This is a genomic window from Enterobacter sp. UNJFSC 003 (genome assembly GCF_036903355.1).
Taxonomy (GTDB): domain Bacteria; phylum Pseudomonadota; class Gammaproteobacteria; order Enterobacterales; family Enterobacteriaceae; genus Enterobacter.
Map to the genome: position 1 here is coordinate 57,672 of NZ_JBAKHK010000005.1, position 205,304 is coordinate 262,975.

The following is a 205,304-nucleotide window of genomic DNA, read 5'->3' on the forward strand; positions in this document are numbered from 1 at the left end:
CCTAATTAATTAATTTTTTAAAAAGAGGTGCGTGTTTATTATTTAACAGCCGGGGAGTATCGTTTTTTATAATATCTCCATGCAAGTTTATAAACGTGTCAAAATATATCCTGAATAATAATAGACTTATCCTTACAATATGAGCGTAATCCAGGTTCTTACTTTTCGCCATACCACGTATTAAAAGTGATTTTTTAACGTAACGTGTTGTCAGCGGACATCCAGGCATTGGGCCCTTCAGCAAACTTTGCTAACGACCGCATCTGGAGAAATCTGCATAAAAATATTTTGTGAATTCAATCACAATCCAGAAACAAACTCACGACAACCAAATGTGATACTCATCACAAAAAGACCTGCGCTTTGCTTTAATTTTACCCATTGTATTTTTTTTAGACGCATAGTTTGTGATGAAGATCACTTCATTAAACGTCACACCCCCTACATTTACGTGATTACGATCACACAAATTTTCGTTGTCTGGACAGTTGAACGATTCAGTGCCAGATTTCACAGCATCAGAACAGGGCCCGGCTACCTCTGCCGCCGCACATTAACGATAAACCTCGGGCCGTAAGCCTAAGCGTAAACATAAGAAGGGGTGTTTTATGTCATCCGATTTCAAGATCAAAGTTCAAAGCTTTGGTCGTTTCCTCAGCAACATGGTGATGCCAAATATCGGCGCGTTTATCGCGTGGGGTATCATCACTGCATTGTTCATTCCGACAGGGTGGTTGCCTAACGAAACGCTGGCAAAACTTGTTGGCCCAATGATTACCTATCTACTGCCGCTGCTCATCGGTTTTACCGGTGGTCGTCTGGTTGGCGGTGACCGTGGTGGCGTCGTGGGGGCTATCACCACCATGGGTGTGATCGTCGGTGCGGATATGCCGATGTTCCTCGGTGCCATGATTGCCGGTCCTCTGGGCGGCTGGGCAATTAAGAAATTCGACGTCTGGGTTGATGGCAAAATCAAATCCGGTTTCGAAATGCTGGTGAACAACTTCTCTGCCGGCATCATCGGGATGATCCTCGCGATTCTGGCCTTCCTCGGCATTGGTCCTGCGGTTGAAGTGCTGTCCAAAATTCTGGCAGCGGGCGTTAACTTCATGGTGGCACACGACATGCTGCCGCTGGCGTCTATCTTTGTTGAACCGGCGAAAATCCTGTTCCTTAATAACGCCATCAACCACGGTATTTTCTCACCGCTGGGGATTCAGCAGTCTCATGACCTCGGCAAATCCATCTTCTTCCTGATTGAAGCAAACCCAGGTCCAGGTATGGGCGTTCTGCTGGCGTACATGTTCTTTGGTCGCGGCAGCGCAAAACAGTCTGCGGGCGGTGCAGCTATCATTCACTTCCTGGGCGGTATCCACGAAATTTACTTCCCATACGTGCTGATGAACCCACGCCTGATCCTGGCCGTTATTCTCGGCGGTATGACCGGTGTGTTCACCCTGAGCGTGCTGGGCGGTGGTCTGGTTTCTCCTGCCTCCCCGGGGTCCATCCTGGCGGTACTGGCCATGACCCCGAAAGGTGCCTACTTCGCTAATATCGCCGCTATCTGTGCGGCAATGGCGGTCTCCTTCGTTGTCTCTGCTATCCTGCTGAAAACCAGCAAAGTCAAAGAAGAAGACAATATCGAAGCAGCGACCCGTCGTATGCACGATATGAAAGCGGAATCCAAAGGCGCGACCCCGCTGGCGGCGGGCGACGTCTCTAACGACCTGAGTCACGTGCGTAAAATCATCGTTGCCTGTGATGCCGGTATGGGCTCCAGCGCAATGGGTGCAGGCGTGCTGCGTAAGAAAGTGCAGGATGCGGGTCTGACCAACATCTCCGTGACCAACAGCGCAATTAACAGCCTGCCACCGGATGTTGACCTGGTGATTACCCACCGCGATCTGACCGAACGCGCGATGCGTCAGGTTCCTCAGGCGCAGCATATTTCCCTGACCAACTTCCTGGACAGCGGCCTGTACACCAGCCTCACCGAGCGTCTGGTCGCGGCGCAGCGTCATGAAGACAACGAAGTGAAAGTGCGCGACAGCCTGAAAGACAGCTTTGACGCCAACGACAGCCACCTGTTCCGTCTGGGCGCGGAGAACATCTTCCTGGGTCGAACCGCGACTCACAAAGAAGAAGCGATTCGCTTTGCCGGTGAGCAGTTGGTGAAGGGCGGCTACGTTCAGCCTGAATACGTCGATGCTATGCTGGAGCGTGAAAAACTGACGCCAACCTACCTGGGTGAATCCATTGCGGTTCCGCACGGTACGGTTGAAGCAAAAGACCGCGTGCTGAAAACCGGCGTGGTGTTCTGCCAGTATCCTGATGGCGTTCGCTTCGGTGAAGAAGAAGACGACATCGCCCGTCTGGTAATTGGTATCGCCGCTCGCAACAACGAGCACATTCAGGTGATTACCAGCCTGACCAATGCCCTGGATGATGAAACCGTCATCGAGCGTCTGGCCAACACCACCAGCGTGGAAGAAGTGCTGGCGCTGCTGAACAAGTAAGTTCTCTTCCCTCTCCCCTGTGGGGAGAGGGCTAGGGTGAGGGGAAAGTTAGGCGGATCCTCACCCCAGCCCTCTCGGGTAAAAACATTGAAAAGGTTAATACTATGAAAGCATTACATTTTGGCGCTGGTAATATCGGTCGTGGCTTTATCGGCAAACTGCTGGCAGACGCGGGCATTACCCTGACATTCGCCGATGTGAATCAGGTAGTCCTTGATGCCCTCAATGCCCGTCATAGCTATCAGGTCCACGTGGTGGGCGAAAACGAGCAGGTTGAAACCGTGTCGGGCGTGAACGCGGTGAGCAGCATTGGCGACGACGTGATCGACCTGATCGCCAGCGTAGACCTGGTGACCACGGCGGTAGGCCCGGTGGTGTTAGAACGCATCGCTCCTGCGGTAGCAAAAGGTCTGGCAAAACGTAAAGCTCAGGGGAACGATACCCCGCTGAACATCATCGCCTGTGAGAATATGGTGCGCGGCACCACGCAGCTGAAGGGCCACGTTCTGGCCGCCGTGGCGGACGAAGACAAAGCTTGGGTGGAAGCACACGTTGGTTTCGTGGACTCCGCCGTTGACCGTATCGTTCCTCCGTCAGAATCTGCGACCCACGATCCGCTGGAAGTGACCGTCGAAACCTTCAGCGAGTGGATCGTCGATAAAACTCAGTTTAAAGGCGCGCTGCCGACCATTCCAGGCATGGAATTAACGGATAACCTGATGGCATTTGTCGAACGTAAACTCTTCACGCTGAACACGGGTCATGCTATAACCGCGTACCTCGGAAAATTGGCCGGTCATCAGACCATTCGTGACGCGATCCTCGATGAGAAAATCCGCGCGGTGGTAAAAGGGGCAATGGAAGAGAGCGGCGCGGTGCTGATCAAACGCTACGGTTTCGAGGCTGACAAACACGCAGCATACATTCAGAAAATCCTCGGTCGCTTTGAAAACCCGTATCTGAAAGATGACGTTGAGCGCGTGGGTCGTCAGCCATTGCGCAAACTGAGCGCGGGCGATCGACTGATTAAGCCGCTGCTGGGCACGCTGGAATACGGCCTGCCGCACGCCAACCTGGTGAAAGGGATTGCCGCCGCCATGCATTACCGCAGCGAGCAGGATCCACAGGCGCAGGAGCTGGCACAGCTGATTGACGATGAAGGCCCGCAGGCTGCGCTGGCGCAGATTTCCGGTCTGGATGCCAACAGTAACGTGGTTGTGGAGGCGGTTAACGCATACAACGCAACCAAATGATGCAGAGTGCGGCGCAGGTTAGCCTGCGCCCCAATTACAGATTGTCAGATATGCAGGCAATAATGGAACAAACCCAGGCCTTTGAAAATCGTGTGCTTGAGCGTCTGAATGCTGGCAAAACCGTACGAAGCTTCCTGATTGCTGCCGTCGAGTTACTGACCGAGGCAGTGAACATTCTGGTGCTTCAGGTGTTTCGCAAAGACGACTACGCGGTAAAATATGCTGTAGAACCGTTACTGGACGGAGACGGACCGCTGGGCGATTTATCGGTGCGTCTGAAGCTGATTTACGGGCTTGGCGTGTTGAGCAGGCCTGAATATGAAGACGCTGAGCTGCTGATGGCGCTGCGGGAAGAGTTAAATCATGACGGTAATGAATATACGTTTACCGATGACGAAATTCTGGGTCCCTTCGGCGAACTGCACTGCGTGGCCGCCCTTCCCCCTGCTCCCCATTTTGATAACAGCGATCCCGAGCTATATGCCATGCAAAAGCTGCGTTATCAACAGGTTGTCCGTTCCACTATGGTCCTTTCCCTGACTGAGCTGATTTCCCGAATCAGCTTAAAAAAAGCGTTTCAGAAGTAAGCCCGCGCGCATTGGTGTATCCTTGCAGTAAATTCCCCCGATTTAGAGTTATTTGTCATGAAAGAAGTCGAAAAGAACGAAATTAAACGCCTGAGCGATCGCCTGGATCTCATCCGCCACCAGATGGCAGGTCTTTCCCTGGTTGAATCCGCAGAAAAGTTTGCGGAACTGGAGAAAGAAGCGGCAACGCTCGAATCTGAAATTGAGCGTCTTCGCGAAGTGAAAGGTCAGAAACTGAGCAAAGAAGCACAGAAGCTGATGGACATGCCGCACCGTCGCGCCATCACCAAGAAAGAACAGGCCGACATGGGCAAGCTGAAGAAAAGCGTCCGCGGCCTGGTCGTGGTGCACCCGATGACCGAACTCGGCCGCGAAATGGGCCTGAAAGAGATGACGGGTTTTAGTAAGACGGCATTCTAAATGCGTGCCCCTGCCGCCACGGCAGGGGATGCTTAGTTGTAAATCAGGTTAAAGGTCGCCATCGCGTCCGCTTTCCCCGCCGATACCTTTTCTTCCGTCTGGATGTAGCGCGCCTCGAACCCAAAGGTTACTGTTTGGTTGTCGCCCACCTGCCCCAGTACCGGTGCCTGTGGCGTATTCCACTGAACCGTCTGCCCCTGTACCGATCCGGTATTATCCCCATAAACCAGCTCAATTCCGACACCGCTGGCGCTATCCTGCTGCTTCGTCAGCGCCAGCGCTTGCGTATTCGCGGGCGTCGTATCGCCAAAGAACCCCATCTTCACCGCCGTGTTATTTTCACACGTGACCGGGATACTGAAGCGTCCACTTCCAGCGCGCGAGCCGATGCCGTGAAACTCATTTTGGCTCACCGTACCCAGGGGGACGAGAATGCTGCGAGAGCTGACCAGGCAGCTGGTGCGCCGGACCGTAAAGCTGGCGAGATGGATCTGAACTGGCGTTGCCACGTTCGTCGCGCTCGCCTCGCTGTCGCCCGCTTGCAACACTATCGACCCCGTGTTTTGCTCCTGCGAGTTGGCGTTATCGTTAGGCATGGCATTTGTGGTGGGTATTTTGTAGAACACAACGTAGAACTGCAGCTTGTACGTTGTGGCGCGGGCAAACGCAGGGTCTTGCGACGCATCGCAAATGCGCCGGGACTCATTGCCGCTCATTGGACTCGTGCCGTCAATGTAACGCACCGCGTCCGCACCGCAGTATTGCTGCTCGCGAAACCCCAGCGCGTAACCGATGCCGTCGATCTGCGTTTTATAGACATGACGCGACGCGCCATCCTCACCGACCACGCTGCCGACGGGATTATCCATTTCGATAAAGCCAATGCTGCGCCAGCCGTCATTCCCTCCCTCACAGCTGTAGAAATTTTCGCCGGTGGACTGTATCGGCGCAGAGATAGGCGTCCAGTCCGCTGTGCCGGGGGAAAAACCGATGGCGTAAGGTACCTGAACGACCCATTGTTCGCGCGTGGTGCGGCAGGGTGAAGTGTGCGCATGGGCGTGAAAGCTCATCATGCCAAACAGCGAAAGCATGCCCAGGTAAATAATCCATTTCAACATATGACGCATGATATTCCTCTAATGGCACTCAAGCGCGAGCGTGGCGATACCGGGCGCCATATGGGACGTCCCAAGTTTGAAAGATGACTGACATTGACGCTGCTTCCCGTCCTCGTACCAGCTCGCGCGAAGCGTACCACGCTCTGGAACCCCACTCACGTAGGCCTGACCGCCGTCAGCGACCATACTCCGGTTTGCGGCGCTGCGGTTCTGCTCTACTACTTCGACCTGCGCGCCAAACGGCAGCGGCTTGCCGCGATAGCGCAGTGAAAACAGCACGCGATAGCCGATATGCGTTTTGTAATTTGCCAGCACCACCGCGCCGCTGGTGGGGATCAGCGTTAATCCGCTCTGTTCAACGTCGGCATTTTCGCCAAGCGTTGCGGTATCGAGATTGACGGTATTCTTGCGATAGGCTGAGAGGGAGGGCATTACCGCATAGCCGCGGCTGTCGGTATGTATGCCGTTGTATCCTTCCGGCTCGACGTTTGCCGCCCCAGGCACCCGCAGCAGAGCGACGGTGTCCCCCAATGGCTGGCTAAGCGTGACGCCATACTGCGTAGCGATGACGCCCCCGGCTAACCCCAGGCTCATATTATTGCCGCTGCGGCTGTGGTCATAGCCGAGGCTGACGTTTCCGTATCCGCCGTTGTATTGCATCGCCAGGCTGGTGCTATCGTTTTGCCCCCCGCTGGCGACGCTCTGTTGAACGCTGTAATTGAGGTTGCGGTTTGCCAACGCGGTGCCGTTGAGCGACATCTGTTGAGTCGACATCCCACGGTTGTTGTGGTTGGTGAAATAGCTGACCGAGCTGCCCGGCAGCCATGCGTTCAGAGGAACAGTGATGTTAAACGACAGGGTACGCTCAGGGTTACGTTCAAGGGCGGAATCGGTGTAGTAATACCCCATCCCCCAAGAGATACCCCGCCAGCTTGAGTACCAGCCCACATGGATGGTTTTGTCCTGTCCGTTGGTATGCCAGTAGTCCTGCATCCAGGCAGAAACGCTGAGGCTGCCGAGCTGGCCGAGCGTCTGGGAGAAGGTGATCTGCGAGCGGCTGCGGCGGTTATTGAGGCGTAGCTGCGCGCTGTCGGACTGGTTCAGCTCGCTAAATTCATAATAGTTACGTGATGCATAGCGATAGCTCGCCAGATTAAATGCGGTTCCGGTGGCGCTAAAATCCTTCTGGTATTGGATCCGCCACGCCTGCCCTATCGCCCGTTTGCCGTCAGGCAAACGACTTTTTGCCACCGTATCGTCAATGCCCAGCGAGCCAAATACGCCAAACCCCTGACCTATCCCTAACGCGGCGGCCTGATAGTTATCCGCCCCACGGATACCCCCGTAGACCGTTGTCTGGGAGGCGATGCCGTAAAAGAAAGCACCTTCGACAAAATCAGGCGCACGGGTATCCCCGGAGCCGGAATGAAAGCGTCCAGCGTTCAGGCTGTATTTAACACTGCCCTGACGCCGCATAAATGGCACGGCGGAGAAGGGCTGGGTAAAAACACGCTTCGAGCCATCGCTTTCCGTGACGGTCACCTGTAAATCGCCGCTCTGCGCGCCGGGAAAAAGATCGTTAATCACAAACGGCCCGGCAGCAACCCAGGTTTCATAAATCACATAGCCGTTTTGCGAAATGGAAACTTTGGCAAAGCTGTGGGCGACGCCGCGGATGGTTGGGGCAAAGCCGCGCTGGCTATCGGGTAACATACTGTCGCTGGAGGCAAGCTGAACCCCGCGAAACGCGACGCTATCGAACACATCGCCGGCGGTCCAGGCATCACCCACACGCAGCTGGCTGTTAAGGCTGCGGATATCGCGCGTCAGCCAGGTATTTTGTGACTGAAAACTGTCCCCACCGTCGTCGCTATGGCTCCAGGCTGAGGTGTTGCGCAGCCGCCACGGCCCCAGGTTCACACCGTTACGCAGGCTGAGGTAGCTTGAGGTGTTATCTCCAGTTTGCCGATGGGCCGACGCCCCCGACAGACTGTAATCAACAAACGCGGCCGCAATACCGTCATCCCACTGCGAGGGCGGAACGTAGCCGCGGCTACGATTTTTCATCGCCGCCTGCGGCAGGCTGATGTAAAGACGCTGCTGGTTGAAATCATAAGAGGCTCGGGCAGCCGGTATAAAATCGGAGAGGCAGGTAAACGTCTCTCCCTCATGTAGCCGCGAGAAAGCCGGGATCGCGCTGATATTCACGCCGAGCGCTTCCAGCAACGTGACGGTAAAAACAGGCTGCAGGCCGTCCTTCCCGGCGACGAAGGTCATCTCCTCCCGTCGCTCCTCACGCCCGTTGATCTCAAGCGTCACGGTCCAGGTACCCGGCATCTGGCCGCCCTTCTGGGAGAAATAGTGCAGATCCGCCGTTTTCTGTTCAGAAGAAGAGAGTTCCAGCGCGGCGGGATCGAAATAATCCTCTGCTAACCCCGTGCGGCTGAAGCCAAACAACAGCACGGGTATCGGTGCGTAGCGAAGCAGGCGAATGGCCATCATCTTAAAGCGGTTGAGACTGGGTGGAGGTGATGGCGCCAAAATCATTAATCGCTGACCAGCTGACGCTTCCGTTAGCCGTCACGGGCCACTCGCGGGACTCTCCCGGGCCAATCATTCCCGGCTGCTCGATATCATGTCCTGCTACGCGTAGATGGAAAAAGGAGACGTAATAGGGCGTCGGGTTGGTCGCTTTCAACCCTTTTGCCGTGCGCGTAAATTTAATTTCTTGCCAGGCCGTCGCCGCATTACCTTTCAGATTCTCGGGACGGTAGAAAATTTTAAATTTCGATTTGACGTTTATTTGTAATTCGTTGCTGCTCTCTTTGGGCTTTGGCGCAATAGCTTTAATATCGAGCCAAAAAACCGATTCGCGATCGGTAGGTAGCGGCGTGCCGGTATATTGAATACGCAACGTATTCGTTTGATCCGGGTCGAGGCGAAATAGCGGAGGCGTAACAATAAAAGGTGCGGCGTGCGGTTCTGTTTGTCTGTCACCCTCAACCCACGACTGAATAAGATAGGGGGTGGCGCTTTCCTTGTTCGCAACAGAAAATGCCACCTCCTTGCTGTTTTGAGGGTAGACAATCCGTGTACCGCCCATTACAACGCCAGCGAAAGCTGACGCAGAATTAATCATCAATGCAGTGAGCATAATATACGACAAACGCTTCATCACTATTATCTCTGGAGGTGGCTAAATTAAGAAGATCAGTTATAAACCATCAGGAAGTTGGAAACGGCATTCACATCGCCTGCGGCAATTTCGGTGCCATCTTTAGACAGTGCAGCGTAGAACGTTAATTCTGCATTACCATCATTATCCGGCGCGGTTGTTTCAGATACCGTACCCGGTTTAATCGACGTGGTGCGATTGCTGTTGTAGAGCTTAACGCCAACGCCCTTTGCCATATCATCACCCGGCGTGACCTGCAGCAGCGTATCGTTAACCGTGTCTTTGGTTCCGTCAAACAGCACAGCGACCGACTCAACCGCAGGCGGACAATTTTCCACGTTGATTTTAAATTCACGCGGGGTCGTTTCGCTGTGCTCGTCAAAGTAGTTTTTCGCCCATGCGCCGAGATCAACCGTTTTACTTTTAGATGCAGGCGTAATATCGCACGAAATAAGCGTAATTTTACCGGTGAAATTGATCACACCGCCGGTGCTCTGCGAGCCAGCACCTGTATCCAGGGACGTATCTACGCCAGAATGACTGCCTGCCAAAACCGGTTGGGCAGATAAAAGCAAGCCCGTCGCTGCAATAGCTAACGCCACATTTTTGATTTTCATTTGAAATGACCTTTCCTCTGTAAATTAAACAGATATAGATATGTTGTACCAGGTTATCTAACAACTATAAGGAATCGAAAGGCGTCACCCTTTGAGGGCATATAGAGTTGGAGACGCGACCTCATAGAATAAAACAGAGTCCATCCCAATGTGACAATCCATGTATTCAGCCCCGCCAAGTGCTATCTACCCAATAATAAGGAGGGATACCGACAGGCTGAAATTAATAATCTGCGCATGATGAATATAATAAAATTCAACTCATCAAAATACTGCATCTGTATAAATAGTAAATCATTTACCTTTTAACGTCTACGACCTCAAGGTGAAGTAGCCAGAGTAATATAAGTATTTCAGTTTACAAAATATTCACAAATTTAACTCACTTTAGCGTGCATTGAAAATAATCAACCGGTGTTTAATTTCACTCTGAAACTAAAAAATGAGAGATTGATCAATGTTTGATCAATTTTTTTCAAAACATTTCCAGAATAATTTTCAAGATATTAAAGATATTCTTTGTCTTTATTCTAAAAAAAAGAAGGAATTCAGAATAAATGCTCACTGATCAGCAATTGATCGTTTGTAATAGTATGTTAAAAGCCATATGTGAAATTTACCTTAATTAAAATTTTTTGCTACATGTTAGATTTCGCATTTTTAACTAAAAAAAATTATTTTTTGAAAAAAAGACGGTTTCACATACAAACAGAATATTATTGTATAACTCAAAAATAACGAGAAAATCATAAGCGATTTACATAATATAAGATAATCTACAATTTTCCACATCATTATTAACTCCTCGTTTCGTGTAAAAAATTCTGTAACCTCTTCATTTCCTATCGACTCTCCCCCGTGACGACACGTCACCACTCTCGCCAGGATTGGTCCTACCAACTCTGTGCAAAAGCCATCAGATGTTCACATTTTTGCACTACAAGATTACAAAACCATTGCTCGCACGCAACAATTGATTAACTATTCATTGTCATTAACCCTACAACACAACATTGGCAGGACCACCTTTACACAATCTGTGACGCAGAGATGAGCGGAGACTCATCCGCAGTGCAGATTGTGTGGTCCTCAGGAGACCTGCATGAGCCTCTGGCAACAAAACTACGACCCGGCCGGAAATATCTGGCTGTCGAGCCTAATCGCATCGCTGCCGATCCTGTTCTTCTTCTTTGCGCTGATTAAGCTCAAGCTGAAGGGCTACCTTGCGGCGACGTATACCGTCGCTATTGCCCTGATGGTCGCGCTGTTCTTCTACAACATGCCGGTCGATCGCGCCCTTGCCTCTGTCGTCTACGGCTTCTTCTATGGCCTGTGGCCAATAGCATGGATCATCATTGCGGCGGTCTTTGTTTACAAAATCTCGGTCAAAACCGGGCAGTTCGACATTATCCGCTCGTCGATTCTTTCCATTACGCCGGACCAGCGCCTGCAGATGCTGATTGTCGGCTTTTCCTTTGGGGCGTTTCTGGAGGGGGCTGCCGGTTTTGGTGCTCCCGTGGCGATCACCGCCGCGCTGCTGGTTGGCCTGGGCTTTAACCCATTGTATGCAGCGGGTCTGTGCCTGATCGTCAACACTGCGCCAGTGGCGTTTGGCGCAATGGGCATCCCGATTCTGGTGGCCGGACAGGTCACCGGGCTGGACAGCTTTGAGATTGGCCAGATGGTTGGCCGTCAGCTGCCGTTCCTGACCATTATCGTGCTGTTCTGGATCATGGCGATTATGGACGGCTGGCGCGGTGTCAAAGAGACCTGGCCTGCGGTAATGGTCGCCGGCGGCTCGTTCGCGATAGCCCAGTATCTCAGTTCTAACTTCCTCGGCCCTGAGCTGCCGGACATTATCTCCTCCCTGGTGTCGTTGGTCTGCCTGACGCTGTTCCTGAAGCGCTGGCAGCCGGTACGCATCTTCCGTTTTGCCGATATGGGTGCCTCGCATGTGGATCAGACCCTGGCACGCACGGGCTACACCGCTGGCCAGGTTGTCCGCGCATGGTCACCGTTTCTGTTCCTGACGGCAACCGTTACGCTGTGGAGCATTCCACCGTTCAAAGCCCTGTTCGCCCCGGGCGGCGCGCTGTACGACATGGTGATTAACATCTCGGTGCCGTTCCTCGACAAAATGGTCGCGCGCATGCCGCCAGTCGTACACGAGGCCACGCCCTATGCCGCGGTGTTCAAGTTCGACTGGTTCTCAGCAACCGGTACGGCAATCCTGTTTGCCGCGATCCTTTCCGTCGTGTGGCTGCGCATGAAACCCGCCGCCGCTGTCCAGACATTCGCAGCGACGATTAAAGAGCTAATGCTGCCAATCTACTCCATCGGCATGGTGCTGGCGTTCGCATTTATCTCGAACTATTCCGGCCTGTCGTCAACGCTGGCACTGGCGCTGGCCCATACCGGCCACGCATTTACCTTCTTCTCGCCGTTCCTCGGCTGGCTGGGGGTGTTCCTGACCGGTTCAGATACGTCCTCTAACGCCCTGTTTGCCGCCCTACAGGCTACCGCCGCGCAGCAAATCGGCGTATCAGACGTGCTGCTCGTGGCGGCCAACACGACCGGCGGCGTGACTGGCAAGATGATTTCGCCGCAATCCATCGCCATTGCCTGTGCGGCGGTGGGACTGGTGGGGAAAGAGTCGGATCTGTTCCGCTTTACCGTTAAACACAGCCTGATATTTACCTGCATGGTGGGGGTGATCACCACACTGCAGGCCTATGTCTTAACCTGGATGATTCCATGATAGTGATGCCCAGACGCCTGTCCGACGAGATAGCCTCTCGCGTGCGGGCGCTGATTGAAGAACAACAGCTGGAGGCGGGCATGAAATTGCCCGCTGAACGCCAGCTTGCCGCCCAGCTTGGCGTATCGCGTAACTCACTGCGCGAGGCGCTGGCGACGCTGATCAACGAAGGAGTGCTGCTGAGTCGTCGCGGCGGCGGCACCTTTGTCCGCTGGCAGCATGATGACTGGTCCGAGCAAAACATCGTTCAGCCGCTTAAAACGCTGATGGAAAACGATCCGGACTACAGCTTCGATATTCTCGAAGCACGTCACGCCATTGAAACCAGCACCGCCTGGCACGCGGCGATGCGGGCAACAGAGGCTGACAAGGAAAAACTCAAAACCTGCTTTGAGGCCACCCAAAGCAGCGACCCGGACATCGCCTCCCAGGCCGACGTGCGCTTTCACCTTGCGATCGCCGAAGCCTCGCACAACGTGGTCCTGCTCCAGACCATGCGCGGTTTCTTCGACCTGCTGCAATCCTCCGTGAAGCAAAGCCGCCAGCGCATGTATCTTGTCCCGCCGGTGTTTGCTCAACTGACCGAACAGCACGAAGCGGTGCTCAACGCCATTCTGGCCGGGGATGCCGATGCCGCGCGCAAAGCGATGATGGCGCATCTGGGCTTCGTCCATACCACCATTAAACGATTCGATGAAGATCAGGCCCGACAGGCGCGTATTACCCGCCTGCCTGGCGACAGTGATATTTCCAGGGAGAACAAAGCATGATCATTTCAGCAGCCAGTGACTATCGCGCCGCGGCGCAGCGCATTTTGCCGCCATTTCTGTTCCACTACATCGACGGCGGAGCATATGCAGAACACACCCTGAGTCGTAACGTGGAAGACCTCTCGAATGTGGCTTTGCGCCAGCGCGTGCTGAAGAATATGTCCGACCTGAGCCTTGAGACAACGCTGTTTAATGAAACGCTCTCCATGCCGGTGGCCCTCGCTCCGGTTGGTCTGTGCGGCATGTATGCTCGCCGCGGTGAAGTGCAGGCAGCCGCAGCGGCGGATGCCAAAGGGATCCCGTTTACCCTTTCCACCGTGTCCGTTTGCCCAATTGAAGAAGTGGCCCCCACGCTCCAGCGTCCAATGTGGTTCCAGCTCTACGTCCTGCGCGATCGCGGCTTTATGCGTAATGCGCTGGAGCGCGCAAAAGCGGCGGGCTGCTCAACGCTGGTCTTCACCGTCGACATGCCGACTCCAGGAGCGCGCTACCGTGATGCTCACTCCGGCATGAGCGGCCCAAATGCCGCCCTGCGCCGTTACTGGCAGGCGGTGACCCATCCACAGTGGGCGTGGGATGTGGGCGTGAACGGTCGTCCTCACGACTTGGGGAATATCTCGGCTTACCTCGGTAAACCGACCGAGCTGGAAGATTACATCGGCTGGCTGGCGAATAATTTCGATCCCTCTATTTCCTGGAAAGACCTGGAGTGGATCCGGGAATTCTGGGACGGCCCGATGGTGATCAAGGGGATCCTCGATCCGGAAGATGCCCGCGATGCCGTACGCTTTGGTGCAGACGGCATCGTGGTTTCTAACCACGGCGGACGCCAGCTCGACGGCGTACTCTCGTCTGCACGCGCATTGCCAGCGATTGCCGATGCGGTAAAAGGTGATATCGCAATCCTCGCCGACAGCGGTATTCGCAGCGGGCTGGACGTTGTGCGGATGATCGCGCTGGGAGCAGACAGCGTGCTGTTGGGCCGCGCTTATCTGTATGCCCTCGCCACCCACGGTCAGGCGGGCGTGGAAAATCTGCTGAACCTGATCGAGAAAGAGATGAAGGTAGCAATGACGCTAACCGGCGCGAAGTCGATTAGCGAAATTAGCCAGGATTCGCTGGTCCAGGAGTTGGGTAAACTTCCTGCGGCACTGGCACCGCTTGCCCAGGGAGATGCAGCCTAATCCCCCACCCTCTTCACCCACGTTAACCCTGCGTCCGATCTTCCATCGGGCGCTTTTTTTTGTCGCAAATAACATCTAGGTAACATATTGGACAAGAAAATTTGACATACCCCCGCCGCACGCAATTGTATATACAAGCAAATACAAGAACACAAAAACAACATCACATCAGAGGGGAGCGTATGACGTATTCAGGTCGGGTGGATATTCAGCAGGTGATCGATGACAGTCCCTTTTCACGGTTTCACTGGCTACTCATTGTTCTGGGCTTTCTGGTTTTGGCGATAGATGGTTTTGATACGGCCGCAATGGGCTACATTGCGCCTACTCTGTCGGCAGAATGGGGCATACACAAGCAGGATCTGGGGCCGGTGTTGAGCGCCGCTCTGCTCGGGCTCTCTCTGGGCGCACTGATCGCCGGCCCGGTATCGGACCGAGTTGGGCGCAAACGCGTGCTGGTGTTTTCTTGCCTGTTCTTTGGCCTTGCAAGCCTCGGGACCGCTTGGGCGCAAAGCCTCAACACCCTGACGCTGTGGCGGTTTCTGACAGGCCTGGGGCTGGGTGCCGCCATGCCTAACGCCATCACGCTCATCTCGGAATTCGCGCCCAAACGCTGTCGCGCCATGGCCATTAATACCATGTACTGTGGCTTCCCTCTGGGCGCGGCGGGCGGCGGGGTCATATCGTCGTGGCTTATCCCTCAATATGGCTGGAGAAGCGTGCTGCTGACTGGCGCCATTGCCCCGTTGATTCTCACGCTGCTGCTGGCGCTGCTTTTGCCGGAGTCGGTGAAGTATCTGGTACAGCGCGGGAAAGACATGTTGCAGGTCCGCCATATTGTCAGCCGTTTCTCCCGCAGCACGCTGGCCAACGTCACCGGATTTTTCCTCGCGGAAGAGAAAGTCGCGTCGAAGAAAGGCAGCGTGGCGCAGCTGTTCTCTGCGTCCTGGTTGTCCGGCACCCTGATGCTATGGGTGACCTATTTTATGGGGCTGGTCATTTACTATGTGCTGCTTAGCTGGATGCCGACGCTGATGTTGGGGATGGGTTATCCTCTTGCGGAATCCGCATGGCTGACCTCGCTTTTCACCTTTGGCGGCACCGCAGGCATTCTTCTCGCTGGCTGGATGATGGACCGCTGGGAGGCGCACAAAGTGGTGGCAGGCGGTTTTGCCCTGACCATGGTGCTCATCCTTTTACTCGGCATTGAGCATAACCATATCGTTCTCTTTGGCGGGTTGATATTCATTATGGGGATCGCGATGAACGGTGCGCAATCGGGTATGCAAACGCTGGCAGCCACCTTCTATCCTACCGAATGTCGAGCAACGGGCATCGCCTGGATGCAGGGGATCGGCCGCTTTGGCGGCGTAGCGGGAACCATGACCAGCGCGCAGCTTATCTCGATGCAGTGGCAGGCAGACAGTATTTTGATGATCCTCAGCCTGCCCGCACTGGTCGCCTCAGCGGCAATCGTCTACAAAATGCTGCGCTGCCGCTCGCAGGATCTCGGCGTCGCGTAGTACCGGCTATTTCTGCTATGCTGCCCGCGCAATTAAGGGGGCAGCATGCTTAACATCGTTTTATTCGAACCAGAAATTCCACCTAATACCGGCAACATCATCCGCCTGTGCGCCAATACCGGTTTTCGCCTGCACATCATCGAGCCTATGGGCTTTACGTGGGACGATAAACGCCTGCGCCGTGCGGGGTTGGATTACCACGAATTTACTGCCGTGGTACGCCATCACGATTACGCCGCGTTTCTGGAAGCCGAAAAACCGCAGCGCATGTTCGCCCTGACCACCAAAGGCACGCCAGCGCACAGCGCCGTAAGCTATCAGGACGGCGACTATCTGATGTTTGGCCCGGAGACGCGCGGCCTGCCAGCCACCATTCTGGATGCCCTGCCTGCTGAACAGAAAATTCGCATTCCAATGATGCCGGACAGCCGCAGCATGAATCTGTCGAATGCGGTGTCGGTGGTGGTGTATGAAGCCTGGCGCCAGCTGGGTTACCCGGGTGCCATTCTCAGAAATTAAATGCCGTCACCGTACTCGAACGTGTGGTGAATGCCGTTGAAATGCTGATCCATGTCCATCGACGGTTTATCGCTGTCTGGTTTGCCGACAATACGCGCCGGTACGCCAGCGGCGGTGGTATGCGGCGGCACAGGCTGTAACACAACCGAACCCGCGCCAATCTTCGCCCCACGCCCTACTTCGATGTTGCCGAGGATCTTGGCACCCGCGCCAATCATTACCCCTTCACGAATTTTCGGATGACGATCGCCGCTGGTTTTGCCGGTACCGCCCAGCGTCACCGACTGCAGAATAGATACGTCATCTTCGATAACCGCCGTTTCACCGACAACAATACCGGTGGCGTGGTCGAGCATGATCCCCCGGCCGATTTTGGCCGCCGGATGGATGTCGACCTGGAAGGTCACTGAGACCTGGTTTTGCAGGAAGATAGCCAACGCGCGGCGGCCCTCATTCCATAACCAGTGGCCGATGCGGTAGGCCTGTAAGGCGTGGAAGCCCTTCAGGTACAGCAGCGGCGTCGAATACTTATCCACCGCCGGATCGCGCGTGCGCACGGCCTGGATATCACAGGCGGCGGAGGCAATCATTTCCGGGTCGGCAGCATAGGCCTCTTCCACCACTTCTCGAATGGCGATAGCGGGCATGATTGAGGAGGCCAGTTTGTTAGCGAGCATATAGCTCAGGGCGCTGCCGAGGTTTTCGTGCTTGAGTAGCGTCGCGTGGTAGAAGCTGGCCAGCATAGGCTCGCAGTCGGCCAACGCCCGGGCTTCGGCTTTAATATTGTTCCAGACGATATCCAGTTCTTCACACGGCATTGCTTACTCCAGACGATATGTTAATGACCGGCCAGTTCTTTGCTGGCCGGGTCATGTAGCTAACAAGAATCCCTGCGACTAGTTGCTGCTGCGCTCGTCCTTGCGCGAACGACCTAATAAGGTCAATGCTGCCTCGCGCGCATTTTTTCCGCAATACAATACCTGATAAATTTCCTCGGTTATTGGCATTTCGACACCAAAACGGTGCGCCAATTCCCGAACTTCTTTGGTATTGCGGTAGCCTTCCACCACCTGACCAATCTTCTCCTGCGCGCTTTGTACATCGCTGCCCTGTCCGAGCATCATGCCGAAGCGGCGGTTACGTGACTGGTTATCGGTACAGGTCAGCACCAGGTCGCCCAGGCCCGCCATCCCCATAAAGGTGGTCGGATCCGCGCCCAGCGCAGCACCAAGCCGGGACATTTCGGTAAGGCCACGGGTAATCAGCGCGGTTCGTGCATTTGCGCCAAAACCAATGCCGTCTGACATTCCGGCGCCAATCGCAATCACGTTCTTCACTGCCCCGCCCAGCTGTACGCCGATAAAATCGGGGTTGCTGTAAACGCGGAAGCTCTTACCGCAGTGCAGCAGATGCTGAAGATCGTCGGAAAAAGCCGGATCGGTTGACGCCAGCGAGATAGCCGTCGGCAAACCTGCCGCCAGCTCTTTGGCAAAGGTCGGCCCGGAAATAACGGCCAGCGGAATGGTATCACCCAACGCTTCGCGGGCAACATCCTGCAGCAGGCGTCCAGTTTCAGCTTCCAGACCTTTTGTCGCCCACACAATGCGTGCATCGGGGCGCATCAGCGGCTTAATCTGACGCAACACCTGGCCAAAGACATGGCTCGGTACCACGATCAAAATATTGCGACTGGCTGCCAGTGCGGTCGCCAGATCGCTTTCCAGGTGCAGGGAGTCAGGGAACGGAACGTCCGGAAGAAACGCCACGTTGCAGCGGTCGTGTTGCAACGTCGCGATATGTTTAGGGTCGTGGCCCCACAGGACCACATCGTGACCATTTCTTGCCAACGTGATAGCAAGAGCGGTGCCGTAAGAACCGGCACCGATCACAGTCATTGACGCATTAACAGTGCTCATCAGGCATCCTGATGTTGTTCGGCACCTTCGCCAGACTGCTGCTGCAGATAGTTCATGAACAGCGCATCAAAGTTCACTGGCGCAAGGTTCAGTTGCGGGAATGTACCGCGGGAAACCAGGCTGGTGATGCATTCGCGAGCATACGGGAACAGAATGTTCGGGCAGTATGCACCCAAGCAATGTGCCATCTGGTTGCCTTCGATACCGCCAATAGAGAAGATGCCGCCCTGCTGAACTTCACACAGGAATGCAGTTTCTTCGCCCAGAGACGCGGTAACGGTCACACGCAGTACGACTTCATACACATCATCCGCCAGTTGGGTGGATGCAGTATCCAGATCAAGTTTAACCTCTGGCTGCCAATCTTTCTGGAAAACATGCGGCGCATTTGGCGCTTCATAAGAAACATCTTTAGTGTAGATGCGCTGAATCTGGAAAGTCATTTCGGTGTTGTTTTGTTCTGACATGGAAAAACCCTTTTTAATTGTCCTAAAGTCTCTTAGCGCAGCAGGGGATCGAGTCCACCACGCGCGTCGAGAGCATACAAGTCATCACAGCCGCCAATGTGCTGCGCATCAATAAAAATCTGCGGAACCGTCGTACGGCCACTACGTTGAATCATCTCTTCGCGTTTTATCGCGTCACCATCGATGGGCAGTTCCTGGAACGTTACGCCTTTGCTGTTCAGCAGGGCTTTTGCACGGTGGCAGAACGGACAGGTTGCTTTGGTGTAGATCTCAATATTGGCCATCACTAAACCTCTTATTTACCGCGAACCAAAGGAAGATTTTCCCCGCTCCAGCCGGAAATGCCTTCTTTCAGTACAGTTACGTTTTCAAAACCTGCTTTATGAAGCAAGTTGGCAGATTCCTGCGCCTGCATGCCGGTGCCGTCGACCACGATAATCGGCTGAGCTTTATGCTTATCCAGCTCACCAATGTTATTCGCTTTGATTTCAGCAGGCAGCAGGTTGATAGCCCCTGCAATGTGACCTTTACGGAAATCGTCGCGCTGACGCAGATCGACAACCACAGCATCTTCTTTGTTGATCAGACGCGTAGCTTCGCCACGGGTGATCACCTTAATTTTAGACGTCAGGCCTTTAAAGGTGGTGAAAAGTACGGCGACCAACAGGCCAATCCACGCGATGCTCAGAACCGGGTGGCGGCTAACAAATTGCATAATTTCTTGCATGGGGGGTAAAGACTCCCGACTTAGTGATTAAAAAAAACCAGGACAGGAGTATACCTGTGCGTTGTGGCAAATACAGCCAGCGACAATAAGCTAATCTATTTTCTGCGGCCTGCCACGAAAAAAAAGCCCCAAAATAGTCGGTGAAGGCCTTGCCAGTACCCATTCTTTGATCTTCTGGGGCTATTTGATCGATTCAGCTGTAGTAAAATTACGCAAATTTTTTGTCTCTTGAGCATGAGGTTGTCGCAATGTCGGTTTCTAAAAAACCTATGGTACTGGTGATTCTGGATGGCTATGGCTACCGTGAAGATCAGCAGGATAATGCCATTTTCAACGCAAAAACCCCCGTCATGGATGCACTGTGGGCAAAACGTCCCCATACCCTGATTGACGCGTCTGGTCTGGAAGTCGGTCTGCCGGATCGCCAGATGGGTAACTCCGAAGTGGGTCACGTGAACCTGGGCGCAGGTCGCATTGTGTATCAGGATCTGACTCGCCTGGACGTTGAAATCAAAGAACGCACGTTCTTCTCCAACCCTGTGCTGTCTGGCGCCGTGGATAAAGCCGTTGCCACGGGCAAAGCCGTGCACATCATGGGCCTGCTCTCTGCGGGCGGCGTACACAGCCACGAAGATCACATCATGGCAATGGTTGAACTGGCGGCAGAACGCGGTGCTGAAAAAATCTATCTGCATGCTTTCCTGGATGGCCGCGACACGCCGCCACGCAGCGCAAAAGGCTCGTTGACAGCCTTTGAAGACAAGTTTGCAGCCCTTGGCAAAGGTCGCGTGGCCTCCATCATTGGCCGCTACTACGCTATGGACCGCGACAACCGCTGGGATCGTGTTGAACAGGCCTATGACCTGATGACGCTGGCAAAAGGTGAATTCCAGTTCGCCACCGCGGTAGAAGGCCTGGAAGCTGCTTACGCGCACGATGAAAACGACGAATTCGTGAAAGCGACCGTCATTCGTGCTGAAGGCCAAGCCGATGCGGCAATGGAAGATGGCGACACACTGATTTTTATGAACTTCCGTGCTGACCGCGCGCGCGAAATCACGCGTGCTTTCGTTAACAGCGATTTCGACGGCTTCGCCCGTAAGAAAGTGGTGAAGCTCGAATTCATCCAGTTGACCGAATACGCTGCTGATATCAAAGCCCCGTGCGCTTACCCACCAGCCTCGCTGGCAAATACCTTCGGCGAGTGGATGGCGAAAAAAGATAAAACGCAATTGCGTATTTCCGAAACGGAGAAATATGCCCACGTCACCTTCTTCTTCAACGGCGGTGTAGAAGAGCCGTTCAAAGGTGAAGACCGCATTCTGATTAACTCCCCAAAAGTCGCCACCTACGATCTGCAGCCAGAAATGAGCTCCGCTGAGCTGACCGAAAAACTGGTTGCGGCAATCGAAAGCGGCAAATACGACACCATCATTTGTAACTATCCAAATGGCGATATGGTGGGTCATACCGGCGTCATGGAAGCCGCGGTTAAAGCGGTTGAAGCGCTAGATCACTGTGTTGAGCAGGTGACTAAAGCCGTTGAATCCGTTGGCGGCCAGCTGCTGATCACCGCCGACCACGGTAACGCAGAGCAGATGCGTGACCCGGCCACCGGCCAGGCGCACACGGCTCACACCAACCTGCCGGTTCCGCTGATTTATGTTGGTGATAAATCATTGAAAGCAGTGGAAGGCGGTAAGCTTTCAGACATCGCGCCAACCATGTTGACGCTGATGGGGATGCCGATCCCTGAAGAGATGACTGGTAAGCCGCTGTTCATCGTGGAATAATCGCTCCCCATGAGGGGAAAGGCGATTTTTTCAATCACATGGGTCGTGAAACCGCTTAGGTTATCAGTCAGACCTCTGCTTTACGCCAGCGCACTCAGCGCTGGCGTATTGCTGTGCGCCGCATCCGCCCACGCGGATGACCGCGACCAGCTGAAATCCATTCAGGCCGATATCGCAGCCAAAGAACGTGCGGTACGCCAGCAACAGCAGCAACGCTCCTCGCTTCTCGCCCAGCTCAAACAGCAGGAAGAGGCCATCTCCGCCGCCGCACGCAAGCTCCGGGAAACGCAGAACACCCTCGCTCAGTTGAACAAGCAGATCGACGAAATGAACGCGTCGATTGCCAAACTGGAACGTCAGCGCGATGCACAGGAACGCAGCCTTGCCGCACAGCTTGATGCCGCCTTCCGCCAGGGTGAACATACCGGGCTTCAGTTGATTCTCAGCGGAGAAGAAAGCCAGCGCGGTCAGCGCCTGCAGGCCTACTTTGGTTATCTGAACCAGGCGCGTCAGGAGACTATCGCGCAGCTGAAGCAGACGCGCGAAGAAGTCACCACGCAAAAAGCCGATCTCGAAGAGAAACAGAGTCAGCAGCAGACGTTGCTCTACGATCAGCAGGCCCAGCAGGCGAAACTTGAGCAGGCTCGCAACGAGCGTAAGAAAACGCTTTCTGGCCTTGAATCGTCTATTCAGGAAGGTCAGAGCCAGCTCAGCGAGCTGCGCGCCAACGAATCGAAACTCCGCAACAGCATTGCCCGCGCCGAAGCGGCCGCTAAAGCGCGTGCCGAAAAAGAGGCTCGCGAAGCACAGGCCGTGCGCAACAAGCAGCAGGAAGCGTCTCGCAAAGGCACAACCTATAAGCCAAGCGAAAGCGAACGCTCGCTGATGTCGCGTACCGGTGGTCTGGGCTCGCCTCGCGGTCAAGCTTACTGGCCCGTTCGCGGTTCAATTTTGCATCGCTATGGCGAACAGCTACAGGGTGAGCTACGTTGGAAAGGGATTGTTATCGGCGCGTCTGAAGGTAGCGAAGTAAAAGCTATCGCCGACGGCCGCGTCATCCTGGCCGACTGGCTGCAGGGTTACGGGCTGGTGGTGGTGGTCGAACACGGTAAAGGCGATATGAGCCTGTACGGTTATAACCAGAGCGCACTGGTCAGCGTCGGCACTCAGGTGCGCGCTGGCCAACCCATCGCCCTTGTGGGCAGCAGTGGCGGTCAGGGCCGCCCGTCACTCTATTTCGAAATTCGTCGCCAGGGTCAGGCGGTCAATCCACAGCCGTGGTTGGGAAGATAAGTTTTGCTTCAATTTCGTCGAATTGTTCTCTCCGTCGTCAGCGTACTGGCGCTGGCTGCACCGGTATACGCAGGCAAGCTTGCCATTGTGATTGATGACTTCGGTTATCGCCCTCACTACGAAAATCAGGTGCTGGCGATGCCGTCAGCCATCTCTGTCGCCGTCCTGCCCAATGCGCCGCATGCGCGTGAGATGGCCACCAAAGCTCACAACAGCGGCCATCAGGTGCTTATCCATTTACCCATGGCCCCGATCAGCAAACAGCCGCTGGAAAAGGACACGCTGCGACCCGATATGAGCAGCGATGAAATCGATCGCATTATCCGTGACGCCTACAATAAAGTGCCCTTTGCCGTCGGCCTGAATAACCATATGGGCAGCGCAATGACCTCCAGCCTGTACGGTATGCTGAAGGTGATGCAGTCGCTGGAGCGTTACAATCTCTATTTCCTCGACAGCATGACCATTGGCAACAGCCAGGCCATGCGTGCCGCTCAGGGAACGGGCGTGAAGGTGATTAAGCGTAAAGTATTCCTGGATGACACGCAGAATGAAGCCGATATCCGCGTACAGTTCAACCGTGCGGTTCAACTGGCGCGCCGAAATGGCTCGGCAATCGCTATCGGTCATCCACATCCGTCGACCGTTCGCGTCCTGCAGCAAATGCTGCCAACCTTACCTTCCGATATCACGCTGGTACGCCCGAGCGATCTGCTGAATGAACCGCAGGTAGATAACTCTCGTCCCGGCAGCGCTCAGCCGCCTTCAGTGCAGCCACGTAATCCATTCAGTGGTGTGAACCTGTGTAAAGTGAAGCGCACGCCTGAGCCTGTTTATGCAACACGGTTCTTTGCTGTACTCGCCGAAAGCGTGAGCCAGAGTACGCTGGTGCAATATTTTCAACATCAGTGGCAGGGCTGGGGCAGGTAGGCGTAATTATTCAATAAGATGAGAGTCAGTGTGTTCCCTGCTCGCGGACTCTCGTTTATCCTGATACTGGTACCATGCTTTGAAATATTTTAAAAAACTATAAGCGGTGGCATAAAATCCTGTAACAACCCCAACTTTCCCCTGTCGCCAGGCACCACTAAATAAATACCATTTGAAGAAAGCACCAATAGCACTGGCTACACCTCGAGCAATTGAAGGTCGAAGTACCTGATACTTTACGACCCGAGATGTATAGGTATTTAACTTATTAAAAACTTCATGCAGGGAATAAAATGTATCGTGTCGGACATGACCCGGTATACGCGTCACCTGCTCCGCGCCTACAGCTTTATCATCCACAGGTCTATTGTTAAATCTGACATGACTACGATTAAATAACCTTAACGGATAATCTGGGGAAGAAATCGGATAAATGGTTCGGGTTCTCTCGCCTAATACATACCAATAGCGGGATAGACTCCATCCGCAGTCGGCTGATGGCTCCTCTCCAGACTTTAACGCCAGGATATATTGAAGAGTGTCTTCATCAAGTATTTCATCACTGTCCATGCATAAAACCCAGCGGTGAGTTGACCGGGAAATAGCAATATTCATCTGTTCGCCGTGCATGGCATACGGATGAAAAATTGACGAGATTTCATATTCCTCGAGAATAGATAACGTCTCATCTGAGCTACCAGAATCGACAACAATTATCTCATCTGCAATACGTATCAAAGGGGGTAAAACCTTATGTAACAAACGAGCAGAATTGTATGTCAAAAGACATACTGTTAGCTTGAACATGTTGTCTCCCGATCTGAATCAAGTGGATCATAAGAAGATAGCTTCGGCCATCACTACTGTCACTTCCGGAATTGAACTTTATTTTTTATTTACACGGCAGTATTACCACAAACTCGTACGCGTAAGGTACGGTCAGAAGCGTGACCACACCCACAGAACACGAAGAAAAACCAACTTATTGTTAAGTAACATTAATTTTACCTCACCCGCTCTCTATCCTCGCAATCATTCCTTTTCGCAGACGTAAAGATTATACTAGCTTGAATAAAATTCTTAATTCGGTTTAGCACTATCATGAAGAAAATAATTGGTTACTTGAAGGAAATTAACAGGCAACGAAACCATAAAACTAAAGAATTTAAAAGGCGGTTAAAACTTCTTTCAGTTTCTCGCCAACTTCAGGACAAACGGCGGGAAAAGATTGATGTATCCCGAGTGAAGAGAATTCTCTTCCCTTTTGTCGATCTTGGAATTGGTGATGCTGTTTGCCATACTGGGACCTGGCGTAATTTAAAAGAAGCAGGGTATACACTGCAGGTCATCGTTGAGGAACGAAATCGCGATTTATTTGAAAAAATGACGGATATTGATGAAGTCTATATTGCCGAAATCAATAATATCGATGCAATGAACATCATCGAGACCGATTTAGTGATAAGCCATTACTCATGGATGAAAAGAAAGGAATTGTTCAATACCCTACTCCTGCGTAAAGTCCATTATAAATATGCAGTTGGGTTTGGCGGGTGGCTGGATAAGCCCTATAACTTAATGTTGCCAATTGATTCTGAGTTCCATATAACCAATCCTCAAAGTGAAATACTTAACACATTGAATGTTAAGCCAGAATTTCTTCGCTACACCTTACCAGTGTTGCAGGAGCACGAAGACTTTATCGATCGTTATCTGCAATCTCACTCAGGAAAAAAGCTCGTTGTTCTTAACCCATTCGCAAGTGTTGCAGAGCGGAGTCTCTCACATTCACAGTTAGAAAAACTGGCGAATGAGATTGCACAAGATCCAGATGTTCAGGTGTTTATCGTTGGTGAGGGAAGGAAACTAGCAGACATTCACATCGAAAATAGCAAAATCACCATTTGTCGTTTTAAATCGCTTTGGGATGCCATAACGCTCATCAAAAAAGCCGATTTAGTTGTCTCTGTAGATACAGCAATTGTACATATCGCCTGTGCCTTCGATAAAAAACTTATCGCTATCTATTTTTCTATGTTGCTGGATCATAATAAAAAATACGAAGGCAATACTATTTTTGCACCTATTGGCAACAACTCAGAACAACTGATATATGATAAGCACCACAAAATCGATATCAATGATATTGCATCAAAAGCATTAACGAAGCTGAGTCGCGAAAGCACTGCAGCATAATAGAAAGGGGCCTGAGGCCCCTTTTTCATTACTTATCCCAGCTCAGAATAACTTTTCCTGATTGCCCAGAACGCATTGCGTCAAAGCCCTGCTGGAACTCATCAATAGAAAAACGATGAGTAATAATAGGCGACAGATCCAGCCCGGACTGGATCAGGGCAGCCATCTTGTACCAGGTTTCGAACATCTCACGGCCATAAATACCCTTGATGAACAGCCCCTTGAAGATGACTTTGTTCCAGTCGATGGACATGTCAGACGGCGGAATACCCAGCATCGCAATACGTCCGCCGTGGTTCATAGTGTCGAGCATGGTACGGAAGGCCGGTGGCGCACCGGACATCTCCAGACCGACGTCAAAGCCTTCAGTCATGCCCAGCTCTTCCATCACATCGCTCAGGTTCTCTTTAGAGACGTCAACGGCGCGAGTCACGCCCATTTTACGCGCCAGCGACAGGCGATACTCATTCACATCGGTAATCACGACGTTGCGCGCACCCACGTGTTTCGCGACCGCAGCCGCCATAATACCGATCGGGCCCGCGCCCGACACCAGCACATCTTCACCCACCAGGTCGAAGGAGAGCGCGGTGTGCACGGCGTTGCCGAACGGGTCAAAGATGGAGGCCAGATCGTCAGAGATGTTGTCCGGGATTTTGAACGCGTTGAACGCCGGGATCACCAGATATTCTGCGAAGCAGCCCGGGCGGTTGACGCCCACGCCAACGGTATTGCGGCACAGGTGCGTACGTCCGCCGCGGCAGTTACGGCAATGACCACAGGTGATATGACCTTCGCCAGAGACGCGATCGCCAATTTTAAAGCCTTTTACTTCCTGACCAATACCGACCACTTCGCCGACATACTCATGACCAACAACCATGGGGACAGGAATGGTTTTCTGCGACCACTGGTCCCAGTTATAGATGTGAACGTCAGTACCGCAGATAGCCGTTTTACGAATTTTGATCAGCAGATCGTTATGACCGACTTCCGGCTCCGGCACGTCGGTCATCCAAATCCCTTCTTCCGCTTTCAGTTTGGATAACGCTTTCATCACTCGTCCTCAGGCAATTACGCCCAGCTGTTTGCCGATGCGGGTAAAAGCTTCCACCGCACACTCAATTTGTTCAGGCGAATGCGCCGCAGACATCTGGGTGCGGATACGCGCCTGACCTTTTGGTACCACCGGGAAGAAGAACCCGGTCACGTAAATCCCTTCTTTTTGCAGTTCGCGGGCAAAGTTCTGCGCCACAACCGCATCGCCCAGCATCACCGGAATAATTGCGTGGTCAGCACCGGCCAGGGTAAAACCTGCGGCGCTCATTTTTTCACGGAACAGACGCGCGTTGGACCATAGACGATCGCGCAGTTCAGCGCCTGATTCCACCATCTCCAGCACTTTGATAGAGGCGGAAACGATGGCCGGAGCCAGGGAGTTGGAGAACAGGTACGGGCGAGAGCGCTGGCGCAGCCACTCAACCACCTCTTTACGCGCAGCCGTATAGCCGCCAGACGCGCCGCCGAGCGCTTTACCCAGCGTACCGGTGATGATGTCCACGCGGCCCATCACGTCACAGTATTCATGGGAGCCACGGCCGTTTTCGCCGACAAAACCGACCGCGTGAGAGTCATCAACCATCACCAGCGCATCGTATTTATCTGCCAGGTCGCACACGCCCTTCAGGTTGGCGATCACACCGTCCATGGAGAACACGCCGTCGGTGGCGATCAGAATATGACGAGCGCCGGCTTCACGCGCCTCTTTCAGGCGAGCTTCAAGCTCAGCCATGTCGTTGTTGGCATAGCGGAAACGCTTCGCTTTACACAGGCGTACACCGTCGATAATAGAGGCGTGGTTCAGAGCATCGGAGATGATGGCATCTTCTGCACCGAGCAGAGTCTCAAACAGGCCGCCGTTGGCGTCGAAGCAGGAGGAGTACAGGATCGCGTCCTCCATCCCCAGGAAGTTCGCCAACTTTTTCTCAAGCTGTTTGTGGCTGTCCTGCGTGCCGCAGATAAAGCGCACGGAAGCCATTCCAAAGCCGTGGGTGTCCATGCCGTTTTTCGCAGCGGCAATCAGCTCAGGGTGATTAGCAAGACCTAAGTAGTTGTTCGCACAAAAGTTGATCACATGGCTGCCATCGGCAACGGTGATGTCCGCCTGCTGAGCAGACGTGATAATACGCTCTTCTTTAAACAACCCTTCCGCACGTGCGGTCTCAAGGTCGCTGTTTAACTGTTTGTAAAAATCACCACGCATTGCAATTCTCCAGACTCGGCAAATTTCGGCACATATTACCCAAACCTATACTTTATGACGAGATGACACATTATCTCTTGTCGTTTTTGCAGCATAAATCACGTGTACCCTTGCGCTATGTCGGTGAATGGCTGAAGGGCAGCCATACTAATGATATGATAGAAACATTAGCGTCCGGGATTGTGCCCGGGCTCCACACTTCAAAGGTTACAGTTATGATCATCGTTACCGGCGGCGCGGGCTTTATCGGCAGTAATATTGTTAAGTCCCTCAATGACAAAGGCATCACCGACATCCTGGTGGTGGACAACCTGAAAGACGGCACCAAATTTGTAAACCTGGTGGACCTGAACATCGCTGACTACATGGATAAAGAAGACTTCCTTATCCAGATTATGGCAGGTGAAGAGTTCGGCGATATCGAAGCCATCTTCCACGAAGGTGCTTGCTCTTCCACTACCGAGTGGGATGGCAAGTACATGATGGACAATAACTATCAATACTCTAAAGAGCTTCTGCATTACTGCCTGGAGCGTGAAATTCCGTTCCTGTATGCCTCTTCCGCGGCCACCTACGGCGGCAGAACTTCTGACTTTATCGAATCCCGCGAATATGAGCAGCCGCTGAACGTCTACGGTTACTCTAAGTTCCTGTTCGACGAATACGTACGTCAGGTGCTGCCAGAAGCGAACTCTCAAATTGTTGGCTTCCGTTATTTCAACGTTTACGGGCCGCGCGAAGGCCACAAAGGCAGCATGGCGAGCGTGGCGTTCCACCTGAACACCCAGTTGAACAACGGCGAAAGTCCAAAACTGTTCGAAGGCAGCGACGGCTTTAAGCGTGATTTCGTCTATGTGGGTGATGTTGCAGCCGTGAACCTGTGGTTCTGGGAAAACGGTGTGTCCGGTATCTTCAACCTGGGTACGGGTCGCGCAGAATCCTTCCAGGCCGTTGCTGACGCAACGCTGGCATACCACAAGAAAGGTAGCATCGAATACATCCCATTCCCGGAAAAACTGAAAGGCCGTTACCAGGCGTTCACGCAGGCTGACATGACAAACCTGCGCGCTGCGGGCTATGACAAGCCGTTCAAGACCGTAGCCGAAGGCGTCACGGAATATATGGCCTGGCTGAACCGCGACGCATAAGTATGAAAATTTTGGTGATAGGCCCGTCATGGGTAGGCGACATGATGATGTCGCAAAGTCTCTATCGCACGCTCAAGGCGCGCTATCCCCAGGCGATAATCGACGTGATGGCACCTGCCTGGTGCCGTCCGCTGTTGTCACGTATGCCGGAAGTTAACGAGGCGATCCCGATGCCGCTCGGCCACGGAGCGCTGGAGATCGGCGAGCGTCGCAAGCTTGGTCATAACCTGCGAGAGAAGCGCTACGATCGTGCTTATGTGCTACCTAACTCGTTCAAATCTGCCTTAGTGCCCTTCTTTGCGGGTGTACCGCAACGCACAGGCTGGCGGGGTGAAATGCGCTATGGCCTGCTTAATGACGCACGCGTGCTGGATAAAGCGGCCTGGCCACTGATGGTCGAGCGCTATGTGGCGCTGGCTTACGATAAAGGCGTGATGCGCAGCGCGAAAGATCTGCCTCAGCCGCTGTTATGGCCGCAGCTCCAGGTTCACGAAGGCGAGAAATCCCAGACCTGTAACACCTTTGGTCTCTCTGCTGAGCGCCCGATGATCGGCTTTTGCCCCGGTGCAGAATTCGGTCCGGCAAAACGCTGGCCGCACTATCATTACGCGGAACTGGCAAAACAGCTGATTGACGAGGGCTACCAGATTGTCCTGTTCGGCTCGGCGAAAGACCACGAAGCGGGCAACGAAATCCTTGCCACACTCAGTACCGAACAACAGGCCTGGTGCCGCAACCTGGCCGGGGAAACCCAGCTGGAGCAGGCGGTCATTCTTATCGCTGCCTGTAAGGCCGTGGTCACCAATGACTCCGGCCTAATGCATGTCGCCGCCGCGCTCGACCGCCCTCTGGTGGCATTGTATGGCCCGAGCAGCCCTGACTTCACGCCACCGCTGTCACATAAAGCACGCGTCATTCGCCTGATCACCGGATACCACAAGGTACGAAAAGGCGATGCGGCAGAAGGCTATCATCAGAGCCTGATTGACATTACGCCAGAGCGCGTTCTGGAAGAACTCAACGCACTGCTGTTGAGCGAAGAAGGATAACGAATGCGGGTATTGATCGTTAAAACCTCTTCAATGGGCGATGTGCTGCATACGCTGCCGTCACTGACGGATGCTATGCAGGCTGTTCCCGGTATTCGTTTTGACTGGGTAGTAGAAGAAGGCTTCTCGCAGATCCCCACCTGGCATGAAGCGGTCGACCGTGTGATCCCGGTAGCCATTCGCCGCTGGCGTAAAGCGTGGTTCTCCGCGCCGATTAAAGCCGAGCGCAACGCCTTCCGCGATGCGATTCAGGCACAGCGTTACGATGCGATTATCGATGCACAGGGGCTGGTCAAGAGCGCCGCGCTGGTCACCCGTCTGGCACATGGCGTAAAGCACGGCATGGACTGGCAAACCGCCCGCGAGCCGCTGGCAAGCCTGTTCTATAACCGCCGCCATCATATTGCAAAGCAGCAGCACGCCGTTGAACGCACGCGCGAGCTGTTTGCAAAAAGTCTCGGCTATGCGAAACCGGAAATTCAGGGCGATTACGCTATATCGCAGCATTTCCTGCGTCATGTCGATACGAGTGCACCGCCGTATCTGGTCTTCCTCCATGCCACAACACGCGATGATAAGCACTGGCCGGAAACGCACTGGCGAAGGCTGATAGAACTAATGCAACCTACCGGCATCCATATTAAACTCCCGTGGGGCGCTGAACATGAGCGGGAGCGTGCAGAGCGTTTAGCTGCAGGTTTTTCGCATGTGGAGGTGTTGCCTAAACTTACGCTGGCACAGGTTGCCACCGAGCTGGCAGGTGCTAACGCTGTCGTTTCTGTTGATACGGGATTAAGCCACCTAACCGCTGCGCTGGATCGCCCAAATATTACGATTTTCGGCCCAACCGATCCGGGGCTGATTGGGGGCTACGGTAAAAACCAGCATCAGATGGTCAGTCCTACGCAGCAAACAAGAGACATTACCGCAGATGCTATTTTTTCACTTTTACAGAGCAGCCATCGGCTTTCCAACAGGGATATTTAACCCATGAGTTACGTATTTCTGCTGATTTTACTCTTTCCGGTGAAACTCCTCCGGAAGCTGTTCCGCAAAGACACGGGGAAAAACCTTGTCATCCAGACAGCTAAAATCGGTGACTTTATTAATGCAACGCCTCTACTGGCGTATCTGCAAAAAAGCGATGTGTTGATCAGTCGCAGCGTTGGTGCGCTGGCGAAGCACGATGACACGATCGAACAGATTTTCTTTATTGAGCAGCATAAGCGTAACCTGTGGCATAAGCTCTACTTTGCCTGCAGAATTATGAACCGCTACGATAATGTGTATTTGCTGCAACCCAACAGCGTTAACCTCTTTTTTGCCTCCGTCTGCAATGCAAAAAACAAGCAATTTTTAAGCACTTACACGCGCAGATGGTACCACGGGATTTTTTATGCCACTGCAGATGGTATCGTAGAACACGGCAAAAAGACGCTGTCGGTCACGAATTACTTAAAGCTGGCCGACCGCTCGCTGACGTGGCAAGACGCCCCCAAGCACGCCACCAGGCCGCTCTATAAACCAGCTGTTTATCCTGAAATTCTTGATAAGCCGGACGTCATCCGTATAGGTATTAGCATTGCCGCTGGCAATAAAGCGAAGACCGTTCCTCCGATTATCTGGAAGCGTATCGTTGATCGTCTCGCCGACCTGCCCTGCGAGTTTTATGTCTTTGGTGCACCGAATGAGCAAGCATGGCTGGACGATGTCACTCGCGTATATGGTGAAATCCCTAATTTCATCAATCTGATTGGTCAAATCCCGCTTGAAGAACTCCCGTGGGCCATTTCTAAAATGGATTGCTATATCGCGTCTGACTCTGGGAACATTTATGTCGCTGATGCGGTAAATGTTCCCATCGTGATGCTTTTTGGTCCCTGCTGCCATTATGAGCAACGTCCGCTCGGCGATGTTATGTTGATTGGGAATGATGACAATATTTGCTCTTATGTGTTTGAGACACGGTATTATTTCTCTCAAGATCGGGAAGAGCTTTTCGGGGTGACTGAATCCGCTTTAAATAAGCTTCATCAATTTATCAGTTCATTTCCAAAAAACCGTTCACTGGTTGACGCGATCAACGCTCAAGGAAACTAATTTTTATGGCTTTTCTAAGCGTGATTATCGCTGCGCATAACGCTGAAGCTACGCTCTACGCCACCTTTGCAAGCCTGCAAGCAGCAATAGCTTCCATAGAAAACGATGTTGAAATCATTATTATTAATGACAGCTCTGAGGACGCTACCCAGGAGATTATTGAAGAGTGGTTGCCAGCATTTCCGGCGGTAATAGAACAGCGCGTTAACTATCGTAATGTGGGTAAGGTTCGTCAACACGCAGTCGCGCTGGCATCGGGAGAGTATATTACGATGCTCGACAGTGACGACCGTTTGAAGCCAGAAAGCCTTAAAGACGCTATAACCTTCCTGAGGGCACAGCATCCAGATATGCTACTCACGCGTTTGCTTGAAATACGCGATCTCAAGAAAATGACCACCGACTGGCATGGATTTAACCCAGTGCCTTTATCGCAACATGAAGCAATATCTCGTTTCTTACAGCATAAAGACTTTCAGGCTCATCTGATCGGCCAGTTTATTCATCGTAAGCTCTACGAAAGTAATCCGATTCCTTCCTTCATTTGTTATGAAGATTTTGCGGTATTCCCTGGAATGCTAATGCAGGCCAATAATATATTTTATCAGCGGCAGGGACACTATTACTACATTAAACGCAGCACGAGTCTGTCGAACAGTCTTGATGCCAGTAAAATTACGCCGCTAATTGAATGCACGTTAAAAATGGAAAAGACTTTTACACCGCAGTTTACGCATCTCGTCAATTGCCACTGGTTTGATATCTACAGCAATCATCAACAATTTCTCACAACTCAGCAACTGCAACTCGTTAAGCAACGGGTAACGTCTATGTATTCACTCTCGTTTTTCCTCGCAAGCGACGTTCGTTTCAGCTACAAAAAAAGGGTTATTGAGGCATTATGGAAAAAATAAAACTACGACTCTACCAATTGGCGATGATTTTAAGTCTCATCTCTTTGATGCTAACATTGGTGAGCTCAGGAAAACAAAGAGAGTTTTTCTATATTGCTATTTATGCCAGTATTATTGGTTTAGCTTTAGAATATAAAAGTCTCACGTTACGACCATTCACCATAGCTTATCCCATTTTATTGATTGGGTTAGTTAACCTGGTATGGTACATGATTTATGAATACCAAAGTGAAGGCCTAAATATTTACAGTGATTATTTGGGAGCAAGCAAGAAATTAATTTTAGCAAGCATCCTTGTTTTCTATATAGACCGTTTTAAGAGTTATATAGAGAAAGCGACCTTTCAGAGATATTTTTTATTCGCTTCCGCAATAGGTTTTATGCTCGCAACGGGTTATGGGCTGTGGCAAGCTTCACAGGGTATGGCGCGCGTCGAAATGGCGATAAATCGTGCAACCGTTTCTGCTTATGTTTATTCCGTCCTTTCACTGGCCTTCGTTTACAGTCTCTATCTGCAGCAGAATGTAAAACTTTATGTTGTTGCTGGATTAACAATTCTACTCTCTTACTTCGTGATTCTTTTGACGGGTACACGCGCTGCAATGGGGCTATATCTGCTTCTCGCGATTGTACTCACGCTCTACCATTTTAGAAAAATACATCTTAAATCAACATTGATATTTTTTTGCATTGTGGCCGGGATTGTCATCGTTAGCTATAAACCTTTGATTGCCCCGAAGATCGCCCAAACTCAAACCGAAGTTGAGAAATATCAGAAAGGAATTGACCGTACCTCCCTCGGTGCGCGTTTCTCCATGTGGACAGTTGGTATTCAAAACGGCCTTGCGCATCCATTAGGACAGTCGCTGGAAAATCGAGAAAAATGGACCCGAGATTATATAAAAAATGGACATCCGCATCTCGCCACAGCACTCGTCTACATCAAAGTACACCTGCATAACGAGCTTATCGAAAAATTCTCCCTGCAAGGGATACCTGGGCTGGCGGTATTGCTGTTTTTCTTCGTATCAATAATCGCTTACGCACTTAGCAATAAAAATGGACTGCTGTTGGCGACCATGCTTTTGCTACTGCTGTATGGCTTAACAGATGTTATATTATTGAGTTCAGAAGCATTAATATTCTTTATGGTTTTGTTTGCCTTAAGCCCACCGTTCTCGCAAACAAAAAATCGATAAAAATAATGCCCGCGTGGCGGGCATTATTTTTTTTTGTACTGATAAAACTCCGCCAGCGTCATTCCCACCGTCTTATCTGATAGCCACGTAAAGAGCTGTTCCAGGTCCTGATATAAACCTTCAATCGCCGCGTCATCTTTAAACGTAGGGCTCCCGCCCGGCATAAACTCTGACGAGTGGAGCATAAACTCGACGTAATCATTTCCTTGTGACAGGCACTGCTGCGCAACCTGAATCATCTGCGAGGCATTGCCACCAGACGGCCGCAGCCAGTTGACTGACGGAGAGCGATATTTACCGCGAAGACGATCGTAGCCCTGCTTAACGGCATTCAGCCAGGCTGGATGCTTATACTGAATGCTCATCGGGACTTCGAGTAAAGGACTGTTTCCCGCACGGGAAATGTCATTGGCATCCATAAAGTAGGCGCGATCGGGAAAATGCTGGTAATTCGTCCCGCCATTTCCCTGCGGAGCACCTTTGGCATTACGCCAGTTCACGCGCGGCGTGACGGAGCAATCAACGTGATAGCCCAGTTCAATCAGCAACTGGGCGTAACGGCTATCAAAGGCCCAGCGTCCGGCGCGGTGGCTGAGTATTTTAGTCTGAAATGTCTCTTCCAGCAGGCGCGTCATGAACAGCACTTTTTCACGCATCACCTCATCCGAAAACTCAATCAGATAGGGCTGCCAACGCCAGTCGTCTCCGGTAAGATCGTGCTCCGGCGGGCTATTCCACGCGTGCAGATGCATTCCTACCTCACCCTGACCGCGAGCTATCACATCTTTTGCAAACGCAATGAATACCGGCTCAACCGCCATCTCATAATTTGTCAGCCAGACGGGCTTAAAACCGAAACGCTCGCAAAGCGTCTGAAAACGCGCAAGGTAACGCGCATTTTCCGTTTTTATGACCCGGTGGTTTTGCCAGAGATTATCGCCCTCTGTATCAATGGTGATGATAAACGCCGGTTTTTTCATAATGAGTCCGCAAGACAGAGGAGTTATCACTATGTTACGCACTGTGCAAAGCAGGAGTAAACCCTTCTAAAGAAATTCCTGACATTATGGAGAAAGAGTGCAAGTCGCTATCAGGTCAATTAGAATTGCTTTTAGTACAACGCCGATAAGATGATGATGAATAACTTACCTGACACGCCTGATTTGCGCATTTTACTGATCAAACTCCGCCATCATGGCGACATGTTACTCACCACACCTGTCATTGATTCGTTGCGTCAAACATGGCCGCAGGCGCGTATTGACGTGCTGCTTTATGAAGAAACGCGCGACATGCTTGCGGCGCATCCGGCGATCGGGACAATTTATGGGATCGATCGCAAATGGAAGCAGTTAGGTACGCTGAAGCATCTGCAAAAAGAGTGGCAGCTGCTGTGCGCGCTGCGAGCGCAACATTATCATCTGGTGATTAACCTTGCCGATCAGTGGCGTAGCGCCATCGTCACCCGCTTCACCGGTGCACCCGTCCGTCTTGGATTCGCATTCAATAAGCGTAAAAATGCATTCTGGCGTTTCTGCCATAGCGATCTGGTCTCAGTTGAGAATCATAAGGCGCTGCACACCGTTGAACAGAATCTCTCAATTCTAAAGCCGTTACCGGTCGTCCCTCTGCCTGCCGTAACCATGGCGTACAGTACAGAAGACTGGGATCATGCCCGTCAAAAGCTGACGCAAAAGGGTGTGGGAGAGCGCTTTATCGTGATCCAGCCGACGTCACGCTGGTTCTTTAAATGCTGGGACGAAGGCAAGATGGCTCAAACCATTACCGCCCTTCAGCAGGATGGCCATACCGTGGTGCTCACGGCCGGGCCGGATAAAAAAGAGCTGGCGATGATCGATCGCATTCTCGCGGCCTCACCGGAAACGGGTGTGGTCTCTCTGGCGGGACAATTGACCTTGCGTCAATTAGCATCTCTTATCGATCATGCGCGTCTGTTTATTGGCGTTGATTCCGTTCCTATGCACATGGCTGCGGCGCTACAGACCCCCTGCATCGCGCTCTTTGGCCCCTCAAAACTCACGTTCTGGTCACCGTGGCAGGTCAACGGAGAAGTGATCTGGGCGGGTAACTATGGTCCACTTCCCGACCCAGACAAGATTGATACAAAAACTAAAGAACGCTATCTCGATGCGATACCCGTTGATGCTGTCGTCTCTGCGGCAAGGAGATATCTGTAATGAAACTCCATCGTTTGGCCATTGTTCGCCAAAAATACCGCCCTGATGGCGGGGCGGAACGCTTCGTTTCCAGAGCCCTCACCGCACTGAGCAACCAAAACCTTGAGCTCAACGTCATCACGCGCGAGTGGCAGGGTGAAAAACAAGACGACTGGCATATCCACATCTGTGACCCGCGCAAGTGGGGCCGGATCAGCCGAGAACGCGGATTTGCGCATGCTGCACGTGCGCTGTGGCAGCAGCAACAGTTTGATATTGTACAGAGTCACGAGCGCATCCCGGGCTGCGACATTTATCGCGCGGGGGATGGGGTCCATCATCGCTGGCTATTACAACGCGCGCGGATCCTGACAGCCTGGCGTGCGAAGCGACTCATGCACGATCGTTATCACCGTTACGTAATGAACGCTGAACGCGACATGTATCAGGCACCTGAGCTAAAAGCGGTGATATGCAATGCGGAGATGATCAAACGTGAGATCGTCGAAGACTTTGATATTGACGCAAAAAAGATACATGTGATTTATAATTCAATTGATTCCAGCCGCTTCATTCCGGCAGAAGAGACGCAACGTGCCGTGCTGCGTCGACAGGCGGGTTTACCCGCTGATGCCGTCGTGTTCTGTTTCGTCGGATCAGGATTTGAACGCAAGGGCCTGGCCAGCGCCATCCGCGCTATTGCAGGAACAGAGGCGTGGCTGATTGTGGTTGGGCAGGATAAAGCAGAAAGTCGTTACCGCGATCTCGCCAGGTCGCTGGGGTGTGAAGGGCAAATCCGCTTTATGGGGATGCAAAAAGAGACGCTGCCTTTTTACCAGCTATCTGATGGTTTACTGCTGCCAACGCTGTATGATCCTTTCCCAAACGTCATTCTTGAAGCGATGGCCTGCGGCTTGCCCGTCATTACGTCAGAGAGTTGCGGCGGGGCAGAATTTATTGAACAAGGTAAGAACGGCTTTTATTGTGACGCGCTTGATATCAGCACATTGAAGGAGGCTATAGCCGCCACGCCTTCACTGGAAAAGAATAACAATATGGGGCTCGCGGCGCGTGAACGCGTCAAAGAAGCAACCCCTGAAAAACTGTCAAGTCAGCTTATTTCGCTTTATCAAAAATTACTGGATTAATGATGCGCATCCTAATGATTATTGATGGTTTGCCCGGTGGAGGAGCCGAAAAAACGGTTCTCACTCTCTCCAGCGGATTGATAGAAATGGGACATCAGGTTTCCCTTTTCTCCTTGCGGAAGGTATGTGATTACACCATTCCGGAAGGCATTGATTTTCACGTCATTCAGGATACGTGCAAAACGCCGTGGCGAAAACTCACCGAAATTCCTCGCCGCGCGCAGCTTCTGGATAACGCCGTTAAGCAGGCGGAGCGCAGCGGAAAATTTGACGTTGTGTTCTCACATCTTCATAAAACCGATCGCATCGTGGCGCACAGTCATGTTCTGGAGCGGGATAAGGTCTGGTTCTGCGTTCATGGCATGTTCTCCTTTTCCTATCTTCGCCATCGCAACGGGCTTTCACGCTGGTTTAAACATTATAAAATTCGTCATACCTACGAAAACCGCAATGTTGTCGCCGTTTCCGCCGCCGTGCTGCATGACCTTTCAGACACGCTGGCCATCACGCTTCGGCGCAAAGCGGTCATCCATAATCCCTTCGATATTCCCGAGATACAGCGCCTTGCGGACGCGCCTTTTGAGATGCAGGGACAGGATTACATTATTCATGTGGGCCGCTTCCACGAGCATAAACGCCACGACCGCCTTCTGCGTGCATTCGCGCTGAGCAACCTTGATACGTCGCTGGTGATGATGGGCAATGGCTCTGATTCAAAAATTCAGGCACTCAAACAGCTTGCCGCCGAACTGGGGATCGAAAATAAGATTATTTTCCGTCCATTCCAGCCTAATCCCTACCCGTGGATTAAGGGGGCGCGCCTCTTAGTGTTAAGCTCGGACTGTGAAGGTTTTGGTAATGTGCTGGTTGAATCAATCATTTGCCAGACGCCGCCCGTCAGCACTAACTGTCCGGGTGGGCCAGCCGAAATTCTTACAGGCGCCCTCGCGCGCGGACTGACGGAAATGAATGACGCGTCACTGGCAAAAACGCTGGCAGATGTTTATGCCGCTCCGCTGGTTGTTGACCGTGCAACGATCGCATCATTCGGTATCAACGCCATTTGCCAGCAATACATCGCTTTGGTCGACAATCAATAATAATCAGGTTTCTTATGCAAAATTCAGCGCCTTTATTAAGCGTGGTGGTTGCCGTTTATAACGGTGAAGCTTTTCTGGATCAGTTCTTTACCTGCCTTGTGAATCAAAATATCGACAGTATGGAAGTCATCATCGTCAATGATGGCTCCACCGATTCCTCAATGCAGATTGTTGAAAACTGGCGCGAAAAGCTGCCCAAGTTGCAGGTTATCGAACAGCAAAATCAGGGCGTCTCCATCGCGCGTAATACCGGTCTGGCTGTGGCGACGGGCCAATACTTGTCATTCCCTGATATTGATGATGTCTTTAAACCAGGCATGTATCAGCGCCTGCTGGATATGGCCGTTACGCAAAGTCTGGATGTCGCGACTTGTAACGGGAACTACGTTTGGGAAAATGATAAAAAGCCCTCGCGCCCCATATTTCCTGAAGACAAACTGGCGTCAACAGGCGTAATGACCGGCTCTGCATGGCTAAAAATGGCGCTGGATTCACGTAAGTTCCTGCATGTCACCTGGCTCAATATCTATCGCCATGACTTTATTCGTCAGAACGGTTTTCGCTTCGAGCCGGGTCTGCGCCATCAGGACATCCCGTGGACGACTGAAGTGCTGCTTGCGGCGGAACGGGTTCAGTACACCAGTGAACGTTATTATGATTACTACATTCACTCTGCATCGGTATCTCATATGCCAGACAATGATGACACCCTGATTCGCTCAGCCCGTCATTACATGAAAATTTTGCAGATGCTTGATGCCATCAATCAGCGTTATCCGGAGAAGGTGAAAAGCATCCCTGCCTGCCACTGGCAAATTGCCAAAGAAGGGCTCGGGATTATTCACACTTTCGATAACATGAAAGATGAAGAAAAAAAATCAATGATTATCAAAGAGTTTTTCCAAAATGGTATCTGGAAACTCATCTGGAAAAGTGCAAAAAGCCCACGACTGCGCTGGCGCCTGGGACGTCGTTATTTTCGTTTAAAACGGTATCTGGCATAAGAGATAGCTTTACCTGGCCTAAATGCTTAGAATTTGCCCGCCGAAACTAAAAAAACGGATAATCGCTTGGAATTGTTGTATACCGCCCTTCTTTACATCATTCAGCCACTGGTGTGGCTGAGACTGTTGCTTCGTAGCCGTAAAGCGCCTGCGTATCGAAAACGCTGGGCTGAGCGCTATGGTTACTGCCGCAATAAAGTCACCCCGGACGGTATCTTGCTGCATTCCGTTTCAGTTGGCGAAACGCTGGCAGCTATTCCACTGGTTCGCGCCCTGCGCCACCGCTATCCGTCACTGCCGATCACCGTCACTACCATGACCCCAACCGGCTCTGAACGCGCATTATCCGCTTTCGGGAAAGACGTACAACACGTCTACCTACCTTACGATCTGCCCTGCGCCATGAACCGCTTCCTGAATACCGTTCGCCCTAAGCTGGTGATCGTGATGGAAACCGAGCTGTGGCCGAATATGATTTCCGCCCTGCATGCCCGCAAGATCCCGCTGGTGATTGCCAACGCTCGCCTGTCTGAACGCTCGGCGAAGGGCTACGGCAAGCTGGGTAAATTTATGCGCCGCCTGCTCAGCAAAATCACCCTGATTGCCGCTCAGAATGAAGAAGATGCCGCGCGCTTTATCGCCCTTGGCCTGAAACGTAATCAGCTTGCGGTGACGGGTAGCCTGAAGTTCGATATTTCTGTCACCCCTGAACTCGCCGCCCGTGCGGTGACGCTGCGTCGCCAGTGGGCACCGCGTCGCCAGGTGTGGATTGCCACCAGTACCCATGATGGTGAAGAAGAAATTATCCTGCAGGCCCATCGCAAACTGCTGGAGAAGTTCCCTGATTTACTGCTTATTCTGGTTCCCCGTCATCCCGAGCGTTTCAAAGATGCCCGAGATATGGTGCAGAAAGGCGGTTTCAGCTACACCCTGCGCAGCAGCGGTGAAATCCCTTCCGGCAGCACCCAAGTGGTGATTGGCGATACGATGGGTGAGCTGATGCTGCTGTACGGAATTGCTGACCTCGCGTTTGTTGGCGGCAGTCTTGTCGAGCGGGGTGGCCACAACCCACTGGAGCCGGCTGCACACGCTATTCCGGTACTGATGGGGCCGCATATTTTTAACTTTAAAGATATCTGCGCTAAATTGCAGCAAGCCGATGGTTTGATTACCGTGACCGATGCGGACTCCGTGGTCAAAGAGGTTTCAACCCTCCTGACTGACGAAGATTACCGCCTGTGGTACGGTCGCCATGCCGTCGAAGTGCTGCACCAGAATCAGGGCGCACTGACCCGTCTGCTACAGCTTCTGCAACCTTATCTGCCTCAGCGGAGCCACTAATGTCTACGCGTCTGTCGGTCGTGATGATCGCCAAAAACGCCGCCGACCTGCTTCCGGACTGCCTGGCCTCTGTTGCCTGGGCTGACGAAATAATCCTGCTCGATTCCGGCAGCGAGGACAGTACGGTGGACGTCGCCAGTGCCGCGGGCGTAACAGTCTATGTCGATACTGACTGGAAAGGTTATGGCATCCAGCGTCAGCGAGCGCAAGCCTATGCCACCGGTGATTACGTACTAATGATCGATACCGACGAGCGCGTCACGCCGGAACTGCAGAGAGCCATTCAGGCCGTGCTTTCCGCGCCTCAGCATGGCGCGGTATACAGCATTGCGCGTCGTAATTATTTCCTTGGCCGGTTTATGCGCCACAGCGGCTGGTATCCTGACCGCGTGATGCGCCTGTATGAACGCGAACGCTACCAGTACAATGACAGCCTGGTTCATGAGTCACTTGCCTGCGATAGCGCTCAGGTCATTCCCTTATCGGGCGATCTGCTCCACTTGACCTGTCGCGATTTCGCCAGCTTCCAGCGTAAGCAGCTCAACTATGCCACCGCATGGGCGCAGGAGCGTCACCAGCGCGGCAAGAAGGCCACGCTAACAGGGATATTCACCCATACTCTTGGTGCGTTTCTGAAAACGCTGCTGCTGCGTGGCGGCGTGCTGGACGGCAAACAGGGCTGGTTACTGGCGGTAGTAAATGCCCAGTATACTTTCAACAAATACACCGAGCTGTGGGCGCTCTGCCGCGGCTACTCAGAGAAAACGTGAGCCATGAGCACAAAAGCGATTTATCCGGGTACCTTCGATCCCATCACCAACGGCCATCTTGATATCATCACCCGTGCGGCGAGCATGTTCGATAAGGTGATTCTGGCGATTGCCGCAAGCCCCAGCAAGAAACCGATGTTCGATCTGAACGAGCGCGTACAGCTTGCCACCGATGCTATTTCGCACCTGCCGAATGTTGAAGTGGTCGGGTTCAGCGATCTGATGGCTAACTTCGCCCGTGCTCAGCAGGCAAATATCCTGATCCGTGGCTTACGCGCGGTGGCAGACTTTGAGTATGAGATGCAGTTGGCGCACATGAACCGCCACCTGATGCCGGATCTGGAGAGCGTTTTCCTGATGCCTTCCAAAGAGTGGTCATTTATCTCATCAACGCTGGTGAAAGAGGTGGCACGCCATCACGGTGATGTGACCCATTTTCTGCCGGTAAACGTCCACAACGCGTTGATGGATAAGCTAAAGTAACCCTATTTCTGACACTGACGGCAGTAGAAAGTCGCGCGCTGGGCGTGCTTTGTTGCGATAATCGGCGTCCCGCATATTCTACACGGTTCACCTTTGCGACCGTACACCTGCAATTCCTGGGCAAAATAGCCTGGCTTGCCGTCACTTTGCAGGAAATCCTTCAGCGTTGTCCCGCCCTGCTCAATCGAGCGAAGCAATACCGCTTTAATCACTCTGACCAGCAGCTCACACTCCTGCGCCGACAGTGAAGAGGCCAACCGATCGGGATGGATCCCGGCCGCAAACAACGATTCGCTGGCATAAATATTCCCCACGCCGACTACCAGCTTGTTATCCATCAGCCAGGGCTTAATCGGGGTTTTCTTCTTCGCACACTTCGCTTTCAGGTATTCCGCGTTAAACGCCTCCGAGAGCGGCTCTGGCCCCAGATGCGCCAGTACGCTATGTCCCTCAAGCTCTTTGGTCCATAGCCATGCGCCAAAGCGCCGTGGGTCGGTATAACGCAGCACTTTGCCGTTGCTCATCACCAGGTCTACGTGATCGTGCTTTTCCGCGGCCAGTTCTTCGCTAAGAATACGCAAACTTCCAGACATACCAAGATGGATGATGATCCAGCCGTCAGGCAACTCCAGCAGCAGATACTTGGCACGACGCTGGACGCTGAGGATCGGTTTGTCACTTAACGCGTGGATCTCATCGGAAACGGGCCAGCGGAGACGACCATTACGAACGACGGCATGAAGAATAGTCGCGCCAACCAGATGGGGCTCAATGCCGCGTCGGCTGGTCTCTACCTCAGGTAATTCAGGCATGGTTCCTCCGTTGAGATGCAGAATGCAAAAAACCCCGCAGTTGCGGGGTTTTTCAGTACAAGGAGACTAAAATTATTTAATTTTAGCTTCTTTGTACAGTACGTGCTGGCGTACAACTGGATCGAATTTCTTCAGTTCCAGTTTTTCCGGCTTAGTACGTTTGTTCTTCGTGGTGGTGTAGAAGTGACCTGTACCAGCAGAAGAAACCAGCTTGATTTTCTCACGAATACCTTTAGCCATGATTTATTTCCTCTTTAAGTACTTAGTACTTTTCGCCACGGGCACGCAGTTCAGACAGAACTGTATCGATGCCTTTCTTATCAATAACACGCATACCTTTAGCAGATACACGCAGGGTGACAAAACGCTTCTCGCTCTCAACCCAGAAACGGTGAGAGTGCAGGTTCGGCAGGAAACGGCGTTTAGTCGCGTTCAGTGCGTGGGAACGGTTGTTACCGGTCACCGGACGCTTGCCAGTTACTTGGCAGACTCGGGACATGTCTATTCTCCAAAAATCAAATTAGCTCGAGCTTCGTATGGGGTATCGGCGCCTCGTCAGGCTTTTTTACAGCCTGGTCATCGCGCAGTTCTATTGAACTCTCGATTGCCAGGCCCAAATGCCAAACCCGAGATTCTCAAAGGTGGCGTAGTATACGCTGACTCGGCGGTGTGCTCAAGTCCCGAACAGACAAAGATCCCAATGGATCGCGTGAAATGGTCTAAATCCAACCATGTTCTGCAAAAGAAATGTACTCTCCGCGGCCTATTATCAGATGGTCCAGCACACGAATGTCCATGAATTGACAGCATTTGATAATGCGTTTGGTGATTTCTTTGTCAGCTCTGCTCGGTTCTGCACAGCCAGAGGGATGATTATGCGCGAGGATCACGCCGGCTGCATTCACTTTTATCGCTTCCCGCACAATTTCACGCGGATGCACCTCAACATGACTCAATGTCCCCGAAAACAGATGGCTATGCTTCAGTATCCGATTTTTGTTGTCGAGAAAGATCACCATGAAGATCTCACGCTCTGCATCGGCCAACTGGCTTTGCAGGAATTCACGCGCGCCAGCAGGCGTCAGTACTGGATCTACCTCCTCCAGTCGGACATTGTAAAAACGGCGAGCAAGTTCAGCGATGCCCCTAAGCTGTGCATATTTCGCCACACCAATGCCCTCGACGTGCTCAAACGCCGCCAGTTCGGCGGTCAGCAAACCATACAGTGAACCAAAATGGTCAATGAGATCTTTCGCCAGCGTAAAGACCGTTTTCCCTGGCGTCCCCGTGCGCAAAAAGAGCGCCAGCAACTCGTCATCCTTCAGCAACGTGACGCCATAACGCAGCATTTTTTCACGCGGTAACAGCAGTTCCATCTCTTCCATGCCCTGTCTCCTTCTGTTTGCCATCATGCTGCCACAGGCAAACCCGGCGCTCGACGGTGTCGTTTCTTTCTTGCGTAACGCCTCGCAAAGTGAACAAAGGACAAAATGCCCCCATTTTGGCGATTGTGATAAAATGCCGGCTCTCTGGTGAAACCCAACAGGAAAGAATCATGATGAGCCTGGCTGGTAAAAAAATCGTTCTTGGCGTAAGCGGCGGCATTGCGGCCTATAAAGCGCCGGAGCTGGTGCGTCGTCTGCGCGAGCGCGGGGCCGACGTGCGGGTCGCGATAACCGAAGGTGGCAAAGCCTTTATCACTCCCCTGAGCCTGCAGGCCGTTTCAGGATACCCGGTATCTGACAGCCTACTTGACCCGGCAGCAGAAGCCGCAATGGGCCATATCGAGCTTGGAAAATGGGCAGACCTGGTGATCCTTGCCCCTGCCACGGCAGATTTAATTGCCCGCGTTGCGGCTGGCATGGCAAACGATCTGGTCTCGACCATTTGTCTGGCTACCCCCGCACCTGTCGCCGTCGTGCCTGCCATGAATCAGCAGATGTACCGTAACGCCGCCACTCAGCACAATCTGGAGACGTTGACTTCACGCGGCTTGCTGATTTGGGGTCCAGACAGCGGTAGCCAGGCTTGTGGCGATGTGGGTCCGGGGCGCATGCTTGATCCACTAACAATTGTTGATATGGCCGCTGCACATTTTTCGCCTGTCAACGATCTGCAACATCTCAACATCATGATTACCGCGGGTCCTACACGTGAGCCGCTGGACCCGGTGCGCTACATTACCAACCACAGCTCCGGTAAAATGGGCTTTGCCATCGCGGCAGCCGCCGCTAAACGTGGCGCTAACGTCACGCTGGTGAGCGGTCCGGTTTCGTTGCCTACCCCACCGTTTGTGCAGCGTATTGACGTCACCACCGCGCTGGAAATGGAAGCTGCCGTGCAGGCTCACGCACAAAGCCAGCAAATTTTTATCGGCTGCGCAGCCGTTGCTGATTACCGCGCTGAGACCATTTCGGACGCAAAAATCAAAAAGCAAGGCGATGAATTAACACTAAAAATGGTGAAAAACCCGGACATTGTTGCCGGTGTCGCCGCATTAAAAAGCCATCGTCCATACGTTGTTGGGTTTGCCGCAGAAACAAATAATGTGGAAGAATATGCCCGGCAAAAACGTACCCGCAAAAACCTCGATTTGATTTGCGCGAACGACGTATCGCTGGCCACACAAGGATTCAACAGCGACAGCAACGCACTGCACCTTTTCTGGCAGGATGGAGATAAACGCTTACCGCTTGAGCGCAAAGAACTCCTGGGCCAACAATTACTGGACGAGATCGTTACCCGTTATGATGAAAAAAATCGACGTTAAGATTCTGGACCCGCGTGTTGGTGAGCAATTTCCGCTGCCAACTTATGCCACCTCCGGCTCAGCCGGTCTTGACCTGCGCGCCTGTCTCGATGACGCCGTAGAACTGGCTCCGGGCGCAACCACTCTGATTCCGACAGGCTTGGCAATTCACATTGCTGACCCGTCCCTGGCGGCAGTGATTCTGCCACGTTCAGGGCTGGGCCATAAGCATGGCATCGTGCTGGGTAACCTGGTCGGCCTGATCGATTCTGATTATCAGGGCCAGCTGATGGTGTCCGTCTGGAACCGTGGTCAGGACAGCTTTACCATCGAACCGGGCGAACGTATCGCGCAAATGGTCTTTGTCCCGGTGGTGCAGGCAGAATTTAACCTGGTGGCAGACTTTGACGCTACCGACCGTGGCGAAGGCGGCTTCGGCCATTCCGGGCGCAAATAGTCGCCCGACAGATACGTATCTCACAGCGCCATAATGTCATAACAAACCGCAAACGGTAGTTTGCGGTCGCTGTGTGGATGCCAGCCTGGCAGTGCTTATTTTCAGGGGTATTTTGTAACATGGCAGAAAAACAAACCGCGAAAAGGAATCGTCGCGAAGAAATACTTCAATCTCTGGCGCTGATGCTTGAATCCAGCGATGGCAGCCAACGCATCACCACCGCAAAACTGGCCGCCTCCGTAGGCGTTTCAGAGGCGGCGCTTTATCGTCATTTTCCAAGTAAAACCAGGATGTTCGACAGTTTGATCGAGTTTATCGAAGACAGCCTGATCACGCGAATCAACCTGATTTTGAAAGACGAAAAGGACACCACCGCCCGTCTGCGTCTGATAATGCTGTTAATTCTGGGCTTTGGTGAACGCAATCCGGGTTTAACCCGTATTCTGACCGGCCACGCGCTGATGTTTGAGCAGGACCGCCTGCAGGGGCGCATTAATCAGCTTTTCGAGCGCATTGAAGCGCAGCTGCGTCAGGTTTTGCGCGAAAAGAAAATGCGTGAAGGCGAAGGTTACACTGTCGATGAAACGCTACTGGCAAGCCAGATCCTGGCGTTTTGTGAAGGTATGCTTTCTCGCTTTGTGCGCAGTGAATTCAAATACCGTCCAACGGAAGATTTTGACGCGCGTTGGCCGTTAGTTGCAGCACAATTGCAGTAACCGTATCTGGCCTACGTAACCCGTAGGCCCGGTAAACGCAGCAAGCGCTACCGGGCCATGCCATTACACGCCGTATGCTTCGCGATACTCGCGCACCGCAGCCAGATGGTCCGCCATCTCTGGCTTCTCTTCCAGATACGCAATCAGGTCTTTCAAAGTGATGATTGACGTGACTTTGCAGCTGTAATCACGCTCAACTTCCTGGATGGCAGAGATTTCACCGCGGCCACGCTCCTGACGATCCAGAGAAATCAGAACACCCGCGAGCGTAGCGCCGTTGGCCTGAATAATCTCCATGGATTCGCGAATCGCGGTGCCTGCAGTGATCACATCATCCACCAGCATCACGCGGCCCTGCAGCGTGCTGCCTACCAGGTTGCCCCCCTCACCGTGGGTTTTGGCCTCTTTGCGGTTAAAGCAGTAAGGCACGTCGCGATCGTGATGTTCGGCCAAGGCAACCGCCGTGGTGGTCGCAATCGGGATCCCTTTATAGGCTGGGCCAAACAGCAGGTCAAAATCAATCCCTGAATCGACCAGCGCTTCGGCATAGAAACGGCCTAACAATGCCAGATCGCGCCCGGTATTAAACAGGCCGGCATTGAAGAAATAGGGGCTTTTACGCCCGGATTTCAGCGTAAACTCGCCAAACTTAAGTACCTGCTTGTTAAGCGCAAACTCAATAAACTGGCGCTGATACGATTTCATGGATTCGCTCCTTTGGTTTTCTGTCTTAAAGGCAAAAAAAAGGCGACTCATCAGTCGCCTTTAAAATCAATTTTCTAACGCCGCCTTCTGCGACGTTACGATAGATTCGATTCCCCCTCGGGCCAAAGCCAACAAGGTGAGAAGCTCCTCGTGCGTGAACGGCTCGCCTTCTGCCGTACCCTGCACCTCAATGATGCGGCCGTCTTCGGTCATCACCACGTTCATGTCTGTCTCAGCGGCAGAATCTTCAACGTATTCCAGATCGCAAAGCGCTTCACCGTTCACAATACCGACGGAAACCGCAGCAACCATCCCTTTCATCGGGTTGGTTTTCAGCTTACCGGCAGCAACCAGCTTGTTCAGAGCATCCGCCAGCGCCACGCATGCACCGGTAATCGATGCAGTACGCGTGCCACCATCCGCCTGGATAACGTCACAGTCCAGAGTAATGGTAAATTCGCCGAGAATTTTCAGATCCACTGCAGCGCGCAGCGCGCGCGCGATCAGACGCTGAATCTCCATGGTACGGCCACCCTGCTTACCCTTCGCCGCTTCACGGGCATTACGGGTATGGGTTGCACGTGGCAGCATACCGTATTCAGCGGTGATCCAGCCCTGGCCCTGACCTTTCAGGAAACGTGGAACGCCTTCTTCAATGGAGGCAGTGCACAGCACTTTGGTGTCACCGAACTCAACGAGCACAGAGCCTTCAGCGTGTTTTGTATAGTTTCGGGTCAGTGTAACGGGACGCACCTGATTGGCGCTACGACCTGATGGACGCATGATGAATTCTCCGGCTTGAAACGAATGTGGCTGCGCATTATACGGATAAAGGGCGCTTATTCCTATCCTGTGAAGCCCCTGAAAGCTATAATCCCCCCATCTCTCCTTCAAAAACGGGAATGTCTATGATCCGCAGTATGACCGCCTACGCCCGGCGTGAAATCAAGGGTAGCTGGGGTAGCGCTACCTGGGAAATGCGCTCGGTAAACCAGCGCTATCTTGAAACATATTTCCGTATGCCGGAGCAGTTCCGCAGCCTGGAACCAGTGGTGCGTGAGCGTATTCGTTCTCGTCTGACACGCGGTAAAGTGGAATGTAACCTGCGTTTTGAACCGGATGCCAGCGCGCAAGGCGAGCTGATCCTCAACGAAAAGTTGGCAAAACAGCTCGTGAATGCCGCGAACTGGGTCAAAATGCAAAGCGACGAAGGCGAAATCAATCCGGTTGATATTCTGCGCTGGCCTGGCGTAATGGCCGCTGGTGAACAGGATCTGGACGCGATAACCACTGAAATTCTTGCTGCCCTCGACGGCACCCTGGACGATTTTATCGTTGCCCGCGAAACCGAAGGACAGGCGCTGAAAGCCATGATCGAGCAACGTCTTGAGGGCGTGAGCACTGAAGTGGCTAAAGTCCGCACGCATATGCCAGAAGTCCTGCAGTGGCAGCGCGAACGCCTGGTGTCCAAGTTGGAAGAAGCAGAAGTCCAGCTGGAAAATACCCGTCTGGAACAAGAGCTTGTGCTGATGGCACAGCGCGTTGACGTGGCCGAAGAGCTGGATCGCCTTGAAGCACACGTCAAAGAGACCTACAACATTCTGAAAAAGAAAGAAGCTGTGGGCCGTCGCCTCGATTTTATGATGCAGGAGTTCAACCGCGAGTCGAACACGCTGGCCTCAAAATCGATCAACGCTGAAGTCACCAACTCGGCCATTGAGCTGAAAGTGCTGATTGAGCAGATGCGCGAGCAGATCCAGAATATCGAGTAGCGCATTTTGGGTGGTGTCTGAAATCACCACCCATTACTATTTCTAATCCTTTATTTAATAATTTTTCTTACCTTACCACCCTGTATCAACCTTCCCTCTATTATGTTGATAAAATTATCTAGGGCAAACTCAATCACTTTAGAAAATCTCAATCGTGATCGTATGCACAAAACGCTAACCTCCACGCCTTCATCCCGGAGGTTTTATGCTGCTTCACATTCTCTATCTTATCGGCATCACCGCTGAAGCCATGACCGGCGCACTCGCCGCCGGACGTCGCCGTATGGACACCTTCGGCGTGATAATTATTGCCACCGCGACCGCACTGGGCGGCGGTTCCGTGCGCGATATCCTGTTAGGCCACTATCCGCTCGGCTGGGTTAAAAACCCTGAATACGTCATTATCGTGGCCACTGCTGCCGTATTAACCACCATTCTGGCACCCGTTATGCCTCACCTGCGCCGTCTGTTTCTCGTGCTTGATGCGCTTGGGCTTATCGTTTTTTCAATCATCGGCGCACAGATCGCACTCGATATGGGTGAAGGCCCGGTTATCGCGACCATTGCGGCGGTAATAACCGGGGTATTTGGCGGCGTGCTGCGCGATATGTTCTGCAAACGCATTCCGCTGGTCTTTCAGAAAGAGCTGTATGCCGGTATCTCATTTGCCGCAGCAGTGCTTTATGTTGCCCTTCAGCATTATGTGTCTAACCATGATGTGGTGGTCATCGCCACGCTGCTGTTTGGTTTTACCACACGTATGCTCGCGCTGCGTCTGAAGCTAGGACTCCCCGTGTTCCACTACAAGCACAACGCACACTAAAACCCGCTGATGTGCTGGTCGGCAAGCCACTTTGCCAGTGCATCAACCTGCGGCGAGTGCATCCAGCGGATGATTTGCCGCGCCTTCTCCTCTCCTGTTCCCGGTAAGGCTTGCCAGTCAGCGGCACTGCGCTGGTTCATTGCTTGCCACGACGTCACGCCGGCAGCATCCAGCGTTGTTTTGCTTAGCGGCACGCCCATCGCCACGATCCAGCGAATAAAGGGCTGCTTACGCACCAAATTAAACTGATGCCACAGTGCCAGCCCACGAGTGGTGGACACTCCCGGCGTGGCCTGGAGTTGCTCTTGCGTTAAGCCCAGCCACGAAAAGATATGTTCAAATTGACGTGCTTGCCAGAGAGTGCGCCATCCGGACTCGCCTAATCCGTCAATATTCAGCCCCTGCTTTGAACCGATCCACGTTAAACGGGCAAAGAATTGCTCCATACATTCCGGCGAGGCATAAAAACAGCTCAGTGCATGATATTGCGAGGCCGGTGGTTGCGGCTTGTGTCTGTCTGCTCCGCGCCAGACCACCTTATCGAGCCGGGGAATACCCTGCCCCGCAAGGCTCACCAGTACCTGATCCCCCGGTGCGATATCCAGGTTTTGCCAGCGCCCAACCGACCCCAGGCTAACCCGTTGAACATGCTTATCATCCAGTTGAACGGGTTCAAGTAACGCAATAACAGAGACCTTGCCCGTTCGCCCCACGGTAAAATGAACATCTCTCACCTCCGCGATTTTTGCGACGGGCGTGTATTTCCACGCAACCACCCAGTCACCTTCACCAGGGAGCCAGCTTTCACCGGGCGGGACGTCCGCTGCACGCACCACAATGCCGTCCGTGGCAAAGGGTAATTCCGCGCTTTCCCATGACGTACGCTGTTTCTCTACACTTTCAACAGACTCTGCGGCTAACGTATAAGGGGCCGTAAGCGTGAATCCGGCATGTGATAGCGCTGACAACGTATTCGGCATATCTTTCGGTCCGTCCGGCCAAGACCAGATAAACACACCTATCTGACTCAAAAGCGTGTTGTCCGTTTGCCGCATCAATGCGCCCGCCACTTTTGCACGCGCATTCATTCCGCCCATTTGTCGCTGTATGTGTTTTTCACGCAGCCAGAAAAGCTCGCCCTGTAACACGCTGTTTGCGAGCGCACCGGTCACATTTTGCGGTACCGAGGGTATAGAACGGACCTTCGCTGTCCAGTCTTCGCCTTTTAGCCCATCGCCGCGGCTAATGGCCTGGGCGAGCTTTCCGTCCCGGTACACCAGCGTCACCGCCACGCCGTCCACTTTTGGTTGCATCCAGAGATTGCGGCGGGCATGCATCCACTGGCGAATCTCCTGCTTGCTGGATACTTTGTGAACCCCCGTATGCGCTACTGGGTGGTTAACACGCCCCACAAGAACGGGAAGTTTGTCAGAGGAAAGATCGCCGCCAAAGCAGTGCTGCCACTGCGTCAACCGGCCGTTGAGTTGGTCATAAACGTCGTCATTAACTTCACTTACCCCCAGCTTCCAATAAGCGTCATCCCAGCGTTTAATTTGTGCACTTAATGCCGCAATCTCTTTTTCAGCTTTTGCCTGCGACCATACCGGACACACCGCCACGCTATATCCGCACCACAACAGCATTACCCCGCTAATCCATCGCCACATCGAAATCCCTCCTTTGCATTGCCAGAGGTATAACGCGGCGACTGGAACAACGCTAACGGCAATCTTTGACTCTGCGAGACCCTATCCAGCGTTTATTTTTATTGCTGCAAAGCGCATGTAAAACTTGAAAACGGCACGCAAAATTTAATTATCCAGGGGAAAAAGTGTGACAAAGGCTACGTCACGGTGCGGCGACGTGTATAATAAGCCCGTATGTAGGACTTCTTCGCTAACACATACAAAAGACTCTCATGGCTCAAGGCACGCTTTATATTGTTTCTGCCCCTAGTGGCGCGGGTAAATCCAGCCTTATTCAGGCACTGTTAAAAACCCAACCGTTGTACGACACACAGGTTTCTGTTTCTCACACCACGCGAGCACCGCGTCCGGGTGAGGTGCACGGTGAACACTATTTCTTTGTGAATCACGACGAATTCAGAGCGATGATTGGCAGAGACGCGTTTCTTGAACACGCAGAAGTTTTCGGTAACTACTACGGAACCTCGCGCGAAACCATTGAGCAGATTCTGGCGACCGGTGTAAATGTGTTCCTGGATATCGACTGGCAGGGCGCTGCGCAGATTCGTAAGAAAATGCCTGATTCGCGCAGTATCTTTATTTTACCGCCGTCGAAAGATGAGTTGGATCGCCGCCTGCGTGGCCGCGGTCAGGACAGCGAAGAGGTGATTGCAAAGCGTATGGAGCAGGCAGTTGCAGAAATGAGCCATTACGCTGAATATGATTACCTTATTGTGAATGATGATTTTGATGCCGCGCTGAGCGATCTCAAAACCATTCTTCGTGCAGAACGTCTGCGTATGAGCCGCCAGAAGCAGCGACATGACGCATTAATCACCAAACTGTTGGCAGACTGAACCCACATTCAGTATCATGCCCAGTCATTTCTTCACCTGTGGAGCATTTTAAGTATGGCACGCGTAACTGTTCAGGACGCTGTAGAGAAAATTGGTAACCGTTTTGACCTGGTGCTGGTCGCCGCGCGTCGCGCTCGTCAGATGCAGGTAGGCGGCAAAGATCCGCTGGTACCGGAAGAAAACGATAAAACCACCGTTATTGCACTTCGCGAAATCGAAGAAGGTCTGATCAACAACCAGATCCTCGACGTACGTGAGCGCCAGGAGCAGCAAGAGCAGGAAGCCGCAGAACTGCAGGCCGTAACCGCCATTGCTGAAGGTCGTCGTTAATTAAACCTGCGGGTCGCCCTTGTATCTGTTTGAAAGCCTGAATCAACTGATTCAAACCTACCTGCCTGAAGACCAGATTAAACGTCTTCGGCAGGCGTATCTCGTTGCACGTGACGCTCACGAGGGCCAGACACGTTCAAGCGGTGAACCCTACATCACGCACCCGGTAGCGGTAGCCTGTATCCTGGCCGAGATGAAACTCGACCATGAAACGCTTATGGCCGCCCTGCTGCATGACGTGATTGAAGATACCCCTGCCACTTACCAGGACATGGAACAGCTGTTCGGCAAAAGCGTTGCCGAACTGGTGGAAGGGGTGTCTAAGCTCGATAAGCTTAATTTCCGCGATAAGAAAGAGGCGCAAGCCGAAAACTTCCGCAAGATGATTATGGCGATGGTGCAGGATATCCGCGTCATTCTCATCAAACTCGCTGACCGTACCCACAATATGCGTACGCTGGGCTCACTCCGCCCAGACAAACGTCGCCGAATTGCCCGTGAAACCCTCGAAATCTACAGTCCGCTGGCGCACCGTTTAGGTATTCATCACATTAAAACCGAGCTTGAAGAGCTGGGTTTTGAAGCGTTATACCCTAACCGCTATCGCGTGATCAAAGAGGTGGTGAAAGCCGCACGCGGTAACCGTAAAGAGATGATTCAAAAGATCCTCTCGGAAATTGAAGGGCGTTTGCAGGAAGCGGGCATTCCATGCCGCGTCAGCGGTCGCGAAAAACATCTTTACTCCATCTACTGCAAAATGGTGCTCAAAGAGCAGCGTTTTCATTCGATCATGGACATCTACGCGTTCCGCGTAATTGTCCACGACTCTGACACGTGCTATCGCGTGCTCGGGCAGATGCATAGCCTGTATAAACCGCGTCCGGGTCGCATGAAGGATTACATCGCCATTCCAAAAGCGAACGGCTATCAATCTTTGCATACCTCGATGATCGGACCACACGGCGTGCCTGTTGAAGTGCAAATCCGTACCGAAGACATGGATCAGATGGCAGAGATGGGTGTTGCCGCACACTGGGCTTATAAAGAGCACGGTGGCGAAAGCAGCACTACGGCGCAAATCCGCGCCCAGCGCTGGATGCAGAGTCTGCTGGAGCTGCAGCAGAGCGCAGGTAGCTCGTTTGAATTTATCGAGAGCGTAAAATCCGATCTCTTCCCAGATGAGATTTACGTTTTCACACCAGAAGGGCGCATTGTCGAACTGCCTGCTGGTGCAACACCGGTCGACTTCGCTTACGCCGTGCATACCGATATCGGTCACGCCTGCGTGGGCGCGCGCGTCGACAGACAGCCTTATCCGCTGTCTCAGCCGCTTTCCAGCGGCCAGACGGTGGAAATCATTACCGCGCCAGGCGCACGTCCGAACGCGGCTTGGCTGAATTTTGTCGTGAGTTCTAAAGCGCGCGCCAAAATCCGTCAGTTACTGAAAAATCTTAAGCGCGATGACTCCGTCAGCCTTGGGCGTCGTCTGCTCAACCACGCTTTGGGCGGTAGCCGCAAGCTGGCCGAAATCCCACCAGAGAACATCCAGCACGAGCTGGAGCGCATGAAGCTCGCCTCGCTTGACGATCTGCTGGCAGAGATCGGCCTAGGCAATGCCATGAGCGTTGTAGTGGCGAAGAATCTACAGCAGGCTGATGCCTCTGCACAGCCCGCAACGCAAGGTCATGGTCATCTGCCGATCAAAGGCGCGGACGGCGTGCTGATCACCTTCGCAAAATGTTGCCGTCCAATTCCGGGCGACCCGATTATTGCGCACGTCAGCCCAGGCAAAGGGTTGGTCATCCATCACGAATCCTGTCGTAACATCCGCGGCTATCAGAAAGAGGCGGAGAAGTTCATGGCGGTTGAGTGGGATAAAGAGACAGCGCAGGAATTTATCACCGAAATCAAGGTGGATATGTTCAATCACCAGGGTGCCCTGGCGAATCTGACGGCAGCGATCAACACGGCTTCTTCCAATATTCAAAGCCTGAATACAGAAGAAAAAGATGGCCGCGTCTACAGCGCCTTTATTCGCCTGACTGCTCGTGACCGCGTGCATCTGGCGAACATTATGCGCAAGATCCGCGTAATGCCGGACGTCATCAAAGTCACCCGTAACCGAAACTAGTTTTATGAATTCACAACGTTATGCACGGATCTGCGAAATGCTCGCCAGGCGTCAGCCTGATCTGACGGTTTGCATGGAGCAGGTCCATAAACCTCATAACGTTTCTGCTATTGTTCGTACTGCAGATGCCGTCGGCGTGCATGAAGTGCACGCCGTCTGGCCTGGCCCCCGCATGCGTAACCTGGTTTCGGCTGCCGCAGGCAGTAACAGCTGGGTATCCGTAAAAAACCACCAGACGATTAGCGATGCCGTATCGCACCTGAAAGGGCGTGGTATGCAGATCCTTGCCACTAACCTGTCCGATAAGGCCGTTGATTTCCGCGAGATCGACTACACCCGTCCGACCTGCATTTTGATGGGCCAGGAAAAAACCGGGATCTCTCAGGAAGCGCTGGATCTGGCGGATCAGGACATCATTATCCCGATGATCGGCATGGTGCAGTCCCTGAACGTTTCCGTGGCTTCCGCGCTCATTCTGTACGAAGCACAGCGCCAGCGTCAAAACGCCAGCATGTATAAGCGCAGTAACAGCATGCTGCCGGAAGACGAACAGCAGCGCCTGTTGTTTGAAGGGGGTTATCCAGTTCTGGCTCGTGTCGCGAAGCAAAAACAATTGCCTTATCCCCACGTCAACGCGCAGGGCGAAATTGAAGCCGATGCCGAGTGGTGGTCTACCATGCAGTTCGCAGGATAACCGATGAAAGGCCGCCTGCTGGATGCCATTCCGCTCAATAGCCTGACGGGCGTGGGCGCGGCGCAAAGCAGCAAACTGGCAAAAATTGGCCTGCATACCGTGCAGGATCTGCTGCTTCACCTCCCCCTGCGTTACGAAGATCGTACTCAGCTTTATAAGATTGGCGATCTGCTTCCTGCTATTTACGCCACCGTTGAAGGCGAAGTGCTGAACTGTAATATCACCTTTGGCGGACGCCGGATGATGACCTGTCAGATCAGCGACGGCACCGGCATTCTCACCATGCGCTTTTTCAACTTCAACGCAGCGATGAAAAATAGCCTGGCGACGGGTCGCAGGGTGTTGGCCTATGGGGAAGCCAAACGCGGTAAATACGGGGCCGAGATGATCCACCCCGAGTACCGCGTACAGGGCGATTTGAGCATGCCGGAACTGCAGGAAACGCTCACCCCGGTTTACCCCACAACTGAAGGTATTAAGCAGGCGACACTACGCAAGCTTACCGATCAGGCGCTGGAACTGCTCGATACCTGCGCCATAACCGAACTGCTCCCACCGGAACTGGCGCAGGGGATGATGAGTCTGCCGGAAGCAATACGCACCCTCCATCGCCCGCCGCCATCCCTGCAGCTCAGTGATTTAGAAAGCGGCAAACACCCTGCCCAACAGCGTCTTATCCTTGAGGAATTACTGGCTCATAATCTGAGCATGCTGGCGCTTCGTGCGGGCGCGCAGCGTTTTCATGCCCAGCCCTTAAGCCCTCGTAATGAACTCAAAGATAAGCTGCTGGCCTCCCTGCCGTTTAAACCCACCGGTGCGCAGGCGCGCGTCACCGCCGAGATTGAACGCGATATGGCGCTTGATGTACCGATGATGCGTCTGGTGCAGGGTGACGTAGGTTCCGGTAAAACGTTGGTTGCCGCACTGGCTGCACTGCGCGCCATTGCCCACGGCAAGCAGGTGGCGCTGATGGCACCGACCGAACTGCTCGCTGAACAGCATGCCAATAACTTCCGCAGTTGGTTCGCCCCGCTCGGCGTTGAAGTAGGCTGGCTCGCCGGGAAGCAAAAGGGCAAAGCCCGTCTTGCGCAACAGGATGCTATCGCCAGCGGTCAGGTGCAGATGATTGTCGGTACACACGCTATCTTCCAGGAGCAGGTACAGTTTAACGGCCTCACGCTGGTGATTATCGACGAACAGCATCGCTTCGGTGTGCACCAGCGTCTGGCGCTGTGGGAAAAGGGGCAGCAACAGGGCTTCCACCCGCATCAGCTGATCATGACCGCCACGCCTATTCCGCGTACCCTGGCGATGACGGCCTACGCAGACCTGGATACATCAACTATCGATGAACTGCCGCCGGGCCGTACGCCGGTCACAACCGTGGCCATTCCGGATACCCGCCGCAGCGATATCATCGACCGCGTGCGCAACGCCTGTACTCATGAAGGCCGTCAGGCGTACTGGGTTTGCACCCTGATTGAAGAGTCGGAACTGCTTGAGGCGCAAGCCGCTGAAGCGACGTGGGAAGAACTTAAGCTTGCCCTGCCGGAACTGAACGTGGGGCTGGTACACGGGCGCATGAAACCCGCCGAGAAACAGGCGGTGATGCAGGCGTTCAAGCAGGGTGAGTTACATCTGCTGATTGCGACCACGGTCATTGAAGTCGGCGTGGATGTGCCGAATGCCAGCCTGATGATCATCGAAAACCCGGAACGTCTGGGTCTTGCCCAGCTCCACCAGCTGCGTGGGCGCGTCGGACGTGGCGCGGTGGCCTCTCACTGCGTACTGCTCTATAAAGCGCCGCTCTCAAAAACGGCGCAGATGCGTTTGCAGGTGTTGCGCGACAGCAACGACGGCTTCGTGATTGCGCAAAAAGACCTGGAGATACGTGGCCCGGGTGAGCTGCTGGGGACGCGTCAGACGGGTAACGCCGAATTTAAGGTTGCCGACTTACTGCGCGATCAGGCCATGATCCCCGAAGTTCAACGTCTGGCCCGACATATTCATGAACGCTACCCTGAGCAAGCGGCAGCGCTAATTGAACGCTGGATGCCGGAAACCGAGCGGTATTCCAACGCCTGACGGTTAGCCGAACATCGGCAGCATCAGGTACAGCTTGATCACAATTGCATTAACGATATCAATAAAGAACGCCCCGACCATCGGTACCACCAGAAACGCAATGTGCGATGGGCCGAAACGCTCGGTAATGGCTTGCATATTGGCGATGGCTGTAGGCGTTGCGCCCAGTCCAAATCCACAATGACCCGCCGCCAGAACCGCCGCATCGTAGTTTTTCCCCATCACCCGCCAGGTAACAAAGATGGCATAAAACGCCATAAACAGAGTTTGCACGGCCAGAATGGCGAAGATGGGCAGCGCCAGCGAGGCCAGCTCCCACAGCTTAAGGCTCATCAGCGCCATTGCCAGGAACAGCGATAGGCAGACATTGCCCATGACCGACACCGCCCGCTCAAAAACACGGTAGAAGCCGAGCATCGCCAGGCCGTTACTCAGCAAAACCCCGACAAAAAGCACGCAGACGAAGGTCGGTAATTCAAATGCCGTACCGGCCAGCCATTGCGCAATAAATTTGCCTGCGGTCAGGCAAATCGCGATTAATGCGATGGTTTCAATCAATACCAGCGAGGAAATAGTCCGTTCGGCATCCGGTTTTTCGAAGGTCGTTGGTGCCAGCGTGTCGTCGGGGATGCCTTCTGGCGTTGGCGAGTGTTTCACCAGATACCGCGCCACCGGCCCGCCGAGCAACCCTCCCAGAATCAGGCCAAAGGTGGCGCAGGCCATCGCCACCTCCATCGCATTCTCAAACCCGTACTGCTCGACAAACACTTCACCCCAGGCGGCTCCCGTGCCGTGGCCGCCGAGCAATGTCACGGAGCCTGCAAGCAAGCCCATGAGCGGATCCAAGCCCAGCAGGTACGCCATGCTGAGCCCAATCAGGTTTTGCATCAGCAGCAGCCCGATGACCACCACCAGGAAAAGGCCCAACACTTTACCGCCCGCCCGCAGGCTGGCCAGGTTCGCATTCAGGCCAATGGTCGCGAAGAACGCCAACATCAGCGGATCTCTGAGCGACATATCGAAACCAAACTCCAGATCCATACTTTTTTTCAACGCCCATAGCGCGATAGCCACCAGCAGCCCGCCCGCGACGGGTTCCGGAATTGTGTACCTCTTAAGTAACGGAATGCCGTGCACCAGCTTGCGCCCGAGCAGAAGCACCAGCGTTGCGGCAACAAGAGTGGATAAGGTATCGAGTTGGATCATAAGCAGTTCCTGTTATGCGCACGCAGCCTTTTCACGCGGCACTACGCGCTCTTATTGGAAATTGTAGGGGACTTTCTGACATCGACACGGGAAAAGCCATACCTCAAGGGTGGCTATTACATTAATTTTCGCTGGCAATCGTTTGCTTTTACCAGGTGGTCAGATAAAATGCCCGCTTTTCCACCGTGGGATTGCCGCCGATGTCCGTTAACACCATAGAGTCTCCCGATGCGCAACCGATTGCGCAGAAGCAAAATAGCGAATTGATTTACCGCCTTGAAGACCGTCCACCGCTGCCGCAGACGCTGTTCGCCGCCTGTCAGCATCTCCTGGCGATGTTTGTTGCGGTGATCACCCCGGCGCTGCTGATCTGTCAGGCGCTCGGTTTACCCGCTCAGGACACTCAACACATCATCAGCATGTCGCTTTTTGCCTCCGGCGTAGCCTCTATTATTCAAATTAAAGCCTGGGGTCCGGTGGGGTCAGGACTGCTGTCGATCCAGGGCACCAGCTTTAACTTTGTCGCCCCGCTGATTATGGGTGGCACGGCGCTGAAAACCGGCGGAGCGGACGTTCCGACGATGATGGCAGCACTGTTCGGCACATTGATGCTGGCAAGCTGTACGGAGATGGTGATCTCTCGCGTACTGCACCTGGCACGTCGCGTGATCACCCCGCTGGTATCCGGTGTCGTCGTGATGATTATCGGCCTGTCGCTGATCCAGGTCGGCCTGACCTCCATCGGCGGGGGTTATGCGGCAATGAGTGACCACACCTTCGGCGCACCTAAGAACCTGCTGCTGGCCGGAGTGGTACTGGCTATTATCATTCTGCTTAACCGCCAGCGTAACCCGTACCTGCGCGTAGCATCGCTGGTGATCGCCATGGCGGCCGGTTATCTGATGGCGTGGGCGCTGGACATGTTGCCGCAGAACACGGCACCTACTAATGCCGCGCTGATCACCATCCCGACCCCGCTCTATTACGGTTTGGGGATTGACTGGGGTCTGCTGCTGCCGTTGATGCTGGTCTTTATGATTACCTCCCTGGAAACCATCGGTGATATCACCGCCACGTCCGACGTCTCTGAACAGCCGGTTTCCGGGCCGCTGTACATGAAACGCCTGAAAGGCGGCGTGCTGGCAAACGGTCTTAACTCGTTTGTCTCTGCGGTATTCAACACCTTCCCGAACTCCTGCTTCGGGCAGAACAACGGGGTGATCCAGTTGACCGGCGTTGCAAGCCGCTACGTCGGCTTTGTGGTCGCGCTGATGCTCATTGTTCTTGGCTTGTTCCCGGCAGTAAGCGGCTTTGTGCAGCACATTCCCGAGCCGGTACTGGGCGGCGCAACGCTGGTGATGTTCGGCACCATCGCCGCATCCGGCGTGCGTATCGTTTCCCGCGAGCCGCTGAACCGTCGCGCCATTATGATTATTGCGCTGTCGCTGGCCGTCGGTCTGGGCGTTTCTCAGCAGCCATTGATCCTGCAGTTTGCGCCGGACTGGGTGAAAAACTTGCTCTCTTCCGGCATTGCGGCAGGTGGTATCACCGCTATCGTACTGAACCTCGTTTTCCCGCCTGAAAAAAATTGATCCCCATCACGGCAGGCAGTCAACGCCTGCCGTGACATCTCTTTACACCATTCCCGCCTTGAGGATTGCGCATAAATCGTGCATAACTCCTCTATGTGCGTTTCACGGGATGGAAGACCATGAAATTTATTGGAAAGCTGCTCATCTATTTACTGGTAGCCGTGCTCGTTGTGGTGCTGGCATTCTATATTCTGCTCCAGACCCGCTGGGGCGCGTCCCAGGTCAGCAGTTGGGTAACGGTGAATACCGATTACGAACTCAACTTCGACCTGATGGATCACCGTTTTTCGTCGCCTTCCCACATCATCCTGGAAAACGTCACCTTTGGCCGTGACGGCAAGCCCGCTACGCTGGTTGCTAAAAAAGTCGATATTGGTTTAAGCAGTCGTCAGGTCACCGATCCTCTCCATATGGACACCATCACCCTGTTCGATGGCACGCTAAATCTTTCTCCGCAGACCGCGCCGCTGCCGTTCCAGGCCGACCGTTTGCAATTGAATAATATGGCTTTTAACAGCCCGAACACTGAATGGGATCTGAGCGCGCAAAAAGTGACAGGCGGCGTCAGCCCGTGGCAGCCAGAAGCAGGTAACGTCTTGGGCAAAAATGCGCAGATTCAAATGAGTGCGGGTTCGCTCACCCTCAACGGGGTACCAGCCAGTAACGTACTGATTCAGGGCCAGCTCAACGGCAAAGAAGTGGTATTGAACACCATCGGCGCTGACATGGCGCGCGGCTCGCTTACGGGATCCGCTTTGCGCAATGCCGACGGCAGCTGGGTTATAGACACCCTGCGGCTGAATGAGATCCGCCTGCAGAGCGATAAATCGCTGATGGATTTCTTCACCCCCATGAGTACCGTGCCTTCCCTGCAGATTGGACGGCTGGAGGTCACCGACGCTCGCCTTCAGGGGCCGGACTGGGCGGTGACCGATCTCGACCTCAGCCTGCGCAACCTGACGCTGAGCAAAGGCGACTGGCAAAGCCAGGAGGGGCGTTTATCGATGAATGCCAGCGAATTTATCTATGGTTCACTGCATCTGTACGACCCGATCCTGAATGCAGAATTCTCTCCAAACGGTATTGCCCTGCGCCAGTTTACCTCTCGCTGGGAAGGCGGCATGGTGCGCACCTCAGGCAACTGGCTGCGCGACGGTAAGGCGCTGGTACTGGACGATGCCGCTATCGCGGGTCTGGAATACACCCTACCTGAAAACTGGAAAACGCTGTGGATGGATCGACTTCCTGAATGGCTGAACAGCCTGACGCTGAAAAAATTCGGCCTTAGCCGTAACCTGGTGATTGATATCGATCCGTCGTTCCCGTGGCAGATCACCTCGCTTGATGGATACGGTGCCAATCTGCAAATGGTAAAAGACCATCAGTGGGGCGTGTGGGGCGGTAACGCCACGCTCAACGGCGCGGCTGCTACCTTCAACCGTGTCGACGTGCGTCGCCCGTCGCTGGCGCTGAATGCCAACGCCGCCACGGTCAACATTACCGAGCTGAGTGCCTTTACTGAAAAAGGGATCCTGGAGGCCACCGCAACGGTTTCGCAACTTCCGCAGCGGCAAACTACCGTCAGCCTTAACGGGCGCGGTGTGCCACTAAACGTGGTTCAGCATTGGGGCTGGCCAGAGCTACCGATTACGGGTGACGGTAACGTGCAGATCACTGCCAGCGGCAGCGTGCAGTCCAAAGCCCCGCTGAAGCCCACGGTAAACGGCAAGCTGAATGCGGTAAATATGGATAAACAGCAGATACAGCAGACGATGGTGGCGGGAGCGGTATCGACTCAACCCTCTCCCTAAAAGGGAGAGGGTTTAAGTTAAGGGGATTCAGAGGTAAACGATCGCCTCATTCCCCTCTGCTTTCACTACCACGCCCCACTCGCTACCGGCTTGTGAACCGCCTTTCACGCTGCTCACCTTCTGCACGTTGCGCAAGCAAACCGACCAGTTCCGCGCCTCGCCTGTGCCCTTAAGAGTCACCATGTCGCCGCTACGTGTGGCTTTCAGCGTAAACGCCACCGAACCATCCGCTGCTGGAACGTCACTCACCGCCGTTGCGCCATCGCTCAGGTTAAACAGCTGGAAAGCCGTCCCGTCGTTCCACGCGTAATCCGGTTTCTGATTGTTGTTGCCCAACGCCAGCAGGGTGTTGTCGCGCACATACACCGGCAGGCTCTGGAAATCATGCTGCTGTTTATGCCAGCGGCTGCCCAGGATTTCGTCGTTGAGCCACAGATGCGTCCAGCGACCTTCCGGCAGATAAAACTGCACATCTCCCGCCTCGGAGAACACGGGCGCCACCATCACCGAATCTCCGAGCATATACTGCCGGTCGAGGTAATCGCAGGCGGGATCGTCCGGGAACTCCAGCATCATCGCACGCAGCATCGGGGTACCACACTCACGAGCCAGCGCCGCCTGACGGTACAGATACGGCATCATCTGGCACTTCAACTGAGTGAAATGGCGCACCACGTCGCAGGACTCATCATCGTACGCCCATGGCACACGATAGGACTTGCTGCCGTGCAGGCGGCTGTGGCTGGAGAACAGCCCGAACGCGCACCAGCGTTTGTAGACGTGTGCCGGCGCCGTGTTTTCGAATCCACCGATATCGTGGCTCCAGAAACCAAAGCCGGAGAGACCAATCGACAGCCCGCCGCGCAGGCTTTCCGCCATCGATTCATAGTTGGCGTAGCAGTCGCCGCCCCAGTGTACCGGGAACTTCTGCGCACCAACGGACGCGGAACGGGCAAACAGCACCGCCTCGTCCTCACCCACCGTCTCTTTCAGCACGTTCCACACCAGTTCGTTGTAGATGTAGGCGTAATAGTTGTGCATTTTTTGCGGATCAGAGCCATCGAACCACTGGACGTCAGTCGGGATACGCTCGCCGAAATCAGTCTTGAAGCAATCGACCCCCATATCCACCAGGCCTTTCAGCTTTTCGGCGTACCACTGACATGCTTCCGGGTTAGTGAAATCATAAATCGCCAGACCGGGCTGCCATTTATCCCACTGCCACAAAGAACCGTCCGGACGCTTGAGCAGGTAGCCCTTCTCTTTCAGCGCCTGGAATATCGGCGATTTCTGGCCGATGTACGGGTTGATCCACACGCAGACCTTCAGTCCTTTCTCTTTCAGGCGGCGGATCATTCCCTCTGGATCCGGGAAGGTCGCCGGGTCCCACTCAAAATCACACCATTGGAAGGCCTTCATCCAGAAGCAGTCAAAATGGAACACGTGCAGCGGCAGGTCGCGCTCGGCCATGCCGTCGATAAAGCTGTTCACCGTGGCTTCGTCGTAGTTGGTGGTAAACGAGGTGGTTAGCCACAGGCCAAACGACCACGCAGGCGGCAGCGCCGCACGCCCGGTGAACTGCGTATAGCGGTTCAGCACCTCTTTCGGCGTAGGGCCGTCGATCACAAAGTACTCCAGGTACTCGCCCTCCACGCTGAACTGCACTTTGGAGACTTTCTCAGAGCCAATTTCAAACGATACGTTTTCCGGGTGATTCACCAGCACACCGTAGCCGCGGTTCGTCAGGTAGAACGGGATATTTTTGTACGACTGCTCGGTGCTGGTGCCGCCGTCACGGTTCCAGGTGTCGACCGTCTGCCCGTTACGCACCAGCGCGGTAAAGCGCTCGCCCAGGCCATAGACCGTTTCACCCACCCCCAGATCCAGGCGCTCAAAGACGTAATTACGGTCGTTAGCGTCGTCCTGTACGTAACCGTTGTTTTTCAGCTGACTGCCGGTAATGCGCTGGCCGTCACGCAGGAAATCCAGCGCCCAGAATTCGCCTTTGGAGACCCGCACGCTGACGTTACCGCTTTTTAGCTCGACATACGCCGCGTTGTTTTCAATCTCTACCTTTACGTCTTTCTGCACGTTCAGCGGAAAGTGCGGGCCATTGTTCAGCGCGCCCTGGAAGTGTTCAATACGTACCCCAACAATGCCTTCCTGCGGTGCAAACAGGCGAACCGTAAACATCAGGCTGTCAAGCTGCCAGGCGCGTTCGCGCACGTCGCGTGGCGCCACGTAAACCACCAGGTCGTTGCCCTGCTGTTCCACATCAAATACCTGGACCGGATAGGTCACGTTCAGGCCAGGTTGAATAAGCCAGTTTCCGTCACTGATTTTCATACTTTCGTCCTCTTAGTTCTGTCATTCTTTGCTGACCTGCAGGGTTTCAAACGCCTGCTGGTTGCGGCGCGCGCCCTGCGCCAGTTCGCCCATGATTTTGGTCAGGAAGGGGGTTTTCAGCGTGTAGTAGCGTTTGGCGATAATGGCGCTCAGCACGTAGCAGACCGCCGGCGCCAGGGTAAACAGGCCGATAATAATGCTGAGGGTGGCGCTGTTTTGGGTTTTGGCTGCGGCGTCATAGCCACCACCTGCCAGCATCCAGCCAATCATCGCGCCACCGAGTGCAAGGCCCAGCTTCAGCACAAACAGCGTGCCCGCAAAGCTGATGCCGGTAAGGCGTTTGCCGTTGGTCCACTCGCCATAGTCGACGGTATCGGACATCATCACCCACTGGATTGGCGTCACCAGCTGATGCAGCACGCCAATAACAAAGATGAAGGTGAACATGATGACGGTGGCATGCATCGGCACGAAGAACATCGCTGCGCTCACCACCGCCAGCGCGGCGTTGGTCCACCAAAAGATGCTGACTTTGCATTTCCAGTCGGTGAGCGGTTTTGCCAGCGCCGAGCCAATCAGGTTACCGACGCAGTAGGTCGTGAGGAACGCGACGAAAATTTCCGGCGAGCCGATGATCCAGGTGCAGTAGTACATCATTGCCCCACCGCGCACGCAGACGGCGAGGATGTTGAGAATGGTGAGCACGCCGACGATTCGCCACTGGTCGTTGTGCCAGATGTCGCGCAGATCTTCACGCATAGAGGTGGTGCTCGGCGGGACCTGGATGCGTTCTTTGGTGGTGAAGAAGCAGAACGCCAGCATCAGAAATGCGACCACCGACAGCACGGCAATCCCGCCCTGAAAACCAAACGCTTTATCCTCGCCACCAATCAGGTTTACCAGCGGCATCATCAGCACCGTGGAGAGCATGCCGCCCGCCGTTGCGAGCACAAAGCGCCACGACTGCAGAGAGATGCGCTGCGTCGGGTCATTGGTGATCACGCCGCCCAGCGCGCAGTAAGGGATATTCACGACCGTATAGAGCAGGGTCAGCAGCGTATAGGTCACGGCGGCATAAATCAGCTTGCCATTATGGCTGAGGTCCGGCGTGGTGTACGCCAGCACGCAAACGATGCCAAACGGGATAGCGCCAAAAATAATCCACGGGCGGAATTTACCCCAGCGGCTGCGGGTGCGGTCGGCAAGCAAGCCCATACACGGATCGGAAATGGCATCCAGCGCACGCGCCAGCAAGAACATCGTTCCGACAAACCCGGCGGGAATGCCGAAGATATCGGTATAGAAGAACATCATGTACAACATGACGTTATCGAAAATGATGTGGCTGGCGGCGTCACCCATGCCGTAGCCAATCTTCTCTTTAACAGACAATACTTCGCTCATCTTTTGTATCCTTCACGCTGTAGGGGGCGCTGAGACCGGTTACCGTGTTTTTAAACCATTGTTTCAAGAGCGGGTATTGCGTTTTCTGGTTAGCAGATTACGTTTCTTCTTTTTTGTGATCGCGTTAAAAGTCGCTGAGCACGAAATGCTAACCTGAGGATTTTCTTAAGAATTAACTGAAAGGAGGGTGTACAGGTCAAATGAGGTGCGAAAAAAGTGTGTTGGGGTATGTGGTAAATGCCTGAAAGTAGCTATAATGCGCCCCGCCTCCATGTAGCAATGCAGGCGCGGAAGATCGTCATCTCCGGTGAGGTGGCTGGATTTCAAATCCAGTTGGGGGCGCCAGCGTTCCCGGGCAGGTTCGACTCCTGTGATCTTCCGCCAAAATTCCTCCGCCGCTATCCGAGAACGTATAAAAATCCTTTATTTTCAGTATACATAGTAAATCACTCATCCGTAAACGTCCGACAAGTTCTCCCTGAATCCGTGAAAAATATGTATAGTGATGTGTATAGATCTTTTATACACATTTTTGACTTATACACATGCCTCTCACAGACATTCAAATTAAACGAGCAAAGCCCCAAGACAAGCCCTACACATTGAACGATGGTCAAGGCCTGTCATTACTCATCAATCCAGACGGCTCAAAGGGCTGGCGCTTCCGCTTTCGTTTTGCCGGTAAAGCACGGCTAATGTCATTTGGCAGCTACGACCTTGTGAGCCTTGCAGAAGCACGTGAGAAACGCGATACAGCTCGTAAGCAGGTAGCAAACGGCATAGACCCAGTAGAAGAACGTAAAGCCCAAAAGCTGGCACAGCAACTCTCAACAGAGAATTCATTCGAAGCCATATGTCGAGAATGGCACACCAACAAAGCTGACCGCTGGACAGTGGCCTATCGCGAAGAAATCATTAAGACATTTGAACAAGATGTGTTCCCGTTCATTGGCAAACGCCCTATCAGTGAAATCAAACCGTTAGAACTGCTTGAAGTATTGAGACGAATAGAGAAGCGTGGAGCACTAGAGAAGACCAGAAAAGTGCGCCAAAGATGCGGCGAGGTCTATCGCTATGCAATCATAACTGGCCGCGCAGAATACAATCCTGCTCCTGATTTGGCTATTGCTTTGACCGTTCCGAAGCAAAAGCATCATCCATTTTTATCCGCTGAAGAGTTACCTCATTTTATTCGTGATCTTGAAGCGTATACCGGCAGCATCATCACTAAGAATGCGACAAAAATAGTTATGCTAACTGGTGTTCGAACACAAGAGATGCGCTTTGCTACGTGGGATAAAGTTGACCTTGAGAAAGGTATTTGGGAAATCCCAGCAGAAAGGATGAAAATGCGCAGGCCTCACATAGTGCCGCTTTCTACTCAGGTAATCGACCTTTTCAAGCAACTCAAGCCTATTACTGGTCACTACCCTTATATTTTTATTGGCAGGAACAACCGTAGTAAACCGATCTCAAAAGAAAGTGTGTCACAGGTAATTGAGTTACTTGGTTACAAAGGACGTGCTACCGGTCACGGTTTTAGACATACAATGTCGACAATTTTACATGAACAGGGGTTTGATAGTGCATGGATTGAAATGCAGTTAGCACATGCTGATAAAAACAGTATACGAGGCATTTATAATCATGCGCTATATTTTGAAAAACGCAGTGAAATGATGCAATGGTATGCTGACAACTTATATGCATATTATAAATTGCCAGCATGATAAATCATTTTGATTTGAGTATAAAATAGGATGGGTGGTTTTTAATCGCCGCCATTCTATTATTATAATCATAAACTGTTTTTCCTGCTTGCAAAGCTACTGCAAGAAAACTTGCTGGCATTGTAGTTAACCCAACCGCCAGCAACCCAAAATCAAAAGCTGAATTTAAAACAACATTCTTTTTCATATCTTTTATTGCCTTTTTAACTTCAGGCATACCTTCATCTATAATTTTCTCTTTAAGCTCTTGATGTAATCCTATTATCTCGTGTTCACTACTTGCAAATTGAATCCGTCTAGCTATATCTTTAAGGATTAACTTATAAGCATTAAAACTCTCACCATAGTCTTTTTTGACATTTGCGATATAATCAATTGAAAGATTATTCAATATTGGAGAATCAACTTCAACCATTTTTTGAATAACACTTGAACCGTCATTTAGATAAGGAAGTATTTTATTAATAAAAGGACATGTAGTTGTGAATGATGAATTTAGATAATAGGCAAATCCATAATCTATAGAAAAACTATTGTAATGCTGAGAAATTGTTCTGTGAATGGAGGATTTGACCCAGTTCTTGAAAATTTCTTCAGTCTCAGGAGGTGTGTCTTTTTTTATTTGAAATCTCAACAACCCGCTACTTTGATCATAATCAATAACCTCCATTGTAGAGTAGTTATAACAATTCACATAGTCACTAGTACAATCACTCAAATTAATAATAATAAAATCACTTATTTCTTGAGCGTCTAGTATTTTTATATGCCCTTCAGCAGATAGGCGCTTACAACTCCTATAACTTGCAGCATTTAAATATTCGCTGACAATAGCCGGATTGGATATCATTTCATGCAACTTTTCCTCATCAGCATCATTCAGAAGCATAGCTTGCTTTGTAACATAGTGATACGCACTCGATTTTCTCCCAACAATCTGTATAGAACCTATAGCAATAAGATCTTTGTTTTTTCTTATAAAATTTATAAAATTTGCCACCTGAGACTTTAACTTTGGAATGATGTTTGAATCCTTTTTCCAAAGCATATTACTCATCGTTTCATCGATATCCGTGCGTTTAGCTTGGTAATAGCACTCAATAATTTCATCATTAATTATTATATTATCAATGCTAAGAAGAGCCTTGTAATAAAAACTAGAATCATTTATATCCGTCATATATAAATTCAAAAAACCATCATCCTCCAGAAAATACTTAGCTTGAGCATCCACTTCTGAAGAATAACTGTAATACTCCTCTAACAACCTCACAAAATCTGAATCAGGAACATTCGAATATACCTGTGAGGAATCAATATCGTCATATAATTGACTTTGCAAAAGAAAATCTATTAAATTTTTATCCATATCTTCTCCAAATTCGTTTAAATACTACCTAAATTAGTTCAGAACAACCCCAAGCCCCCATTAGGTAATGCTCTAAACCTCCGACCATTAGAGGGTCATTACAGCATATTACGCTTTAGTCACGTCATCAGAAATCACATCGTCATAGAGATGCGGTTTATAACTCATCTCCAATAACTCAGTGACATTAAACTGCTAAAAACGATTAACATCTGAAGCGCGCAATGCTCTCCCCGCCACGCCTGCCCGCTTAAGAGGTCGCTTTTAATGCAGGAGCATGAACCGGCTCGGGCCGCGCCGGTATTGGCGTGGTGGGGGATAAAAAATACGGGGATTTGCATGCAAAACCATGCACCTTATGGATGCATGGCTTTTTTCAGGAAAAATAGCGGAATTTTCGGGGATTTTTTCGCGCGCTACCGTGCGACCAGTTCTGCACGTCGACGGGTGTAAATCAGGTTCTGTGCCGGGGTGAATTTCTGGCGATTATCATCCCGCGAGGCCGCATCAGGCCTGAATCCGATGGCCGTTAAAATATTGCTGTCCTGCGCGGAATAATTAATTTGTTCACCTGCGGCCAGCCACACCGACAGGGCTTCACGCAGATAATCAACCGAGTGCTGCATGGCGCTCTGTTTTACTGCGGGAAGCTGTTCGTTATACCCCATCAGCTCAGGTGCCAGCGTGGCGGCCAGCTCCGCGCCGTGCTGCTGCATAAAGTCATGGAGCCGGTTGCAGATGCTGATGTGCTGCACCTCCTCATGTGAGCGGATATAGCGACCGGCGGCCTGATTAATCTCCCATTTTTTCACGTCGATATTGTCGCGCAAATCCTGCATTCTGCGCGGGATTTGTTCGTCACCGGCAAGGAGCTGTTCACGGTATTCAAGTTCAAGGTCGGCCAGTTCGGCTTTACGTTTCAGCCAGGTGTTTTTGTTCGTCTGACAGGCCTCAAAGGCCTGCTGCAATGTCACAATGGTCACGTGTCTCTCTCCTGATTAATGCCGGAACGGCGAGCTGTAGCAGCCCTGTACTTTACGCGGCGGCGGTGGCGTCACCGGGGCGGGGTCGGGTTTCTCCGGTGCGGCACGTATCACACCGTCAACCGACTCGATGGTGCGGAAAGTGGCCGAACATTCGATATTGGTACACTGGTGATAACGCTGTTTGACGTTTTCCGACAGATAACGGCTGGTACGGACGTGCGCGGTCTTTTTGCAGAACGGACAGTGAAACATAATTCAGCCCTCTGCCTGTTCGTGGTCTTTTGCGGCCAGTTCAGCGGCAAGCTTCATCCTTCTGGCCGGGCTTCTTAACAGCGCCATATCAACCCCGGTTATGACCGGGCGATTCATGCCCGTTACGGACAGGACCGGCTCCTGCTCCATATCAAAATGATACAGGGCTGACTGCATATTCAGGGCATCACCCAACTCACGGGTCACGGTCGCACGCGGCGAGGTTTCTCCGCTCATTTCCAGCGACCGAATACGCAACAGAAAGGCACGTAACAGTGCGGGGCTGATACCGGCTAACGCCTTCTTCCACTCGCTGTTGGCGTAGGTAGTGAACGCTTTTTCATGGGCGCTGATATAAGCCGTACCGGAGGAGCATGCACCAAGCATGGCGAGGCTTTTGTCTTTCTCCAGCTCGGTAATCAGACCGGTGAACTCATCAGCCAGTTCGCGGCTGGCGATACGTTTACTGTGTTCAGCTTTCAGTTCAGGAGTGAGGTTGCCACGCAGAGTTCGAAAGCGGCTGCGCCAGTCCTGTTCGGCCTGTGCACTTTCACTGAGGGCGGTCTGTCGTTCCTGCTCACAACGCTGAATGGAAGCCTCAATGTCGCTGAGTTTACCCATGCTGGCCGTGTGTGCATCTTTTGCTTCGTTAAGTGCGACCAGCGCACCGGCAATGCGTTGTTCCGCGCCTTCATCCTGTTTACTGATAACGGTCTGCATGGCTTTGATAATGAGTTCGGGTTTCATGTTCAGGCTCTCCGTGTGTTCAACCTGAAATGATTCTGACGCCTCCTGCACAACAACACGATTCATTGCCGTTGTCAGAGTGCTGGCACAAACAGACCTTAAAATCAGGCTGGCCAGAGAAAGGTCGCAGGAAAACCTTACTCACCGTTTGTTTTTTTACTTATAACTATTCACCACTGTTCACCTTAAATAAAAAGATAATTAATACAGTAAGTTAAAGGGTGAACAGTTGAGGGTCTGACTGTTCACCGTCTGTTCACCACTGTTCACCCTCCTGTTTTGCTCTGGCTATAGCATTTAGACTTTATTTCGATTAAAAATGAAAAATATATAACTAAAAGAAATAGAAATTGCTGCATTGTAATGCAGTGATTTGCATATGTTTGCCAGCGTTTGCCTTTGTTTGCCAGAGCGAAAAGTCAATGTTTGTTTCCCCGAAAATCTCACATGACCTGAAGAAAAATATAGACATAATAAGGAGCTACCCGAAGCCGGACGGACACGACCGGCACTGTATGGACTTTGTGAGGTAGCCCGATGCACACTGCTTTTTCTTCCCCGTCTTCTGCCCCTGCCGCGCCGCAGATGCCGGTTTCTGATACCGTTCACGAGCGCTTTATCCGTCTGCCCGAAGTGATGCATCTGTGCGGCCTGTCCCGCTCGACCATTTACGACCTCATCAGCCGGGAAGCCTTCCCGAAACAAATCTCCCTCGGCGGAAAAAATGTGGCGTGGGCGCAGTCTGAAATCACTGCATGGATGGCGGATCGCATTGCCGAACGTAACCGGGGCTATGACGCATGATGATGACCGTTCAGCAAACAGCCCCTTTTTCTGGCTTGCTTCTTTTCGCCGTTTCCAGGTATAGTTTTCCCGCTGCCGCAAAATCGGCAGCCGGGATTGGCGTCCCGTTTACAACATTGGCGACACCGGACGCGCCTTGCGTCTTTTTTTGTGTCTATGCCTCAGCGCATCCATTTTTGATCCAGAGATTTATCTGTCTATGGATCCTTCGTGTAATGGTGGCTCAGGCGGGGGCTTCTCACGAAGCGCCGGTTTCCAATGTTGCCGGTTACGCCAACCCCGTCTGGGCTACCACCAGTGAAATTGGCGTTTCCAGTGGTAGCAGTCACATGCAAACATTGGAGGTTGCCACTATGGCTACGACCCTCACCACGTCACACTCGCAGTTTGTCTTTGTATTTGCCGCTGTTCGTCGCGCAGACCGTAAACCCCGTATCTGTATGCTCCGCACCGTTGCCGGTAATGAACACGCTGCACGTCGTTCCCTCGTTCGCGATTACGTCCTCTCGTTCGCTGGCCGCCTGCCGGTTGCGGAGGTGCGCGCATGAGACACACCACCATTACTGCCCGTGACCTCGAATGTCTGGAGCATATGCGCAATGTCGGCCAGCTCGTCGGCGACCTGATGCAGGTGCAGGACTGCGCCACGGTTCGTCGTGACCCGGCGCAGCAGTTACAGCTCACCTCCGTGATTTACCTCATGACCGCCCAGCTCGACGGCGTGGTCGAACGCTGCAATCAGCAGTGGCTGACCGGGGAGGGTAACGTATGAAAAAGCCATTACCACCCGTATTACGCGCCGCGCTGTATCGTCGCGCCGTGGCCTGTGCATGGCTGACCCTGTGCGAACGCCAGCACCGCTACCCGCACCTCACCCTCGACGCGCTGGAAAGCGCCATTGCCGCCGAGCTGGAGGGCTTCTACCTGCGCCAGCACGGCGAGGAAAAAGGCCGCCAGATTGCCTGTGCACTGCTCGAAGATTTAATGGAAGCCGGACCACTCAAAGCCGCGCCGTCGCTGTCCTTTCTCGGGCTGGCCGTGATGGATGAGCTTTGCGCCCGTCATATCACGTCGCCGGTACTGCACTGAGGGAGAAAATAACGATGAAAATGAACGTAACAGAAACCGTAAAACAGGCGTGCGGCCACTGGCCGCGCATTCTCCCTGCGCTGGGTGTGAAGGTGATTAAAAACCGCCATCAGTCCTGCCCGGTATGCGGCGGCTCCGACCGCTTTCGCTTTGACGATAAAGAGGGGCGCGGGACGTGGTTCTGCAATCAGTGCGGCGCGGGTGACGGGCTTAAGCTGGTAGAAAAAGTGTTTGGCGTGACCCCGTCAGAGGCCGCCGGGAAGGTGAATGCCGTGACCGGCAACCTGCCGCCGGTTGCCCCGGAAGTGATTGCGGTCGCAGAGGCTGAAACGGAAGCCGACCGCAAAGCGGCGGCCACGCTGGCCGTCAGGCTCATGGAGAAAACCCGACCGGCCACCGGCAACGCCTATCTCACCCGCAAGGGTTTCCCCGTTCTGGAATGTCTGACGCTCACCGTCATGCATAAAACCGGCGGCGTGACGTTCCGCGCCGGGGATGTGGTTGTCCCGCTGTATGAGGATACCGGCGCACTGGTTAACCTTCAGCTTATTAATGCTGACGGTCTCAAACGCACCCTGAAGGGCGGTCAGGTTAAAGGGGCATGTCATGTCATCGAAGGGAAAAAACAGGCCGGAAAACGCCTGTGGATTGCAGAGGGTTATGCGACCGCACTCACCGTGCATCACCTGACCGGGGAAACCGTCATGGTGGCGCTGTCCTCCGTGAACCTCCTTTCTCTGGCTAGCCTTGCCCGTCAGAAACACCCGGCCTGTCAGATTGTCCTCGCCGCCGACCGTGACCTTAACGGCGACGGCCAGAGCAAGGCCACAGCGGCCGCAGATGCCAGTGAAGGCGTTATTGCCCTGCCGCCGGTGTTCGGTGACTGGAATGATGCGTTTATACAGTACGGCGAGGAAGCCACACGCAAAGCCATTTATGACGCCATCCGCCCACCGGCGCAAAGTCCGTTTGATACCATGAGCGAGGCAGAATTTACCGCCATGAGCGCCAGCGACAAGGCCTTGCGGGTGCATGAGCATTACGGCGAAGCGCTGGCGGTGGATGCGAACGGCCAGCTCCTGTCCCGCTATGAAAACGGCATCTGGAAAAATATCCCTGCCGCCACTTTTTCACGGAATGTGGCTGACTTATTCCAGCGTCTGCGCGCCCCGTTCTCGTCGGGGAAAATTGCTTCGGTGGTGGAGACCCTGAAACTGATTATTCCGCAGCAGGATACACCGGCGCGTCGTCTGATTGGCTTTCGCAACGGGGTACTCGATACCCAGAGCGGCCTGTTCAGCCCGCACAGTAAATCGCACTGGCTGCGCACGCTGTGCGACGTGGATTTTACCCCGCCGGTGGACGGGGAAACGCTGGAGACTCACGCGCCGAACTTCTGGCGCTGGCTCGACCGTGCGGCCGGTAAAAACCCACAAAAACGCGACGTGATACTGGCTGCGCTGTTTATGGTGCTGGCGAACCGTTATGACTGGCAGCTCTTTCTCGAAGTCACCGGTCCCGGCGGGAGCGGCAAAAGTATTCTGGCCGAAATCGCGACCCTGCTCGCCGGGGAAGATAACGCCACGTCAGCCGATATCGACACACTGGAAGACCCGCGCAAGCGTGCCTCCCTGATTGGCTTCTCGCTGATACGTCTGCCAGACCAGGAAAAATGGAGCGGTGACGGCGCAGGGCTTAAGGCCATCACCGGCGGCGATGCGGTCTCGGTTGACCCGAAATACCAGAATCCGTACTCAACACATATTCCGGCGGTGATTCTGGCCGTGAACAACAACCCGATGCGCTTCACCGACCGCAGCGGCGGCGTCTCCCGTCGCCGGGTGATTATTCATTTCCCGGAGCAGATTGCCCCGGAGGAACGCGACCCGCAGCTCAGGGATAAAATTGCGCGCGAGCTGGCCGTCATCGTGCGCCAGCTTATGCAGAAATTCAGCGACCCGATGACCGCCCGCGCACTGCTCCAGTCGCAGCAGAACTCCGACGAGGCACTCAGCATCAAGCGCGATGCTGACCCGACGTTTGATTTTTGCGGCTATCTGGAAATGCTGCCGCAGACCAACGGGATGTTTATGGGTAATGCCAGCATTGTCCCGCGTAATTACCGTAAATACCTCTATCATGCGTATCTGGCCTATATGGAGGCTAACGGGTACAGGAACGTGCTCAGCCTGAAAATGTTCGGGCTGGGGCTACCCATGATGCTGAAAGAGTACGGCCTGAATTATGAGAAGCGGCACACCAAGCAGGGGATACAAACCAACCTGTCGCTGAAAGAGGAAAGCTACGGCGACTGGCTGCCGAAGTGCGACGAACCCGCAGCAACATAACCTCACTCAGACCGGCAACAGCCGGTCTTTTCCTTTCTGGCCATTGCCACAAGGTGAACAATCCACTGTTCACCCTTCACCGTATATTCACCCTGTATCACTATGAAACTACTGATAAAAAATCAGAGGTGAACAGTGTGAACAGTAAAACCTGAAAAAAATTTTTACTCTCACTACAGCCTGACTGATCGTCTCCATAGCGAGCAGAAAATCATCAATAATGAAGAATCGACTGTTAACTCTGCGTCAATTCATTACCACTTAACTTAATGATATAAAATGGAAAACTATCGAAATGAATAGTCTGCAAAGTTAAATGCAAAAAATATATTCCAGTCAAATTTCGTTACGCACTCTCTCCAAAGAAGGAGATAAATACTTTATACGTCCACCATACTATGTTATTTTTTCTATACGGCTCTGCCTTAAATCTGTGAGGTTGTTTCGCCTCGAAGTATCTTATGTTAGTACATCACGCTACCAATCAGCGGTTAGTTACTTGACGTAACTGTTAATTGGCTAAAGTTTGCATAAAGTGATTGGGCGGAGCCGTAAATTTAGTCCATAAATACAGTGACGAGGTAGAGAGTGTCTTTACATGACAAGCTACTGATGCTTAGTCTCAGTTCAGCAAATAAAGAAGAAAATGAGACAATCCCGGAGTTACCTAAGTTAGAGCCTCAGCCCTATCAAGCTGGAAAAAATTTGAAATGGGATAATAAAGAACTCAAAAATCATCCCATTACTTCAAAGATTGACATTGATGTAATATGCAAAAAAATTGAAAACAAAAGCATTGTAATTACGTCAGCTAACGATGTAGCCAATCTTTTAGAAGTTCCGGTCGGACAATTATTATTTATTTTATATAATAAAAAAGATAACTATAGAACTTTTGAAATAAAAAAGAAAAATGGAAAAAGTAGAATAATAAACGCACCTCAAGGGGGTTTATCAATTCTGCAGGAGAAATTAAAGCCGATTATTGAGTACTTTTATCGTCCCAAAAAACCAGCGCATGGATTCATTAAGGATAAAAGTATATTAACAAATGCAGATAAACATACAAAGAAAAAATATGTTGTTAATGTAGATTTAGAAAATTATTTTGGTTCAGTCACTTTCGCGAGAGTGTATGGAATATTTAAAAGTAAGCCATTTAATTTCTCACATCCTGCGGCGAGTATATTAGCTCAATTATGTACTAAAGATGGGAAATTACCTCAAGGAGCCTGCACTTCCCCTATCCTGGCAAATTTAGCATCAGCATCGCTCGATAAACACCTAACTCAACTGGCACGTAGAAAAAACATCACATACACAAGATATGCAGATGATATTACTTTTTCATTTAATCAACAACAAGTCAGAGAAATCATAACGTTAGATAATGAAAATAATTTTGAATTGGGTGAGGCTGTTATCTCTGTGATCGAGAAAAGTGGCTTTAGCATAAATACAAGTAAATTCAGAGTTCAGAAAAGAAATGAACGTCAAAAAGTTACTGGATTAGTGGTAAATGAAAAAGCAAATGTCGAGCGTAAATATCTTAGAGTTACTCGTTCATTAGTTCATAAATGGAGAGAAGACAAGTTAACATCAGCATTATTATTTGTTAATAAAAAAGGCTTTAAAGCAGAAAATAATGAGCATGCTATATCAATTTTTCGCAATCATATTTATGGCCGATTGAGTTTTATAAAAATGATCCGTGGTGATGACTTTCCATTATATCTTAAATTAATGGCTGAAATGAGTCATCATGATCCTTTAAAAACAAAAGAAGGACTTAGAGCAATGAAAGAAACTGAAACTTATGATGTATTTATTTGTCATGCAAGCGAAGATAAAACATCCATCGCAATTCCAATTTACGAAGAATTAACCAAATTAAAAATATCAACATTCATAGATCATGTCGAAATAAATTGGGGCGATTCATTAATCCAGAAAATTAACTCAGCTCTTGTAAAGTCTAAATATGTAATTGCTATTCTTTCGGCTAATTCTGTAGATAAGCATTGGCCTAAGAAAGAATTGCATTCTGTGCTTGCAAGAGAAATCGCTGAAGGTGAAGTAAAATTACTTACTCTTGTAAAAGAAGCAGATGAAGCAATAGTTGCTGCATCTTTGCCTCTCTTAAGTGATAAGCTTTATATTACCTATAAAGATAATCCGGCAGAGATTGCGGATAAGGTTCGTGCACTTTTGAACAAGTGACAACTACTGTCTAATGTGTATAGTAGTGTGTATAAAGTCATTGATATTTTTATTTATATTTAATCAAAATCAATGACTTACAATCCAAATAAGACTCCTGTGATCTTCCGCCAATTCGTCTCTACTGAACCCCACGTCTCAAGTAAAGTCCTTATAATACCCGGAATTACTGCTGATTATGTTCTCCTGAGGTTAACTGTCTCTACCAGAATCAAGTGTATTCTGGGGGCAGAATTAATAGCTCCATTTTGAAAAGCACCCCATGAAACTAACAGTCAGACAAATTGATACAGGCAAGCCTAGAACCCGGATAAGCTACGCACCAGCATGAGGCTGTTTACTCGCTATTAGGTAACCAAAAAACTTAACCGTGCAGGTGAATGTTAATAACCTGTTCGACAAGAAATATGAGGCCTGCTGTCGTAGCACGTGGTATATGGCGCGCCGCACTGCGTTTCGGTGAATTTCTAAATAAAAAGGAGGCTGCTGCCTCCTTTTTATTTAGGGTCAGCAACTGATCTCTCTGCGATGGGAAGAAGCAGATTAGTGTTGGAGCATCAGCAGCATCAGGTGGCTTTTAATCCGGAAGCACAGCTCTCGCATCTGGAATTCAGTCTGCGGCATCACGATATCATTAATATCCGAGCCGATAGATTCCTGCACCTTGCGGTACTTATTGATCGTGACGGTGAGTTTTTGTACCTCGCCGTTATATTTATTGTAGGAAGCTTTGCTGTAAATCTGCATGGCCTCAAGCTCGTTGCGGCACTCTTGCATACGCTTTGTCTGGCCGGCGTGTGACCGATCGGAATCAGGTACGGGAGCAGCGGCCTGCGACTGTGTTACGACAGGTGCCGGCGGCACCATGCGTTCCTCTGCTTTCTGCGCGCAACCTACTAGTAATAAAAGGCTTAATCCTGTAATAAATGATAATTTTTGCATGCTGTTCCTTTCAAAATGCATCTTTCCCAAATGGTGCGCATCGCGCGGAATGTTTTAGGTCAGAAAATGTCTCATCTACTAAAACTATGATCAATAGTTAGGGACGGTATTTTTGAGCAAAAGTATATATCATTTGATCAGGGCAGGGTATTTCCTCAGCAATTTATTGGCTGCGGCGAATTTTTCAGAACGAGGGGAAGTATTATTTCAGGAGGAAGGAAGTAATCATTCCCTCCATGTAAAAGATGGGGAAGACACCGCGTTGAATGCGAAAAGACTATAATTTTAAGAAATTCAAACTACCTCTATAACGGTGTTAATACTTATTGACGGCCGATTTTTTAATATGGCTTTTCAGAGGTACCCTAGGCATTACCGCGATAACTAAATTCAAATTTCGATGCGGAATTAAAATAATGTCCGGCAGCCGGTAGCGCTGAAAAAATACTACGCTGGACCTGAGAAATTTGCGCCTGCAGAATATCCAGATCGCGATCTCGTTCGCCCTTGCCGAGATCGTCAGCGTGGCGACGTCTCCGGCAAGGGTATTATTCGTAATAGCCAGTTGGTTTTTCTCCGTCTCGTCATCCAACACCACCAGTATTTGTCCTGCCGCAACGCTCTGCAGCGGTTTAACCATAATTTGTGAAATTTTGGCCGTGCTTTCCGCCGCTACGTAGACTAACTCGCCTTCGACGTAGCCCTGTAAAGCAAAACCGTCGCTATCTTCACAACCAACGACTAAAACCCTGCCAGATAGCAAAAGATGGTCTTTCCATAAGAAAAGAATTTCATAGTGATAGTGGCTTCTCGCTGTAAGAAAATAATTAAACGGATGAGCTGCCGAGCCGTCCGCCCAAGGATGAAAATCACGCTGTATACCGAAAAGTGCAGGCGGAATATAGTCAGTTTGCTGAACAACAGCGGCGCATAAAAGAAGCCGTAGGTGAGAAGGATATCGCCAATTTGCTACAGTGAAAAACAGAGCCCAAAAAGTAGCTTAGGATGCCCCCGAACCCCACAAGCAAAATCATTCATCCCTTACAAAATATCAATATTGAATCAATAATTTAAATATCAAGTACGACTCCTGTGATCTCCGCCAAAATTCCTTCTCACCACGTCAGAGCCAATCCTTTAAAAGCATTGATTACATTAACTTAACTCGTTTCAACGGCCTTATCAGCCCAAGGATATTTTCCTAAATGCACGAAAAATATGTATCGTGTTTTGTATGATTTTTTTATACACAAATTTTACTTATATACATGCCACGTAGAGACATGCAAATCCGACGCGCTAAGGCACATCAGATCGGCAATAGACGTTATTTGTATATCAGCTAAATATATTGAGATTAAATAAATAAGAAAGGCTAAGCGCGAGTCCAGGCATCCTTATCCAACTTCATATGCAGAAGCGGAAACGGATTACCCTGCCCGTCCACTTCAGAACGCCCCACCTGTACAAACCCCATATGGCGATAAAATGCCACACCCTGAGGGTTTTGCTCGTTCACATCTACTTCATTCGCACAAAAATGGTCAACAGCGTACGTGAGCAATAACTTGCCCACACCTTTGCCGCGACTCACATCATCAACAAAAAGCATTTCGATGCGGTTGTCATCGACGCCTAAAAAACCGTGAATCATTCCCGTTTCATCACGGGCAATCACGACCTTGAGATTGGGTAAATAAGCATTGAGCAATAATGGGCGCAGTGCCGCAATATCGCTTTCCTGTAAAAAGTGATGAGTGGCGCGAACGGAAGACTCCCAGATCGCGACGAGACGTTCGAATTGTGAGGGTACAGCGGTTTCAATGTTCATAGTGAGATCATGATATAGCGCTCTGGTTAAATCAAGAATCAATCGCGGCAGGCTTTCACCGACCCCTTAAGAAAAAAGCACGAATCAGCACGCTTAATATTCTCCCGTGCAGTGTCGCTTTGGTGGGTAATACACCGGAGCGACATAGATGAAAAAAATTACCTTACTGCTGCTTTTACCCTTTTTCCTGACCGGCTGCGCCAGCATTGTTGGCAGCGAAGAGGAAACCCTCACCCTGCAAAGCAGCCCAACGAACGCTTTCTTCATCATCAGCGATCGGAGCGGCGCGATCGTTACGACAGGCATGACGCCGCAGTCCGTTACGCTAAAAAAATCCGACGGCAGCTACTTTGGCAAGCGCGAATACACGCTCACGCTAAAACAGGAAGGGTATTACTCGTTGATCGTGCCGCTGGAAAGCCGCCTCAGCCACTGGTATACATTGGGGAATATCATCTTCCTCGGTGTGCCCGGCTGGCTCATTGTCGATCCGTTCTTCGGCGGCATGTATACCTTCAGCACCGACACCATCAATGCGGTGATGCGTCCTTGCCCACCAGGACCTTTTAACTACATGTGCACTTAACTGTGTGAGGTGCGCCAGACGCCGGGAGTACAACCGTACTCCGACTGAAAATGGCGGATAAAGTGCGCACAATCGCTGAAGCCCATCCGCATGGCGATATCCGTGACGCTCTGCTGTGAGTTTTTTAATAACCAGCAGGCATAGCGCAGCCTGGCGCTACGGATAAACTCGCGGGTGGTTTTGCCGAACTCGGCCCGAAACAAGCGATTAAGCTGGCGCTCGCTTAACGCCACTTCGCTGGCCAGCCCGGCGGTGGTCAGGGGACGGGTTAGAAACTGTTCTATGAGCATCACGACACGGCGTAAACGCGAGTCGGGAATAAGCGCAATGTTGGCCGGGCGGGGGGTGGCAATCTCATGGGGGACAAGGGACAGCCGCTGGCAGGTGGTGCTGGCAGTGTCGCTGCCTGCATGCGCGCGTATTAGCTCGGTCGCCAGCGTAAGGGTTGAAATACCGCCGGGGCAGGTCAGCACGTCACCCTCATCAATAAAATCATAGCCTTCCTCAGCATAGACCTGCGGGAAGGTCTGTCGAAAGGTATCCAGATGGTAAGGGTGAATAGAGGCTCGTCGCTCGTTCAATAATCCCTCTTGTGCCAGTATAAAACTGCCGGTGCCAATGCCAATCAGCGGAATTCGGGCGTGGTGGGCGTGAGCAAGATACTCTCTGTCGCCCTGGTATCCACGGTCCAGAGACTGTAAATCGCCACCGATTACCGCGATATAGTTGAAGGCATCGGGCGGCGCATGTGACGAGTCGGGTCTGATGGTCACGCCCGCACTGCTGGTAATGGGAAGATCGGGAAATTCGCTGACCAGCGTAATGTTGAATGATATCGCCTGTTGCGCTTTGGCCGCATACCGCAATGCTTCCATTAATCCGGAAACGGCCAGAAGCGAATAGTGAGGCCATAATAGCAACCCAATATGCAGTCGCTTATCCGGCGCAGTTATCCCGCCGCCGGAGGGTGTAAATACAGTTTTCATTTTCTTGCCAAATTTAAATAATAATTACATTATCGCAACACTGAGCATTGCATTTTATATTCTTAAGGTAATCCTTAAACCCTAAATCAAGCATAAATGAATTTTGAAATCTGTATAACGTTTTTTCGATTATATTATTCTTTTTTTGAACTACGACACACATATGTCGGTAATGTTCCTAAGGTAAAGATATAGTTACCATTCTGTTGTTCATTGATCCGCATATAAATGTCTTTATCTGGATAGACAAAGAATTGCGGTTCATATTTTGCCAGCCAACTGTCTGACACATTATCATCCGGGAACTTCATATTTTTTTCAGACGTCAGCAAAAAAACCTTATCCTTCCGCTCAACCCGGAAGGATATTTTCCGGTCTATGATTTTATTCGGATCGCTTTGCGCTCGGGCATTCATGCTCAGGGTACCGCTCTTGCCATCGAAATTATAATTCAGCCAGACCGTCAGGGTTTCATCCGGATGGTGTTGCACAAGGTTTGCCTGGCATGAAAACGGCTGGACATAGTATCGGTGCCACAGGTAATAGCCCGTCAGCACGCTACCGGTGACCAGACAAGTCGCGAAAAGGTGTAGCCACTGCCGATGACGCGTCATGCTAGCGATCCTCAAGGAAATAATCAGAGATACAGTGGTTTGGTTCTTTCATCGGCCTGTCACAGCGAATAACGGATGCGCGCGGCAGCAAGGCGTACCAGCTGATATACACCCAAGGGTGTTGCGTGCAGCCGGCTTTAAACCGATCGGCATACGCCAACGCCGAAGCGCGTTCATTCTGGGTCTGAATATCATTAGCAAGATAGACCCGGCAGGCTCCGATTGACGCCGCAAAACGGTAGTCATCAACAAAACGGTTTTCCCGCGCGTTGGTGTGCCCAATCACGCCCACGCCGGCCAGCAAGAGCAGAACAGCGAGTATACCCACCAGCCAATGGTGACGATTCCCTTCTCCAGATGAAACTGCAGTGACTACACCTTCAGGCTGTAATACCGGTTGCTCACTCGCCCGCGCGTCATCGCGCCGGTCAAACGCTGTATCCGTTATATCCGGAGACGGCCCTCTGAGGCTTATTCGTATATCGCTTGCCAGCGTCAACCCTATGCGGGGAATGGTGACGATAGGGTCCGCCTCAAAACCTATCTTTTTAAGCCCCTTACGCAAGATTGAGATGTTTTGGTAATAGGTATTCGAAGAGACAAGCATGCCGCGGCTTTGCCAGACAATATCAAGAAATTCTTGTTGCGTGACAATCGATCCCGCTCTTTCGATTAATAGCAACAGGCAACGGCCTGCTGGGGCATTTAACACAACGACACGATCAGGGTTGTTGATATCGCGTAACGTGCTGGCAGCAGGGTGAAATTCGACGAGATTATTAATGATGTAATGCTTGTGCATAGGGTCAGTATGAATTCTCCGGTTAACACCTAATCAACCCAACGCCGATACGTCATCGCATGGGGGTGTATGAACGTGATGACATTTTCGCCAGGATTAATGTGACCGATAAAAAGTATGCTGTATATCTCAGCAATTGGCGAAAATTCTTATTTTATATCACTTCACTTCAGCTTCACTGAAACAACATAAGAATGAAAACCCGGACAGAATGCGGAGTCAAGCGTGTTAACTTAAGCAAAAAATCCGTTCCCTCATCTTTTGTGAAGTTCTTTTTCATCCCTCAGCATAACCTTAACAAGCTCAAAATCCCATTAATGGAGAGCATCATTCGAGCGGATTCCGGCTACTCTTGACATTGACAAAAATAGACAAAAGAGGGAATTGAACACAGTGGACACCGATGTCTCAATTATTCAGAACACTTTACTCTTAACTTTTCTTAACCCCAGCAATATCGGTATTCCCAGCGAAAATCTGCTACTATTTATACACAAATCATTCAGTTTAAAATGATGATAACACTCGGAAATTGTTATCTAGCGTCAGTAACTCATCCTACCACTGACACCAACAGACACTCCCCTTACAAAACATTTATCAAAGCCAGATTTTCATTAAAAAGTGTAGGTATGATTATTTACACAAAGCGAGGCGAAAGAAGGTCAATAAGAGGAAAGCGTTGTAGCCTGACACAAACTCAGCAATTAATACAAATTAAGATTAATTCAGATTACCTCTTTATCGGCCAGCGTATAGTAAGCCTAACCATGCAATGCATAATTGCTTCGAGAATACAGGCCCTGCCAAAGTAAAAACCTGCCTGATTACTATCATAAATCGAGGGAATAACATGGCGAACAAACCCGAGACAACACAACATATTAATATTGCAGTTATGGGCGACAACCATTATGCAAGACATGGTATTGAAACATTATTGAGAAGTATGAAACTTGACTCTCAGATAATTACTTCAGTAGCAAATTATCAGAATCTGGATAAAGCCCTGTCGTCGACCCATATCGATATTTTAATGTTATCAGGCGCTGAGAAGCACTCAATGGGTTATGGCTGTCTTAAAAATATAAAAAAAATTAAAGCTGACTATCCCAATGTGATTATTTGCATGTACTCAACGTCAGCCAATTCACTGCTGTGGGTCAGGGGAGATATTGATGCCTATATCTCCTTACAGGATCCGATTTATCAGTGGCGAACAAAGTTATTGAAAATGGTCGATAGCCGTTATCGACCTCAAAAGCGGCCAGCAGCGTTATCGCTAACGCCGGGAGAATGGAGGGTATTAAAAGAACTCAGGAACGGACTGGATATACGTTACATAGCAGAACTAGAAAAGCTTTCTTATCGCCGAGTGAGCGCATTAAAAAGCTCCGCGATAAGAAAACTCGGGCTCAGAAATAAGACAGATTTGCTGGTCTTTTTAACCAGTTAGACCTGCCGCTTTCAGAGCAAATCTCGTAATAAAAAAACAGGAAATAAGAAAATGAAAGCACGCGTAAATCACAACACTCTGCTGGCGTTAGGTATTGCAGCCCTGCTGCCAGCGGGCTCTGCACTGGCCGCAAGCACCAGCGGCGGCACGGTTAATTTTAGCGGCAAGGTGGTGACCTCCGCCTGTGCGATCGGTGCCGGTAGCGCCAACATTGACGTGGATATGGGTGAAGTTCGTACTGCTACGCTGGCTGCCGCAGGCAGCGAGGCCAACACCGCGAAAGCGTTCTCCATCACCCTGGAAGATTGCGAAATCGCCGATACCTCCGCCTCAACTGAACAAGACCCAATTGCCGCGACTACCGTTGCGGTGACCTTCACCGGCACGCCAGATAACGCAGACGTCAACAGCCTGGCCGTTGGGGCGAACGGCGGAGCGAACTCCGCGCAGCACGTTGCTATTCGTCTGTACGACGAACAGGGCAACGTAGTGAAACTGGGTGAACCTGCGGCCGCGATCCCGCTGCGTAAAGGCGCTAACACCCTGAACTTCAGCGCGAAATATTACTCTCCGGAGGGCAACGCCACCGCGGGTGATGCCAGCGCTGTCGCAACCTACACCGTTACCTATTCGTAATTATCTGGCCCGGTCTCCTGGCCGGGCCAGGCTTCGCTTTCAGGAGATGCACATGCGCGTAAACACATGGATTTGTCTGGCGGGTTCTTTATGTTCATCCGCCGTGTATGCAGGTGGCGTGGGGTTGGGCGCTACGCGAATGGTCTACTCCAGCGCGACGACCCAATCCATGATGCAGGTGAGAAACACCCATCCCGATGCCACCTTTCTGATCCAATCCTGGATGGAGACCGAGAAAGGGGACCGCACCAACGACTTCGTTATCACGCCGCCGCTGTACGTCTTGAAGCCAGCCAGCGAAAGCGTTTTGAAGATCATGTTTAACGGTAAAGCCCTGCCACAGGATCGGGAAACGCTCTACTGGATGACGGTGAAAGCGATCCCGCAGCAGGTTAAAAACGGTTCCGGGAATTCACTGCAGTTTGCATCGGCTAACCGTATCAAGGTCTTTTATCGCCCGGAAGGACTCGGGGAAGGTGCAGGAGAGGCATGGAAAAGTCTGGTCGGTGCGTACCGCGCCGGAAAAGTCACGCTCACCAACCCCACGCCGTACTACCTCACCACCATCAACGTGAAAATTGAGGGTAAGCCGGTGCAGCCGGTCATGGTTCCCCCAAAAAGCAGCGTGACGCTGGCAGAAACCTTCAGCCGTGCCAGCAGCATGAGCTATCAGACCATTAACGATTATGGGGCATGGACGCCCGCCACGCGCGTGCCGTTATCCCAACGATAAAAACGATAAGGCGTGACCACGTGAAAATAAAAATCCTGTGCGCCACGGCGATCGCCCTGGTGATTCGGCAAGCCGTCGCGGCTGAAAGCGATCTGCAATTTAATCCCGCGTTTCTCAGCGGCGAGAGCGCAAACAGCGCCGATCTCGCTTGGGTCAACGCTGGGAGCGCGTTGCCGCCGGGTGACTACAACCTCAACGTGTATATCAATACGAACTACGCGTTCACAGGAAATGTGACATTCCGCGTCGCTGAAAACACGACGGGTGAAGCGCTGCCCTGCCTCACGCCTGAACAATTCGCCGCGCTGGGTATCGATAGCGATCGGGCAAAGGGCGGCGCGCTGCCGCTCGCTCAGCGCTGTATCTTCGTCACGCAGGCATTTGCGGATGCGCACGTTGAGTTTGATCAGAAGACGCTCACGCTGAGCTTTACCTTACCGCAAAGTGCGATGCGCAATGTGCCGCGCGGGTACGTCAGCCCGGAAAGTTGGGAATCGGGGATCCCTGCCGCCTGGCTAAATTATGTGGTTAATGGTTCGAATAATACGTACCAGGGCGAAACACGCACCCAGGAACGTCAGCTGTTTGTGAGCCTCAACAGCGGCATCAATCTGGGCGCGTGGCGGCTGCGTGATTTCACCACGTGGACGAAAGACAGTAACCAACTCACCCACGTGCAAACCTGGCTGCAGCGGGATGTTCCCGCCCTGCGCGCTCAGGCCTATGCCGGTGAAACCTACACCTCGGCGCAGGTGTTTGATTCCGTTGGCTTGCGCGGTATTGCCCTGAAAACTGACGACAATATGCTGCCCGCCAGCCTCAGCGGCTACGCGCCCGAAGTGCGCGGTATCGCGCGGAGCAACGCCACCGTAACGGTTCGACAGAACGGCAACATCATCTATCAAACCTCTGTCCCGCCGGGCGCATTTGTGCTGAAGGATCTCTACCCGACCTCATCGGGTGGCGATCTTGCGGTCACCATTCAGGAGAACGACGGCAGTAAAACGCAGTACACGCTCCCGTTTGCCAGCGTGCCCAATCTTGTGCGCAATGGTCAGATGAAATATGCCTTCGGCGCCGGGAAATATCGGCCAACGGGCAATCAGGATGCCCCCTCTTTCGCTCAGGGCGAACTGTTTTACGGCTGGAGATACGGCCTCACGTTCTACGGCGGGGCACAGTTTTCCGATCGCTATAACGGCCTGGCTTTCGGGTTCGGACAGAACCTCGGCCGCTTTGGCGCGTACTCTCTCGACCTGACCCATGCCCGAAGCCAGCTGGCTGACGATCGGCACTACAGCGGCGATTCGGTGCGCCTGCGCTACAGCAAATTGCTGAATGATATTGGCACGCGGGTCAATTTCTTCTCGCTGCGCTACTCAACAAAAGGGTTTTATACCCTCAGCGATACAACATACAAAGGCATGACGGGCGGAACGCCTAAGCAGACCGTGGAAGACGATGGCACCATCACGACCCATTACGACACCGTGTACAACCTGCATATGTCGCGGAAAGCAAAAAATCAGCTGCTGCTGTCGCAGCCGATGGGGCACTACGGATCGCTGTCATTGTCGTGGGATCAGCAGACCTACTGGAACACATCAAAAACCACGCAAAGCCTGCAGTTCGCGTGGAACGCCACGTTTCGTAACCTGTCGCTTGGCGTCAGCGTCCAGCGAAGCTCGAGCCTGTACGACAACAAAAAAGATAACATTCTGGCGATGTCGCTTTCTGTGCCGTTAGGCAACCCCACGCTGTCGACCCGCGCCCGCTTTACCACGACCCATGCGGACTCAACCGGCACCACCGCCAGTACAGGCGTGAGCGGTTATCTGCCGGGGCAGGAAAATCTGTTTTACAGCATCGGCCAGCGCTATAGCGCGCAGCAGCACTACGGCGGCGATGCCGCATTGCAGTACGAAGGCGCGTGGGGGGACTACAACCTGGGCTACAGCTATGCCAGCGACTCGCGCAACCTCAGCTACGGCATGAGCGGTGGCGCCGTGCTGCATGAAGATGGTCTGACGCTGAGCCAGCCGCTTGGGAATACCAACATTCTGGTGAAAGCGCCGGGGGCAGGCAACGTCGCCGTGCTTAACCGAAAGGGCATTAAAACGGACAGCCGTGGCTATGCGGTGATCCCCTACGCCACGCCGTACCGCGTGAATCAGGTTGCACTGGATGTCACGACCGTCGGCAACGACGTGGAACTTGAAAATGCCATCGTCAACAAAACGCCAACCGATGGCGCAATGGTTCGCGCCACCCTTACGACGCGCCAGGGGGCAAAAGCGATGTTCACCGTACGCCACGGTCGCGACGTGCTCCCCTTCGGCACGCTGGTCTCCCTGAAGGATGACAAAACCAGCGGCATCGTGGGTGATGGTGGCAGCCTGTATCTGTCCGGATTATCCGCGCAGGGCACGCTGAATGCCGTGTGGGGAAGCGGCAGCAACCAGCGCTGCGCCATTCACTATGCGCTAAACAAGCGAGACTATAACGCCCGCACCGGCCTTTACTCACAGGAGGTGATATGTCAGTAACGCTCCATATTATCGTCATGGCCCTGCTGATGACAATGACCGTGCCCGTGCGCGGTTACGATGTGCTTATCTCCGTGACCGGCAACGTGATTGGCAATACCTGCATCGTGGCGGCGAGCTCCGAAGAACAAAACGTGCCGCTGGGTACCATTGGTATCAAACAATTCAATAGCGCAGGCGCGGTCAGCCATATCAAAACGCCCTTCACCCTCACGCTTGAAGAGTGCGGCCCAACCTTTACGGGCGTAAAAATTCGCTTCAGCGGTACGCCGGATGATGCCAACCCGCAGCTGTTGAAAATTGCCGAGGGGGGCGCAACCGGTGTGGCAGTGCAAATCCTGGATAAAGACGGCGTGCTGATTCCGCTGGAGACCCAAACCACCGCCTACGGCACGGCGGGCGATGACAGCGTACAAATGACCTTCTATGCGCGGCTGGCCGCCACGGGCGCGCCCCTGAGCACCGGAGACGTTTCTGCCGTCGCCACCTGGACTACGGAGTACCTATAATGCGTTTATTCTTTTTTATCTGCGGATTACTGCTCTGTGGCAGTGTACAGGCCCTGGACTGGAAATCGGATATTACGCTTTCCCCCCAGCCGATGACCTACAGCGGCCCGGCCGATTCCGTTGTGCCGGGCAATATCATCGGCTCGACCTGGAGCGCGTCCGTCAGCGTACAGCAGGTATTCTGGTGCGGCTGGGTGTTTACCTGTTCCAAAGGCACGCTGGAGCCGAGCAGTAGCGCTATTTCAAGCGGCATGACGGTCACCGTGGATGGCGTGAATTACACCATTTTTGAAACCGGCGTTCCGGGGGTGGGGTATATCATCGGATTAAAAGATTTTAACGGCTCCGCCTGGATGCCGCTGCAAAGCGGCATTACGCAAAGCTATCCCGCAGAGGGTACCAATGGTTATGCCTCTGATTTAGGCTGGTCGGCGAAAGTGACATTTATCAAAACCGGCACGGCGCTGAAGTCTGGCGTGTATCAAATCCCGACCATTAACGCCGCGGTGCTGACCGCCTACAACAATGAGACAAAAACGGCGAGGGTGATCATCAACCCGACGACCATCACGGTCGCCGCCAGCGGGTGTACGGTAGGGAGCAAAACCGCCAGCGTTGCGCTGGGAACGATTGACGTCCGCACGCTGCCCACGGTGGGCAGTACCTCGCCATCGGGCACCTTTACCGTTGGCCTGACCTGCGATGCGAACGTCACCGTTCAGGCGGTAATGACCGATCAGACGACGCCGACAAATACCACGTCAGTTGCAACGTTAACCGGGGATTCAACCGCTTCCGGCGTGGGGGTGCAATTTTTCTTCAACGGCACCGGGCCGCTGATGCTCGGGCCGGACAGCTCGGCGACAGGCACCACCAATCAGTTCTTTATCCAGAGCACGACTGCGGCACAAACGCTGTCGTTACCGTTCCAGGCGCAATACATCCGAACCGGAGAACTGGTCCCCGGCTCGGCTAACGCACTGGCAAGTATTACGTTTTCGTATCAGTAAGGCTTAGTGTTTAACCCACACCAACCGATCAACGTTGAAGCCCAAGCTACGCGCGGTGTTCAGGTAGTCCTGCTTCACCGCGTCCGGAATGGTTGGCGTGCGCGACAGGATCCACAGGTAGTCGCGGTTCGGACCGCTGACCAACGCGTACTGGTACTTATCGTCCAGCTTGATCACGTTATAGCCGCCGTAGAACGGGCCGAAGAAAGACACCTTTAGCGCGGCGGTCGTTGGCTCACCGGTGAAGTAGGCTTTACCTTCGCTCTCATTCCATTTGTTCTTCACCGGGTCGAACCCCCGGTTAAGCACGCTAATGCCGCCATCGCTACGCTCGCCATAGGTGGCCGTCACCTGCTCCATCCCGCGTTCGAAGCGGTTTTCCAGACGGGCGACTTCATACCATTTGCCGAGATAACGACTGGCATCAAAGTGGGTAATAGGCTGCACGCCTTTCGGCGGCGTGGGGGATTTACAGGCAACCAGCGTCAGGGCAATGGCGACACCGGTTACTACGGGCCATAGCTTCATGAGAATTCCTTTCATTTGTGCGGTGAGACGTTAAGTGTAGTGCAGCGCGGTAGCGCTTCATCCCGTCGGTAAAAATTCGTAGTATATTGAGATTATTCCTCCTCTGTGGACACGGACATGGCTTACTCCATCGGCGAATTCGCCAGACTCAGCGGGATCACCGCCACCACGCTGCGCGCGTGGCAGCGACGCTATGGTTTACTCAAGCCGCAGCGCACGGAGGGCGGCCATCGCCAGTACAGTGAAGAGGACGTTCAGCAAGCGCTTAAAATCCTCGACTGGGTAAAAAAAGGCGTTCCCATCGGTCAGGTAAAACCGCTGCTGGAGCGCCCCGCGCCGCGCCGGACGAACAACTGGCAAACCTTGCAGCAGACCATGCTGCAGCGGTTGCAGGACGGCAAAATTGAGTCCCTGCGCCAGATGATTTACGACGCGGGTCGCGAATATCCGCGGCCCGAGCTGGTCGCGAATGTGCTGCGTCCGCTGCGTAGTCAAATGTCGGCAAACGTGCCCGCCGCCATGACCCTGCGTGAAATTCTCGACGGCATCATCACCGCCTACACCTCGTTTTGCCTCGAGGGCGATAAAAAAGCGCCGGGAGATAACATCCTGCTCAGCGGCTGGTACCTGAACGACCCCGGTGAAATCTGGCTCGAAGCCTTAACGCGTACCGGCCAGGGTCATCGTATTGATATCCTGCCCACGCCTCCCGCCACGCTGGCACCGGAAATTTTTCCGGATCGCAAATGGCTACTGGTCACCAGCGGTAAATTAAATGCCGCGCGGAAAAAGCAGGTGGCGCAGTGGCAACAGCAGGTTTCGCTTGAGGTTATTATCCTCTGATTATTTTCTCCTGTGGCAATCTTCACGAAAAGTTGAATATTTTTCCGCGCCGCAGATGCTAACGTTTTCCTGTGATTGATAACTCCACAGGAAAACACAATGAAAAAAACTGCCCCGCTACTGATCCTGGCCTCGATGGCCTTTGCCCCTGCAGCATTTAGCGCCCCTGCCGGCACGCTCAGCGTTCACGTGCTTGACCAGCAAACCGGCATGCCGCCTTCAGACGTTACCGTTACCCTGGAAAAACAGCAGCAGGATAAATGGGTTCCGCTTGCCAGCGGTAAAACCGATCGTGACGGACGCATCAAATCGCTCTATCCCGACGATCAGGATATGCAGCCTGGCGTCTATAAAGTGACCTTCAAAACCGCGGATTACTTCCACACCAAGAAGCTGGACTCTTTCTTCCCGGAAGTCCCGGTACTGTTTACCGTCACCCGCACCAACGAAAAGCTGCATATCCCGCTGCTGCTTAGTCAGTACGGTTACTCGACTTACAAAGGCAGCTAAAATACATTGATTTTAAACAATAATAAAAAATAGTCTCGCCAATACTTGGACAAATTAGTCATGTTGTGTAAGTTTTATGTATATGAACTGGAGGCACACACCATGACAACGAAACCTGTACTGGGTATTAGCGGATGTTTGACCGGATCCGCCGTTCGCTTCGACGGCGGACATAAGCGTATGGGCTTTGTCATGGATGAACTGGCCCAGTGGGTGAACGTCAGGCCTGTCTGTCCTGAAATGGCGATCGGTCTGCCCACGCCTCGCCCGGCAATACGGCTTACGCAGACGACGAGCGGTGAGATACAGCTGCGCTTCAGCAAGCCGCCTCACGATGACATAACCCAGAAAATGGCCGACTTCACAGCAGATTATCTGCCTAAAATTGGCGATCTTGCGGGGTTTATCGTCTGCGCGAAATCGCCAAGCTGCGGCATGGAACGCGTGCGCCTTTATGATGAAAACGGTAACCGGGGCCGCAAGGAGGGCGTCGGGCTGTTCACCGCCGCCCTCCTTGAAACCTGGCCGTGGCTACCCGTTGAGGAAGATGGCCGCCTGCACGACCCGGTGCTGCGGGAAAACTTCATCGAGCGCGTCTTTGCCCTGCATGAACTGAACACGCTGCGCGCCAACGGCCTGACGCGTCGCACGCTGCTGGATTTCCACAGCCGTTACAAACTCCAGCTGCTGGCGCACCATCAGGCGGGCTACCGTGAGATTGGGCCATTCGTGGCATCGCTGCACGAATGGGACGATCTGGACGCCTTCTTCATGGCATATCGCGAAAAACTGATGGCGATCCTGAAGCAACCCGCCTCGCGGAAAAATCACACCAACGTGCTGATGCATATTCAAGGCTATTTCCGTAACCAGTTGAACAGCCGCCAACGCGTTGAGCTGCGTGATGTGATCCTGCATTATCGCGACGGGCTACTGCCCATCCTCGCGCCACTGACCTTACTCAAACACTATATGGCCGAATACCCTGACCGGTATCTGATGACGCAAAACTACTTCGACCCCTATCCGGATGATTTGGGCCTGCGTCTGGCCGTGAACTGACGATAAAAATGCGAAGGCCCATTGACCCACAGAGGCCCAAGGCAGTACCCCGTTTAGACGACACCTCACTGTCGTCTTTTTTTTGCACTTAGCCTAAAACACTGTAACTTTATACAGGCTGGATTGCATAAAATGGACACACTGATGATCAAAACCCTGCACATTCAAAACTACCGCTCGATTCGCGACATGTCGCTGGATCTGGAACAGCTCAACATTGTCTTCGGCCCGAACGGTACCGGGAAATCGAATATTTATAAGGCGATATACCTGATGCACAGCGCCGCGCAGGGGCAATTTTCCCAGGCGCTGGCGAATGAAGGCGGAATTTTGAAGGTGTTTTGGGCGGGCAAAACCCGCAGCGACCAGCTCCGGCGCATGAATCTGGCGGTGGAAACGGAGACCTACGACTATGAATTGCAGGTGGGGTTTGTCGAGAAGCTGCCCTATCCCTCGCAGTTTCAGCTCGATCCGGTGATCAAAGAAGAATCCATCTGGCTGAGCGGCCAGCACCGTCGGCCATCGTCACAGTTGATGAAACGTAAGAATCAGGCGGTATTCCTGAACAACGTGCATCACGAAAAGGTGACCCACAGCGGCACGTTGTACGAAAACGAATCGGTGTTCGGACAGCTCGGTGAACCGCATCTGTACCCGGAAGTGTCGCAGATGCGCGAATCCCTGCGTAACTGGCGCTTTTACCACGAGTTTTCCGTCTCGTCCGGCTCGGCAATGCGTGCCCCCCAGGTGGGTTTCCGCTCCCCGGTATTGGCAAGCGACGGCGCAAACCTGGCGGCAGCGTTCCAGACGATTGTCGAAATCGGTGACGAACTGCTCCTGATGCGCATCCTTGACCAGGCCTTCCCCGGCTGCGTGTTCTACAGCGACAACACCGGCGGACGTTTCCGAATGATGATGCAGCGCGAGGGATTAAGCAGGCCTCTGGAGCCAGCCGAGTTCTCCGACGGCACGCTGCGCTTTCTGTGCCTGACGGTGGCGCTGTTAAGCCCGCGCCCGCCCGCGTTTATCGCCCTTAACGAACCCGAAAACAGCCTGCATCCGCAGATGCTGCCCGCGCTAGCAAGCCTCATTGCCGAGGCGAGCCGTTACTCGCAGATTTGGCTCACCAGCCACTCGCCGGAACTGGCGAGGCTGATTGAGAAACACCGATCGTTTTCGCTGTATCAACTGTCGATGGTGGAAGGGGAAACGAAGATGGAGCGGCTGGGGTGTTTCTGCAAAAGTCTCGTTTGATTTAATCTCTAATACATCTGGCCAGAGCTAATGGACGTCTTCCGGTAGCGCCGGCCAAAAGATGACGCCTACACCTTTTTATTCCATTGCGTCAGAATTATGAAGACGGCTGAATGCGGAACGTCTTGCGCCATTCCGCCGGACTGACCCCGAAGCGCGCCTTAAACTGCTGACGCCATGTGACTGCAGAGTTAAACCCCACCAGCTCGGCCACGTTTTCAACCGGCATCGTACCGACTTCCAGTAAGATCTGGCTACGCCGCAGGCGCTCGGCGGTGAGCCAGTCGGCTACGCTCATGCCCGTTGCCTTAATAAAATGGCGGGTCAGCGTGCGGCGGCTCATCGAAACCACTTCCGCCAGCGAGTCAAGATTATGCGGTTCGCTGATGTGTTTCTGGAGATAGTCGATCAGGCAGTTAATTCGCGCATCGCGGGTATCTTTTGATACTGGCTGCGCAATAAACTGCGCCTGCCCGCCTTCGCGGTGTGGCGGGACGATCATACGACGGGCAATCTGATTGGCGACCACGCTGCCGAAGCGTTGTCGGATGATATACAGGCAGCAGTCCAGCGCGTCGGCAGTACCCGCGGAGGTAATAATGTTGCCATCATCCACGTAGAGCGCATTGATATCGAGCTGCACGTTCGGAAAAAGCGCCTGAAACTGGCGCTCAAACTCCCAGTGGGTGGCGGCTCGTTTACCCTCGACAATGCCCGCGTACCCCAGCACAAAAGCCCCCAGACACAGCCCGACAATTTGCGCGCCGTTGTCTCTTGCCTGAACCAAGCTGTCGAGCAGCGCCTGAGGCGGGCGTTCCAGCACGTGCTGCCAGTAAGGCACCACGACAATATCCGCCTACTCGAGGGCTGAAAAATCCCGCGTCGCATTCAGCGCGAAGCCGTCTTTGGAAGCGAGGCCCCCCGGTTTTTCAGCACAGATCGTCACGTTAAAGCGCTTTTCACCGGATACCGTATCGCCAAACAGAATACAGGGAACGGAGTAGTGGAACGGGCTAAACCCGTCCACCGCGACAATCGCGACATCGATAAGCGGCATCTGTCTCTCCTTTCCTTTTTAACGCTCAGAATATAACGGTTTCGCCGTCCTGGGGAATGCTCAGCGCATCACTAAACTGGTTAGCTTGAGCGTATTCGCGCAACGCGCGGCGGGTCAGCAGCGCAGCGTCGCTATCGTTTTGCACGTAGATCGGCTTGTCTTTGGCGATCAGCTCAACGGCGGTGCGATCCCAGTGATCGTCATGCGTATGGGTGACGATGATGGCATCGGCATCAAGGAGCGTATTGACGTTCACGGGAAGTTCGACCATCGGGTTGCGGATATCGGCATGCGCCGTCCCTGGAAAACCCGGGTATGCACCTTTCGGGGCCAACATCGGGTCAATCAAAACGCGCTTTCCGGCATAGGTAATCAGCTGTGTTGCATTGCGGATTTGGGTGATGTTTATGGGCTATTCTCCTGTGAGTATGTTAAGGAGAATAGCCAGCTACCCTATTTTAAGATGTGGGATAAAGGGCGATGACCGATGAAATCGGGTCAATATGAAAGCGCGGGTTTCGCCGCTTACCAGCCCGGCACTGCCCCGCCGTTAAAAATCGTCTCTGCGGCTTTCGCCACTTCAGGGGACTGATACGACTGGATAAATTCCTTCACGTTTTCTGCATTTTTATTGTCTTCACGCGTCACCACAATATTGACGTACGGGGAGTTTTTATCTTCGATAAAGACGCCGTCATGCACGGGCGAAAGCCCGGTTTGCTGGAGATAGGTAGTGCTGATAATAGCCACGTCTACCTTTGGGTCATCCAGCACGCGCGGCAGCTGTGCGCCTTCGAGTTCCATGATCTTCAGGTTCTTAGGATTCGACGTGATATCCAGCGCGGTAGGCAGCAGGCCTACGTTCGGTTTCAGGGTAATCAGCTTCTCTTTTTGCAGTAGCAACAGCGCGCGGCCGAGGTTGGTCGGATCGTTGGGAATGGCAAGGGTCGCACCGTCTTTCAGTTCTGAGACGTTTTTGATTTTACGGGAATAACCGGCCATCGGGAAAACGAAGGTATTCGCGACGGCAACCAGTTTGTAGCCGTGCGCCTTATTGTCTTCCGCGAGGAACGGACGATGCTGGAAGACGTTGGCATCCAGCTCCCCGTGGTTGGTGGCATCGTTTGGCAGCAATGAGCCGCTAAAGCCGACCAGCTCAACGTCCAGACCGAATTTCTCTTTTGCCACTTTTTTGGCGACTTCCGCCACGTCCTGCTCAGCGCCGTTAATGACGCCGACTTTGATGTGTTTGGCATCACTGCCGCCTTGATCGCATCCCGCCAGCAGCAGACCCGCGAGAACCAGAGCACCCAATCGATATTTCACCAGACCGTTCCTTTTGATAATTGTTTTGAAGACTATATCGACAACGAGACGGCAGGCTAAAAAACGAAAAGGAATCAATAAGACGGATAGGTTATATGCGAGAGATAACGTCACTTATGGCCTTTGCGCAGCGGCGCTTCACGTAAAAACCACGACAGCACAAACGCCAGCACCATAATGCCTGCAGCCAGCAGGAAGACGGCATGGATTGCCGAGCCGAACGCGTCCAGATAATCCAGCCTCAGAGCGTCAGGCAGATGATGGATGGCGGTCGGGTTCAACTCACGCGGCAGCGCGGCCCCTTCGGGTAAACGGTCGATCAGGCCTGATTGCAGAACGTGAGTGAACACGGCACCAAACAGCGCCACGCCAATCGCCCCGCCGATGGAACGGAAAAGGGTCACCCCGGAGGTTGCCACGCCGTATTGATCGGCCGATACGCTGTTCTGCACCGCCAGCACCAGGACCTGCATCACCAGACCCAGCCCCATCCCCAGAATGCTGGTATAGAGATACAGCTGCCAGGTCGGTGAATCGATTGAAATATGCGTCAGTAAAAACATCCCGACCACGCCAAGCAGCGTGCCGAGGATAGGGAAAAGGCGGTATTTACCGGTGTGGCTGATAATGCGCCCGCTGATAATCGAGGTCAGCAGCAGTCCGCCCATCAGCGGGATCAGCTGCAGCCCGGCCTGCGTCGGCGTAGCGTCTTTCACCACCTGCAGATAAAGCGGCAGGAACGTCACCGAGCCGAACAGCGACATGCCGATGATAAAACCAATCAGACTACAGAGCAGAAAGCTGCGGTCGCGGAACAACGAAAGCGGAATGATCGGTTCCCACGCCAGCCGCTCCTCGTAGATAAATCCGGCAATACCGGTCAGGCCGAAGGCCAGAATGCACCACAGCTGCGGGTCGTTCCACTGGCGGATAGTGCCACCCTCCGTGGTAAACAAGATGATGCACAGCAGCGCCATGCTGAGATAAATCGCCCCCAGATAGTCAATCTCGTGCCTGCTGCGCCGCGCGCTGCCGTGAAACACCGCACCGATGACCAGCAGGGCAAACAACCCCAGCGGCAGGTTGATGTAGAAAATCCAGCGCCAGGAGGCGTGCTGGACGATAAATCCGCCAATCAGCGGGCCAATCACCGTTGCTAGCCCAAACACGCCGCCAAACAGCCCCTGGTAGCGGCCACGGTCCGCAGGCGGAATGACGTCCGCAACGGCCGCCATGCTGATGACCATCAAACCGCCACCGCCTAGCCCCTGCAGGGCGCGCATCAGCACCAGCTGGGTCATGTTTTGTGCCAGCCCGCAGAGCGCAGAACCGACCAGGAACAGCACAATGGCGACCTGAAGAACAATTTTACGGCCAAACAGGTCGCCGAATTTGCCGTACAGCGGCACCACGATGGTTGAGCTGAGAATATAGGCCGTCACCACCCAGGAGAGTTTATCCAGCCCGCCCAGTTCACCCACGATAGTCGGCAGCGCCGTGGAGACAATGGTCTGATCCAGCGCGGAAAGCAGCATAACCAGCAGCAGCGCGCTGAACAGCAGCTTTATCGACGGCGCTTTTTGCGCAGGTTGAGTCATTACGTCAGATTCCATTAAACATCACTTGAAATTAATTAATCGCATAATTAATATTTGTGTAAGTGATGAATAAGATCAAGAGATACTGCGACTATGTCAGCACAAAAGGACAATTCTGAACCCCGACGCCCCGGACGCCCGCGCGGCGGCAAGCGTGTTACCGCCAGCCGCGAGCAGCTTCTGGATATCGCCTTGAATCTTTTTTCCCGTCAGGGGATAGCCAATACGTCATTAAACGCGATTGCCAAAGAGGCAGGCGTCACCCCCGCGATGCTGCATTACTACTTCAACTCCAGAGAGCAACTACTCGACGCGATGATCGAGGAGCGTTTCCTGCCGTTACGCAACAAAATCGGCACGATTTTCGCCGATAACCCGGATTCGCCGTTCAATGCCCTTACGGAAATGGTGAGCGTCCTGGCCGAGCTGGCGCAAGAGTACTCGTGGTTTGCACCGCTTTGGATGCAGGAGGTGATTGGCGAGATGCCGGTTTTGCGTACGCATCTGAAGGCACGGTTCGGCGACGAGAAATACCAGGCGACGCTCGCCACCATCAAGGGCTGGCAGCAGGACGGCAAGCTCAACAAGGAACTGGCACCCGAACTGCTGTTCACCACGCTGTTGAGCCTGGTGCTGGTGCCCTTCTCGCGCATGCGCAATGACGAGAGGCTACAGGCCCTCTCGCCGGATATTATCGTGCGCCACGCGCTGGCCGTGATCGGCCAGGGGATTGGCGGCTAAAGGGATTTGCTCAGATAGTGTCTCTGCATGCCCCGATAAGGGTAGTCCTGCAGGGACATCTGTAGCCGGAAGCCCAACTTCTCATAGAACGGGCGCGCCTGAAAGCTGGCCGTATCCACCAGCGCGTGCTTGCAGCCCTTGCGCCGGGCTTCGTCCTCTGCTGATTGAATAAGCTGGCGACCCAACCCGGAGCCGCGGGCGTCTTCGCTGACCCAGAGAAAATCGATATTTAACCAGTCGCCTTTACGCACCCCAATTAACCCGCCCAGCATAACGCCGTTTTCATCTCGTGCGTATACGCCTATATCACCGCTAAAGTTCGATAGATCTAAAAACTGCCCGTTATACGCTCTTAACCCGGTTAATAACTCTTCTTTTTCTTCGGGCGTGACCTTATCTGTTATGTTCAGATGCATATTTTCTCCTTATTATTCGCGCAATTTGAATATCTCACAGCTTCACCTTCATAAAAACTCCTCATTTTCTCCATTGTTTAGCCGTAGAAATATTCAGTCAAAATGAAAATAAAAAAACGCTTTCCAATACGCACCCAAATCGTATAATGAGAACGATCATTCTCATTTTTCACAGGGTAGCCGACGATGAGCACAAAACTGGAAGAACGACAAAAACTGCGGCAGGACGAGATCATTACCGCCGCGCGCCGCTGCTTTCGTGCCAGCGGATTCCATGCCGCCAGTATGTCGCAGATTGCCAGTGAAGCAAAGCTTAGCGTTGGGCAAATATACCGTTATTTCAATAACAAAGACGCGATTATTGAAGAGATGATTCGGCGCATCATTGACTCGCGGATCGAAGAAATGCAGGGCAAAACGCTGGTTGAAGGAATGCCTCAGGCGCTCGCGTGGCGACAAACCCTCAACGAAGATGACGACGCGCTGATGCTCGAAATGTCCGCAGAGGCAACGCGTAATCCGCAGGTGGCGGCCATGCTGATCGCAGCCGACGCCCGTATGTTTACCAACGCCTGTGCGCATCTGAAAAAGCAGTTTCCTCATCTGAATGATGAGCATATTCGCTGCTGCGTGGAGATAACCGCGGTGATGATTGAGGGAACGATTTACCGTCGATTAACACCCTTAAAAGTCCCAGCTGAACAATTAGAACCCCTTTATCAGAATATTTTAAATATGCTTTTCACTGCGAAGTAATTGCATGTGAATCATTAGCGGGGACAGTACATTCCCCTTTTTACATTTCCGGCTTTGCCTGAGATGCGGTTTCGCTGTGCCTTTAAATAGCCCTCCTCCTTGTTAAGCCATTAACAAGGCAGGCATCGTTCACCCTGGAAAAAAATTATGAAAACCATAACAACCTCCATCGCAGCATTACTCCTCCTGACAGGGTGCGATAATGCGCAAACATCTGCAACTCAACGTCCCCTCCCGGAAGTGGGGATTGTCACTCTCCTGAGCCAGCCGGTGTCCGTCGTCAGCGAACTGACTGGCCGCACTACCGCCGCGATGAGCGCCGACGTGCGCCCGCAGGTCGGCGGCATTATCCAGAAAAGGCTGTTTACCGAAGGCGATACCGTCAAAGCGGGACAATCGCTGTACCAAATCGATCCTTCCAGCTTCCGCGCCGCTTACGATGAGGCGGCGGCAGCGCTGAAACAGGCACAGGCGCTGGTGCAGGCCGACTGCCAGAAAGCCCAGCGCTATGCGCAGCTGGTGAAAGACGACGGCGTATCGCGCCAGGATGCAGAAGACGCCCAATCCACCTGCGCGCAGGACAAGGCCAGCGTCGAGTCAAAGAAGGCCGCTCGGGAGAGTGCACGCATTAACCTCAACTGGACGACCGTTACCGCTCCGATTACAGGGCGCATTGGTATCTCCTCCGTCACGCCTGGCGCCCTGGTGACGGCGCAGCAAGAGACTGCGCTGGCCACAATTCGCGGTCTCGACAGCATGTACGTCGATTTAACGCGCTCAAGCGCCGATCTGCTGCGATTACGCAAGCAAACGCTCGCCACCAACAGCGATACGCTGAGCGTGTCATTAATTCTGGAAGATGGCAGCACCTATAGCGAAAAGGGTCGGCTGGCGCTGACCGAAGTGGCCGTGGATGAGTCTACCGGCTCGGTCACCCTGCGCGCCGTCTTCCCGAACCCGCAGCATCAGCTTCTGCCCGGCATGTTTGTGCGCGCCAAAGTGGATGAAGGCATTATGCGTGACGCGATCCTCGCGCCGCAGCGGGGGATTACCCGCGATGCAAAAGGCATCGCCACCGCGCTGGTGGTCAACGCCAGCAACAAGGTGGAGCAGCGCCAGCTGGAAACCGGGGACACCTACGGCGACAAATGGCTGGTGCTAAGCGGCCTGAAGGCAGGCGATAAGCTGATTGTGGAAGGAACCGATAAAGTCACCGCCGGCCAGGAAGTGAAGGCTGAAGAGATGAAAAGCACCGGAGGAAACGCCTGATGTTTTCTCGTTTCTTCGTGCGTCGCCCGGTCTTTGCCTGGGTGATCGCCATTCTGATTATGCTCGCGGGCATGTTGGCCATCCGCACGCTGCCGGTCGCGCAGTATCCGGACGTCGCCCCGCCGTCGATAAAAATTTCCGCCACCTACACCGGCGCTTCTGCACAGACGCTGGAAAACAGCGTGACGCAGGTCATCGAGCAACAGCTAACCGGGCTGGATAACCTACTCTACTTTACCTCCACCAGCAGCTCGGACGGCTCGGTGAGTATTACCGTCACCTTCGAACAGGGAACCGACCCGGATACCGCCCAGGTACAGGTGCAGAACAAAGTCCAGCAGGCGGAATCGCGCCTGCCGACCGAGGTGCAGCAATCCGGGATTACCGTGCAAAAATCGCAGAGCAGCTTTCTGCTGATCATGGGGGTGTACGATAAAACCGACGCCGCCAGCAGCTCGGATATCGCCGACTGGCTGGTCAGCAATATGCAGGACCCGCTGGCGCGCGTAGAAGGCGTCGGGAGCCTGCAGGTGTTTGGCGCAGAATACGCCATGCGCATCTGGCTCGATCCGGCGAAGCTGGCCTCCTACTCGCTGATGCCGTCCGACGTTCAAAGCGCGATTGAAGCGCAGAACGTGCAGGTTTCGGCCGGTAAAATCGGCGCGCTGCCCTCGTCTAACGCGCAGCAGCTGACCGCGACCGTGCGCGCCCAGTCGCGCCTGCAGACCGTGGAACAGTTTAAAAATATCATCGTTAAGAGCCAGTCCAACGGCGCGGTCGTGCACATCGGCGACGTCGCGCGCGTAGAGATGGGCAGCGAAGATTATACCGCGACGGCGAAGCTGAACGGCCACCCGGCAGCGGGTATGGCGGTTATGCTCTCCCCGGGCGCAAACGCGCTCAACACCGCGACGGCGGTCAAAGACAAAATCGCCGAGTTCAAAAAGTCGATGCCGGAAGGTTACGACGTGGCCTACCCGAAAGACAGCACCGAGTTCATCAAGATCTCAGTTGAGGATGTGATTAAGACCCTGTTCGAAGCCATCATTCTGGTGGTGGTGGTGATGTATCTGTTCCTGCAGAACATCCGCGCGACGCTGATCCCGGCCCTGGCGGTGCCGGTGGTACTTTTAGGCACATTTGGCGTGCTGGCGCTGTTCGGGTATTCCATCAACACCCTGACGCTGTTTGCGATGGTGCTGGCGATCGGGCTTCTGGTGGATGACGCCATCGTGGTGGTGGAAAACGTCGAGCGTATTATGCGCGATGAAGGGCTGCCCGCCCGTGAAGCTACCGAAAAATCGATGGGCGAAATCTCCGGCGCGCTGATCGCCATTGCGCTGGTGCTCTCGGCAGTTTTCCTGCCGATGGCCTTCTTCGGCGGCTCAACCGGCGTTATTTATCGTCAGTTCTCGGTCACCATTATCTCGGCAATGTTCCTTTCCGTGGTGGTGGCATTGACCCTGACGCCCGCGCTCTGCGGCTCGATTCTGAACCACACCACCCCGCACAAAAAAGGCTTCTTCGGGGCGTTTAACCGGTTCTACAGCAAAACCGAACGCGGTTATCAGAACAAGGTCTTACGCGTCCTTCGTCGCTCCGGCGGCATGCTGGCGGTCTATGCCCTGCTGTGTGGTGCAATGGGGTTCGCCATGCTGAAGCTACCGGGCAGCTTCCTGCCGACGGAGGACCAGGGCGAAATCATGGTGCAGTACACCCTGCCAGCAGGCGCGACGGCGGCACGTACCGCCGAGATCAGCCGCCAGGTGCGCGAGTGGTTCCTTACCAAAGAGAAAGCCAATACCAACGTTATCTTTACCATTGAAGGCTTCAGCTTTAGCGGCAGCGGGCAGAACGCCGGGATGGCGTTTGTCTCCCTGAAAAACTGGTCCGAACGTAAAGGCGACGAAAACACCGCCCAGGCCATCGCCCTACGCGCCACGCAGGAGCTGAGCACCCTTCGTGATGCCACCATTTTTGCAATGACGCCACCGGCGGTGGATGGTTTAGGCCAGAGCAACGGATTTACCTTTGAGCTAATGGCCAGCGGCGGCACCGATCGCGATACGCTACTGAAGCTGCGTAATCAGCTCACCGGAGAGGCCAATCAGGACAGCGCGCTGCACGCCGTGCGCGCCAACGATCTGCCGCAAATGCCGCAGCTGCAGGTGGACATCGATAACAATAAGGCCGTGTCGCTGGGACTTTCTCTGAGCGACGTCACCAGTACCCTCTCCAGCGCATGGGGCGGAACGTACGTGAACGACTTTATCGATCGCGGCCGCGTGAAGAAGGTCTACATCCAGGGCGATAGCGACTATCGCGCCTCGCCGTCCGATCTCAATAAATGGTTTGTACGCGGCAGCGACAGCACCATGACGCCCTTCTCCGCTTTCGCCACCACCCGCTGGGAATATGGCCCGGAAAGCCTGGTGCGTTACAACGGCTCAGCGGCGTATGAGATCCAGGGTGAAAATGCCAGTGGCGCCAGCTCGGGGACCGCAATGAGCAAAATGGAGCAGCTGGCGAATAACCTCCCGGCAGGCAGTACCTGGGCGTGGAGCGGCCTGTCATTGCAGGAAAAACTGGCGAGCGGACAGGCGATGAGCCTGTACGCCCTCTCGATTCTGGTGGTGTTCCTGTGCCTGGCCGCGCTCTATGAGAGCTGGTCCGTGCCGATTTCGGTCATCCTGGTGATTCCGCTTGGGGTACTGGGCGCGGCGCTGGCCGCCTCGATGCGCGGCCTGAACAATGACGTCTACTTCCAGGTGGCGCTGCTGACCACCATCGGCCTGTCGTCGAAGAACGCCATTTTGATTGTGGAGTTTGCCGAAGCCAAGGTCGCCGAAGGTTACTCCCTGACGCGCGCCGCCCTGCGTGCCGCTCAGACCCGCCTGCGTCCGATCATCATGACCTCGCTGGCGTTTATTGCTGGCGTCACGCCGCTGGCCGTGGCGACCGGAGCTGGAGCCAACAGCCGCGTGGCAATTGGGACCGGCATCATCGGCGGGACGTTAGCCGCAACGCTGCTGGCGATCTTCTTCGTCCCTTTATTCTTTGTACTGGTGAAGCGTCTGTTCTCCGGTAAGCACGCAAACCGGAGGTCATAATGTTTCGTGTATCTGTTTTAGCCTTAGCCCTGCTGAGCGCAGGCTGCGTGTCGTTAGACCCCACATATCAACGCCCGGACGCGCCCGTCCCGGCCACGCTGCCCGGCGCGCACGGGGAAGCCACTGCCGCAGTGAGCCAATGGCAGCAGGTGATGAACGATGTGCGCCTGAAAGGCGTAGTGACGATGGCGCTCACCAGCAACCGTGACGTCCAAAAAGCGATTGCGGATATCGACGCTGCCCGCGCCCAGTACGGCGAAACGCGCGCGTCTCTGTTCCCAACGGTGGATGCCGAGTTGAGCCACACCCGCAGCCGTACGCTGGCGAGCGGCGTGGCGACAAGCGATGAGGCCAACGGCGCGGTTTCCAGCTTTGAGCTGGATCTGTTTGGCCGTAATCAGAGCCTGTCGCGCGCGGCGCGTGAAACCTGGCTTGCCAGTGAATTCACCGCGCAGAACACGCGCCTGACGATGGTCAGCGAGCTGACCACGGCCTGGGTAACGCTGGCGGCGGATAACAGTAATCTCGCGCTGGCGAAATCCACCCAAGAAAGCGCGGCAAACTCGCTGAACATCGTGACGCGTCAGCGTGAGGTCGGCGTGGCGGCGGCAACGGACGTTAGCGCCGCAATGGCGGTTTACCAGCAGGCACGCGCCAGCGTGGCGAGCTATCTCACGCTGGTGATGCAGGACAAAAACGCCCTCAATCTGCTGGCGGGCGACACGGTGCCGGATAACCTGCTGCCCGGCACGCTGGAGAGCCTGAACGATAACGCCATCACGCTGATCCCGGCGGGGGTGAGTTCGAGCGCGCTGCTGCGTCGCCCGGACATTCAGGAGGCCGAGCATAGCCTGCTGAGCGCCAACGCTAACATCGGCGCGGCGCGCGCTAATTTCTTCCCCACTATCTCACTTACCGCCAGCGCGGGCGTCGGCAGCGATTCGCTGTCGTCACTTTTCAGTCACGGAATGAAGGTCTGGTCATTCGCACCGTCCATCACCCTGCCGCTGTTCAGCGGCGGCAGCAATATGGCACAGCTGCGCTATGCACAAGCAGAGAAAAAGGGGCTGATCGCCACCTACGAGAAGGCCATTCAGAGCGCCTTTAAAGACGTGGCCGACGCGCTGGCGCGCCGCGAAACGCTGAGCGAGCAGCGTGATGCCCAGCGTGAATACGTGGCGGCGGAGCAAAAAACGCTGGATGTGGCGACCCGCAGCTATCAGGCCGGTGCGGGCGATTACCTGACGGTATTAACCGCGCAGCGGTCGCTGTGGTCGGCGCAATCGTCGCTGATCGCCTTGCAGCAAACCGACCTGGAAAACCGCATCACCCTGTGGCAATCGCTGGGGGGCGGCATTCAGTAATATCTTTTGCGGCGATTCTCATACGCGCTAAAGAGAAAATTCATACTTTCGGCTGGAGTCGCTACACTGAATGTAACGATATATTTCAGGGGAAGCATGTGACTTTTTAACGGGGGTTTCGATGAAATCTGCACACCTGGTTTGTCTGCTCGTTTGCCTGCTGTTCGCCGCGTTTGTTCACGCTGGGGCGAAGGACGATCCTGTGAAAGATGCCCAAATAAAGCAGCAGGTTTTAAAAGATGTGAAGAAAACCTGTACGCCGCAGAAGAAGCAGAGCGATAAAGCCTGGCAGGGGATGATTTTGTCGTCCGAGGCGAATCAGCTGCTGATCAAAAATGCCATCACCGCCGTGAAGCGCGACAATCTGGATGCCTACTGGGACGCGGTGAGTCAGGTCGATTGCATGGAAGATTACTGAGCGTGAAGCATAAGCTTCACGCTTTTTTTAACGCTTACGGATATCCGGAATGATGAGATCCCCACGCAGAACGTAAGACCCCAGCATCTGCGTTTTCTCCGTCAGCCAGCTCACGATGCGCGATGCCATGGCGTCCATCGAATATTCGATGGCCGGGATCACCGGAATCCCCGGCAGCTGCAGCGATCCGCCCAGGCTAAAGACCATGATGTCGTCCGGCACCGATTTATTAAACGCCTGCAGCTGCGGGATCACCCGCTGGGCTTCCTGTTCGTCGGCCACCAGCAGCGCGTTAAAATTCAACGTAGTGGCGTTATTCAGCAGTTCCTGCAGCGCAACGGACGAAGATGTGGCGTCCATAAAGACAAGATTGCGGTTAAAGGGCAGGAAATTCTTCTCCAGCGCGTGCTTGTAGCCCAGCAGTACCTGGTCAGCAAAACCGCTGCCGTGCGGGTGGATCAGCGCAATCTGGCGGCGACCCTGGCTGGTGAGATAGTTGCAGGCCGTTTCGGCTGCAAACGCGTGATCGAACTGGATGCTGTTAGGATTATCTGACGCCATGCAGTCGACCAAAATGACGTTTTCCAGATCGATATCCAGCGGAAAACGCGCGCCGATAACAAGAATGTCATCACATAAGCCGCAGGAGAGTTCTTCAAGGGCGTTCATCACGTCTGCTTTAGAATGCGCAAAGCGCAGCAGCAGGTGCTTTTGATGTTGGCTGAGCTGTTTTTCCAGCGCATAGAGATAGCCGGTGGTCTGGTTAATATTCTCCTGCGCGCAGATTACGCCAATACAGCCCGTCGACTGGCTCAGCAGCGACTGCGCAATGACATTGGGTCGGTAGTTTAGCTCCTCCACCGCTTTTAAAACGGCCTGACGGCTGGCTTCCTTTACGCCACGCGACCCACTCAACACCCGTGATACCGTGGCTTTGGACACCCCGGCCAGACGTGATACATCGTTGATTGTAGACATCTCTCTCCCCTGGCAGACCGACTTCTCGCCTGCTAATTCCATAACCGCAACGGCTCACATTATAGCCAGAACGGAGTATATCCGTTTCCGTTTTTCATGGAAACCGATTTTCCGTTTCCACTCATAATGATGTCTTAATCGCCAAATTATGTGATGCAGATCGTGGTAACAACCCCCACAAGAACAGCTTCTTGATGGTTGTCACACTTCTGTCTTTTATGAATGGAAACCGGTTTCCGTATGATGTCCAATCATCGTCGCAATAACTTTTTACATTTAGAGGATGGTTGTCGATGTTCAAGATTATGCTGTGCTGCTCTGCCGGGATGTCCACCAGCCTGCTGGTCAGCAAAATGGTCGATGTCGCGAAAGAACGTGGTTTGTCGGTGAAGATCGATGCGTACGGTGTTTCCGAATTTGATACGCAGTTTCCGCAATATCAGGTCGTCCTTCTCGGACCGCAAGTGAAATACATGTTAAAGACACTCTCAGACAAGGCGGCGACGCAAGGCATTCCGGTGCAACCCATCGATATGATGGATTACGGCATGCAACGCGGCGATAAAGTACTGGACTATGCTCTGTCGCTTATCGAAGCGGCACACTAAAAGGTGTTCACATGAGTTCGTTATATCAATCAATGGTCGCGGTGATTGAGCAGTCAATTACCCCGCTGGCCGCGAAGCTTGGACAGCAAAAGTATGTGATTGCAATCCGCGACGGCTTTACCGCCGCGCTGCCGTTTATGATCATCGGCTCGTTTATGCTGGTGTTTATCTTTCCGCCGTTCTCTGCAGATACCACCAACAGCTTTGCCCGCGGCTGGCTGGATTTCTCCCAGACCTACCGCGAGCAGCTGATGCTGCCGTTTAACCTCAGCATGGGCGTGATGACCTTCTTCATTTCGGTGGGGATTGGCGCAAGCCTGGGGCGTCAGTTTAACCTTGACCCGGTGATGTCCGGCCTGCTGGCCTTTATGGCCTTCCTGCTGGTGGCGGCGCCGTATGCAGACGGTAAGATTTCCACTCAGTATCTGTCAGGCCAGGGGATTTTCACCGCACTGATCACCGCGATTTACGCCACCCGCGTTTACGCGTGGCTGAAGCAGAACAACGTGACCATTCGCCTGCCAAAAGAAGTACCGACCGGCGTAGCGCGCTCGTTTGAGATCCTGATCCCGGTGATTGTGGTGATCGGCACGCTGCATCCGCTGAACCTGTTCATTGAAGCGCAGACCGGGATGATTATTCCGCAGGCGATTATGCACCTGCTGGAGCCGCTGGTCTCTGCGTCGGACTCTCTGCCAGCCATTCTGCTCTCCGTGCTGCTGTGTCAGATTTTCTGGTTCGCCGGTATCCACGGCTCGTTGATTGTCACCGGCATCATGAACCCGTTCTGGATGGCAAACCTCTCGGCAAACCAGGCGGCGCTGGCCGCAGGCGCCGCGCTGCCGCACGTCTACCTGCAGGGTTTCTGGGATCACTACCTGCTGATTGGCGGCGTGGGCTCTACTCTGCCGCTGGCCTTCCTGCTGCTGCGTAGCCGCGCAACGCACTTACGTACCATCGGAAAAATGGGCATTGTGCCAAGCTTCTTTAACATCAACGAACCGATCCTGTTCGGCGCGCCTATCATCATGAACCCGATGCTGTTTATTCCGTTCGTGTTTGTTCCGCTGGTGAACGCCTGCCTGGCGTACGGCGCAACGAAGCTCGGCTGGCTGGCACAGGTTGTGTCGTTAACGCCGTGGACCACCCCCGCGCCGATTGGTGCTTCGTGGGCCGCCAACTGGGCGCTTAGCCCGGTAGTGATGTGCCTGGTGTGCATGGTGATGTCAGCGCTGATGTACCTGCCGTTCCTGCGTGCTTACGAGCGTACGTTGATGAAAAACGAAGAGCAGAAAGCCCAGGCAACCGTGGGTACCGCTGAAACAGCAAGCCATTAAGTCAAAGAGGAAAAGTCATGAAATACGCATTTCCCGATAATTTCTGGTGGGGCAGCGCAAGCTCCGCTCTCCAGACCGAAGGGACAAGAGAGGGTGAAACCACATGGGATTACTGGTTTGCCCGCGAGCCGAACCGTTTTCACAACGGCGTGGGGCCGCAGCACACCTCCACGTTTTATCAGCACTGGAAAACGGATATTCAGCTGTTAAAGCAGCTGAACCATAACAGCTTTCGTACCTCGATTAGCTGGGCGCGCCTGATCCCCGACGGTATCGGTGAAGTGAACCCGGAAGCTGTCGATTTTTACAATCAGGTCATTGATGAGCTGAATGAACAGGGCATTACGCCGTTTATCACCCTGTTCCACTTCGACATGCCGATGGCAATGCAGGAGATTGGCGGCTGGGAAAACCGCGACGTGGTGGACGCTTACGCCCGCTATGCGCAGATTTGCTTCGCGCTGTTCGGCGATCGCGTGCTGCACTGGTTTACCTTCAACGAGCCGATTGTCCCGGTTGAGGGCGGTTATCTCTACGACTTCCACTACCCGAACGTGGTGGATTTCCGTCGGGCAGCTACCGTGGCGTACAACACCGTCCTGGCCCATGCGCTGGCGGTTCGCGCTTACCGCGCCGGGCATTACGCCGGGGAGATCGGCATCGTGCTGAACCTGACCCCGTCTTACCCGCGTTCGCAGAACCCGGCTGACGTCAAAGCCGCACACATTGCGGATCTGATGTTCAACCGTAGCTTCCTCGACCCGGTACTGCGCGGCGAATATCCGGCGGATCTGGTGGCACTGTTAAAGGCTTACGATCAGCTTCCTGCCTGTAACCCGGAAGACAGCGCCCTGATTGCCGAAGGGAAAATCGACCTGCTCGGCGTTAACTACTATCAACCGCGTCGCGTGAAGTGTCGCGACAGCGCGGTGAATCCACAGGCACCGTTTATGCCGGAGTGGTTCTTTGATAACTACGAAATGCCGGGCCGCAAGATGAACCCGTATCGTGGCTGGGAAATTTACGAGCCGGGTATTTACGATATTCTGATTAATCTACGCGACAATTATGGCAACCCACGCTGCTTTATTTCTGAAAACGGTATGGGTGTTGAAAATGAACAGCGCTTTATTGAGAACGGTCAAATAAACGATCAATACCGCATTGATTTTATTTCAGGACATTTAGCCTGGTTGCATAAAGGTATTCGCGAAGGGTGCAATTGTCTTGGTTATCATATGTGGACGTTTATTGATAACTGGTCATGGTGTAATGCGTATAAAAATCGTTATGGATTTATCCAGCTCGATTTAGACACGCAGCAACGCACCATTAAAAAGAGCGGAGAGTGGTTTGCTGCCACCTCTTTGAATAATAGTTTCGAGAGATAGAGTAAGAGATGATGATTGCCCTGGAAGAAGCCGTAATGGAAATCATCGTCAATGCTGGTCAGTCGCGCAGCCTGTGCTTTGAAGCACTGCACGCTGCGCGTCAGGGCAACATCGACGAAGCCAAAAGCCTGCTGCGCGAAGCCGATGGCTACGCGCGCCAGGCGCACAAGATGCAGACCAAACTGATCGAGCAGGATGCGGGTGAAGCCCGCCAGCCGATGACCTTAATTATGGTGCACGCGCAGGATCATTTAATGAATTCGCTATTAGCGCGTGAATTGTCTGAAGAAATTATTCATTTATATCAGAGATAGTCTATGGCGAAATAATGTTAATGTAATACCTCTGTACCTTAAATAGAATTCCACTTGTTCTGATGATAGCGACATATTCTGTCAGATCGGAGCGGGATGGTTATTGTCTGAATAAAACTAAACTATATTGAGATAACCATGAATACGATTAAAAAACTTCCATTAACCATGGCGGTTATCGCCGCGCTTTGCCCTATTTCCGTGCTCGCACAAGAATTTACGCAGGAGCAAATCGACGCCATTGTGGCAAAAGCAGTGGACAAAGCGCTGGCTGAGCGTCAGGCCAAAATGGATGCCGCCGTCGCGAAAAAAGCCGACGTGGTGACCGAGCCGCAAAGCGCGGCGCAGTCGCCGGATATGGCGATTCCATTCGGCATTAAGTTTACTGGCTACGCCCGCTACGGCGCGCACTTCCAGGCGGCCGATCAGAAATACGTGGCGGTAGACGGTTCCTATAACGGCGCGTCAGCGATTGGTCGTCTGGGTAACGAAGGCAACGGCGGTGAGTTCCAGCTCTCCAAAGCGTTCAAAGGCGAAAACGGCGCTATCTGGGACGTCAACGTGATGATTGACCACTGGGGCGACGAAGTTAATCTGAAAAAAGCCTACGCCGGGGTGACCAACGTTATGGCCTCCAACCCGAACGCCTACTTCTGGGCCGGTCGCGACTTCCACCAGCGTCCGCAGCAGGGCATCAACGACTACTTCTGGATGAACCACGACGGCCAGGGCGCCGGGGTGAAGAACTTCGACATCGGCGGCGTGCAGTTTGACGTCGCCACCGTGGCAGCAGTCGAATCCTGTAGCCCGGAAGTGATGGAAGATGAGGCAAACCCATCGCGCATCACCTGTACCGGCGGTTCCGGCACCGGCGACAAAGGCAACTACGCTGCCACCTCAAAAATTCACGGCATGAAGCTCGGCCCCATCGACATGGAGCTGTATGCCAACTACGGCTTTGACTCCAAAGCCGTAGAGAGCGACGAGCGTCTGAACGCCTGGCAGGGCGGCGTGGTGCTGAGCCACACCAACGACAGCGGCGTGAACAAGGTGATCGCCCGCTACTCTGATAACGCGGATAACAGCGTGTTCAACAAAACCGAGGATTTGACCACGGTCTACGCCAGCTTTGAAGGGCTGTACAAATTTACCCAGGCCACGCAGGTTGAGTACATTCTCGCCTTCCACGACTACGACAACAGCCGTGATAAAACCGATAACCGTAAGAACTACAACGCCATCGTGCGCCCGATGCACTGGTGGAACGACGTTCACTCCACCTGGCTGGAAGCGGGCTGGCAGCATGTTGATTATGACAACGGCGGCGATAACAAAGGCTGGAAGCTGACCCTGTCGCAGAACATGTCTATCGCCATGGGCCCGGAGTTCCGTCCGATGCTGCGCTTCTACGTGACCGGCGGCAAAGTGGATAACGAACGTACCGCGCGCGTGAACAATACCAAAGACGAAACGCTCGACGACTTCAACGTCGGCGCGATGTGGGAAGCCTGGTTCTAGTTAATGTTCTCTCCCTCTCCTCTTTGGGGAGAGGGCTGGGGTGAGGGCATCAGACCGCACCCTATCATGCTATGCTGTTGACCGAATTCACGACAATATAGCAGGGGAGAAAATGGGTTCCACACGTAAAGGGATGCTAAACGTCCTGATTGCCGCCGTTTTATGGGGCAGTTCAGGCGTTTGCGCGCAGTACATCATGGAGAAAAGCCACATTTCTTCGCCTTACCTGACCATGGTTCGCCTGCTGTTTACCGGCGTGATCCTCCTGACCTTATCCTTCGTTCACGGCGACAAGATTTTCTCGGTCATCAGACATCGCAAAGACGCCCTCAGCCTGCTGATTTTCTCGCTGGTTGGCGCGCTTACCGTGCAACTCACCTTCCTGCTGACGATTGAAAAATCCAACGCCGCTACCGCCACCGTGCTGCAGTTCCTGTCGCCGACGATTATTGTGGCGTGGTTTGCCCTGGCGCGGAAAAAACGCCCCGGCGTGTTTGTGTTGTCCGCGATTATGACGTCATTGATCGGCACTTTCCTGCTGGTCACCCACGGCGATCCTACGTCGCTTTCCATCTCACCTGCCGCGCTGTTCTTCGGCATTGCGTCAGCATTTGCCGCGGCATTTTATACGACGTATCCGTCGACGCTGATTGCCCGCTACGGCACGCTGCCGATTGTCGGCTGGAGTATGTTGATTGCGGGCGTCATGCTGACGCCGTTCTACGCCGGACGCGGCACCACTTTTACGATCGACGGCAGCCTGCTGCTGGCCTTTTTCTATCTGGTGGTGATCGGCACGGCGCTGACGTTCAGCCTGTATTTGAAGGGCGCACAGATGATTGGCGGGCCGAAGGCGAGCATTCTGAGCTGCGCCGAACCGTTAAGCAGCGCGTTGTTGTCGGTGATGTTGCTGGGCGTGGCGTTTACCCTGCCGGACTGGCTAGGAACGCTGCTGATTGTGTCGTCGGTGGTGTTGATTTCGATGGATTCGAGAAGACGGGTTCAGACATCAGCGTAGCCTGATGCCCTCACCCTAACCCTCTCCCCCGGGAGAGGGAGAGAGCCGCTACTTCGCCTTCACCTTACCCGCCACCAGCAGCGCCGTCAGCAGCATCAGCGTGCCGGAAATCACCAGCGGTGACGTGAGCCCGATGTGGTCGAGCGCAACGCCGCCCACCGCCGCGCCGCAGGTGTTTGCCAACTGGATTACCGCCACCTGAATTGACCCGGCTTTTTCCGCCTGATCGGCCAGAGAGCGGGTGATCCACGTCGACCAGCCCACCGGGATCAGCGCAAAGGCAAAGCCCCATATAACCGCAATTGCCGACGCCACCCACTTATCGCTGCCCCACAGCACCAGCACCGCTGCACTTATCGCCAGCACCAGCGGCGCCCCCGCCAGCGCCACCTTCAGGGAACGTTTCAGGAACTGGGATGAGAGCGACGTACCAACAAAGCTGGCGATACCGAAGCTCAGCAGCACCAGCGTCAGACCGTCGACGTCAAAGCCCGCCATGGTCATAAATACCGGGCGGATGTAGGTAAAGAAGGCAAACTGTCCGGCAAAGGCCATAAAGATGGCGGTCATGCCCGCCAGCACGCCCGGTCGCTTGAGCAGGCTAAACATGTTCTGCTTGTGATGCGCCGCTTCACCCGGCAGGGACGGCAGTGCCTTCCACACCCAGATAATACACGCGAGGCCCATCACCGCCGCCGCATTAAAGACGTTACGCCAGCCGATAATCCCGCCGAGAAAACTGCCCAGCGGCGCGGCGATCACCAGCGCGATGGAGACCGCCCCAAAGATAACGGACAGGGCTTTTGGCACGGTACGCGCGGGTACCAGGCGCATGGTCAACGAGGCGGACATTGCCCAGAAGCCGCCTAACCCCAGTCCGAGACAGGCACGTCCCAGCAGCAGCAGGGTGAAGCTTTCAGCGAAGGAGACCAGCAGGCAGGAGAGCGTCAGCAGCACGCTAAACAGAATAACCACTTTGCGGCGGTCAACAGCGCCAATAGCCTGGGTAATAAACAAGCTGGCGAACATCGCGACAAACGCGGTCACGGTAACGGATTGGCCTGCAACACCTTCAGAAATGCCTAAGTCTTGCGCCATTGGCGTCAGCAGGCTCACCGGCAAAAACTCAACGGTAATCAGGCAGGCGACGCAGAATGCCACAGAAAAAACCGCCGACCAGTTGGGGCGAGAAACCTCTTTGGTCTGCGGTTTGGTCGAAGGCTGGATATGTTCTGTCATGGCGTCACCTGAAGATAAAATCGTGCGGAAAAGTCGCGCAGTTTATCATCAAAAGTGTGACGAATTTAACGTTTAGACAACTTTTGTCGTTTTTACAGGGGATCAGTGCAGATAAAACACGCCTTCTTCCGGCAGGAAGAGCTGGTTATAGCGCAGCTGGAAGGCGTTAAGCTCCTGCGGATCGGGCTCCATCTCGCGCATAAAACCAAGTGCCAGACGAATTTGCGCATCGGTAAGGGGCGCGGCCAGGCGGGCTTTACGCAGCAAGCGGTGCCACGTATGCAAGTTCTCTTCGCTGCCATCGACAATGCAGACCTGCCAGATGAGCAACACCTGTGCCGCGTTTTGCATATGCGCCTCGTCGGGGCGCTCAAGATAACGAATAAACTCATTGCCAGGCGTTTTACCGAACTGGTCGATCATCGACTCGACCGGCATCAGGGTGATCCCCAGCCGCTCGCTTAAACGTTTGATGGCGCGGCGGGAATCTGAGGTCAGGATACGGAATCCGACCACAAACACCACGGCAAGCGTTGCCAGCATTATCCAGACCATGCGTTCTCCTTAGACTAGCCGCCCATCATAGCGGGAAACGCAGGACGTCAACAGCGGGCAGAAGCATAATAGTGAACTGAAAAGCGCTGGAAAAAGGGCAGGAAAATCGTTTTAGTTTTTATGGGGACGATTGTATATCCACGGTGTATGGTCAACGGCTGGCGGTAACGAATCATTACTTCAGGGAAAGAGCGAACATGTCCATAACAATCAGTGTCCTGCTGGAGAACCGACCTAACCCCGGCGCTAAAAACTTATTGCGGGCTAAAGCAGGGCTCAGCCTGTTTATACAGGATGAAAATGATTCCATTCTGTTTGATACCGGTCCTGATGATAGCTTCCTGCATAACGCGGGTCTGATGGGGGTCGATTTGACTCGCCTGACCGCAGCGGTACTTTCTCACGGGCACTATGACCACTGTGGCGGCGTTCCGTGGCTACCGGATAATTGCCGGATCGTATGCCATCCCCACGTAGCCTGCGAGCGCTACTCGGCAATACAGTTTTCAGGGTATACCGCCAGACTAAAAAAATTGTCGCTGAATAATGATTATTCACGCTACCGCATGGAATACAGCAGTACCCCGCTCCAGATTGGGGAGCGCTTTATATGGTCAGGGGAGATCCCTGTCGCCAAACCGCACGCCTACGGTGTTATCGGCAGTAAAAATGCGAATACGGATTATGTAAAAGATGAAGGGGTTCTGATGTATAAATCTGACCGTGGCCTGGTCATTTTTATCGGCTGTGGGCACCGAGGGCTGATTGATATTGTGCGTCATTGCCAGAGAATAACCGGCATCAATCACATCCATGCAATTTTCGGCGGTTTCCATCTTCGCTGTGCGTCACCGCGTAAGCTCTGGGCAGTCAGGCAGTTTCTGCACGGCTTACAGCCCGACAAAATAATGGGCTGCCATTGTACGGGTAAATGGGGCAATTTGTGGTTGCCGGGCACTGTTACCCCGACAACAGGGGATATTTTTGTTCTGGGGTAGGTCTTAATTCAGCGAATAAAAAAGCCCGGCATCTCACACCGGGCAAAACGTCACCTACATACTCAAGCTGCTTTCAATCTCTGCGCACGATTCTCACGGCGAATTTTACGTTCTTCCAGCACCGCGACCATCGCCATCAGGATGATACAGGCGATGGCGGCCGCATCCAGCGCGGCGAAGGTGCCCGCCCAGCCGGTAAGGCCGAAGATTGGCGTACCGTCGGCGATCATCCCCAGCCCCAGCTTCGCGAAGCTGTCGCCGATCAGGTAGGCGAAGGTGCCCTTAATCCCATCGGCAGCGCCGATCGCTTTTTTCGGCACGAAGCCAACGGCGGCTACGCCGATCAGCAGCTGCGGACCAAACACCAGGAAACCGAGCGCGAACAGGGACGCCAGGTAGACGTACTGGTTGCTGGCATGCTGGTAAACGCCTAGCGTCGCAATAATCAGCGCCAGCGCAATGCAGGCCACCAGCGCGCGACGGCCGTTGGCGAGGTCAGAGAGCCAGCCCCACAGCAGGGTGCCGACCAGCGCGCCCACTTCGAACAGGGTGAAGCCCTGAATCGCGACCTCTTTGGAGAGCTTCAGCTCCTGGAAAGCGTACACCGTAGACCACTGATCGATACCGATACGCACCACGTACAGAAAGATATTCGAGAAACATAACAGCCAGATCACTTTGTTTTTCAGCACGTATTCAACAAAGATCTGCCATTTGGTCATGTCGTTTTCTTCGGTCTCTTTGTCCTCTTCGCTGATCTCCTCGCCGAACAGCTCTTCGGCTTTGCCGAGGCCGTAAGATTCCGGGGAGTCGCTGCCGAAGCGCAGGCCGATAAAGCCGACAATCAGGGCGATAATTGACGGGAAGATAAACATCCCAATTACGTGACCGTCAAACAAAACGTTCGCACCGAACAGCGCCACCCCTGCTGCACCCGCACCGCCGAGGTTGTGGGAGATGTTCCACATGCCAAGGTAGGAACCTCGCTTGCGGCGCGGCGTCCATTTGGTGATGGTGGAGTAACTGCACGACCCGCCGGTACTCTGGAAGAAACCGCTCAACGCGTAGAAGGCGATCATCAGGAACAGGCTGACGGAGCCCGTGCCCATGCTGGCGCTGAAGCCGAGCATGCAGATGGCGGAGAGGATCAGCATAAACGGCAGGAATTGCTTGGTGTTTTTGCCGTCTGCATAGTAAGAGACCAGCGTTTTCCCCACGCCGTAGGTAATGGAGAAGCCCAAGCCAATCATCCCCAGCTGCGTCATGCTCAGCCCGTAGGTCGAGATCATGTCGTTCTGCGCGATGTTAAAGTTTTTCCGGATCAGGTACATGGTCAGGTAGCCGATAAAGACCACCAGATAGGACTGCATGAACGGTTTGAACCACATTTTGCGCCGCACATCGAGCGGCAGATCCAGGGTCGGCTTGCGCACCTGGTTGAGGAAGGCCAGCATGGTTTGCTCCTGAGCTGATTTTTATACCTGCGAATGGCAGGCATTGTAAAAATCAGCCGGGCGCGATGCCTGAGACACTGTCCCGGTGAAACCGGGAAAATGTCTTAGTTTTGCGCCACTCGGCGCGAAAAGGTGAGGCATATCACGCTTCGCGTGATTCGCGCGGAGACTGGGCGTTCAAAAACGGCAGCAGCAGCAGGGCAGAAATCCCCGCCGCAATAGCGATGACGGCAAAGAACCCGCTCCAGTGCCAGATGTCGATCACCCGAGCCAGCGGCCAGCCGGAGAGTGACGCGCCGAGATAGGCAAACAGGCCGACAAAGCCCGTCGCCGCACCGGCCGCCTCTTTATGCGAACACTCTGCGGCCGCCATGCCGATCAGCATCTGCGGGCCAAACACGAAGAAACCGGTAGTGAAGAAGCACGCCGCCTGCATCACGTAGCTGGCAAACGGCATCAGCCACAGCGAACCAACGGAGAGTAAAATCCCCGCGGCGAAGATGAGGTTCATCGGGCCACGGTTGCCGTTAAAGAGCTTGTCCGACCCCCAACCCGCCACCAGCGCGCCGATAAACCCGCCCAGCTCGAACATTGTCACCGCCGAGTTGGCGGTCACCAGGTCCACGCCGAGCGTCTCGGACATGTACAGATTGCCCCAGTCGTTGATGGCCGCACGCACCACGTAAACCAGCACGTAGCAGAGCGAGAGAAGCCAGATATAGGGGTTTTTCAGCACGTATTTGGTGAGAATTTCTTTGCGGGTCAGGCCCGCGCCTTCCTGCTGCTGGGCGATCTCCATTTCATCGTGCCGCCAGTCGCCTACCGCAGGTAATCCCACGGCTTGCGGCCGGTCGCGCAAGCGCCAACAGAGGAACAGCCCGGCAAGAATCGCAAGACCACCGGCAATCATCATTCCCGCGCGCCAGCCGTAGTGCAGGGCCGCGGCCCCCACAACCATCGGGATCAGCGCCCCGCCAACGTTGTGCGCGGTGTTCCATATGGCCCACCAGCCGCCGCGCTCGTTGCGCGAGTACCAGGCCGTGAGCAAGCGAGCACACACCGGCGCGCCCCAGCCCTGGAAAAAAGCGTTCAGCGCCCACAGCAGCGCAAAGGCCCACAGCGACGTGGAAAAACCAAACAGGATGTTTACCACGCCGGTGGCGATGAGCCCGAAGCCCATAAAATAGCGCGCGTTGGAGCGGTCACTGACAATGCCGGAGAAGAACTTTGACAGGCCGTAAGTGATGTAAAACAGCGTTGCCAGGAGCCCAATATCGGTACGCGTCATCACGCCGCTGGCGAGAATTTCCGGTGCGGCGGCGTTGAAGCTTTTGCGGGTGAAGTAGAACAGCGCATAGCCGAGCCAGATGGTGATCAGAATATGGCGACGCCAGTAGCGATAGCGGGCGTCGATTTCCGCTTTATCGCCTATCGGCGCGGCGTTGGCAGGCGTTTTAAACATGGTGCGTCCTTAGCGGTAAGCTGACGCTAACGCGCGTCCCGTGGGTGCAGGAGATGTTCAGCGTACCGCCCAGCGCCTTAACGCGCTCGCGCATGCCCGCCAGACCAAACCCCTGCTGGCCAGAGCCCGGCGGCAGACCGCAGCCGTCATCTTCAATCACCAGCATCAGGCGTTCATCCTGCATCCAGCCCTGCAGCGTCACCGCGCTGGCGCTGGCGTGCTTAACGATATTGTTCAGCCCTTCCTGACACACGCGGAACAGCGTGACGCGCTGGCCTTCGCTCAAGAGGGATTCTTCAATGCGCCAGTCGAGATGGCTGACAATCCCGCGGCTTTCCAGCTCCATCTCACGCATCAGAGAACGTACGGCCTGCACCAGGGTAAGATCGTCCAGCTGGCGCGGCCGCAGTCTGCCAAGCAGGCGACGCACCGAGTCATACACGCCAAGCGAGAGCTGTTCGATATGTGCCCCGCCCTGCTTCACGCCCGCGTTTTCCGCCGCCAGACGTTGGACAATGCCCGCCTGGGTGCGGATGGCGGTGATGGTCTGGCCGATGTCATCATGCAGCTCGCGGGCGACTTCCTGGCGCACGATCTCTTCGGCCTCCAACAGCCGTTCTGCCAGACGGCGATTGCGCGCCAGCTCGGCTTGCAGCGACAGGTTAAGCTCGCGCAGGCGTTGAATACCGGCGCCAAGAAGCAGCCCGGTCAGGCTCTGCGCCAGCAGCGAGAGCAGTAAATCCACCGGATGATCGTGCCATGTCTGGCTGGCAATCAGCGCGATGGCGTTCATCAGCGTGGCGATCAGCGCCCCCTGCCAGCCGTAGTGCCAGGCCAGAGCGATGATCGGCAGGGCCAGACAAAACGGCGTAAAGCGCGAAAGCTCAGCGGGCAGCCCAAGCTGCAGCCACAGGCTCACCACAAACAGCAGCAGATACCAGATAAGGTGCCGGGCGCGCCAGTTCACCGGCTGAGACACCAGCGCGGGGCCAAGCGGCTGCCAGACGGTGCTGGTGAGGTAATGCCAGATAACCAGACAGGTCGGGGCCAGCGTCAGGCCGCCGGTGAGGGTCAAAAGAAGCGCGTTGAGCATCTCTTTTTCCCCCATCCACGGCAAAGACTGCAGCAAGGCAGCGGCAATCAGCGCCGCGCCCTGACGCAGCAGCGTGCGCCAGTCGCGCTGGTGACGATAGCGGGAGATCAACGCCACCGGTACGAGGGTGAGCAGGCTTCCGGTCATCAATAAGGGCAGATGCGCCAGAGCGACCTGCTGCGCCAGCCAGACCAGCATCAGCCACTCGGCCCCCAGCAGAACAGGCCAGTAGCCGCGCGGACATTGCAGCATCAGCCCCAAACGCAGGCCAAAGGGGAACAGCAGCACCGCCAGTTCCGGGCGCTCCACCAGGTGCAGGCTGATGCTCCACAGGCAAAACCACGCGGCAGAGAAGATAAAAAAGCTGGCAGCAACGGCGATCAGCCGCGAGAAAACGGGGCTCATTGCCAGCTGTCGAACATGCGGCGCGCCAGCTCAACATCGTTACTGACGTTGAGTTTTTCCATCAGGTTGGCGCGATGGACGTGAACGGTTTTTGGCGAAAGCCCCAACTCCACGGCAATCTCTTTTACCGACATGCCCTGGGCGAGCTTCTCAGCCACCTGACGTTCGCGTTTGGTGAGCGGGTCCTGACGTCCCGCTGCCAGCTTTATGGCGATATCCGGCGTCAGATAACACCCGCCGGTCGAGACGGTACGCACGGCGGCGATCAGCTCGTCCGGGCTACAGCGTTTAGAGAGGAACCCGCGCGCGCCAGCATTGAGTGCTTGCTCCACCAGCGCCGGGCTGTCGTGTACCGAAAGCATGATGGTCGACATGCCTTTTGGCAGCTGACTCAGGAGCTCAAGCCCGGACAGATCGGGCATAGAAATATCGCAAATGCAGACCTGCACCCCGCGTCCGGGAAGACCCGCCAGCGCCTCGCGGCCGGAGCCAAATTCTGCCACCACCTGAAAATCAGGTTCCAGGCTCAGAAGTTGGGCAAATCCGGAGCGAACAATGAGGTGGTCGTCGATAAGGGCGATGGTGGTCATGACGCGTTCCTGGGGGATAAAAAAACGCGCTTACCTTAACGATAAGCGCGTGGGTGTTCAAGCAATGAGCGATTTATTCGAAAAACACCGCGATTTTGTTAAACATAGTGGGATCGGACTGATTGCGCACCACGTTGGTGACGTCTTCCAGCTTGTCGATCTGCGCCATCATCTGCTCCAGACGCTGGTCATCGTTAACCAGCAGCCAGATGCGGCTGTGTTCGCTGCCCTGAATGGGCAGACAGAGAATGCCTTCCACGTTAAACGCGCGGCGGGCAAACAGCCCGCAGACGTGAGTCATGACGCCAGGGTGGTTGCGGACGGTGAGTTCCAGAATGACGTTATCACATTGTTTCTGCATGGCTTATTCCCCCACCATCTCAGTATTTGCCGCACCCGGCGGCACCATCGGGTACACTTTTTGTTCTGGGTCGATACGCACGTGGATCAGCGCTGGGCCTGGACGCGAAATCGCGTCCTGCAGCGCCGCCTGAGCGTCGTCTTCCGCGTTCAAATCGCAGGTGTGCAGGCCAAAACCGGCAGCAATCTGCATAAAGTTGATCGTCCCCGGATAGGTCGCCGCAAACACGCCCTGCTTGTAGAACAGGCTCTGCTGCTGATGCACCAGCCCCAGCGCCTGATTGTTCATCAGGATGATTTTCACGTCTAATTGATTTTCGGCCGCGGTCGCCATTTCCTGAATGTTCATCATCAGGCTGCCGTCACCGGAGAAGCAGATCACCTTGCGATCCGGGTTGGCGAGCGCCGCGCCCACCGCCGCCGGGAGGCCAAAGCCCATCGTCCCCAGCCCGCCGGACGTCAGCCACTGACGCGGACGGTTCAGCGGGTAGGCCTGCGCGGTCCACATCTGATGCTGACCCACGTCGGTGGTGATAATAGCGCTGTCGTCCACGCACGCGGCAACGGCGTTAATCAGCCCGTAGTGGCTCAGCGGGTCTCCCTCGGTCGGGATCGCGCCCGGGAACTCGCGCTGCAGATCGGCCACCAGCTGGCGCCAGTCATCGCGGTCGGTTGCATTCGTCTGTGGGATCAGCTGCGCCAGAACCTCGGCCACGTCGCCTTGAATGGCAACGTGTGGCTGCTTGATTTTACCCAGCTCGGCGCGGTCGATATCCACGTGAATGATTTTGGCATTAGGGCAGAACTGCTCCGTTTTGCCAATCGCCCGGTCATCAAAACGTGCCCCGAGAACAATCAGCAAATCCGCTTCCTGCAGAATGAAGTTGGTGCTGCGCGCGCCGTGCATCCCCAGCATGCCCAGCGACAGCGGGTGTGCTTTTGGCAGCATGCCCAGCGCCATCAGCGTCATGGTGGTCGGCAGGTTGGCTTTCTCCGCGAGCTGGCGCACCGCTTCAGAGGCGTTAATCGCCCCGCCGCCTAAATACAGTACCGGGCGTTTGGCGGCGTTGATCATCGCTGCCGCATCGCGCACGCTCTCGGCGCTAAACGCCGGCGCAGGCGCTCGGTCACCCGGCTCTGGCAGCATGTCGATTTCGATCTCTGCGGTCTGGACATCCTTAGGAATGTCTATCCACACCGGGCCGGGACGGCCGGACTGCGCAATGCGGAAGGCATCGCTGATAACCTGAGGAAGCTCGGCAATATCGCGAACTAAATAGTTATGCTTGGTGATGGGGATAGAGATGCCGTAGGTATCCACTTCCTGGAATGCATCGGTACCGATCATCGAGGACGGCACCTGACCCGTGATGCAGATCAGCGGAATAGAGTCGAGGCGCGCATCGGCGATAGCAGTCACCAGGTTGGTTGCGCCCGGCCCGCTACAGGCCATACAAACCGCCGGTTTGCCCTGCGTACGCGCCATGCCCTGAGCGATAAAACCCGCGCCCTGTTCGTGGCGTGCCAGCACGTGGCGAATCTGCGTGCTTTGGCTTAACGCATCATACAGCGGTAATACTGTCCCGCCAGGGATACCCGCCACCGTGGTAATGCCCTGTCGTTCCAGCAAATGAACGATTAACTGCGCGCCAGTAAAACGCGTCTTGGTGGATGTTGTGCCCGAACTTGCCATGCTCCAGTCCTTTTCTTCTGGGCCGACTTTCCGGGGAGGCTCTTAAACGAAAAACCCCGCCCGGTTTGCGCCGGCGGGGTTTTGGATTCGTGTGTTGATCCAGTCCCTACGGCGCATTGCCGACGACCACCACCACACGCACGACGACCACTGCGGCTGGTAGCGCAGTTTTTAGTAGGGTCGCGGTGTTCATGGATGCAGTCATGGGGGACCTGTGTTTGGAATCATTGATTGAATTTATACAAACACAGGTTTTCTGGCGTGACAATGGAAATATTTTCATCTGCACAAAAATGCGTCAGGGATCACGTTTCAGTATGTTGCTCGCTCATTCCAGAAGTCACTAAAGATGACATTGCCGTCGCAATGCCTCCAGGTAATTTTCTCATAGCGTACGAGAACCGTTTCAAGGTGTGTTCCGGTGTTTGCGCCGGGATACAGGTCTGGTGTGATTGATGTAATTTTCACACTCTCCAGGAGGATATTAAAATACTCTTGTTCTAAACCAGCCTCATTAATCTGATACATCTTAATGGTGGCTGACTGGAGCGTTCTCCCCGTACTCAGCGCACGAAATAAAAACGGGGTTACACGATCAAATTCCTTCTGGAACATGATGGGCATATGTATGCGCGTGCCTGTCAATTTCCCGGTATTCCCGTCGACCGGGATGTTTACATTATGGGTAAACGATTTCAGTTCAATTGCGCCTTCACGCCCTGACACAAGGCAAGGACCAACCATGGGAGAACCATTTTCATCAGTTAGAAATAAATAAGCCGGATTTGACATAAAAACTCCTTTTTATAAAACTCAATGATACTTATCAAAGCGGCCGAAAATTATCGGATGGACAATAATAAATACTATGACAGCAATGAATGTTAGTAATACCCAGTGATCAGGCGACAACCACAGGAATAAAGAGGCGCACGCAAAAATATAAACGGGAAATAAAATATCCGTAAATAGAATTGATAGCAGACTCTTAAACATGCTACTTGTCCTTTAAGTCGTTAAAAATCGCATCGAAATCCCTGTAGAATCCCATTTGCACCTTCTTAATGAGTTCAGACAGGAACGGCTCAAAAAAGTAGTAAAGCATCTCAAGTTGTGCTGCATAGAGGGTGGCGTAATACTTAGGGTCCAGCGTTTTCAGACGACGGGCAGCAAGAGCGCACTTCTGTTCTGTACCAACAAGTTGAAGTGCCATGACCACATTAGGGACACGGCGCGAAAGCCGTTCGACAACGATTTCTGAGAGCAGGCCAGATTCCGAAAGATATTTAGCCAGCGCCCATGCTATGGCTAAACGCGCTGCCTTGCTTGTGGGGAGGTTTTTAACAAGCTCGGTGACTTTTGAATCCGTCTTGCGAACGCGATTTTGTTCATTTCCATCTTCAGAGTCGGTTATAATACTCTCAAAATAAAGATAGAGCATGTGTGCTATTACATCGCGATAACGGTAAATAGACACAATTGAGAGGTACATCCTCTTTTCTTCCGTGAGAAGCTCATCACATACATCGTGATAGCTGGGGAATAAGCATGATGAATACCAACTTACACGCTCCATTCCTGAGTAGATATCAGATCCGATCCCCTTTAATGCCCTCCATGTCCCTGCCACGCCTTGCTGTCCATAAATAGCCAACTGCCTGTCACTCTGGAACTTCAACTTTAAATAATCAGATGCTTGCATAACTTACACGCAAAAATTTTATGGTTATGAGAATATACGTTGAAAAGCCGAAAGATTCAAATTCATACAATTGCTTTAGGATACACATTCACGTAAACATTAAATTAATACATTATTATTCCTTACACCTATAAGCGATACAGTTTGAATAAACAGATTGCTATGGTTTTATATTGATTTACGTATTTGGTGCGTTATCTCGCAAACTTAGCCTGGTATTTTTGTATCTTATAATCATATCAATCATTAATGTTTACCTGCCGCGTACGTTTTCATTCCTTCCTAATAAGTCAACAGGCACCCCGTCTTGTGAGTAGCCCAGAAAACAAAAAAACCCCGCCGGAGCGAGGTTTTTATCAGGGTTTTGCGGTTGGTCGCCGCAGAACACACTGTGTTACGTCAACGCAAAAAGTATACGCGATCGCAGGCGAACGCGCAATTCAGGCACGGATTTTGACGTTTTTGAGTATGGATGGGGTTTTGTGTTTTGTCCAAAAAAATACTGTTCATGCATACAGTATTTATCTATAATGAGGATGTTCGCAGTGAGCGAGGGGGCCGCAGTTCTACCGGCGCAACGAAGTCCTGGCTGAAACGGGTGGTGCCGTCAGTGCCTTAACCCCTGAAGTGAGCACACTGTGTTACGTCAATCCAGGTGCTGGCAACAGGCGGCGGAAAGGTACGCCAGCATCGTGCTCCTTTAACCAAAAGGAGACGCGTATGAGCATCGTGGATATGGTGATACTTATCCTCAAACTCATTGTTGCTGTACTGCAACTGCTTGATGCTGTCCTGAAATTCATTCGCTGATTCAGGTTCAAGTCGCACCTGAGAGGGGCGGGAAACCGCCCCTCTTTAATAACGAGGGAATGCTATGTCGCGTCTGTTAATTGAGCCTGTTACGCCAGAAGAGCCAGGGTACATCGCCCTGAAGGCTGAAAGTATCGCATTGAATTTCAACATGCTGCGCAGGCTGGAAGAGAACTGGCAGCGAGGTGAAAACCGCTTTAACGCGCCGGGCGAAAAGCTGCTGGGTGCCTTTCTCAACGGCAAGCTGGTGGGCGTGTGTGGTCTTAACCGCGATCCGTTCAGCCAGCAGCCGCGCGCCGGCCGCATTCGCCATCTCTACGTCAGCGAGAAGTGCCGCGGGTTGGGCATTGGCAAACAGCTTTTGACCGTGGTGATGGCCGATGCCAGCATCTGGTTTGATTTCCTGAATACCCATGCCCCGGACGCCGCCTACGGCTTCTATCGTCAGGCGGGTTTTACGCTGGTGTCTGACGAACCGCGGGTGACGCACCGTCTGTTTTGCGCTGTTTGAGCGGCTGGCGGCATCGGATTGCGAATGTTACAGTTAAGTGACAACTCACTACCCGACACGCCATGACCATCACCGTTTTCTGCATTTTACTCTTTGCCGCGCTGCTGCATGCCAGCTGGAACGCCATCGTCAAAGCCGGAACGGACAAGCTCTATTCTGCAATCAGCGTCAGCGGCTCCGCCACGCTGATTGCCCTGGTGCTGCTCCCCTTCTCCCCACAACCCTCCGCTGCCAGCTGGCCGTTTTTGATTGTCTCCTGCGCGCTACAGGTGGTGTATACGGTGCTGGTGGCGAAGACGTATCAGGTCTCCGATATGAGCCAGACCTACCCGCTGATGCGCGGTACGGCACCGCTGCTGGTGGCGCTAATTAGCGTACTCATCCTCGGCGATAGCTTGTCGTTGCTGGCATGGTCGGGCATAGGGGTTATTTGCCTGTCGATATTGGCTATGGCGATGACCGGGCGCATGCAGTCGCGCAAGGGGGTTTGGCTGGCGCTGCTGAACGCCTGTTTTATTGCTGGCTATACGCTAGTGGACGGCACAGGCGTGCGGCTGTCAAATACTGCGCTTGGCTATACGCTGTGGACGTTCTTCATGAATGGCTTCTGCCTGCTCGGTTGGGCGATGGTGGCGCGTCGACGTGAGGCCGCCAGCTACCTGCACCTGCACTGGAAGAAAGGGCTTCTCGGCGGCGTCGGGACGATGGGATCGTACGGCCTGGCGCTCTGGGCAATGACCCAGGCGCCGCTGGCGGTGGTCGCAGCGCTGCGTGAAACTTCGATACTCTTTGGCGCGCTTATCGCTTTTTTACTTTTAAAAGAGAAGGTTGCTGGTCTTCGCATTGCCGCCGCGCTGGGTATTGCGGCCGGGGCCATCCTGCTGCGCCTGGCCTAATCCACTGGCAACATAAGTTGCCGATCTTGTTTATAAATCCTGCCTTTACCCGTTTTGTCATTCATGATCGTAATGCTTAACTTGTCATCTCACTATGGTAGATTCCTCTCGCATTTATGGTAATGCTCAGTCACTTATTCTTCATTTCTCTCTTTTGGCAAACGTATTCAGCGACATGAAAAAACAAAGGAACGTTAACTTATTGTTGATGCTGGTGTTACTGGTGGCCGTCGGTCAGATGGCACAAACCATCTACATTCCGGCGATTGCCGACATGGCAAAGGAACTAAACGTCCGCGAAGGGGCGGTACAAAGCGTAATGGCAGCCTACCTGCTGACTTACGGCGTTTCGCAACTCTTCTACGGGCCGCTATCCGATCGCGTCGGGCGCCGTCCGGTCATTTTAGTGGGCATGTGCATATTTATGGTCGCCACGGTGATTGCCATCACCACAAGTAACCTGACGGTGCTGATTGGCGCGAGCGCTCTGCAGGGCGTCGGTACCGGCGTCGGCGGGGTGATGGCGCGAACCTTACCGCGTGATATGTATCAGGGTACCCAGCTCCGCCATGCCAACAGCTTGTTGAATATGGGGATTCTGGTAAGCCCGCTACTGGCTCCGCTGATTGGCGGCCTGCTGGACACGATGTGGTCCTGGCGCGCCTGCTACGCCTTCCTGCTGACGCTCTGCATCATTGTGACCTTCAGCATGGCGCGCTGGATGCCGGAAACCCGACCGACTGATGCACCTCGCACCAAACTGATCGCCAGCTACAAAACGTTATTCGGGAACGGGGCATTTACCTGCTACCTGCTAATGCTGATCGGCGGCCTGGCGGGCATTGCCGTGTTTGAAGCCTGCTCCGGCGTACTGCTGGGCGCAGGGTTAGGTCTGAGCAGCATGGTGGTGAGTATTCTGTTTATTCTGCCCATCCCGGCGGCGTTCTTTGGCGCCTGGTTTGCCGGACGTCAGAACAAGCGTTTCTCAACCCTGATGTGGCAGTCGGTGATCAGCTGCCTGCTGGCTGGCGTAATGATGTGGATCCCGGGTCTGTTTGGCGTGATGACCGTCTGGACGTTGCTAATCCCGGCAGCGCTGTTCTTCTTCGGCGCGGGCATGCTGTTCCCGCTGGCGACCAGCGGCGCCATGGAGCCGTTCCCGTTCCTTGCAGGCACGGCGGGCGCGCTGGTGGGTGGTTTGCAGAACATCGGTTCCGGCGCGCTGGCCTGGCTCTCCGCGATGATGCCGCAGACCGGGCAGGCTAGTTTGGGGTTATTGATGACGCTGATGGGGCTGCTGATTTTACTGTGCTGGCTGCCGCTGGCGTCACGTGTCCCACATCACGAGCAGCCGGTTTAACCGCATGATGGCCCGGCTTCTCGCCGGGCTTTTCACAGACAGGTGCGATCATCGCCTGTAGCAATGGCTCTGGCGCAGTCCGCCAGGCACCCTCTTCTCCATCATAGAACTGGAAATCGGCGTTAATCGCGTAAGGGATTTTCGCCTGCTGCAGCTCGCAGGCCATAAACGTGGCAAACGCCATTTGTGACGCGGTAGGCGTAAGGTGGGTTGACTCCCCGACTCCCCAGCCGCCAACCCAGCTGACGTGCCCGGTTTTTTGCTGCCAGCGCAGCGCCGTATTGATGCGATTGTGGATAGCCGCTTTCTCCGCCGCCGTGCCCGACGTCCACGGGTATTTACCGTTATTTTTCAGCGGTCCCCACGGGAAGATATGCCATTCTGCCAGCACGTAGTTTTGGCTACGTGCTGGCAGCTTCAGGGAGGATAAATCTTCCGGCGCGGCACGCAGCCGGGGCGCGACAAAAATCATCCGATTCGCATCTATCGCGTGAATGTCTTTAATCGCTTTCTCGTACACCCGGTTGAGCGAAGCCGCGTTGTGATTGAGCTTATCCGCAGGCTCGTAGATCAGGTCAAAACCTAACAGCGGCGAGCGTTGGGCGAAGTAGTGCGCGACGGCAATCCACCAGTTGACCACCTCTTTTTCGTTATCGGCTTTCGGGTCGTTCTTATACTCATCGGCCTGATACGAAATAATCGGGATCACACCGTATTGCTCGCAGGCTTCCACCAGCTTACGTAGATGGATGAGCCGCGCTTCTGTTGGCTCATCGGCTACGCGGATGCGGACATGGGTGATGCCTTTCGCGCGAAAATCGCGCACCACCAGCGGGTCGAACTCCCGGATACCACGCTCGGTGCGCGCCCAGTCGACGTCTATTCCCACGCCCAGCTGCTGCGCATAGCGGGCAGCCGTCAGCGGCGGCTCAGCGGCAATGGCCCAGCCGGAGGCGATCAGTAACGCTGTGGCAATGAAAGGCTTTAACACGGTTTACCTTGCGAGAAATCAAAAGCAATAACCTGTATTTAGCACGCTTTTTCACATTTGGTGTAGAGCCAAAGCGTAATAATTCTTCATCTCGCCAGCGCTTTTAACCAGCCGATAAAAGCATCAATTTTCGGCCACTGCCTGCCGGGAAGCGTTGAAACGTAATAATGCTGGTGGCATTTCAGGGCCTTTTCTCCGAAAGGCGCGATCAATTCCCCGCGCTCAAGGCGCTTTTGCACCAGACGTTTTCGCCCCATTGCCACACCGACGTGGTTCATCGCCGCGATAATCGCTAAATCTGAACGATCGAACCCAACACCCGATGATGGCGGCATGTTCACTGCAAAATGTTGCGCCCAGCCGCGCCATTCATCCGTTCCAGAATCATTGCTCCAGGCCTGGCGATCATGCAGGAGCGTGCAGTGGTTGAGATTTTTCGGATTTTGTAGCAGCGCGTGTTCACGGGCGTATTCTGGCGAGCATACGGGCAAAATCGCCTCGTCCATGAGAAATTCATGAGAAAGATGGTTTGGCGGCGTATCGTCGAAATAGAGCGCCAGATCGACGCCTGTTCGCTGCATATTGACGTAATCATTCCCCGTGAGAATGGTGAGCGAAATGGAGGGATAGCGGCGGGTAAAGTCGCCCAGCATCGGTACCAGCCAGCACTGGGCAATCGACGGGCGTGAATAAACGGTGAGCGTTCCGGACAGCGCCTGGTTTTTGATATCCAGGATCTCTTGATTCAGGGTGTCGAGTGAGGATTTTAGCGTCCAGTACACGCGCTTTCCCTCCTGCGTCAGCTCCACTTTACGGTGTGAGCGCACAAACAGCTGAATGCCCAACTCCTCTTCCAGCAGGTTGATACGGTGGCTCACCGCGCTGGGGCTGAGGGACAGCTCCTCCGCGGCCAGCGCAAAAGACTCATGCCTGGCGGCCACCTCAAAGGTATACATTTTTGACAGCTGCCAGCCGTTTAACAGCCGATTTCTGGCTTCGTTCGCATCGCTCATCACAATTCTCAGTCGTTATGCCCGTGCGCAGAATACCGTTTAAGCATGAATTTATGTGAACCAAATACGAAAAGAGTGCATTTTTTAGACTTTGGTCACTCACTTGATCCAATCTGGCTCACCTGAATGCCAATTTATATCGTTTGTCAGCCCACACCTTTTTTTCGTCCAATACCCCCAGATTACTTAAGGGTGAGGTGAGATATGGGCTCTCAGGTCTGGGTTGTGGCGACGCTGCTGATCAGCATCGTGTTGATTGTTTTAACCATCGTAAAACTGAAGTTTCACCCGTTCCTTGCGCTGCTGCTGGCGAGCTTTTTCGTCGGTGCGATGATGGGAATGAGCCCGCTGGATATGGTGAACGCCATTGAGAGCGGGATTGGCGGTACGCTGGGCTTCCTGGCGGCGGTGATTGGTCTTGGCACCATTCTCGGCAAGATGATGGAAGTTTCCGGCGCGGCAGAACGCATCGGGATTGCGCTGCAGCGCTGTCGCTGGCTGTCGGCGGATGTGATTATGGTGCTGGTTGGCCTCATTTGCGGCATTACGCTGTTCGTGGAGGTGGGCGTGGTACTGCTGATCCCGCTGGCATTTTCCATCGCCAAAAAAACCCATACTTCACTGTTAAAACTGGCCATTCCGCTGTGTACCGCGCTGATGGCCGTGCACTGCGTCGTCCCTCCACACCCGGCAGCGCTGTTTGTGACCAACAAGCTGGGCGCGGACGTCGGGACTGTTATCGTTTATGGTCTGCTGGTTGGCCTGATGGCCTCCCTGGTTGGCGGCCCGCTGTTCCTGAAGCTGCTCGGTGACCGCCTGCCGTTTAAGCCGGTCCCTGCGGAATTTTCGGATCTGAAGGTGCGTGAGGAGCATACCCTGCCGTCGCTCGGCGCAACGCTGTTCACGGTGCTGCTGCCCATCGCCCTGATGCTGGTCAAAACCGTTGCCGAGCTGAATATGGCGACCAAAGACGGCACGCTCTATACGCTTCTGGAGTTTATCGGCAACCCGATCACCGCAATGTTTATCGCCGTTTTTGTTGCCTATTACCTGCTGGGAATACGTCAGCATATGGGAATGGGGACAATGCTGACCCATACCGAAAATGGATTTGGCTCTATTGCGAACATCTTGCTGATTATCGGCGCGGGCGGTGCGTTTAACGCCATCCTCAAATCCAGCGGGCTGGCGGACACGCTGGCGCACATTCTTTCGAACCTGCATATGCACCCGATCCTGCTCGCCTGGCTGGTGGCGCTGGTGCTGCATGCTGCCGTGGGTTCGGCGACCGTCGCCATGATGGGGGCGACGGCGATTGTGGCACCGATGCTGCCGCTGTATCCGAACGTGAGCCCTGAGATCATCACCATTGCCATCGGTTCCGGCGCTATTGGCTGCACGATCGTAACCGATTCCCTCTTCTGGCTGGTAAAGCAGTATTGCGGCGCCACCCTGAATGAGACCTTCAAATACTATACGACGGCGACCTTTATCGCCTCGGTGCTTGCACTTGGCGGCACATTCCTGCTTTCTTTCATTATCTGAACGCGACGAGACGTATTATGGACAACGCAACTATCACCACTTTATCAGCACAATTTCCTCTGGTTGAGGATCTGATTGCCCTGAAAGAAACAACCTGGCTTAACCCGCGTACAACCTCGCTTGCCGAAGGGTTGCCCTATGTCGGGTTAACCAAAGCGGATGTCGACGACGCGCATGCCCGTCTGAACCGCTTCGCCCCGTATCTGGCGAAAGCGTTTCCGGAGACGGCGGCCACTCACGGCATTATCGAATCTGAGCTGGTGGCCATACCAAAGATGCAAAAACGGCTGGAGCAGGAATACGCGACGTCCATTCCCGGCACCTTGCTGCTGAAAAAGGACAGCCATCTGCCGATCTCTGGCTCAATCAAAGCGCGTGGCGGTATCTATGAGGTGCTGACCCACGCCGAAAAGCTGGCGCTGGCTGCCGGATTACTCAACACCGATGACGATTACAGCATTCTGCTGGAGCCGCGCTTTACAGACTTTTTCAGCCAGTACAGCATCGCCGTGGGGTCTACCGGCAACCTTGGGATGTCCATCGGCATTATGAGCGCACGCATTGGCTTTAAGGTCACGGTACATATGTCCGCCGACGCCCGTGAATGGAAAAAGGCCAAGCTGCGCAGCCACGGCGTGATTGTCGTGGAGTATGAGCAGGATTACGGCGTGGCGGTGGAACAGGGGCGCAAAGCCGCAGAAAGCGATCCAAACTGTTTCTTTATCGACGATGAAAACTCCCGCACGCTATTCCTGGGGTATGCCGTGGCAGGGGAGCGCCTGAAGGCACAGTTTGCCGCGCAGGGACGGGTGGTGGATGCCCAGCATCCGCTGTATGTCTACCTGCCGTGCGGCGTCGGCGGCGGTCCTGGCGGCGTGGCGTTTGGCCTGAAGCTGGCCTTTGGCGATAACGTACGCTGCTTCTTTGCCGAACCCACGCATTCCCCGTGCATGCTGCTGGGCGTCTATACCGGCCTGCACGATGAAATCGCGGTGCAGGATCTGGGGATCGACAACGTGACGGCTGCAGATGGCCTGGCGGTCGGGCGCGCCTCGGGCTTCGTAGGACGCGCGATGGAGCGCCTGCTCGACGGGTTTTATACACTTTCCGATCAGAGTATGTACGACATGCTCGGCTGGCTGGCGCAGGAAGAAGGTCTTCGCCTGGAGCCGTCAGCGCTGGCGGGGATGGCAGGGCCGGTGCGCGTAAGCGCTGATGCTAACGCCACCCATCTGGTGTGGGCGACCGGCGGCGGCATGGTACCGGAAGACGAGATGGCGAAGTATCTGGCTAAAGGGAAAAAATAGCCTGCAGATGGGTTATCGCAAATAGCAGTGACAGCGAGAGGACAGCCAGGGCGATCAGGAACTTATCCCGTACCGCCTTTGGCTGAACAAAATCATCCTGCGTCACGTCCATCAGGTTACGCCTGCGGGTATAGCGCCACAAAATGAGGGCCATCAGCGCCAGCACAACAATGGAGATCCCGAAGGGTCCGCCCGTACGGTGCCAGTTGTGCTTGATCGCCAGGGCAATGAGCGCGCCATACCCCAGCAGCGTGCGCAACCAGGCAAGGGAGGTGCGCTCCGGCTGAAGGCCGGGGTCAGCTTCCCGTCGCGCCTTGCGGCTATCCACCATAGAACACCAGGACCATCACCACGGCGGCCACCGCCAGCAAAAGGGTGCTGATGATCAGCAACCCGCGCGTATAGGGCAGATCCTGCTTGAGGCGCATCGCTTTTTCGTTTCGCAACCACCGCAGATAGCCATAAATCGCCAGCACGCCGGCGAATAAACACAGCAGTAGCGCCAGCACTTCACGGATCAACGGGGTAGCAAAATCCGGCGCCAGCTGATCGAGCCCTACACCCGCGGCCAGAAAGCCCAGTGCGGTGCGGATCCACGCCAGAAATGTTCGCTCATTAGCCAAAGAGAAGCGGTAGTCTGGCGCTTCGCCGAGGCGGGAAATTTTCATGAAGGTTCCTTGTCGTGCTGCAGGCAGGCTTCAGCATAGCGTAAATCGCCAGAGACAAGGAGACCGGCATCGGGTGATGCCGGTCATGAAGATTAATGCAGTTCTGGCCAGTAATCCTTATTGGCCTCGATCAGATCGTCCAGAATCGCCTTCGCAACCGACGCGCTCGGCACGGTTTTAGAGAGCGTGATAGCCTGCCAGAGTTTCTGGTACGAGCGTTGCTCCCAGGCATCCACGACCAATTTTTCCACCGCCACCTGCTGGCTCATCAGCCCTTTCTGGAAGTGTGGAATATCGCCCACGGTCAGCGGCTCTGGTCCGTTATGGCCCACCAGGCACGGAATTTCCACCATCGCGTCGGCATCAAAGTTATGGATAGCCCCGTTGTTTGGCACAATCAGCAGCATGCGCTCCTGGGTATTAAAGGCAATTGCCGTGGCCAGATCGACGATGTACGACGCATGTTCATCAATTTCCAGCTCACCGGCGGAGGAATGTCCGGCTTCGATAATCGCCCGGCACGCGCTGAACACATGCTTCTCGCGGTGATCCATGACCTCATTCGCGCGGGTACGTTCCGGGTTAGCGTGCGCCACCACGTAGTCCGGGAACAGATAATATTTCAGGTAGGTGTTCGGCATGGTATCTGGATCCAGCGCCTGTACATCTTTCGCTTTAGCAAAAGTGTCATTCCAGCTGGCTTCGGTATGAACGTCATCTGATGGCGGAACATAGCCGTTTTTGGCGACATACTCCCGCAGTTTTGGCAGCAGATCGTTGCCGTTGAGATCTTCAATCGATGTCCACCAGCCAAAGTGGTTCAGGCCGTAGTAACGTACGCGCATCTCCTTGCGGTCTTTCAGGCCGACAATTTGCGCCATGCGCCCTTCAATGCCGATCGGCATATCGCAGATGTTGAGGATTTTAGCGTTCGGGCGCAGACGACGGGTGGCTTCCGCCACAATCGCCGCCGGGTTGGAGTAGTTCAGCATCCACGCATTCGGGGAGTACTGCTCCATGTAATCCACCAGCTCCAGCACGCCGCCGATAGAGCGCATGCCGTAGGCGATCCCGCCCGGGCCGCAGGTTTCCTGGCCCAGCACGCCGTGGCGTAGCGGAATTTTCTCGTCTTTTTCACGCATCGGGTATTTGCCGACGCGAATATGCGCCATCACGAAATCAACGTCGGTAAACGCCGCTTTCGGATCGGTGGTGTAGCTGAATTCAATCTCCGGAGCCTGCTCTCTGAGAATGATTTTGCACGCTTCGGCGATGGTCTCCTGGCGCGCGCCGTCGTTGTCATAAAACGTCAGGGCGCGCAGCGGGAAACGGTCACGGTTGGCTAACAGCATCAGGACGATACCCGGCGTAAACGTGCTGCCGCCGCCGGCAATAACAACTGAGAATTTTTTCATGATATAGCCTCTGTCAGGGTAGTTTGGTCGTTCGTTAAAGGGGTTTTCATTAGCGATTCAAGCTGGTCGCGCACCTGGGGAACATGCAGACCCACAATCACCTGAATGCCATTGCCACGTCGCACCACACCGTGTGCGCCAAGGGCTTTGAAGACGTCGTCGCTTTGGGTATGCGCCATATCGACCAGCGCGATGCGCAAGCGAGTGGCGCAGTTGTTGATGCTTTCAATGTTGGCGGCCCCGCCGAGCGCCTGCAGGAATCCGGCGGCCTGCCCAACCTGCTGGCTGGCCGCCGCCGGGGCGGTGGTTTGCCCGCGCGCTGCCTTATAGTCGGCCTTGCTGTAGAGTTTGATTTCGCTCTCTTCGCGGCCTGGCGTTTTAAGGTTCAGGCGTTCAATCAGCGTTTTGAAGACCATAAAGTAGAGACCGGTGAAGCAGAGGCCAATGCCAATCTGGGTGAACATCATCGAGGCGTGGTTATGGAACATCGGGATCCAGTTTTGCGGCAGGAACTGGTCCAGCAGGCCGCCACCCATGTTGCCCACCACGCCAAAGACGTACATCACCGTCGCCATCGTCGCCGCCAGCACGGCGTGGACGGCAAACAGCAGCGGGGAGATAAACAGGAAGGTGAATTCCAGCGGCTCAGTAATACCCACCAGCACGGCGGTGAGCGTGGCCGGGATCAGCAGACCCGCGACCTTAACGCGATTTTCCGGCGACGCGGTGTACCACAGCGCCAGCGCAATCCCGACCGAGCCAAACACCTTGGAGTTGCCGTGCAGCGCGAATCCGCCTTCCGGGAACAGGGTTTTCAGCGGCAGCGTGCTCTGGCTAAATTCCTGCAGGTGCTGCGCCCAGTAGACCTGAATGCCGCCTTCTACAGCCGCCGGGCCGAAAATAAACGGGCCATACACAAAGTGGTGCAGACCCGTTGGGATCAGAATGCGTTCCAGGAAGGTATAAACCCACACGCCCAGCGCCCCGGCAGAACGTAAGAACATTTGCAGGGACTCAATGCCCATCTGTACCTTTGGCCAGCCCAGTAAGGTGAGCCAGGCGCAGGGGATCATCACAAAAAACGCGAGGATAACGACAAACGACGTGCCCTGGAAAATCCCTAAAAACACCGGCAGCGGCTTATCGAAATAGCGGTTGTGAAGAGCGGTAACAATGCCTGAAATCACGATGGCGCCAATAATGCTGGTATCAAGCGTTTTGATCCCGGCAATCATCGCCAGCCCGCTTCCGGCGGCAGGTTCAGCAGAGAAGTCGACGCCAAAGAAATGGCCCCACGTCATCCCCATCGCATTGATAAAGTAGTTCCAGGTCAGGAAGCTAATCAGCACCGCCAGACAGGCCCGGCCCTGCGCCTGCTTCGCCAGGCCAATCGGTAGGCCAACGGCAAAAATCAGCGGCATATTGCGAAACACCGCCCAGCCGCCCTCTTCAATAATGTGAACAATTTGCGCGAAAAGATTATCTGGAGCCGTTAGGGCTTCGCCGACAAAAAGGGGATTGCGAAGCATGATGGCGATTCCGACCACGATCCCGGCAAAGGGAAACAACAACACCGGGGTAAACATGGCACCGCCAAAACGTTGTATTTGACTGAGCATTTTTAATCCTCACGTAACAACCTGTAGGGGGTAGAGGCCTTTATGTGTTTTTGCTGGCCTGAGGTGAGCATAAGAACTTACTGATGCGCGAACATGGCGTGCCGCTGCGATTCGTGATCGCATTCATGGTTTTATTTTGACCAATCAGGTCTACTTTTTGCTGTAAATATGGACATGTCAGGACGCCATCCACGCCCTGATAAGGGCAAAGAGGTTTACTGGTGATCTACAAATCCATCGCCGACAGATTGCGGCTGCGGCTGAATTCGTCGGACTACAACATCGGCAGCCCGCTGCCGGGCGAAAAAGCGCTGGCGCAAGAGTTTGGCGTGGCGCGTATGACCATCCGTAAGGCGCTAGACCTGCTGGTGAGCTGGGGGCTGGTTGAGCGGCGACACGGCAGCGGCACGTTCGTATCACGCAAAGATGTGCATCATGAAACCACTAACCTCACCGGGCTCGTGGAGGTATTGCGTCAGCAGGGAAAGGAAGTGCAAAGCAAGGTGCTGCAGTTTGAGGTGATGCCCGCCCCGCCCGCCATCGCCAGCCAGCTGCGGATTCAGGTGGATGAGCGGATCTATTTTTCACGGCGGGTGCGCTACGTGGACGGAAAGCCGCTGATGCTGGAGGACAGCTTTATGCCGGTGAAGCTGTTCCGCAACCTGTCTCTGGCGCATCTTGAAGGGTCAAAGTTTGATTACATCGAGAAGGAGTGCGGGATCACCATCAGCGGCAACTACGAGAGCCTGACGCCGGTGCTGGCAGATAAACAGCTGGCCAGCTATATGAACCTGCCGGAACAGACACCGCTGCTGCGGATCACTTCCCTTTCCTACAGCGACAGCGGCGAGTTCCTCAATTATTCCGTCATGTTCCGAAATACCAGCGATTACCAGGTGGACTACCATCTGCGGCGCATCCACCCGGACGACCTGCTAGCTCATCCCCCAGAACAGCACCGCCAGTAGCTGCGGCGTGATGATGCGCAGGAACATCACCAGCGGGTAGACGGTGGCATAGGACAGCGCCGCCGCACCGCTGGTGGCGTGCAGGTTGTTGGCAAAGGCCAGCGCGGGCGGGTCCGTCATGGAGCCCGCAAGCATGCCGCACAGCGTCAGGTAGTTCATTTTAGCGAACATACGCGCCAGTATGCCTACCGTCAGCAGCGGGATCGCCGTGATAAATATGCCGTAGCCGACCCAGCTCATCCCTTCCCCCCTGACCAGGGTATCAACAAAATCCCCACCGGATTTCAGACCAACCACTGCCAGGAACAACACAATGCCCAGCTCGCGCAGCGCGAGGTTGGCGCTCGGCGGCATGAACCAGTAGAGCTTACCGATACAACCAATACGCCCGAGGATCAGCGCCATAATCAGCGGCCCGCCTGCCAGTCCCAGCTTGAGCGCGACCGGGAAGCCCGGCACGTACACCGGAATGGAGCCGAGCAGCACGCCAAGCCCGATGCCGATAAACACAGGCAGCATCTGCACCTGCTGCAGTTTTTGCTGGGCGTTGCCGACCATATCCGCGACAGCGTCAATGGACGACGGACGCCCGACCAGATTAAGGATATCGCCGAACTGCAGGCTGGCCTCCGGGCTGGCAACCAGCTCGACACCCGCGCGATTAAGCCGGGAGATGACCACGTCATAGCGCTCTTTGACCTGCAGATCGCGTATTTTCTTGCCCAGAACGTGCTCGTTAGTCACCACGACGCGTTCCACGCGCATATCGGTGCCGCGGGTGGAGAGCGAGGTATCCACTTCCTGACCAATCACCAGCCGCGCGTTGTTTAAATCGCCTGGCTGGCCGACCAGGTGCAGCAGATCGCCTTGCTGGATAACGGTGCCCGGCGCGGGCACCATCAGCATCTCGTCGCGCTTAAGGCGCGAGCAGATTATGTTGGCGCTGTTCAGGATCGGCACGTCCTGAATTGCCATATTGTTCAGGTTGGGGTTATCGACGCGAATGTTGATGGTTTTGATCGGCATATGGCCGTTAGTGAGCGTGGTTTCGTGGTCCTTCGCCTCTTTGTCGACGTTAATGCGAAACAGGACGCGTACCAGCCACATGGAAAGCAGAATGCCGCAAATCCCAAACGGATAGGCCATGGCGTAGCTCATCCCCATCTGGTCGACAATGCCGGGTTCGATGCCCAAATCGCGCAGGATTTGCTGCCCCGCACCGAGCGCAGGCGTGTTGGTGACCGCCCCGGAGAAAATGCCCAACACGACGGGCAGCGGGATATCAAAGATCTTGTGCAGAATCGCGGTGACCAGCCCGCCCATCACCACAATACTGAGGGCAAACAGGTTGAGCCGTAGTCCGGAGACCCGAAGAGAGGCGAAAAAGCCCGGTCCCACCTGAATGCCAATGGTATAGACGAACAGGATCAGGCCGAACTCCTGAGTAAAGTGGAGCATTTCGGCGCTGAGGACCAGCCCGAGCTGGTCGGCAAAATGCCCAACAAAAATGCCGCCGAACAGCACGCCGCCAATACCAAAGCCGACGCCACGGATTTTGACATTGCCAATCCACAGCCCAACGACGGCGACCAGGGCCAACACGCTGACGGTTAACGCGATATCACTCATGATCCACTCCCTGTGCATAACCTTAGTTATGATAAGGATTCTCTCAGAGCCGGATGCGGTTGTATGGGCGATGGCGCACAAAAAAGCCCTGCCGGAGCAGGGCTTTATCTTTTGGGGTGAGGGCATCAGCCCGCAGTGGATTAGCTGTTCAACGCGGGTCGCTCGCTAATGGCGATGCGCTGCGGCGCGATGGCGTCCGGCACGTTGCGGGTCAGGTCGATATGCAGCAGCCCGTTGGTATAAGTCGCACCAGAGACTTCCATATGATCGGCCAGGGTAAAGCTCAGGCTAAACGGCTGGTTCACCAGGCCCTGATGCAGCCATTTGGTCTCGGTTTCTTGTTTTTCCGGCGTACCCTTCACGGTAAGACGCGTGCCTTCAAGCTGGATATCCAGGTCATCCTGGCGGAAACCGGCCAGCGCCAACGTGATGCGATAGTGGTTGTCATCGCTTTTTTCGATGTTGTACGGCGGGAATGTCTGTTGCTCAGTGGTGCTTTGCAGAGCGTTAGCCAGTTTGTCAAAACCGATCCACTGACGCAGCAGGGGGGATAAATCATAGTTACGCATACTAAATCTCCTTCTGAGAAGCGAGTTCGGCACAGTTTATTTTTGTGCGCGGTTGTTCCTGCAAATCCTTATGGATTCGCATATGCTCCCTTTACGGCAAGCAATTCTGGATGGGCCGCTTTTACGACCCGCGTCATTAGTTAATTTCGATACGGCGTGGTTTTTTCTCTTCCGGAATCACACGTTCCAGTTCGATAAACAGCAACCCGTTGACCAGGTTCGCGCCTTTAACGTGAATGTTTTCAGCTAACTGGAACTTGCGTTCAAAGTTACGCTCGGCGATGCCCTGGTAAAGGTAGGTGCGTTCTTTCTGCTCGGCCGTATGGGAACCTTTCACTACCAGCAGGTTATCCTGCGCGGTGATCTCCAGTTCATTTTCTGCAAAACCGGCGACGGCAATGGCGATGCGGTAGTGGTTTTCGTCCACCAGCTCAACATTGTATGGAGGGTAGCCGTTGCTCTGGCTTTGGTTATTTTCTAAATGGTTGAACAGGCGGTCAAAACCAATAGCAGAACGGTATAGCGGAGAAAGATCGAAATTACGCATAGATAAAACTCCTGAAATCAGCGAGAAAATGTAGCCTTCCACCATGGACAGGCCAGCGTGCCCCCGAACACCCATCAGGCATGTTCGTTATCGGGTTACATTCTTAAAATGGGTCTGGAACCGATCTTTTCAAGCGCAGCCAACGCACTTTTTTTTGCACTTTTGTGCATCTCGCTTAGACTGGGACAACAGCACAAAGGGTTAAATTGCGATGGCTGCCACAGTGCGGGGTTATTGGGCTATTCATTTTGCATTAGGCCCGCTATAACCCTGAGTTGCAGGTCTATGCAGTGCCATTAACGATGACTGAGTGATGATGAAAAATGTTCTGATAAAGCTGACGACGTTCAGCGGGGTAGTTTTACTTTGCGGATGTTCGAGCGTGATGTCTCACACCGGCGGTAAAGAAGGAACATATCCGGGGACCCGCGCCAGCGCGGAAATGATCTCCGATGACGAGACCAACTGGGGAACAAAGTCTCTGGTCATTCTGGACATGCCGTTTACCGCAGTAGCAGACACGCTGCTTCTGCCGTGGGATATGTTCCGCACGGACAGCTCCGTGCGTTCTCGCGTTGAAAAAAGTGAGAAGGAAAATCTGGCGACCAACGCCATCATTCCGCCCGCTGCCATGCCCCCACGCTAGTGCTGCGCGGTTTCCGTTAGCCACAGCTGGCGGAAACCCTCTCTCTCTTCCATCCATGCAATAAAACGACCGTCCGGGGAAAAAACCACCGCATCGGCAGACGGCGGATTGCCGTGTTCGGACGTCAGAAACGCCACCTCACCGGTCTGCGCATCACAGCAGGCGATACGGTTTTCGAGCACAAATCCCAGCATATTTCCGGAAGGGTGCCAGTTAAACGCCGACTGGATACCGCTTCGCGTATGGGTTAACTGACGCGGCTCGCCGCCATCCGGTGAGATGAGCCACAGCTGAACAGTGCCGTTATCATCACGCATCAGAAACGCGATTTGCGTCCTTTGCGGGTTACAGCGCACCCAGTGACGCGGCACGTTCACCAGCCCCGGATAACGGTGTTGATGGGTAAACGTCAGACGCCGCTGCATCACACCCGCAGGGGGAGCAGGCAGCGTCTCTGGGGTGCCCTGCAGCGGCGCATCGCCCGCCCGTTTCCAGCCCTGCGCCTCTTTTGGCAGAGTGACGATAAACAGTTCAGGTACCTTCTCGCCTTTCTCCGACAAGGTATCGCCAATAAACGCCAGCCTGTCGTTACCCACCCAGCCCTCTTCGTAGGCGCGGTTGATCTCATCGCTACCCGGCTGCGGATTCGGCGTTGTGCGGCTCACCAGCACGCTCCAGAAGATGCCGGCATATTCCCGAGGATGATTCCCCTGCGGGATGACAGGGCCATAAGGTGCTGCGACGCCAACGTTACGTAAATCAAGTCGGGGATCGCGCTCGTGCAGCACATGATCGTTATAGGTAAAGCTCACGAACTGTCCGTCGGGGCTAAAAACATGCACGTGGCTGCCCCCGCGCAAAGCGCCTGCGGTATAGGGCGCGGTGATGTCCATGGCATCGAGGTGACTTACCTGACCGTGGTACGCGATCGCTCCCTGGCGGTGGTGAAAATCATATTGCCAGCCTGCATCCGGATTTTTCGGGCCGTGGATAAACACGTATTTGTCTTCTTCTGGATGAACGGTCACCACGCCGACATGCGCACCCTGAGTGGCGTGATAAATCACCTCAACCTCGCCCGTACTGACATTTACCCGCTCAATGGTGTCACCGGTGAAGGATGCGCCGGATGGGCGCACGTCAAAGGCCAGCCATTGGCTGTCCGGCGTCCAGGCATTGGTATTGGTGAGCTGATGATTGCGGGAGGCGAAGGTGATTTGTTTCATGAGGATACCCTGATGCGCAGTTGTCGCATCAGGGTAAAACATCAGCGGGAATTAGCCTACTCGTTTAACGTCGCCAACCAGCAGAATGTAGGAGAGCGCACCGATCAGTGCGACCGCCGAGATATAGACCAGCGCCGGGCCAAAGCCGTAATCCTGTGCCAGGTAGCCGATAACCAGCGGCACGGTGATGCCGCCTAGCCCACCAACGAAGTTAAACACGCCGCCCGTGAGGCCAATCAGCCGCATCGGTGCCAGCGACGACACCAGCGACCAGGTGATGGAGGCAAAGCCGTTTCCGAAGAACGCCACCGCCATCAGGGTCATAATCCACACCGGATCGTTGGTGTAGTTGGCGCCCATGATGCAGGTAGAGATCAGCAGCCCGCAGATAATTGGCGTTTTACGCGCCATCCCCAGCGAGTAGCCTTTTTTCACCAGCTTATCGGCCAGCCAGCCGGAAAGTAGTACGCCGAAGAAGGCCGCCAGGAACGGTACGGTGGTCATAAAGCCCGCCTTAAGCGCGGTAATCGCCTTCTCCTGCGTCAGATAGTTCGGGAACCAGGTCAGGAAAAACCACAGCGTCGAGGTAACCGCAAACTGGCCCAGATAAACGCCCACCAGCTTACGGTGGAAGACCAGCTTCCAGTCCGCTTTCGTCAGCGGCTGGCGCGCCTCTTTTTTCATCGGCGCGTCGCCGTCTATCAGGCCGCCGCCGTCGCGGATGTAGTCCAGCTCGGCTTTGGTGATGCTTTTGGTTAGCCGTGGAGGTTGATAGACCTTAAACCAAATTAGCGACCAGATAATGCCAATCCCGCCGGTGACGATAAAGACCCAGTGCCAGCTCAACAGCTCCTGGATCCAGATCAGCAGCGGCGTCAGAAACGCCAGGCCGACAAACTGACCGGACGTGTAAAAGCCGACTGCCGAGGCGCGCTCGTGTTCCGGGAACCAGCTGGTTACCATGCGGTTGTTGGTGGGGAATGCCGGCGCTTCAAAAATACCGGTGATGGCGCGCAGGCCAATCAGCGACATCAGCCCGGTGGCGAAGCCCTGGAATAACGTGGCCACGGACCAGCCGAAAATAGCGATAAAATAGGTCAGACGTGAGCCGACGCGGTCAAGGAACCAGCCGCCGGGGATCTGGCACAACGTATAAAGCCAGGCAAACGCCGAGAAGACGTAGCCCATCTCCGCCTTGGTGATGCCAAATTCTTCCTGAATATGGGCCGATGCTACGGCAAGGTTGGCGCGGTCAACATAGCAGATAACCACGGTAATAAAGATCATGATCAGCGTCAGGTAACGACGACGCCCGGTTTTGACAGCAGTAACTGGAATATCCATCGCAATCTGTCTCCAGATTTTGGGCATAGCGAAGCCGCTCACCATGCCCTGTAATTTACAGAGGGTTATATTTTTGTTTTTACGATTTTTGCCCGGTGGCGAAGCGCCAGCCGAAGAGTTACCACTCGGCTACGGAACCGTCTTCATGACGCCACAGTGGGTTACGCCAGTCCGGCGCATTTTTACTCAGCTCAATGACTTTAGCTTCGTCAATATCCACGCCAAGGCCCGGCTTCATTAACGGTTTAAAGAAACCGCCTTCCATGTTGAAATCGTCTTTGTTTTTCACAAAGTCGAGCAGCTCCGCGCCCTTGTTATAGTGAATGCCCATGCTCTGTTCCTGGAACACAGCGTTGCGCGAGACAAAGTCCACGTGCAGACAGGCGGCCAGCGCGATCGGGCCAAGCGGGCAATGCGGGGCCAGCGCCACGTCATAAGCTTCTGCCATGCCGGCAATTTTGTAGCATTCGGTGATGCCGCCTGCGTGGGAGAGATCCGGCTGCAGAATCGCAATGCCGCCGGCTTCCAGCACGCGCTTAAATTCAAAGCGCGAGAACATACGTTCACCCGCCGCGATCGGAATATGAGTCTGTTCTGCCAGCTTCGGATAGAACTCCGCCTGCTCGGCCAGCACCGGTTCTTCGATAAACAGCGGGCGATACGGCTCCAGCTCTTTAATCAGCACTTTGGCCATCGGCGCGCTGACGCGTCCGTGGAAATCCAGACCAAACTCAATGTCGTTGCCGAAGGCTTCACGGATTTGCGCCACGGTATTCACGGCACGATCGACCGCGCGTGAGTTGTCGATAACCCCCATCTCTTCACAGCCGTTAAGCTTAAAGGTATCAAAGCCAATGTTGCGCAGCTGCGTGATGCCGTCGATCACTTCCGCAGGACGGTCGCCGCCTACCCAGCTGTAGGCTTTGATTTTGTCGCGCACCAGCCCGCCCATCAGCTGCCAGACCGGGGCATTGAACACTTTGCCTTTGATATCCCACAGCGCCTGGTCGATACCGGCAATCGCGCTCATCAGGATCGGGCCACCGCGGTAGAAACCCGCGCGGTACATTACCTGCCACAGGTCGTTGATGCGCGCAGGGTCCTGACCAATCAGGTACTCGCCCAGCTCATGCACCGCCGCTTCAACGGTGCGCGCACGCCCTTCAATCACCGGCTCGCCCCAGCCAACCACGCCTTCGTCGGTTTCGATTTTCAGGAACATCCAGCGCGGGGGTAAACGGTACGTGGTGAGTTTGGTTATTTTCATTTCACTGCCTCTCGATACGCTTTCACAAATGCTGTCGCCTGCTGTGCAGTACGTTCCACGGACTGTCCGGCGCGATAGAGATCGCTGCCCAGCCCCGCGCCCACGCAGCCAGCGCTCATCCACTGGCCCAGGTTTTCTGGCGTTACGCCGCCCACGGCAAAGACCGGCACGCTGGCGGGCAACACCGCCTTCAGCGCTTTGATGTAGTCAGGGCCAAAGGCCGAAGACGGAAAAATTTTGAGCGACTGCGCGCCCGCATCGAGGGCAATAAAGGCTTCGGTAGCCGTCGCACACCCCGGACACACGGTCATGCCATGGCCCACCGCACGACGGATGACCTCGGGGTTGATGTTGGGGGTGACGATGAGTTTGCAGCCCATCTTCGCCAGCCTGTCCACCTGCTCCGGCTGTAACACGGTTCCCGCGCCAATCAGTGCTTTATCGCCATAGGCATCCACCACGGCCGGAATGCTTTTTTCCCATTCCGGGGAGTTGAGCGGGATTTCTACCGCGTCGAACCCGGCGTCGATAACCGCGCCAACGTGCTCTAGCGCTTCGCCGGACGTGATGCCGCGCAAGATAGCGATAAGGGGAAGATCAGTTTGCCACTGCATGAGCGATGCTCCTTATTCCTGCCTGAAATGCCGTGTCGCCGGATACCGTTGAAACATCACGCCCAATGGCTCGGAACGCCTGCTTGTAGCGCGACGTTAGCGATGCACCTGCGACAATCGTGATAGCCTGGTCATGCGCGATGAAGTCACACATGCTGGCGACCTCTGCGCCAATCAGCAGGCCAGAAAGAAACTCGCTAACCTGCTCGCGCGGGAGGCTTCCAAGCACGTGCGAAGCGCGAACCTCAAAAAGAGACGGCAGAACATCAGGCGAGGCGAGGCCACGCTCAAGACCGGCGGTAAAGGCCTCAGGGGACGTTTTCTGCTCGGGCAACCCCGCGCCCACCAACGAGTGATTGAGCAGCAAATGGTGTAATTCGCCGGTCATCACAGTGCGAAAATCGTGGATTTGCTCCGCGTCAGCCTGCACCCATTTGCAGTGCGTACCCGGCATCACGTAGACAGAAGAAGGAGAAAGCGCGCGCGCGCCAAGCAGCTGCGTCTCTTCGCCGCGCATCACGTTGTGGTTATCGTCGCGAGAGACGCACAGCCCCGGAACGATCCAGATGTTGTCGCCAACGGGCGTTAACTGCTCGCCAATGGCAGAGAAATGGGCAGGAACCGGTAGATAAGGCGCAACCTTCCAGCCGACGTTACTGCCGACCATCCCCGCCATCACCACCGGCGTGGCGCCATCGCGCCAGTTTTTCGTCACCTCCGCTAACACCGCTTCGGGGGATTTCCCGTTCAGACGCGTAACGCCTGCTTCTGATTGCCTGCTCTCCAGGCACTGTTCACCCTGATACAGCCAGGCGCGCAGATTGGTCGATCCCCAGTCAATTGCGATGTAGCGAGATGTCATGTGATTTCCTTCAGCCTTCGTGTCGAGCTGGCGATCATGGTGAGTGCCGCCTGCTCTGCCGCATCGCCGTCCTGATGCCGAATCGCATCGAACAGCGCTTTATGTTCCTGGAGCGTTTTCGGCATGTTGGCCTCATCGCCCATCCAGGTACGTTCAAATACCGCTCGCTGCAGCGAGCTAATCGCCACGCTAAGCTGCTGTAACACCGGGTTATGCACCGACTGCAGCACCGCTTCGTGGTAGCGGATGTCCGCCTCGTTGAACGCGTCCCGGTTCTGATTATTGGCGATCATGTCGTTCAGGGCTGACTCAATCTGCGCCAGGTCGCCCGACGTTGCGCGTTCTGCCGCCCAGCGAGCGATTGCCGGTTCAACCAGGTTTCGTACCTCGCTCATCGCGCCGATAAGCCGTGGGTCATAGTCGTTTTCCAGCACCCACTGCAGAACGTCGGTATCGAGGTAGTTCCACTGGTTACGCGGAGCGACAAACGCACCGCGATAGCGTTTCATTTCAATTAGCCGCTTCGCCATCAGCGAGCGGAACACTTCCCGGATGATATTGCGCGAAGTTTCAAACTCCTCGCACAGCTCGGCTTCTGCCGGCAACGGTGAACCTGGAACGTATTTACCGCCCACAATTTGTGTGCCCAGGGTGATGACGATGCGATCGGTTTTGTTAAGCGTCATGGAGAGTCCTTTTGCTCTGTATGTCCATTAATACTTTACCGCGACCGCTAAATTTCGCCTCACTTTTGCAGTACAAACGCGAAGCCATTCGTCATTACTGTGATCATAATGTAGTACAATCATTTAATGTTGTACTACAATACAGATCACAAAAAGAACAATCCAATAAGTTCAGTGCAAAAAAAGCCCCGGTTGATAACCGAGGCCTATGTATTTACGTGACCCGCTATTGCAGGACAAATTTCTCGATCGCGTAGGCAACGCCGTCTTCCAGGTTGGATTTGGTGACGAAGTTGGCCACCTCTTTCACTGAGGGGATCGCGTTTTCCATCGCCACGCCCATACCGGCGTATTCAATCATCGCAATGTCGTTTTCCTGATCGCCCAGCGCCATGATCTCTTCAGGCTTAATGCCTAAAGCATCGGCCAGTGATTTCACGCCGGTACCTTTGGTGACGCGTTTATCGAGGATTTCGAGGAAGTACGGCGCACTTTTCAGCACGGTATATTTCTCTTTTACCTCCGCCGGAATGCGCGCAATGGCTTTATCGAGAATGGCGGGCTCATCAATCATCATCACTTTCAGGAATTGCGTAGCCGGATCCATTTTCTCCGCTTCGCAGAACACCAGCGGAATGGTCGCAACGTAAGATTCATGTACGGTGTAGTAGCTGATATCGCGGTTTGCGGTGTAAAGCGTGTTGCGATCGAGCGCGTGGAAGTGAGAGCCGACGTCGCGAGACAGTTTTTCCAGGAAACGATAATCGTCATAGCTCAGCGCAGTTTGTGCCACCGTGCTGCCATCCGCCGCTTTCTGTACCAGCGCGCCGTTGTAAGTGATGCAATAATCGCCCGGCTGATTCATATGCAGCTCTTTCAGGTAGCTGTGCACGCCCGCATACGGACGACCGGTGGTCAGTACCACGTTGACCCCTTTTTCGCGTGCGGCGGCGATCGCGTTTTTAACAGCGGGAGAGATAGTGTGGTCTGGCAGCAGCAGCGTGCCGTCCATATCGATTGCAATAAGTTTGATAGCCATGAGTTCCCCGGGATAAATGAGTGCTGCCTCATGCTAACGCGATTAAGCCCACAAAAATAGAGCTACATTGCGCAACAAAACACCCCTTTTCGCCGATCCCGGGGAACGATGGCTTACTCGCGGGTGAGAACGATTTTACCGAACGCGCCGCGATCCAGATGTTCAAGCGCCTGTTCGAGTTCATCAAAGCGGTAGCGATGCTCAATCACCGGTTTCAGACCCGTGACGTCAACGGCACGGACGAAATCTTCCAGCGCCCGGCGATGACCAACGCCAATCCCCTGAATAGACGGAGATTTCAGCAACAGCTCGCCAGCAGACAGCGAAATGTCCGTCCCGGCCAGCACGCCAATGACCGATATACGTCCATGAACGGCAACGGCGCGCAGGGAATGCTTCAGGTTCTCCCCACCTACGGTTTCGATAATATGATCGATACCGCGATCCTGCGTGAGTGCCAGCGTATCTTCAGCCCAGTCGCCTTTCAGACGGTTGATACCCTGGCTGGCCCCCAGTTTTTTAGCCAGCGCCAGTTTTTCATCGCTTCCCGAGGTGACAAACACCTCTGCACCGTGCGCTTTTGCAATTTGCAGAGCGAAAATCGCCACGCCACCGGTGCCTTGCACCAGTACCGATTGCCCGGCGCGTAAATGTCCGCGCTCCACCAGCGCGAACCATGCGGTTAGCCCTGCGCAAGGTAAGGTGCTGGCCTCTGCGTCATTAAGGGTCTCCGGGGATGCCGCCAGCGCATCTTCCTTCACAATCACATACTCGGCCAGCATGCCCTGGAAATATCCGCCGGACGTTTTATAGGGCAGATTGCGCGCGTCCGCCTGGGGCTTACCGTCGATCCACTCAGGGAAGAAGGTTGAGATGACGCGCGCGCCGGGTTTGAAACGCGTAACGCCTTCGCCGATGCTGTCCACCACGCCCGCCATGTCAGACGCCGGCGTAAACGGGAAGGAAAGCGGAATCGGCATCGTGCCTTCAATCACCATTTTATCGCGATAGTTGAGCGCAACGGCATTCACCCGTACGCGCACTTCGCCTGGGCCAGGCTGTGGAACAGGTTCATGAAAGAGTTTAAGGCTCTCGCGCCCGAGGGCGTTCATGGACCAGCGCTGCATTGTCTCTGTCATTTTTTCTCTCTTGCCATCAAATAAGCTTTAGAGATGACAGTCTACCGTTGACGTAATATCACCAGTGGCGATAAGTTTTCTCTATATTGACGCCATAGCAGATACAATCCATGACCGATACGCTGAAGGATATTCCCGTATTTGTGGCCGCCGTTGAGGCGGGAAGTTTTGCTCAGGCCGCCATTCGTCTGCATTTGTCACGATCGGCGGTTGGAAAAAGCATCGCTCGCCTTGAGCAGCGGCTGGGAGTACGCCTGTTTCAACGCACCACCCGCAGCCAGAGCCTGACGGATAACGGCACGCTTTTTTATGAGCGCTGCCTGCGCGCGCTAGAGGAGATTCGGGGCGCAGAGACGCTTCTTGAAACAGGCAAACAGCAGGTTAGCGGCCGCCTGCGCGTTGCCATGCCGGTACTGTTTGGTCGCCAGTGTGTCGCCCCGCTGCTGATAGAACTGACGCAGGAACACCCCGGCCTTGAACTGGAAATGTCATTCAGCGACCGCGTGGTGGATCTCGTCGAGGAAGGATTTGATATGGCGGTGCGCAACGGCACGCTGCAGGACAGCAGCGTTCTGGTCGCCAGAAGGCTGGGTGAGCACCGTATGGTGCTGTGCGCCGCACCGGATTATCTGCAGGAAAGAGGTCAGCCAGAAACCGTTGCTGATTTACCCCACCATGCGGCCATTAACTATCTGCGGGCAGGCAAAGTATTACCCTGGCAACTGATGGATAACGAAGGGGCGTCGCACACCTTTACTCCCCGCTCATCGCTCAATATGGATGATTTGCAGGCGATCTGCGACGCTGCGCTGGCCGGACACGGCATTGCATGGTTGCCCTGTTGGATGGCCAGCAGAGAAATTCATCAGGGAAAACTCGTCCCGCTGTTAAAGCAGGCGCCGGATGTGCGCTTCGACGTGCATGCGGTCTGGCAACAGACGCCACATCTGCCACTGAGAGTCAGAATTGCCGTCGATACGCTCGCCAGCCGTTTACCGTCAGTGCTGTCGATGGATATGTCTGCGTCCATAAAAAAGCCGCGCTAAAAGCGCGGCCTGTGTTTTGCTGTGTAACGATATTAAATATCGATGTTCGCTGCTTTTAGGGCGTTCTCTTCGATGAAGGCACGACGTGGTTCAACCGCATCACCCATCAGGGTGGTGAACAGCTGATCCGCGGCAATCGCGTCTTTAACGGTAACGCGCAGCATACGGCGGCTTTCCGGATCCATGGTGGTTTCCCACAGCTGGTCCGGGTTCATTTCGCCCAGGCCTTTATAACGCTGGATCGCGAGGCCACGACGGGACTCTTTCACCAGCCATTCCAGCGCCTGTTCGAAGCTGGCAACCGGCTGACGGCGTTCGCCACGTTCGATAAACGCATCGTCTTCGATCAGACCACGCAGCTTCTCGCCAAGCGTACAGATGCGACGGTATTCCGGACCGGTAATAAACTCGTGCTCCAGCGGGTAGTCAGTATCGACGCCGTGGGTACGCACGCGAATAATCGGCTCAAACTGCTGATCGGCATTCTGCTGAACATCGCATTTCCACTGGCTACCGTGCTGCTCTTTCTCGTTCAGCTCGCTCACCAGGGTGTTCACCCAGCGGGTGACGGTCTGTTCGTCGCTCAGATCGGCTTCGGTCAGGGTTGGCTGATACACCAGCTCTTTCAACAGCGTTTTCGGGTAACGACGTTCCATGCGCGTAATCATTTTCTGCGCGGCGTTGAACTCGGAAACCAGACGTTCCAGCGGCTCACCCGCCAGTGCCGGTGCGCTGGAGTTCGCGTGCAGGGTAGCGCCATCAAGCGCGATCGCGATTTGGTACTGATCCATCGCTTCGTCGTCTTTGATGTACTGTTCCTGCTTACCTTTTTTCACTTTATACAGCGGCGGCTGGGCAATGTAGACGTGGCCACGCTCAACGATTTCAGGCATCTGACGGTAGAAGAAGGTCAACAGCAGCGTACGGATGTGCGAGCCGTCGACGTCCGCATCGGTCATGATGATGATGCTGTGATAGCGCAGTTTGTCCGGGTTGTACTCGTCGCGACCAATACCGCAGCCCAACGCGGTGATCAGCGTCGCCACTTCCTGAGAAGAGAGCATTTTGTCGAAGCGCGCTTTCTCAACGTTAAGGATTTTACCCTTCAGCGGCAGAATCGCCTGATTCTTACGGTTACGACCCTGCTTGGCAGAACCGCCCGCGGAGTCCCCTTCCACAAGGTACAGTTCGGACAGCGCCGGGTCGCGTTCCTGGCAGTCAGCCAGTTTGCCCGGCAGGCCTGCTAAGTCCAGCGCGCCTTTACGACGGGTCATTTCACGGGCTTTACGCGCCGCTTCACGGGCACGTGCCGCATCGATAATTTTGCCGACCACGATTTTCGCGTCTGACGGGTTTTCCAGCAGGTATTCGCTCAGCAGTTCGTTCATCTGTTGTTCTACCGCCGATTTCACCTCAGAAGAGACCAGCTTGTCTTTGGTCTGAGAAGAAAACTTCGGATCCGGCACCTTCACGGAGACAACGGCAATCAGACCTTCACGGGCATCGTCACCGGTGGCGCTGACTTTCGCTTTTTTGCTGTAGCCTTCTTTATCCATGTAGGCGTTCAGGGTACGGGTCATCGCCGTACGGAAGCCAACAAGGTGGGTACCACCGTCACGCTGTGGAATGTTGTTAGTGAAGCAGTAGATATTTTCCTGGAAACCGTCGTTCCACTGCAGCGCCACTTCTACGCCAATACCGTCTTTTTCGGTGGAGAAGTAGAAAATGTTCGGGTGAATTGGCGTTTTGTTCTTGTTCAGATACTCAACGAACGCCTTGATACCGCCTTCGTAGTGGAAGTGGTCTTCTTTGCCGTCACGCTTGTCTTTCAAACGAATAGACACACCGGAGTTCAGGAACGACAGCTCACGCAGGCGTTTCGCCAGAATGTCATATTCAAATTCAGTCACATTGCTGAAGGTTTCGTGGCTTGGCCAGAAACGGACCAGCGTACCGGTTTTGTCGGTGTCACCGATGACAGCCAGCGGTGCCTGCGGCACGCCGTGCGTGTAGATTTGACGGTGAATTTTACCTTCGCGCTGGATAACCAGCTCCAGTTTCTGCGACAGGGCGTTAACCACTGAAACACCTACGCCGTGCAGACCGCCGGAAACTTTATAGGAGTTATCATCAAACTTACCGCCTGCGTGCAGGACGGTCATGATAACTTCCGCGGCAGATACGCCCTCTTCCGGGTGAATACCGGTAGGGATGCCACGACCATCATCGGTGACGGATACGGAGTTGTCCGCATGGATCGTCACCACGATGTCTTTACAGTGACCCGCGAGCGCTTCGTCGATAGCGTTATCCACAACCTCGAATACCATGTGGTGCAGACCGGTGCCGTCATCCGTATCGCCGATATACATACCCGGGCGCTTACGCACCGCATCCAGCCCTTTCAGGACTTTGATACTGGAGGAGTCATAAGAATTCGACATCAACGTTTCTCGCTCATTTCAACTTGGGTTAATCCGTTATTTTACCCTTTTCCACGGTAAACATCTTCGAATTTTCATCCGACATGTCCAGAACGTGTTCAGCGCTAATAGCGCTGACGAAAACCTGTGACTGCGTCGCTTTTAAGCGGCTGGCAAGCAGTCCGCGTCGTGCGTCATCAAGTTCCGAGGCAAAATCATCTATCAGATACAGGCAGCGTCGCCCGCTTTCGCGGGTGAGAAACTCCCCCTGCGCCAGGCGCAGCGCGCACATCAGGAGTTTGAGCTGCCCGCGCGACAAGGTATCTTCGACCGGTGCGCCGTCTGCACGAATGCGGAAATCCGCCTTGTGCGGCCCGTGCGCGGTATAGGTCAGCATGCGGTCGCGCTCGAAGTTTCTCTCTAACACGTCGGCATAATCCGTCTCTTTCTCCCAGCCACGCTGGAAGGAAAAGGTGAGAGAAAATTCAGGTAAAAACTGTTTGCAGGTGTCGGCCATATCTTCGGCGATACCTGCGCTGTATTCGGCACGCCAGCGGCTGATTTGTTCCGCGAGAGGGATTAACTCCATGTCCCACGGACGCAGCTGAGCATAGCGCGTCACCTGGCGCAGCGCAGCGTTACGCTGCTTAAGCAGCCGCTTCAGGTTGCTCCAGGCGTTAAAAAAGCCGGCTTCGTTGTGAAAGCATCCCCAGTCGAGGAACGCTCTTCTGTATTTGGGGCCGCCGTTGAGTAAAGTAAACCCCTCAGGCGTAATCAGCTGCATCGGCATTAGCAGCGCCAGCTCCGCCACTTTGTGGCCGTCGGTGCCATCAATACGCACCTTGCTGTCGCCCTGTTTGTCTTTGCTCAGGCCGATGGCGGTTTCCCGCTCTTCGCCCTGCAGGCGTCCGTGCAGAACAAAGGATTCCTGCTCGTGGCGAATGACGCGACCAATTTGCAAACTGCGAAACGCCCGGCCATGACCGAGCGTATAGATGGCTTCCAGCACGCTGGTTTTGCCGCTGCCGTTCACGCCAACCAGGAAGTTAAAGCCGGGGGAGAGAGCAAGATCCGCGCTTTCGATATTGCGAAAGTCGCGGATCAACAGACGGGTGAGCGACATTACAGTCTCATTGGCATGACAACATAAGCAGCCGACTGTGATGCGGCATCTTCAATTTGTACGCTCGATACGGAGTCGGTCAGCAGAATGCGAACGTTCTCGCATTTCAGCGCATTCAGCACGTCCAGGACGTAGCTGACGTTAAACCCGATTTCCATTTCTGCTCCGGCGTAGGTGACGTCCAGAATCTCTTCTGCTTCTTCCTGCTCCGGGTTGTTGGCGGTAATTTTGATCTGATTTTCGCTCACATACAGGCGCACACCGCGGAATTTCTCGTTCGAGAGAATCGCCGCACGGGCAAAGGCCTGCTTGAGGCTATCGCAACCCGCTTCCAGCGTTTTGTCCGGATTCTTCGGCAGTACGCGGCGATAGTCAGGAAAACGTCCGTCAACCAGCTTCGATGTGAAGACAAAATCCCCCACGTGCGCACGGATGTTGTTGCTCCCAATCTGCACGCGCAGCGGCGTATCGCCACCGTCGAGCATGCGCATCAGTTCAATCACACCTTTACGCGGCACGATCACCGAATGGTTTGGCAGTGAAACGCCGATAGGCATGGAACAGACCGCCAGACGGTGACCATCGGTTGCTACGGTACGCAGTTCTTCACCTTCGGTTTCGAAAAGCATGCCGTTTAAGTAGTAACGAACGTCCTGATGCGCCATTGAGAACTGGGTCGCTTCAATCAGACGTTTCATCGTCGCCTGTGGCAGGGTGAATTCAACTTCACTCTGCCAGTCATCCAGGTTCGGGAAATCGGCAGCAGGCAGCGTGGAGAGCGAGAAACGGCTGCGGCCAGAGCGTACCAGCATACGGTCGCCTTCCAGCTGCACGGCGATTTCAGCGCCTTCCGGTAGCCCACGGCAGATATCAAAGAATTTACGTGCCGGAACCGTGGTCGCGCCCGCGTCATGCGGCTGAGACAGCGTAACGCGCGCGATCATTTCCATTTCCAGATCTGTTCCGGTCAGCGACAGCGTACCGTCCGCGACCTGAAGCAGCAGGTTTCCGAGAATAGGCAGCGTTGGGCGGCCACCTAATGGGCCACTCACCTGTTGCAGCGGTTTTAATAAATGTTCACGTTCAACGGTAAATTTCATAGCGTCACGATGATAATGTTCTGATTAAATTGGAAAAATCTTCTTTTATGTCGTGGCTTTCTTCACGAAGTTGCTCAATCTTGCGACAAGCATGCAGCACGGTCGTATGGTCACGGCCACCAAACGCATCGCCGATCTCCGGCAAACTGTGGTTGGTTAATTCCTTAGCCAGCGCCATCGCCATCTGACGTGGACGCGCCACCGAGCGGGAACGACGTTTAGACAGTAAATCGGCCACTTTAATTTTGTAGTACTCGGCCACCGTCTTCTGAATATTATCGATGGTGACCAGTTTTTCCTGCAATGCCAACAAATCACGCAGCGCTTCACGCACAAAGTCGATGGTGATCGCACGACCGGTGAAATTGGCGTTGGCGATTACGCGGTTCAGTGCCCCTTCCAGCTCACGCACATTGGAGCGCAGGCGCTTGGCAATAAAGAACGCCACTTCACCCGGGAGGCGGATGTCGTTCTCGTCGGCTTTTTTCATCAGGATCGCGACGCGGGTTTCCAGCTCCGGCGGCTCGATCGCCACGGTCAGCCCCCAGCCGAAGCGGGATTTTAAACGATCTTCAACACCGTTGATCTCTTTTGGATAACGATCCGAGGTCAAAATGATCTGCTGATTACCTTCCAGCAGCGCATTGAAGGTGTGGAAAAACTCCTCCTGCGATCGTTCTTTATTGGCAAAGAACTGAATGTCATCGATCAACAGGGCGTCAACAGAACGATAATAGCGTTTAAACTCTTCGATCGCATTGTTTTGCAGGGCTTTTACCATGTCCTGAACGAAGCGCTCGGAGTGCATATACACCACTTTCGCATTAGGCTTGCGCGCCATGATGCCGTTACCGACAGCATGAAGAAGGTGCGTTTTACCCAGACCCGTACCGCCATAAAGGAACAGCGGGTTGTAGGCACCACCCGGATTATCAGCAACCTGACGAGCGGCCGCGCGCGCCAGCTGGTTCGATTTACCTTCTACGAAGTTATCGAAGGTATGTTTAACGTTGACGTTTGAGCGATAGGTAGGTTCTGCCGGTGCAGGGACGTTATCCCAGCCCTGACGAGCGGGTGCGACGCGAGGTGCAGGAGCGCGAGCGGCCTGAGCTGGCGCCGCCACATTCACGGTTTCACGCACGGTCTGCGTTACCGGTTTTGTCCCCACTTCAAAGCGCAGCTGAGGGACGTCTGACCCGCAGAAGTCATTCAACAGGCCATTAATGTTATTGAGGTATTTATCTCTTACCCAATCGAGCACAAAACGGTTTGGCGCATACAAAGCCAGCGTGTTATCGCTCAGTTCCGCCTGCAATGGACGGATCCACATACTGAATTCTGTGGCTGGTAACTCATCCTGCAATCGGGCAAGACACTGCTGCCAAAGCGAAAGTGACACGGCGGACTCCACTCGAACAATAAAAGAAAACTATTGAATATTCATGATTGTTGGCGCACATCGACATGACCCAATGAGGGGGATGTGCGAACCGCTATCTGCGGTTATACACGCCATCGTTGATACAACCTGAACGATGTTGTGTTTATGCCAGGCCAGGATCGTTGGATCCCGATCAGGACCGCGGATCATAGCCTAAACTGAGCCAGAGATCTTCTGTTTCTCACAGATTCTTCCCGATTTATCCACAGGAAGATCCGAAACCGGGTAAGTGTAAACGATCCTGGTGGGAGTGCCCCACGATTTAGGCCGCATATTGGAAAATTTAATGAGCACAGACAATTTTTTGCTTAAATGATCTAACGAAGATCCGGGACGATCCTTGCGCTTTGTTGGTGAGGCCGTATAATCCTCGACCCGGCGCGTGATGCTCATCTTCCTGCGTCGTCCGTTGCTCATTTTCCACGCGAAAACGTGCGGAAATACGCGGGAAATAAGGAAAGAGAATTGACTCCGGAGTGTACAATTATTACAATCCGGCCTCTTTAATCACCCACGCTGAGGCGTTAGTCGTTCGAAACTCGTTCGGGTATACGCAAAAGTCAGTGAATTTATTCAAGTTTAGGTAGAAATCGCCATGAAACGCACTTTTCAACCGTCTGTACTGAAGCGCAACCGTTCTCACGGCTTCCGTGCTCGTATGGCTACTAAAAATGGTCGTCAGGTTCTGGCACGTCGTCGTGCTAAAGGCCGTTCTCGTCTGACCGTTTCCAAGTAATAAAGCTAACCCCTGAGTGGTTAAGCTAGCATTTCCCAGGGAGTTACGTTTGTTAACTCCCACTCATTTCACATTCGTCTTCCAGCAGCCACAACGGGCTGGCACGCCGCAAATCACCATCCTCGGCCGCCAAAATTCGCTGGGGCATCCCCGCATCGGTCTTACAGTCGCCAAAAAAAATGTAAAGCGTGCGCATGAACGCAATCGGATTAAACGTCTGACGCGTGAAAGCTTCCGTTTACGTCAGCACGAATTGCCTTCTATGGACTTCGTGGTGGTGGCTAAAAGGGGGGTTGCCGACCTCGATAACCGTGCTCTCTCGGAAGCGTTGGAAAAATTATGGCGCCGCCACTGTCGCCTGGCTCGCGGGTCCTGATAGCCCTTATTAGGGTCTATCAGCGCCTGATTAGTCCGCTACTCGGGCCACATTGCCGTTTCACGCCAACATGCTCAAGCTACGGAATTGAGGCATTGCGCAGGTTTGGAGTGATAAAAGGCAGTTGGTTGACGGTGAAACGCGTATTAAAATGCCACCCTTTACACCCAGGTGGAGACGATCCCGTCCCCCCCGGACCTTTTGATACCAGAGAACACTAACGATGGATTCGCAACGCAATCTTCTTGTCATCGCTTTGTTGTTCGTGTCTTTCATGATCTGGCAGGCATGGGAGCAGGATAAAAATCCTCAACCCCAGCAGCAGACCACGCAGACCACGACCACCGCAGCGGGTAGCGCCGCCGACCAGGGCGTACCGGCCAGTGGCCAGGGGAAACAGATTACGGTTAAGACCGATGTGCTTGAGCTGACTATCAACACCCGTGGTGGTGATGTTGAGCAAGCGCTGCTGTTGACCTACCCAAAAGAGCTGAAGTCTACCGAACCGTTCCAGTTACTGGAAACCACACCTGAGTTTATCTATCAAGCTCAGAGCGGCCTGACCGGTCGTGATGGCCCGGATAACCCAGCAAACGGTGCGCGTCCGCTGTATAACGTCGAGAGTGATACTTTCGTGCTGGCCGATGGTCAGAACGAACTCGCTATCCCGATGACTTACACCGACGCCGCGGGCAACACCTTCACCAAAACCTTCACCCTGAAACGCGGTGAATATGCGGTGAACGTGGGCTACAGCGTGCAGAACGCCGGTGCGAAGCCGCTTGAAGTGTCGACCTTTGGTCAGCTGAAGCAGTCCATCAATCTGCCGTCTCACCGTGACACCGGAAGCAGCAACTTTGCGCTGCATACCTTCCGCGGCGCGGCGTACTCCACCCCTGATGCGAAGTACGAGAAATACAAATTCGACACCATTGCCGATAACGAAAACCTGAACGTCAGCTCTAAAGGCGGTTGGGTGGCAATGCTGCAGCAGTATTTCGCCACTGCGTGGATCCCGAATAACGACGGCACTAACAACTTCTTTACCACGAACCTGGGTAACGGTCTTGCAGCCATCGGCTACAAATCTCAGCCGGTTCTGGTTCAGCCGGGTGAAACCGGTAAGCTGGCAAGTACCCTGTGGGTTGGCCCGGAAATCCAGGACAAAATGGCAGCCGTTGCGCCTCACCTGGATCTGACAGTGGATTACGGTTGGTTGTGGTTCATCTCTCAGCCGCTGTTTAAGCTGCTGAAGTTCATCCACAGCTTCGTGGGTAACTGGGGCTTCTCCATCATCATCATTACCTTTATCGTTCGTGGCATCATGTACCCGCTGACTAAAGCGCAGTACACCTCCATGGCGAAGATGCGTATGCTGCAGCCGAAGATTGCTGCAATGCGTGAGCGTCTGGGCGATGATAAACAGCGTCAGAGCCAGGAAATGATGGCCCTGTATAAAGCAGAGAAAGTGAACCCGCTGGGTGGTTGCTTCCCGCTGCTGATTCAGATGCCAATCTTCCTTGCGCTGTACTACATGCTGATGGGTTCCGTTGAGCTGCGCCATGCGCCGTTCGCACTGTGGATCCATGACCTGTCCGCACAGGACCCGTACTACATCCTGCCGATCCTGATGGGCGTGACGATGTTCTTCATCCAGAAGATGTCTCCGACCACAGTGACCGACCCGATGCAGCAGAAGATCATGACCTTCATGCCGGTCATCTTCACCGTGTTCTTCCTGTGGTTCCCGTCAGGTCTGGTGCTGTACTATATCGTCAGCAACCTGGTGACCATCATCCAGCAGCAGCTGATTTACCGTGGTCTGGAAAAACGTGGCCTGCATAGCCGCGAAAAGAAAAAGTCCTGATTCGGTAACTTAACGCTAAAATAAGGGCGGTCAATTGACCGCCTTTTTTATTTGTATTGAACGAGAGCAACCATGAGCCATAACGACACTATCGTCGCCCAGGCAACCCCACCGGGACGCGGTGGTGTAGGCATTCTGCGTATCTCCGGCCTAAAGGCACGTGAGGTAGCCGAAGCAGTGCTGGGTAAACTGCCAAAGCCGCGCTACGCTGATTATCTGCCGTTTAAAGACACCGATGGCACCCCGCTGGACCAGGGTATTGCGCTGTGGTTTCCCGGCCCGAACTCCTTTACCGGCGAAGACGTGCTCGAACTTCAGGGCCACGGTGGCCCGGTTATCCTCGACCTGCTGTTAAAACGTATTCTTGCTGTCCCTGGCCTGCGCATTGCGAAGCCGGGCGAGTTCTCCGAGCGTGCCTTCCTGAACGACAAGCTCGACCTTGCACAAGCCGAGGCGATTGCTGACCTGATCGACGCCAGTTCTGAGCAAGCGGCCCGCTCTGCGCTGAACTCCCTTCAGGGGGCGTTTTCTGCTCGCGTGAATCACCTTGTGGAAGCACTCACTCACCTTAGGATCTACGTCGAAGCGGCTATCGACTTCCCGGACGAGGAAATCGACTTCCTCTCTGACGGCAAAATCGAAGCCCAGCTCAACGACGTGATGGCCGATCTCGATGCCGTCCGCGCCGAAGCGCGCCAGGGAAGCCTGCTGCGGGAAGGGATGAAAGTAGTGATTGCCGGCCGCCCTAACGCCGGGAAATCGAGCCTGCTGAACGCCCTGGCGGGCCGTGAAGCCGCCATCGTCACCGATATTGCCGGTACCACCCGCGACGTCCTGCGCGAGCATATCCACATCGACGGAATGCCGCTGCACATTATCGACACCGCCGGTCTGCGCGATGCCAGCGACGAAGTCGAGCGCATTGGTATCGAACGTGCCTGGCAGGAAATCGAGCAGGCTGACCGCGTGCTGTTTATGGTGGATGGCACAACCACCGATGCCGTTGACCCGGCGGATATCTGGCCGGACTTTATCGCCCGTCTGCCTGCCAAACTGCCGATCACCGTGGTGCGCAACAAAGCGGACGTCACGGGTGAAACGCTTGGCATCAGCGATGTAAATGGTCACTCACTCATTCGCCTCTCGGCTCGCACCGGAGAAGGCGTGGATGACCTGCGTAACCATCTCAAGCAGAGCATGGGTTTTGACACCAGCATGGAAGGCGGCTTCCTGGCGCGTCGTCGTCACCTGCAGGCGCTGGAAGAGGCCGCGAATCACCTTGTTCAGGGTAAGGCGCAGCTTATTGGCGCATGGGCGGGCGAGCTGCTGGCGGAAGAGTTGCGCCTGGCGCAGCAGAATCTGAGCGAGATCACCGGGGAGTTTACGTCGGACGATCTGCTTGGTCGGATATTCTCAAGCTTCTGTATCGGCAAATAAACCCCGCATATAAAAGGTGATTTCCCCTCAGGAAATCACCTTTGTCCAAATGGCAACTCGCTTAATCCCCTTTCTCCCCCTATTCTGCATGCCTGCATCCATGGGGGGTTTATGGCTCGTTTTCTCTTTTGTAGTTTTGCGCTGGTTCTGCTTTATCCGTCTGGCATTGATATGTATTTGGTGGGATTACCGCACATCGCCCGCGATCTGGGCGCCAGCGAAGCGCAGCTGCACATCGCGTTTTCGGCCTACCTCGCGGGCATGGCATCCTCAATGGTCTTTGCCGGTAAAATCGCGGACAAAGCGGGCCGCCAGCCAGTCGCCATCACGGGCGCCATCATCTTCGCGCTGGCATCAGTACTCTGCTCACTGGCGCAAGACAGCACCGTGTTCCTGTCAGGGCGATTTATCCAGGGCATTGGCGCAGGCGGTTGTTACGTCGTGGCTTTCGCGATTTTACGCGACACCTTAAGCGCCCAGCGTCGTGCCAAAGTGCTTTCCATGCTCAACGGCATCACCTGCATTATCCCGGTGCTGGCACCTGTTGTAGGCTACCTGATCATGTTGAAATTCCCCTGGCAGAGTCTTTTCTGGACGATGGCGGCCATGGGTGCGCTGGTGTTTGTCATGGCGATTACGGTACTCAAAGAAACCCATCCTGGCGCGCAAAATACGGGACATACCGCAACCCTTCATCCAACCGAGAAGCTCATTAACCGCTTTTTCCTCAGCCGCCTGGCCATCACGACGCTGAGCGTGGCGGTGATCCTCACCTATGTAAACGTTTCCCCTGTCTTACTCATGGAAACCATGGGCTTCGATCGCGGCGAGTATTCAACGGTAATGGCATTAACCGCGATGGTGAGTATGGCCGTGTCGTTCTCAACACCGTTTGCGCTGAACATCTTCCGTCAGCGCACGCTGATGCTGACTTCGCAGGTGCTGTTTCTGGCGGCGGGCGTGCTTCTGGCGACCGCCAGCACTCATGCGGTTATGCTGGCAGGAATTACCCTCATCTGCGCCGGATTCTCGGTAGGCTTTGGGGTGGCGATGAGCCAGGCGCTCGGCCCGTTCTCGCTGCGCGCCGGGGTCGCAAGCTCGGTGCTGGGTATCGCCCAGGTCTGCGGTTCGTCGCTGTGGATATGGCTTGCAGCCGTTCTGGGCCTTAACGCGCTGAATATGCTGATCGGGGTTCTGATTGGTTGTAGCATACTGTGTATCATCCTACTTTTGCTTATCCAGCCCGCGGCACGCTATGAAGAAGCCCCTCAGCAGTCTCGATCTTAACCTGTTGCTGTGCCTGCAGCTTTTGCTGCAGGAGCGCAGCGTCACCAAAGCCGCGAAACGGATGAACGTCACCCCATCCGCGGTGAGTAAATCGCTGGCAAAGCTGCGCGACTGGTTCGACGATCCGCTGTTCGTGAAAACGCCGCTAGGGCTATTGCCAACGCCGTTAACGGTGAGCCTGGAGCAGGATTTGGCCGACTGGATGCAGATCGGCAATCAGATCCTCGATAAATTTCATCATGACTCACCCGGCGGGCTGACGTTCGAATTGGCGGCAGAAACGCCGCTGATGCTGATCCGCTTTAATGCCCTGCTGGAACAAGTCAACCAGCGCTATCCGCAGGCCACGGTGAAGATGCGACACTGGGATTACGACTCGGTGGACGCCATTACGCGCGGGGAGGTTGACCTCGGCTTTACCGGGCGCGAAACGCATCCGCGCTCACGTGAACTGCTGAAATTGATGCCGTGGTTCATCGACTACGAAATCCTGTTTAGTGACCGTCCGTGCGTCTATCTTCGCGAAGATCACCCGGCGCTTCAGGAAGAGTGGAACCTGGAGACCTTTCTGCGTTACCCGCATATCAGCATCTTCTGGGAACGCAGCGACACCTGGGCGCTTGATGAAGTGCTCCGGGAGATAGGTCGCGAGCGCAATATCGCGATGAGCCTGCCCGGCTTTGAGCAATCGATGTTTATGGCGGCGCAGCCTGGCCATAATTACATCGCCACCGCACCACACTACTGCCGCCACTATAATCAACTCCACCAGCGCAAGCTGGTCACCCTCCCGATTCCCATTGATGAAGCGCAAGCGGAACAGCTGACCGTGCCCTTCACGCTGATTTGGCATAAACGGAACAGCCACAACCCCAAAATCCTCTGGCTACGCGAAACCATTAAGTCGCTGTATGCTGCTTCAGGTCCTATATTTGCCTAAGAAAATGTAAAGTTCGGTCCTCAGGCTTCTCATACGCCCATTTACTGATTAAAACAGAGGCTAAGTTAAGCGATAATGGTGTAACCGTTTAACCGATTACGACCATTATCAAGGAGCGAAAAATGGCTACGCACTTTGCAAGAGGGATACTTACCGAAGGGCATCTCGTATCGGCCAGGATTTCTTCAGCGTGTCACAGTGAGGCACTCAAACTCCCGGAACACCGCAGGACGCGGTTTTTAGCCTCGAGAGCACTCCTCGCTGAGTTACTGTTTATGCTGTACGGTACCAGTGAACTCCCGGACATCATTACCCAACCCGAAGGCCGCCCGGTCTTTGCAGACCCAGCGCTTCCTCGTTTTTCCATTGCCTATACGGGCAATATTATTGGTGTAGCGCTCACTACCGAAGGCGATTGCGGACTGGATATGGAGCTCCAGCGTGCGACTCGCGGCTTCCACGGCGCTAACCCGCACGACGATTACCCGCTCTCCAGCAATGAAAAGCTGTGGGTGCGCAATCAAAACGATCCCCTTGAAGCCAGAGCCCAGCTCATCACGTTGCGCCAGAGCATTCGTAAGCTCTGCGGCTGTGCGTCAGACGACGCCAGTCTGCTGCAGCTGCTGCCAGGCTCCGGACGCCTGCGCGCCGTGAAAGCAACGCGGGTGGAAGCGCTCAGCGATGCAGAGGACGTGCTGATTTGGTCCATTGCCGTGACCCCTGCTATCGAGCGGCTGAGAATCTGGGATTTTGACAGTACCCGGGGATGGCATAGTCTTCCGGATGTACCCGATCGCGCCAATGAACCCGCCGCGCGCCTGATGAGATTAACCAGTTTACCGGCAGAAAAAGCATTCACCCTTAGCTGATCCATTCAGGGTCATCATGATGAAACAGGAGTAATCATGTCTGATACGTTGAAAGTTGTTACGTTACTGGGGAGCCTTCGCAAAGGTTCATTTAACGGAATGGTTGCCCGCACGCTGCCGCAGCTGGCACCCGCAGGAATGGAAATAAGCGCTCTGCCATCCATTGGCGACATCCCACTTTATGATGCGGATGTGCAGCAGGAAGAGGGATTCCCACAGAGCGTAGAAGCCCTGGCTGAACAGATCCGTCAGGCCGACGGTGTTGTTATCGTCACGCCAGAATATAACTATTCGGTTCCTGGCGGGCTGAAGAACGCCATTGATTGGTTGTCACGCCTGCCGGAACAGCCGCTGTCCGGAAAACCGGTGCTGATTCAGACCAGCTCTATGGGTGCCATCGGTGGCGCACGCTGCCAGTATCACCTGCGTCAGATCCTGGTATTCCTGGATGCGATGGTGATGAACAAGCCGGAATTTATGGGCGGTGTGATTCAGAACAAGGTCGACCCGCAAACGGGTGAAGTGGTGGATCAGAGCACGCGTGACCATCTCTCTGGCCAGCTGACGGCATTTGGTGATTATATTAAGCGGGTAAAAGTGTAAGGTCATTGCGGTCTGTTGCCTCACCCTGGCCCTCTCCCACTGGGAGAGGGAACAAACACTAAAGCCCTTTTCTTCGAAAAGGGCTTGCTGTTTATTTGGCGTCAATAAAAACGATTTTCAGCACAAACAGCAGCGCCACAACGATCACGCATGGGCTGAGGTCGCGGAAACGACCGGTACCGATTTTCATCACACAGTAAGAGATAAAGCCCAGCGCGATACCTTCGGTAATCGAGAAGCTGAACGGCATCATCACAGCGGTAACAAACGCCGGAACCGCTTCGGTCAAATCATCCCACTTCACGCGAGACAGGCTGGACGTCATCAGCACGCCCACGTAAATCAACGCACCTGCAGCCGCATACGGTGGAACCATCCCCGCCAGCGGAGAGAGGAAGATCACCAGCAGGAAAAGGATACCGACAACCACCGCCGTCAGACCGGTACGCCCGCCCACGGAGACGCCGGAAGAAGATTCAATGTAAGCGGTAACAGACGACGTACCGATGAATGACCCCGCTACGGAGGAGACGCTATCTACAAATAACGCCTGCTTCATGCGCGGGAATTTGCCTTTCTCATCCGCCAGACCCGCTTTGTCGGTCACACCGATCAGCGTACCGGAGGAGTCGAACAGGTTCACCAGCATGAAGGAGAAAATCACGCCTGCCAGCCCCAGGTTCAGGGAACCGGCCAGATCAACGTGGCCAATGACGGTAGTGACGCTCGGTGGCGCAGAGACGATGCCGTTATAGTGAACGTCGCCCAGCATCCAGCCCAGCAGCGTGGTCACTACGATGGAGACCAGAACGGCCGCATGAATATTGCGGGAAGCCAGAATCGCGATGATAAAGAAGCCCAGCACGCCCAGCAGCACGTTATGAGAGGTCAGATGGCCGATGCTCACCAACGTATCCGGGTTAGCCACGATAACACCCGCGTTTTTCAGGCCCATCATCCCGATGAACAGCCCGATACCGCTGGTGATACCCACACGCAGGCTGACCGGAATGTTAGCAATCATCCAGTAGCGCACGCGGAAAATGGTCAACAGCAGCAGGCCGACCGCACCCCAGAAGATAGCACCCATACCGACTTGCCACGGCAGCCCCATCGCCTGAACAACCACGAACGCGAAGAACGCATTCAGGCCCATTGCTGGCGCCAGTGCGACCGGCAGGTTAGCGAACACGCCCATCAAAATGCTGCCAAGCGCAGCGATCAGGCAGGTGGTCACAAAGACGGCACTGGTGTCCATGCCAGCAACGCCCAGAATTTGAGGGTTAACAAAAACGATATAAACCATCGTCAGGAAGGTGGTGAAACCGGCGATCACTTCGGTGCGTGCCGTTGTGCCGTGCTCGCGCAGTTTGAACACGCGCTCAAGCAAACCCTGACCAGATGTCTGGGTAGTGTGTTGTTGACTCATCATCAATTTCCGAACAAGGAGGGAAAATTCGTCGCTATCCTATACCAAAATGCGACAATAGTGGCGGTTACGAGATACTTTTTTCATTGATTTTGCTTATACGGCAACGATTGCGTCTCGTTAAACAGCCCTACGTAAACGTTAAACTTGTTAAAAGGGAAAGGCATGTCCGGAATTGAAGCGGTATTTTTCGACTGCGACGGTACGCTGGTCGACAGTGAGGTCATTTGTTCCCGTGCGTATGTTGCCATGTTCCAGGAATTTGGTATTACGCTCGATCTTGAAGAGGTGTTCAAACGCTTTAAGGGCGTGAAGCTCTACGAGATCATCGACATCATTAACGAAGAACACGGTGTGGATCTGGCAAAAGCCGATCTGGAGCCCGTGTACCGCGCCGAGGTCGCACGCCTCTTCGACTCAGAGCTTGAAGTCATTGCCGGAGCGAATGCGCTTCTGGATGCGATGACGGTGCCGATCTGCGTAGTTTCTAACGGTCCGGTCAGTAAAATGCAGCACTCGCTGGGTAAGCTTGAGATGTTGCACCACTTCCCGGAAAAACTGTTCAGCGGCTACGATATCCAGCGCTGGAAGCCCGATCCGGCGTTAATGTTCCATGCCGCAAACGCAATGAACGTTAACGTGAAAAACTGCATTCTGGTCGATGACTCTTCTGCAGGGGCGCAGTCGGGGATTGATGCGGGAATGGAGGTGTTTTACTTCTGCGCCGATCCGCACAACAAGCCGATCGATCACCCAAAAGTGACGACCTTTACCGATCTGGCGCAGTTGCCAGAATTGTGGAAGGCGCGCGGTTGGGATATTACGCGGTAGATTTTTAGGGCGGGTAAGCGTTAGCGCCACCCGCCACATACATCACTCTTTCGGATCTTTACCCGCCAGCAGCTTGTCCAGCTCATCGCCGCCAACGTGACGGAAATCCTGTCCTTTCACGAAATAGAAGATGTATTCGCAAATGTTCTGACAGCGGTCACCGATACGCTCGATAGAGCGTGCGCAGAACAAGGCAGTCAGTACGCTTGGGATCGTACGCGAGTCTTCCATCATGTAGGTCATCAGCTGACGCACAATGCCTTCGTATTCCTGGTCGACCTTTTTGTCTTCACGGTAGATACGGACCGCTTCGTCCAGATCCATGCGCGCAAAGGCGTCCAGTACGTCGTGCAGCATCTGCACAGTGTGGCGTCCCAGCGACTCAAGGCTCACCAGCAGCGGCTGGTGTTGCTGGGAGAATTTCTCCAGCGCCGTGCGACAGATTTTATCCGCAACGTCACCGATACGTTCAAGCTCGGCGATGGTTTTGATGATCGCCATTACCAGACGCAGGTCGCTCGCCGTTGGCTGACGCTTCGCGATAATACGCACGCAGGCCTCGTCGATAGCGACTTCCATCATGTTGACGTTTTTGTCGCCTTCAATGACGCGCTTCGCCAGTTCGCTGTCCTGGTTGTGCATCGCCGTAATCGCATCAGAAAGCTGCTGCTCGACCATACCGCCCATGGTCATCACCTGGGTACGGATGCTTTCCAGCTCTGCGTTGAACTGACCGGAAATATGTTTATTAAGATTGAGGTTGTCCATGGTTCACTCCAAATCAACCGTAGCGGCCAGTAATATAATCTTCGGTTTGTTTCTTCGCGGGCCTGGTGAACAGCGCGTCCGTATCGCTGAACTCAATCAACTCGCCCAGATACATAAACGCCGTGTGATCGGAACAACGTGCAGCCTGCTGCATGTTGTGGGTCACGATGACCACGGTGTAATCCTGCTTCAGCTCGGTGATCAGCTCTTCAATACGACCGGTTGAGATCGGATCCAGCGCCGAACACGGCTCATCCAGCAGCAACACGTCTGGACGAATGGCAATGCCACGCGCAATGCACAGACGCTGCTGCTGGCCACCGGAGAGAGAGTAACCACTCTGGTGCAATTTATCTTTGGTTTCGTTCCATAATGCGGCCTTGGTCAACGCCCACTGCACGCGCTCGTCCATATCCGTACGGGAGAGTTTTTCAAACAGACGCACGCCAAACGCGATGTTGTCATAAATCGACATCGGGAACGGGGTCGGTTTCTGGAATACCATACCCACTTTCGCGCGAAGCAGCGCGATGTCCTGGGCCTGGGTCAGAATGTTTTCGCCATCCAGAATGATTTCACCTTCGGCGCGCTGCTCCGGATAGAGCGAATACATTTTGTTAAAGGTACGCAGAAGGGTGGATTTACCACAGCCAGACGGACCGATGAATGCCGTGACCTGGTTCTTCGCGATATCCAGGTTGATATTCTTCAGGGCATGGAATTTGCCGTAGTAGAAGTTCAAATCACGAACCTGAATCTTACCCGGGGCAGTATCAACCATACTCATTGACTCATTTCCTCATTCGGCGCCGCGATGTGCCGCGCCGTAAAAAATTAACCGTGTTTCTTCTTCGCGAAAATGACGCGCGCCAGAATATTCAGCAACAGTACGCAAAGGGTGATGATCAGCACCCCGGCCCAGGCCAGCTGCTGCCATTCCGCGAATGGACTCATCGCAAATTTAAAGATCGTCACCGGCAGGTTGGCGATCGGCTGCATCATGTCCGTGCTCCAGAACTGGTTGGAGAGCGACGTAAACAGCAGCGGGGCCGTTTCACCCGCGATACGGGCGACCGCCAGCAGGATACCGGTCATGATCCCGGAGATAGACGCCTTCAGCGTAATCGCGGAGATCATTTTCCACTTCGGCGTACCCAATGCGTAAGCGGCTTCACGCAGGCTGTCTGGCACCAGTTTCAGCATGTTCTCGGTTGTACGAATGACGATAGGCACCTGCAGCAGCGCCAGCGCAATCACCCCCGCCCAGCCGGAGAAGTGCTGCATCTGCGCGACCACCACGGTGTAAACGAACAGGCCGACGACGATAGATGGCGCAGAGAGCAGGATGTCGTTAATAAAGCGAATGACTTCAGCCAGCCAGGATTTACGGCCATATTCAGCGAGGTAAATCCCCGCCATGATGCCAAGCGGCGTACCGAAAATCGTTGCCCACAGAATCAACAGGCCGCTGCCCGCCAGGGCATTTGCCAGACCACCACCGGCGGTATTGGGTGGTGGGGTCATTTCGGTGAACAACGCCAGCGACATACCGTCAATGCCACGGGTTATTGTGGACATCAGGATCCAGACCAGCCAGAACAAACCGAACGCCATGGTCGCCATTGAGAGCGTCAGCGCAATACGGTTTTTAATGCGGCGCTTTGCCTGCATTTTGCGGCGAGATTCTGCCAGATCCGCACTGCTTTGCATTTCGAGAGTTGCCATTAGCGCGCCCCCTCATTTTTGGCCAGACGCATAATCATCACCTTGGAAATCGCCAGCACGATGAAGGTGATAACAAACAGGATGAGACCCAGCTCCATCAGCGCCGCAACGTGCAGCCCGGATTCCGCTTCGGCGAATTCGTTCGCGAGGGCAGAGGTGATGCTGTTACCCGGCATGAACAACGATACGCTGTCGAGCTGATAGGTGTTACCGATGATAAAGGTCACCGCCATGGTTTCACCCAGTGCACGACCCAAGCCCAGCATCACGCCCCCGATGACACCATTTTTGGTGAACGGAAGGACAATGCGCCAGATAACTTCCCATGTAGTGCAGCCGATGCCGTAGGCCGACTCTTTCATCATCACCGGGGTTTGTTCGAAGACATCGCGCATCACCGCCGCAATGTACGGGATAATCATAATGGCGAGGATCACGCCTGCAGCCAGAATACCAATCCCGAATGCCGGACCAGCAAACAGAGCGCCAACAAACGGAATGGCAGAAAGGACATTGCCGACCGGCTCCTGGAAGTAGGTTGCGAACAGCGGGGCAAAGATAAACAGACCCCACATGCCGTAGACGATACTCGGAATAGCCGCCAGCAGTTCGATGGCAATACCCAGTGGACGCCTCAGCCAGCCGGGTGCCAGTTCTGTCAGGAACAGGGCAATACCAAAGCTCACCGGAACCGCAATCAGCAGAGCAATGAATGAGGTCACCAGCGTGCCATAAATGGGTACCAGTGCCCCATAGATATCATTCGGCGCATCCCACTCTTTGGTCCACAGGAAGGAGAATCCAAATTTCTGGATGCTCGGCCAGGAGGAGAAAATCAGAGACACAATAATGCCGCCCAGCAGCAATAGCACAATCAGCGCAGCCAGTTTCACCAGCGCGCTGAAAATCATGTCACCTTTTTTACCCGGAGGGTTAAATGCAGGCTTGGTTGCAGCCATAAATCACTCTTCTGTTAAACGCGTTTACGAAATCGGCGGGTAAGCGCAAGCGCCACCCGCCATTTTCGTCGAATACTAAATTAATACAATGCTTTACCGCTGCTGTCTTTCACGTTGGTCTTCCATGCAGCACGAATCTGCTCAACCACGCTGTCCGGCAGGCTGGCATAGTCCAGGTCATTAGCCTGTTTGCCGCCATTTTTATATGCCCAGTCAAAGAACTTCAGCACTTCAGCCCCCTGCTCCGGCTTCTTCTGCTCTTTATGGACAAGAATGAAGGTCGTAGAGGTGATAGGCCATGCTTCTTCACCTTTCTGGTTAGTCAGGTCCTGCGCGAAGGATTTGCTCCAGTCAGCGCCTTTAGCGGCATTAGCGAAGTTCTCTTCGGTTGGGCTAACAGGTTTACCGTCAGCAGAGACCAGCTTGGTGTACGCCAGGTTGTTCTGCTTGGCGTAAGCGTACTCAACGTAACCGATAGAGCCCGGCAGACGCTGTACGAACGCGGCGATACCGTCGTTACCTTTACCGCCCAGACCGGTTGGCCAGTTAACGGTTGAGCCGGAGCCGACTTTCGATTTCCACTCTTCGTTCACTTTTGCCAGGTAGCTAGTGAACACGAAGGAGGTACCGGAACCGTCAGCACGGCGAACCACAGCGATATTCTGCGAAGGCAGCTTTACGCCCGGGTTCAGCTTAGTAATGGCTTCGTCATCCCATTTTTTGATTTTGCCCAGGTAGATATCACCCAGCGTTTTGCCGTCCAGCACCAGCTCGCCTGATTTCAGGCCTGGGATGTTAACAGCCAGCACAACGCCGCCGATCACGGTCGGGAACTGGAACAAGCCTTCCTGCGCCAGTTTGTCATCAGACAGTGGAGCATCTGATGCGCCGAAATCAACGGTGTTTGCGGTGATTTGTTTTACGCCACCGGAGGAGCCGATACCCTGATAGTTAACCTTATTACCGGTTTCTTTCTGGTAGGTATCAGCCCATTTGGCATACACCGGCGCAGGGAAGGTTGCACCAGCGCCTGTCAGGCTTGCTGCTGCTCCAGCAGCGAAAGCGCTCAGAGATAAGGTCGCGGCGACAACAGTTGCGACAGTGGTACGCATAACTTTCATAATGTCTCCTGCAAGGATTTCGTAAATCATTGTTTAAGTGGCTACGATGAGCAAAATAGGACAAACAGGTGACAGATAAATGTACGAATTATGACAGTTTTATGACAACGAAAGTTTCACTTAAAAAAAAGCAAAACTGTTGTTAATTATCAGTAGGTTAAGCATTAACATGACGATATGTTTTCAGTGATATTTTCTTTATGTGACACTGAAAAAGTAGCTGAAGATGACAGATTGTCATAAATAAAAACGCAAAAGAGTTGATTAAAAACAAGCCAGGCAGGATAAAAGGCTCCACCAGAAGGTGGAGCCAGAAGTGATTATTCTACGGTAACAGATTTCGCCAGGTTACGCGGCTGGTCAACGTCGGTGCCTTTGATCAGCGCAACGTGATAGGCCAGCAGCTGCAGCGGAACAGTGTAGAAGATCGGTGCAATAACCTCTTCCACATGTGGCATCTCAATGATGTGCATGTTGTCGTTGCTGACAAAATCGGCATCTTTATCGGCGAATACAAACAGTACACCGCCACGGGCGCGAACTTCTTCGATGTTAGATTTCAGTTTTTCCAGCAGTTCGTTGTTAGGTGCCACAACGATAACCGGCATATCTGCATCAATCAGCGCCAGCGGGCCGTGTTTCAGCTCACCTGCGGCGTAGGCTTCAGCGTGGATGTAGGAGATCTCTTTCAGCTTCAGTGCGCCTTCCAGCGCAATAGGATACTGATCGCCACGACCCAGGAACAGGGCGTGATGTTTGTCAGAGAAGGCTTCCGCCAGCGCTTCAATGCGTTTGTCCTGAGACAGCATTTGCTCAATACGGCTCGGCAGCGCCTGCAGGCCATGCACGATGTCATGCTCAACAGCCGCATCAGCGCCTTTCAGACGCGCCAGCTTCGCCACCAGCATCAGCAGAACGGTCAGTTGCGTGCTAAACGCCTTGGTCGACGCTACGCCGATTTCTGTGCCCGCATTGGTCATCAGCGCCAGATCGGATTCACGCACCAGCGAAGAGCCCGGAACGTTACAGATGGCCAGCGAACCTAAATAGCCAAGCTCTTTAGACAGACGTAGGGCGGCCAGAGTATCCGCCGTTTCACCCGACTGGGAAAGGGTGATCATCAGGCTGTTACGACGCACCGCAGATTTGCGGTAGCGGAATTCCGAGGCAATCTCAACGTCACACGGCACGCCGGCCAGGGATTCAAACCAGTAGCGAGACACCATACCGGAGTTGTAAGAGGTGCCACAGGCCACAATCTGAATATGCTCAACCTTGCCGAGCAGTTCATTCGCGTTCGCACCCAGCTCGCTCAGATCAACCTCACCGTGGCTGATGCGCCCGGTCAGCGTGTTCTTGATGGCGTTCGGCTGCTCGTAAATCTCTTTCTGCATGTAGTGACGGTAAGCGCCTTTGTCGCCCGCGTCGTACTGCAGGTTAGATTCGATCTCAGTGCGCTTCACCTGCTCGCCTTTGGTATCGAATACGGTCACGCTACGGCGAGTTACTTCCGCGATATCGCCCTCTTCCAGGAAGATGAAGCGACGGGTAACCGGCAGCAAAGCCAGCTGATCGGAAGCAATAAAGTTTTCGCCCATCCCCATACCAATGACCATCGGGCTACCGGAACGCGCAGCCAGCAGCGTGGAGGGGTCGCGGGAGTCCATGATCACCGTACCGTAAGCACCGCGCAGCTGAGGGATAGCGCGCAGAACCGCTTCACGCAGCGTACCGCCCTTCTCCAGTTCCCAGTGAACCAGATGAGCGATGACTTCGGTATCGGTTTCGGAGACGAAGGTATAGCCACGCGCTTTCAATTCTTCGCGCAGCGGTTCGTGGTTTTCAATAATGCCGTTATGCACCACCACGATGTGTTCAGACACATGCGGGTGCGCGTTGCCTTCTGATGGCTCGCCGTGCGTCGCCCAACGGGTGTGAGCAATACCGGTGCCACCATGCAGCGGATGTTCTTCCGCTGCCTGAGCCAGCATTTGCACTTTACCCAGACGGCGAAGACGGGTCATATGACCATCTGCATCGACAACAGCCAGACCGGCTGAGTCATAGCCACGGTATTCCAGACGACGTAAGCCTTCGAGAAGGATTTCAGCAATATCACGCTGCGCCACTGCGCCAACAATTCCACACATAGTTTTAGATTCCGAATTTAGGCATGATGCCTGCGTTGTCGCTGACCTGTATTTACCCTACGTCTTTCACGCTGCGGCTGCGTTGGCTTCTCGTACTCGCTACGGTCACTTACTTAAGTAAGCTCCCATGGACGCATACGCTTGCCGCCTTGCCCCAACGCGAAATCCTTTGGGTAATGCCCTTTCCGGGCGCCCCGAGCCTTGTAGAGAGTGGGGTTATTTTTATGGGTACTGCTTATGGGAGGGGGATTATGTTATCCCCTCATCCCGAAAATCTGTTACTTCTTAACCGGGCGTTTCCAGCCCTGCTTGTTAATCTGCGGCACGCGGCTTAACACCAGCTCGTTCTCAGCCACATCACGCGTGACGGTCGTTCCGGCGGCAATAGTCACACCGTTGCCCACAGTCACAGGGGCCACCAGCTGGGTGTCCGAGCCGACAAACACGTCATCGCCAATGATGGTTTTAAACTTATTGGCGCCGTCATAATTACAGGTAATCGTCCCGGCACCAATGTTGACGTTATCGCCAATTTCCGCGTCGCCCAGATAGGTCAGATGACCCGCTTTAGAGCCTTTACCCAGACGCGCTTTTTTCATTTCAACGAAGTTACCCACGTGAGCGCCTGCCAGCAACTCAGCGCCAGGACGCAGACGCGCGAACGGGCCAATGGTACAGGCCGCGTCCAGACGGGCGTCTTCCACCACGCTGTAAGGGCTAATTTCACAGTCATCACCGATGACGCTGTTTTTAATCACGCAGCCCGTGCCAATTTTGACGCGGCTGCCAAGGGTCACGTTGCCTTCAATGATAACGTTAGTATCAATTTCAACGTCACGCCCGTGCGACAGATGTCCACGCAGATCAAAACGCGCCGGATCGCGCAGCATCACGCCTGCCAGCAGCAGTTTTTCTGCCTGCTCAGACTGGTAAACGCGTTCAAGACGAGAAAGCTGAAGACGGTTATTGACCCCTTCCGTTTCGCTAATGCGTGCCGGATGAACCGCAGCAATTTCACGTCCTTCCTGATAGGCCATCGCAATGATATCGGTGATGTAGTATTCACCTTGCGCATTGTTATTGTTCAGCTTTAACAGCCAACGCTTCAGATCTGCGCCATTGGCAATCAAAATTCCGGTGTTAATTTCCTGAATCTTGCGCTGTTCTTCGCTGGCATCTTTGTGCTCAACGATACCCGTTACGTTGCCGTTTTCACGGGTAATGCGGCCATATCCGCTAGGATCGTCTAATACGACGGTTAACAAACCGATCCCCCCCTGCGGTTTAGCTTCACGCAGGCGAGTCAGTGTTTCTACGGAGATAAGCGGAACATCACCATAGAGCATCAGGATATCTTCATCATCCGCAAAGAACGGTGCTGCCTGCTGCATTGCGTGACCGGTACCCAGCTGTTCTGCCTGAAGCACCCAGTTGAGCGTGTCATCGCCCAGCGTTTTTTTCAGCAAATCGCCGCCGTGGCCGTAGACCAGATGCACTTTGCGAGCACCAAGTTCATTCGCGGCATCAATGACATGCTGCACCATTGGCTTTCCTGCCAGCGTGTGAAGCACCTTCGGAAGATCGGAATACATGCGGGTGCCTTTGCCAGCGGCAAGGATGACCACGCTCATCGTATTGTTCAACATACGCGTCCTGACTGTAATTTGAGTGAGAAGTTAAACCCTTTGACGTTGAAAATTCTACATATTTTGCGCCAAAAAATGGAATGGCGTGAAAACGTTCAACATCTGCCGTAAATGGCTATTTGAAGCCAGTTTTAGGGGCAGAGTAAATCACTTTTTCTGTGTAAAACAGCATTCTCTCGGTAAGTCGCCAACCCACACAATGGTTTAGCAATTCTTTTGGGTCATGAATAAAGATCGCTTTAAAACAAAACGGTGTTTTAATTATTCAATAGTGTGACATCAGAAAAAGAAACACCGTTTCATCTTGATGATAATGGCGCTCAATTATCAATCAGGAGAATAAGATGAATTATAAAATACCTCTGACCCTAATGATGTGTAGTACCTTTGCCGCCGCGGCTGCTGAGCAGCCCGTCTGGAAAGCAATTGCTTTCGGGCAATCTACGGATCTGAATTTTTCCTCAAACGTGCTGCCAGAAAAAATAGGGGTTAACGACGTCACCATCGACGGGAAAAAACTCGCCCCGCAGGATACGTCTGACCTCTCAAAGCCAATAACCCTGGAGAGCCGCGGCGGTAAGATTGCTAACTCGCACGATGGCTTAACGTTCTTCTATACCGAGCTACCGGCAAAAGAAAACTTCGTCTTAGTGGCCACCGTTAGGGTTGAGCAGTTTGGCCCTGAAAACGGCGCTAAACCCGCAGCCCAGGAAGGGGCAGGGCTTCTGGTGCGCGATGTTATCGGCGTACCGCGCCAGCAACCGCTTAAAGAGGGGTATGAAGAATTCCCTGCAGCATCAAATCTGGTGATGAATGCCATCATAACGCAGGATAAAAAAGATCATCACCGGGTAAAGCTGCAGGCGATTACCCGCGAGGGAATTTTTCATCCGTGGGGAGACGCCGGGGCGGCAATCAAAAAACAGAGCTATCAGGAAGAGATCGATCTCAAGCAAACACCAGCATTTCGCTTAAAGCTGGAGCGCATTAACGATGGGTTTATCACCGCATGGGCCCCCATTGGCAGTGATAAGTGGGTAAGTAAAAGCGTTCCACGTGCCGACCTTATCACCGTTCAAAACTCTGACAGCTATTACGTGGGATTTTTCGCTTCACGCAATGCAAAAATAACCGTGACTGACGCTTCGCTCACCACATCGGTTGCAAATACAGTCAAGTCGACACCCTGGCAGGCAAAACCGATGCCCGTTGTCGTGCAGCGTCTGTCGGCGGAAAAAAGCGCGTCAGCACGCTACCGGGTTCAGGCGCGGGCCAATTACGACGGTGTTTTCAACGTCAGGCAAAACGAAGTGGTGATCGGAAGTGATAAAAAGGTCAAAGCCGGCGAAATTTACGCCGTTCCGGCGACATTGATGGACAATAACGCCTTTAGCCTGTCATTTACCCCCACCTGCGGCGACCCCATTCAACACGCGTTCCTCGTTGAAAAGCTCATGGGAATTGAGACATCGACGCTCCACGTCTCTCCCGATGGCAAAGCGAATGGAAAGGGAACGCTGGCATCCCCTATGGATTTAACTACCGCCATCAGCCTTGTTGCACCGGGCGGAAAGATTATCCTTAGCGCAGGTGATTATCCCCGAAGCGAAATCCCTTCAACCGCAAGCGGTAGTGCAGAAAAAATGACCTCTTTACAGGCTGAAGGCAAAGCCGTGATCCACGGTTTGCTGGTGGACGCCAGCTACTGGCACATCAAAGGCATCGAGATTACCGACAAGAGCCTGCGCGTGCAGGGCAATCATAACCTTATCGAACACGTCGTGGCTTACCGTAACGATGATACCGGCATTCAAATTTCATCCCCGGAGAACATTGGACGCACGCTGTGGGCGAGCCATAACCGGGTGATCGATTCTGAATCGTATGCTAATGAGGATCCGGGGAAAATCAACGCGGATGGTTTTGCCGTGAAAATGCGCGTGGGGGAGGGGAACCGTCTGGAGAACTGCTATTCCCATGACAACATTGACGATGGGTTTGACCTGTTCAATAAGATTGAGGACGGAGCCAATGGCATTGTGGCGATCGAGAATTCAATTGCCCGCAACAACACCAGCAACGGCTTTAAGCTTGGCGGTGAAGGGCAGCCCGTCGCGCATGAAGTTCGCAACAATAAGGCTATTGGCAATCATCTGGATGGGTTTACCGACAACTTCAACCCGGGAGCGCTGGTGGTGGCAAATAACGTTGCGGTAGATAACGTGCGCTTCAACTTCCTTTTCCGACCAAGCCCCTACGGAGATCCCTCTACGCAGGGAATCTTTACCGGTAATAAATCAGTGCGTACGCAGCCAGGGAAGTATGACGATGCAGTGGTGGGAAATATTGATGGATCGAACGACTTTATCGCGAGCGGGGAGAATGTGAATAAAGGCGGAGAGGCACAGCCAGATGGCGCTTCGCTTATGACACAACGGTAAGCGCGGCGCCACTCGGCATTCAGCGAATTAGTGGTTGAACGTACCGAAAGAGACGTTCATGTTGCTGAAGAGAGCGATGATTTTGTTGATCAGTTTCATGATGGCATCCTGATTTATTGAGGTTAATTTTTGTGACACACTTCACAAAAAAGAAGTCTACGCCTCATTTTTTAATCGATCAACGTTTTTGTGATGTAAATCACAAAATAATAAAACAGCTTTTCAGTTTGTTTTTCGCTAAAGATGATCATAAAAAAAGCCAGTCTGGAAACCAGACTGGCTTTTGTGCTTTTCAAGCCGGTGTTACATCGCTTTTTTGGTCAACTCGATAACGCGCAGTTTTGCGATCGCTTTGGCCAGCTCCGCAGACGCCTGAGCGTAATCCACGTCACCATGAGAGCTGCTAATGTGCTCTTCAGCCTTACGCTTCGATTCCAGGGCTCGCGCTTCGTCGAGATCCTGGCCACGGATAGCGGTATCGGCCAGAACGGTCACACTGCCAGGCTGCACTTCAAGAATGCCGCCGGACAGATAGATAAACTCTTCGTGACCGAACTGTTTAACGATGCGGATCATACCAGGCTTAATGGCGGTGAGCAGCGGTGCGTGTCCTGGGAAGATACCCAGTTCACCTTCACTACCCGTTACCTGGATTTTCTCGACCAGACCAGAGAACATTTGTTGCTCTGCGCTGACGACGTCCAGGTGGTAAGTCATTGCCATATCACCCTCCGATTAAGGCGTTAAAGTTTTTTGGCTTTTTCCACGGCTTCGTCGATAGAACCGACCATGTAGAACGCCTGCTCTGGCAGGTGATCGTATTCGCCTTCCATGATGCCTTTAAAGCCACGGATGGTGTCTTTCAGGGAAACGTATTTACCCGGAGAACCGGTGAATACTTCCGCAACGAAGAACGGCTGGGACAGGAAGCGCTGGATCTTACGCGCACGTGCTACCACCAGTTTGTCTTCTTCAGACAGCTCATCCATACCCAGGATGGCGATGATGTCTTTCAGTTCCTGGTAACGCTGCAGCAGGGACTGTACGCCACGCGCGGTGTCGTAGTGTTCCTGACCAACAACCAGTGGATCCAGCTGACGGCTGGTGGAATCCAGCGGGTCAACGGCTGGGTAAATACCCAGAGACGCGATCTGACGGCTCAGTACCACGGTTGCATCTAAGTGAGCAAAGGTGGTTGCTGGAGATGGGTCAGTCAAGTCATCCGCAGGTACGTATACCGCCTGAACGGAGGTGATAGAACCGGTTTTGGTAGAGGTGATACGTTCCTGAAGAACACCCATCTCTTCCGCCAGCGTAGGCTGATAGCCTACCGCAGAAGGCATACGACCCAGCAGTGCAGATACTTCAGTACCGGCCAAGGTGTAACGGTAGATGTTATCAACGAACAACAGAACGTCACGGCCTTCGTCACGGAACTTCTCAGCCATCGTCAGGCCGGTCAGCGCAACGCGCAGACGGTTTCCTGGTGGCTCGTTCATCTGACCGTAAACCAGGGATACTTTGTCCAGAACGTTGGAGTCGGTCATTTCATGGTAGAAGTCGTTACCCTCACGAGTACGCTCACCAACACCTGCAAACACAGAGTAACCGGAGTGCTCGATCGCGATGTTACGGATCAGCTCCATCATGTTTACGGTTTTACCCACACCCGCACCACCGAACAGACCAACTTTACCGCCCTTCGCAAACGGACACATCAGGTCGATAACTTTGATACCGGTTTCCAGCAATTCCTGAGAGCTAGAGAGCTCTTCGTAGGAAGGTGCCGCGCGGTGGATAGCCCAACGGTCTTCTTCACCGATGTCGCCTTTCATGTCGATTGGTTGACCCAATACGTTCATGATACGACCCAGTGTTGCTTTACCTACCGGGACTTCGATCGGGTGCTCAAGGTCTTTCACTTCCAGACCACGACGCAGACCGTCGGAAGAACCCATGGCGATGGTACGAACGATACCACCCCCGAGCTGCTGCTGAACTTCCAGCACCAGGCTCTCATTACCATTCTGTACCTCAAGAGCATCGTACACGCGCGGTACGGCATCCTGAGGGAACTCGACGTCAACCACGGCGCCGATTACCTGGACAATTTTTCCAGTAGCCATCTTGAATCCTCTACGAATTAACCTGGTTATACCGCGGATGCACCACCGACGATTTCGGTGAGTTCCTGAGTAATGCTGGCCTGACGAGCTTTGTTGTATACCAACTGCAGCTCTTTAATCAGGCTGCCGCCATTGTCGGTCGCGGCTTTCATCGCCACCATACGTGCGGCCTGCTCGCTGGCCAGGTTTTCTACCACGCCCTGATAAACCTGTGATTCAACGTAACGACGCAGCAGGGTATCCAGCAGCGGTTTCGGATCAGGTTCATACAGGTAATCCCAGGCTTTGTGCTTCAGCTCTTCATCTTCTGATGCCGGTAAAGGCAGCATTTGAGTGAGCGTTGGAACCTGAGACATGGTGTTAATAAATTTGTTGCTGACAACGTACAGTCTGTCCAGACGGCCTTCATCATAGGCCTGCAACATCACTTTCACCGGACCGATCAGTTCGGACAGGGATGGGTTATCACCCATACCGGTCACCTGAGCGACAATGTTGCCACCAACGGAATTAAAGAAAGAGACGCCCTTAGAGCCGATCATTGCGATATCGCACTGAACGCCTTTATCGGACCATGCTTTCATATCCGCCAGCAGTTTTTTGAACAGGTTAATGTTCAAGCCGCCACACAGACCACGGTCGGTCGACACCACCAAGTAGCCCACGCGCTTAACGTCGCGTTCTTCCAGGTAAGGGTGCTTATATTCCAGATTACCGTTTGCAAGGTGACCAATCACTTTGCGCATGGTTTCTGCATAAGGACGGCTAGACGCCATGCGATCCTGCGATTTACGCATTTTGGAAGCGGCGACCATCTCCATCGCTTTAGTGATCTTCTGCGTGTTCTGGACGCTTGCGATCTTACTACGTATCTCTTTTGCGCCGGCCATGAGCTTCTCCTCAATGCCAGACGGCTTGTCCTGAGACAAGCCGTCGGACGATTACCAGGACTGGGTTGCTTTGAAGGAATCGAGGATAGCTTTCAGCTTGCCTTCGATTTCGTCGTTATAGCCACCGGTCTGGTTGATCTCTTGCATCAGCGGAGCGTGATCACGGTCAACGTAAGCCAGCAGAGCGGCTTCGAAGCTACCGATTTTCGCCAGTTCCACATCTTCGAGGTAACCGCGTTCAGCCGCGAACAGCACCAGGCCTTGCTGAGCAACAGACATTGGAGCGTACTGTTTCTGCTTCAGCAGCTCGGTCACTTTCTGACCGTGGCTCAGCTGTTTACGGGTTGCTTCGTCCAGATCGGATGCGAACTGAGAGAACGCAGCCAGTTCACGATACTGTGCCAGCGCGGTACGGATACCACCGGACAGTTTCTTGATGATCTTGGTCTGAGCAGCACCACCCACACGGGATACGGAGATACCTGGGTTAACTGCCGGACGAATACCGGAGTTAAACAGGTTGGTTTCCAGGAAGATCTGACCATCGGTAATAGAAATTACGTTGGTCGGAACGAACGCAGAAACGTCACCCGCTTGGGTTTCGATGATTGGCAGAGCAGTCAGAGAACCGGTTTTGCCCTTCACTTCACCCTTGGTGAAGTTCTCGACGTATTCCGCGTTAACGCGGGATGCACGCTCCAGCAGACGAGAGTGGAGGTAGAATACGTCGCCTGGGAATGCTTCACGTCCTGGTGGACGACGGAGCAGCAGGGAAACCTGACGATAAGCAACAGCCTGTTTAGACAGGTCATCGTATACGATCAGCGCATCTTCACCGCGGTCACGGAAGTATTCGCCCATTGCGCAACCGGCGTATGGAGCCAGGTATTGCAGTGCAGCAGATTCAGACGCAGTCGCAACCACAACGATGGTGTTAGACAGCGCGCCATGCTCTTCCAGTTTACGAACAACGTTAGAAATGGTGGACGCTTTCTGGCCGATAGCCACGTACACACATTTGATACCGGAGTCACGCTGGTTGATGATGGCGTCGATAGCCATCGCGGTTTTACCCGTCTGACGGTCACCGATGATCAGTTCACGCTGACCACGACCGATTGGGATCATGGCATCAACGGACTTATAACCCGTCTGAACAGGCTGATCTACGGACTGACGTTCGATAACGCCTGGTGCGATAACTTCAATTGGGGAGAAGCCATCGTGCTCAACCGGACCTTTACCGTCGATTGGTGCACCCAGAGTGTTAACAACGCGACCCAGCAGGCCACGGCCAACCGGCACTTCCAGAATACGGCCAGTACACTTAACCTTCATACCTTCGGCGAGGTCAGCATATGGACCCATCACAACTGCACCTACGGAGTCGCGCTCCAGGTTCAGTGCGATAGCGTAACGGTTACCCGGAAGGGAAATCATCTCACCCTGCATACAATCGGCCAGGCCGTGGATGCGGATAACACCGTCACTTACAGAAACAATAGTACCTTCGTTGTGAGCTTCACTCACAACATTGAACTGAGCAATGCGCTGCTTGATCAGTTCGCTGATTTCGGTGGAATTCAGTTGCATGCTCCAGTCCCCTTAAGACTGCAAGACGTCTGCAAGGCGTTCAAGACGGCCGCGTACGCTGCCATCAATGACCATATCACCCGAACGGATGATTACGCCTGCCATTACAGACTTATCGATTTTGCAATTCAGCTTAACTTTGCGTGACAGACGTTTTTCCATCGCGGCGGTGATTTTCGCAAGCTGTTCATTACTCAGTTCAGTTGCAGACGTTACTTCAACTTCTGCAGTAGCTTCACTCAGCGCACGTAAGTGCTCAAACTGCTCAAGAACATCTGGGAGCACACGCAGACGACCATTCTCAGCCATAACCTTAATCAGGTTTTGGCCGTTGGCATCCAGTTGCTCTCCGCACACGGCGATAAACGACGCGGCGAGGGTATCAGGTGCTAAAGCACCAGACAGCAACTCGGCCATTTGTTCGTTTTTCGTCACCTCAGCGGCAAACGCCAGCATATCCTGCCAGCGATCGACATTTTGGTGTTCGACAGCAAAGTCAAAAGCTGCTTTGGCGTAGGGGCGAGCTACCGTAACAAATTCAGACATCAGCCCCTCCCTCCTTACAGTTCAGCGACAAGTTTGTCCACGATGTCGCTGTTAGCAGCTTCATCCACGGAACGTTCGATGATCTTCTCGGCGCCAGCAACAGCCAGAATCGCAACCTGCTTACGCAGTTCTTCACGGGCACGTTTACGCTCTGCATCAATTTCAGCCTGAGCTTGTGTCACGATCTTAGTACGTTCCTGTTCTGCTTCAGCTTTGGCTTCGTCCAGGATCTGAGAACGGCGTTTGTTAGCCTGTTCAATGATTACCTGAGCTTCCGCTTTCGCTTTTTTCAGCTGGTCTGTCGCGTTGGCCTGTGCAAGGTCCAAATCTTTCTTAGCGCGTTCTGCAGAAGCCAGACCGTCAGCAATTTCTTTCTGACGTTTTTCGATGGCTGCCATTAATGGCGGCCATACATACTTCATGCAGAACCAGACAAAGAGAATAAACGCGATGGCCTGGCCGAGGATTGTTGCGTTCATGTTCACAGCACAATACCTCTTTAATTTCTGTGGCTTGGGGTTTTAAAACTACTACTACGCGACAGCAAACATCACGTACAGACCCAGACCTACAGCGATCATTGGGATTGCATCCACCAGACCCATAACGATAAAGAACTGAGTACGCAGCAGAGGAATCAGATCCGGTTGACGCGCTGCGCCTTCCAGGAATTTGCCCCCGAGGATGCCGATACCGATCGCAGCACCGATAGCCGCCAGACCCATCATCACAGCGGCAGCCATGTACAGCAGATCCATATTCAGGTTTTCCATGACAGTCTCCAGTTTGTTTCAATTAAAACGTAGTAGTGTTGGTAAAAAATCAGTGCTCTTCAGACGCCATCGACAGATAGACGATCGTCAGAACCATGAAGATAAAGGCTTGCAGCGTAATGATCAGGATGTGGAAAATGGCCCATGGCACATTAAGAATCCACTGTGACCACCACGGCAGAAGACCCGCGATCAGAATGAAAATCAGCTCACCCGCATACATGTTGCCGAACAGTCGCAGACCCAGTGAAACAGGTTTGGACAGCAGGCTAACGCCTTCCAGGATCAGGTTGACCGGAATAAACGCCCAGTGGTTGAACGGCTGCAAGGTAAGCTCTTTCACAAAGCCGCTTACGCCTTTCATTTTGATGCTGTAGAAAAGAATCAGGATAAATACGCCCAGCGCCATCGACAGAGTGATGTTGACGTCCGCAGACGGAACAACACGCAGTGCAGGCAGACCGAAGATGTGCTCGCCGATAAACGGCAGAAGGTCGATAGGCAGCAGGTCCATCAGGTTCATCAGGAAGACCCAAACGAACACGGTCAGGGCCAGCGGAGCAATCAGTTTGCTCTTGCCATGGTACATGTCTTTAACGCTGCCATGCACGAAGCCGATGATCATCTCAACGAACGTCTGGAATTTCCCTGGAACACCGCTGGTCGCTCTTTTAGCAACACCGCGGAACATGGCCAGGAACAGAAGACCCAAAACCACCGAGAAGAACATGGAGTCGATGTTGATCGTCCAGAAGGTGGCCGGGGGGTTATGCGGATCCACCAGCGAGAATGTACGCAGGTCCAACTGAAGGTTGTTCAGATGGTGACCTATGTAATCCTGCGGCGTCATATTTTCTGAAGCCATGATGCCTTTTACCCTTTGTTATTGATTACAGCTGGAGCCAGAACTTGTACCACCAGCACCAAAACCCACGTAACTATCAGCGGCATGAATACCACTTTCAAAACCGCCAGCGCCATCACCAGTAGAGCAAAGGTCAGCAACACCTTACACACTTCGCCGAGAGCGAAGGACCAGGCCACGCGGCCTTTGGCGGGTGTATGCGCCTGATGACGCCAGGCAAAAATCATAAACAACATGTTTGGCAGAACCACCGCCAAACCCCCGCACACGGCGGAGATGCCCCAGAAGGGGTCTTTGAGGCTAAACAGCAGTCCACTTGCTATCACAGCCAGAAACTGAATGAACAGAAGCTTACGAGCAACGTTTCGACTCAAGAGCGACACAGACATCACGTTTTTACTCCTGCTCCCTTCGAGGTATGTCGCGTGTCGTATAAAACGTCCTTTAGGGCTCAGAGTCAAGCATCAAAAAGCGGTCAAATTATACGGTGCGCACCCGTGATTTCAAACATTAAGTAGCGAAAAGGTGAATAAATGTTTAAATATTTTTCCCCGCCGCTATTTTTTAACTTTTGACGAAAGCATCGACCTTCGGACAAAACTGCAAACAGCGCGAAAACGTTGACTACAAAGCGTGCACGAGATCACAAAATACACATTTACGATAAGGTTGTATTTATCAAAGACGTAAATCGCTCAACGTCATCTTTTTGAAATTAAAGATAAAATACCGTAACTATTTTCAAAACAACCCTGTATACAACAAAAACCTTTTATTGACATTCTTAATAAATATTTAACATTACATTCTTGTTGCCACTTTCTACTTTTAGCAGACTGATATTTTCAGAGTTGACTATCTTCAGAGTAAACAATACTCATAACGTTAACTGTAAGAAAACCCATGGTAACAACAAGGTTAAATATACTTCGGAAAAATGCCCGGATAAGCGCTGCTTTTTAACACAATAAGAACAGCACAAATTCCCCATTATTTATTTAATTTTTAAAAATTGTTTGGCTTAAGAATCACCAAATGGCGCTCACCGTCGAGATGAGGAACCCATAATTTCTCGATGGATTCAACCGCAAAACCGTCCGGCAACTGTTCAATTTCGTCTGCAGGAACAAGTCCTTTCAGTGCATAGAAACGCCCCTTTTCTGCAGGCAAATGCTTGCACCAGCTCACCATGTCATTGAGCGAGGCAAATGCGCGACTGATGACCCCATCAAACGGCGGCTCGGCCGGAAACGCCTCTACCCTGCTCTGCACAGGCGTGATGTTCTCAAGTTTCAGTTCATGCTGTACCTGACGTAAGAAACGTACACGCTTGCCAAGGCTATCCAGTAGGGTGAAGTGACTCTCAGGGCGGACAATAGACAGCGGGATACCCGGCAGACCCGGTCCCGTACCAACGTCGATAAAACGTGTTCCAGTCAGATAAGGCGCAACAACAATGCTATCGAGAATATGGCGAATCAACATCTCGTTGGGATCGCGTACGGAGGTCAGGTTGTACGCTTTGTTCCATTTGTTCAGCATATCGACATAAGCCACCAGCTGATTTTTCTGATGATCGGTGAGCGAAATGCCTGCTTCATCCAGCAGACGAGAAAGTTTATTGAGCACGGAGGATACCTGTTGAGATGCTTAACGGCGGGTGGCGCTTGGCTAGCCCGCCCTACGGAGTTCTGTATGCCCGGTAAGCGCAGCGCCACCGGGCGATTTTCAAATGTTACGCGCTGCGGCGCAGCATACCTTGCTTTTTCAGCCACACCAGCAGAATCGAAATCGCCGCCGGCGTGACGCCAGAGATACGGGATGCCTGGCCGATTGACACCGGTTTATGATCGTTCAGTTTGGCGATCACTTCGTTGGAAAGCCCTGTCACCTGACGATAGTCCAGCATCTCTGGCAGCAGCGTGTTTTCGTTGCGCTGCTGTTTTTCGATCTCATCCTGCTGACGCGCGATATAGCCTTCGTATTTCACCTGAATTTCGACCTGTTCAGCCGCTTCAGTATCAGCAAGGCCTGGAGCGAACGGGGTGAGTTTCACCAGGTTCTCATAGGTCACTTCAGGACGGCGCAGCAAATCTTCGCCACTGGCTTCGCGAGAGAGCGGCGCAGTTAAGTGAGCGTTCACTTCGGCAGCGGATTCCGCCTGCGGGTTAACCCAGGTCGTTTTCAGACGCTGACGTTCCTGCTCGATGCGTTCCAGCTTCTGGTTGAAGCGCGCCCATCGTTCGTCATCCACCAGACCCAGCTCACGACCCATTTCGGTCAGACGCAGATCGGCGTTGTCTTCGCGCAGCATCAGGCGATATTCCGCACGTGAGGTAAACATGCGGTACGGTTCTTTGGTACCCAGAGTACAGAGATCGTCAACCAGCACGCCCAGATACGCCTGTGAACGGCCGGGTGCCCAGCCCTCTTTTTCAGCGGAGAAGCGCGCGGCGTTCAGGCCCGCAAGCAGACCCTGAGCGGCCGCTTCTTCGTAACCGGTGGTGCCGTTAATTTGGCCTGCGAAGAACAGGCCCTGAATAAACTTGCTTTCCAGGGTTGGCTTCAGGTCACGCGGATCGAAGAAATCGTACTCAATAGCGTAGCCTGGACGAACAATTTTCGCGTTCTCCATACCCTGCATTGAGCGAACAATTTGCATCTGCACATCAAACGGCAGGCTGGTGGAGATACCGTTCGGATAAATTTCGTTGGACGTCAGTCCTTCTGGCTCCAGGAAGATCTGGTGCTGGTTACGATCGGCAAAGCGCATCACTTTGTCTTCGATCGACGGGCAGTAACGCGGGCCGATCCCTTCGATCACGCCAGCGTACATTGGGCTGCGATCGAGGTTATTGCGGATCACGTCGTGGGTTTTTTCGTTGGTATACGTGATGTAGCACGGCACCTGCTGCGGATGTTGAGCCGCATTGCCCATGAACGAGAACACCGGCATCGGGTTATCACCATGCTGTTGTGCCAGCACGCTGAAATCAATGGTGCGCGCATCGATACGCGGCGGTGTACCGGTTTTCAGACGGCTGACGCGCAGCGGCAGTTCACGCAGACGGCGAGAAAGGGGGATCGACGGCGGATCGCCAGCACGGCCACCGCTGTAGTTATCCAAACCGATATGAATTTTACCGTCCAGGAATGTCCCGACGGTCAGCACGACCGCTTTCGCACGGAACTTAAGTCCCATCTGGGTCACTGCGCCAACAACACGATCGTTCTCAACGATAAGATCTTCTACCGCCTGCTGGAAGATCATCAGGTTTGGCTGGTTCTCCAGCGCGGTACGTATGGCCTGACGGTAAAGCACGCGGTCTGCCTGAGCTCGCGTCGCACGGACTGCGGGGCCTTTGCTGGCGTTTAGTATCCTAAACTGAATACCCGCCCGATCGATCGCTTTCGCCATCAGGCCGCCAAGTGCATCCACTTCTTTTACCAGGTGTCCTTTCCCAATGCCGCCAATCGCCGGATTACAAGACATTTGTCCCAGCGTGTCGATATTGTGTGTCAAAAGCAGGGTCTGCTGACCCATTCGCGCTGCGGCCATTGCGGCCTCAGTGCCTGCATGACCCCCGCCAATGATGATGACGTCAAAAGGATCCTGATAAAACATGGTGGTCTGCCTCGCGTAAAGCGGTATGAAAATGGATTGAAGCCCGGGCCGTGGATTCTACTCAACTTTAGTCTTTCGAGAAAGCATTGGGATCCTGGGCTATTAAAAAGAAGATCTTTTTATTTAGAGATCTGTTCTATTGTGATCTCTTATTAGGATCGAGGACTTCTGTGGATAAGCCCGATCTCGTAAATAAGATCATGCAGTTAGAAAGGATCGTTTGCTGTGAGTGATCGGTGATCCTGGCCAGTATAAGCTGGGATCAAAATGGCACTTTATACACAGGCCAGAAATGGCTACAGAGTTATTCGTTGGATAACTACGGGTTAATACGAGCTTTTAACCAGAGTTATCCACATCTGTTTGCACGATCTTTAATCGTTTTTGAGTAAATTTTTCCATTCATCCAGCCAGATCTCGGCCGGATCCTCCGGAATATCATGATCGAGGATGTTGATCTTCAGCGTTTCACCCACTTTTTTGGCACCACAGGTTGTGACAGCGGCTTCGACTTTCTCGATCGCACCGCAGAAGGTGTCATATTCACGGCTGCCGATACCCACCGCGCCAAAACGGACGTTTGACAGGTCAGGCTGTTGTTCCAGCAGTTCGTCATATAAAGGTTGCAGATTATCCGGAAGATCGCCCGCGCCGTGCGTGGAGGTAATCAGCAGCCAGACCCCATCAGTCGGGAGATCTTCAAGCAACGGCCCGTGCAGAGTTTGGGTGGAAAAGCCCGCATCTTCCAGCTTCTCGGCCAGGTGTTCTGCCACGTATTCCGCGCCGCCCAGGGTGCTGCCACTGATAAGAGTAATGTCCGCCATTGATCGCTCGCTCAGATAAAGAGGCGGACATTGTACGCTGTGAACGAGCTGGGATCTACCTGTGGAAAATGTGGGAATGAAATTGCCCGATCATGGTCGGATGGTACGCATGATCGGGTTTTGCAGGGAGATCAACGTCTCGGTGGACTGAATTTCATCGATTGTTTGGATCTTGTTGATAAGTACCTGCTGGAGGGCGTCAATCGATCGACACATGACTTTGATGAAGATGCTGTAGTGCCCGGTGGTGTAGTACGCCTCCGTAACTTCATCGAGTGCGTTCAGTTTCGCCAGGGCAGAGGGATAATCTTTGGCGCTTTTAAGAATAATGCCAATGAAGCAGCAAACATCATAACCCAGGTGTTTAGGGCTGACGTCAATACGCGCGCCGGTAATGATTCCGGCCTGCTTCATTTTCTCTACCCGAACGTGAATGGTACCCGGGCTGACGCCAAACTGTTTCGCCAGTTCGGCGTAGGCGGTGCGTGCATTGGCCATTAAGGCCTCCAGGATGCCGCGGTCCAGATTATCGATCTGATAATTTTCCATAGCTTTTTCTTATGAAGATTAATGAATCTTTCTATTCTAGCGTCATAATTTATTGAATCAAAAGTGAAGTCGCCTTTTTGTTGTTTGATTATTGAATGTAGTGCCGTTTCTGTTGCTTAATCATTACCAACAGGACGCAGGAGTTTAAATAATGAAAACCGCTTACATCGCAAAACAACGCCAGATCAGTTTCGTTAAATCCCATTTTTCCCGCCAGCTGGAAGATAATCTTGGTCTGGTTGAAGTCCAGGCTCCCATTCTTAGCCGCGTGGGCGACGGGACGCAGGATAACTTGTCCGGATGCGAAAAAGCGGTACAGGTGAAAGTGAAAACGCTGCCAGACGCACAGTTCGAAGTGGTTCATTCCCTGGCGAAGTGGAAGCGTCAAACGCTGGGACAACACGACTTCAGCGCGGGCGAAGGGCTGTACACGCACATGAAAGCCCTTCGCCCCGATGAAGACCGCCTTACTGCCATTCACTCTGTGTATGTTGACCAGTGGGACTGGGAGCGCGTAATGGGGGATGGCGAGCGTCATGTTGGTACGTTGAAAGCGACCGTAGAGGCGATCTATGCAGGCATCAAAGCCACCGAAGCGGCTGTAAGCAAAGAGTTTGGTCTGACACCGTTCCTGCCGGAATCGATCCACTTTGTTCACAGCCAGGAACTGCTGAGCCGTTTCCCGGATCTGGATGCCAAAGGCCGTGAGCGTGCGATCGCTAAAGAGTTGGGCGCTGTTTTCCTTATTGGGATCGGCGGCAAGCTGTCTGATGGCAAGCGGCACGACGTACGAGCACCGGATTATGATGACTGGAGCACGACGGGCGAAGGTGAATTGGCCGGTCTGAACGGTGATATTCTGGTCTGGAACCCGATTCTGGAAGATGCATTTGAGCTTTCTTCCATGGGGATCCGCGTGGATGCTGATGCGCTGAAACGCCAGTTGGCGGTGACCGGCGATGAAGATCGTCTGCAGCTTGAGTGGCATCAGGCGCTGCTGCGCGGTGAAATGCCGCAGACTATCGGTGGGGGGATTGGTCAGTCCCGCCTGACAATGCTGCTGCTACAGCTTTCGCATATCGGTCAGGTGCAGTGCGGTGTCTGGCCACAGCAGGTACGTGAAAGCGTCAGTTCCCTGCTTTAATTAACGCCGCCAGCGTCTGAGCAGGCGGCTGCGTAACCCGGTATCAAAGCGCCAGATATGATCGAAAATGCGCATGATGCCGGGTTTTCCATGTGCTGACATCGCAACGGCATGGAAGCGGTGCTGATGCACCCGCTGCAACTCCTTCACTTTATTCACCACATCATCCGGCAGCCGCTGGGCGATAAAATCTGAAATCACCACCGCGTCAGCGTCGTACCAGTCACCGCCCTGCATGCGCTCAACTATGCTGCGAAAACAGCTGGCCAGATCGGTACCGCCGCGAAAGCGCTGGCTTAAAAAGCGGATCGCCTGTTCGATACCCTGCTGGTTTGTCAGTTCATAGCCCACCACTTCGCTAGAAAAGAGCATGATAAAGCAGCGGCGTCGATCGGCGAGCGCCACGCGCATCAGGGCAAGGCAGAACGCTTTTGCACACTGCTCGTTAAAACCGCCCATCGAACCGGACGTATCTACGCACACAATAAAGGGCCCGCGCGGCTGTTCATCAAAATCCTGATGGATGACGGGACGCTGGCTGAGTTTTTCACGCCAGGATTCGCCCTGCAGCCGGTAGGTGAGAAGCTGCTTCTCCACTAGCCGACGGTAAAATTCATATTCCAGCTCGGTCATCCCCAGCGTGCTAAGTTCGGTCGGTAACAGGCGCAAAATGTCATCACTTTGCTGGAGTCCATCGACCTGTTCGGGCACGGTTGCCGGTTCACGCACCAGAGTGCGGAAGGTTTCCATCGGCGCATCTTTCTTTGGGACGGATTTAGCCTCCCGCGAGCGGCCAAGCTGTTCCGCAAGCTTCATAAGTTCCGGCTGCTGTGCCAGAAAGTCTCCATATTTGACGATCAGCTGGTAATCGCCGCGCCGTAACTGCCCGGCGCTCATATCCCAGAGTCGTCCGGCGGCGTTTTCATTTTCCACCAGCACCTGCTCCAGCTGGCCGCTCAACGTCATACGTTCCTGAACTTCACTGAGCAACTGTTCGCGCTCTTCTTCCAGCAGCTGCTGATTGAGCGTTGTGGCCTGAACAACCAGACTGAGCCGCCAGCGCTGTAAGAACAGGGTATGTAGCGCCGGAGTAAAAATGGCGTTATCCGTGGCAAGCGCTCTGGCCTGGCTGGCAAACGGGGAGTGAACCTTATCGAGTAGCGACAGGGTTTGCGGTAGCTGGACGATAAACTGGGGTGCTGAAAGCCGCTGACACTGCTGATAACAGGCGACCTCTTCCGTCAGCTCCGGTGGGACTTCCGTTTCTTTGAAGCGTTTTCGCATGTTATCCCGCCAGCGCGGCAGATCGTCGGTCATCGCTTTTTTGAGCTTGGGGAATTTTTCAAAAAATGCCGCCAGCTGTGGTGATGCAAGAAGGGTAATCACAACCTCTTCGATCAACCCTTCTTCACTCACCGCCAGCATGACGTTGAGCGTGTCCAGCGTTAGCATTGACGTGCCTGTTTGATCTGCGTGCTCACATCCTGCAGGCTGGCTTCGATGCGACCTAACCAGTCGCTATGAATAAAGAGGCATTTTTGCTGTTCGCTAAAGCGCGTGTGCTGCTGGTGCCATTCGGTATCCAGCGCTTCCAGCTGTTGCTTAATCTCTTCCGGCACGCTATCCGAAGCGGTTCCGGGCAGCGCAAGACGCGATCCCTGCAGGCTTACGTCGCGGAGCACCAGATGCTGGCTGCTGTCCACTTCCATGGTGAGCGGCTGTGCAAAACCGATACCGTTGAGCTTGCCGCGGATCTCGCCGCTCTTATCGAGCCATAGCGCCAGCGCTTCGCGTTCAATCGTAATATGGACCACCTGCATGTCATGAAGTTTGAGCGGCTGCTGGAGCAACAGCGTCAGCGTTGCGCTGGTCAGTTCAGCAGGCAGTTCATAGTGCGGTTTACGGGAAAACATACCACCCAGACGGTTCACTTTGAGCGCTGTTTTATCGCTCTGCTGCTGCTGAAGCTGGATGCGCCGCTGGGCTATTGCGCCCAGTTTATTGAGCATCGACTGCTGGTTCCAGGCGTGCCCGGTCATCAATATTTCAAGCTGCTGCTGCATCAAATTCATGCCTTCTGCATCATGCCAAAGGCAGTCTTTCAACAGGATGAGATCGATAGGTGCAATGGCGTCACGCCCGCTGAATAAGGCGCTCGCCTGCAACAGACGGATCGCTTTTTTCCAGCGACGGTCAGAGACGTATGGCGCTGAAGGCAGTAAATCAAGCTGCTGGCGCAGCATGAAGATCAGCTCAAAGACCGCGTCTGGCAATTTTATATTGCCAATATCTAATTGCCACTGTTGATACTCTTCATCCGTGACCTGCAGTGAAGCGGGCACCGGGTTTTCATTCTCATCCTGCTGGCTCACCAGCATAGAGCGGAAGTTCGATTTATCCTGTACTTTATCAAGCCACAGGCGGATGAGCATACGGTCATACAATGCTTCCAGGCTGCTGTCGGATTCTGGCAGTTCGTTTGATGCGGCCACCAGCAGGCGCATCGGGATTTTCTCTTCGCTTGCACCATTACGAAACCGACGTTCGTTAATTGCCGTGAGCAGGGTGTTCAGAATGGCCGGACCGGCTTTCCAGATCTCATCGAGGAAAACAATCTCTGCTTCCGGCAGATAACCTTCTGTCAGACGCTGATAGCGACCCTCATCTTTCAATGCCTGAATAGAAAGCGGACCGAAAACCTCTTCCGGCGTGGAGAAGCGGGTCATTAGGTATTCAAAGGCGCGTGCATTCTGGAAGGCAAACTTCAGCCTGCGGGCAATCAGGCTTTTTGCAATGCCTGGGGGGCCGAGCAGAAATACGCTTTCGCCACTTAACGCCGCCAGCAAACAGAGACGAATAGCGTGGCTACGCTCGAAAAGGCCTTTTTCCAGCGCGCTGCTGAGGCGGGAAATTCTTTCTGCTAATAAATGTGAGTGAGCCATAATAGTTTTGCATCCTTTCGCCGTCGTGGCGGCCAATTGAAGCGAGTATAGACGTTTCAGTCAGGGCTGGTAATAGACTGAAGTGCGGCGCAATTTTCTTTGCGCTACATTAATGCGGTTGCATTTAGGGGTACGATTTTGCAGTGAATCGTGCATACTGTGCGCCTTTTTGTGGGCCAAGGGACTAAGCACACATTTGTTATTTAAACGAAAAGACTAGTCTATGAGCACTGATAATAAGCAATCATTACCCGCTATAACGCTTGCGGCGATCGGGGTTGTCTACGGTGATATTGGCACCAGCCCGCTTTATACGCTTCGTGAATGTCTGTCCGGCCAGTTTGGTTTTGGTGTTGAACGTGACGCTGTTTTTGGCTTCCTGTCTCTCATCTTCTGGCTGCTGATCCTGGTAGTTTCTGTAAAATATCTCTCCTTCGTTATGCGTGCTGATAACGCAGGTGAAGGCGGTATTCTGACCCTAATGTCGCTTGCAGGACGCAACACGTCCGCCAGAATGACGTCGGTATTGGTGATCATCGGTCTGATTGGCGGGAGCTTCTTCTACGGAGAGGTGGTTATCACACCGGCCATTTCGGTGCTCTCGGCGATAGAAGGGCTTGAGATTATCGCGCCGCAGCTCGATGCGTGGGTGGTCCCGCTAGCCATCATTGTGCTCACGCTGCTGTTCGTTATCCAGAAACACGGTACCGGGCTGGTGGGGAAACTGTTCGCGCCGATTATGCTGGCCTGGTTCCTGATCCTTGCGGCGCTGGGTTTACGCAGCATTATTGCTAACCCGGACGTGCTGCACGCGCTGAACCCGTACTGGGCTATACATTTCTTCCTTGAATATAAAGTGGTGTCCTTCGTGGCGCTGGGCGCGGTAGTGCTCTCTATTACCGGTGTTGAAGCGCTGTATGCTGACATGGGTCACTTCGGGAAGCTGCCTATTCGCGTGGCATGGTTTACCGTCGTATTGCCGTCACTGGTGCTGAACTACTTCGGCCAGGGGGCGCTGCTGCTTAAACACCCTGAGGCCATTAAGAACCCGTTCTTTCTGCTAGCCCCGGACTGGGCGCTGGTGCCTATGCTGATCCTCGCGACCCTGGCGACGGTAATTGCTTCTCAGGCGGTGATTTCGGGGGTGTTCTCGTTGACGCGTCAGGCCGTGCGCTTGGGCTATCTCTCTCCCATGCGCATCATCCATACGTCAGAAATGGAGTCAGGCCAGATTTACATTCCGTTCATTAACTGGCTGCTCTATTTTGCGGTTGTCATTGTTATCGTCAGCTTTGAACACTCCAGCAACCTGGCAGCGGCATACGGTATCGCCGTGACCGGTACGATGGTGCTGACGTCGATTCTCTCCACCACCGTGGCGTACCGTAACTGGCACTGGAATAAATTCCTCGTAGGGATGATCCTGGTGGGCTTCCTGTGTATCGACGTGCCGCTGTTCTCGGCGAACCTCGACAAGATTGTCTCCGGCGGCTGGCTGCCGTTAACGCTGGGTCTGGTAATGTTTATCGTCATGACCACATGGAAAAGCGAGCGTTTCCGTTTGCTGCGCCGCATGCATGAGCACGGTAACTCTCTGGAGGCCATGATTGCCTCGCTGGAGAAATCCCCGCCGGTGCGCGTGCCGGGCACGGCGGTGTATATGTCTCGTGCATTGAACGTGATCCCGTTCGCGCTAATGCATAACCTCAAGCACAACAAGGTGCTGCATGAGCGGGTGATCCTGCTGACGCTGCGTACCGAAGATGCGCCGTATGTCCATAACGTGCGTCGCGTGCAGATCGAACAACTGTCGCCAACATTCTGGCGCGTGGTGGCAAGCTACGGCTGGCGCGAGACGCCGAACGTGGAAGAGGTCTTCCACCGCTGCGGTCTGGAAGGGCTGAGCTGCCGCATGATGGAGACGTCGTTCTTTATGTCCCACGAGTCGCTGATCATTGGCAAGCGTCCATGGTATCTGCGCCTGCGCGGCAAGCTTTATCTTATCCTGCAGCGTAACGCCCTGCGTGCGCCTGACCAGTTTGAGATCCCACCTAACCGCGTGATTGAGCTTGGAACACAGGTCGAGATTTAAGTCTCTATTCGGCCTGATGCCCTCTCCCACAGAGAGAGGGCGCAAACATAAAAACGGTAACCCAAGGGTTACCGTTTTGCATTTACCTCCCCTGCATTTCACTTAGCGAAACGTTTCGACATCGATCACAAATCTGTTACGTCATGGTGGTTTTCTGAACACTCTTGAGACTAAACTGATTTCAGCGAAACGTTTCGCTAGTGGAGCAAGAAAATGAAGAAAGGCACGAATCTCAACTCAGAAATCTCATCGGTTATTTCCCGTCTTGGGCATACCGATACGCTGGTAGTTTGCGATGCAGGCTTACCGGTTCCGCGCAGCACAGCCCGTATCGACATGGCGTTAACGCAAGGTGTTCCTTCGTTTATGCAGGTACTGGAAGTGGTGACGGCTGAGATGCAGGTTGAGGCGGCCATTCTCGCGACGGAAATCAAACAACATAATCCGCAGCTCCACGAAACGTTGCTCAGCCACATTGAGCAACTGCAACAACACCAGGGAAACACCATAGAAATTCGTTACACAACGCACGAACAGTTCAAACAACAAACCGCAGACAGTCAGGCGGTGATTCGCAGCGGGGAGTGTTCCCCGTATGCGAATATCATTCTCTGTGCTGGCGTCACTTTCTGAGGCCATCATGGACGCATTACTGCAACTTAAAGGGATCGATAAGTCGTTCCCGGGCGTAAAAGCCCTTTCCGGTGCGGCACTGAACGTCTATGCCGGACGCGTCATGGCGCTGGTGGGCGAAAACGGTGCCGGCAAATCCACCATGATGAAAGTGCTGACCGGGATCTATCAACGTGATGCCGGTTCGCTGGTGTGGTTGGGTAAAGAGACCACATTCAACGGCCCCAAATCTTCTCAGGAAGCGGGTATCGGTATCATCCACCAGGAGCTGAACCTCATCCCGCAGCTGACGATTGCGGAGAACATCTTCCTCGGCCGTGAGTTTGTTAACCGTTTTGGCAAAATCGACTGGAAAACCATGTATGCCGAAGCAGACAAACTGCTGGCTAAGCTGAACCTGCGCTTTAAGAGCGATCGCCTGGTCGGTGACCTCTCCATTGGCGATCAGCAGATGGTGGAAATCGCGAAGGTGCTGAGCTTTGAGTCAAAGGTCATCATTATGGATGAACCGACCGACGCCCTGACCGATACCGAAACCGAATCTCTTTTCCGCGTTATCCGCGAGTTGAAATCGCAGGGGCGCGGGATTGTCTATATCTCCCACCGCATGAAAGAGATCTTCGAAATCTGCGACGACGTTACCGTCTTCCGCGACGGACAGTTTATTGCCGAACGTGAAGTGGCGACGCTGACCGAAGATTCGCTGATTGAAATGATGGTGGGACGTAAGCTCGAAGATCAGTATCCGCATCTGGATAAAGCACCCGGTGAGATCCGCCTGAAGGTGGATAACCTCTGCGGTCCGGGCGTGAACGACGTGACCTTTACCCTGCGCCAGGGCGAGATCCTGGGCGTGGCGGGCCTGATGGGTGCAGGCCGTACCGAGCTGATGAAAGTGCTTTACGGTGCGCTGCCGCGATCCAGCGGGTATGTCACTCTCGACGGTCATGAAGTAGTGACTCGCTCGCCGCAGGATGGCCTCGCGAACGGTATCGTCTATATCTCCGAAGACCGCAAGCGCGATGGCTTAGTGCTCGGCATGTCGGTAAAAGAAAACATGTCGCTTACTGCGCTGCGCTATTTTAGCCATAGCGGCGGTACCCTGAAACACAAGGACGAACAGCAGGCGGTCAGCGATTTTATCCGTCTCTTTAACGTCAAGACGCCGTCGATGGAGCAGGCAATTGGCCTGTTGTCCGGTGGTAATCAGCAGAAAGTGGCGATTGCGCGTGGCTTAATGACGCGCCCGAAAGTGTTGATCCTTGATGAGCCAACGCGTGGCGTGGACGTTGGCGCGAAGAAAGAGATCTATCAGCTGATTAACCAGTTCAAGGCCGACGGTCTGAGTATCATTCTGGTCTCTTCCGAGATGCCAGAAGTATTAGGCATGAGCGATCGCATTATCGTCATGCATGAAGGGCATCTCGGCGGTGAATTCACTCGCGAGCAGGCCACCCAGGAAGTTCTGATGGCTGCCGCTGTGGGCAAGCTTAATCGCGTGAATCAGGAGTAAGAAGATGACTACCCAGGCTGTTTCTGGTCGCCGTTATTTCACCAAGGCATGGCTGCTGGAACAAAAATCGCTGATTGCCCTGCTGGTGCTTATCGCGATTGTGTCCACCATGAGCCCGAACTTTTTCACCGTAAATAACCTGTTCAACATTCTTCAGCAAACATCCGTAAACGCCATTATGGCGGTCGGGATGACGCTGGTGATTTTGACTTCGGGTATCGATCTGTCCGTCGGTTCCCTGCTGGCGCTCACCGGTGCGATTGCCGCTTCGATTGTAGGAATTGAAGTCAACGCGCTGGTGGCCGTTGCAGCTGCACTCGCAGCGGGCGCGGCGATTGGTGCCGTTACCGGTGTGATTGTGGCGAAAGGCCGCGTGCAGGCGTTTATCGCGACGCTGGTGATGATGTTGCTGCTGCGCGGTGTGACCATGGTCTACACCAACGGTAGCCCTGTTAACACCGGGTTTACGGATAACGCCGATCTGTTTGGCTGGTTTGGTATTGGTCGCCCGCTGGGTATTCCGACGCCGGTCTGGATTATGGCTATCGTCTTCCTGGCGGCATGGTACATGCTGCATCACACCCGCCTGGGCCGTTATATCTATGCGCTGGGTGGCAACGAAGCGGCAACCCGTCTGTCTGGCATCAGCGTTAATAAAGTTAAAATTATCGTTTACTCCCTGTGCGGTCTGCTGGCGTCTCTGGCGGGCATCATCGAAGTGGCGCGTCTCTCTTCTGCGCAGCCAACGGCGGGGACGGGATATGAGCTGGACGCCATTGCGGCAGTGGTGCTGGGTGGTACGAGTCTTGCGGGCGGTAAAGGTCGCATTGTTGGGACATTGATCGGCGCACTGATCCTCGGTTTCCTGAATAATGGTTTGAATTTATTGGGTGTTTCCTCCTATTACCAGATGATCGTTAAGGCAGTGGTGATTTTGCTGGCGGTACTGGTAGACAACAAAAAACAGTAACTGACGACACTACAGGACATCTTAGATATGAACATGAAAAAACTGGCTACCCTGGTTTCTGCTGTCGCGCTGAGCGCAACCGTAAGTGCTAACGCTATGGCAAAAGACACCATCGCGCTGGTGGTCTCAACGCTGAATAACCCGTTCTTCGTTTCCCTGAAGGACGGCGCGCAGAAAGAAGCGGACAAACTGGGCTATAACCTGGTCGTACTGGATTCTCAGAACAACCCGGCGAAAGAATTGGCTAACGTTCAGGACTTAACCGTTCGTGGCACCAAGATTCTATTGATCAACCCAACCGATTCTGACGCGGTTGGTAACGCCGTTAAGATGGCAAACCAGGCGAAAATCCCGGTAATCACCCTGGACCGTCAGGCAACGAAAGGCGAAGTTGTGAGCCACATTGCGTCTGATAACGTGCTGGGTGGTAAAATTGCCGGTGACTATATTGCGAAGAAAGCAGGTGAAGGCGCGAAAGTTATCGAGCTGCAGGGGATTGCCGGTACTTCCGCTGCCCGTGAACGTGGCGAAGGCTTCCAGCAGGCCGTGGCTGCGCATAAATTTAACGTACTGGCTAGCCAGCCGGCAGACTTCGATCGCACTAAAGGTCTGAACGTGATGCAGAACCTGCTGACCGCGCACCCTGATGTGCAGGCGGTATTCGCACAGAACGATGAAATGGCGCTGGGTGCGCTGCGTGCTCTGCAGACTGCAGGTAAATCTGATGTGATGGTTGTCGGATTTGATGGCACGCCAGATGGTGAAAAAGCAGTAAATGATGGCAAACTGGCTGCGACCATCGCTCAGCTGCCTGAGCAGATTGGCGCGACTGGCGTTGAAACTGCCGACAAAGTGCTGAAGGGCGAAAAAGTTCAGGCCAAATATCCAGTTGACCTGAAGCTGGTCATCAAGCAGTAAAAGGCGAATCAGGCAGTCGCTGGCTGCCTGAGGGACACCAAATAAAGAAAAGTGTGGCATACGCCACCGGGTAACACCGGTGGCGCTCTCAGATGGACACCTCAATACATGAAAACCGCAGGCAACCTCGTCGTCCTTGGCAGTATTAATGTCGATCACATTCTTAACCTTGAAACGTTCCCGACACCGGGCGAAACCGTCACGGGCAATCAATACCAGGTGGCATTCGGCGGTAAGGGGGCAAACCAGGCCGTTGCCGCTGGACGTAGCGGAGCGCATATCGCGTTTATTGCCTGCACGGGCGATGACGACACCGGCGAGCGGGTACGCAAACAGCTGGCCAGCGATAACATTGATGTTGCGCCGGTAAGCGTGGTTGCGGGTGAGTCTACCGGCGTGGCGCTGATTTTCGTCAATGCGGAAGGTGAGAATGTCATCGGTATTCATGCGGGCGCGAATGCAGCGCTGACGGCGGAACGCGTCGAAGCTCAGCACGATATTATTGCGAATGCACAAGCGCTGCTCATGCAGCTGGAATCGCCAGTCGAAAGCGTGCTGGCCGCCGCGAAAATTGCGCATGAAAATCATACCACTGTCGTACTTAATCCTGCGCCTGCCCGTGTATTATCAGACGAACTGCTGGCGCTGGTGGATATCATCACACCAAACGAAACGGAAGCCGAAAAGCTGACGGGTATTCGCGTCGAAAATGACGACGATGCTTCTCGTGCTGCAAAAGCGCTGCATGAAAAAGGTATCGGCACCGTGATTATCACCCTTGGCAGCCGTGGCGTATGGGCGAGCCTAAACGGCGAAGGTCGTCGGGTGCCGGGCTTTAAGGTTAAAGCCATTGATACTATTGCTGCGGGAGATACCTTTAACGGTGCACTGGTAACGGCATTGCTTGAAGGCAAGAAAATGGATGAGGCTATTCGTTTTGCCCATGCCGCGGCAGCAATTGCGGTAACGCGTAAAGGGGCTCAGCCTTCCGTTCCGTGGCGTAAAGAGATCGATGCATTTCTCAGTCAGCAGGGGTAACGCTTGGCTACAATGAAAGATGTCGCCCGCATGGCGGGCGTTTCTACTTCGACGGTCTCTCACGTCATTAATAACGATCGCTTCGTCAGCGAGGCGATCCGCGAAAAAGTTGAAACGGCAGTTAAAGAGCTTAACTATGCGCCGTCAGCGTTGGCCCGTAGCCTGAAGCTAAATCAGACGCGTACCATTGGCATGCTTATTACGGCCAGTACCAACCCCTTTTATTCCGAACTGGTGCGCGGCGTAGAACGCAGCTGCTTCGAGCGCGGCTACAGCCTGGTGTTATGCAATACCGAAGGTGATGAGCAGCGCATGAACCGTAATCTGGAAACGCTGATGCAAAAACGCGTGGATGGGTTATTGCTGCTATGTACTGAAACGCACCAGCCGTCAAAAGAGATTATCCAACGCTATCCTTCTATCCCAACGGTAATGATGGACTGGGCGCCGTTCGACGGTACCAGCGATCTGATTCAGGATAACTCCCTGCTGGGCGGTGATATGGCGACTCAACATCTGATTGATAAAGGCCATACCCGCATTGCCTGTATTACCGGTCCGCTGGACAAAACGCCCGCGCGTCTGCGTCTGGAAGGGTATCTCTCTGCGATGAGGCGTGCGGGGCTTTCTGTTCCCGATGGGTACCGTATTACCGGCGATTTCGAATTTAACGGCGGCTTCGAAGCGATGCAAACACTGCTGGCACAGGAGCCGCGTCCGCAGGCGGTCTTTATCGGCAACGATGCGATGGCATTTGGCGCCTATCAGGCGCTGTATCAGGCAGGGCTTCGTGTTCCTGACGATATGGCGGTGATTGGCTATGATGATATCGAACTGGCGCGCTATATGACGCCACCGCTTACCACTATTCATCAGCCCAAGGATGAACTGGGCGAGCTGGCCATCGATGTATTAATCCACCGTATGGCCGAACCCGCCCTGCAGCAGCAACGCCTGCAGCTTACTCCTGTTCTGATGGAACGGGGTTCGGTTTAGCTTTCGTCTTGTGGCGTTCTTTTATCAGGTTACGCCCATCTTTTGGTTTCAACAGCATAAAGACCAGCGCCGAAACCACAGTGAGTGCGCCCATGGTAATAAAGGTATAGTGGAACTGCTCGACGGTATTTGTGCCGTCGAAACCTTCATAAAACCGCAGCACCGCCGCGCTCACGGCAACCCCAAGACTAATTGATAGCTGTTGAGTGACTGCCAGCACGCTGTTACCGCTACTGGCGTTCTCGTCGGTGAGATCCCCAAGGGTGATGGTGTTCATTGACGTGAACTGTGTCGACATCGCCATTCCGAGCACAAACAGCGGCAGGATCAACATCCAGACCGGGAGTGCGGCGGATTGCAGCGAGAATTGCGCAATCATCAGCCCGATAAATACCGTTACACCAACCAGCGTTTTACGATAGCCAAACCAGCGCAGGACCTGCGTGACGGTGGACTTCGCTAGAATCGAGCCCATTGCGGTGGGGGCCATCATGCAGCCAGCAATCAACGCCGGGTAGCCGAACCCGACCTGCAGCATGAGCGGCATTAAAAAGGGTACGCAGCCTGTCCCCAAGCGTGAAGCGATATTGCCCGCCACCCCAACTGAAAATGTGCGGGTGTTAAAGAGGGACAGCGAGATGAGGGGGGTAGGATGACGGCGAGCATGACGTATATAAAGAAGGAACAGCACAATACCGCTGAGGATCACGGACAGCGCGAGCCACGTCGCCACGATTTTCTCGCCGAACAACTCCATCCCGCTGGAAAACAGCACAAGGCTCAGGCCAAACAGGAAAAAGCCCCCCATGTCGAAGCTGCGCCTTGGCGTGGTGAAGTTCGGCATATATTTACGTGCATAAAGCAGCCCGGCTACGCCAATCGGAATGTTAATCAGGAAGATCCAGTGCCAGCTTGCCCATGTTACAAGTACCCCGCCGAGCACGGGCCCCAGTATAGGACCGACCAGCCCGGGCATGGTGACGAAGTTGAGAACAGGGAGCAGTTCACTGCGCGGGTAAGCGCGTAATAATGCAAGGCGCGCCACGGGCATCATCATTGCCCCGCCAATCCCCTGAAGAACGCGGAATATGACCAGTTCCGTCAGAGAGGTTGATAAAGCGCAGGCTAACGAGCCGAGCGTAAAGAGCGTCACCGCCAGCATAAAGACTTTACGGGTACCAAAACGGTCGGCAAGCCAGCCGCTAACGGGAATAAGCATCGCAACCGTCAGGGTATAGCTGATTATTGCGGACTGCATCGCCAGCGGAGAACGGTTAAGGCTTTGCGCTATTGCCGGAAGCGCGGTATTGAGGATGGTGGCATCCAGTGCCTGCATAAAAAACGCCATAGCTGCAATCCACGGCAATCCAGCCATGCTGCGCGCTTTTTTCTCTGTCATTTATTTACCTGCTGGTGGGTTGGTGCGGCCAGCAAAGCCTGACACGCACTCAGGGCTCGCTGCCCGTCGCTCTCCTGAATGGCATCAACAATTGCCTGATGCAGATCCAGCTTCACCACTTCATTTTGTGTAATAGAGGTAAAGTAAGTGTGATACACCGAATGGAAAAGAGAAGCAAAGGACGTCAGGAACGGATTGGTGCTCATTGCATATATGTGTTCATGCCAGGCCATATCTACCTCAACCCAGCGTTCGCGGTTGAAGTGCTTTTTCAGGAACACCATCTCTTCCATTAAGGTATTCAGCTGTGCTTTTTGTTCAGCGGTACCGAGCGTGGCGGCAAGCAGGCACGCCTGAGGCTCGAGACTGCTGCGCATCACCAGGAAGTGATCGACAACCTGGTGGAAGTTATCGTCGGTCATCCACCAGGAGAGGAGTTCCTGATCGAGGAAGTTCCAGTTGGCCTGAGGCATAACGCGTGTGCCAATACGAGGACGTGGGAGCACCATTCCTTTTGCCGTTAATGTTTTCACCGCTTCGCGAACGGCAGTGCGACTCACCCCAAACTGCTCGCCTAGCTCCATTTCACCCGGCAGGATGCTGCCGGGCGCATACTTACCCGCTAAGATCAGTTGAGCCAGCTTTTCTGCCAGTACATATGAAAGGTTTTTTTGTGCTGCCAGCTGTTGTGCACTTAAGGGCATCGCTCTTATTCCTTAATCATTCATGCGGGTAAGTATGCCATCTCGGGTGTGATTGTGGTTGCAGATACATCAAATAGAACAATTTGTAGCTTGATTTCATCTCTGCTGGTGAAAAAAAACACGGTCAGAAACTTTTTTTAAATTTCCTCTTGTCACTTCGGAATAACTCCCTATAATGCGCCTCCACTGACACGGAACAACGGCTTACAGGCCGCCGGGTTAGCGGGGTTCAGAGATGAACGCCAACAGAGAAAAGCGAAAATAAGCGCTTGACTCTGAATGAGGAAAACGTATTATACGGGACCTCGCAACGGTGAGCGAAAGCCGCGTTGCACTGCTCTTTAACAATTTATCAGACAATCTGTGTGGGCACTCAAAG

Annotated in this window: 192 protein-coding genes, 1 tRNA gene, 3 pseudogenes and 1 other annotated feature; of the genes and pseudogenes, 99 read left to right on the forward strand and 97 right to left on the reverse strand. The window is 53.7% G+C overall.

Translation table 11 applies throughout. The annotated features are described in order from the left end of the window. Positions 1 to 608 precede the first annotated feature (608 nt). The 4 genes from V5P19_RS14100 to V5P19_RS14115 all read left to right on the forward strand — a co-directional run bounded on the left by V5P19_RS14100 (position 609) and on the right by V5P19_RS14115 (position 4,776). Complete coding sequence (locus V5P19_RS14100; protein WP_334404281.1) at positions 609 to 2,516, forward strand: PTS mannitol transporter subunit IICBA; 1,908 nt, start codon at positions 609 to 611, stop codon at positions 2,514 to 2,516. 104 nt (positions 2,517 to 2,620) lie between these two features. Then, on the forward strand, positions 2,621 to 3,769 hold the full coding sequence (gene mtlD / locus V5P19_RS14105) for a mannitol-1-phosphate 5-dehydrogenase (RefSeq protein ID WP_334404283.1): 1,149 nt from the start codon (positions 2,621 to 2,623) through the stop codon (positions 3,767 to 3,769). After that, complete coding sequence (gene mtlR / locus V5P19_RS14110; RefSeq protein WP_334404285.1) at positions 3,766 to 4,356, forward strand: mannitol operon repressor MtlR; 591 nt, start codon at positions 3,766 to 3,768, stop codon at positions 4,354 to 4,356. The genes mtlD and mtlR overlap by 4 nt, the downstream gene beginning before the upstream one ends. A 57-nt stretch (positions 4,357 to 4,413) precedes the next feature. Continuing rightward, a complete protein-coding gene (locus V5P19_RS14115) occupies positions 4,414 to 4,776 on the forward strand; it encodes a YibL family ribosome-associated protein (protein ID WP_334404287.1) in 363 nt (120 codons plus the stop codon). Positions 4,777 to 4,808: 32 nt separating this feature from the next. On the opposite strand, the gene V5P19_RS14120 is transcribed toward V5P19_RS14115, so the two are convergent. From V5P19_RS14120 to V5P19_RS14135, 4 genes are read right to left on the reverse strand one after another with little or no spacing between them, the layout of a single operon-like run. Beyond that, a complete protein-coding gene (locus tag V5P19_RS14120; RefSeq protein WP_334404288.1) occupies positions 4,809 to 5,903 on the reverse strand; it encodes a fimbrial protein in 1,095 nt (364 codons plus the stop codon). 9 nt (positions 5,904 to 5,912) lie between these two features. Then, positions 5,913 to 8,396, reverse strand: coding sequence for a fimbria/pilus outer membrane usher protein (locus tag V5P19_RS14125; protein ID WP_334404289.1), 2,484 nt, complete (start codon positions 8,394 to 8,396; stop codon positions 5,913 to 5,915). 1 nt (position 8,397) lies between these two features. Further along, on the reverse strand, positions 8,398 to 9,072 hold the full coding sequence (locus V5P19_RS14130; protein ID WP_334404291.1) for a molecular chaperone: 675 nt from the start codon (positions 9,070 to 9,072) through the stop codon (positions 8,398 to 8,400). Positions 9,073 to 9,104: 32 nt separating this feature from the next. Continuing rightward, on the reverse strand, positions 9,105 to 9,686 hold the full coding sequence (locus V5P19_RS14135) for a fimbrial protein (RefSeq protein WP_334404293.1): 582 nt from the start codon (positions 9,684 to 9,686) through the stop codon (positions 9,105 to 9,107). A gap of 1,102 nt (positions 9,687 to 10,788) precedes the next feature. Between V5P19_RS14135 and lldP the strand changes: the two genes are divergently transcribed. The 5 genes from lldP to trmL all read left to right on the forward strand — a co-directional run bounded on the left by lldP (position 10,789) and on the right by trmL (position 16,440). Continuing rightward, the gene (gene lldP / locus V5P19_RS14140; RefSeq protein WP_334404295.1) at positions 10,789 to 12,444 is read left to right on the forward strand and encodes an L-lactate permease; all 1,656 of its coding nucleotides are present in this window, start codon (positions 10,789 to 10,791) and stop codon (positions 12,442 to 12,444) included. Beyond that, complete coding sequence (gene lldR / locus V5P19_RS14145) at positions 12,441 to 13,214, forward strand: transcriptional regulator LldR (RefSeq protein WP_334404296.1); 774 nt, start codon at positions 12,441 to 12,443, stop codon at positions 13,212 to 13,214. Before lldP ends, lldR begins: the two co-directional genes overlap by 4 nt. Next, complete coding sequence (gene lldD / locus V5P19_RS14150) at positions 13,211 to 14,398, forward strand: FMN-dependent L-lactate dehydrogenase LldD (protein WP_334404298.1); 1,188 nt, start codon at positions 13,211 to 13,213, stop codon at positions 14,396 to 14,398. Before lldR ends, lldD begins: the two co-directional genes overlap by 4 nt. A gap of 182 nt (positions 14,399 to 14,580) precedes the next feature. Then, positions 14,581 to 15,921, forward strand: coding sequence for an aromatic acid/H+ symport family MFS transporter (locus V5P19_RS14155; RefSeq protein ID WP_334404300.1), 1,341 nt, complete (start codon positions 14,581 to 14,583; stop codon positions 15,919 to 15,921). Between the two features lie 45 nt (positions 15,922 to 15,966). Continuing rightward, positions 15,967 to 16,440: a tRNA (uridine(34)/cytosine(34)/5-carboxymethylaminomethyluridine(34)-2'-O)-methyltransferase TrmL gene (gene trmL, locus V5P19_RS14160; RefSeq protein WP_334404302.1), complete on the forward strand. Its 474-nt coding sequence runs from the start codon at positions 15,967 to 15,969 to the stop codon at positions 16,438 to 16,440. On the opposite strand, the gene cysE is transcribed toward trmL, so the two are convergent. The 5 genes from cysE to V5P19_RS14185 all read right to left on the reverse strand — a co-directional run bounded on the left by cysE (position 16,437) and on the right by V5P19_RS14185 (position 19,550). Beyond that, entirely contained in the window at positions 16,437 to 17,258 is an 822-nt protein-coding gene (cysE, locus tag V5P19_RS14165; RefSeq protein ID WP_008502718.1) for a serine O-acetyltransferase, read from the reverse strand. The two genes, trmL and cysE, sit on opposite strands and share 4 nt — an antisense overlap. 78 nt (positions 17,259 to 17,336) lie before the next feature. Next, the gene (gene gpsA / locus V5P19_RS14170) at positions 17,337 to 18,356 is read right to left on the reverse strand and encodes an NAD(P)H-dependent glycerol-3-phosphate dehydrogenase (RefSeq protein WP_334404303.1); all 1,020 of its coding nucleotides are present in this window, start codon (positions 18,354 to 18,356) and stop codon (positions 17,337 to 17,339) included. Next, a complete protein-coding gene (gene secB / locus V5P19_RS14175; RefSeq protein ID WP_334404305.1) occupies positions 18,356 to 18,823 on the reverse strand; it encodes a protein-export chaperone SecB in 468 nt (155 codons plus the stop codon). Before secB ends, gpsA begins: the two co-directional genes overlap by 1 nt. A 32-nt stretch (positions 18,824 to 18,855) precedes the next feature. Continuing rightward, the gene (gene grxC / locus V5P19_RS14180; protein WP_080329847.1) at positions 18,856 to 19,107 is read right to left on the reverse strand and encodes a glutaredoxin 3; all 252 of its coding nucleotides are present in this window, start codon (positions 19,105 to 19,107) and stop codon (positions 18,856 to 18,858) included. An 11-nt stretch (positions 19,108 to 19,118) separates the two neighbouring features. Then, positions 19,119 to 19,550, reverse strand: a complete 432-nt coding sequence (locus V5P19_RS14185) for a rhodanese-like domain-containing protein (protein ID WP_334404309.1) — start codon at positions 19,548 to 19,550, stop codon at positions 19,119 to 19,121. Positions 19,551 to 19,798: 248 nt separating this feature from the next. Here V5P19_RS14185 and gpmM point away from each other — a divergent pair, with 248 nt between their 5' ends. The 3 genes from gpmM to V5P19_RS14200 are packed head-to-tail and all read left to right on the forward strand — an operon-like array spanning position 19,799 to position 23,566. After that, positions 19,799 to 21,343, forward strand: a complete 1,545-nt coding sequence (gene gpmM, locus V5P19_RS14190) for a 2,3-bisphosphoglycerate-independent phosphoglycerate mutase (protein ID WP_334404311.1) — start codon at positions 19,799 to 19,801, stop codon at positions 21,341 to 21,343. Positions 21,344 to 21,376: 33 nt separating this feature from the next. Next, on the forward strand, positions 21,377 to 22,636 hold the full coding sequence (envC, locus tag V5P19_RS14195; RefSeq protein WP_334404624.1) for a murein hydrolase activator EnvC: 1,260 nt from the start codon (positions 21,377 to 21,379) through the stop codon (positions 22,634 to 22,636). Between the two features lie 3 nt (positions 22,637 to 22,639). Then, on the forward strand, positions 22,640 to 23,566 hold the full coding sequence (locus tag V5P19_RS14200; RefSeq protein WP_334404313.1) for a divergent polysaccharide deacetylase family protein: 927 nt from the start codon (positions 22,640 to 22,642) through the stop codon (positions 23,564 to 23,566). Between the two features lie 6 nt (positions 23,567 to 23,572). Here V5P19_RS14200 and V5P19_RS14205 read toward each other — a convergent pair whose 3' ends face one another. Further along, entirely contained in the window at positions 23,573 to 24,373 is an 801-nt protein-coding gene (locus tag V5P19_RS14205; protein ID WP_334404315.1) for a glycosyltransferase family 2 protein, read from the reverse strand. A gap of 294 nt (positions 24,374 to 24,667) precedes the next feature. Between V5P19_RS14205 and V5P19_RS14210 the strand changes: the two genes are divergently transcribed. Further along, positions 24,668 to 25,762 carry a glycosyltransferase family 9 protein gene (locus tag V5P19_RS14210; protein WP_334404317.1) on the forward strand — a complete coding sequence of 365 codons (1,095 nt, stop codon included), beginning with the start codon at positions 24,668 to 24,670 and terminating at the stop codon, positions 25,760 to 25,762. Between the two features lie 28 nt (positions 25,763 to 25,790). Here V5P19_RS14210 and tdh read toward each other — a convergent pair whose 3' ends face one another. Together tdh and kbl are read right to left on the reverse strand one after the other, a co-directional pair. Then, positions 25,791 to 26,819: an L-threonine 3-dehydrogenase gene (tdh, locus tag V5P19_RS14215; RefSeq protein WP_334404319.1), complete on the reverse strand. Its 1,029-nt coding sequence runs from the start codon at positions 26,817 to 26,819 to the stop codon at positions 25,791 to 25,793. A gap of 9 nt (positions 26,820 to 26,828) precedes the next feature. Beyond that, positions 26,829 to 28,025, reverse strand: coding sequence for a glycine C-acetyltransferase (kbl, locus tag V5P19_RS14220; protein ID WP_334404321.1), 1,197 nt, complete (start codon positions 28,023 to 28,025; stop codon positions 26,829 to 26,831). A gap of 215 nt (positions 28,026 to 28,240) precedes the next feature. Between kbl and rfaD the strand changes: the two genes are divergently transcribed. The 6 genes from rfaD to V5P19_RS14250 are packed head-to-tail and all read left to right on the forward strand — an operon-like array spanning position 28,241 to position 34,435. Further along, complete coding sequence (gene rfaD / locus V5P19_RS14225; RefSeq protein ID WP_334404323.1) at positions 28,241 to 29,173, forward strand: ADP-glyceromanno-heptose 6-epimerase; 933 nt, start codon at positions 28,241 to 28,243, stop codon at positions 29,171 to 29,173. Between the two features lie 2 nt (positions 29,174 to 29,175). Next, positions 29,176 to 30,222, forward strand: a complete 1,047-nt coding sequence (rfaF, locus tag V5P19_RS14230; RefSeq protein WP_334404324.1) for an ADP-heptose--LPS heptosyltransferase RfaF — start codon at positions 29,176 to 29,178, stop codon at positions 30,220 to 30,222. A gap of 3 nt (positions 30,223 to 30,225) precedes the next feature. Beyond that, on the forward strand, positions 30,226 to 31,209 hold the full coding sequence (gene rfaC / locus V5P19_RS14235; protein ID WP_334404326.1) for a lipopolysaccharide heptosyltransferase RfaC: 984 nt from the start codon (positions 30,226 to 30,228) through the stop codon (positions 31,207 to 31,209). 3 nt (positions 31,210 to 31,212) lie between these two features. Beyond that, positions 31,213 to 32,322 carry a glycosyltransferase family 9 protein gene (locus V5P19_RS14240; RefSeq protein ID WP_334404328.1) on the forward strand — a complete coding sequence of 370 codons (1,110 nt, stop codon included), beginning with the start codon at positions 31,213 to 31,215 and terminating at the stop codon, positions 32,320 to 32,322. Between the two features lie 5 nt (positions 32,323 to 32,327). Further along, positions 32,328 to 33,236, forward strand: coding sequence for a glycosyltransferase family 2 protein (locus V5P19_RS14245; RefSeq protein ID WP_334404330.1), 909 nt, complete (start codon positions 32,328 to 32,330; stop codon positions 33,234 to 33,236). Beyond that, complete coding sequence (locus tag V5P19_RS14250) at positions 33,224 to 34,435, forward strand: O-antigen ligase family protein (protein ID WP_334404333.1); 1,212 nt, start codon at positions 33,224 to 33,226, stop codon at positions 34,433 to 34,435. Before V5P19_RS14245 ends, V5P19_RS14250 begins: the two co-directional genes overlap by 13 nt. A gap of 23 nt (positions 34,436 to 34,458) precedes the next feature. On the opposite strand, the gene V5P19_RS14255 is transcribed toward V5P19_RS14250, so the two are convergent. Further along, positions 34,459 to 35,415 carry a polysaccharide deacetylase family protein gene (locus V5P19_RS14255; protein WP_334404335.1) on the reverse strand — a complete coding sequence of 319 codons (957 nt, stop codon included), beginning with the start codon at positions 35,413 to 35,415 and terminating at the stop codon, positions 34,459 to 34,461. Between the two features lie 150 nt (positions 35,416 to 35,565). Here V5P19_RS14255 and rfaQ point away from each other — a divergent pair, with 150 nt between their 5' ends. The 7 genes from rfaQ (at position 35,566) to coaD (ending at position 42,458) form a co-directional block, all read left to right on the forward strand. After that, the gene (rfaQ, locus tag V5P19_RS14260) at positions 35,566 to 36,633 is read left to right on the forward strand and encodes a putative lipopolysaccharide heptosyltransferase III (protein ID WP_334404337.1); all 1,068 of its coding nucleotides are present in this window, start codon (positions 35,566 to 35,568) and stop codon (positions 36,631 to 36,633) included. Continuing rightward, positions 36,633 to 37,760, forward strand: coding sequence for a glycosyltransferase family 4 protein (locus tag V5P19_RS14265; RefSeq protein ID WP_334404339.1), 1,128 nt, complete (start codon positions 36,633 to 36,635; stop codon positions 37,758 to 37,760). Before rfaQ ends, V5P19_RS14265 begins: the two co-directional genes overlap by 1 nt. A 2-nt stretch (positions 37,761 to 37,762) precedes the next feature. After that, positions 37,763 to 38,860, forward strand: a complete 1,098-nt coding sequence (locus tag V5P19_RS14270) for a glycosyltransferase (RefSeq protein WP_334404626.1) — start codon at positions 37,763 to 37,765, stop codon at positions 38,858 to 38,860. A gap of 14 nt (positions 38,861 to 38,874) precedes the next feature. Beyond that, entirely contained in the window at positions 38,875 to 39,864 is a 990-nt protein-coding gene (locus V5P19_RS14275) for a glycosyltransferase (protein WP_334404341.1), read from the forward strand. Positions 39,865 to 39,930: 66 nt separating this feature from the next. Then, positions 39,931 to 41,205 carry a lipid IV(A) 3-deoxy-D-manno-octulosonic acid transferase gene (waaA, locus tag V5P19_RS14280; protein ID WP_334404343.1) on the forward strand — a complete coding sequence of 425 codons (1,275 nt, stop codon included), beginning with the start codon at positions 39,931 to 39,933 and terminating at the stop codon, positions 41,203 to 41,205. Beyond that, positions 41,205 to 41,975: a glycosyltransferase family 2 protein gene (locus V5P19_RS14285; protein WP_334404345.1), complete on the forward strand. Its 771-nt coding sequence runs from the start codon at positions 41,205 to 41,207 to the stop codon at positions 41,973 to 41,975. Before waaA ends, V5P19_RS14285 begins: the two co-directional genes overlap by 1 nt. Before the next feature lie 3 nt (positions 41,976 to 41,978). Next, entirely contained in the window at positions 41,979 to 42,458 is a 480-nt protein-coding gene (gene coaD, locus V5P19_RS14290; protein WP_334404347.1) for a pantetheine-phosphate adenylyltransferase, read from the forward strand. Positions 42,459 to 42,460: 2 nt separating this feature from the next. Here the strand turns inward: coaD and mutM are convergent, their stop codons facing one another. From mutM to radC, 4 genes are all read right to left on the reverse strand, one after another. Continuing rightward, positions 42,461 to 43,270: a bifunctional DNA-formamidopyrimidine glycosylase/DNA-(apurinic or apyrimidinic site) lyase gene (gene mutM / locus V5P19_RS14295; protein ID WP_334404349.1), complete on the reverse strand. Its 810-nt coding sequence runs from the start codon at positions 43,268 to 43,270 to the stop codon at positions 42,461 to 42,463. Between the two features lie 72 nt (positions 43,271 to 43,342). Continuing rightward, entirely contained in the window at positions 43,343 to 43,510 is a 168-nt protein-coding gene (rpmG, locus tag V5P19_RS14300) for a 50S ribosomal protein L33 (protein WP_003024094.1), read from the reverse strand. A gap of 22 nt (positions 43,511 to 43,532) precedes the next feature. After that, positions 43,533 to 43,769 carry a 50S ribosomal protein L28 gene (gene rpmB / locus V5P19_RS14305; RefSeq protein WP_002436699.1) on the reverse strand — a complete coding sequence of 79 codons (237 nt, stop codon included), beginning with the start codon at positions 43,767 to 43,769 and terminating at the stop codon, positions 43,533 to 43,535. 220 nt (positions 43,770 to 43,989) lie between these two features. After that, positions 43,990 to 44,655 carry a DNA repair protein RadC gene (gene radC, locus V5P19_RS14310; RefSeq protein WP_334404351.1) on the reverse strand — a complete coding sequence of 222 codons (666 nt, stop codon included), beginning with the start codon at positions 44,653 to 44,655 and terminating at the stop codon, positions 43,990 to 43,992. 173 nt (positions 44,656 to 44,828) lie between these two features. Here radC and coaBC point away from each other — a divergent pair, with 173 nt between their 5' ends. The 3 genes from coaBC (at position 44,829) to slmA (ending at position 47,192) form a co-directional block, all read left to right on the forward strand. Next, positions 44,829 to 46,040: a bifunctional phosphopantothenoylcysteine decarboxylase/phosphopantothenate--cysteine ligase CoaBC gene (coaBC, locus tag V5P19_RS14315; RefSeq protein ID WP_334404628.1), complete on the forward strand. Its 1,212-nt coding sequence runs from the start codon at positions 44,829 to 44,831 to the stop codon at positions 46,038 to 46,040. Further along, complete coding sequence (gene dut, locus V5P19_RS14320) at positions 46,018 to 46,476, forward strand: dUTP diphosphatase (protein ID WP_163324087.1); 459 nt, start codon at positions 46,018 to 46,020, stop codon at positions 46,474 to 46,476. The genes coaBC and dut overlap by 23 nt, the downstream gene beginning before the upstream one ends. Positions 46,477 to 46,595: 119 nt before the next feature. Then, a complete protein-coding gene (gene slmA, locus V5P19_RS14325; RefSeq protein WP_334404355.1) occupies positions 46,596 to 47,192 on the forward strand; it encodes a nucleoid occlusion factor SlmA in 597 nt (198 codons plus the stop codon). Between the two features lie 63 nt (positions 47,193 to 47,255). Here the strand turns inward: slmA and pyrE are convergent, their stop codons facing one another. Together pyrE and rph are read right to left on the reverse strand one after the other, a co-directional pair. Then, complete coding sequence (gene pyrE / locus V5P19_RS14330) at positions 47,256 to 47,897, reverse strand: orotate phosphoribosyltransferase (RefSeq protein ID WP_334404356.1); 642 nt, start codon at positions 47,895 to 47,897, stop codon at positions 47,256 to 47,258. Between the two features lie 66 nt (positions 47,898 to 47,963). After that, positions 47,964 to 48,680, reverse strand: coding sequence for a ribonuclease PH (gene rph / locus V5P19_RS14335; RefSeq protein ID WP_163310189.1), 717 nt, complete (start codon positions 48,678 to 48,680; stop codon positions 47,964 to 47,966). A gap of 125 nt (positions 48,681 to 48,805) precedes the next feature. Between rph and V5P19_RS14340 the strand changes: the two genes are divergently transcribed. Both V5P19_RS14340 and V5P19_RS14345 read left to right on the forward strand, forming a co-directional pair. Continuing rightward, positions 48,806 to 49,669, forward strand: coding sequence for a YicC/YloC family endoribonuclease (locus tag V5P19_RS14340; RefSeq protein WP_334404359.1), 864 nt, complete (start codon positions 48,806 to 48,808; stop codon positions 49,667 to 49,669). 205 nt (positions 49,670 to 49,874) lie between these two features. After that, positions 49,875 to 50,492 (forward strand): trimeric intracellular cation channel family protein, encoded by a 618-nt coding sequence (locus V5P19_RS14345; protein WP_334404361.1) that lies wholly within the window; start codon positions 49,875 to 49,877, stop codon positions 50,490 to 50,492. On the opposite strand, the gene ligB is transcribed toward V5P19_RS14345, so the two are convergent. Continuing rightward, positions 50,489 to 52,159, reverse strand: a complete 1,671-nt coding sequence (gene ligB, locus V5P19_RS14350; RefSeq protein WP_334404363.1) for an NAD-dependent DNA ligase LigB — start codon at positions 52,157 to 52,159, stop codon at positions 50,489 to 50,491. The two genes, V5P19_RS14345 and ligB, sit on opposite strands and share 4 nt — an antisense overlap. A 251-nt stretch (positions 52,160 to 52,410) precedes the next feature. Here ligB and gmk point away from each other — a divergent pair, with 251 nt between their 5' ends. The 5 genes from gmk to recG are packed head-to-tail and all read left to right on the forward strand — an operon-like array spanning position 52,411 to position 58,274. Next, positions 52,411 to 53,034 carry a guanylate kinase gene (gene gmk / locus V5P19_RS14355; protein ID WP_334404365.1) on the forward strand — a complete coding sequence of 208 codons (624 nt, stop codon included), beginning with the start codon at positions 52,411 to 52,413 and terminating at the stop codon, positions 53,032 to 53,034. Positions 53,035 to 53,088: 54 nt separating this feature from the next. Further along, positions 53,089 to 53,364: a DNA-directed RNA polymerase subunit omega gene (gene rpoZ / locus V5P19_RS14360; protein WP_000135058.1), complete on the forward strand. Its 276-nt coding sequence runs from the start codon at positions 53,089 to 53,091 to the stop codon at positions 53,362 to 53,364. 19 nt (positions 53,365 to 53,383) lie between these two features. Continuing rightward, complete coding sequence (spoT, locus tag V5P19_RS14365) at positions 53,384 to 55,495, forward strand: bifunctional GTP diphosphokinase/guanosine-3',5'-bis pyrophosphate 3'-pyrophosphohydrolase (RefSeq protein ID WP_334404367.1); 2,112 nt, start codon at positions 53,384 to 53,386, stop codon at positions 55,493 to 55,495. Positions 55,496 to 55,499: 4 nt separating this feature from the next. Then, entirely contained in the window at positions 55,500 to 56,189 is a 690-nt protein-coding gene (gene trmH, locus V5P19_RS14370) for a tRNA (guanosine(18)-2'-O)-methyltransferase TrmH (RefSeq protein WP_334404368.1), read from the forward strand. A gap of 3 nt (positions 56,190 to 56,192) precedes the next feature. Next, a complete protein-coding gene (recG, locus tag V5P19_RS14375; protein WP_334404370.1) occupies positions 56,193 to 58,274 on the forward strand; it encodes an ATP-dependent DNA helicase RecG in 2,082 nt (693 codons plus the stop codon). Between the two features lie 3 nt (positions 58,275 to 58,277). Here the strand turns inward: recG and gltS are convergent, their stop codons facing one another. Further along, positions 58,278 to 59,480, reverse strand: a complete 1,203-nt coding sequence (gene gltS, locus V5P19_RS14380) for a sodium/glutamate symporter (protein ID WP_334404372.1) — start codon at positions 59,478 to 59,480, stop codon at positions 58,278 to 58,280. Positions 59,481 to 59,680: 200 nt separating this feature from the next. Here gltS and V5P19_RS14385 point away from each other — a divergent pair, with 200 nt between their 5' ends. Then, positions 59,681 to 61,072, forward strand: coding sequence for an NCS2 family protein (locus tag V5P19_RS14385; RefSeq protein ID WP_042714436.1), 1,392 nt, complete (start codon positions 59,681 to 59,683; stop codon positions 61,070 to 61,072). 119 nt (positions 61,073 to 61,191) lie between these two features. After that, positions 61,192 to 62,883: an AsmA family protein gene (locus tag V5P19_RS14390; protein ID WP_334404378.1), complete on the forward strand. Its 1,692-nt coding sequence runs from the start codon at positions 61,192 to 61,194 to the stop codon at positions 62,881 to 62,883. 27 nt (positions 62,884 to 62,910) lie between these two features. Here the strand turns inward: V5P19_RS14390 and yicI are convergent, their stop codons facing one another. Next, the gene (yicI, locus tag V5P19_RS14395) at positions 62,911 to 65,229 is read right to left on the reverse strand and encodes an alpha-xylosidase (protein WP_334404380.1); all 2,319 of its coding nucleotides are present in this window, start codon (positions 65,227 to 65,229) and stop codon (positions 62,911 to 62,913) included. 21 nt (positions 65,230 to 65,250) lie between these two features. Continuing rightward, positions 65,251 to 66,633 (reverse strand): glycoside-pentoside-hexuronide family transporter, encoded by a 1,383-nt coding sequence (locus V5P19_RS14400; protein ID WP_334404382.1) that lies wholly within the window; start codon positions 66,631 to 66,633, stop codon positions 65,251 to 65,253. 289 nt (positions 66,634 to 66,922) lie between these two features. On the opposite strand from V5P19_RS14400, the gene V5P19_RS14405 reads away from it, so the two are divergent. Next, positions 66,923 to 67,017 (forward strand) — tRNA-Sec (locus tag V5P19_RS14405). A gap of 161 nt (positions 67,018 to 67,178) precedes the next feature. Beyond that, positions 67,179 to 68,363 carry an integrase arm-type DNA-binding domain-containing protein gene (locus V5P19_RS14410; RefSeq protein WP_334404384.1) on the forward strand — a complete coding sequence of 395 codons (1,185 nt, stop codon included), beginning with the start codon at positions 67,179 to 67,181 and terminating at the stop codon, positions 68,361 to 68,363. Positions 68,364 to 68,367: 4 nt separating this feature from the next. Here V5P19_RS14410 and V5P19_RS14415 read toward each other — a convergent pair whose 3' ends face one another. The 4 genes from V5P19_RS14415 to V5P19_RS14430 all read right to left on the reverse strand — a co-directional run bounded on the left by V5P19_RS14415 (position 68,368) and on the right by V5P19_RS14430 (position 71,717). Continuing rightward, positions 68,368 to 69,732, reverse strand: a complete 1,365-nt coding sequence (locus tag V5P19_RS14415; RefSeq protein WP_334404386.1) for a hypothetical protein — start codon at positions 69,730 to 69,732, stop codon at positions 68,368 to 68,370. Between the two features lie 416 nt (positions 69,733 to 70,148). After that, positions 70,149 to 70,715, reverse strand: a complete 567-nt coding sequence (locus V5P19_RS14420) for a phage polarity suppression protein (RefSeq protein WP_334404388.1) — start codon at positions 70,713 to 70,715, stop codon at positions 70,149 to 70,151. 15 nt (positions 70,716 to 70,730) lie between these two features. Next, positions 70,731 to 70,970 (reverse strand): ogr/Delta-like zinc finger family protein, encoded by a 240-nt coding sequence (locus V5P19_RS14425; RefSeq protein WP_000468230.1) that lies wholly within the window; start codon positions 70,968 to 70,970, stop codon positions 70,731 to 70,733. A gap of 3 nt (positions 70,971 to 70,973) precedes the next feature. Beyond that, on the reverse strand, positions 70,974 to 71,717 hold the full coding sequence (locus V5P19_RS14430) for a capsid protein (RefSeq protein WP_334404391.1): 744 nt from the start codon (positions 71,715 to 71,717) through the stop codon (positions 70,974 to 70,976). A 537-nt stretch (positions 71,718 to 72,254) separates the two neighbouring features. On the opposite strand from V5P19_RS14430, the gene V5P19_RS14435 reads away from it, so the two are divergent. The 6 genes from V5P19_RS14435 to V5P19_RS14460 all read left to right on the forward strand — a co-directional run bounded on the left by V5P19_RS14435 (position 72,255) and on the right by V5P19_RS14460 (position 78,178). Beyond that, complete coding sequence (locus V5P19_RS14435) at positions 72,255 to 72,521, forward strand: AlpA family transcriptional regulator (RefSeq protein ID WP_162882570.1); 267 nt, start codon at positions 72,255 to 72,257, stop codon at positions 72,519 to 72,521. Beyond that, a complete protein-coding gene (locus V5P19_RS14440; RefSeq protein ID WP_334404394.1) occupies positions 72,518 to 73,069 on the forward strand; it encodes a host cell division inhibitor Icd-like protein in 552 nt (183 codons plus the stop codon). The genes V5P19_RS14435 and V5P19_RS14440 overlap by 4 nt, the downstream gene beginning before the upstream one ends. After that, the gene (locus V5P19_RS14445; protein WP_001216599.1) at positions 73,066 to 73,293 is read left to right on the forward strand and encodes a hypothetical protein; all 228 of its coding nucleotides are present in this window, start codon (positions 73,066 to 73,068) and stop codon (positions 73,291 to 73,293) included. The genes V5P19_RS14440 and V5P19_RS14445 overlap by 4 nt, the downstream gene beginning before the upstream one ends. Then, a complete protein-coding gene (locus V5P19_RS14450; protein ID WP_000743146.1) occupies positions 73,290 to 73,610 on the forward strand; it encodes a DUF5375 domain-containing protein in 321 nt (106 codons plus the stop codon). Before V5P19_RS14445 ends, V5P19_RS14450 begins: the two co-directional genes overlap by 4 nt. A 14-nt stretch (positions 73,611 to 73,624) precedes the next feature. Next, a complete protein-coding gene (locus tag V5P19_RS14455) occupies positions 73,625 to 75,958 on the forward strand; it encodes a primase-helicase zinc-binding domain-containing protein (RefSeq protein WP_334404397.1) in 2,334 nt (777 codons plus the stop codon). A gap of 588 nt (positions 75,959 to 76,546) precedes the next feature. Further along, on the forward strand, positions 76,547 to 78,178 hold the full coding sequence (locus tag V5P19_RS14460; protein WP_334404399.1) for a TIR domain-containing anti-phage reverse transcriptase: 1,632 nt from the start codon (positions 76,547 to 76,549) through the stop codon (positions 78,176 to 78,178). A 543-nt stretch (positions 78,179 to 78,721) separates the two neighbouring features. Here V5P19_RS14460 and V5P19_RS14465 read toward each other — a convergent pair. Then, positions 78,722 to 79,120: a hypothetical protein gene (locus tag V5P19_RS14465; RefSeq protein WP_334404402.1), complete on the reverse strand. Its 399-nt coding sequence runs from the start codon at positions 79,118 to 79,120 to the stop codon at positions 78,722 to 78,724. Between the two features lie 316 nt (positions 79,121 to 79,436). Continuing rightward, positions 79,437 to 79,883, reverse strand: a complete 447-nt coding sequence (locus V5P19_RS14470) for a hypothetical protein (protein ID WP_334404404.1) — start codon at positions 79,881 to 79,883, stop codon at positions 79,437 to 79,439. A 122-nt stretch (positions 79,884 to 80,005) separates the two neighbouring features. On the opposite strand from V5P19_RS14470, the pseudogene V5P19_RS14475 reads away from it, so the two are divergent. Next, a pseudogene (locus tag V5P19_RS14475) lies at positions 80,006 to 80,098 on the forward strand (hypothetical protein); the annotation flags it as partial. A 397-nt stretch (positions 80,099 to 80,495) separates the two neighbouring features. On the opposite strand, the gene V5P19_RS14480 reads toward V5P19_RS14475, so the two are convergent. After that, positions 80,496 to 80,951, reverse strand: a complete 456-nt coding sequence (locus V5P19_RS14480) for a GNAT family N-acetyltransferase (protein ID WP_334404406.1) — start codon at positions 80,949 to 80,951, stop codon at positions 80,496 to 80,498. A 148-nt stretch (positions 80,952 to 81,099) separates the two neighbouring features. Between V5P19_RS14480 and V5P19_RS14485 the strand changes: the two genes are divergently transcribed. After that, the gene (locus tag V5P19_RS14485) at positions 81,100 to 81,537 is read left to right on the forward strand and encodes a hypothetical protein (protein WP_334404408.1); all 438 of its coding nucleotides are present in this window, start codon (positions 81,100 to 81,102) and stop codon (positions 81,535 to 81,537) included. Here V5P19_RS14485 and V5P19_RS14490 read toward each other — a convergent pair. The 3 genes from V5P19_RS14490 to V5P19_RS14500 all read right to left on the reverse strand — a co-directional run bounded on the left by V5P19_RS14490 (position 81,534) and on the right by V5P19_RS14500 (position 83,939). Beyond that, positions 81,534 to 82,523: a helix-turn-helix domain-containing protein gene (locus V5P19_RS14490; RefSeq protein ID WP_334404410.1), complete on the reverse strand. Its 990-nt coding sequence runs from the start codon at positions 82,521 to 82,523 to the stop codon at positions 81,534 to 81,536. The two genes, V5P19_RS14485 and V5P19_RS14490, sit on opposite strands and share 4 nt — an antisense overlap. 134 nt (positions 82,524 to 82,657) lie before the next feature. Further along, the gene (locus V5P19_RS14495; protein WP_334404412.1) at positions 82,658 to 83,137 is read right to left on the reverse strand and encodes a hypothetical protein; all 480 of its coding nucleotides are present in this window, start codon (positions 83,135 to 83,137) and stop codon (positions 82,658 to 82,660) included. 1 nt (position 83,138) lies between these two features. After that, a complete protein-coding gene (locus tag V5P19_RS14500) occupies positions 83,139 to 83,939 on the reverse strand; it encodes a winged helix-turn-helix domain-containing protein (RefSeq protein ID WP_334404414.1) in 801 nt (266 codons plus the stop codon). Positions 83,940 to 84,792: 853 nt separating this feature from the next. Between V5P19_RS14500 and V5P19_RS14505 the strand changes: the two genes are divergently transcribed. From V5P19_RS14505 to V5P19_RS14530, 6 genes are read left to right on the forward strand one after another with little or no spacing between them, the layout of a single operon-like run. Then, positions 84,793 to 85,395 carry a LuxR C-terminal-related transcriptional regulator gene (locus tag V5P19_RS14505; protein ID WP_334404416.1) on the forward strand — a complete coding sequence of 201 codons (603 nt, stop codon included), beginning with the start codon at positions 84,793 to 84,795 and terminating at the stop codon, positions 85,393 to 85,395. Positions 85,396 to 85,446: 51 nt separating this feature from the next. Then, positions 85,447 to 86,031, forward strand: coding sequence for a fimbrial protein (locus V5P19_RS14510; RefSeq protein WP_334404418.1), 585 nt, complete (start codon positions 85,447 to 85,449; stop codon positions 86,029 to 86,031). A gap of 52 nt (positions 86,032 to 86,083) precedes the next feature. Then, positions 86,084 to 86,764, forward strand: coding sequence for a fimbria/pilus periplasmic chaperone (locus V5P19_RS14515; RefSeq protein WP_334404420.1), 681 nt, complete (start codon positions 86,084 to 86,086; stop codon positions 86,762 to 86,764). 20 nt (positions 86,765 to 86,784) lie between these two features. Further along, on the forward strand, positions 86,785 to 89,310 hold the full coding sequence (locus V5P19_RS14520; protein ID WP_334404422.1) for a fimbria/pilus outer membrane usher protein: 2,526 nt from the start codon (positions 86,785 to 86,787) through the stop codon (positions 89,308 to 89,310). After that, entirely contained in the window at positions 89,301 to 89,819 is a 519-nt protein-coding gene (locus V5P19_RS14525; protein WP_334404424.1) for a fimbrial protein, read from the forward strand. The genes V5P19_RS14520 and V5P19_RS14525 overlap by 10 nt, the downstream gene beginning before the upstream one ends. Next, positions 89,819 to 90,829 carry a fimbrial protein gene (locus tag V5P19_RS14530; protein ID WP_334404426.1) on the forward strand — a complete coding sequence of 337 codons (1,011 nt, stop codon included), beginning with the start codon at positions 89,819 to 89,821 and terminating at the stop codon, positions 90,827 to 90,829. The genes V5P19_RS14525 and V5P19_RS14530 overlap by 1 nt, the downstream gene beginning before the upstream one ends. 3 nt (positions 90,830 to 90,832) lie before the next feature. On the opposite strand, the gene V5P19_RS14535 is transcribed toward V5P19_RS14530, so the two are convergent. Beyond that, positions 90,833 to 91,357 carry a lipocalin family protein gene (locus tag V5P19_RS14535; RefSeq protein WP_334404428.1) on the reverse strand — a complete coding sequence of 175 codons (525 nt, stop codon included), beginning with the start codon at positions 91,355 to 91,357 and terminating at the stop codon, positions 90,833 to 90,835. A 117-nt stretch (positions 91,358 to 91,474) separates the two neighbouring features. Between V5P19_RS14535 and V5P19_RS14540 the strand changes: the two genes are divergently transcribed. From V5P19_RS14540 to V5P19_RS14555, 4 genes are all read left to right on the forward strand, one after another. After that, positions 91,475 to 92,200 carry a MerR family transcriptional regulator gene (locus V5P19_RS14540; RefSeq protein ID WP_334404430.1) on the forward strand — a complete coding sequence of 242 codons (726 nt, stop codon included), beginning with the start codon at positions 91,475 to 91,477 and terminating at the stop codon, positions 92,198 to 92,200. A 99-nt stretch (positions 92,201 to 92,299) separates the two neighbouring features. Next, a complete protein-coding gene (gene uraH, locus V5P19_RS14545) occupies positions 92,300 to 92,710 on the forward strand; it encodes a hydroxyisourate hydrolase (protein ID WP_334404432.1) in 411 nt (136 codons plus the stop codon). Between the two features lie 102 nt (positions 92,711 to 92,812). Then, on the forward strand, positions 92,813 to 93,772 hold the full coding sequence (locus tag V5P19_RS14550; protein WP_334404434.1) for a DUF523 and DUF1722 domain-containing protein: 960 nt from the start codon (positions 92,813 to 92,815) through the stop codon (positions 93,770 to 93,772). A gap of 144 nt (positions 93,773 to 93,916) precedes the next feature. Continuing rightward, complete coding sequence (locus V5P19_RS14555; protein ID WP_334404630.1) at positions 93,917 to 95,026, forward strand: AAA family ATPase; 1,110 nt, start codon at positions 93,917 to 93,919, stop codon at positions 95,024 to 95,026. Between the two features lie 97 nt (positions 95,027 to 95,123). Here the strand turns inward: V5P19_RS14555 and V5P19_RS14560 are convergent. The 4 genes and pseudogenes from V5P19_RS14560 to V5P19_RS14575 all read right to left on the reverse strand — a co-directional run bounded on the left by V5P19_RS14560 (position 95,124) and on the right by V5P19_RS14575 (position 99,007). Next, positions 95,124 to 96,083, reverse strand: a pseudogene (locus V5P19_RS14560) (GlxA family transcriptional regulator). 37 nt (positions 96,084 to 96,120) lie between these two features. After that, positions 96,121 to 96,492 (reverse strand): annotated as a pseudogene (locus V5P19_RS14565) (MBL fold metallo-hydrolase); the annotation flags it as partial. A gap of 116 nt (positions 96,493 to 96,608) precedes the next feature. Next, the gene (gene nlpA / locus V5P19_RS14570) at positions 96,609 to 97,427 is read right to left on the reverse strand and encodes a lipoprotein NlpA (protein ID WP_334404632.1); all 819 of its coding nucleotides are present in this window, start codon (positions 97,425 to 97,427) and stop codon (positions 96,609 to 96,611) included. A 92-nt stretch (positions 97,428 to 97,519) separates the two neighbouring features. Then, positions 97,520 to 99,007, reverse strand: coding sequence for an MDR family MFS transporter (locus tag V5P19_RS14575; protein ID WP_334404436.1), 1,488 nt, complete (start codon positions 99,005 to 99,007; stop codon positions 97,520 to 97,522). A 93-nt stretch (positions 99,008 to 99,100) separates the two neighbouring features. Here V5P19_RS14575 and V5P19_RS14580 point away from each other — a divergent pair, with 93 nt between their 5' ends. Beyond that, entirely contained in the window at positions 99,101 to 99,748 is a 648-nt protein-coding gene (locus V5P19_RS14580; protein WP_334404438.1) for a TetR/AcrR family transcriptional regulator, read from the forward strand. On the opposite strand, the gene V5P19_RS14585 is transcribed toward V5P19_RS14580, so the two are convergent. Further along, positions 99,745 to 100,164, reverse strand: a complete 420-nt coding sequence (locus V5P19_RS14585) for a GNAT family N-acetyltransferase (protein ID WP_334404440.1) — start codon at positions 100,162 to 100,164, stop codon at positions 99,745 to 99,747. The two genes, V5P19_RS14580 and V5P19_RS14585, sit on opposite strands and share 4 nt — an antisense overlap. A gap of 186 nt (positions 100,165 to 100,350) precedes the next feature. Here V5P19_RS14585 and V5P19_RS14590 point away from each other — a divergent pair, with 186 nt between their 5' ends. The 5 genes from V5P19_RS14590 to V5P19_RS14610 all read left to right on the forward strand — a co-directional run bounded on the left by V5P19_RS14590 (position 100,351) and on the right by V5P19_RS14610 (position 107,081). Next, positions 100,351 to 100,920 (forward strand): helix-turn-helix domain-containing protein, encoded by a 570-nt coding sequence (locus tag V5P19_RS14590; RefSeq protein ID WP_334404442.1) that lies wholly within the window; start codon positions 100,351 to 100,353, stop codon positions 100,918 to 100,920. Between the two features lie 147 nt (positions 100,921 to 101,067). Continuing rightward, complete coding sequence (locus tag V5P19_RS14595; protein WP_334404444.1) at positions 101,068 to 102,189, forward strand: efflux RND transporter periplasmic adaptor subunit; 1,122 nt, start codon at positions 101,068 to 101,070, stop codon at positions 102,187 to 102,189. Beyond that, on the forward strand, positions 102,189 to 105,299 hold the full coding sequence (locus tag V5P19_RS14600) for an efflux RND transporter permease subunit (protein ID WP_334404445.1): 3,111 nt from the start codon (positions 102,189 to 102,191) through the stop codon (positions 105,297 to 105,299). The genes V5P19_RS14595 and V5P19_RS14600 overlap by 1 nt, the downstream gene beginning before the upstream one ends. Further along, positions 105,299 to 106,663: an efflux transporter outer membrane subunit gene (locus V5P19_RS14605; protein ID WP_334404447.1), complete on the forward strand. Its 1,365-nt coding sequence runs from the start codon at positions 105,299 to 105,301 to the stop codon at positions 106,661 to 106,663. Before V5P19_RS14600 ends, V5P19_RS14605 begins: the two co-directional genes overlap by 1 nt. Positions 106,664 to 106,784: 121 nt before the next feature. Next, a complete protein-coding gene (locus tag V5P19_RS14610) occupies positions 106,785 to 107,081 on the forward strand; it encodes a YicS family protein (RefSeq protein WP_334404449.1) in 297 nt (98 codons plus the stop codon). A gap of 27 nt (positions 107,082 to 107,108) precedes the next feature. Here the strand turns inward: V5P19_RS14610 and V5P19_RS14615 are convergent, their stop codons facing one another. After that, positions 107,109 to 108,059, reverse strand: coding sequence for a LacI family DNA-binding transcriptional regulator (locus V5P19_RS14615; RefSeq protein ID WP_334404451.1), 951 nt, complete (start codon positions 108,057 to 108,059; stop codon positions 107,109 to 107,111). Between the two features lie 293 nt (positions 108,060 to 108,352). Between V5P19_RS14615 and V5P19_RS14620 the strand changes: the two genes are divergently transcribed. The 6 genes from V5P19_RS14620 (at position 108,353) to V5P19_RS14645 (ending at position 114,245) form a co-directional block, all read left to right on the forward strand. Next, on the forward strand, positions 108,353 to 108,667 hold the full coding sequence (locus tag V5P19_RS14620; protein ID WP_120158986.1) for a PTS sugar transporter subunit IIB: 315 nt from the start codon (positions 108,353 to 108,355) through the stop codon (positions 108,665 to 108,667). A gap of 11 nt (positions 108,668 to 108,678) precedes the next feature. Beyond that, positions 108,679 to 110,004: a PTS sugar transporter subunit IIC gene (locus V5P19_RS14625; protein ID WP_334404455.1), complete on the forward strand. Its 1,326-nt coding sequence runs from the start codon at positions 108,679 to 108,681 to the stop codon at positions 110,002 to 110,004. A 17-nt stretch (positions 110,005 to 110,021) separates the two neighbouring features. Continuing rightward, entirely contained in the window at positions 110,022 to 111,395 is a 1,374-nt protein-coding gene (locus V5P19_RS14630) for a glycoside hydrolase family 1 protein (RefSeq protein WP_334404457.1), read from the forward strand. Between the two features lie 11 nt (positions 111,396 to 111,406). Beyond that, complete coding sequence (locus V5P19_RS14635; RefSeq protein WP_008500136.1) at positions 111,407 to 111,709, forward strand: PTS lactose/cellobiose transporter subunit IIA; 303 nt, start codon at positions 111,407 to 111,409, stop codon at positions 111,707 to 111,709. Between the two features lie 138 nt (positions 111,710 to 111,847). Beyond that, on the forward strand, positions 111,848 to 113,227 hold the full coding sequence (locus V5P19_RS14640) for a carbohydrate porin (protein ID WP_334404460.1): 1,380 nt from the start codon (positions 111,848 to 111,850) through the stop codon (positions 113,225 to 113,227). Positions 113,228 to 113,339: 112 nt separating this feature from the next. Then, positions 113,340 to 114,245, forward strand: a complete 906-nt coding sequence (locus V5P19_RS14645) for a DMT family transporter (protein WP_334404462.1) — start codon at positions 113,340 to 113,342, stop codon at positions 114,243 to 114,245. 48 nt (positions 114,246 to 114,293) lie between these two features. On the opposite strand, the gene nepI is transcribed toward V5P19_RS14645, so the two are convergent. Together nepI and V5P19_RS14655 are read right to left on the reverse strand one after the other, a co-directional pair. Next, on the reverse strand, positions 114,294 to 115,484 hold the full coding sequence (gene nepI, locus V5P19_RS14650) for a purine ribonucleoside efflux pump NepI (RefSeq protein ID WP_334404464.1): 1,191 nt from the start codon (positions 115,482 to 115,484) through the stop codon (positions 114,294 to 114,296). A gap of 102 nt (positions 115,485 to 115,586) precedes the next feature. Beyond that, complete coding sequence (locus V5P19_RS14655) at positions 115,587 to 116,039, reverse strand: DUF1198 domain-containing protein (RefSeq protein ID WP_334404466.1); 453 nt, start codon at positions 116,037 to 116,039, stop codon at positions 115,587 to 115,589. A gap of 197 nt (positions 116,040 to 116,236) precedes the next feature. Between V5P19_RS14655 and V5P19_RS14660 the strand changes: the two genes are divergently transcribed. After that, positions 116,237 to 117,037, forward strand: coding sequence for an MBL fold metallo-hydrolase (locus V5P19_RS14660; protein ID WP_334404468.1), 801 nt, complete (start codon positions 116,237 to 116,239; stop codon positions 117,035 to 117,037). Positions 117,038 to 117,099: 62 nt separating this feature from the next. On the opposite strand, the gene uhpT is transcribed toward V5P19_RS14660, so the two are convergent. The 9 genes from uhpT to V5P19_RS14705 form a co-directional block, all read right to left on the reverse strand. Beyond that, positions 117,100 to 118,491 (reverse strand): hexose-6-phosphate:phosphate antiporter, encoded by a 1,392-nt coding sequence (gene uhpT / locus V5P19_RS14665; RefSeq protein ID WP_334404470.1) that lies wholly within the window; start codon positions 118,489 to 118,491, stop codon positions 117,100 to 117,102. Between the two features lie 142 nt (positions 118,492 to 118,633). Next, complete coding sequence (locus V5P19_RS14670) at positions 118,634 to 119,953, reverse strand: MFS transporter (RefSeq protein WP_334404472.1); 1,320 nt, start codon at positions 119,951 to 119,953, stop codon at positions 118,634 to 118,636. Beyond that, positions 119,946 to 121,451 (reverse strand): signal transduction histidine-protein kinase/phosphatase UhpB, encoded by a 1,506-nt coding sequence (gene uhpB / locus V5P19_RS14675; RefSeq protein WP_334404474.1) that lies wholly within the window; start codon positions 121,449 to 121,451, stop codon positions 119,946 to 119,948. Before uhpB ends, V5P19_RS14670 begins: the two co-directional genes overlap by 8 nt. After that, positions 121,448 to 122,041: a transcriptional regulator UhpA gene (uhpA, locus tag V5P19_RS14680; RefSeq protein WP_334404476.1), complete on the reverse strand. Its 594-nt coding sequence runs from the start codon at positions 122,039 to 122,041 to the stop codon at positions 121,448 to 121,450. Before uhpA ends, uhpB begins: the two co-directional genes overlap by 4 nt. Before the next feature lie 73 nt (positions 122,042 to 122,114). Then, on the reverse strand, positions 122,115 to 122,402 hold the full coding sequence (ilvN, locus tag V5P19_RS14685; protein ID WP_334404478.1) for an acetolactate synthase small subunit: 288 nt from the start codon (positions 122,400 to 122,402) through the stop codon (positions 122,115 to 122,117). Positions 122,403 to 122,405: 3 nt separating this feature from the next. Next, positions 122,406 to 124,094, reverse strand: coding sequence for an acetolactate synthase large subunit (gene ilvB / locus V5P19_RS14690; protein WP_334404480.1), 1,689 nt, complete (start codon positions 124,092 to 124,094; stop codon positions 122,406 to 122,408). Between the two features lie 106 nt (positions 124,095 to 124,200). Beyond that, positions 124,201 to 124,299 carry an ilvB operon leader peptide IvbL gene (gene ivbL / locus V5P19_RS14695; protein WP_334404482.1) on the reverse strand — a complete coding sequence of 33 codons (99 nt, stop codon included), beginning with the start codon at positions 124,297 to 124,299 and terminating at the stop codon, positions 124,201 to 124,203. 107 nt (positions 124,300 to 124,406) lie between these two features. After that, positions 124,407 to 124,886: a type VI secretion system tube protein TssD gene (locus tag V5P19_RS14700; RefSeq protein ID WP_334404484.1), complete on the reverse strand. Its 480-nt coding sequence runs from the start codon at positions 124,884 to 124,886 to the stop codon at positions 124,407 to 124,409. A gap of 205 nt (positions 124,887 to 125,091) precedes the next feature. Continuing rightward, the gene (locus V5P19_RS14705) at positions 125,092 to 125,796 is read right to left on the reverse strand and encodes a hypothetical protein (RefSeq protein ID WP_334404486.1); all 705 of its coding nucleotides are present in this window, start codon (positions 125,794 to 125,796) and stop codon (positions 125,092 to 125,094) included. A 720-nt stretch (positions 125,797 to 126,516) separates the two neighbouring features. Between V5P19_RS14705 and tisB the strand changes: the two genes are divergently transcribed. The 4 genes from tisB to emrD all read left to right on the forward strand — a co-directional run bounded on the left by tisB (position 126,517) and on the right by emrD (position 129,373). Continuing rightward, on the forward strand, positions 126,517 to 126,606 hold the full coding sequence (gene tisB, locus V5P19_RS14710; protein ID WP_334404488.1) for a type I toxin-antitoxin system toxin TisB: 90 nt from the start codon (positions 126,517 to 126,519) through the stop codon (positions 126,604 to 126,606). Positions 126,607 to 126,670: 64 nt separating this feature from the next. Then, positions 126,671 to 127,117 carry a GNAT family N-acetyltransferase gene (locus V5P19_RS14715; protein WP_334404490.1) on the forward strand — a complete coding sequence of 149 codons (447 nt, stop codon included), beginning with the start codon at positions 126,671 to 126,673 and terminating at the stop codon, positions 127,115 to 127,117. A gap of 62 nt (positions 127,118 to 127,179) precedes the next feature. Further along, positions 127,180 to 128,013 carry an EamA family transporter gene (locus tag V5P19_RS14720; RefSeq protein WP_334404492.1) on the forward strand — a complete coding sequence of 278 codons (834 nt, stop codon included), beginning with the start codon at positions 127,180 to 127,182 and terminating at the stop codon, positions 128,011 to 128,013. A gap of 175 nt (positions 128,014 to 128,188) precedes the next feature. Beyond that, positions 128,189 to 129,373 (forward strand): multidrug efflux MFS transporter EmrD, encoded by a 1,185-nt coding sequence (emrD, locus tag V5P19_RS14725; protein ID WP_334404494.1) that lies wholly within the window; start codon positions 128,189 to 128,191, stop codon positions 129,371 to 129,373. Here the strand turns inward: emrD and V5P19_RS14730 are convergent. Further along, a complete protein-coding gene (locus V5P19_RS14730) occupies positions 129,276 to 130,364 on the reverse strand; it encodes a cellulase family glycosylhydrolase (protein WP_334404496.1) in 1,089 nt (362 codons plus the stop codon). The genes emrD and V5P19_RS14730 overlap by 98 nt on opposite strands. 86 nt (positions 130,365 to 130,450) lie before the next feature. Then, entirely contained in the window at positions 130,451 to 131,377 is a 927-nt protein-coding gene (gene dsdC / locus V5P19_RS14735; protein ID WP_334404498.1) for a DNA-binding transcriptional regulator DsdC, read from the reverse strand. Between the two features lie 204 nt (positions 131,378 to 131,581). Between dsdC and dsdX the strand changes: the two genes are divergently transcribed. After that, entirely contained in the window at positions 131,582 to 132,922 is a 1,341-nt protein-coding gene (gene dsdX, locus V5P19_RS14740; RefSeq protein WP_334404500.1) for a D-serine transporter DsdX, read from the forward strand. A 17-nt stretch (positions 132,923 to 132,939) separates the two neighbouring features. Continuing rightward, positions 132,940 to 134,229: a D-serine ammonia-lyase gene (gene dsdA, locus V5P19_RS14745; RefSeq protein ID WP_334404502.1), complete on the forward strand. Its 1,290-nt coding sequence runs from the start codon at positions 132,940 to 132,942 to the stop codon at positions 134,227 to 134,229. Here dsdA and V5P19_RS14750 read toward each other — a convergent pair. The 4 genes from V5P19_RS14750 to V5P19_RS14765 all read right to left on the reverse strand — a co-directional run bounded on the left by V5P19_RS14750 (position 134,213) and on the right by V5P19_RS14765 (position 137,931). Continuing rightward, on the reverse strand, positions 134,213 to 134,560 hold the full coding sequence (locus V5P19_RS14750) for a DUF202 domain-containing protein (RefSeq protein WP_334404504.1): 348 nt from the start codon (positions 134,558 to 134,560) through the stop codon (positions 134,213 to 134,215). The genes dsdA and V5P19_RS14750 overlap by 17 nt on opposite strands. Next, a complete protein-coding gene (locus V5P19_RS14755) occupies positions 134,550 to 134,897 on the reverse strand; it encodes a DUF202 domain-containing protein (RefSeq protein ID WP_334404506.1) in 348 nt (115 codons plus the stop codon). Before V5P19_RS14755 ends, V5P19_RS14750 begins: the two co-directional genes overlap by 11 nt. Positions 134,898 to 134,989: 92 nt before the next feature. Continuing rightward, the gene (locus V5P19_RS14760) at positions 134,990 to 136,312 is read right to left on the reverse strand and encodes a 6-phospho-alpha-glucosidase (protein WP_334404508.1); all 1,323 of its coding nucleotides are present in this window, start codon (positions 136,310 to 136,312) and stop codon (positions 134,990 to 134,992) included. Further along, the gene (locus tag V5P19_RS14765; protein ID WP_334404510.1) at positions 136,309 to 137,931 is read right to left on the reverse strand and encodes an alpha-glucoside-specific PTS transporter subunit IIBC; all 1,623 of its coding nucleotides are present in this window, start codon (positions 137,929 to 137,931) and stop codon (positions 136,309 to 136,311) included. The genes V5P19_RS14760 and V5P19_RS14765 overlap by 4 nt, the downstream gene beginning before the upstream one ends. A gap of 221 nt (positions 137,932 to 138,152) precedes the next feature. Between V5P19_RS14765 and V5P19_RS14770 the strand changes: the two genes are divergently transcribed. Beyond that, entirely contained in the window at positions 138,153 to 138,899 is a 747-nt protein-coding gene (locus V5P19_RS14770) for a GntR family transcriptional regulator (protein WP_334404511.1), read from the forward strand. Here V5P19_RS14770 and V5P19_RS14775 read toward each other — a convergent pair. From V5P19_RS14775 to ibpA, 3 genes are all read right to left on the reverse strand, one after another. Further along, positions 138,867 to 140,528, reverse strand: coding sequence for a putative transporter (locus tag V5P19_RS14775; RefSeq protein WP_334404512.1), 1,662 nt, complete (start codon positions 140,526 to 140,528; stop codon positions 138,867 to 138,869). The genes V5P19_RS14770 and V5P19_RS14775 overlap by 33 nt on opposite strands. 140 nt (positions 140,529 to 140,668) lie before the next feature. Continuing rightward, positions 140,669 to 141,097: a small heat shock chaperone IbpB gene (ibpB, locus tag V5P19_RS14780; RefSeq protein WP_334404514.1), complete on the reverse strand. Its 429-nt coding sequence runs from the start codon at positions 141,095 to 141,097 to the stop codon at positions 140,669 to 140,671. Positions 141,098 to 141,233: 136 nt separating this feature from the next. Next, positions 141,234 to 141,644 carry a small heat shock chaperone IbpA gene (gene ibpA / locus V5P19_RS14785; protein WP_008500162.1) on the reverse strand — a complete coding sequence of 137 codons (411 nt, stop codon included), beginning with the start codon at positions 141,642 to 141,644 and terminating at the stop codon, positions 141,234 to 141,236. Next, positions 141,638 to 141,709, reverse strand: a sequence feature (ROSE (Repression Of Heat Shock gene Expression) occurs in the 5'-region of heat shock genes and acts as an RNA thermometer to modulate expression.). Its footprint overlaps the gene before it by 7 nt. A 248-nt stretch (positions 141,710 to 141,957) precedes the next feature. Between ibpA and V5P19_RS14790 the strand changes: the two genes are divergently transcribed. After that, positions 141,958 to 142,290 (forward strand): YceK/YidQ family lipoprotein, encoded by a 333-nt coding sequence (locus tag V5P19_RS14790; RefSeq protein ID WP_334404516.1) that lies wholly within the window; start codon positions 141,958 to 141,960, stop codon positions 142,288 to 142,290. Here V5P19_RS14790 and V5P19_RS14795 read toward each other — a convergent pair. From V5P19_RS14795 to V5P19_RS14830, 8 genes are all read right to left on the reverse strand, one after another. Then, entirely contained in the window at positions 142,287 to 143,516 is a 1,230-nt protein-coding gene (locus V5P19_RS14795) for a DUF3748 domain-containing protein (RefSeq protein WP_334404517.1), read from the reverse strand. The two genes, V5P19_RS14790 and V5P19_RS14795, sit on opposite strands and share 4 nt — an antisense overlap. Before the next feature lie 51 nt (positions 143,517 to 143,567). Continuing rightward, the gene (locus V5P19_RS14800; RefSeq protein ID WP_334404518.1) at positions 143,568 to 144,905 is read right to left on the reverse strand and encodes an MFS transporter; all 1,338 of its coding nucleotides are present in this window, start codon (positions 144,903 to 144,905) and stop codon (positions 143,568 to 143,570) included. 73 nt (positions 144,906 to 144,978) lie between these two features. After that, positions 144,979 to 146,127, reverse strand: a complete 1,149-nt coding sequence (gene dgoD / locus V5P19_RS14805; RefSeq protein ID WP_334404520.1) for a galactonate dehydratase — start codon at positions 146,125 to 146,127, stop codon at positions 144,979 to 144,981. Continuing rightward, entirely contained in the window at positions 146,124 to 146,741 is a 618-nt protein-coding gene (locus V5P19_RS14810; protein WP_334404522.1) for a 2-dehydro-3-deoxy-6-phosphogalactonate aldolase, read from the reverse strand. The genes dgoD and V5P19_RS14810 overlap by 4 nt, the downstream gene beginning before the upstream one ends. Next, positions 146,725 to 147,603 (reverse strand): 2-dehydro-3-deoxygalactonokinase, encoded by an 879-nt coding sequence (locus V5P19_RS14815; RefSeq protein ID WP_334404524.1) that lies wholly within the window; start codon positions 147,601 to 147,603, stop codon positions 146,725 to 146,727. The genes V5P19_RS14810 and V5P19_RS14815 overlap by 17 nt, the downstream gene beginning before the upstream one ends. Next, positions 147,600 to 148,289, reverse strand: coding sequence for a D-galactonate utilization transcriptional regulator DgoR (gene dgoR, locus V5P19_RS14820; RefSeq protein ID WP_006177594.1), 690 nt, complete (start codon positions 148,287 to 148,289; stop codon positions 147,600 to 147,602). Before dgoR ends, V5P19_RS14815 begins: the two co-directional genes overlap by 4 nt. Before the next feature lie 226 nt (positions 148,290 to 148,515). Continuing rightward, positions 148,516 to 149,328 carry a sugar-phosphatase gene (yidA, locus tag V5P19_RS14825; protein ID WP_334404527.1) on the reverse strand — a complete coding sequence of 271 codons (813 nt, stop codon included), beginning with the start codon at positions 149,326 to 149,328 and terminating at the stop codon, positions 148,516 to 148,518. A gap of 113 nt (positions 149,329 to 149,441) precedes the next feature. Further along, positions 149,442 to 150,467, reverse strand: a complete 1,026-nt coding sequence (locus V5P19_RS14830) for an NAD(P)-dependent alcohol dehydrogenase (RefSeq protein WP_334404528.1) — start codon at positions 150,465 to 150,467, stop codon at positions 149,442 to 149,444. A gap of 110 nt (positions 150,468 to 150,577) precedes the next feature. Here V5P19_RS14830 and V5P19_RS14835 point away from each other — a divergent pair, with 110 nt between their 5' ends. Next, a complete protein-coding gene (locus V5P19_RS14835) occupies positions 150,578 to 151,513 on the forward strand; it encodes a LysR family transcriptional regulator (protein WP_334404530.1) in 936 nt (311 codons plus the stop codon). 32 nt (positions 151,514 to 151,545) lie between these two features. Here the strand turns inward: V5P19_RS14835 and gyrB are convergent, their stop codons facing one another. Genes gyrB through dnaA form a run of 4 tightly spaced genes read right to left on the reverse strand, consistent with a single transcriptional unit; the run spans position 151,546 to position 157,558 of the window. Beyond that, positions 151,546 to 153,957, reverse strand: a complete 2,412-nt coding sequence (gene gyrB, locus V5P19_RS14840) for a DNA topoisomerase (ATP-hydrolyzing) subunit B (RefSeq protein WP_334404532.1) — start codon at positions 153,955 to 153,957, stop codon at positions 151,546 to 151,548. A gap of 28 nt (positions 153,958 to 153,985) precedes the next feature. Then, positions 153,986 to 155,059 (reverse strand): DNA replication/repair protein RecF, encoded by a 1,074-nt coding sequence (gene recF / locus V5P19_RS14845; protein ID WP_334404535.1) that lies wholly within the window; start codon positions 155,057 to 155,059, stop codon positions 153,986 to 153,988. Continuing rightward, on the reverse strand, positions 155,059 to 156,159 hold the full coding sequence (gene dnaN, locus V5P19_RS14850) for a DNA polymerase III subunit beta (RefSeq protein ID WP_334404537.1): 1,101 nt from the start codon (positions 156,157 to 156,159) through the stop codon (positions 155,059 to 155,061). Before dnaN ends, recF begins: the two co-directional genes overlap by 1 nt. 4 nt (positions 156,160 to 156,163) lie before the next feature. Continuing rightward, positions 156,164 to 157,558 (reverse strand): chromosomal replication initiator protein DnaA, encoded by a 1,395-nt coding sequence (gene dnaA / locus V5P19_RS14855; RefSeq protein ID WP_334404539.1) that lies wholly within the window; start codon positions 157,556 to 157,558, stop codon positions 156,164 to 156,166. 637 nt (positions 157,559 to 158,195) lie between these two features. Between dnaA and rpmH the strand changes: the two genes are divergently transcribed. The 9 genes from rpmH to V5P19_RS14900 all read left to right on the forward strand — a co-directional run bounded on the left by rpmH (position 158,196) and on the right by V5P19_RS14900 (position 165,715). Beyond that, positions 158,196 to 158,336 carry a 50S ribosomal protein L34 gene (gene rpmH, locus V5P19_RS14860; protein WP_003849659.1) on the forward strand — a complete coding sequence of 47 codons (141 nt, stop codon included), beginning with the start codon at positions 158,196 to 158,198 and terminating at the stop codon, positions 158,334 to 158,336. 16 nt (positions 158,337 to 158,352) lie between these two features. Then, positions 158,353 to 158,712 (forward strand): ribonuclease P protein component, encoded by a 360-nt coding sequence (gene rnpA, locus V5P19_RS14865; protein ID WP_334404542.1) that lies wholly within the window; start codon positions 158,353 to 158,355, stop codon positions 158,710 to 158,712. Beyond that, complete coding sequence (gene yidD, locus V5P19_RS14870; RefSeq protein WP_001307474.1) at positions 158,676 to 158,933, forward strand: membrane protein insertion efficiency factor YidD; 258 nt, start codon at positions 158,676 to 158,678, stop codon at positions 158,931 to 158,933. Before rnpA ends, yidD begins: the two co-directional genes overlap by 37 nt. Before the next feature lie 2 nt (positions 158,934 to 158,935). Further along, positions 158,936 to 160,579, forward strand: coding sequence for a membrane protein insertase YidC (gene yidC / locus V5P19_RS14875; RefSeq protein WP_334404544.1), 1,644 nt, complete (start codon positions 158,936 to 158,938; stop codon positions 160,577 to 160,579). A gap of 72 nt (positions 160,580 to 160,651) precedes the next feature. Beyond that, complete coding sequence (mnmE, locus tag V5P19_RS14880; RefSeq protein ID WP_334404546.1) at positions 160,652 to 162,016, forward strand: tRNA uridine-5-carboxymethylaminomethyl(34) synthesis GTPase MnmE; 1,365 nt, start codon at positions 160,652 to 160,654, stop codon at positions 162,014 to 162,016. Between the two features lie 111 nt (positions 162,017 to 162,127). After that, positions 162,128 to 163,303 carry an MFS transporter gene (locus V5P19_RS14885; RefSeq protein ID WP_334404548.1) on the forward strand — a complete coding sequence of 392 codons (1,176 nt, stop codon included), beginning with the start codon at positions 162,128 to 162,130 and terminating at the stop codon, positions 163,301 to 163,303. Next, entirely contained in the window at positions 163,272 to 164,243 is a 972-nt protein-coding gene (gene yidZ / locus V5P19_RS14890) for an HTH-type transcriptional regulator YidZ (protein ID WP_334404550.1), read from the forward strand. The genes V5P19_RS14885 and yidZ overlap by 32 nt, the downstream gene beginning before the upstream one ends. 122 nt (positions 164,244 to 164,365) lie before the next feature. Further along, entirely contained in the window at positions 164,366 to 165,112 is a 747-nt protein-coding gene (locus V5P19_RS14895) for a phosphopantetheinyl transferase (protein ID WP_334404552.1), read from the forward strand. Positions 165,113 to 165,148: 36 nt separating this feature from the next. Further along, positions 165,149 to 165,715, forward strand: coding sequence for an NADPH-dependent FMN reductase (locus V5P19_RS14900; RefSeq protein WP_334404554.1), 567 nt, complete (start codon positions 165,149 to 165,151; stop codon positions 165,713 to 165,715). 91 nt (positions 165,716 to 165,806) lie between these two features. On the opposite strand, the gene adeP is transcribed toward V5P19_RS14900, so the two are convergent. Next, positions 165,807 to 167,144, reverse strand: coding sequence for an adenine permease AdeP (adeP, locus tag V5P19_RS14905; RefSeq protein WP_334404634.1), 1,338 nt, complete (start codon positions 167,142 to 167,144; stop codon positions 165,807 to 165,809). Positions 167,145 to 167,309: 165 nt separating this feature from the next. On the opposite strand from adeP, the gene yieH reads away from it, so the two are divergent. Beyond that, complete coding sequence (yieH, locus tag V5P19_RS14910; protein WP_334404556.1) at positions 167,310 to 167,975, forward strand: 6-phosphogluconate phosphatase; 666 nt, start codon at positions 167,310 to 167,312, stop codon at positions 167,973 to 167,975. A 42-nt stretch (positions 167,976 to 168,017) separates the two neighbouring features. Here yieH and phoU read toward each other — a convergent pair whose 3' ends face one another. The 7 genes from phoU to glmU all read right to left on the reverse strand — a co-directional run bounded on the left by phoU (position 168,018) and on the right by glmU (position 176,344). Then, positions 168,018 to 168,743 carry a phosphate signaling complex protein PhoU gene (gene phoU / locus V5P19_RS14915; protein ID WP_008500182.1) on the reverse strand — a complete coding sequence of 242 codons (726 nt, stop codon included), beginning with the start codon at positions 168,741 to 168,743 and terminating at the stop codon, positions 168,018 to 168,020. A gap of 13 nt (positions 168,744 to 168,756) precedes the next feature. Next, positions 168,757 to 169,530, reverse strand: coding sequence for a phosphate ABC transporter ATP-binding protein PstB (pstB, locus tag V5P19_RS14920; protein WP_334404558.1), 774 nt, complete (start codon positions 169,528 to 169,530; stop codon positions 168,757 to 168,759). A 47-nt stretch (positions 169,531 to 169,577) separates the two neighbouring features. After that, a complete protein-coding gene (pstA, locus tag V5P19_RS14925) occupies positions 169,578 to 170,468 on the reverse strand; it encodes a phosphate ABC transporter permease PstA (protein WP_334404561.1) in 891 nt (296 codons plus the stop codon). Continuing rightward, positions 170,468 to 171,427: a phosphate ABC transporter permease PstC gene (gene pstC / locus V5P19_RS14930; protein WP_334404563.1), complete on the reverse strand. Its 960-nt coding sequence runs from the start codon at positions 171,425 to 171,427 to the stop codon at positions 170,468 to 170,470. The genes pstA and pstC overlap by 1 nt, the downstream gene beginning before the upstream one ends. A gap of 80 nt (positions 171,428 to 171,507) precedes the next feature. Next, on the reverse strand, positions 171,508 to 172,548 hold the full coding sequence (gene pstS / locus V5P19_RS14935) for a phosphate ABC transporter substrate-binding protein PstS (RefSeq protein WP_334404565.1): 1,041 nt from the start codon (positions 172,546 to 172,548) through the stop codon (positions 171,508 to 171,510). A gap of 320 nt (positions 172,549 to 172,868) precedes the next feature. After that, positions 172,869 to 174,698, reverse strand: a complete 1,830-nt coding sequence (glmS, locus tag V5P19_RS14940) for a glutamine--fructose-6-phosphate transaminase (isomerizing) (RefSeq protein WP_334404567.1) — start codon at positions 174,696 to 174,698, stop codon at positions 172,869 to 172,871. Positions 174,699 to 174,976: 278 nt separating this feature from the next. Next, complete coding sequence (glmU, locus tag V5P19_RS14945) at positions 174,977 to 176,344, reverse strand: bifunctional UDP-N-acetylglucosamine diphosphorylase/glucosamine-1-phosphate N-acetyltransferase GlmU (RefSeq protein WP_334404569.1); 1,368 nt, start codon at positions 176,342 to 176,344, stop codon at positions 174,977 to 174,979. A 344-nt stretch (positions 176,345 to 176,688) separates the two neighbouring features. On the opposite strand from glmU, the gene V5P19_RS14950 reads away from it, so the two are divergent. After that, complete coding sequence (locus tag V5P19_RS14950; RefSeq protein WP_334404572.1) at positions 176,689 to 178,785, forward strand: right-handed parallel beta-helix repeat-containing protein; 2,097 nt, start codon at positions 176,689 to 176,691, stop codon at positions 178,783 to 178,785. Between the two features lie 303 nt (positions 178,786 to 179,088). Here V5P19_RS14950 and V5P19_RS14955 read toward each other — a convergent pair whose 3' ends face one another. From V5P19_RS14955 to asnC, 13 genes are all read right to left on the reverse strand, one after another. Next, positions 179,089 to 179,508, reverse strand: a complete 420-nt coding sequence (locus V5P19_RS14955; RefSeq protein WP_006177560.1) for a F0F1 ATP synthase subunit epsilon — start codon at positions 179,506 to 179,508, stop codon at positions 179,089 to 179,091. A gap of 20 nt (positions 179,509 to 179,528) precedes the next feature. Further along, complete coding sequence (gene atpD, locus V5P19_RS14960; RefSeq protein ID WP_137849936.1) at positions 179,529 to 180,911, reverse strand: F0F1 ATP synthase subunit beta; 1,383 nt, start codon at positions 180,909 to 180,911, stop codon at positions 179,529 to 179,531. A 26-nt stretch (positions 180,912 to 180,937) separates the two neighbouring features. Further along, positions 180,938 to 181,801 carry a F0F1 ATP synthase subunit gamma gene (atpG, locus tag V5P19_RS14965; protein WP_334404577.1) on the reverse strand — a complete coding sequence of 288 codons (864 nt, stop codon included), beginning with the start codon at positions 181,799 to 181,801 and terminating at the stop codon, positions 180,938 to 180,940. Between the two features lie 51 nt (positions 181,802 to 181,852). Further along, positions 181,853 to 183,394, reverse strand: coding sequence for a F0F1 ATP synthase subunit alpha (gene atpA / locus V5P19_RS14970; protein WP_334404579.1), 1,542 nt, complete (start codon positions 183,392 to 183,394; stop codon positions 181,853 to 181,855). Between the two features lie 12 nt (positions 183,395 to 183,406). Next, the gene (gene atpH, locus V5P19_RS14975) at positions 183,407 to 183,940 is read right to left on the reverse strand and encodes a F0F1 ATP synthase subunit delta (RefSeq protein ID WP_047347410.1); all 534 of its coding nucleotides are present in this window, start codon (positions 183,938 to 183,940) and stop codon (positions 183,407 to 183,409) included. Between the two features lie 14 nt (positions 183,941 to 183,954). Continuing rightward, positions 183,955 to 184,425 (reverse strand): F0F1 ATP synthase subunit B, encoded by a 471-nt coding sequence (atpF, locus tag V5P19_RS14980; RefSeq protein ID WP_014072436.1) that lies wholly within the window; start codon positions 184,423 to 184,425, stop codon positions 183,955 to 183,957. A 48-nt stretch (positions 184,426 to 184,473) separates the two neighbouring features. Beyond that, positions 184,474 to 184,713, reverse strand: a complete 240-nt coding sequence (gene atpE, locus V5P19_RS14985) for a F0F1 ATP synthase subunit C (RefSeq protein ID WP_000429386.1) — start codon at positions 184,711 to 184,713, stop codon at positions 184,474 to 184,476. A 49-nt stretch (positions 184,714 to 184,762) separates the two neighbouring features. Continuing rightward, a complete protein-coding gene (gene atpB / locus V5P19_RS14990) occupies positions 184,763 to 185,578 on the reverse strand; it encodes a F0F1 ATP synthase subunit A (RefSeq protein WP_100167517.1) in 816 nt (271 codons plus the stop codon). A gap of 8 nt (positions 185,579 to 185,586) precedes the next feature. Next, positions 185,587 to 185,967, reverse strand: a complete 381-nt coding sequence (atpI, locus tag V5P19_RS14995; protein ID WP_334404589.1) for a F0F1 ATP synthase subunit I — start codon at positions 185,965 to 185,967, stop codon at positions 185,587 to 185,589. A gap of 616 nt (positions 185,968 to 186,583) precedes the next feature. Further along, a complete protein-coding gene (gene rsmG, locus V5P19_RS15000) occupies positions 186,584 to 187,207 on the reverse strand; it encodes a 16S rRNA (guanine(527)-N(7))-methyltransferase RsmG (RefSeq protein WP_334404591.1) in 624 nt (207 codons plus the stop codon). A gap of 106 nt (positions 187,208 to 187,313) precedes the next feature. Further along, positions 187,314 to 189,203, reverse strand: coding sequence for a tRNA uridine-5-carboxymethylaminomethyl(34) synthesis enzyme MnmG (mnmG, locus tag V5P19_RS15005; RefSeq protein ID WP_334404594.1), 1,890 nt, complete (start codon positions 189,201 to 189,203; stop codon positions 187,314 to 187,316). A 374-nt stretch (positions 189,204 to 189,577) separates the two neighbouring features. Then, entirely contained in the window at positions 189,578 to 190,027 is a 450-nt protein-coding gene (mioC, locus tag V5P19_RS15010) for an FMN-binding protein MioC (protein WP_334404596.1), read from the reverse strand. A gap of 90 nt (positions 190,028 to 190,117) precedes the next feature. Next, positions 190,118 to 190,576, reverse strand: a complete 459-nt coding sequence (asnC, locus tag V5P19_RS15015; RefSeq protein WP_023333916.1) for a transcriptional regulator AsnC — start codon at positions 190,574 to 190,576, stop codon at positions 190,118 to 190,120. 151 nt (positions 190,577 to 190,727) lie between these two features. Between asnC and asnA the strand changes: the two genes are divergently transcribed. Beyond that, positions 190,728 to 191,720 (forward strand): aspartate--ammonia ligase, encoded by a 993-nt coding sequence (gene asnA, locus V5P19_RS15020; protein ID WP_334404598.1) that lies wholly within the window; start codon positions 190,728 to 190,730, stop codon positions 191,718 to 191,720. On the opposite strand, the gene viaA is transcribed toward asnA, so the two are convergent. Continuing rightward, complete coding sequence (gene viaA / locus V5P19_RS15025; RefSeq protein WP_334404600.1) at positions 191,721 to 193,172, reverse strand: ATPase RavA stimulator ViaA; 1,452 nt, start codon at positions 193,170 to 193,172, stop codon at positions 191,721 to 191,723. Further along, a complete protein-coding gene (gene ravA, locus V5P19_RS15030; RefSeq protein ID WP_334404602.1) occupies positions 193,166 to 194,662 on the reverse strand; it encodes an ATPase RavA in 1,497 nt (498 codons plus the stop codon). The genes viaA and ravA overlap by 7 nt, the downstream gene beginning before the upstream one ends. A gap of 223 nt (positions 194,663 to 194,885) precedes the next feature. Between ravA and kup the strand changes: the two genes are divergently transcribed. The 7 genes from kup (at position 194,886) to rbsR (ending at position 202,822) form a co-directional block, all read left to right on the forward strand. Next, on the forward strand, positions 194,886 to 196,754 hold the full coding sequence (kup, locus tag V5P19_RS15035) for a low affinity potassium transporter Kup (RefSeq protein ID WP_334404604.1): 1,869 nt from the start codon (positions 194,886 to 194,888) through the stop codon (positions 196,752 to 196,754). A 213-nt stretch (positions 196,755 to 196,967) separates the two neighbouring features. After that, positions 196,968 to 197,387, forward strand: a complete 420-nt coding sequence (gene rbsD / locus V5P19_RS15040; protein ID WP_334404607.1) for a D-ribose pyranase — start codon at positions 196,968 to 196,970, stop codon at positions 197,385 to 197,387. 7 nt (positions 197,388 to 197,394) lie between these two features. Beyond that, a complete protein-coding gene (gene rbsA, locus V5P19_RS15045) occupies positions 197,395 to 198,900 on the forward strand; it encodes a ribose ABC transporter ATP-binding protein RbsA (protein ID WP_334404636.1) in 1,506 nt (501 codons plus the stop codon). Positions 198,901 to 198,904: 4 nt separating this feature from the next. After that, positions 198,905 to 199,870 carry a ribose ABC transporter permease gene (gene rbsC / locus V5P19_RS15050; protein ID WP_119936500.1) on the forward strand — a complete coding sequence of 322 codons (966 nt, stop codon included), beginning with the start codon at positions 198,905 to 198,907 and terminating at the stop codon, positions 199,868 to 199,870. A 27-nt stretch (positions 199,871 to 199,897) separates the two neighbouring features. Beyond that, positions 199,898 to 200,788 (forward strand): ribose ABC transporter substrate-binding protein RbsB, encoded by an 891-nt coding sequence (rbsB, locus tag V5P19_RS15055; RefSeq protein WP_010426610.1) that lies wholly within the window; start codon positions 199,898 to 199,900, stop codon positions 200,786 to 200,788. 108 nt (positions 200,789 to 200,896) lie between these two features. Continuing rightward, positions 200,897 to 201,826, forward strand: a complete 930-nt coding sequence (gene rbsK, locus V5P19_RS15060) for a ribokinase (RefSeq protein ID WP_334404613.1) — start codon at positions 200,897 to 200,899, stop codon at positions 201,824 to 201,826. Between the two features lie 3 nt (positions 201,827 to 201,829). After that, on the forward strand, positions 201,830 to 202,822 hold the full coding sequence (rbsR, locus tag V5P19_RS15065) for a ribose operon transcriptional repressor RbsR (RefSeq protein ID WP_334404615.1): 993 nt from the start codon (positions 201,830 to 201,832) through the stop codon (positions 202,820 to 202,822). Here the strand turns inward: rbsR and mdtD are convergent. Then, positions 202,788 to 204,221, reverse strand: coding sequence for a multidrug transporter subunit MdtD (mdtD, locus tag V5P19_RS15070; RefSeq protein ID WP_334404617.1), 1,434 nt, complete (start codon positions 204,219 to 204,221; stop codon positions 202,788 to 202,790). The genes rbsR and mdtD overlap by 35 nt on opposite strands. Further along, positions 204,218 to 204,925 carry a FadR/GntR family transcriptional regulator gene (locus V5P19_RS15075; RefSeq protein WP_334404619.1) on the reverse strand — a complete coding sequence of 236 codons (708 nt, stop codon included), beginning with the start codon at positions 204,923 to 204,925 and terminating at the stop codon, positions 204,218 to 204,220. The genes mdtD and V5P19_RS15075 overlap by 4 nt, the downstream gene beginning before the upstream one ends. Positions 204,926 to 205,304: the final 379 nt, after the last annotated feature.

Bases quoted from the DNA above. Each gene is read 5' to 3' on its own strand.
- V5P19_RS14100 (WP_334404281.1), top strand. From the start codon at position 609: ATGTCATCCGATTTCAAGATCAAAGTTCAAAGCTTTGGTCGTTTCCTC.
- mtlD (WP_334404283.1), top strand. From the start codon at position 2,621: ATGAAAGCATTACATTTTGGCGCTGGTAATATCGGTCGTGGCTTTATC.
- mtlR (WP_334404285.1), top strand. From the start codon at position 3,766: ATGATGCAGAGTGCGGCGCAGGTTAGCCTGCGCCCCAATTACAGATTG.
- V5P19_RS14115 (WP_334404287.1), top strand. From the start codon at position 4,414: ATGAAAGAAGTCGAAAAGAACGAAATTAAACGCCTGAGCGATCGCCTG.
- V5P19_RS14120 (WP_334404288.1), bottom strand. From the start codon at position 5,903: ATGCGTCATATGTTGAAATGGATTATTTACCTGGGCATGCTTTCGCTG.
- V5P19_RS14125 (WP_334404289.1), bottom strand. From the start codon at position 8,396: ATGATGGCCATTCGCCTGCTTCGCTACGCACCGATACCCGTGCTGTTG.
- V5P19_RS14135 (WP_334404293.1), bottom strand. From the start codon at position 9,686: ATGAAAATCAAAAATGTGGCGTTAGCTATTGCAGCGACGGGCTTGCTT.
- lldP (WP_334404295.1), top strand. From the start codon at position 10,789: ATGAGCCTCTGGCAACAAAACTACGACCCGGCCGGAAATATCTGGCTG.
- lldR (WP_334404296.1), top strand. From the start codon at position 12,441: ATGATAGTGATGCCCAGACGCCTGTCCGACGAGATAGCCTCTCGCGTG.
- lldD (WP_334404298.1), top strand. From the start codon at position 13,211: ATGATCATTTCAGCAGCCAGTGACTATCGCGCCGCGGCGCAGCGCATT.
- V5P19_RS14155 (WP_334404300.1), top strand. From the start codon at position 14,581: ATGACGTATTCAGGTCGGGTGGATATTCAGCAGGTGATCGATGACAGT.
- trmL (WP_334404302.1), top strand. From the start codon at position 15,967: ATGCTTAACATCGTTTTATTCGAACCAGAAATTCCACCTAATACCGGC.
- cysE (WP_008502718.1), bottom strand. From the start codon at position 17,258: ATGCCGTGTGAAGAACTGGATATCGTCTGGAACAATATTAAAGCCGAA.
- gpsA (WP_334404303.1), bottom strand. From the start codon at position 18,356: ATGAGCACTGTTAATGCGTCAATGACTGTGATCGGTGCCGGTTCTTAC.
- secB (WP_334404305.1), bottom strand. From the start codon at position 18,823: ATGTCAGAACAAAACAACACCGAAATGACTTTCCAGATTCAGCGCATC.
- grxC (WP_080329847.1), bottom strand. From the start codon at position 19,107: ATGGCCAATATTGAGATCTACACCAAAGCAACCTGTCCGTTCTGCCAC.
- V5P19_RS14185 (WP_334404309.1), bottom strand. From the start codon at position 19,550: ATGCAAGAAATTATGCAATTTGTTAGCCGCCACCCGGTTCTGAGCATC.
- gpmM (WP_334404311.1), top strand. From the start codon at position 19,799: ATGTCGGTTTCTAAAAAACCTATGGTACTGGTGATTCTGGATGGCTAT.
- V5P19_RS14205 (WP_334404315.1), bottom strand. From the start codon at position 24,373: ATGTTCAAGCTAACAGTATGTCTTTTGACATACAATTCTGCTCGTTTG.
- V5P19_RS14210 (WP_334404317.1), top strand. From the start codon at position 24,668: ATGAAGAAAATAATTGGTTACTTGAAGGAAATTAACAGGCAACGAAAC.
- tdh (WP_334404319.1), bottom strand. From the start codon at position 26,819: ATGAAAGCGTTATCCAAACTGAAAGCGGAAGAAGGGATTTGGATGACC.
- kbl (WP_334404321.1), bottom strand. From the start codon at position 28,025: ATGCGTGGTGATTTTTACAAACAGTTAAACAGCGACCTTGAGACCGCA.
- rfaD (WP_334404323.1), top strand. From the start codon at position 28,241: ATGATCATCGTTACCGGCGGCGCGGGCTTTATCGGCAGTAATATTGTT.
- rfaF (WP_334404324.1), top strand. From the start codon at position 29,176: ATGAAAATTTTGGTGATAGGCCCGTCATGGGTAGGCGACATGATGATG.
- rfaC (WP_334404326.1), top strand. From the start codon at position 30,226: ATGCGGGTATTGATCGTTAAAACCTCTTCAATGGGCGATGTGCTGCAT.
- V5P19_RS14240 (WP_334404328.1), top strand. From the start codon at position 31,213: ATGAGTTACGTATTTCTGCTGATTTTACTCTTTCCGGTGAAACTCCTC.
- V5P19_RS14245 (WP_334404330.1), top strand. From the start codon at position 32,328: ATGGCTTTTCTAAGCGTGATTATCGCTGCGCATAACGCTGAAGCTACG.
- V5P19_RS14250 (WP_334404333.1), top strand. From the start codon at position 33,224: ATGGAAAAAATAAAACTACGACTCTACCAATTGGCGATGATTTTAAGT.
- V5P19_RS14255 (WP_334404335.1), bottom strand. From the start codon at position 35,415: ATGAAAAAACCGGCGTTTATCATCACCATTGATACAGAGGGCGATAAT.
- rfaQ (WP_334404337.1), top strand. From the start codon at position 35,566: ATGATGATGAATAACTTACCTGACACGCCTGATTTGCGCATTTTACTG.
- V5P19_RS14265 (WP_334404339.1), top strand. From the start codon at position 36,633: ATGAAACTCCATCGTTTGGCCATTGTTCGCCAAAAATACCGCCCTGAT.
- V5P19_RS14270 (WP_334404626.1), top strand. From the start codon at position 37,763: ATGCGCATCCTAATGATTATTGATGGTTTGCCCGGTGGAGGAGCCGAA.
- V5P19_RS14275 (WP_334404341.1), top strand. From the start codon at position 38,875: ATGCAAAATTCAGCGCCTTTATTAAGCGTGGTGGTTGCCGTTTATAAC.
- V5P19_RS14285 (WP_334404345.1), top strand. From the start codon at position 41,205: ATGTCTACGCGTCTGTCGGTCGTGATGATCGCCAAAAACGCCGCCGAC.
- coaD (WP_334404347.1), top strand. From the start codon at position 41,979: ATGAGCACAAAAGCGATTTATCCGGGTACCTTCGATCCCATCACCAAC.
- mutM (WP_334404349.1), bottom strand. From the start codon at position 43,270: ATGCCTGAATTACCTGAGGTAGAGACCAGCCGACGCGGCATTGAGCCC.
- rpmG (WP_003024094.1), bottom strand. From the start codon at position 43,510: ATGGCTAAAGGTATTCGTGAGAAAATCAAGCTGGTTTCTTCTGCTGGT.
- rpmB (WP_002436699.1), bottom strand. From the start codon at position 43,769: ATGTCCCGAGTCTGCCAAGTAACTGGCAAGCGTCCGGTGACCGGTAAC.
- radC (WP_334404351.1), bottom strand. From the start codon at position 44,655: ATGGAAGAGATGGAACTGCTGTTACCGCGTGAAAAAATGCTGCGTTAT.
- coaBC (WP_334404628.1), top strand. From the start codon at position 44,829: ATGAGCCTGGCTGGTAAAAAAATCGTTCTTGGCGTAAGCGGCGGCATT.
- dut (WP_163324087.1), top strand. From the start codon at position 46,018: ATGATGAAAAAAATCGACGTTAAGATTCTGGACCCGCGTGTTGGTGAG.
- slmA (WP_334404355.1), top strand. From the start codon at position 46,596: ATGGCAGAAAAACAAACCGCGAAAAGGAATCGTCGCGAAGAAATACTT.
- pyrE (WP_334404356.1), bottom strand. From the start codon at position 47,897: ATGAAATCGTATCAGCGCCAGTTTATTGAGTTTGCGCTTAACAAGCAG.
- rph (WP_163310189.1), bottom strand. From the start codon at position 48,680: ATGCGTCCATCAGGTCGTAGCGCCAATCAGGTGCGTCCCGTTACACTG.
- V5P19_RS14340 (WP_334404359.1), top strand. From the start codon at position 48,806: ATGATCCGCAGTATGACCGCCTACGCCCGGCGTGAAATCAAGGGTAGC.
- V5P19_RS14345 (WP_334404361.1), top strand. From the start codon at position 49,875: ATGCTGCTTCACATTCTCTATCTTATCGGCATCACCGCTGAAGCCATG.
- ligB (WP_334404363.1), bottom strand. From the start codon at position 52,159: ATGTGGCGATGGATTAGCGGGGTAATGCTGTTGTGGTGCGGATATAGC.
- gmk (WP_334404365.1), top strand. From the start codon at position 52,411: ATGGCTCAAGGCACGCTTTATATTGTTTCTGCCCCTAGTGGCGCGGGT.
- rpoZ (WP_000135058.1), top strand. From the start codon at position 53,089: ATGGCACGCGTAACTGTTCAGGACGCTGTAGAGAAAATTGGTAACCGT.
- trmH (WP_334404368.1), top strand. From the start codon at position 55,500: ATGAATTCACAACGTTATGCACGGATCTGCGAAATGCTCGCCAGGCGT.
- recG (WP_334404370.1), top strand. From the start codon at position 56,193: ATGAAAGGCCGCCTGCTGGATGCCATTCCGCTCAATAGCCTGACGGGC.
- gltS (WP_334404372.1), bottom strand. From the start codon at position 59,480: ATGATCCAACTCGATACCTTATCCACTCTTGTTGCCGCAACGCTGGTG.
- V5P19_RS14385 (WP_042714436.1), top strand. From the start codon at position 59,681: ATGTCCGTTAACACCATAGAGTCTCCCGATGCGCAACCGATTGCGCAG.
- V5P19_RS14390 (WP_334404378.1), top strand. From the start codon at position 61,192: ATGAAATTTATTGGAAAGCTGCTCATCTATTTACTGGTAGCCGTGCTC.
- yicI (WP_334404380.1), bottom strand. From the start codon at position 65,229: ATGAAAATCAGTGACGGAAACTGGCTTATTCAACCTGGCCTGAACGTG.
- V5P19_RS14400 (WP_334404382.1), bottom strand. From the start codon at position 66,633: ATGAGCGAAGTATTGTCTGTTAAAGAGAAGATTGGCTACGGCATGGGT.
- V5P19_RS14410 (WP_334404384.1), top strand. From the start codon at position 67,179: ATGCCTCTCACAGACATTCAAATTAAACGAGCAAAGCCCCAAGACAAG.
- V5P19_RS14415 (WP_334404386.1), bottom strand. From the start codon at position 69,732: ATGGATAAAAATTTAATAGATTTTCTTTTGCAAAGTCAATTATATGAC.
- V5P19_RS14425 (WP_000468230.1), bottom strand. From the start codon at position 70,970: ATGTTTCACTGTCCGTTCTGCAAAAAGACCGCGCACGTCCGTACCAGC.
- V5P19_RS14430 (WP_334404391.1), bottom strand. From the start codon at position 71,717: ATGAAACCCGAACTCATTATCAAAGCCATGCAGACCGTTATCAGTAAA.
- V5P19_RS14435 (WP_162882570.1), top strand. From the start codon at position 72,255: ATGCACACTGCTTTTTCTTCCCCGTCTTCTGCCCCTGCCGCGCCGCAG.
- V5P19_RS14440 (WP_334404394.1), top strand. From the start codon at position 72,518: ATGATGATGACCGTTCAGCAAACAGCCCCTTTTTCTGGCTTGCTTCTT.
- V5P19_RS14445 (WP_001216599.1), top strand. From the start codon at position 73,066: ATGAGACACACCACCATTACTGCCCGTGACCTCGAATGTCTGGAGCAT.
- V5P19_RS14450 (WP_000743146.1), top strand. From the start codon at position 73,290: ATGAAAAAGCCATTACCACCCGTATTACGCGCCGCGCTGTATCGTCGC.
- V5P19_RS14455 (WP_334404397.1), top strand. From the start codon at position 73,625: ATGAAAATGAACGTAACAGAAACCGTAAAACAGGCGTGCGGCCACTGG.
- V5P19_RS14465 (WP_334404402.1), bottom strand. From the start codon at position 79,120: ATGCAAAAATTATCATTTATTACAGGATTAAGCCTTTTATTACTAGTA.
- V5P19_RS14480 (WP_334404406.1), bottom strand. From the start codon at position 80,951: ATGAACATTGAAACCGCTGTACCCTCACAATTCGAACGTCTCGTCGCG.
- V5P19_RS14485 (WP_334404408.1), top strand. From the start codon at position 81,100: ATGAAAAAAATTACCTTACTGCTGCTTTTACCCTTTTTCCTGACCGGC.
- V5P19_RS14490 (WP_334404410.1), bottom strand. From the start codon at position 82,523: ATGAAAACTGTATTTACACCCTCCGGCGGCGGGATAACTGCGCCGGAT.
- V5P19_RS14495 (WP_334404412.1), bottom strand. From the start codon at position 83,137: ATGACGCGTCATCGGCAGTGGCTACACCTTTTCGCGACTTGTCTGGTC.
- V5P19_RS14500 (WP_334404414.1), bottom strand. From the start codon at position 83,939: ATGCACAAGCATTACATCATTAATAATCTCGTCGAATTTCACCCTGCT.
- V5P19_RS14505 (WP_334404416.1), top strand. From the start codon at position 84,793: ATGGCGAACAAACCCGAGACAACACAACATATTAATATTGCAGTTATG.
- V5P19_RS14510 (WP_334404418.1), top strand. From the start codon at position 85,447: ATGAAAGCACGCGTAAATCACAACACTCTGCTGGCGTTAGGTATTGCA.
- V5P19_RS14515 (WP_334404420.1), top strand. From the start codon at position 86,084: ATGCGCGTAAACACATGGATTTGTCTGGCGGGTTCTTTATGTTCATCC.
- V5P19_RS14525 (WP_334404424.1), top strand. From the start codon at position 89,301: ATGTCAGTAACGCTCCATATTATCGTCATGGCCCTGCTGATGACAATG.
- V5P19_RS14530 (WP_334404426.1), top strand. From the start codon at position 89,819: ATGCGTTTATTCTTTTTTATCTGCGGATTACTGCTCTGTGGCAGTGTA.
- V5P19_RS14535 (WP_334404428.1), bottom strand. From the start codon at position 91,357: ATGAAGCTATGGCCCGTAGTAACCGGTGTCGCCATTGCCCTGACGCTG.
- V5P19_RS14540 (WP_334404430.1), top strand. From the start codon at position 91,475: ATGGCTTACTCCATCGGCGAATTCGCCAGACTCAGCGGGATCACCGCC.
- uraH (WP_334404432.1), top strand. From the start codon at position 92,300: ATGAAAAAAACTGCCCCGCTACTGATCCTGGCCTCGATGGCCTTTGCC.
- V5P19_RS14550 (WP_334404434.1), top strand. From the start codon at position 92,813: ATGACAACGAAACCTGTACTGGGTATTAGCGGATGTTTGACCGGATCC.
- V5P19_RS14555 (WP_334404630.1), top strand. From the start codon at position 93,917: ATGATCAAAACCCTGCACATTCAAAACTACCGCTCGATTCGCGACATG.
- V5P19_RS14575 (WP_334404436.1), bottom strand. From the start codon at position 99,007: ATGACTCAACCTGCGCAAAAAGCGCCGTCGATAAAGCTGCTGTTCAGC.
- V5P19_RS14580 (WP_334404438.1), top strand. From the start codon at position 99,101: ATGTCAGCACAAAAGGACAATTCTGAACCCCGACGCCCCGGACGCCCG.
- V5P19_RS14585 (WP_334404440.1), bottom strand. From the start codon at position 100,164: ATGCATCTGAACATAACAGATAAGGTCACGCCCGAAGAAAAAGAAGAG.
- V5P19_RS14590 (WP_334404442.1), top strand. From the start codon at position 100,351: ATGAGCACAAAACTGGAAGAACGACAAAAACTGCGGCAGGACGAGATC.
- V5P19_RS14595 (WP_334404444.1), top strand. From the start codon at position 101,068: ATGAAAACCATAACAACCTCCATCGCAGCATTACTCCTCCTGACAGGG.
- V5P19_RS14600 (WP_334404445.1), top strand. From the start codon at position 102,189: ATGTTTTCTCGTTTCTTCGTGCGTCGCCCGGTCTTTGCCTGGGTGATC.
- V5P19_RS14605 (WP_334404447.1), top strand. From the start codon at position 105,299: ATGTTTCGTGTATCTGTTTTAGCCTTAGCCCTGCTGAGCGCAGGCTGC.
- V5P19_RS14610 (WP_334404449.1), top strand. From the start codon at position 106,785: ATGAAATCTGCACACCTGGTTTGTCTGCTCGTTTGCCTGCTGTTCGCC.
- V5P19_RS14615 (WP_334404451.1), bottom strand. From the start codon at position 108,059: ATGTCTACAATCAACGATGTATCACGTCTGGCCGGGGTGTCCAAAGCC.
- V5P19_RS14620 (WP_120158986.1), top strand. From the start codon at position 108,353: ATGTTCAAGATTATGCTGTGCTGCTCTGCCGGGATGTCCACCAGCCTG.
- V5P19_RS14625 (WP_334404455.1), top strand. From the start codon at position 108,679: ATGAGTTCGTTATATCAATCAATGGTCGCGGTGATTGAGCAGTCAATT.
- V5P19_RS14630 (WP_334404457.1), top strand. From the start codon at position 110,022: ATGAAATACGCATTTCCCGATAATTTCTGGTGGGGCAGCGCAAGCTCC.
- V5P19_RS14635 (WP_008500136.1), top strand. From the start codon at position 111,407: ATGATTGCCCTGGAAGAAGCCGTAATGGAAATCATCGTCAATGCTGGT.
- V5P19_RS14640 (WP_334404460.1), top strand. From the start codon at position 111,848: ATGAATACGATTAAAAAACTTCCATTAACCATGGCGGTTATCGCCGCG.
- V5P19_RS14645 (WP_334404462.1), top strand. From the start codon at position 113,340: ATGGGTTCCACACGTAAAGGGATGCTAAACGTCCTGATTGCCGCCGTT.
- nepI (WP_334404464.1), bottom strand. From the start codon at position 115,484: ATGACAGAACATATCCAGCCTTCGACCAAACCGCAGACCAAAGAGGTT.
- V5P19_RS14655 (WP_334404466.1), bottom strand. From the start codon at position 116,039: ATGGTCTGGATAATGCTGGCAACGCTTGCCGTGGTGTTTGTGGTCGGA.
- V5P19_RS14660 (WP_334404468.1), top strand. From the start codon at position 116,237: ATGTCCATAACAATCAGTGTCCTGCTGGAGAACCGACCTAACCCCGGC.
- uhpT (WP_334404470.1), bottom strand. From the start codon at position 118,491: ATGCTGGCCTTCCTCAACCAGGTGCGCAAGCCGACCCTGGATCTGCCG.
- V5P19_RS14670 (WP_334404472.1), bottom strand. From the start codon at position 119,953: ATGTTTAAAACGCCTGCCAACGCCGCGCCGATAGGCGATAAAGCGGAA.
- uhpB (WP_334404474.1), bottom strand. From the start codon at position 121,451: ATGAGCCCCGTTTTCTCGCGGCTGATCGCCGTTGCTGCCAGCTTTTTT.
- uhpA (WP_334404476.1), bottom strand. From the start codon at position 122,041: ATGACCACCATCGCCCTTATCGACGACCACCTCATTGTTCGCTCCGGA.
- ilvN (WP_334404478.1), bottom strand. From the start codon at position 122,402: ATGCAGAAACAATGTGATAACGTCATTCTGGAACTCACCGTCCGCAAC.
- ilvB (WP_334404480.1), bottom strand. From the start codon at position 124,094: ATGGCAAGTTCGGGCACAACATCCACCAAGACGCGTTTTACTGGCGCG.
- ivbL (WP_334404482.1), bottom strand. From the start codon at position 124,299: ATGACTGCATCCATGAACACCGCGACCCTACTAAAAACTGCGCTACCA.
- V5P19_RS14700 (WP_334404484.1), bottom strand. From the start codon at position 124,886: ATGTCAAATCCGGCTTATTTATTTCTAACTGATGAAAATGGTTCTCCC.
- V5P19_RS14705 (WP_334404486.1), bottom strand. From the start codon at position 125,796: ATGCAAGCATCTGATTATTTAAAGTTGAAGTTCCAGAGTGACAGGCAG.
- tisB (WP_334404488.1), top strand. From the start codon at position 126,517: ATGAGCATCGTGGATATGGTGATACTTATCCTCAAACTCATTGTTGCT.
- V5P19_RS14715 (WP_334404490.1), top strand. From the start codon at position 126,671: ATGTCGCGTCTGTTAATTGAGCCTGTTACGCCAGAAGAGCCAGGGTAC.
- V5P19_RS14720 (WP_334404492.1), top strand. From the start codon at position 127,180: ATGACCATCACCGTTTTCTGCATTTTACTCTTTGCCGCGCTGCTGCAT.
- emrD (WP_334404494.1), top strand. From the start codon at position 128,189: ATGAAAAAACAAAGGAACGTTAACTTATTGTTGATGCTGGTGTTACTG.
- dsdC (WP_334404498.1), bottom strand. From the start codon at position 131,377: ATGAGCGATGCGAACGAAGCCAGAAATCGGCTGTTAAACGGCTGGCAG.
- dsdX (WP_334404500.1), top strand. From the start codon at position 131,582: ATGGGCTCTCAGGTCTGGGTTGTGGCGACGCTGCTGATCAGCATCGTG.
- dsdA (WP_334404502.1), top strand. From the start codon at position 132,940: ATGGACAACGCAACTATCACCACTTTATCAGCACAATTTCCTCTGGTT.
- V5P19_RS14750 (WP_334404504.1), bottom strand. From the start codon at position 134,560: ATGGTGGATAGCCGCAAGGCGCGACGGGAAGCTGACCCCGGCCTTCAG.
- V5P19_RS14755 (WP_334404506.1), bottom strand. From the start codon at position 134,897: ATGAAAATTTCCCGCCTCGGCGAAGCGCCAGACTACCGCTTCTCTTTG.
- V5P19_RS14760 (WP_334404508.1), bottom strand. From the start codon at position 136,312: ATGAAAAAATTCTCAGTTGTTATTGCCGGCGGCGGCAGCACGTTTACG.
- V5P19_RS14765 (WP_334404510.1), bottom strand. From the start codon at position 137,931: ATGCTCAGTCAAATACAACGTTTTGGCGGTGCCATGTTTACCCCGGTG.
- V5P19_RS14775 (WP_334404512.1), bottom strand. From the start codon at position 140,528: ATGAGTGATATCGCGTTAACCGTCAGCGTGTTGGCCCTGGTCGCCGTC.
- ibpB (WP_334404514.1), bottom strand. From the start codon at position 141,097: ATGCGTAACTATGATTTATCCCCCCTGCTGCGTCAGTGGATCGGTTTT.
- ibpA (WP_008500162.1), bottom strand. From the start codon at position 141,644: ATGCGTAATTTCGATCTTTCTCCGCTATACCGTTCTGCTATTGGTTTT.
- V5P19_RS14790 (WP_334404516.1), top strand. From the start codon at position 141,958: ATGATGAAAAATGTTCTGATAAAGCTGACGACGTTCAGCGGGGTAGTT.
- V5P19_RS14795 (WP_334404517.1), bottom strand. From the start codon at position 143,516: ATGAAACAAATCACCTTCGCCTCCCGCAATCATCAGCTCACCAATACC.
- V5P19_RS14800 (WP_334404518.1), bottom strand. From the start codon at position 144,905: ATGGTGAGCGGCTTCGCTATGCCCAAAATCTGGAGACAGATTGCGATG.
- dgoD (WP_334404520.1), bottom strand. From the start codon at position 146,127: ATGAAAATAACCAAACTCACCACGTACCGTTTACCCCCGCGCTGGATG.
- V5P19_RS14810 (WP_334404522.1), bottom strand. From the start codon at position 146,741: ATGCAGTGGCAAACTGATCTTCCCCTTATCGCTATCTTGCGCGGCATC.
- V5P19_RS14815 (WP_334404524.1), bottom strand. From the start codon at position 147,603: ATGACATCTCGCTACATCGCAATTGACTGGGGATCGACCAATCTGCGC.
- dgoR (WP_006177594.1), bottom strand. From the start codon at position 148,289: ATGACGCTTAACAAAACCGATCGCATCGTCATCACCCTGGGCACACAA.
- yidA (WP_334404527.1), bottom strand. From the start codon at position 149,328: ATGGCTATCAAACTTATTGCAATCGATATGGACGGCACGCTGCTGCTG.
- V5P19_RS14830 (WP_334404528.1), bottom strand. From the start codon at position 150,467: ATGACAGAGACAATGCAGCGCTGGTCCATGAACGCCCTCGGGCGCGAG.
- V5P19_RS14835 (WP_334404530.1), top strand. From the start codon at position 150,578: ATGACCGATACGCTGAAGGATATTCCCGTATTTGTGGCCGCCGTTGAG.
- gyrB (WP_334404532.1), bottom strand. From the start codon at position 153,957: ATGTCGAATTCTTATGACTCCTCCAGTATCAAAGTCCTGAAAGGGCTG.
- recF (WP_334404535.1), bottom strand. From the start codon at position 155,059: ATGTCGCTCACCCGTCTGTTGATCCGCGACTTTCGCAATATCGAAAGC.
- dnaN (WP_334404537.1), bottom strand. From the start codon at position 156,159: ATGAAATTTACCGTTGAACGTGAACATTTATTAAAACCGCTGCAACAG.
- rpmH (WP_003849659.1), top strand. From the start codon at position 158,196: ATGAAACGCACTTTTCAACCGTCTGTACTGAAGCGCAACCGTTCTCAC.
- yidD (WP_001307474.1), top strand. From the start codon at position 158,676: ATGGCGCCGCCACTGTCGCCTGGCTCGCGGGTCCTGATAGCCCTTATT.
- yidC (WP_334404544.1), top strand. From the start codon at position 158,936: ATGGATTCGCAACGCAATCTTCTTGTCATCGCTTTGTTGTTCGTGTCT.
- mnmE (WP_334404546.1), top strand. From the start codon at position 160,652: ATGAGCCATAACGACACTATCGTCGCCCAGGCAACCCCACCGGGACGC.
- V5P19_RS14885 (WP_334404548.1), top strand. From the start codon at position 162,128: ATGGCTCGTTTTCTCTTTTGTAGTTTTGCGCTGGTTCTGCTTTATCCG.
- yidZ (WP_334404550.1), top strand. From the start codon at position 163,272: ATGAAGAAGCCCCTCAGCAGTCTCGATCTTAACCTGTTGCTGTGCCTG.
- V5P19_RS14895 (WP_334404552.1), top strand. From the start codon at position 164,366: ATGGCTACGCACTTTGCAAGAGGGATACTTACCGAAGGGCATCTCGTA.
- V5P19_RS14900 (WP_334404554.1), top strand. From the start codon at position 165,149: ATGTCTGATACGTTGAAAGTTGTTACGTTACTGGGGAGCCTTCGCAAA.
- adeP (WP_334404634.1), bottom strand. From the start codon at position 167,144: ATGAGTCAACAACACACTACCCAGACATCTGGTCAGGGTTTGCTTGAG.
- yieH (WP_334404556.1), top strand. From the start codon at position 167,310: ATGTCCGGAATTGAAGCGGTATTTTTCGACTGCGACGGTACGCTGGTC.
- phoU (WP_008500182.1), bottom strand. From the start codon at position 168,743: ATGGACAACCTCAATCTTAATAAACATATTTCCGGTCAGTTCAACGCA.
- pstB (WP_334404558.1), bottom strand. From the start codon at position 169,530: ATGAGTATGGTTGATACTGCCCCGGGTAAGATTCAGGTTCGTGATTTG.
- pstA (WP_334404561.1), bottom strand. From the start codon at position 170,468: ATGGCAACTCTCGAAATGCAAAGCAGTGCGGATCTGGCAGAATCTCGC.
- pstC (WP_334404563.1), bottom strand. From the start codon at position 171,427: ATGGCTGCAACCAAGCCTGCATTTAACCCTCCGGGTAAAAAAGGTGAC.
- pstS (WP_334404565.1), bottom strand. From the start codon at position 172,548: ATGAAAGTTATGCGTACCACTGTCGCAACTGTTGTCGCCGCGACCTTA.
- glmS (WP_334404567.1), bottom strand. From the start codon at position 174,698: ATGTGTGGAATTGTTGGCGCAGTGGCGCAGCGTGATATTGCTGAAATC.
- glmU (WP_334404569.1), bottom strand. From the start codon at position 176,344: ATGTTGAACAATACGATGAGCGTGGTCATCCTTGCCGCTGGCAAAGGC.
- V5P19_RS14950 (WP_334404572.1), top strand. From the start codon at position 176,689: ATGAATTATAAAATACCTCTGACCCTAATGATGTGTAGTACCTTTGCC.
- V5P19_RS14955 (WP_006177560.1), bottom strand. From the start codon at position 179,508: ATGGCAATGACTTACCACCTGGACGTCGTCAGCGCAGAGCAACAAATG.
- atpD (WP_137849936.1), bottom strand. From the start codon at position 180,911: ATGGCTACTGGAAAAATTGTCCAGGTAATCGGCGCCGTGGTTGACGTC.
- atpG (WP_334404577.1), bottom strand. From the start codon at position 181,801: ATGGCCGGCGCAAAAGAGATACGTAGTAAGATCGCAAGCGTCCAGAAC.
- atpA (WP_334404579.1), bottom strand. From the start codon at position 183,394: ATGCAACTGAATTCCACCGAAATCAGCGAACTGATCAAGCAGCGCATT.
- atpH (WP_047347410.1), bottom strand. From the start codon at position 183,940: ATGTCTGAATTTGTTACGGTAGCTCGCCCCTACGCCAAAGCAGCTTTT.
- atpE (WP_000429386.1), bottom strand. From the start codon at position 184,713: ATGGAAAACCTGAATATGGATCTGCTGTACATGGCTGCCGCTGTGATG.
- atpB (WP_100167517.1), bottom strand. From the start codon at position 185,578: ATGGCTTCAGAAAATATGACGCCGCAGGATTACATAGGTCACCATCTG.
- atpI (WP_334404589.1), bottom strand. From the start codon at position 185,967: ATGTCTGTGTCGCTCTTGAGTCGAAACGTTGCTCGTAAGCTTCTGTTC.
- mnmG (WP_334404594.1), bottom strand. From the start codon at position 189,203: ATGTTTTATCAGGATCCTTTTGACGTCATCATCATTGGCGGGGGTCAT.
- mioC (WP_334404596.1), bottom strand. From the start codon at position 190,027: ATGGCGGACATTACTCTTATCAGTGGCAGCACCCTGGGCGGCGCGGAA.
- asnC (WP_023333916.1), bottom strand. From the start codon at position 190,576: ATGGAAAATTATCAGATCGATAATCTGGACCGCGGCATCCTGGAGGCC.
- asnA (WP_334404598.1), top strand. From the start codon at position 190,728: ATGAAAACCGCTTACATCGCAAAACAACGCCAGATCAGTTTCGTTAAA.
- viaA (WP_334404600.1), bottom strand. From the start codon at position 193,172: ATGCTAACGCTGGACACGCTCAACGTCATGCTGGCGGTGAGTGAAGAA.
- ravA (WP_334404602.1), bottom strand. From the start codon at position 194,662: ATGGCTCACTCACATTTATTAGCAGAAAGAATTTCCCGCCTCAGCAGC.
- kup (WP_334404604.1), top strand. From the start codon at position 194,886: ATGAGCACTGATAATAAGCAATCATTACCCGCTATAACGCTTGCGGCG.
- rbsD (WP_334404607.1), top strand. From the start codon at position 196,968: ATGAAGAAAGGCACGAATCTCAACTCAGAAATCTCATCGGTTATTTCC.
- rbsA (WP_334404636.1), top strand. From the start codon at position 197,395: ATGGACGCATTACTGCAACTTAAAGGGATCGATAAGTCGTTCCCGGGC.
- rbsC (WP_119936500.1), top strand. From the start codon at position 198,905: ATGACTACCCAGGCTGTTTCTGGTCGCCGTTATTTCACCAAGGCATGG.
- rbsB (WP_010426610.1), top strand. From the start codon at position 199,898: ATGAACATGAAAAAACTGGCTACCCTGGTTTCTGCTGTCGCGCTGAGC.
- rbsK (WP_334404613.1), top strand. From the start codon at position 200,897: ATGAAAACCGCAGGCAACCTCGTCGTCCTTGGCAGTATTAATGTCGAT.
- mdtD (WP_334404617.1), bottom strand. From the start codon at position 204,221: ATGACAGAGAAAAAAGCGCGCAGCATGGCTGGATTGCCGTGGATTGCA.
- V5P19_RS15075 (WP_334404619.1), bottom strand. From the start codon at position 204,925: ATGCCCTTAAGTGCACAACAGCTGGCAGCACAAAAAAACCTTTCATAT.